This is a genomic window from Cellulomonas xylanilytica (assembly GCF_007989805.1).
GTDB lineage: Bacteria > Actinomycetota > Actinomycetes > Actinomycetales > Cellulomonadaceae > Cellulomonas > Cellulomonas xylanilytica.
On record NZ_BJUB01000011.1, the window covers coordinates 1 to 182,076 of the forward strand.

The window sequence follows — 182,076 nt, forward strand, 5'->3', positions numbered from 1 at the left end:
TTAGGGGGTGGCTCTTTCTGTTTTCTGGACTGCTTCTCAGGTCTCGGAAGGCATGTGCCGCAACGCCTGAAACGATTGGTTCGTGCCTGCGTGTCAGTGTTCCGTGAGCATGGCCCCGACGATGTCGGCCAGCTCGCCGACGGGTTGCCGACCGTCCAGGACCAGCGTCGCGCCCTGCCGGAGGAGTGGTTCCACCGTCCGTACGTACTCTCTGATCTCCGCGCGATCCGCCGGCGTTCTGCCGTAGGGGTTGGTGGTTCTGGTCGCGACGCGCGCGAGCAGCACGTCCAGGGGCGCAGTCAGCAGGACGACGTGCTCGAACCTGTCGTAGAACAGCCCCTGGTTCTCGACCGTCCCGGAGACCACGACGTCGTGCTCCGTGGCGAGCAGGCCGGCCATGCGGGGCTCATCCCACTGGCCGGGCGAGCTCTCCCACCCGTCGAGGTCGGTGTCGACGGTGTGGTGGCCGCGGTGGCGCAGCGCCTCGAGCAGCGTCGACTTCCCTGCTCCGGACATGCCCGTGACCAGCACTCTCGCCATGGCGTCGACCGTAGCGCTCGCACACGGAACAGGAGGGGAGCCGGTGTGGCTTCTCCTGTTCGCGGCCGTGCGGGACACGTCAGGCCAGTGTCAGCCGGCCTCGAAGACGACGACCCCCAGCGGGGGGACACGGATCGAGGCGGAGTACGGGCGGCCGTAGTGCGGCTCGGGCAGTGCCTCGATCTCACCGAGGTTGCCGACGCCGGAGCCGCCGTACGCCTCGGCGTCGGAGTTGAAGATCTCGCGCCACCGGCCGCCGCGCGGCAACGCCAGACGGTAGCCCTCGTGCGGGATGCCGGCGAAGTTGATGACCACGGCGACGGGAGGGGCGTCGTACCCCTTGCGCAGGAAGGCGAGGGTGTTGCGGAACGCGTCGTCGGAGTCGATCCACTCGAACCCGTCAGGGGAGTGGTCGAGCTGCCAGAGAGCGGGCGTGTCCCGGTAGACGCGGTTGAGGTCCGCCACCGAGCGCATGACGCCCTGGTGGGCGGGGTCGTCGAGGGCGTGCCAGTCGAGGGAGCGCGACTCGGCCCACTCGGTCTGCTGCGCGAACTCGCTGCCCATGAAGAGCAGCTGCTTGCCGGGGTGGGTCCACTGGTAGCCGAGCAGGAGGCGGACGCCGGCGAGCTTCTGCCAGTGGTCGCCGGGCATGCGCTCGTAGAGGGACCCCTTGCCGTGCACGACCTCGTCGTGGCTGATGGGCAGCACGAACCGCTCGGAGTAGGCGTAGACCATCGAGAAGGTGATCTCGTTGTGGTGGTAGCGCCGGTGGACCGGTTGCTCGGCCAGGTAGCGCAGGGTGTCGTTCATCCAGCCCATGTTCCACTTCAGGCCGAACCCGAGACCGTTGGCGTCGGTGGGGGCGGTCACGCCGGGCCACGCGGTGGACTCCTCGGCGATCATCATGATGCCGGGGGTGCGCCGGTAGGCCGTGGCGTTGGCCTCCTGCAGGAACGAGATGGCGTCCAGGTTCTCGCGGCCGCCGTACTGGTTGGGTCGCCACTGGCCGGGCTTGCGCGAGTAGTCGAGGTAGAGCATCGAGGCGACGGCGTCGACCCGCAGGCCGTCGACGTGGAACTCCTCGAGCCAGTAGGTGGCGTTGGCGACGAGGAAGTTGCGGACCTCGGAGCGGCCGAAGTTGAAGACGTACGTGCCCCAGTCCGGATGCTCGCCGAGCAGCGGGTCGGGGTGCTCGTAGAGCGGGGTGCCGTCGAACTGCGCGAGGGACCACTCGTCCTTGGGGAAGTGGGCGGGGACCCAGTCGACGATGACGCCGACCCCGGCCTTGTGGAGCGTGTCGACGAGGTAGCGGAAGTCGTCCGGGTGCCCGAACCGGGAGGTCGGGGCGAAGTACGACGACACCTGGTAGCCCCACGAGCCACCGAACGGGTGCTCGGCGACGGGCAGCAGCTCCACGTGGGTGAAGCCGAGCGAGACGACGTGCTCGGTCAGCTGGTGGGCGAGGTCCCGGTAGGACAGCCCCGCCCGCCAGGAGCCGAGGTGGACCTCGTACACGCTCATGGGAGCGGTGTGCGGGTCACGCGCAGCGCGGGCGGCGAGCCAGGCGTCGTCGGTCCAGCGGTAGCGCGACTCCACGACCACGGAGGCCGTCGCGGGCGGCACCTCGGTGCCCTGCGCCAGCGGGTCGGCCTTCTGCCGCCACGAGCCGTCGCTGCCGAGGACCTCGAACTTGTAGCGGGCGCCGGCGCCGACCTCGGGGGCGAAGACCTCCCAGACGCCGCTGTCCCCGAGGGAACGCATGGCGTGGGACGCGCCCTGCCAGTAGTTGAAGTCACCGACGACGCGCACGGCGCGGGCGTTCGGGGCCCAGACGGCGAACGACGTGCCGCTGACCTCGCCCAGCTCGCCGGGGTAGGTGCGGACGTTGGCGCCGAGGACGGTCCAGAGCTGCTCGTGCCGGCCCTCGCGCACCAGGTGGCGGTCCAGCTCTTGGACGGTCGGCAGGAAGCGGTACGGGTCGTCGACGGTGGTGGTGTGCCCGTCGTACGTCACCTCGATGCGGTAGTCGGGGACGTCGTCGCCGGGCAGGACCGCGACCCAGATGCCGTCCTGCTCGTGGCGTGCCGCGACCCGGGACGACGACGTGACGACGACCACCGACTCGGCGAGGGGTCGCAGGGTGCGGACGGTGACGCCACCACCCCCGACGTGCGGGCCGAGGACGTCGTGCGGCGCGTAGTACGCGCCGTGCGCGACGGTTCGCAGGGTGTCGTGGTCGACGGGAACCGGAGAGGGGGCGGCCGGGCTCATGTCCCTACCCAACCACCCGTGGAGGTTCCGCGCAGGACGGTCCTCGGGGTGACCTGCGCCTCAGCCGTCGGCGGTCGGTGCGGTGGTCGTGGTGCCGCGCGCGACGAGCCGGGGCAGCGGCGCGGTGTAGGAGCGGACGGTCCCGGAGGCGAGGAGATTGAGCACGCAGTCGGCGACCTGCACGCCCATGGCGTGCACGTCGAGGCTCATGGCCGACAGGGCGGGGTGGGACAGCCGGCACAGCGCGGAGTCGTCCCAGGCCAGGAGCGACAGACGCTCGGGCACGGCGACGTCCATCTCGTGGGCCACACCGAGCCCGGCGACGGCCATGACGTCGTTGTCGTAGATGATCGCCGACGGGGGACTGCCGCGGCCGAGCAGCGCCCGGGTGGCACGGGTGCCGGACTCCTCGCCGTAGTCACCCTCGACGACCGCGCCGTGGGCACCGAGACGGGCGCACTCACCCATGAACGCGTCCGTCCGCGCCTGGGTGTGCGCGAGGTGGCGCGGGCCGCTGACGCGGGCCAGGCGGCGGTGGCCCAGACCGACCAGGTGGGTCACCGCGGTGCGCATGGCCTGGGCGTTGTCGATCCACACGTTGGCGAACGGCAGGTTCGGGCTCGGGCCGCCGACGATCACCGTCGGGATGCCGAGCTCGCCGAGCACCTCGAGCCGGGCGTCCTCGAGCGCGATGTTGACCACCACGACCGCGTCGACGAGCTTGCCCTCGCCCCAGCGGCGGTACGTGCGGATCTCCGCGTCGTGGTCGGGGACGACGTGCAGCAGCAGGGACCGTCCCTCGGCGGCGAGGGACTCCTCGATGCCGCCGATGAGCTCCATGAAGAACGGCTCGAAGCCGAGCATGCGGGCGGGTCGAGCAAGGACGAGTCCCACCGCGTCGAGCCCATGTGCCATGGTCGCGAGCGTACCTGCGGTGGGACCGGGATCAGGCCGTCGACTGGGTGAGGTCACGTGCGCCGAGCCGGGGGAGCACCACGTCGTTGGCGGAGCGCAGCACGGGGGCGCGGGTCAGGGCGGCGGGGTCGAACGTGCCGCGGGTGCGCACGTGGAAGGCGGCGCTGGAGCCCGCCGGGAGGTCGACGAGCGCGGTGTCGACGACCGCGTCGGGGTCGAGCCGGTCGACGAGGAGCGTGACGTCGCGGACGAGGGAGGTGGCGCGGACGTCCACGCGGTAGCCGTCCTGCACGGGGGAGACCGTGGCGTGTAGGGCGTCCGGGTCGAGCGCCAGGTCGACGTCCTCGACCCAGGTGTGGACGGTCTGCAGCGCGCCGAGCCGCACGACGAGCACCTCGCGGGTCGGGTCCGACGGCGTCGCGATCGTGGCCGGCAGGGCGAACGTGCCGACGGACCAGGCGCCGACGGCGAGCGCGAGGTCCTCCTCGGCGAGGACGGTCCCGTCGAGCCGCTGACGGGAGAGGCGGACGACGCCCTGCCAGATGACCGGGGTCTCGTTGACCACCGCGAGCACCTCGCGGCCCTCCCGCGGCTGGACGGTGAGCAGGCGGGACGCGTACGCGGACCGCAGCGCGTACCAGAGCGGCTTGGGGCGCTCGTCGCCGTCGATCGCGGCCCATGAGGTGACGGGCCAGCAGTCGTTGAGCTGCCAGACGATGGCGCCGGCGGTGCGCGGCCACCAGGACCGGTAGTGCTCGATGGCGAACCGGACGGCGCGCGCCTGGTTCAGCTGGGCCGCCCAGTGCCAGTCGGCGAAGTCCTCGGGGACGCCGAGGTGGGGCTCCATGCCGCGGTCGAGCTTGCCGTTGCCGTCCTCGGCCTTCTGGTGCAGCAGGAAGGTCGGGTCGTCCTTGGTCAGCGGACCGCCGTCGGCCGCGTGGACCGCGCGGGTCAGGGTGGCCCACGTCGGCGGACCCTGGAACCCGAACTCCGAGCAGAACCGGGGGACGTCGTCGCCGTAGACGCGGTAGTCGACGCGGTTCCAAACCTCCCACTGGTGGAACGTGCCGTGGTCGGGGTCGTTGGGGTGGACCTCGGTGAGCGCGGCACCGGGGGAGTACGGGCTGCCATCGGAGTACGGGCGGGTGGGGTCCAGCTCCGCGACGACGCCCTTCAGCAGCTCGGTGGCGTAGCGGAAGCCCCAGGTCCGCCCCTGCAGCTCCTCCTGCCAGCCCCAGTCCATGAAGCCCCAGAGGTTCTCGTTGCCACCGTTCCAGAGCACGAGGGAGGGGTGCGGGGTCAGGCGGGCGACGTGCTCGCGGGCCTCCGCCTCGAGCTCGTCCCAGAGCGGCTGCTCCTCCGGGTACGCCGCGCAGGCCAGCAGGAAGTCCTGCCACACCAGCAGGCCGCGCTCGTCGCACAGGTCGTAGAAGTCCTCGGACTCGTAGATGCCGCCGCCCCAGATGCGCACGAGGTTGAGGTTGGCGTCCACCGCCTGGTCCAGCCGGTGTGCCAGGCGCTCGCGGGTGATGCGGGTGAGGAGGTGGTCGTCGGGGATCCAGTTGGCGCCCTTGACGAAGATCGGGCGGCCGTTGACCCGGAACGTGAAGGCGGTCCCGTGGTCGTCGGCCCCGGTGTCCAGCTCGACCGTGCGGAAACCGATCCGGCGGGACCACGTGTCGAGCGGCTCCTCGGGGTCGGGCCCGAGCAGGGCGACCGTGAGCTCCGAGAGCGGCTGCGCGCCGTGGCCGACGGGCCACCACAGCGGGGCGTGCGGGACCTCGAGGACGAGGACGGCCGAGCTCGCGTCGCCGGGCACCGTCACGGTGGCGTCGACCCCGGCGACCCGCGCGTGCACGGTGAGCGGGGCGTCGCCGCCCGCCAGTCCGGAGCGCTCGATCGTCGTGTGCACCTCGACGCGGCCGGTCCCGTCGGGGTCGACGGTGACGAGCGGCCGGACGCCGGCGAGGCGGGCGACCGTCCAGCGCTCGACGGTCACCGGCCGCCACAGGCCTGCGGTCTGCAGGTCCGGTCCCCAGTCCCAGCCGAACGAGCAGGCCATCTTGCGGACCATGTTGAACGGCTGCTCGTACGCCAGCGGCCGCGGTCCGAGCCGCACGGCCTCGGCCTCGGCGTGGACGAGGGCGGACTGCAGCAGGACGCGCAGGCGCTGCGTGGTCGGCCGGAGCAGGTCGCGCACGTCGAAGCGGTAGGACCGGTGCTGGTTGGCCGTCCGGCCGAGCTCGTGGCCGTCGAACGTGATCGTCGCGACGGTGTCGATGCCGCCGAAGACGAGGTCGACGCGCTCGTCGGGAGCGGCCGGCGCGAGGTCGAGGTCGCTCTCGTACGCCCAGTCGACGCGCTTCATCCACGCCAGGTGCTCCTCGTTGCGGTCGAGGTACGGGTCGGGGATGAGGCCCGCCTCGAGCAGCGCCGTGTGGCTGGTGCCCGGGACGCGGGCGCGGACGCGGCGCACGTCGAGGTCGGTCGGGACGGGGCCGGCGACGGCGGTCAGCGTCCAGCCGTCGTACAGGTCCTGGGTGTTCATCGTCGAGCTCCTGGGTCCGGGGGTCCGGCGTGCGTGCGCCGCATCCTCGCGACGTACATCGTCGGCTCCCGGGGAGGGGCCGATCATCTGGCAAGTACCCTGGAGCCATTGTTAGACAACTGAATAAAGTAAGTCAATGTCGCAGCGCCGTAGCGTTGTACCGATCCACCCCGACCGACCAGGAGATGCCCTCCCGTGACCACCGCTGCTCCCTCGCCCGACGTCCTGCACCTGCGCGCCGAGGGGGTCAGCCTCGTCGTGGACCTCAGCGGTGGGACCCTGCCCCGGATCCTGCACTGGGGCCGTGACCTCGGCGACCTGGACGCGGCCGGCCTCGATGCCGCCCGCCTCGGCTGGCAGGGCGTCCCGCACGGGTACCCGGTCGACGGCCCGGTCGAGGTGGCGGTCCTGCCGCAGGAGTCCGCCGGGTTCCTCGGCACGCCAGGGCTCGTCGGCAGCCGCGCCGGGCAGGACTTCTCGACGGCGTTCGCCGTCCGCTCCCACGAGGTCCTCACCACCGACGACGGGACGCAGCGCCTGACGGTCGACGCGGCGGACGACGCCGCACGGCTCGGGCTGCTGCTGGAGCTGGAGCTGACGCCCCAGGGGCTCGTCCGGCAGCGAGCGACCCTGACGAACGACTCCGAGGACGTCTACAGCCTCGACGCCCTGCTCCTCACGCTGCCCGTCCCCGCCGTCGCGACCGAGCTGCTCGACTTCACCGGCCGGTGGGCGCGGGAGCGCAGCCCCCAGCGCACGGCCTTCACCCACGGCACGCGGCTGCGGGAGAACCGGCGCGGCCGGACCGGCTACGACGCCGCGTTTGTGCTCGTCGCCGGGACCGCCGGCTTCGCCAACCGCACGGGCGAGGTCTGGGGGCTGCACACCGCCTGGTCCGGCAACCACCGCTCGCTCGCCGAGCGCAGCCACTACCACCCCGGGCTGCTCGGCGGCGGCGAGCTGCTGGGGTCGGGGGAGGTGCGGCTGGGCCGTGGCGAGTCGTACGCCAGCCCCTGGGTCTACGGGTCGTGGGGGCTCGGGCTCGACGCGCTCTCCGGCCGGTTCCACGCCTGGATGCGGGCGCGGCCGCAGCACCCGCGCACGCCCCGCCCCGTCACGCTGAACACCTGGGAGGCCGTGTACTTCCAGCACGACCTCGGCAGGCTCACCGCGCTCGCGGACGCCGCCGCCGCGGTCGGTGCCGAGCGGTTCGTGCTCGACGACGGGTGGTTCGGGGACCGTCGCGACGACACCCGGGCGCTCGGCGACTGGTACGTGTCCGCGGACGTGTGGCCGCAGGGGCTGCACCCGCTGGTCGAGCACGTCACCGGCCTGGGGCTGCAGTTCGGCCTCTGGGTGGAGCCCGAGATGGTCAACCCCGACTCCGACGTCGCTCGCGCGCACCCGGACTGGACGCTCCGGGTGCCGTCACGGCTGCCGCGGGAGGCCCGCCACCAGCAGGTGCTGGACCTCGCCGTCCCCGAGGCGTACGCGTACATCCTCGAGCGCCTCGACGCCCTGCTCACCGAGTACCCGATCGGGTACCTCAAGTGGGACCACAACCGCGACCTGGTCGACGCCGGGCACGGGGGAGCCCCCGGCGTGCACGGGCAGACGCTCGCCGTCTACCGGCTGCTCGACGAGCTGCGCGCGCTGCACCCCGGCGTCGAGATCGAGTCCTGCTCGTCGGGCGGCGCCCGCGTCGACCTGGAGATCCTGCAGCGCACCGACCGCGTGTGGGCCAGCGACTGCATCGACGCGTTCGAGCGCCAGCAGATCCAGCGGTGGACCAACCTGCTGATCCCGCTCGAGCTGATCGGTGCGCACGTCGGCTCCGGCACGGCGCACAGCACCGGTCGCCGGCACGACCTGTCGTTCCGGGCGGCGACCGCGCTGTTCGGGCACCTCGGCGTCGAGTGGGACCTCCAGGAGGCCGACGAGGCGCAGCTCACCGACCTGGCCGCCTGGATCGCGCTGTACAAGGACCTGCGGCCGCTGCTGCACAGCGGGACCGCCGTGCACGCCGACGTGGTCGACCCCGTCCTGGCGGTGCACGGCGTGGTCGCGCAGGACCGCGGCGACGCGCTGTACGCCGTCGCGATGACGGGACGCTCGACGAGCACGTCGCTCCCACGCCTGACGCTGCCCGGCCTCGACCCGGACGCGCTCTACGACGTGCGCCCCCAGGCTCCCGGCGACGTCGTGGACCACGCACCGGCGTGGTGGACCGGCGAGGGCGTGCGGCTGCCCGGCCGGCTGCTGTCCGGTGCGGGGCTCGAGACGCCCCTGCAGCTGCCCGAGCGGATCGCGCTGGTGCGGGCGACGCGGGTGTGAACGACGGGAGGGGGCAGCCGGCGCGGCTGCCCCCTCCCGTGCGCTCGCCTCGGCGCCGGCTACTTGGTCGCGCCCGACGTGAACCCGTTGTAGATGTACCGCTGCAGGAACAGGAACAGCACCAGGATCGGGATGATCGTGATGACCACGCCGGCCGAGATGATCTCCCACTGCGAGCCGTACGGGCCCTTGAAGTCGAACAGCGTGGTCGAGATCGGCCGCAGCTCCTTGGAGGGCAGGTAGAGGAACGGCAGGTAGAACTCGTTGTAGATCGCGATGCCCTTGATGATGACGACGGTCGCGATCGCCGGCTTGAGGTTGGGCAGGATGATCTGGAAGAAGATCCGCAGGTGCCCGGCTCCCTCGATCTTCGCCGCCTCGTCGAGCGACTTGGGGATCGCCCGGATGAACTGCAGGAAGATGTAGATCGAGATGATGTCCGTGCCCATGAAGATCAGGATCAGCGCGAACCGGGAGTCGTAGAGGCCCAGGCCGTTGATGATCTGGAACGTCGCGACCTGCGTGGTGACACCCGGGACCAGCGTCGCCAGGAGGAACAGGGCCAGCACCGTGGTGCGTCCGGCGAAGCGGAAGCGGTCGAGGGCGTACGCCGTGGCGGCGCCGATGAGGATCGTGCCGACGATCGCCATGGCGAAGATGAAGACGGTGTTGCCGAACGCGGCGAGCATGTTGCCGCGCGTGAACGCGGTGACGTAGTTCTCGATGTTGCCCCAGTCGGCGGGCAGCGTCATCGGGCCGGTCGAGAGGAACTCCTGGCTCGTCTTGAAGGACCCGAACAGGATGAGGCCCAGGGGCAGCAGCATCACGATCGAGGCGACGACCAGCGAGACGTACTTCGCCGTGGTGGTAGCGGTACGGATCATGTGAGGTCCACCTCCTCCTCGGGGATCAGCTTGCGCTGGATCCAGGTCACGAGCAGCACGATGAGCAGGAGCACCACCGCCATCGCCGACGCCAGGCCGACGAGGTTGCGGTTGAACGCCATCCAGACCGTGCGGATGACGAAGGTCTCCGTGCCGTTGGCGCCGCCCGTCATGACGAACGGGACCTCGAACACCGACAGCGCCCCGGAGATCGCCAGGATGAGCGACAGGCCGATGATGGGCCGGATCGACGGCAGGATGATGTACCGGAACTGGTGCCACCGGTTGGCGCCGTCGAGGTCGGACGCCTCGTAGATCTCGGGGTTGATCGACTGGATGGCGCCGAGGAACATCACGAAGTTCAGGCCCATGTAGCGCCAGACCGACACCCCGGCGAGCGAGAAGTTCGCGATGTCGGGATCCCCGGTCCACTGCTGGATCAGGCTCTCGAGCCCGGCCGCCATGAGGATCGTGTCGATGCCGCCGCCGGGCTTGAGGAAGTTGAGGAAGATCAGCCCGATCGCGACCCCGTTGATCAGGTAGGGGAAGAACAGGATGCCCTTCCACATGTTCCTGAACCGGGTGCGGAACGACAGGATCGTCGCGAAGTACAGCGCGATCGCCATCTGCAGGAACGACGCGGCGAAGTAGTAGAGCGAGACGTAGAAGACGCGGACGTTGTCCGGGTCCGTGAACACCTCGACGTAGTTGTCGAGGCCCACGACGTTCTTGGTCTTGTCCAGCCCGTCCCAGTCCGTCGCGGAGTACCAGAACATGTTGAGGACGGGGACGAACGTGAGGAGCAGCAGGAGCCCGACGGGGATCAGCAGGAAGTAGTAGGGCGTCAGCCGGCGGTACCACGCGGTGCCGCGACCCGCACCGCCCCGGGGCTGCCGGGGGGTGCGGGCCGCGTCGGACTGCTGCGCGGCCGCCGTCGTCGGGTCACTCAGACCCGAGGGAGCGGTCGTCATGGGAGGTGCCTCAGCCGGCCGAGGCCCGGCCCTCGGCCCACTGGGCGTTCAGGTCGTCGAAGATCTGCTGCTTGGTCCGTGCGCCGGAGCGGGCGTCGTCGATGCTCTTCTGGCGGAACTTCGGGTCCGTCGTGACGATGCCGGACGCGGTGTCGATGTCCGCGAACAGCGACTCCTTGCCCTCGGGCGCCGGGTTCAGGGTGATGAGCTCGACCTCCTGGACGAAGCTGTCCAGGGCTGCGGGGACCGGGCCGTCGATGATGGGGGACAGGCCGGCCTGCGACTCGGAGAAGCCCGACTCGTGGTTGAACCAGTCGATCCACGCACGCGCGGTCGCCTTGTTGTCGGAGTTCACGTTGATGCCGAGGTTGTAGTCGCCGCCGGCGACGGAGTGGAACTTGCCGTCGACCTTGACCGGGGTCGGTGCGTACGCGATGTCCTCACCGCTCGCGCCGGCAGCCTCCGCCGCCGCCGCCATCTGCGGGATGGCCCACGAGCCGAGGACCATGGTGGCGACCTCACCGGTGCCGAGGAGACGCTTGGACTCCTCCCAGTTGGTGGTCGTCGGGTCGGCCTCGGTCAGGCCCTGCGCGACGGCGTCGTAGATCAGGCCGTCGACCACGCCGTAGTCGCTGTCCTCGGTCCACGGGGTGTCGGACTCGACGATCTTGTTCTTCCAGTCGGGGTCGGCGCTGACCGCGCCGAGCCAGCCGTCCCACTGCGACAGGGGCCAGCCGTCCTTGTAGTTGGTGTACAGCGGCGCGACCTCGACGCCGTTGTCCTTGATGGCCTGGAGCGCCTCGAGGAACGCCTCGGGGGTGTCGGGGAACTCCGTGATCCCGGCCTCCTCCCACACGCGCTTGTTGTAGACGAAGCCCTGGACGTTGCCGACCACGGGGATGCCGTACGACTGGCCCTCGAAGGACTTGTCGTTGATCCACTGGTACTCGGCGCCGATCTCCTCCTGCGAGCCGAGCGGCTCGAAGAAGTCGCCGTACTGGTCCGGGGTCACCGAGCCGGGGATGGCGAGCACGTCGCCGTAGTTGTCGGTGTTCATGCGCGTCTTCACCTCACCCTCGTAGTCGGTGAGGCCCTCGACCTTGACGTCGGTCACGTCGGGGTACTTGGCCTTGAACGTCTCGACGTACTCGTCGAACGTGCCGTCCTCCACCAGGTCCGTGCGCCACGTCAGGACGGTGATCTCGCCCGAGGGCTCGCCGTCGTCGTTGGCCTCGGCGCTCCCGCCACCCGACGAGCAGGCCGTGAGGGCGAGGAGCGAGCCGGCGGCCGCGAACGCCATGAGCCGGGTGCGTCGCTTCTGAGGGAACATCGTTGATCCTCTCTTCGGGCCGGCACCTCCGCGTGCCGACCTGGGTCTGATGAGGCACGGCGGCTCGGGGGTCGAGTGCACTGTGCTCCGCGTGGCATTCTTAGGCAAGTGAACAAAGTTAGTCAACGGGCGTGTCCTACAAGACGGGGGCCGTACCCAGATCGTTATGGTGTGCGACGAGGGGGACACCCCACGGAGGAGGACTGGTGAGCGGCTCCCAGCCGGGTCTCGGCGCCGCGCACGCGAGCAGCCGGTCGGCGATCCTGGATCTGATCCGGGCTGCCGGCACGATCAGCCGTGTCGAGCTGACGCGTGCGACGGGCCTGACGGCGGCCACCATCTCGACGGTGGTGCGCCGGCTCATCGACGACGGGCTCGTCCTCGAGGTCGGTCGCGCCGAGTCCACCGGCGGCAAGCCCCGGATGCTCCTGCAGCTGGACCCGTCGGCGCGCTACGCCATCGGCGTCCACCTCGACCACGCCGGCATCACGTACGTCATCGCCAACCTCGGCGGTGCGATCGTCGCGCGCTGGCGCCGACCGGGCGCCGGGTCCGACGACCCCGCCACCGTCGTCGCGCGCATCGCCGCGGAGATCCGCACGACCATCACGCGCGTCGGCGTCGACCCCGCACGGATCCTCGGGCTGGGCGTCGTCTCGCCGGGGCCGATCTCCTCGTCCACGGGCATGACCCTCACCCCGCCCGTCATGCAGCGGTGGGCCGAGTTCCCGCTCGGCGCGGCCCTCGAGGACGCCGTCGGGCTCTCGGTGCTCCTCGACAACGACGCGACGGCCGCCGCCATCGGCGAGTACTGGTCCGGCGGGATCGCCACCGGCTCCGCGTTCGCCGCGCTCTACATGGGCACCGGCATCGGCGCCGGGATCATCGTCGACGGCACCGTCTACCGCGGCTCCAGCTCGAACGCGGGGGAGATCGGGCACATCTGCGTCGACCTCGACGGTCCCGTCTGCTGGTGCGGCAACCTCGGCTGCGTCGAGGTGCTCGCCGGGCCCGCGGCGGTCGTCGCCGCCGCCCGTGACGCGGGCCTGGAGCTGGCCGGCCGCAACGTCGCGGAGAACTTCGGCGCGCTCGCCCGCGCCGCCAGCCGCGGCGAGGCCCTGCCCCTGCAGCTGCTCGAGCGGTCGTCGCGGTACCTCGGCGTCGCGGCGCAGACCTTGGCCAACGTGCTGGACCTCGAGCTCGTGATCCTCACCGGGCCGGCGTTCGCGCTCGCGGGCTCGCTGTACCTGCCGGAGATCGAGCGCCGGCTCGGGCAGTCGTTCTTCGCACGCGGCAGCCACCCGGTGCGCGTGACGATCTCCTCGAACGCGCCCGAGGCCGCCGCGGTCGGCGCGGCGGCGCTGGTGCTGCAGAGCGAGCTTGCGCCCCGCCAGGCGGGCGTGCGGATGCCGCTGGAGCTACCGCTCGAGGTCACCGCCGGTTAGCCGCTCCAGCCCGGCGACCGGGATCGGCAGCCAGGTCGGGCGGTTGCGGGACTCGTACACGGCCTCGTAGAGCGTCTTGTCCAGCTCGAGCGCGCGCAGCAGCGTCTGGTCCCCGCCGCCGTAGCCGGCCAGGAGCCCGGCGCGGGCGTCCGACGTCCAGTCCGCGGCCTGCGCCCCCGTGAGCCCGCCGACCGCCCCGGCGTAGTCCACCGACCGCAGCAGCCCCGCCAGGTCGCGCAGCGCGAGGTCGGGACGCGTGCGCTGCTCCAGGGGTGCCAGGGGCTCACCCTCGAAGTCCATGATGAACCAGGCGCCGTGCGACCGGAGCACCTGACCCAGGTGCAGGTCGCCGTGCACCCGCTGCCGCGCAGGAGCCGCCGGAAGGGCGCGGACCTCGCCGACGACCTGCGCGACCCCGTCCGTGAACCGCGACAACGACGGGACGGCGGACAGAGCCCACGAGAAGCGTGCGGCCACGGCGCGCGCGACCCCCTCGGGTCCGTGCTCCGACGCGTCGGTGCCGTAGGCGGTCACGAGCGCGGCGTGCATCGACGCCGTGACCGCACCCAGGTCGGTGGCCGGCGCGCGGAACGACTCGCCCCGCGCCGCGTACGCGCAGGCCAGCTCGAACCCGTCCTCGGCCGCGTCGACGAACGCGGCCAGCACCCCGAGGTAGCCCGTGACCAGCTCCCCGTCGGGACCCGGCCAGCGCCCCTGCAGCCAGGCCAGCGGCGCCGGGACGTGCTGCCAGCCCACGGCGACCAGGTGGCGCGGGACGTCCACGTCGGGGTTCTCGCCCGCCGCGACGGCGCGCAGCACCTTGAGGATGCCCGGCCGGGATCCCGGCAGGATCACGGAGGTGTTGGACTGCTCGCCGGAGACCACCCGGGCGGACCACACGTCCACGTCGGCACCGGGGCCGTCCGCGACCGCGAGCCATGCCCGCAGGAACTCTGGGTGCCCCGCTCCGTCCAGGACGGCGCGGTCGTCGAGGACGCCGATCGCGTCGTCGTGCGCACCGTCCGTCAGGACGAGCGGCACCTGCAGGACGGCGTCGATCGACCCCGCGCGGGCCCGCACCAGCAGCACGGTCACGTCCGGTGCGAGCCGGAACGACGCCACGGCCGACAGCTCCGCCACCTGTCCCTTCGCCGGGAACCAGCGGCGGGTCGGCAGCCAGTCGCGCAGCACGTCGAGCAGACGTGCGTCGTCGGGGGACGGGCGGGCGGTCAGGGTCACGGCGCGGTCAGCTCCAGCCAGTAGAAGTCGCGCGACCCGAGCGTGAACGACGCGGTGCCGTCGGCGCGCACCGGGACGAACGGGGCACCGCCGAACACGTCGTGCACCGACCAGCCGGCGTGGTCCGGCAGCGTGACCGTGGCCGCACGCGCGGTGGAGGCCATGTTGGCCACGACGAGGATCGTCTCGTCGGCGGTGCGCCGGACGAACGCGAGGACCGACTCGTTGTCGCAGGGCAGGATGTCGAACGTGCCGGCGCCCAGGGCGGGGTGCTGCCGGCGGACGGTCAGCATGCCGCGCACCCAGTGCAGCAGCGACGTCGGCTGCGCGAGCTGCGCCTCGACGTTCGTGTGGCTGAAGTGGTGCACCAGCGACTGCACGAGCGGCAGGTACAGCTTGCCGGGGTCGGCGGTGGAGAATCCGGCGTTGCGGTCCGGGGTCCACTGCATCGGCGTGCGCACGGCGTCCCGGTCGGGCAGCCAGATGTTGTCGCCCATGCCGATCTCGTCGCCGTAGTACAGGCACGGGCTGCCGGGCAGCGACAGCAGGAGCGCGTGCGCGAGCTCGATCTCCTTGCGGGAGTTGTCCAGCAGCGGCGCGAGGCGGCGCCGGATCCCGACGTTCGCACGCATGCGGGAGTCCGGCGCGTACCAGCCGTACATCGACGCGCGCTCCTCGGTGGAGACCATCTCGAGCGTGAGCTCGTCGTGGTTGCGCAGGAACGTGCTCCAGTGGGCGCCGTTGTCCGGGATGGGCGGGGTGTCGGCCAGGATGTCGACGATGCTCGTCGCCTTCTGGTCCCGGATGGAGTAGTAGATCCGCGGCATCACGGGGAAGTGGAAGCACATGTGGCACTCCGGCTCCTCCTCGGTGCCGAAGTAGTGCACGACGTCCTCGGGCCACTGGTTGGCCTCGGCCAGCATGATCCGGCCCGGGAACTCCTCGTCGATCATCGCGCGGACCTTGCGCAGGAACGCGTGCGTCTCGGGGAGGTTCTCGCAGTTGGTGCCCTCGGCCTCGAACAGGTACGGCACCGCGTCCAGCCGGAACCCGTCGACGCCGATGCCCAGCCAGAACCGGCCGACGTCCATCATCGCCTCGACGACGCGCGGGTTCTCGAAGTTCAGGTCCGGCTGGTGGCCGAAGAACCGGTGCCAGAAGTACTGGCGCCGCACGGGGTCGAACGTCCAGTTGGACGTCTCCGTGTCGACGAAGATGATCCGCGCGTCCTGGTAGCGGGTGTTGTCGTCGCTCCACACGTAGAAGTCGCCGTACGGGCCCTCGGGGTCGGAGCGCGACGCCTGGAACCACGGGTGCTGGTCGCTGGTGTGGTTCATCACCAGGTCGACGACGATGCGCATCCCGCGCGCGTGCACCTGCTCGATGAGCTCGGTGAAGTCCGCCATGGTGCCGTACTGCCCGGCGATCGCGGTGTAGTCGGCGACGTCGTAGCCGCCGTCGCGCAGGGGGCTCGGGTAGAACGGCGGCAGCCACAGGCAGTCGATGCCGAGCCACTGCAGGTAGTCGAGCCGGTTGATCAGACCGCGCAGGTCGCCGCTGCCCTGGCCCGAGGAGTCGGAGAACGTGCGCAGCATGACCTCGTAGAAGACCGCGGTGCGGTACCACTCACGGTCGTCGGCCGGGCTGCCGGGCTTCTCGACGGGGTGCGGCATGGCGGGCTGGCGGTGACCGGGGAGCACGATCTGCGCGGTCGTCGGCGCGGGCTCGCGGGCGTGCCGGCCGGTGGTGGGCGTCTCGGTCACAGGCCCACCAGGTTCACCACGTGGGCCGCCCGGACCATCGGGTCGAGCCGGACGAACACCGACTGCCCCCACTCGTACGTCTCGTCGGACAGCACGTCGTGCGCGACGACGGGGCGGTCCGGGTCCAGCCCGAACGCGTGCAGGTCCAGGGCGACCGTGCCGCTGCGGGCGTTCCACGGGTCGAGGTTCACGATGACGACGATCGTGTCCGCCCGGCCCGTCGGGGAGTGCTCGGCGTCGAGGTGCTTGGCGAACGCGACGAGCGCGTCGTCCGACGTCGGGAGCACGCGCAGGTTGCGCAGCTGGCGCAGCGCCGGGTGCGTGTGCCGCAGCTCGTTGAGCCGGCCGAGCAGCAGGTTGATCCCGATGGCGTCGGCCTTCGACCAGTCCCGGGGCTTGAACTCGTACTTCTCGTTGTCGATCTGCTCGTCCACGCCCGGGCGCGGCACGTCCTCGACCAGCTCGTAGCCCGAGTAGATGCCCCAGGTCGGTGCACCCAGCGCGGCGAGCACGGCCCGCACGGCGAAGCCGCGCACGCCCGTGGCTTGCAGGTACGGCGGCAGGATGTCGTGCGTCGTCGGCCAGAAGCTGGGCCGCATCCACGCGCCCTGCTCGCCCGAGACCTCCTCGAGGTACTCGGTGATCTCGTCCTTCGTGTTCCGCCACGTGAAGTACGTGTACGACTGGTGGAACCCGATCTTCGCGAGGGTCTGCATCATCGCCGGCCGCGTGAACGCCTCCGACAGGAAGATCACCTCGGGGTGGTCCTCGCGCACCGACTCCAGGATCCGCGCCCAGAAGTCCAGGGGCTTGGTGTGCGGGTTGTCGACGCGGAACAGCGTCACCCCGTGGTCGATCCACACCTGCAGGACCCGCCGGATCTCCGTGTAGATGCCCTCGGGGTCGTTGTCGAAGTTCAGCGGGTAGATGTCCTGGTACTTCTTCGGCGGGTTCTCCGCGTACGCGATCGACCCGTCGGCCCGCGTGGTGAACCACTCCGGGTGCTCCGTCACCCACGGGTGGTCCGGGGAGCACTGCAGCGCGATGTCCAGCGCCACCTCCATGCCCAGCTCCTGGGCCGTCGCGACGAAGGCGTCGAAGTCCTCGAACGTGCCCAGGGTCGGCTCGATCGCGTCGTGCCCGCCCGCGGGCGAGCCGATGGCGTACGGGGAGCCCGGGTCGCCCAGGTCGGCGAAGAGCGAGTTGTTCGGGCCCTTGCGGTGGGTCTCACCGATGGGGTGGACGGGCGTCAGGTAGACGACGTCGAACCCCATCCCCGCGATCCGGGGCAGGTCGAGCGCGGCGGTGCGCAGCGTCCCGGACTGCCACTTCCCGGCCGCCGGGTCGTACTTGGCGCCCTGCGAGCGGGGGAACAGCTCGTACCAGGAGCCGGCGAGCGCGAGCGGCCGGTCGACCGTCAGCGGGTACGACGGCGAGCTGGTGACGTGCTCGCGCAGCGGGTGGGCCGCCAGGGCCTCGTGGACCTTGCCCGACAGCCCGGCGGACAGGCGGGCCTGGGGCGTGTCGCGGATGTCGCGCAGCCCCATCACCGCCTCCTTGAGCACCCGTTCGGCCTCGCGCGGCATCGCGTCGGCACCCTTGCGCGCGGCCGCCCGCTCGAGCAGCAGCGCGCCCTCGGCCAGCATCAGCTCCACGTCGACGCCGGCCTCGACCTTGATCGTGGCGTCGTGCACCCACGTGCCGTAGGGGTCCGACCAGCCCTCGACCCGGAACGTCCAGTTACCGGTGCTCGTCGGCACCAGGCGGGCCTCGAACCGGTCCAGGCCGGGCGCGATGTCGACCATCCGGGCGCTCGCGCGGTCGACGCCCGACGGGTCGGTGAGCACCGCGGTGGCGGCGACGGCGTCATGCCCCTCGCGGAACACGGTGGCCCGCACGGGGACCGCTTCGCCGACCACGGCCTTGGCGGGGAACCGGCCGGCCTCGGCCACGGGGGAGACGTCGACGACGGGGATACGTCCGACAGAGGTGCCTAGCGGCACGGGGCGAATCGTCACGCTCCCGAACCTATCCGTAGGTCCAGCCCGGGGGCATCCGGAGCGCCGCGGCGTGCGTCACGCTGCCGTCGCCTCGGGGCGCTCAGCCGCCGAGGGCCCTGCCCACCGTGCGGCCGGTGAACAGGCAGCCGCCGAGGAACGTCCCCTCCAGGGCCCGGTGGCCGTGCACACCGCCGCCGCCGAACCCCGCCGCCTCACCCACGGCCCACAGCCCCGGCAGCACCTCGCCGTCGGGGCGCAGCACGCGGCCCTCGAGGTCGGTGTGCAGGCCGCCGAGCGTCTTGCGGGTGAGCACGGAGAGCCGCACCGCGAGCAGCGGACCGTGCTCGGGGTCGAGCAGCCGGTGGGGCTTGGCCACACGGATGAGCTTGTCGACGACGTAGCGCCGCGCCATCGCCGTCGCCACGACCTGCGGGTCCTTGCCCAGCCCGGTCTCCACCTGCCGGTCCCGCGCCACGATCGTGCGCTCGAGGGCGTCCGCGTCGATCCGGTTCGAGCCGGACAGCGCGTTCATCTTCGCGGCCAGCTCGGCGGGCGTGTCGGCCCAGAGGAACTCGTCGGACCTCTCGGCGAACGCCTCGACCGGCCCGACCGCGCCGGGCTTCACTCGCTCCAGCAGCAGCTTCACGTCCTTGCCGGTCAGGTCCGGGTTCTGCTCCGAGCCGGACAGCGCGAACTCGGAGCCCAGGATCGTCTTGTCGAGCACGAACCAGGAGTGGTCGTCGCCACGCCCGGTGATGTGCCGCAGCGACCCGAGCGAGTCGAAGCCGGGGAACAGCGGGGCGGGCAGACGGTGGCCGTCGGCGTCGAGCCACAGGCTGCTGGGACCGGCCAGGATGCGGATGCCGTGCTGCGACCACACCGGGGAGTGGTTGGTGATGCCCTCCGGGTAGTGCCACATGCGGTCCTCGTGCACGACCGCCGCGCCCGACGCCTTCGCGGCGACGATGCCGGACCCGTCGACGTGGTCGGGGACGCCCGACAGCATGCGGGCAGGCATCCGGCCGGCCGACGCGGGCCAGGTCGCGCGCACCAGGTCGTGGTCGGCACCGATGCCGCCCGTCGCGATGACGACCGCGCTCGCGGACAGCTCGAACGGCTCCTGGACGGAGCGCGAGCTGGGCACCGCGCGCTCGGCGGCGTCCGGCACCAGCACGTCGCCCCGGACGCCGGTGACCCGGCCGTCCGTGGTCACCAGGCCGGTCACGCGGTGCCGGAACCGCACGTCGACCAGGCCGTCGCGGCGGGCGTCGAGCAGCGCGCGGACGAAGGGCTCGAGGATGCCCGGACCGGTGCCCCACGTGACGTGGAACCGGGGGACGGAGTTCCCGTGGCCGTCGGCCAGGTACCCGCCGCGCTCGGCCCACTGGACCAGAGGGAACCAGCGCACGCCCTTCGCGTGCAGCCAGGACCGCAGGTCACCGGCGGCGAACTCGACGAACCCCTCGGCCCACGCGCGGCCCCAGCGGTCCGAGCCGTCGTCGGCGAAGTCGGCGGACCCGAACCAGTCGGCCAGCGCCAGCTCCGCGGAGTCCTTCACGCCCAGGCGGCGCTGCTCGGGGGAGTCGACGAGGAACAGGCCACCGAACGACCAGAACGCCTGCCCGCCCAGGCTCGCGGCCGGCTCGGCGTCCAGCAGGGTGACCCGGCGGCCGGCGGCGACCAGCTCGGCGGTGGCGACGAGGCCGGCGAGGCCCGCGCCGACGACCACGACATCGGAGTGCGTCATGGGGGGACTCTACGATCCGTCGAGCACGTACACCCGCATGCTCAGCGCCTCCACGACCGTCGCCTCGCCGGGCTCCGCGTGCAGGCTGCCCTCGATGGCGGCGGAACGCTCCTCCGCCGGGTTCTCCCAGACGGAGTCCCACGCCAGGCGCCACCGGCCGCCGTGGTCGTCGGCCAGCACGAGGGGCACCGCGTCGAGCGACCCGTTGATGACCAGCAGCACCGTGTCCTGCTCGGGCGGCGGGGCGGTCCGCACCATCTGCAGCGTGCGGATCGACGGGTCGTGCCACCGCTCGTGGTCGAACGGGACGCCCAGCGCGTCGAACCAGGCGAGGTCCGCGCGCTCGCCCGGCACGTACGGCCGGCCGGAGTAGAACCGCTCCGAGCGCAGCGCGGGGTGCTCGCGGCGCAGCAGCAGGAGCCACCGCGCGGTGGCCAGCAGGTCGGCACGCCACGCCGACACGTCCCAGCTGACCCAGGAGATCTCGTTGTCCTGGCAGTACGCGTTGTTGTTGCCCTGCTGCGTGCGACCCAGCTCGTCCCCGGCCGTGATCATGGGGGTGCCGGCCGCGAGCACGAGGGTGGCGAACAGGTTCCGCATCGAGCGGCGGCGCAGCGGCACGATGTCGACCGCGGGCGAGTCCGGGCCCACGTGGCCCTCGATCCCGTGGTTCCAGGAGCGGTTGTCGTCGCTGCCGTCCCGGTTCTGCTCCCCGTTGGCAGCGTTGTGCTTGTGGTCGTAGGTCACGAGGTCCGCGAGCGTGAAGCCGTCGTGCGCGGTGACGTAGTTGACCGACGCGGCCGTGCCCCGCACCAGCGGCGGGTCGCTGTGCCCGAACAGGTCCACGGACCCCGCCAGGCGGGTGGCCAGGTCCCGGACCCGGTGGCCGGGCAGGCCGTGCGCGGCACGGCCGGGGTCGGCGAGCCAGAACGAGCGGGCGGCGTTGCGGAAGCGGTCGTTCCACTCGGCGAACGGCACCGGGAACTGCCCGGTGCGCCAGCCGCCGGGCCCGACGTCCCACGGCTCCGCGACGAGCTTGAGCCCGTGCAGCGCCGGGTCCGTCGCCATCGCGACGAACGTGGGGTGGTCCGGGGAGAAGCCGCCCGGGTCGCGGCCGAGCGTCACCGCGAGGTCGAAGCGGAAGCCGTCGACGCCGACGACGTCCGCCCAGTAGCGCAGCGAGTCGAGCGTCATGCGGACCACCTCGGCCCGGCGGAAGTCCAGCGAGTTCCCCGTGCCCGTGACATCCGCGAGCGCGGCCGGCGACCCGCCGTCGTGCGCGTAGTAGCCGGCGTTGTCCAGCCCGCGCCAGGACAGGTGCTGCCCGGGCAGCCCGCCCTCGCAGGTGTGGTTGTAGACGACGTCGAGCAGCACCTCGAGGCCGGCCTCGTGCAGCGCGTGGACCGCGCCGCGCAGCTCCGCGAGCACGGCCGCCGGGCCGGCCGCCCGCGCGGCCTGCGTCGCGTAGGCCGCGTGCGGGGCGAAGAAGCCGAGCGTGCTGTAGCCCCAGTAGTTGGTGAGGCCCTTCTCGATCAGGTGCGGCTCCGAGGAGAACGCGTGCACGGGGAGCAGCTCGACCGCCGTGACGCCCAGGCCCAGCAGGTGGTCGACGACCGCGGGGTGCGCGAGGCCGGCGTACGTCCCGCGGAGCTCGGGGGGCAGCCGGTCGTGCAGCTGGGTCAGGCCGCGCACGTGGGCCTCGTACACGACCGTGCGCGACCACGGCGTCCAGGGGCGGTTGGCGGCCGGGTCCGGCCCGGGCAGGTCACGCGTGTCGACGACGACCGAGTACGGGACGTGCCCGGCGGAGTCCCGGGGATCGGCGGGACCGTACGGGTCGCCGGCCAGGTCGTCGCCGACGAGGTGGCCGTACGTCTCGGGCGTGTGCGCCACGTCGCCGTCGAGGCCGCGGGCGTACGGGTCCACCAGCAGCTTGGCGGGGTTGTACCGGTGGCCGGCGGCCGGTTCCCACGGCCCGTGCGCGCGGAAGCCGTACCGCTGCCCGGCGCGGACGTCGGGGACCGACGCGCTGAAGATCCCGTGCCCGGCGGCGGGCAGCGGGATGCGCGTCTCCTGCGTGCCGTCGAACAGGCAGAGGTCGACGCCGGTGGCGTGCGAGGCGTAGACGGCGACGTCCACGCCCGCGTCGGTGACGTGGACGCCGAGACGTGGCGCGCGCCGGTGGGGGGAGGGCGGGGTCACCGGGACATTGTGCGCGACCGTGGCCCACACGTGTCGGAGTCTCCACCGCTGGACCGCTGTCCGCCGGGTCCGGGACGGGCGGTAACGTTCCGCGGGTGAGGATCGTCGTCTGCGTGAAGCATGTCCCTGACATCCAGTCCGAGCGGGCCCTGGGCCCCGACGGTCGCGTGGTCCGCGACGGCGGGGACGGCACCCTGAACGAGCTGGACGAGAACGCCCTGGAGGCGGCGCTCGCGCTGGTCGAGGCCTCGGAGGGGTCCGTGACGGTCCTGACCGTCGGCCCCGACGACGCCGCGGACGCGGTCCGCCGCGGCCTGCAGATGGGCGCCGAGGACGCCGTGCACGTCCTCGACGACGCGATCGCCGGCTCGGACGCGATCGGTACGGCCCGTGTGCTCGCCGCCGCGATCCGGCACCTCGACGCGCAGCAGCACGTCGACCTGGTCGTCACCGGCATGGCGGGCCTCGACGGGCTCACGTCGCTCCTGCCGACCGCCCTGGCGGAGCTCCTCGACCTGCCGGCGCTGCCGCTCGCCGCCGAGCTGACGGTCGACGGGGCCACCGTGCGGGTGCGGCGCAACCTCGATCACGCCTCGGAGGTCCTCGAGGCCACGCTGCCGGCGCTGGTGTCCGTGACGGACCAGGCCAACGAGCCGCGCTACCCCAACTTCAAGGGCATCATGGCCGCCCGCAAGAAGCCCGTCACCACCCTGACCCTCGCGGACCTGGGGGTCGACGCGTCCCGCGTGGGGCTGTCGGGTGCCCGCACCGAGGTGCTCGAGGCCGCGGCACGCCCGCCGCGGGACGACAGGGTGCTCGTGCAGGACACGGGCGACGCCGGGGTCCGCCTCGCCGCGTACCTCGTCGACAACCAGCTCGTCTGACGTCCCGAACCGAAGGATCGCCGCTGTGACCGCACCCGTGCTCGTGCTCGTCGACCACACCGTGGACGGAGCCCTCCGCGCCCCCGTGGCCGAGCTCCTCACGCTCGCCCGTGACCTGTCCGGCGGCGCCGGGGTGCACGCCGCGTGGCCCGTCGACGGTGTCGAGCCGTCCGCCGAGGTCGTCGCGGAGCTCGGTGCCCTCGGTGCCACGCACGTGCACCGGGTGGTCGCCGACGCGGACCTGCACCTGTCGGCCGTGCTCGCCGAGGCCCTGGCCTCGCTCCTCGACGCGACCGGGTCCGGGCTGCTGCTCGTGGTGTCCTCGTTCGAGAACAAGGAGGCCGTGGCGCGGCTCGCGGTGAGCACCGGAGCCGGCGTCGTCACCGACGCCGACGGCCTTGCGCTCGTCGACGGCCGGTACGTGGCCCGCAAGACGGTCTTCGCCGGGACGTGGACCACCGCGTGCGCGATCACGACGCCGCTCGCGGTCGTGGCGCTCAAGTCGAACTCCGTGCAGCCGTCGACGGTGGAGGGCGCTCCCGCCCCGCAGATCGGCGAGCACGCCGTCGCGGTCAGCGACAAGGCGCGGCGCGTGACGCTGGTGGAGCGCGTCGAGCGGCCCGCGAGCGGACGGCCCGACCTCGGCAGCGCGAGCATCGTCGTGGTGGGCGGTCGTGGCACCGAGGGCGACTTCTCCGTGGTCGAGGACCTCGCCGACGTGCTCGGCGGCGCGGTCGGTGCCACGCGCGTCGCCACCGACGAGGGCTGGATCGGCCACGACGCGCAGATCGGCCAGACGGGCGTCACCATCGCGCCGCGCCTCTACGTGGGCCTCGGTGTCTCCGGCGCCGTGCACCACCGCGGCGGCATGCAGGCGTCCGGCACGATCATCGCGGTCAACTCCGACCCCGACGCCCCCATCTTCGAGATCGCGGACTTCGGCGTCGTGGGCGACCTGTTCACCGTCGTCCCGCAGGCCGCCGCGGAGATCCGCCGCCTGAAGGGCTGACCGCACCGCGCGAGCCGGGCGACCCGGTCTGGCGGCCCGGCAGCGCGGGCGGGTGGATGATCCGCTCATGCGACGACGCGCGGAGATGGCGGCGGTCGAGCTCGTCGAGCGCGACGAGACGCCCGAGCCGCCGCCGGAGCAGGAGCGAAGGCCCTGGTCGCGGCGGTGGCTGCTCGTCGCGGCAGGCACCGTGGCCGCGCTGGTGGGCACCCAGGCCGTCGTGGAAATGCGTGAGCGTGCTGCCGTCGCGGAGCTCGCGCGCGTGCCCGGCGTCGTGCGACCCGTCGACGAGGACGTGCGGATCCTCTGGACCCGGGACGCCGGTGGGTCCGAGCTCTGGCCCGGCGCAGCCGGCGACGGCGCCCTCGTCTCCCTCCAGCGGGCCAGCGACGGCGCGCAGGCACTGGTCGCCGTCGACGAGCTGACCGGCGACCGGCGCTGGACCACGCCCCTGGCGGACGCGCACGTCGACCATGCGGACGAGGGGTTCAGCCCGGTCGGTGGCTGCGTCCCCGAGCCGGGGGACGGCGGCCGGGTCATGTGCCTGGTGACGAACGCCTACCTCGCGTTCCGCGAGTCCGAGAACGTGCTCGTGCCGTCGGACGTGAGCCGGATCGTCGTCGCGGATCTCGCGGACGGCTCCGTGCTGGCGGAGCAGGAGGCGCCGGGTGCGGTGGCGTTCACGGCGCTCCCGGGCGCGGTCGCGGTCGCGGTGCCCCGCGCCGACGGCGCGCTCGTAGTCACGTCGACCGACGTGCTGACCGGCCAGGAGCGGTGGCGGACGGTCGTGCCGGCCGACGGCGACGAGCCCGGCGAGGGCGGCTTCGTCGACCGGTCCACCGCGCTCCTGCGCACCGTGGACGGGCCGGCACTCGTGACGGCGGGACGCCGGATCACGCTGCTCGACGGCTCCGACGGCGCGGTGCGCAGCCGGATCGACGCGAGCGACGGCTTCACGCAGGACGCGCGACGGGGCGTCGTGGCCGCGTTCTCGTCGGACGCCGAGGGCCGTGTTACGACGACGCTCCTGGGGGACGGCCCGGACCTCGTCCTGCCGGGACGCCTGGCGCGGTTCTCGGCCGACGACGGCAGCCTCGCCGACCTGGTCCTCGCCGTCGGGTCGAGGCTCCGTGCCTACGACCGGTCCACCGGCCGCGAGCTCTGGGACGTCGGGCACGGCCTGTCGGGTGCGGCCCTCGTCGTCCGAGGACGCGTGTACGTGAGCACGCCGGACGGGGTGGTGGCGGTCGACGGCCGCACCGGCGAGGAGCTCTGGCGGGCGCCGGTCCGCGAGGGCCGGACGATGGGCGACCTGGTGACCGACGGACGGCACGTGCTGAGCGCCCAGCAGCGACCCGACGAGCCGGGCACGGTGTCCGTGCTCAACGACTGGCCCGGGGTCGGCGAGCTCGTCGCGTACCGGTTCGACGACGGCCGCGAGGACTGGCGGGTCGACCTGCCCGGCACCCTGACCGGCGTGGACTCCGTCGGGCACAGCCTGGTGGGCTGGGGGTCCGGCGCTGCCGTCCTCGGTTGACGGCTCAGGACAGGTCGCGCAGCCAGCGGACGGTGGCGACCCCCTGCGCGGCCTGGAACCGGCGCAGGTTCGGGATCCCGAGCGGCGCGGGCTGCCGCGAGCTCCACGCGAAGTAGCCGGACAGGCCGGCCAGCCCCGCCCGGAGGTCGTCGTCGTGCACCCCGTCCGACACGGCGTGCGTGCGGAAGTTGGTCGCCGGGTCGCCGCCGCCCTGCAGAGCCACGCTGGGCAGCATGAACGCCAGGTCGAGCCAGGGCGCCCCGACGCTCGCGTGCGGCCAGTCGATGATCCAGACGCGGTGCTGGTGGTCCGGGTCGATCATGACGTTGTCGGCGCGCAGGTCCCCGTGCACCAGGGAGTCCCCGGCGCACACGCGCAGCGACTCCTGCTCCCAGCGGACCAGCTGCTCCACGTTGTCCAGCGCCCAGCGGCCGACGTCCCCGGCCAGGTCGGCGTACCGGGACTTGGTGTCGTGGTCGAGCGCGTGCAGCTTGCGCCAGCCCGTGAAGTCGTCCGCGAGCTGGTCGTCCGTGCGGGGCAGCGCGTGCCCGGGCAGCGGCTCCGCATCTGCGAGCGCTCCCACGGCGTCCGCGACCGCGCGCAGGTCCTCGGGCCGCCACGGCAGCTCGGGGGAGCGGCCGTGCACCACCTCGAACCCGAGGATCACCCAGTCGCCGTCGTCCGAGTACCACAGCAGGCGCGGCGCCGGGACCTGCGGCGGGAGTGCGCGGGAGACCCGGATCTCGGCTCGGGCGAGGTCCGGGGAGACGGGGTTCTGCTCGCCGGAGACCGCCTTGACGAAGACGCCCCGGCCGTCGGCGAGCTCGAGGACGGCGGCGAACCCGGGGCTGAAGCCGCTGGTCGCGCTGATCTCCGCGGTGACCTGGGCGCCCGCGAGCTCCGCGATCCGGGTCCGCACGTGCCGGGGGAGGTCGCGCCAGTCCAGCCGCTGGCCGCTGAAGGCGAGCGGGAGGGCAATGACGTCGTCGGCACTCACGCGGCACATCCTGCCAGTTCGGGACCGCGCCCCGGCGGGTGATCCCACAGGGTGTGTGCGACCGGCGCGGTCGGGCCGATGCCCGCACGGTTCGTAGACTGGAGCCGATGAGCGTGTATCTCGACCATGCGGCGACCACGCCCATGCTCCCGGAGGCCGCGCGGGTGCTCGCCGAGCAGCTCGTGCGCACCGGCAACCCCTCGTCCCTGCACGCGTCGGGGCGGGCGGCCCGCCGCGTCGTCGAGGAGGCCCGGGAGGGACTCGCCGCGGCGCTCGGCGCGCGGCCGAGCGAGGTCCTCTGGACGTCCGGCGGCACCGAGGCGGACAACCTCGCGATCAAGGGGATGTTCTGGTCGCGACGGAACCAGGACGGGCGGCGGCGACGGCTGCTGGTGTCCGCCGTGGAGCACCACGCCGTGCTGGACCCCGCGTTCTGGATGGCCGAGCACGCCGGCGCGGAGCTGGTGCTCCTGCCGGTCGACGCGGACGGGATCGTCGAGGTCGACGCGCTGCACGACGAGCTGGAGCGCAACGGCGACCAGGTCGCCCTGGTCTCCGTCATGTGGGCGAACAACGAGGTCGGCACCCTGCAGCCGCTCGACGACGTCGTCACGCTCGCGCGCCGGTACGGGATACCGGTGCACGCCGACGCGGTGCAGGCCGTCGGCCAGGTGCCCGTCGACTTCGGTGCGTCGGGGCTCGACGCGATGACCGTCAGCGGGCACAAGGTCGGGGGACCGGGCGGCGCCGGTGCCCTCCTGGCCCGTCGCGGGCTCGACCTGACGCCCGTCCTGCACGGCGGCGGGCAGGAGCGTGGCGTGCGGTCCGGCACCCTGGACGCCGCCCTGCTGGCGTCGTTCGCCACGGCCGTCGAGCAGGCGGTCGCCGGGCGTGAGGGCTTCGCCGCCTGGGTCGGGGCGCTGCGGGACTCCCTCGTCGCGGGCGTGCAGGACGTGGTCCCCGACGCCGTGCTGCGCGGACCGCAGGACACCGCGCGGCGGCTGCCGGCCAACGCGCACTTCACGTTCCCGGGGTGCGAGGGCGACTCGCTGCTGTACCTGCTCGACTCCGCCGGGATCGAGGCCTCGACCGGGTCGGCCTGCCAGGCGGGCGTTCCGCGCCCCAGCCACGTGCTGCTGGCGATGGGGGTCGACGAGCTCGCCGCGCGCGGTGCGCTGCGGTTCAGCCTGGGGCACCCGTCGACCGCGGCCGACGTCGACGCGCTCCTCGCGGCCCTGCCGGGAGTGGTCGACCGGGCCCGCGCTGCTGGCTTGGCCACCGTCGGGTCGGTGACCTGATGCGCGTGCTGGCTGCCCTGTCGGGGGGCGTCGACTCCGCCGTCGCGGCGGCGCGTGCCGTCGACGCCGGGCACGACGTCGTCGGCGTGCACATGGCGCTGTCCCGCACCCGCGACCAGTTCCGCACCGGCTCGCGCGGGTGCTGCTCGATCGAGGACGCCGGTGACGCCCGGCGGGCGGCCGACGTGCTGGGCATCCCGTACTACGTCTGGGACCTGTCGGAGCGGTTCGAGGAGACCGTGGTCGCGGACTTCGTCGCCGAGTACGAGGCCGGCCGCACCCCCAACCCGTGCGTGCGCTGCAACGAGCACATCAAGTTCGCCACCTTGCTGGACAAGGCCGTCGCCCTCGGGTTCGACGCCGTCTGCACCGGCCACTACGCCCGCATCGAGACCCGCGCCGACGGCACCCGAGAGCTGCACCGCGCCCGGGACCTGGCCAAGGACCAGTCGTACGTCCTGGCCGTGATGGGCCCGGAGCGGCTGGCGCGGTCGATGTTCCCGCTCGGCGACGTCGCCTCGAAGGAGGAGACCCGTGCCGAGGCGGCCGCCCGCGGGCTGTCTGTCTCCGCCAAGCCGGACTCGTACGACATCTGCTTCGTCGCCGACGGGGACACCCAGGGCTTCCTGCGCTCGCGGCTCGGGTCGCAGCCCGGCGAGATCGTGGACGGCTCCGGCGCGGTGCTGGGGCAGCACGACGGCGCGTACGCGTTCACCGTCGGGCAGCGCAAGGGGCTGTCGATCGGCCGGCCCGCCCCCGACGGCAAGCCGCGGTACGTGCTGTCGGTCGAGCCGGTGAACAACCGGGTCGTCGTCGGGTCCGCCGCCGAGCTCGCCGTGCAGACCGTCGCGGCGGACCGCGCGGTCTGGTTCGCCGACGCCGACGGCTCGTTCGCGTGCTCGCTGCAGGTCCGTGCGCACGGGGAGGCGGTACCGGCGCACGCGACGGTGCGCGACGGCCTCGTCGAGATCGTGCTCGACACCCCCGGCGCCCTGCGCGGGGTGGCCCCGGGGCAGTCGGCCGTGCTGTACGACGGCACGCGCGTGCTCGGGCAGGCCACCGTGACCGCCGCGAAGCGGGCCACCACCGGCGCCGCCAGGTGAGCGGCGCACGACCGGGCGTCACCGGCACCGGCCCGTGGCCGGGCCTCGACGTGCTGGAGGCGCAGACCGTCGTCGTCGGTGACCTCGTCGACACCCCGTCCGAGGTGGCCGGCCTGCCGTTCACCGTGACGCTCGCCGAGCGCGGGCCCTGGGGCGACCGGGTCGGGCGCGCCGCCGCCCTGCTCGCGGAGCTGCCCACCGAGCTGGGGCCGCACGGGTGGAAGCTCGCCGACCGCCCGAGCCGCGACCTCGCCCGCGCGCAGGCCTACGTGCGCGAGGACGTCGACGCGCTCGCGGTCGCGGGGCACGGCTGGACCGGACCGCTCGTCGTGCCGGTGCTCGGCCCGATGACCCTCGCTGCCTCCCTCTACCTCTCCCGCGGCGACCGCGTGGTCTCCGACACCGGCGCCGTCCGCGAGCTCGCCGCGTCGCTGGCCGCCGGCCTCGCCGAGCACCTCGCCGCGATCCGCCGCTCGGTGCCCGGCGCGGAGCCCACCGTGCTGCTGCACGAGCCGCTGCTGGCCCAGGTCATGGCGGGCGTGCTGCCGTCGTTCTCGGGCTACTCCGCGCTGCGCTCCGTGCCCGGTCCCGTGGCGGCCGAGCGCATCGGCGACGTGGCGCGCGCCCTGGACGGCGCCCGGGTCGTCGTGCACGGTGGCACGGCGTGGACCTCGCTCGGCGCCATCCGGGCGGCCGCCGTCGACGGGTTCGCGCTCGCGGTGCCGTCGCTCGACGAGCGCAGCTGGGAGAAGGTCGCCGAGCTCATCGAGGGCGGGCTCGCGTTCTGGCCCGAGCTGGCGCCGCAGGCGTCCTCGCAGTGCGCCGGTCCCGACGTGACCGGTCAGGCGGATACGCTCACCCGGCCGTGGCGGTCCGTGGGGCTGCCGATGGCGGGGCTGCGCGACGTCGTGCTCCTCGCCGGCGACATCACCGGGAAGGGCACCCCGGACGACGCCCGGGGCGTGCTGGCCGGGCTGGTCCGGGCCGCGCGGATCGTGGCCGAACGAGCGGAGGCATGACCGTGACGGCACAGCCGAGCGTGGGGCGCGCGCTCGCGCTGCTGATCGGGTCCGGGGCGGCGATCGTCGGGATGGTGCTGCTCGTCGTCTGCTACACGGGCATCGGCGTGACCACCCTGACGGACACCAAGGCCGACCCCGACCCGTGCGTCGAGGCGTACGCCGCGGGGACCGACGCCGCGAGCGTCCGCTACACCGTCGTCCCGCCGAAGGCCATCTGCACGTGGGACGTCGACGGGGAGCCGACGGAGGTCGTCGTGGCCGCCGCGTCCGTCCCCCTGTTCACCGCGGGCGCCGTGCTCGCCGTCGGCGGCGTGCTGGTCTGCGGGGCGCTCGTGCTCGGGCCGTGGCTCGGCCGCCGACGGGGCCGGGCGCCGACGGACTCGCGCTGAGCTCGTCCGCCGGAGGGACGTGACCGAACCGGCGTGGACGGCGCGGCTGTGGGCGGTGCGCGAGAGGATGTGCTGGTGAGCGACGAAGCACCCGCGCCCGTGAGCGCGTCCGCCGAGACCGAGATCCCCGCACAGGCCCGTCATCGCTGGACGGAGCTGGCCGCCCTGATCGAGGCGGACCAGTTCGCGTACTACATCCGTGACGCGCCGACGTCGTCGGACAAGGAGTACGACGAGCGGCTGCGGGAGCTCCAGGCGCTCGAGGACGAGCACCCCGGGCTGCGGACGCCGGACTCGCCGACGCAGCGGGTGGGCGGCACGTTCTCGACAGAGTTCGCCTCGGTCCAGCACGTCGAGCGGATGCTGTCGCTGGACAACGCGTTCTCCGACGAGGACATCACCACGTGGGCCGGCCGGCTGCACCGGGACCTCGAGTCGGATGCCGCGATCCACTACCTGTGCGAGCTGAAGATCGACGGGCTGGCCATCGCGCTGCTGTACGAGAAGGGCCGGCTGGTGCGGGCGGCGACGCGCGGCGACGGGCGCACCGGCGAGGACGTGACGCTGAACGTGCGGACCATCTCGACCATCCCCGACGTGCTCGCCGGGGACCCTGCGACGCACCCGGAGCGCATCGAGATCCGCGGCGAGGTGTTCCTCCCGGTCGCGGCGTTCGCAGACCTCAACGCGGCGCAGGTGGCGGCGGGCAAGAGCCCGTTCGCCAACCCGCGCAACGCCGCGGCCGGCTCGCTGCGGCAGAAGGACCCCCGGGTCACCGCCTCGCGGGACCTGCGGATGTACGCGCACGGCATCGGTGCGCTGGTCTGGGGTGCGGGGCAGGGCACCGGGATCGAGCGGCAGTCGCAGGTCTACGACCTGCTGGCGGGCTGGGGCGTCCCGGTCTCGGGCCACACGCGCGTCGTCGAGGGCCTCGACGGCGTGCGGGAGATGATCGCGTACTACGGCGAGCACCGGCACGACGTCGAGCACGAGATCGACGGCATCGTGACGAAGGTCGACGAGATCGCGCTGCAGCGCCGGCTCGGCTCGACCAGCCGCGCGCCGCGCTGGGCGATCGCGTACAAGTACCCGCCCGAGGAGGTCAACACCAAGCTCCTCGACATCCGCGTGAACGTCGGCCGCACCGGGCGCGTGACGCCGTACGGCGTGATGGAGCCGGTGTTCGTGTCGGGGTCGACGGTCGAGATGGCGACGCTGCACAACGCGAGCGAGGTGGCGCGCAAGGGCGTGCTCATCGGGGACACCGTCGTGCTGCGCAAGGCGGGGGACGTCATCCCCGAGATCGTCGGGCCCGTGGTGGACCTGCGCGACGGCAGCGAGCGCGCCTTCGTCATGCCCACCGAGTGCCCGTCGTGCGGCACCCCGCTCGCCCCCGCGAAGGAGGGGGACGTCGACATCCGCTGCCCCAACCAGCGGTCGTGCCCGTCGCAGCTGCGCGAGCGGCTGTTCCACGTCGCGTCCCGCGGGGCGTTCGACATCGAGGCGCTCGGCTGGGAGGCCGCCAGCGCGCTGCTGACCGCCGGGGTGGTCACCGACGAGGGTGACCTGTTCGCGCTCGACGCCGACGCGCTGCGCAGGGTGCCGCTGTTCACGCTCTCCGCGCGCTCGAAGGTGGCCGGCCAGGTCCGCGAGGCGGGCGACCTGAACGCGACGGGTGCGGCCCTGCTGGGCAACCTGGAGAAGGCGAAGCAGGCGGCGTTGTGGCGCGTCATCGTGGCGCTGTCCATCCGGCACGTCGGACCGACCGCCGCGCGGGCGCTCGCGCAGCACTTCGCGTCCATCCCGGCGATCGCCACGGCGACCGAGGCGGAGATCGCCGCCGCCGAGGGGGTCGGCCCGACGATCGCGGCCGCGGTCGTCGCCTGGTTCGAGCAGCCGGGCGAGGACGACAAGTGGCACGCGGCGATCGTCGAGAAGTGGGCCGCTGCCGGCGTGCGGATGACCGAGGAGCGTGACGAGTCGGCACCGCGCACCCTCGAGGGCCTGACCGTCGTGGTCACCGGCGGGCTGGAGCGGTTCAGCCGCGACGGCGCGAAGGAGGCGATCCTGGCGCGCGGCGGCAAGTCGGCGGGCAGCGTCTCGAAGAAGACGGACTACGTGGTGGTCGGGGAGAACGCCGGGTCCAAGGAGGCCAAGGCTCGCGAGCTCGGCCTGCGCATCCTGGACGAGGCTGGCTTCGAGCGGCTGCTGGCGGAGGGGCCTGCAGGCGTGGGGGACAGCCCGGCGGACGGTGAGGGCGACGAGGCCGTGACCGACGAGCCGGAGGCATGAGGTGCCCGGTGCCGTGGTCCGGGTGGCTGCCGGTGCGCAGGTGGCCGACGCCGGAGCGCTGACCGCCGAGGCGTACCTCGCGGACCGGCTGGTCGACGCGGACGAGGCCTACGCCGAGGAGCTGCGGGACGCCGAGCGCCGCGCCCGGGAGGCGACGCTCCTCGTTGCGCTGGTCCCGCCCGGGGAAGGTGACGGCGCCAACGACCGGGACGACGACCCGGTGGTCGTGGGCACCGTGACGCTCGCGCCGTACGGCACCTCGTACGCCGAGGTGGCGGAGCCGGGCGAGCTGGAGATCCGCATGCTCGCGGTCGCGCCCGAGGCGAGGCGCCGCGGGATCGCCGAGCTGCTCATGGCTGCCGCGCTGCGCGAGGCGGTCGCGAGCGGGGCGACGCGGGTGGTGCTCTCGACGCTCGACTCCATGGAGGCCGCGCAGCGGCTCTACCGGCGGCTCGGGTTCGTCGCCGTGCCGGAGCGTGACTGGGGGCATGTCGAGGTGCACCTGCGGGTCCACACGTGGACGCCGCCGGACGCGCCCGGTGCTCTCGTCGAGTCGGCGACCTGGCCCCCGGCCCGGGTGGTCGACGTGGACGGCTGGCGCGTGGGTCTGTCGGGCGGGCTGACCCGCCGCGCCAACAGCGTCCTGCCGCTCGGCACGCCGCCGGACGTGACCGCGGCGCTCGACCGGGTGGAGGAGCTGTACGCGACCGAGGGTCAGCCGTCGATCGTGCGCGTGTGCCGCGCGTCGCCGCGCGGACTGGACGACCTGCTCGCGCTGCGCGACTACGAGGTCATGTCCCGGACGGACGTGCTGGTGCGGGAGCTCGACGGGATCGAGCCGCACCGCGGAGCCGTCCGCACCGCGGCCGGACCGGTGCGGGTCTCCGTGGCGGACCACCCGGGCGACGAGTGGCTCGCGGCCTGGTCCGGCTCGAAGGCGCGGCTGCACGCCACCGGGGCCGCGGCGGAGGCGGACGACGCCAGCCTGCGGCTCGCGCGCAGCGTGCTCGGCGGGGCGCCCGCCGTCTACCTCACCGCGACGGACGCCTCGGGGCTGGTCGGCGTGATCCGTGCCGCGTTCGCGGAGGAGTGGGTCGCCCTGTCGTGCCTGGTCGTCGCGCAGGCTGCCCGCCGCCGCGGACTGGGCCGGTTCCTGACGCTCCGCGCCCTCGACGAGGGTGCGCGGCGCGGTGCCCGTCGTGCCTTCTTGCAGGTGGAGGCCGAGAACTCCGCGGCCGGAGCGCTCTACACGGCGCTCGGGTTCCAGCCGGCCGAGCGGTACGTCTACCGCGAGCGGCGCTAGGCGGCCGCGAAGTACCTGCCGAAGCGGTGGGCGGCACGCTCGTCGCCGTCGATGCTCGCCTCTCCTGCCGCGACGACCTCGGCGAGGGTGCGGTCGCCTGCCACGATGGCGTCGAGCGCGCGCGGGGTGGTCGTGATGACAGCGTCCGGGTGCTCGGCGTGGCCGCGCAGGACCTCGACGCGCCCGTCGCGCAGGGTGACGGCGAACCGGTAGTCGCCGAGCCGCAGCTCGTAGCCGGCGGGTGGGTCGGTGTGGGTCAGCTGCGCCGCCAGCGACAGGATCACCGAGTCCACGCCGATCGGTGCGTCGCGGGGCAGCGTGGGCGAGCGGACGCCCCAGCGGCCGAGGGCCAGGACGACGGGTTCGAGCTCGGCGCCGCGGGCGGTCAGCGCGTACACGGCCACCGCGGCCGGCGGTGGGAGCGTGGTGCGCTCGACGACACCGGCGGCCTCGAGCTCGCGCAGCCGCTGGCTCAGGATGTTGGCGCTGACCCCCGGCAGGCCCGCGCGCAGGTCCGTGAACCGTTTGGGTCCCAGCAGCAGCTCGCGGACCACGAGGAGTGCCCACCGTTCGCCCACGAGGTCGAGCGCGTGGGCGATCCCGCAACCGTCGTCGTACGTTCGCGTCATGGAGACATACTAGAGGGTTGTTATTACTAACTAGATAGTCCTACTGTGCAACATGCGCGAGCGATGGACTCTGGCGGTGCTCGGGACGGCGTTCTTCGTCGTCGTGCTGGACAGCACGATCGTCTACGTGGCGCTGCCGTCGATCGCCGACGACCTCGCCTTCGCCGGCGGTGGCGTGCAGTGGGTGATCAGCGCCTACCTCGTGACGTTCGGCGGGCTGCTGCTGCTCGGCGGACGCGTCGCCGACCTGCTCGGGCGCCGGCGGGTGTTCCTGGTCGGGATCGCGGTCTTCACGGGTGCGTCGGTGCTCTGCGGGTCGGCGTCCGAGCCCGCCGTGCTCGTCGGTGCGCGGGTGCTGCAAGGGATGGGTGCGGCCGTCATGGCGCCGACTGCCCTCTCGCTCGTGCTGGTGACGTTCGAGCCGGGCCTGGAGCGCAACCGGGCGCTCGGCGTCTGGGGCGGCATCGGCGGGGTCGGGGGGACGGCCGGGCTGCTGCTGGGCGGTCCGATCACGCAGCTGTGGGGGTGGAAGTGGATCTTCCTGGCGAACCTGCCGGTCGGCGTCCTGCTGCTGGTGGCGTCGGCTCGGCTGCTCGCCGAGAGCCGCGACGCGGACCGGCCGCGGGCCTTCGACGCGAGCGGTGCGCTCGCCGTCACCGGAGCGCTCGTGCTCCTCGTGCTCGGCATCACCGAGGCGTCGTGGCCGGCGCTCGCGGGCTCCGCGCTGCTCCTGGGCACCTTCGTCCTGGTCGAGCGGCGCGCGGTCGCGCCGCTCGTCCCGTGGCGCGTCGTCCGGTCCCGACGGCTCGTCACCGGCAACCTCCTGCTCCTGGTGGCCGGGACGTGCGTCGACGGGGTCCTGCTGGTGCTGGCCCTCGACGCGCAGGCGGCCGGCAGCCGGTCCCCGGTGCACTTCGGGCTGACGACGGCCGCCATGACGGGTGCCTCGGTGGTCGGGTCCGTCGTCGGGCAGGCGGTCGTCACCCGGGTCGGCGTGCGGGCGGTGGCGGTGGCCGGGACGGCGCTGCTCGCGGCGGGCAGCGTCGCGCTCACGACGCTCCCCGCCGTCGGTCTCGTCGTGTTCGGCGCAGGGCTGGGTGCCGCCTTCGTGAGCGCCCAGATCGCCGCCGTCTCCGGGGCCGCGCCCGACGACTCAGGTCTGGCGGCAGGGATCGCCGACACGTCGTTCGCCGTCGGGGGAGCCCTCGGCGTCGCCGTGCTGTCGACGGTCGAGGGCACCGGCAGCGCCCTGGTCGTGGCGGCGATCGTGGCGGCCCTCGGCCTCGTCGCTGCCACGTCCCTGGGCGCTCACCGCGCGACCTCCGGCGTCACGCACCTCCCCGCGGGTCGAGCGCCGTGAGGAGCGTGCGGCGCGCGCCGTCCGTCGCGTCCCGCGGCACCGGCAGGTCGAGCACCACCCGGCCCGGCCGGTCCGAGAGCACGACCACGCGGTCCGCCAGCAGGAGCGCCTCGTCGACGTCGTGCGTCACGAGCACGACCGCGCGCCCGTGCCCAGCGAGGTCCAGGCCCGCCAGCCAGGCGTTCATGCGGCGTCGGGTGATCGCGTCGAGGGCGCCGAACGGCTCGTCGAGGAGCAGCACCGGCCGGCCGGGCAGGCAGGTACGCAGCAGGGCCAGGCGCTGGCGCATGCCACCGGACAGCTCGTGCGGCCAGGCCCGCTCGAACCCCGCCAGGCCGAACTCGTCGAACAGCGCCCGAGCGCGGGCGTCGGCGACGGCTCGGTCGAGCCCCGCGATCCGGGCTCCCACCAGGGCGTTGGGCAGCGCCCGCCGCCAGGGCAGCAGCCCGTCCCGCTGGGGCATCCACGCCGTCGCCGCGCCGACGACCGCCCGGCCGGACACGGACCCCCCGGTGGGGGTGAGGCCGGCCAGGACGCGCAGCAACGTCGACTTGCCGCAGCCCGAGGGCCCGACGACCGCGACGAACTCGCCGACGCGCACCCGCAGGTCGACGTCCTGGAGAGCGACGACCTCGCCCACCGCCCGGCGACCGGTGCCGGGGAACGTCACGGTCAGCCCGGCGACCTCGAGCGCCGGGCCCGAGGTCGGCGGCGCCTCAGTCGACAGGGAGGAAGTCATCGGTCCACGCGGCGTCGGTGTCGAACCCGGGGTCGGCGAGGTCGTTCTCCTGCAGGAACCCGACGAAGTCGTCCCAGACCGTCGCCTGCTGGACGCCCCAGTGCTCCGGGTCGTCGGTGTAGCGGGTCGCGAGCCACTGCGCGCTGAGCGTGAGCAGCTCCGGGTCGATCTCGGGCGCCGCCTCGTGGATCGCGTCGGCGGCGGCCTGCGGCTCGGCGATCGCGTCCTCGTAGCCGTGCGTGAGGGCGGCGAGGAAGTCCCGGACCAGCTCCGGGTCCTCGTCCAGGTGCTGCTGGGACGTCGCGACGAGAGGCGTGTACCAGTCGGGGATGCAGTCGGTGTGGTCGATGAACGGGATCGTCGACACGTCGAGGCCGTCGATCTGCCCGAGCCGGATGGTGTCCCACGCGTCGAACACCCAGGCGGCGTCGAACTGGTGCTCCAGCAGACCGATGCGGAAGTCGTCGCTCGACAGGGGGGCCAGCTCGACGGCGTCCGGGTCGCCTCCGTCGCACTCGACGAGCGTGCGGATGAGCGCCTCCTCCAGCTCGGACCCGTAGGAGCCGTACGTGTGACCGGCCAGATCGCGGGGGCGGGTGATGCCGGACTCGGTCAGGGAGATGAGGCTGGACGTGTTGTGCTGGATGACGGTGGCCACCGAGACCACCTCGGCCCCCTGCTCACGGGCGGGGACCAGCCCTTCGGCGACGGAGAAGGCGAAGTCGGCCTTGCCCGCGGCGAGCAGCTGCAGGCCGGAGGTGTCGCCGGGCTCGACGATCGTGAGGTCGATGCCGGCGTCGGCGAAGTAGCCGCGCGACTGCGCGAGGTACAGGCCGGAGTGGTTGGTGTTCGGCGTCCAGTCGAGGATCACGGACACGGGTCGTAGCGCGGGGCCCGACGACGGGCCGTCGGCGGCGGCGGTCGAGCAGGCGGTCATGAGGCAGAGGGCGGCGGCGGCAGCGACGAGGCGGGTTCTCATGCGGGGGTCCTTCCAGGACGTGAGGGGTGGGACGACCGCTGCCACGGCGTGGCGAGCCGCGCGAGGCCGTCGACGAGCAGGAACAGCAGGCCGGTGAGCACGGCCACGAGGACGACGGCGACGAGGATCTGGTCCACCTCGTAGCCCTTGCGGGAGCGCTGGACGAACACGCCCAGTCCGCTCTGACCGGCGAGGTACTCGGCCACGACGGCCGCGCCGATCGCGTAGGTGGCGGCCACGCGCAGGCCACCGAGGGCGCCCGGCACCGACGCCGGGAGCTGGACGAGCCAGAACTGGTGCCGGCGGGTGCCGCCCAGCCCGGCGACCATCTCGGCGTGCTCCGCGTCGACGGCGGCCATCGCGGTCACGGCGGCGACGAGCACCGGGAAGAACGCGGTGAGCGCGACGAGCAGCACCTTGGGCAGCAGACCGAAGCCGGCCCACAGGATGAGCAGCGGGGCGAGCACGACGGTCGGGACGGTCTGCGTGAGGGTGACCAGCGGGTACACGGTGTCCGAGACCCACGGGAACGCCGCGATGAGCACGGCGAGCAGCAGTCCCACGACCGCTCCGACGAGCAGGCCGAGGCCGGCCTCGGTCAGCGTCGTGAGCACGTCGTCGACGATCAGCGGTGCGACCTCGACCGCCGTGCGGGCCACCTGGGACGGTGGCGGGAGCACGAAGGCGGGGAGGTCGGCCAGGTGCACGCCGACCTCCCAGCCGACGAGCAGCACGAGCCCCGCCGCGGCCGGCGCGAGGACCCGACGCCAGCGGCGCACGGCGTCAGGCCCGGAACTTGCCCACGAGGTCGGCGATGGTGGGCCCGGCGTCGTCCTTGCCCTGCCCGACCTTGATCACGCTGGACACGGCCGACGCGCCCGCCAGGACGGTGGCCTCGTGGACGGCACGCAGCAGCGGCCAGATCTGGTCGGGCGTGCCCTGGATGGTGGTGCCCATGGCGCCCACCTCGTACACGAGGCCGGACTGCTGGATGACCGCGATGGCGGCGTCGACGTAGGCGTACCGGTCGTCGTCGGTGCCGCTCGGGCGGGGAGAGACCTGGATCTGTGCGAGCACGGGTGTTCCTCCGGGTGGTCGGACCGGGCGCACGCAGCACAGGTCCACCCGTCCGGGGACGACGACGACGGAGCCCCGGCGACGACCGGGAGGCCGCCCACGCCGCGCTCGGTGGCGCATCCCTCCGCTGGCATTACCCAGTTCAGGTTCTCGGGTCGACGTGCGCTGACACCGGTGGTGTCGCGGCTCGTCCTCTCAGCCCGGCTGTCCCGAGCTCCCCTGCGTTGGCGGGACGAACCTACCCGGACCGGTCGGGCCTGCCGGTCGCCTTCTCACGGACCGGACGGGTCAGCGGCTGGCCCACAGCAGGCCGCGCTCGATGATCGTCCGGACCGACGGCACCTCGAGGTCGGCCAGCAGGTGGCCGGGTGCGCACACGAACACGCGACCGGCGCCCCAGCGGCGGGTCCAGACGGCGGGTGACGTGACGGGCTCGTGCCACGGGTCGTCGGGACCGGGGGTGATGGTGGTGGTCGCCAGCACGTCGTTGAGCTGGTCCGTGAGCAGCCAGTACTGCTCGGAGCGCAGCGTGAAGTCGTGCAGGCCCTCGACGATCGGATGGTCGCCCGTGATGGCGATGGTGTGCTCGACCAGGGCCCCGCCCGGGTGAGCGGCGAACTGCGCGCCGACGAGCTGCAGGTAGTCGGTGGCGATCCGGAACGAGTCGACGATCCCGCCGTGCCAGCCGGCGAACCCGGTCCCGGCGGCGACGGCGGTGCGCAGCCCGCGCAGCTCGTCGGCCAGGATGTCGCCCATGGTCCAGCACTGGACCACCAGGTCGGTCGCGGCCATGAGGTCGGGGTCCGCGTAGGCCTCGAGCGACCCCTCGACGACGACGTCGAAGTCGTGCTCGCGCAGGAACGGCACGAACAGGTCGGCGGCTTCCTCGGGCGCGTGCCCGTCCCAGCCGCCGCGGACGACGAGGGCACGACGTTGTGGGGCCACGGCGGGTCTCCTCTAGCTGATCAGGGCGTCGATCGCGGCGGCGGACAGGACGTGCTCGGAGGCCATCGCGCTCGCACCGAGCACGCCGGCGCGGCCCTTGGTGCGGGACGCGACGATGCGCAGGTGCTGGGTGGCCAGCGGCAGGGAGCGGCGGTAGACGACCTCACGGATGCCGGCGAGCAGGTGCTCCCCGGCCTCGGCCACGACGCCGCCGATGACGATGACGGACGGGTTGAGCATGCTGACGCACGCGGCGAGGACCTCGCCGATGTGCCGGCCGGCGGCCCGCACCTCGCGGCCCGCGTCGAGGTCGCCCGCGCGGACGAGCGCCACGACGTCGGCGCTGCTCGCCGCCTCCGCGAGGGCGTTCGCGATGGCGGGTCCGCTGGCGACCGCCTCGAGGCAGCCGGTGTTGCCGCAGCGGCACGGCAGGTCCAGGCCGCCCGGGACGGCGATGTGGCCGAGGTCGCCTGCCGCGCCCTGGGCGCCGCGGCGGATCTGGCCGTCGGAGATGATCCCGGCACCGATGCCGGTGGCCACCTTGACGAACAGGAGGTGGTCGACCTCGGGCCACTCGGAGGTGTGCTCGCCCAGGGCCATCACGTTGACGTCGTTGTCGACGAGCACCGGGACGCGCAGCTTGCGGGCGAGGAGGCCGGGCACGTCGGCGTCGTCCCAGCCCGGCATGATCGGCGGGTTGATCGGGCGTCCGGTCGAGTGCTCGACGGGACCGGGCAGGCCCACCCCGACGCTGACCAGGTCGCTCAGCGGGCGGTCCGCGGTGGTGAGCAGCTCGAGGCCCAGCTCCACGACGCGGTCCAGCACCGGGCCGGGGCCCTCGGCGATCGCGATGGGCTCGTGGTGCTCGGCCAGGACCGTGCCCACCAGGTCCGTCAGGGCGAGGCGGGAGTGCGTGGCGCCGAGGTCGACGGCGAGGACGACGCGCGCGGCCGGGTTGAAGGCGAACGTGGCGGGCGGGCGGCCGCCCGTGGAGCTGGCCTCTCCCGCGGGGGCGACGAAGCCGGACGCGAGCAGGAGGTCCACTCGCGCGGCGATCGTGGAACGCGCTTGCCCGGTGAGCGTGGCCAGGTCCGACCGGGTCCGCGGCTGACGGTCACGGAGGAGCTGGAACATGTCCCCGGCGCCCGTCGGCCGAGGAGCGAACTTCAGGAGCTCGTCCATGCGCACAGTGAACCATTCCGCCTTCTGTAGGTCACGTTCGTGTAACTGTGCCACACAAGTAGCGACTTTTGCTTGACCGACGACAGAAGTGGTTCTACGTTCCTGCCCATGGTCAATGCGGACCGAACAGAAGACCCGCCGGTGCTCTTGCAGATGCGCGGGATCGTGAAGCAGTTCCCGGGAGCCCGGGCCTTGGACGGCGTCGACCTGGAGATCCGGGCGGGCGAGGTCCACTGCCTGCTGGGCCAGAACGGTGCCGGCAAGTCCACGCTCATCAAGGTGCTCGCCGGCGCCCACCAGCCGACCGAGGGCGAGATCCTGCTGGACGGCCGGCCCGTCACCATCACGCACCCGGTGGCCGGCCTCAAGCTCGGCATCGCGACGATGTACCAGGAGTTGGACGTCGTCGACGGGCTGTCCGTCGCGGAGAACATCTACCTCGGCCACGAGCTCGCCACCGGCGGCTTCTCGCAGCGTCGCGCCGCGACCGCCAACACCCGCGCGCTGCTCACGCGCCTCGGGCACGGCGACCTGTCGCCGCACCGCGAGGTCGGTCAGCTGTCCGCCGCGGGCAAGCAGATCGTCAGCATGGCGCGCGCCCTGTCGCACGACGCCCGCGTGATCGTGATGGACGAGCCGTCGGCCGTCCTCGACGCGGAGGAGGTCACCAACCTGTTCCGCGTGGTCCGCGAGCTCACCGCGTCGGGGGTGGCCGTCGTCTACATCTCCCACCGCCTCGACGAGATCCGGCAGATCGGTGACCGGATCACCGTGCTGAAGGACGGCCGCACCGTCGCGACGGGCCTGCCCGTCTCCGAGACGCCCACCGCCGAGCTCATCAAGCTCATGACGGGGCGCAACGTCGAGTACGCCATCCCGCCGCGCGACTCGGTGGCAGCGGACGCCGCCACGATCCTGAAGGTGGACGGGCTCGCGCTGCGCGGGGCGTTCAGCGACGTCTCGTTCGAGGTCCGCGCCGGCGAGGTCGTCGGCCTGGCCGGGCTGGTCGGGTCGGGTCGCACCGAGATCCTCGAGACGGTGTTCGGGGCACGCAAGGCGACGGCCGGCACCGTCCACATCGAGGGGCGCCGGCTGCGCGCCGGCTCCGTCAGCGACGCGGTGAACGCCGGTATCGGACTGAGCCCCGAGGAGCGCAAGAGCCAGGGCCTGATCCTCGACGAGCCGGTGTACCGCAACATCACGCTGTCGACCTTCGCGCGCACCGCGAACGCGTCGTTCCTCGACGAGAACGCCGAGCGCCGGGTCGCGCGCGAGCAGATCGAGGCGCTCGACGTGCGGCCGACGGACCCCGAGCGCAGCGCCCGCACGCTGTCCGGCGGCAACCAGCAGAAGGTGCTGCTGGCCCGCTGGCTGGTGCACGGCTGCCGGGTGCTGCTCCTCGACGAGCCCACGCGCGGCGTCGACGTCGGCGCGCGCGCGGAGATCTACGGACTGATCAACGCGTTGGCCGCGCAGGGCGCAGCCGTGGTGGTCATCTCGAGCGACATCCCGGAGGTGATCGGCCTCGCCGACCGCGTCCTGGTCATCTCGGAAGGTCGCGTGGTCCACGAGGGACCGGCGTCCGACATCGACGAGCACCGTGTGCTCGACCTCGTCATGGAAGGAAGTGCCGCGTGAGCGAGCAGGACGTGACAGTCCCGGCTGCCGACGAGTCGGCCCGGGTCGAACAGGTGGCCAAGCCTGCGGACAAGAAGCGCGGCGGGCTGCTCAAGGGAGCCACCGGCCGCAACCTCGGCCTGGTCATCGCACTGCTGGCGCTGTGCATCTTCGGCGTCATCACGGCGGGGGAGCGGTTCGCCAGCATCGACAACCTGCTCACCATCCTGCGGCTCGCGTCGATCTTCGGTGTCGTGAGCATCGGGATGACGTTCGTCATCACGGGTGGCGGCATCGACCTGTCGGTCGGCTCGGTCATCGGGCTGTCGTCGGTGTGGGCCTCCACGCTGGCCACGCAGTCCATGGCGGAGGACTTCCACTGGATCATCATGGTGCTCTGTGCGCTCGGGGTCGGCCTGGGGGCGGGCCTGATCAACGGCGTGCTCATCGCCTACGGCAAGGTGGTCGCGTTCATCGCCACCCTGGCGATGCTCGTGGCCGCCCGTGGGCTCGCGGAGATCATCGCCAACCGGCAGACGCAGGTGGTCAAGGTCGACGGCTTCCTGGACTTCTTCCGCTCGTCGCCCATCGGCGTGCCGATGCTCGTGTGGATCTTCGCCGTGGTCTCCGTGGCGGGCTGGGTCCTGCTGAACCGCACCACCTTCGGCCGCCGCACCATCGCGGTCGGCGGCAACCCCGAGGCCGCCCGCCTGGCGGGCATCAAGGTCAAGCGCCACACGATGTACCTGTACGCCCTCGCCGGCCTGACCGCCGGTATCGGCGGCGTGATGATGCTCGGCCGCACGACGGCCGGCAGCTCGACCAACGGCCAGCTCTACGAGCTCGACGCGATCGCCGCCGTGGTCGTCGGCGGGACCCTGCTCATCGGCGGCCGCGGCACCATCGTCGGCACCGTGCTCGGTGTCCTGATCTTCGCCACGCTCCGCAACGTGTTCACGCAGAACAACCTGTCCATCTCGGCGCAGGCCATCGCCATGGGCGTGATCATCGTCGTCGCCGTCCTGCTCCAGCAGCGCATCGCCGAGCGCTCCCGCGCCGGAACCTGATCTCGTCCTGCTCCGGCAGTTCCCAGCTCCGCCCCCTGCACCACGCCCGCTCGATCAAGGAGGATCGTCATGTCCACAGCCATGCGTCGCAAGTGGCTCGCCGCCGCCGGGACGGCCGCCGCCCTGGCGCTCGTCGTCGGCTGCACGTCCAACACCCCCGAGGCCGAGGACACCGGTGAGGCACAGGCGCCCGCCGCTGCCGCGACCGGCAACGACGAGCCCGGCGACAAGGTCGTCATCGGCTTCTCCGCCCCCGCGGCCGACCACGGCTGGATGGGCTCCATCACCAAGTCGGCCGTCGCCGAGGCCGGCAAGTACGAGGACGTCGAGCTGGTCCAGGCCGAGGCCACGAACGACGTCAACCTGCAGATCAGCCAGATCGAGCAGTTCATCAACGACGGCGTCGACGCCATCGTCCTGCTGCCGTTCGACGGCGCGGCGCTCACCGAGGTCGCCATCAAGGCGATGCAGGCCGGGATCGTCGTCATCAACGTCGACCGCGAGTTCGAGGACCCGGACGCCGCCCGCACCACGGTGCTCGGCGACAACTACGGCATGGGCGTCAGCGCCGGCGCCTACATCTGCGGCGAGCTGGGCGGCAAGGCCGACGCCAAGGTCGCGGAGATCGCCGGCATCGACTCCCTGCCGCTGACGCAGGACCGCAGCCAGGGCTTCGAGGACGCGCTCGCGGCCTGCGGCCTCGAGGTGAGCAACCGCGTCGCGGCCGACTTCACCGTCCAGGGCGGCGAGTCCGCCGCGGCCAACCTCCTGCAGGCGGCGCCGCAGCTCGACGCCATCTGGAACCACGACGACGACCAGGGCGTCGGCGTCATGGCGGCCATCGAGAACGCGGGCCGCGACGAGTTCATCATGGTCGGCGGCGCCGGCTCGAAGAACGTCATGGAGGCCATCAAGGCCGACGACTCCGTCCTCAAGGCGACCGTCATCTACCCGTCCACGCAGGCGGCCGACGGCATCAAGCTGGCCCGTCTGCTGGTGCAGGGCAAGTCGATGAGCGACCTGGTCGAGGTCGAGGTCCCGCGCACGGTCCAGCTCTACGCACCCGTGGTGACCAAGGAGAACGTCGACCAGTACCTGCCGACGGCCTTCGAGTCCTGAGCCTTTGACCACGCCCGGGGCGGGTTCCCCTCCGCAGGGAACCCGCCCCGGGGGCACGGGCCGCGAAGGAGGAGCCGTGACAGAAGCAGTCCCACGCCTGGGCATCGGCATGGTCGGGTACGCGTTCATGGGCGTCGCGCACTCGCAGGCCTGGCGCAACGCCCCCCGGTTCTTCGACCTCCCGATGCGGCCGGACATGGCCGTCGTCGCAGGTCGCGACGAGGCGGCGGTGAACGCCGCGGCGTCGAAGCTGGGCTGGTCCAGCGCCGAGACCGACTGGAAGGCCCTGGTCTCCCGCGACGACGTCGACCTGGTCGACATCTGCACGCCGGGCGACACGCACGCCGAGATCGCCATCGCGGCGCTCGAGGCCGGCAAGCACGTCCTGTGCGAGAAGCCGCTCGCCAACTCGGTCCAGGAGGCCGAGGCCATGGTCCGTGCGGCGCAGGCCAGCACCGGGACCGCGATGGTCGGGTTCACCTACCGGCGCGTCCCTGCCGTCCAGCTCGCCCGCACGCTCGTCGCGGACGGTCGGATCGGCACCGTCCGGCACGTGCGCGCGCAGTACCTGCAGGACTGGATCGCCGACCCGCAGGCGCCGCTGTCGTGGCGGCTGGACAAGCAGAAGGCCGGCTCCGGGGCGCTCGGGGACATCGGCGCGCACGTCGTCGACCTCGCCCAGTTCGTCACCGGCGAGTCCGTCACGGGGGTCTCGGCCGTCCTGGAGACGTTCGTCAAGGAGCGCCCTGTCGCCGACTCGTTCGGCGGGCTGCACGGCACGTCGTCGGGCACCGAGACCGGTCCCGTGACAGTGGACGACGCCGCGATCTTCCTCGGCCGGATGTCCGGCGGCGGGCTGGCGACGTTCGAGGCCACCCGGTTCGCGTGGGGCCGCAAGAACGCGATCCGCCTGGAGATCAACGGGTCGCACGGGTCGCTCGCGTTCGACTTCGAGGACATGAACGTCCTGCACTACTTCGACGCCACGCAGCCCGCGCCCGAGGCCGGGTTCCGCCGGATCGTCGTCACCGAGCCCGAGCACGCCTACGTGGCCAACTGGTGGCCCGCGGGCCACGGCCTCGGGTACGAGCACGCCTTCACCCACCAGGCGGTGGACCTGATCACCGCGATCGCCGAGCACCGTCAGCCGGAGCCCAGCTTCGCCGACGGCCTCGTCGTCCAGCGTGTGCTGGCCGCGGTCGAGCAGTCGGCCGCGAACGACAGCACGTGGACCCTTGTACAGAAGGAGAGCTGACGATGGCCCGACCGATCACGCTGTTCACCGGCCAGTGGGCCGACCTCCCGTTCGAGGACGTCGCGCGACTGGCGGCCGGCTGGGGTTACGACGGGCTGGAGATCGCCTGCTGGGGCGACCACCTGGACCCGTGGCGCTGGGACGACGACGAGTACGTCGCCGGCAAGCTGGCGCTGCTGGAGGAGTACGGCCTCAAGGTCTACGCGATCTCCAACCACCTCAAGGGTCAGGCCGTCTGCGACGACCCGATCGACCAGCGGCACCGCGACATCCTGTCCGACCGCGTGTGGGGCGACGGCGACCCCGAGGGCGTCCGGGAGCGGGCTGCCGAGGAGATGAAGCACACGGCGCGGATCGCGGCGAAGCTCGGCGTGAAGACCGTCGTGGGCTTCACGGGGTCGAGCATCTGGAAGTACGTCGCGATGTTCCCGCCGGTCTCCCAGGAGGCCGTCGACGCGGGCTACCAGGACTTCGCCGACCGCTGGAACCCGATCCTCGACGTGTTCGACGAGGTCGGCGTGCGGTTCGCGCACGAGGTGCACCCGAGCGAGATCGCGTACGACTACTGGACGACCGTGCGCACGCTCGAGGCCATCGGGCACCGCGAGGCGTTCGGCCTGAACTGGGACCCCAGCCACTTCATCTGGCAGCAGCTGGACCCGGTCGACTTCATCCTCGAGTTCGCGGACCGGATCTACCACGTCGACTGCAAGGACGTGAAGCTGCGCCTCGGCAACGGCCGCAACGGCCGGCTCGGCTCGCACCTCGCGTGGGCGGACCTGCGCCGCGGGTGGGACTTCGTGTCCACCGGCCGTGGCGACGTGCCGTGGGAGGCGTCGTTCCGGGCGCTCAACTCCATCGGGTACGACGGCCCCATCTCGGTCGAGTGGGAGGACGCGGGGATGGACCGGCTGCTCGGGGCGCCCGAGGCGCTGGAGTTCGTGAAGCGCAACGCGTTCGACCCGCCGACCGCGGCGTTCGACGCGGCGTTCAGCACGCGCTGACCGGGGCGGCGCCGGATACTGACCAGATGATCAGCGTCTCCCGTGCCGAGCAGCTCCACTCCGCCGGCCTGCGGTGGCGTCCGTCGCCGGGCGACCGGTTCGCGGTGCGGACGCTCGCCGACCAGGTGTTCACCATCTCGGACATGGTCGTCGAGCCGCACGAGTACCCGACGGGCACGGTGCTCGGGTTCAACGGGACCACGGAGTGGGCGCTCGACTCGGTCGCGCAGGAGGACGCCCTGTGGCTGCCGCGCGAGGACCAGCTGCGCGAGCTGCTCGGCCGGACGTTCCGGAGCCTGGCGCGGTCGACCGACGGCCGGTACCAGGTGCTCGTCGAGCTGTCGGGTCAGCCGGAGCGGGTGTTCACCGCCGAAGAGGCGGCGGACGCGTACGCCCAGGCGCTGCTGGCGCTGGTCAGCGCCGCCGTCGACCGGGTCTGACCGCTCGACCGGTCAGTCGTCCTGGCGAGGGTCGGGCTCCTGCAGGTGGACGAACGTGCCGCGGTCCTCCGACACCGCCCACCCGGGTCCGTCGTCGCCCGCGCCGCGGCGCGGCGGGATGCTGATCGGCTGGGTGTCGTCGGGACCTGGTCCGTGCACCGGCGGCCACGCGACGCGACCTTCCGCCGGGACGGGCACCGGCCGGCGCACGGTGACGGACGGCGGCCGGCTCTGGGATGCTGCCTGGGTCGGGGTGAAGATGATCGCGCACAGCTCGCGGTAGGTGGAGTCGGGGTTGGCCACCCACGAGATGCGCCCGAGCGCCTGGTCCTGCCCGGCGGACTCCATGAGGAACTCGCCGTAGCCGAGCAGGCGGCCGGTGATGGACCGTGAGTACCGCATGTCGGTGACCTTCACCAGCGGCATCATCGAGACCTTCTTGGTGATGAGGCCGTAGAGCAGCAGCATCCGCTTGTCGGTGGCGACGAACCACTCGTTGCGCCAGTCGAGGACCCGCCACACCAGCCGCGCGAGCACGGCGACCCACAGCCACCACAGCCACTCGGAGCGCTCACCGACGGCCGTGGCCGCCACCTCGACGAGCCACGCCACGACGACGAACGCGACGAAGGTGGAGAGGCTGGGCTCCAGGAGCTTGCCCCAGTGGGACCGACGCGTCAGGACCACGCGCTCGCCGGGCAGCACGTACTTCCGCAGGGTCCGCTGCCCCGCGAGAGTCTGCTCGACGGTCTCCATCGTCACTCCGTGAGGTTGCGGAAGAACGTGGCGAAGCTCGAGAACGCGTTGACGATCAGGTCCCAGAGGGCCTTGACCAGGTCGGCGGCACGGTCCGGGCTCGTGACGATGGCGTACACCAGGAAGATCGCGATGATCCAGAACAGGGCGGTCTTGATCTTCGGCGGCATTGCAGTCCTCGCAGGGCGTCGTCGGGGGGCGCGTGGCGCGGTTCGCGTTCGGGGAGCATCTCGGAGCACGGTCGGAGCACGCGGTGGATCGCCCCGGGGGCAGGGGCGGCCGGCACCACCGATAGCGGCAAAGCGTACTTACCGGATGCGGCGGAACGCGGGAGCACACACCGGGAAGTGCTGGGCTGCCCGCGTGCTGCCCGCGTGGGGTGCCGGGCCCCAACGTCTAGACTCCGACGCATGTCCACCCTCTCTCGCGACGAGGTCGCGCGCGTGGCGGGCCTGGCACGGATCGACCTCACGCCGGCGGAGCTCGACCGCCTCGCGGGCGAGCTCGACGTCATCGTCGAGTCGGTCGCCCGCGTGAGCGAGATTGCCACGCCCGACGTGCCGGCCACCAGCCACCCCCTGCCGCTGACCAACGTGTTCCGCCCCGACGTGCCCGTGGAGCCGGTCGACCGCGACCTGGTGCTGGCGTCCGCGCCGGAGCACATCGACGGCAAGTTCGCGGTGCCGCAGATCCTGGGGGAGGACGCATGAGCGGGGCCGGCGCCGACCTGACGCGCATGTCCGCCGCCGTGCTGGCCGACAAGCTCGCCGCCCGGGAGGTGTCCAGCGTCGAGGTCACGCAGGCGCACCTCGACCGGATCGCCGACGTGGAGCACGCCGTGCACGCGTTCCTCCAGGTGAGCGGGGACGCCGCGCTCGCCGTGGCGGCCGACGTCGACGCGCGCCGCACCTCCGGGGAGGAGCTGCACGCCCTCGCCGGGGTGCCCATCGCCGTCAAGGACGTCGTCGTCACCAAGGGCCTGGAGACCACGGCGGGCTCGAAGATCCTGCAGGGCTGGATCCCGCCCTACGACGCGACGCTCGTCGAGAAGCTCAAGGCAGCCGGCCTGCCCATCCTGGGCAAGACCAACATGGACGAGTTCGCCATGGGGTCGTCCACCGAGCACTCCGCGTACGGCAACACGCACAACCCGTGGGACCTCGACCGGATCCCGGGCGGCTCCGGCGGCGGGTCCGCCGCGGCCGTCGCCGCGTACGAGGCGCCGCTGGCGATCGGCACGGACACGGGCGGATCCATCCGGCAGCCGGCCGCCGTCACCGGCACGGTCGGCGTCAAGCCGACGTACGGCGGCGTGTCCCGGTACGGGCTCATCGCGCTGGCGTCCTCGCTGGACCAGGCCGGACCGGTCACGCGCACGGTCCTGGACTCGGCCCTCCTGCACGAGCTCATCGGCGGCCACGACCCGCGCGACTCGACGTCCATCGACGAGCCGCTCCCCGCGCTCGTCGCCGCCGCCCGCGAGGGCGTGTCGGGCAACCTGAAGGGCGTGCGCGTCGGCGTGATCCGCGAGCTGCAGGGCGAGGGCTACCAGCCCGGGGTGCTCGCGCGGTTCGAGGAGTCGCTCGAGCTGCTGCGGAGCGCCGGCGCGGACATCGTCGAGGTCTCCTGCCCGCACTTCACGTACGCGCTCGCGGCGTACTACCTGATCCTGCCGGCGGAGGCGTCCAGCAACCTGGCCAAGTTCGACGGCATGCGGTTCGGCCTGCGCGTCGTGCCCGAGGACAACCCGACCGCCGAGCGCGTCATGTCCGCCACGCGCGGGCAGGGCTTCGGCGACGAGGTCAAGCGCCGGATCATCCTGGGCACCTACGCCCTGTCGGCCGGGTACTACGACGCCTACTACGGCTCGGCGCAGAAGGTCCGCACGCTCATCCAGCGCGACTTCGCGTCGGCGTTCGAGGCGGCGGACGTGCTGGTCTCCCCGACGGCGCCGACCACGGCGTTCAAGCTGGGCGAGAAGCTCGACGACCCGCTCGCGATGTACCTGAACGACGTCGCGACCATCCCGGCCAACCTGGCGGGCGTGCCGGGCCTGTCGCTGCCCAGCGGGCTGTCCGACGACGGCCTGCCGGTCGGGTTCCAGGTGCTGGCCCCGGCCAAGGCCGACGACCGGCTGTACCGGGTGGGTGCGGCGCTGGAGATGATGCTGGAGCAGTCGTGGGAGGGTCCGCTGCTGTCTCGGGCTCCCGAGCTGAAGGTGGCCCGATGAGCACGCTGGTGGACTACGACGACGCGGTCGCGCGCTACGACACGGTCATCGGCATCGAGGTGCACGTCGAGCTGGGCACCGCGACCAAGATGTTCGACGGCGCGCCCGCCGGGTTCGGCGAGGAGCCGAACACGTCGGTCACGCCGGTCTCGCTCGGGCTGCCGGGATCCCTGCCGGTGGTCAACGGCAAGGCCGTCGAGTACGCGATCCGCATCGGCCTGGCGTTGAACTGCTCGATCGCCGAGACCTGCCGGTTCGCCCGGAAGAACTACTTCTACCCGGACGTGCCCAAGAACTTCCAGACGTCGCAGTACGACGAGCCCATCGCGTACGAGGGCTACCTCGACGTCGAGCTCGACGACGGCAGCATCTTCCGCGTCGAGATCGAGCGCGCGCACATGGAGGAGGACGCCGGCAAGAACACGCACGTCGGCGGCTCCGGCGGCCGGATCCACGGCGCGGAGTACTCGCTGGTCGACTACAACCGTGCGGGCATCCCGCTGGTGGAGATCGTCACCAAGCCGATCACCGGCGCCGGCGCCCGGGCACCCGAGGTGGCCCGCGCGTACGTGCAGACGCTGCGGGACCTGTTCCGTGCGCTGGAGGTCTCCGAGGCCCGCATGGAGCGCGGCAACGTGCGCGCGGACGTCAACGTCTCGATCCGGCCGACGCCCGGCTCACCCCTGGGCACCCGCACCGAGACCAAGAACGTCAACTCGTTCCGGTCGGTCGAGCGGGCGGTCCGCTACGAGGTCAGTCGCCAGGCGGGCGTCCTCGACGACGGCATCGCGATCATCCAGGAGACGCGCCACTGGCACGAGGACACCGGGACCACCGCGTCGGGCCGCGTGAAGTCGGACGCCGAGGACTACCGGTACTTCCCGGAGCCCGACCTGGTCCCGATCGCCCCCGACCGCGCGTGGGTCGAGGAGATCCGCGCGAGCCTGCCCGAGCTGCCCGCCGCACGACGGCGGCGGCTGCAGACCGAGTGGGAGTACGCCGACGCCGAGATGCGCGACGTCGTCAACGCGGGCGCCGTCGAGCTCATCGAGACGACGATCGCCGCGGGGGCCAGCCCGGCCGCCGCGCGCAAGTGGTGGATGGGCGAGCTGGCCCGCACCGCCAAGCAGCAGGAGGTCGAGCTGGCCGAGCTGCCCGTGACGCCGACCCAGATCGGCCAGCTGCAGAAGCTGGTCGACGACGGCCGGATCAACGACAAGCTGGCCCGCCAGGTGCTCGAGGGCGTGCTGGCGGGCGAGGGTGACCCCGAGACGGTGCTCGTCGCGCGCGGGCTGGAGGTCGTGTCGGACGACGGCCCCCTGCTCGAGGCCATCGACGCCGCGCTGGCCGCCCAGCCGGACATCGCGGAGAAGATCCGGTCCGGCAACCTCGGCCCGGTCGGCGCGATCATCGGCGCGGTCATGAAGGCGACCCGCGGCCAGGCCGACGCCGGCCGCGTCCGCGAGCTGCTGCTGGAGCGCATCTCCGGCTGACCGGCAGGTGCCCCGCCCGTCGGGCGGGGCACCTGCTGCCGCCGGTGATGCGCCGGTAACCTGCCTGCCATACCGGAGCCGTAGCGTTCGCCGAAGCGACAGGAGGCACCGATGGAGAAGCCCACGCTCCAGGGCGAGATGATCGTGCTCCGCCCCATCCGGGCGAGCGACGCGGACGCGCTCTGGGAGTCGGTCAACGACGCCGAGGGCAACCGGCTGACCGGGACCACCCAGGTCTTCACCCGCGAGGAGATCGACCACTGGTGCGCGACGATCGCGTCGCGGGACGGTCGGATCGACCTCGCGGTCACCGCGAACGGGTCGGACGAGTACCTCGGCGAGATCGTCCTCAACGAGATCGACGACGTGGTCCGGTCCGCCAACCTCCGTCTCGCGATGCGCCCGGGCTACCGCGGGCGCGGGTACGGCACCGAGGCCATCCAGCTCATCCTCGGCCTCGCGTTCGACGGGCTCGGGCTGCACCGCGTCGAGCTCGACGTGCTGAGCATCAACGCGCGCGCCAAGTCGCTGTACGAGAACCTCGGCTTCCGCGTCGAGGGGCGCAAGCGCGACGCCTACCGGGACGGGCCGGGCTGGTGCGACGGCATCATCATGGCGCTGCTCGAGGACGAGTACCGCGCGACGCAGATCCCCGGCTGAGTCAGCGGGGCAGGTACTTCTCGACGCTGGCCAGGTACGCCTCCGTGTCGAAGTCCGGCACGATCGCGGACTGCACCACGAACCCCTGCACGGCCGAGATGAGCAGCGGCACCTGCTCGGCGGCGAGGGCGTCGGCCTCCTCGGGCGGGGTGCCGTGCGTGCGCTGGTGCCACAGGGACGTGTACTCGGCGAGCGCGCCGCGCAGCCGCACGATGACGTCGTGCGCCACCGTGCGGACCTCGGGGTCGGTGACGCCCTCGCCCCACAGCTGCAGCATGATCGCCGGGTTGCCCAGCGCGCTCAGCATGCCGCCGATCAGCACGCGGGGGAGGGTCGGCGGCGGCGCGAGGGGTTCGGTGCGCGCCAGCCGCTCGACGTCGAGGATGCGGTTCCCGACCACGCGGGACGCGACGTCGACGATGATCGCGTCCTTGCTGGCGTAGTGCCCGTAGATCGCCCCGGCCGAGAGCCCGGACTCCGCGATGATCTCCGCCATCGACGTGGCCTGGAAGCCCTTGCGACGGAAGGCGCGCAGGGCCGCCTCCGCGATCTCGTCGCGACGGGCGGTGCGGTACTCCTCGGTGACCTTGGGCACCGCACAGCATAAAAACGAATGATCGTTCTTGACAAGGACGGCGCGCGGGGTCTTCGCTGTACCTACAAGAACGAACGTTCGCTTTAAGAGAGGATCTCGCCATGCCGCACACCCCGTGGCGCCACCTGGTCGGCGTGGGCGCCGGACTCGTCGGCGTCCTGACCGTCCTCGTGCTCGCCTTCCTCTGGCCCGCGGTCACGTCCGAGCCGCGCGACCTCCCCGTCGCGGTCGCCGGCCCGCCCGCCGCCGTCGCGCCCGTCGCGCAGGGGCTCGACGAGCGCGCCCCCGGCGCCTTCGAGGTGGTCCCCGCCGCCGACCGCGCCGCGGCCGTCTACCTCGTCGAGACGCGCGACGCGTACGGCGCCCTGGTGCTGGGGGAGCAGCCCGAGATCCTCGTGGCCTCCGGCGGCAGCCCGCTCGTCGCGCAGCAGCTCACCGCGCTCGCGCCGTCGATGCAGGCGCAGCTCGGCGTCCCCGTGACGGTCACCGAGCTCGTCCCGCTGCTGCCGGGCGACCCCCGCGGCGCCATCCTCGGCGCGGTCACGTTCCCGCTGGTCATCGGCGGGATGATCGGCGGCATCGCGATCTCCGTCACGGTCGTGGGCGTCTGGCGCCGGGTCACCGCGGTGACCGCCTACTCGGTCCTCGGCGGGCTCGCGGTCGCCGGGGTGCTCCAGGGCTGGTTCGGCGCGCTCGCCGGCTCGTACTGGGTCAACGCGGGCATCATCGGCCTGGCGATCCTCGCGATCGGCGGCGTGATCGTCGGCGTCGTCTCCGTGGTCGGTCGGCCCGGCATCGCGATCGGTCCGGTGCTGTTCCTGCTCGTCGCCAACCCGATCGCGTCCGCCGCCCAGCCGTGGCAGATGCTGCCCGCCCCGTGGGGGGCCATCGGCCAGTGGCTGCCCCCGGGCGCCGCGGCCGCGCTCCTGCGGGACGAGTCGTACTTCCCCCAGGCGGGCACGACGCAGCTCTGGGTCGCGCTGGGGTCCTGGGCGCTGGTCGGTCTCCTGCTCGCGGCGACCGGTCACCTGCGCGACACCGGGGCCGCCTCGCGTGCCGCGCTCGCCGAGGCGTCCGAGCAGGAGCCGCAGCTCGTCCCGGCCTAGCCACCGCGGGCACGGGGGCAGGGCCGGACGCCTGCCCCCGGGCCGTGCCGCGTCAGGCGATGGGGAGCCCGTCGAGGGCGCCAGACGACCCACACGATCGCGCACACGGATAGATCTCGGGCGTCGGGAACAAGGTCGCTGACCTGCAGCAGGAATGCAAGCAGGGCGTCCATCGTTTGCGCAGGGAATCAATGGCGAGGCTCGCTGTCCTGCGGTGCGGGGTCGCCGGCGGCCGACGGTCGTCGCCCACGAGCTTTGGTCGAGGGATGCTCGGAAGCCCGCGTTCATCAGCCCGGGAGTCCCTGTGCACGTGGGCCTCACGCCGGAGGGCTCGAGAGCCGATGGAAGAGAGGGGCGGGTCGTGCCGCCTTCGTGACGTCCCGCACATGTGCGCGAGGCGAATCTCACAATGGAGTCACCTTCCATTGTGACTCGGGCAGGTGTCGTGGACACCCGTCCATTCTTTCTGTCCGTCCCGCAAGCCGCCGCCGAGCGGGACGAGCCGAGGCGCCCACTTCTCGGGCCGTTGAGAACAACCAGGAGTGCCTTCCGGTGCGAGCGTTCCTGCCCGTCACGGGCGTCGTCACCCCTGTCCGCGCGGCGAGGCGTCGCACCCTCTGGTGGGCTGTCGTCCTCGCCTGCGTGCTCGTCGTCGCCGGCGCCGTGCCCGCCCGGGCTGCCGACGCGGTACCCCCGGCTGGCTCCGCGGCGGCTGCACTCACCCCGCCGTCGGGCCTGCTGTTCGGTGCCTTCGTCGACCAGGGCACGCAGGTGACCTCCGAGGCTGCCGTGGCCCGGTTCGAGGACGCGGTCGGGCGCAAGCTCGACGTGCACCGGATCTACCGGCTCTGGGACCACGACCTGGCGGGCCCGGTCGCCGCGTCCGTGCGCCGCGGGCGAACGCCGGCCCTGTCGGTCTCGAGCAAGCGCGCCGACGGCACGAAGGTCGGCTGGGCGGCGATCGCCGGCGGCGCGCACGACGCCGAGATCGCGGCCCAGGCCGCCGCGGTCGCCGCGATCGGCGTCCCGATGTTCCTGACGTTCCAGCACGAGCCCGACTACGCGACCGGCTTCGGCACGCCGGCCGAGTACCGCGCGGCGTGGCGGCACTACGTCGAGGTCTTCCGCGCGCGGGGGGTGACCAACGTGGTCTGGACGTGGATCGTCACGCCGACGCCGTTCGGGACCTCGGCCTCGCCGAGCGCGGACGCCCTGTACCCGGGCGACGACGTCGTCGACTGGATGGGCCTCGACGTCTACAACTGGTTCGGGTGCAGCACCAACCTCCAGACGAGCTGGAGCTCGGTGTCCACCACGGCGAGGTCGTTCCGGGCGTACGGGCAGGCGCACGGCAAGCCGCTCATGATCGCCGAGTGGGGGTCGGTCGAGGACCCCGCCGACCCGAACCGCAAGGCGGCCTGGATCAGGGACTCGATGGCCACCTGGACCGCGTGGCCGGAGGTCAAGGCGGTGCTGTACTTCCACCAGCACGGCAGCTGCCCGTGGTACGCGGACTCCTCGCCGGCGGCGCTGGCGGCGTTCTCCGCGATCGCGGCGGACCCGGCGGCTCGCACACGTGCGAGCGCCTACCTGCGCGTCTCGACGACGCTCGGGAGCGCGCCGCTCACCGTGACGCTGGACGGCTCCCGGTCGTCCGGCACCGGGCGAGGCGCCGGTGAGGGAGTCGCCCGGTGGTCGCTCGACCACGGAGACGGGTCCGCACCCGTCTCCGGGACGGGAGCCCCGCCGGTCGGGCTGACGCACACCTACGCCGCCGGGACCTTCGCCGCGCGGCTCACCGTGACCGACGCGTCGGGGACCACCGCCACGGACACCGTCGCCGTCGTGTCCGCGCCGGCCCCGGTGGTCACGACCGAGCAGAAGGACGTCACCACCACGTCCGCGACGCTGCAGGCCGTCGCCCAGCTGCACGGCTACGCCGGGACGGTCAGGTTCGAGTGGGGGACGACGGCGGCGTACGGGAACGGGAGCCCCGTCTACGAGGTCCCGGCGGTCACGTACGCCAAGACCGTGAAGCACGCCGTGACGGGCCTGCGTCCCGGCACGACGTACTACCTGCGCACGACCACCCGGTCACCGGCGGGCACCACCGTGCTGACGGGCACCTTCGAGACGGCCGGCAAGCCCACGTCCTCGAGCCAGTACACGGCGGGGACCACGCCCACGTCGACGACGTTCAAGGCGCAGGTCCATCCGCACCGCCTGCCCACCACCGCGTGGCTCGAGTGGGGCACCACCACGGCGCTGGGCCGGACGTCCGTCGTGACGTCGCTGGCTGCGCTGACGTACGAGAAGACCGTCGCCAGCGAGCTGGTCACCGGCCTGTCGCCGGGCACGACGTACTACTACCGGGTGGTCGCGCAGAACTCGAGCGGGTCGTTCGTCGGCCCGGTCCTGAGCACGCGCACACCCCGGTCCTGAGCGGGACGGTCTTCGGGCGCCGCTAGTCGCGGCCGCGGTGGAAGTCGTCGAGGGCCACCTTGCGCTCGGCGCCGTGGTCGACGATCGGGTCCGGGTAGTCCTCGGGCGCCTCGAGCCCCAGCTTCCACGGCTGGTGCACGGCGCGCCCGGGGACGTCCCGCAGCTCCGGCACCCAGCGCCGCACGTAGGTCCCGTCGGGGTCGAACTTCTCGCCCTGCGTCACCGGGTTGAACACCCGGAAGTAGGGCGCCGCGTCGCGACCCGTGCCGGCGACCCACTGCCAGTTCAGCTGGTTCTGCGAGATGTCGCCGTCGACCAGCCACTCCATGAAGTGCGCCGCCCCGCGCTGCCACCGCACGTGCAGGTCCTTGACCAGGAACGACGCGACGACCATGCGGACGCGGTTGTGCATCCAGCCGAGGGCGCGCAGCTGGCGCATGCCGGCGTCGACGAACGGGTACCCGGTCCGCCCGGCCGCCCACGCCTCGAACGCGGCGTCGGCCGCGTCGCCCGACGCCCACGAGTCCTCCGGCACGACGGTCCGCAGCGACTGCTGCGCGGCGCCGGGGTGGTGCCAGAGCACGTCGGCGTGGAACTCGCGCCACGCCAGCTCGGACCGGAACGTGGCCACGTCGAACGGCGCCTGCGCCAGGTCCGCGAGGAGGGTCCGGGGGTGCAGCTCGCCGTACTTCAGCGGGATCGAGAGCCTCGAGGTGCCGTCGAGGTCGGGCCGGTTGCGCAGGTCGGCGTACTCGGCCAGCTCGTCCTGCAGGTACGTCGTCCAGCGCGCGTGGGCCGCCCGCTCGCCGGCTGCCGGGAGGTCGACGTCCGTCGCCGGCTCGTCGGGGACGCCGTCCGAGCGGACGTCCGCCCAGGGGACCCGCTGGGGTCGGCGCGCGGGGGCGGACCAGCCGTGGTCGAGCCAGGCCCCGCGGAACGGCGTGAACACCTGGAACGGGGTGCCGCCCTGCGTCGTCAGGCGGCCGGGTGCCACGGCGTAGGGCGACCCGGTGCGGACCAGGGGGACGTCGAGGGCGTGCTCGACGGCCTCGTCGCGCCGCCGCCCGTACGGCTCGGTCGCCGCCGTGACGTGCACGGCCGGCGCCCCGACCTCCGTCGCGACCGCCGGCACCACCTGGGACGCAGGTCCGTGGCGCACGACGAGCCGCCCACCGACCGACTCGTCGAGCGCCCGCAGGCTGCGTGCCAGATAGGTGAGGCGCGGCGCGCCGGCCGAGCGCCAGAGCGCGGGATCGACGACGAACAGCGGCACGACCTCGTCGTCGGCGGCCCGGGCCTGCTCCACCGCGGCCAGCAGGGCGGGGTTGTCCGCGAGCCGCAGGTCGCGGCGGAACCAGTGGATCGTGGGCACCTGGCGACGGTAGCCGCGGACCGGCCGGTCCGCCCTCCGGCGGTCCGCGAGTGGTGCGCACCCAGGGGCGAGGCCACCATGAACCCATGAGCGATGAGCCGGGGGGCTCGGGCGCCAGCGCCCGCAGGAGCGACACGCTGCCGAGCGACAGGGCCTTCTTCGGTCAGCCGCTCGGTCTGCTCACCCTCTTCGGTACCGAGCTGTGGGAACGGTTCAGCTACTACGGGATGCGCGCGATCCTCCTGTACTACCTGACCGACACGGTCGCCAACGACGGCCTCGGCATCGAGCAGACGTCGGGCGAGGCGCTCGTCGCGATCTACGGGTCGTCGGTGTACCTGCTGTCCGTGCTGGGCGGCTGGCTGGCGGACCGCGTGATCGGTGCCCGGCGCTCGGTGCTGTACGGCGGCATCGTCATCGCGGCAGGGCACGTGTTCCTCACGGTCCCGCAGGCGCTGTTCTCCTACCTCGGCATCGTGCTGGTCGCCCTCGGGACCGGCCTGCTCAAGCCGAACGTGTCGAGCATGGTGGGCGAGCTGTACGACCGGGACGACCCGCGGCGCGACTCGGGCTTCTCGATCTTCTACATGGGCATCAACATCGGCTCGCTCGCGGCCCCGTTCCTGGTGGGCGCGGCCCGCGCGGCCGGCGGGTACCACGCGGGGTTCGCGGTCGCGGCCGTCGGCATGGCGATCGCGCTGGTGTTCTTCGTGCTCGGCCGCAAGTACCTCGGTGGCGCGGGCGACGTGCCGCCCAACCCGCTGACCCCGGCGGACCGCCCGGCGGTGGTCCGGCTCTTCGCCGTCGTCCTGGCGGGCATCGCGCTGGCGTTCGCCGTCGCTGCGGCGGTGCACGGGGGCCTCGGCCTGCCGACCTTCATCGACGCGATCTCCTACCTCGCGTTCGCCGCCCCGGTCGCGACCTTCGTCGTCATGTTCCGCTCGCCCAAGGTGAGCAGCCACGAGCGCACCCGGCTGCGGGCCTACATCCCGCTCTTCGTCGCCGCGATGATCTTCTGGATGATCTTCGAGCAGGCCGCGAGCACGCTGGCGTCCTACGCCCAGGACAACACCGACCTCACGATCTTCGGCACCACCATCTCGCCGGAGCTGTTCCAGTCGGTCAACCCGGCGACGATCATCCTGCTGGCGCCCGTGTTCGCGTGGCTCTGGATCAAGCTCGACGACCGTCCGCCCACCGCCGTGAAGTTCGCGCTCGGCCTGACCTTCGCCGCCCTGAGCTTCATCTTCCTGGCCGGCGCCTCCTGGCTGGCCGACGGCGCCCAGACCTCCGCGTGGGTCCTGGTGACGGTCTACGTCATCCAGACGGTCGGCGAGCTGTGCCTGTCCCCGGTGGGGCTCGCCGCGACGACCCTGCTGGCACCGCGAGCGTTCCGCGGGCAGGCGATGGCGCTGTGGTTCCTCGCCCCGTCGGCCGGCAACGCGATCGCCGCGCAGGTCATCCAGTCGACGCCCGACGTCGGCCCGACGCAGTACTTCGGCATCATCGGCCTGATCGCCCTGGCGTTCGCCGGTGCCATGTTCGCCCTGGCCCCGTGGGTCACGCGGCACATCCGTGCGGGCGCCGACTCCGAGGCCGAGGCGGCGCTGCAGCGCTGACCGTGCGGTGGCAGGGTGGGCGGCATGGCTGACACCACGCTCCTGCCGCACTCCGACGTCACGGCCGCGGTCGACGCCCGGCACTGGCGCGTGCTGCTGCGGTCGCTGCGCGCCACGTTCACGGCGCCCGACTTCAGCACCGCGGCCGCCTTCGTCGCGAGCGTCGCGGCGGCCGCCGACGAGGCGAACCACCACCCCGACGTCGTCCTGCGCTGGGGACAGGTCACGGTCACCACCTCGAGCCACGACGCCGGCGGCCTCACCCAGCGGGACGTCGACCTGGCCGCCACGGTCAGCGCCCTCGCCGACGAGCTCGGCCTGGAGGGCGACGTCCCGCGCAGCGAGATCCTCGAGATCGCGATCGACGCCCTCGACATCCCGGCGGTGGTGCCGTTCTGGGCGGCCGTCATGGGCTACGAGGTCACCGGGGACGACGAGGTGAGCGACCCGGCGGGCATCGGCCCCGCGATCTGGTTCCAGCAGATGGACGAGCCCCGGCCGCAGCGCAACCGGATCCACCTCGACATCAGCGTCCCGCACGACCAGGCGGAGGCCCGCATCGCGGCGGCGGTCGCCGCGGGCGGTCACCTGGTCAGCGACGACCGTGCGCCGGCGTTCACCGTCCTGGCGGACGCCGAGGGCAACGAGGTCTGCGTCTGCACGTGGCAGGCCCGCAGCAACAGCTGAGGGAGGGTCAGCGGCGCGGCGGTGCGCAGGACGCGCGGACGACGAGCTCGGTGGGCAGGCGCAGGTGGGTCGAGCGCTCCTTGCCGTCGATCAGGTCGACGAGCAGCCGCAGCGCGTCGGCGCCCATCTCCTGCAGCGGCTGGTTGATGGTGGTCAGCGGGGGAGAGGCCAGCGCCGACTCGGGGACGTTGTCGAACCCGATCACCGACAGGTCGTCCGGCACCGACAGACCGAGCTCGCCCGCGACCGCCATCACGTGGATGGCCGAGAGGTCGTTCGCGGCGAAGACGGCGGTGGGCCGGTCGGGGTTGCCCAGCAGGAGGCGGGCAGGCCCGTCGGCGGTCTCCGGGCGGTACCCGCCGACCGCGACCAGCGCCTCGTCCACCGGCAGTCCGGCCGTGTCCATCGCCTTGCGGAACCCGTCCTCGCGCAGCCGGGCGGACTCGAGGTCGAGACGCCCGCCGAGGTAGCCGATGCGCCGGTGGCCCAGCCCGATGAGGTGCTCGGTGGCCAGCACGGCGCCGGCGAAGTTGTCGGAGTCGACGGTCGGCAGGCCGGTCGGGCCGGTGTGCGGGTCGACGGCCACGACCGGCACGCCGGTGTTCGCCTCGACGACCGTCGGGGTCACGATGATGGCGCCGTCGATCAGGGTGCCGGACAGCCGGGACAGGTAGCGCCGCTCCCAGCCGACGTCGGCGCCGCGGCCGCCGCCGGAGTAGGCGAGCAGCTCGTAGCCGGTCGAGCCGACCGCGGACGAGGCTCCCTTGAGCAGCTCGGTGCTGAACGGCTCGAACTCCGCCACGAGGATGCCCAGGACGTTGGTGCGGTGGCTGCGCAGCGACCGGGCGCCGAGGCTGGCCTCGTAGCCGAGCTCGTCGATGACCTCCTGCACGCGCGTCAGCGTGCTCTGCGCCACGCCGTAGCGGCTGTTGACCACCTTGGAGACCGTCGCGACGGACACCCCTGCCGCCCGGGCGACGTCTTCCATCTTCACGCGCGGTGTCGAGTCCACGTGGTGGAGCATAGAGCATGGTATCGATAACGTTATCGATCCGAGACCTCTGTTTCGATAACGTTATCGACAACGATTGACTTCGCACAGCCTTGGGTGTCAACCTTGGCGCCGTCCAGCCCTGTCAGTGACGACGAGGAGATTCAACGATGATGAGGACAACCGTCCTTCGCACCCTTGCCCTGGGTGCTGGTATTGCCCTGCTCGCGACCGCCTGCAGCTCGGGCGACGCGGGGGAGGGCTCCACCGATGGCGCGTCCGGTGACGCGACCACGGTCACCTGGTGGCACAACTCCAACACGGGTGACGGCAAGGACTACTACGACAAGGTGGCCGCCGACTTCGAGGCCGCCAACCCGGGCGTGACCGTCGAGGTCACCGCCATGCAGCACGAGGACATGCTCACCAAGCTCGACGCCGCGTTCCAGAGCGGAGACGCCCCCGACGTCTACATGGAGCGTGGTGGCGGCGAGCTGGCCGACCACGTCGAGGCCGGCCTGACCAAGGACATCTCCGAGGCGGCCGCCGACACCATCGAGAAGATCGGTGGCTCCGTCGCCGGCTGGCAGGTGGACGACAAGACGTACGGCCTGCCGTTCTCCGTCGGCGTCGTCGGCTTCTGGTACAACAAGGCGCTCTTCGAGCAGGCCGGCATCACCGAGCCCCCCACCACGTGGGACGAGTTCAACGAGGACGTCGACAAGCTCAAGGCTGCGGGCATCGAGCCCGTCTCCGTCGGCGCCGGTGACAAGTGGCCGGCCGCGCACTACTGGTACTACTTCGCGCTGCGCGAGTGCTCGCAGGACGTCCTGACGGACGCCGTGCAGACGCTCGACTTCTCCGACGCGTGCTTCGTCAAGGCCGGCGAGGACCTCGAGGCCCTCATCGGTACCGAGCCGTTCAACGCGGGCTTCCTGTCGACCAAGGCCCAGGAGGGTGCGACCAGCGCTTCGGGCCTCCTGGCCACGGGCAAGGTCGCGATGGAGATGCAGGGCCACTGGGAGCCCGGCGTCATGCAGGGCCTCACCGAGGACGGCAAGGGCCTCGGCGAGAACACCGGCTGGTTCCCCTTCCCGGCCGTCGACGGCGGCGAGGGCGACCCCGAGGCCGCGCTCGGTGGCGGTGACGCGTGGGCCGTCTCGCAGGAGGCGCCCGACGCCGCGGTGGACTTCGCGGTCTACCTGCTCTCGGACGAGGTCCAGAAGGGCTTCGCGGAGCTCGACATGGGTCTGCCGACCAACTCGACGGCCTCGCAGTACGTGTCGGACCCGGCCCTGGCCGAGCTCCTCAAGGTCCGTGACGCGGCCCCGTACGTCCAGCTCTACTTCGACACGGCGTTCGGTGCCTCCGTCGGTGGGGCCATGAACGACGAGATCGCCCTGGCCTTCGCCGGCCAGGCCACCCCGCAGGACATCGTCGACGCCACGCAGGCGGCGGCTGACGCGGAGAAGTGACCGACGTGGCAGACGAGACGACCGCCCGCGTGGGCGTCACCGCCTCGCCTGCGACGTCCTCCCCGCAGGCCCAGGTCGCCGGTCGCGCTTCGGCGCGGCCGGCGGCCCCGGCCCCGGGCGGACGCCGTGGGACGGGGTCGGCTCTCCGCAAGCGCCTGGAGATCGCCTTCTTCGTGGCACCCGCCCTGCTGCTGTTCCTGTTCTTCGTGGTGGTGCCGATCGTCCGAGCGGTCCAGCTCTCGGCCTACCGCTGGAAGGGCTACGGCCCGCTGGTCGACTTCGTCGGCCTGAAGAACTACGTGAGCGTGCTGAACAACGACGTGTTCATCGGTGCGCTCCAGCACAACCTGATCATCGTGGTGGCCTCGATCGCCATCCAGCTCCCGCTCGGCCTGGCCATCGCGCTGCTGCTCAACCGCAAGATGTGGGGCCAGGGAGTCCTGCGCACGATCATCTTCGTGCCGTACGTGCTGGCCGAGGTCATCGCCGGTGTCGTGTGGTACCAGCTGCTCCAGCCCAAGTACGGCGTGATCGACGCGATGCTCGCCGCGGTCGGCATCAAGGGCCCCGCGCAGGGGTTCCTCGGCACCCCCGAGTACGCGCTGTGGACGGTCATCGTCGTCCTGACCTGGAAGTACCTCGGTCTCGCGGTGATCCTGTTCCTCGCCGGCCTGCAGAGCGTCCCCGAGGAGCTCTACGAGGCCTCGCAGATCGACGGCGCCAGCTGGTGGCAGACGCAGCGCAAGATCACCATCCCGCTGCTCGGCCCGACCATCCGCACGTGGGCGTTCCTGTCGATGATCGGCTCGCTGCAGCTCTTCGACATGGTGTGGATCCTCACCGGCGGCGGCCCCGCCAACGCGACCACGACCATGGCCACGTTCCTCATCAACGAGGGCACCAAGCGGCAGAACTACGGGATCGCCGGGGCGGCCTCCGTGATCCTCTTCGTCGTCGCCCTCGTCCTGGCCCTCCTGTACCAGCGCTTCATCCTGCGCCGGGACATCCAGGACCCCGCTTCCCGGAAGAAGGTCAAGGCATGAGCGCCGACACCCTGACCCGGACGTCGCCGACGTCGCCCTCCACGCACGGCGCCCGTCGCAAGACCGGCAAGTACACGGGCGGCAACCCGCTCGTGTACGCGCTGGCGCTCGTCGTCGTCGCCCTCACCATCGGCCCCGTGCTGTACGGGGTGCTCGGCGGCTTCCGCACCAACGCCCAGCTGGCGGAGTCGCCAGCGGGGATGCCGGACCCCTGGGTGTTCTTCAACTACTCCGGCGTCCTGACCAACCCGGACTTCTGGAAGTACGCGTTCAACTCGACCGTGATCGCGCTGCTCACCACCGCTCTCGTGGTGGTCTTCGGGATCATGGCCGCGTACCCGCTGGCCCGCTACAAGTTCAAGGGCCGCGAGCAGGTCTTCATGATCTTCGTCCTGGGACTGCTGTTCCCGGCGACCGTGGCGATCATCCCGCTGTTCATCCTCATCACGGACCTGAACCTGGGGAACACCTGGTGGGGCGTGGCGCTGCCGCAGGCGGCGTTCGCGCTGCCGGTGACCGTCGTCATCCTGCGGCCGTTCCTGCAGGCGCTGCCCGACGAGCTCGAGGAGGCGGCGCTGCTCGACGGCGCCTCCCGCATCGGCTTCTTCTGGCGGATCCTGCTGCCCCTGTCGGGGCCGGGCATGGTGACGGTGGGCGTGCTCGCGTTCGTCGGCTCGTGGAACGCGTACCTGCTGCCGCTGCTCCTGCTGCAGAGCGACATGAAGACGCTGCCCCTGGGCGTCGCCGACTTCTCCTCGGAGTACTCCTCCGACACCGCGGGCGTCTTCGCCTTCACGACGCTGGCCATGATCCCGGCGCTCGTGTTCTTCCTCGCCATGCAGAAGCGGATCGTCAACGGCCTCCAGGGCGCGGTCAAGGGCTGATCCGTGAGCATCATCCAGAACGTCACCACCGAAGGAGACAGATCCGTGACGGATCTTCAGACCCGGGCCGTGCCCGCGACGGTCGACCGTGCGAGCGAGCTGCTCGCCCGGATGACGCTCGAGGAGAAGCTGGCGCAGATCGTCGGGTTCTGGGAGAAGGGCGACGGCGAGGTCGTCGCCCCGCTCCAGGGCGAGTTCACCCGTGAGCAGACCCTCGACGAGTCCACGCGCAACGGTCTCGGCCACCTGACCCGTGTCTACGGCACCCGTCCGGTCGACGCGGTCGAGCGTGCGCGGTGGCTCTGGGACATGCAGCGCCGGCTGGTGCGCGAGACGCGGCTGGGCATCCCCGCCCTCGTGCACGAGGAGTGCCTGACGGGGCTGTCGGCGTGGCGGGCGGCGACGTTCCCGACGCCGCTGGCCTGGGGCGCCTCGTTCGACCCCGAGCTGGTCGAGGAGATGGGCGAGGCCATCGGTGGCTCGATGCGCACGCTCGGCATCCACCAGGGCCTCTCACCCGTGCTGGACGTCATCCGCGACCCGCGGTGGGGCCGGGTGGACGAGTGCATCTCCGAGGACCCGTACGTCGTGGGCACGCTCGGCACGTCGTACGTCCGCGGCCTGCAGTCGACGGGAGTGCACGCGACGCTCAAGCACTTCGTCGGCTACTCCGGCTCGCAGTCGGGGCGCAACTTCGCACCCGTGCACGCCGGTCGGCGCGAGGTCGAGGACGTCCTGCTGGTGCCGTTCGAGATGGCGCTGCTCGACGGCGGGGCGCGCTCGGTCATGAGCTCGTACAACGAGATCGACGGCGTCCCCGTGGCGGCGGACCCGAGCCTGCTCACCGGCGTGCTCCGGGACCGCTGGGGCTTCGACGGCCCGGTGGTCGCGGACTACTTCGGGGTGGCGTTCCTGCAGCTCCTGCACGGGGTCGCCGGCGACCTGGGAGAGGCGGCGGGCCTGGCGCTCGCGGCGGGCGTCGACATCGAGCTCCCGACGGGTGACGCGTACCTGACCCCGCTGGCCGAGGCGGTCCGGGCCGGGCGCGTCGACGAGGCGCTGGTCGACCGCGCGGTCCTGCGCGCGCTGCGCCAGAAGGAGGAGCTCGGCCTGCTCGACGCGACGTTCGACGACGAGCCGCCCACGCACGTCGACCTCGACAGCCCCGAGCACCGCCGGATCGCCGCCCGCCTGGCGGAGGAGTCGGTCGTGCTGCTGTCGAACGACGGGACGCTCCCGCTGGGCGGACCCTCGCGGGTCGCGGTCATCGGCCCGAACGCGGACCGGGCCGAGGCGCTGTTCGGGTGCTACTCGTTCCTCAACCACGTCCTCGCGCACCACCCCGAGGTCGAGGTCGGGTTCGAGAGCCCGACGGTCCGCGCGGCGCTCGCCGCCGAGCTGCCCGGTGCCGACATCGTCGCCGCGCTCGGCTGCGCGGTCGATGACGACGACCGGTCCGGGTTCGACGAGGCCGTGCAGGCGGCGGCGTCCGCCGAGGTGGCCGTGCTGGTCGTGGGCGACCACGCCGGGCTGTTCGGCCGGGGGACCGTGGGGGAAGGCTGCGACCGCGACGACCTGGAGCTCCCGGGCGTCCAGCGCGAGCTGGTCGAGGCCGTCCTGGCCACGGGCACCCCTGTCGTCCTGGTCCTGCTCACCGGCCGGCCGTACGCCGTCGACTGGGCGCTCGCGCGGTGCGCGGCCGTCGTCCAGGCGTTCTTCCCGGGCGAGGAGGGCGGCACCGCCGTCGCGGGCGTGCTCTCCGGCCGGGTCAACCCGTCGGGGCACCTGCCCGTGAGCCTGCCGCGCTCCGCCGGCGCGCAGCCGTTCACGTACCTGCACCCGCAGCTGGGCGGGAACGGGGACGTCACCAACCTGCGGAGCACGCCGGCGCTCCCGTTCGGGCACGGGCTGTCGTACACGACGTTCGTGCACAGCGACCTCGAGGTGGATGCGCAGGTGCCCACCGACGGGCACATCGGGGCGAGCGTCCGCGTCACCAACACGGGGGACCGGCCCGGGGCCGACGTCGTGCAGCTGTACGCGCGCGACGTCGTCGGCTCGGTGACCCGCCCGGTGGCGCAGCTCGTCGGGTACCGGCGCGTCCACCTCGAGGCCGGCGAGTCAGCCGTCGTGACCTTCTCGGTCCCGACGACCCGGCTCGCGTTCTCCGACCGCGACCTCGTGCGCGTGGTCGAGCCCGGCGACGTCGAGCTCTGGGTGGGCCCGTCGTGCGCCGAGCGTGACACCGAGGCGCGCCTGACGCTCACGGGTGCCGTCCACCCGGTGGGCGTCGACAGCCCGCGCTGGACTGCCGTCTCGGTCTCCGCCTGACCGCAGCGAGGCCGTCGTCGCACACCATCGCGACGGCGGCCTCGCTGCGTGCCCGTACCTGCTCGGCCCTGCGATCGGCCGAACGGGCGATGTGTCTTGGATCGCTCGATAACGATGTCGATAACGATGTCAGAACCGCAGCACCGCCGCGTCGGTTCGCAGAGCCAGCGCTGTCCCACCACGTCAACGACGACCTGAGAGGACCACGACATGAGAATCGCCCGCACGGGGAGGTCGCTCGCCGCGACCGTCGCCGCGACCGCGCTGCTCGCCGCCTGCGGAGGCGCCGGGGGCGACTCCGGGACCTCCGACGGGGACCCGGTCACCCTGACGTGGTGGCACAACGGCATCGACGAGCCCCTCAACACCTACTTCGAGAAGGTCGCCCTGGGCTTCGAGGCCGACCACCCGAACGTCACCATCGAGAACGTGCCCGTGCAGAACGAGGAGCTCAAGGCCAGGCTCGCCGACGCCCTGACGACGGGGGAGTTCCCGGACGTCTTCCAGCAGTGGGGCGGCGGTCAGATGGGTGAGCAGGTCGCGGCGGGCGCGCTGCTCGACCTGACCGACGACGTGACGTCGGAGCTCGAGCTGATCGGTGGGTCGGCCGCCGGCTGGCAGCTGGAGGGCCGGACGTACGGGCTGCCGTTCAGCATGGGTGTCGAGGGGTTCTGGTACAACCGTGCGCTGTTCGAGCAGGCCGGCATCACCGACCCGCCGATCATCCAGGAGGACCTCGACGCCGCGGTGGTCAAGCTCCGGGCCGCCGGCATCGTGCCCATCGCCGTGGGGGCGGGGGACAAGTGGCCCGCGGCGCATTACTGGTACAACTACGCGCTGCGCGCCTGCCCCCCGGACACGATGGCCGCAGCCGGTGCGTCGCAGGACTTCAGCGACCCGTGCTTCGTCAAGGCGGGCACCGACCTGGAGGCCTTCCTCGCCACGGCGCCCTTCCAGGACGGCTTCCTCGAGGCGCCCGCGCAGCAGGGCGACACCAGCTCCGCGGCCCTGCTGGCCAACGGCGGTGCCGCGATGGAGCTCATGGGCCACTGGAACCCGGGAGTCATGTCCGGGCTGGCCGCGAACGGCGTCGGGCTGGGTGACGACCTCGGCTGGTTCCCGTTCCCGATGACGGCGGGCGGGCAGGGCAACGCCAACTCCGCGCTCGGCGGCGGGGACGGCTTCTCCTGCTCGGCGGACGCGCCGCCGGAGTGTGTGGACTTCCTGCGGTACCTGCTCAGCGTCGAGGTCCAGACCCGGTACGCGGAGACCGGGGCCGGGCTGCCCGTCACCATGGGCTCCGAGGCGGCGGTCAGTGACCCGAACATGTCGACGCTGCTCACCTTCCGCAACAACGCGCGGTACGTCCAGCTCTGGTTGGACATCGCGTACGGGAGCACCGTCGGCGGCGCGCTGAACGACGCCGTCGCGGCGCAGTTCGCGGGCACCGGCTCCGCCCGGGACGTCGTCGACGCGATGAACGCCGCCGGCGGCAGCTGACGTCGACCGTCCCCGTCGGCTCCGGCCGACGGGGACGTCCGCAGGGTGACCCTCCCGCGGCCCGGCGCGAGCGCAGTCCTACACTCGCGAGCATGACCGTGACGTCCGACAACGCCCCCCGCAGCACGGCCGGCTCCGCCGGCGACGCAGTCGACATCAAGCCCCGCTCGCGCACCGTCACCGACGGCCTCGAGGCGACGGCCTCGCGCGGCATGCTCCGCGCGGTGGGACTCGGTGACGACGACTTCGCGAAGCCCCAGATCGGCGTCGCCAGCTCCTGGAACGAGATCACGCCCTGCAACCTGTCGCTCCAGCGGCTGGCGCAGGCGGCCAAGGCGGGCGTGCACGCGGCGGGCGGGTACCCGCTCGAGTTCGGCACCATCTCGGTGTCCGACGGCATCTCGATGGGCCACGAGGGCATGCACTTCTCCCTGGTGAGCCGCGACATCATCGCGGACTCCGTGGAGACCGTCATGCAGGCCGAGCGTCTCGACGGCTCGGTGCTGCTGGCGGGCTGCGACAAGTCCCTGCCGGGCATGCTCATGGCCGCGGCGCGCCTCGACCTGGCCAGCGTGTTCCTCTACGCGGGCTCCATCGCGCCGGGCTGGGTCAAGCTCGAGGACGGCACCGAGAAGGACGTCACGATCATCGACGCGTTCGAGGCCGTGGGCGCGTGCGCGCGCGGGCTCATGAGCCGCGAGGACGTCGACCGCATCGAGCGGGCCATCTGTCCCGGCGAGGGCGCCTGCGGCGGCATGTACACCGCCAACACCATGGCGTCGGTGGCCGAGGCGATCGGCATGTCGATCCCCGGCTCCGCGGCCCCGCCGTCGGCCGACCGCCGCCGCGACGCGTTCGCCAAGAAGTCCGGAGAGGCGGTCGTCGAGCTGCTCCGCCAGGGCATCACGGCGCGCCAGATCATGACCAAGGAGGCGTTCGAGAACGCCATCGCCGTCGTCATGGCGTTCGGCGGCTCCACCAACGCCGTCCTGCACCTGCTGGCCATCGCGCACGAGGCCGAGGTCGACCTCACGCTCGCCGACTTCTCCCGCGTGGCCGCCAAGGTCCCGCACCTGGGCGACCTCAAGCCGTTCGGCCGCTACGTCATGAACGACGTCGACCGCATCGGCGGCGTGCCCGTGGTGATGAAGGCGCTGCTGGACGCGGGCCTCCTGCACGGCGACTGCCTGACGGTCACGGGCAAGACCGTCGCGGAGAACCTGGCGGACGTGAACCCGCCGGACCCCGACGGCAAGATCCTGCGTGCGCTGGACAACCCGATCCACAAGACGGGTGGCATCACGATCCTGCACGGCTCGCTCGCGCCCGAGGGTGCCGTGGTCAAGTCGGCCGGCTTCGACTCCGACGTGTTCGAGGGGACGGCCCGCGTGTTCGAGCGGGAGCGCGCCGCGATGGACGCGCTCGAGGACGGCACGATCGTCGCCGGCGACGTCGTCGTCATCCGCTACGAGGGCCCCAAGGGCGGCCCGGGCATGCGCGAGATGCTCGCCATCACGGGCGCGATCAAGGGCGCCGGCCTGGGCAAGGATGTCCTGCTGCTCACCGACGGCCGCTTCTCGGGAGGCACCACCGGCCTGTGCGTCGGGCACGTGGCACCCGAGGCCGTCGACGGCGGACCCATCGCGTTCATCAAGGACGGCGACCGGATCCAGCTCGACGTGGCCAACGGCACGCTCGACGTGCTGGTCAGCGCCGAGGAGCTCGAGTCCCGCAGGGCCGGCTGGGCGCCGCTGCCTCCCACCTACACGCGCGGGGTGCTGGCCAAGTACGCGAAGCTGGTGCAGTCGGCGTCGAAGGGCGCCGTGCTGATCTGATCGACGACGAACGGCCCGGTCCTGTGCGGACCGGGCCGTTCGCGCGTCATCCGGGCTACTTGATCGACCCCCGCGTGACTCCGGAGATGACCCAGCGCTGGCTGAAGATGTACACGACCAGCAGCGGAGCCATCGCCATGAGGTAGGAGGCGAACGCCACGGTGTAGTCGGTGTTGAACTGCCCCTGGAACACGAACTGCGCGAGCGGCAGCGTCCGGGCCCCGGGGTCGGTCAGCACCACGAGCGGCATGATGAAGTCGTTCCACGCCCACACGCAGGTGAGGATGCCGACCGTCGCGTTCATCGGGGTGAGCAGCGGGAAGATGATCTGCCGGAACACCCGCCACGTCGACGCACCGTCGACCCGCGCCGCCTCCTCGAGCTCGATGGGGATGGAGCGGATGTAGGCGGTGTAGATGAAGATGTTCAGCGACAACCCGTAGATCGTGTAGAGCAGGATCATCCCCGCCTGGTTGTCGAGCCCGAGGAACGAGGTCTGCTTCACGAGCGGCAGCATGATGATCGGGAACGGGATGAACAGGGCGGCCAGCAGGTAGAAGAAGACGCCCTTGAAGAACGGTCGGTGGATGTTGCGTGCGATGCCGTACGCGACGACCGAGCTGGTCAGCAGCGTGAGGACGACCGCCCCGACGGTGATCATCGCCGTGTTCATGAGGGCCTGCGGGAAGCTGGTCCGTTCCCACGCCTCGGCGAAGTTCTCCCAGCGGACGGGGTTGGGCCACTCGAAGCCGGTGCCGGCGGCGAGCTGGGCGGGGGTCTTGAGGGCGACGACGACCGCCAGGTACAGCGGGATGAGGATCGTCAGCGAGCACACCGCGATCAGCGCGGTCACCCACCAGTTGATCGAGCGCGAGTCGTCGTCGGCGACGTTCTTGGTGCGTCGGCGCCGGGGCTCGGGAAGGACGGCCTCGGCCTGACCGAGCGCGGTTCCTGCGGTGGTCATCAGAAGTCCGCCTCTCTGCGCTGAAGGACCTTGAACTGGAACAGGGAGACGATGGTGATGACGATGAAGAAGACCACCGCGTTCGCCGACTGGTAGGCGAACTCCCCACCGGAGAAGCCGCCGCGGAAGATGAGCAGCGTGACGGACTCCGTCGCCGTGCCCGGACCGCCGTTCGTCAGGGCGACGATCTGGTCGAAGACCTGCAGGAAGCCCTTGAGGCTCAGCACGACGTTGATCGTGAAGAACGCGCTGATCAGCGGGAACGTGATCGACGAGAACTGCCGCCAGGGCTTGGCGCCGTCCAGGGACGCGGCCTCGTAGAGCTCGCGCGGGATCGTCTGCAGCCCGGACAGGTAGATGATGATCGTGAAGGCGCACGCCTGCCAGACGGCGAGCGCGACGATCGCGGTCCACGCCCAGGTCTCGTTCGTCAGGATGTTGTCGGCGATGAGCGGGATGCCCGACAGGATCTTCGGCAGCGAGCTGGAGAACAGGAACTGGAAGACGTAGCCGATGACCAGGGCCGCCAGGACGTACGGGACGAAGTACACGCCACGCCACAGGTTGCGCGCCATGATCTTGGCGTTCAGGCCCATCGCGATGGCGAGCGAGATCGCGTTCGTCAGCACGGTCGCCGCGATCGCGAACAGGAACGAGAACCCGTAGGCCGCCAGGACGCGGTCGTCCTTGAACAGGTTGACGTAGTTGGACACACCGACGAAGTTCCACGCGCCGTAGCCGGCGTAGTTGGTGAAGCTGTAGAAGATGCCGACGAGCACCGGGATGGTGTGGAACAGGAAGAACGCGATGACGGCGGGCCAGACCATCCAGTAGAACGTGCGCTGCGCGCGGCCGACCTTGACGGGCGGCACCGTCGAGCGCCCGGTCCTGCCGGCCGGGGGTGCTGCGGGTGGGGCTTGCGTGGAGGACGTCATCGTCAGTCTCCCGTCACGGGGATGGTGCGAGCGGCGACCTTGCTCCACTCGCTGTCGAGGGTGGCGAGCGCGGCCTCCGCGTCGCCGTTGAACAGGAACTGCTGGTCGATGGCCGGCAGCGGGATGCTGGGCGGGATCTGGTGGTCGATGAAGCCGGCGATCCGGCCCTCGTCGAAGTACGGCGCGACCGACTGGATCGCCGGCTCGTCGCTCAGCTCGGCACCCTCCACGGACGGGATCATGTTCTGCGAGGCGGCGAACTCCTCGATCACATCCTTCTCGAACAGGTAGTCGATGAACCGCAGGGCCTCGGCGGGGTGGGCCGACTCCTTCGGCATGGTCACCACGACGTCGACGCCGGAGACGAGCACCCGGTCGTCGGGGTCCTCGGTGGCCGGGTACGGGAAGATTCCTGCCCGGATGTCCGGGTTGATGCCCTTGATCGGGCTCAGCGCCCAGATGCCCTGCAGCAGCATCGCGACCTCGCCGTTGGCGAACGCGGCGTTGCCGTCGTCGTACGTCGCCCCTCGGTAGCCGTCCTGCATGTACTCGAACAGCTCGTACTGCTGATCCATCGCCTCCGCGAAGTTCTTCTCGAACGACACCTCCGAGTCGGGTCCGGTGTCCTCGCCCTGCTCGCGCATCGCGTCGAAGAAACCGTCCATCGCGGGGTAGGCGCCGAGGGCGTTCCACGACGGCATCCCGGTCCACGAGTCGGCCAGCGTCCCGTAGAACGGCGTGATCCCCGCGGCCTCGAGCGCATCGCACACGGCGATGAGCTCGTCCCAGGTCTCGGGGACCTCCAGGCCCTGCTCGGCGAAGATGTCCTGGTTGTAGATGACGCCGTTGGCGTTGTTGACGTAGCCCAGGCCGTTGACCTCGTCGCCGTAGGTGCCGAGGTCGGTGAGGATCTCCTGCACCGCCGGGTTGATCGTCTCCAGCACAGGCTCGTCGGAGAAGTCGTAGAAGACCCCGGCCTCCGCCAGGCGCCCGAAGTTGCCGCTCGCGTTGAGCGTGATGACGTCCGGCGCCTTGTCCTTCACCAGCAGCGTCCGGATGGCTGTGTCCGCATCGGCGACCTGGTTCTGGACGACGCGGATGTCGGGGTTCTCCGCCTCGAAGTCGGCGATGATCCGGGTGAAGTCCTCGAGCGCCTCACCCTTGAACTGGAAGAAGTTCAGGGTGGTGACGCCGTCGGACGGTTCGTTCGCGCAGCCGGCGACCGCGGTCAGCAGGGCGACCGCCCCGGCTACCGCCGCCACGCGACCTCGTCGCGTCATTCGGTGTTTCATCGTGCGCCTCCTTGCGCCTGGTGGGGTGCTCCGTCGTCGGCCAGCAGCTCGATGACGGTGGATCTCTGGGGGTACTGGACCGGGGGTCGCAGTCCGACAACGTCGAGCTCGCGACCCGTCAGCGCGACGTCGTGCTCCTGCCACGCGAGCGCCGACTGGGCTGCGGCGCCCGTCGAGCCGCCGACGACCCGGATGCGGTACTGCCGGCCGGGGTCGAGCCCGGGGATCCGGACCCGTCCGGGCGGGTAGGCGACGGTCGTGCCGGTCTGCGTGAGGGTGAAGACGGCGGCGGAGCCGTCGCCCGCGACGATGCCGCGGACGTCGATGCCGGGCTCCGTGCCGTCGACGTCGACGGTGCGACCGGTCGCGACGAGCGGGCGGACGCGCTTGGCGAGCTCGACCCACGCGGCGATGCGGGACCGGGTCGCGTCGTCGGTCGCGGTGAGGTCCCACTCGATGCCGGCGTGCCCGAGGAGCGCGACCGCGCCACTGAGGTCGAGGTCGACGGTCCGTCCGGTGGAGTGCACGACGGGGCTGGTCAGGTGCATGCCCATCAGCTCGGGCGGCACGACCAGGGCCGTGTACCGCTGGTTCGTCAGGCGCTCGAGCGGGTCCAGGCTGTCGCTGGTCCAGATCCGGTCGGTGCGGGCCAGGATGCCCAGGTCCACCCGGGCACCTCCCGACGCGCAGCTCTCGATCTCCAGCCCGGGGTGGGCGGCCTTGAGCTCGTCCAGCAGCCGGTAGAGCGCGAGCGTGTGCTCGCGGACTCGGGCGACCCCGTCCGGACCGCTGCCGGCGTCCAGCAGGTCGCGGTTGTGGTCCCACTTCAGGTAGGCGATGGGGTACTCGTCGAGCAGCTCGTGCAGGCGGGAGACGACGTGGTCGTACGCGCCGGAGTGCGCGAGGTCGAGCACCTGCTGCTGACGGGCGGACGGCGGCAGCGTCATCCGCGCCCGCAGGATCCAGTCGGGGTGCTCCCGTGCGAGGTCGCTGTCGGGGTTGACCATCTCGGGCTCCACCCACAGGCCGAACTCCATGCCGCGCTCGCGCACGTGGTCCACGAGGGGGTGCAGCCCTTCCGGCCAGACCGTCGCGTCGACGTACCAGTCGCCCAGCCCGGCAGTGTCGTCGCGACGGCCGACGAACCAGCCGTCGTCCAGCACGAACCGCTCGACCCCGACGGACGCGGCGGCGTCCGCGAGCGCGGTCAGCCGCTCGAGCGAGTGGTCGAAGTAGACGGCCTCCCACGTGTTGAGGGTGATCGGCCGCGGGCGGCGCGGGTGGGCCGGCCGACTGCGCCACTCGTCGTGGAAGCGGTGCGCGAGCTCGCTCAGCCCGTCGCCCCAGGAGCCGAGGACCTCCGGGGAGGTGATGGACCCGCCGGGTGCGAGCACGACCTCCCCGGGGGCGAACAGCTCACCGCCGGCGAGGAAGGCCTCACCCGACACGGACCGTTCCGCGACGAGCCGGTGGTTGCCGCTCCACGCGACGTGGACGGCGTGGACGCGTCCGCGCTCGAAGCCGAACCCGGGGCGGCCGGCCGCCAGCAGGAGGGTGGCGTCGGCGCCCGGCCGTCCGCGCCGGCTCTCCCGCAGGTAGGTCCCGTACCCGAAGGGGTGCCGCTGCGGCGACCGCTCGCGCAGGTGTCGGCCGGTGGTGTCGAGGATCTCGGTGGCGTCCCACGGCACGGGGAACGCGAGATGCAGGTGCTGGACGGTGTAGCGGGAGTCGCCGTCGTTACGGAGCGTTATCCGCTGGTGGAGCAGACCGGCGACGCCGACGCGGAGCTCCAGCCGTGCGGTGAGCCGGGCCTCGCGGTCGACCAGCGTCAGCTGCGCCCAGTCGTCGCCGGCCTCGACGTCGACGAGCTCGAGCCGCACGCTGAAGGAGGCCCCGTCGCGATGCCCCTCCAGGCCGGGGGTGCCGAGCCAGCCCCCTGCCGGGGTGGCGACGAGGGTGGCGCGGGCGGGCTCGTCCAGACCCCCCGAGACCCGCTGCGGCCGGGCTGCGACCGCCAGGCCGCGCAGCGTCTGCTCGTCGGAGTCCGTGAGCTCCTCGCCCCAGTGCACGATCGCCGGGTGCGGGAGGACGTCGAGGTCGATCACGACGCTGGTGCCGCCGCCGTGCAGGTGGAGCACCCGCCCGGCGGCGGCGGGCGAGGCCGGGGTCGTGGCTGTGCGGTCGGTCGTCACCTCGTCGTGAGAGAGCATGAGATAGTTCTAGCACGGAATAAAGACACCGGACAAGACGGTCGCGGCCCGCGATTGCGCGGCTGCAGCGCCGCCTTCGTGCCATGATGGAACCAATGAACCGGTCGAGCGCATGTTGAGCGACAGCGAGAGAGCCCTCGCCCGCGCGGTGCTGATCCACGGCCCGATCTCCCGCAGCGAGCTCACGAGCCGCCTCGGGCTGTCGCCGCCGAGCCTCACCCGCCTGGCCAAGCCGTTCCTCGACCGCGGGCTGATGGTCGAGCTCGACGACCGGTCCGACGGTTCGATCGGCCGACCCGTCCGACCGCTCGATGTGCGCCCGGGCCTGGCCCACTTTGCGGGGGTCAAGATCACGGGGGAGGCCCTCCACGTGGTGGCGACGGACGTGCGCGCCGGACTCCTCGCCTACCAGGAGCACCCGTTGGGGGGCCGCGACCCGAAGGGCGTCGCGGCCGAGATCGCCCGCGTGGTGCGGGGGCTGGGCGTCGACCGCATCGCGGGCGTCGGGGTGTCGCTCGGGGGCGCCGTCCGGGACGGCCGCGTGGAGTTCGCCCCCTTCCTCGACTGGACGGACGTGCCGTTCGCCCGGCTCGTCGAGGCCGAGCTCGGCGTCCCGGCGTCGATCGAGAACGACCTCGTCGCCCTCGCCGAGGCCGAGCGCTGGTTCGGGCGCGGCGCCGGCATCCCCGGGTTCGTCGTCATCACCATCGGAGCGGGCATCGGCTACGCGCTCGTCGTGAACGGGCAGGCCGTGCACTCCCGCGAGGCGGGCGTGGGCCTGGGCGGGCACATCCCGCTCGCCGCCAGCGGGCCCGTCTGCCACGCGGGGCACCGCGGGTGCGCGGAAGCCATGCTCACGTCGGGATCGATCGCTGCCCAGGTGTCGGCGGCCCTGCAGCGCCCGGTCGACTACGACGAGGTGCTCCGGCTCGCGGCCGCGGGCGACCCGGCGGCGACGACGGTCGTCGACGAGGCCGCAGCCGCGCTCGGGCGTCTGGTCGCGATGGCCGCCAACCTGACCCTGCAGCCTGCGGCCGTGCTGGCCGGCGAGGGGATCGGCCTGTTCTCCCTCGCGGAGGACCGCGTGCGGGCGGCCGTCGCAGCGGACCGGGACCCGCGCGCGGAGCCCGTCAGGCTCTACGTCGACGACTCCGGCTTCTCGGCCTGGGCGCGGGGCGCGGCCACCGTCGCGATCCAGGACGCCGTCGACCGCATCGACCTCGACCAGGTGGAGCAGGAGCTGCTGCCCACCCCCGCACCGTGAGAGGAGCCCCGAATGACGTGGACCGAGCAGGACGCCCCCTGGTGGACGCGTGCCGTCGTGTACCAGGTGTACCCGCGTTCGTTCGCGGACTCCGACGGCGACGGCATCGGCGACCTGCGCGGCATCCTGGCGCGGCTCGACCACCTGGCCGAGCTGGGGGTCGACGTCGTGTGGCTGTCGCCGATCTACGCGTCCCCGCAGGACGACAACGGGTACGACATCAGCGACTACCAGGCGGTCGACCCGGTGTTCGGCACGCTGGAGGACCTCGACGAGCTGGTCGCGGCGCTGCACGCCCGCGGCATGAAGCTCGTCATGGACCTCGTCGTCAACCACACCTCCGACGAGCACCCGTGGTTCGTCGAGTCCCGGGACCCTGCGTCGCCCCGGCGGGACTGGTACTGGTGGCGTCCGCCCCGCGACGGGATGGCGGCCGGCGCCCCGGGTGCGGAACCGACCAACTGGGGCTCGTTCTTCGGGGGTTCCGTGTGGGAGCTCGACGAGAGGTCCGGCGAGTACTTCCTGCACCTGTTCAGCCGCAAGCAGCCGGACCTGAACTGGGAGAACCGCGAGGTCCGCGACGCGGTGTACACGATGATGCGCTGGTGGCTGGACCGCGGTGTCGACGGCTTCCGGATGGACGTCATCAACCTCATCTCCAAGGACCCGGCGCTCCCCGACGGGGTGGTCACGGGCGGGCTGCTCGCCGACGGCTCCGCGTCGTACGTGTGCGGCCCGCGCATCCACGAGTTCCTCGCGGAGATGCACAAGGAGGTCTTCGCCGACCGGCCGGAACGGCTGCTGACGGTCGGGGAGATGCCCGGCGTCACGGTCGAGCAGGCGCGTGACTTCACCGACCCCGAGCGTGCGGAGGTCGACATGGTGTTCCAGTTCGAGCACGTCGGCCTCGACCACGGTCCGGGCGGCAAGTTCGACGTGCGACCGTTGCGGCTGCTCGACCTCAAGGCGTCGTTCGGACGCTGGCAGGCCGGGCTGGCCGACGTGGGCTGGAACAGTCTCTACTGGGACAACCACGACCAGCCGCGCATCGTCTCGCGGTTCGGGGACGACGGCCGGTACCGGCGGGAGTCCGCCACGATGCTCGCCACGGTCCTGCACCTGCACCGCGGCACGCCGTACGTCTACCAGGGCGAGGAGCTCGGGATGACGAACGCGCACTTCACGCGGTTCGACCAGTACCGGGACATCGAGACGCTCAACCACGTGGCGATCGCCCGGTCGGTCGGGACCGGGTCCGACGAGGACCTGCTGGCCGGCATCGCCGCGATGGGCCGCGACAACGCCCGCACGCCGATGCAGTGGGACGGCTCGCCGCACGCCGGGTTCACCACCGGCACGCCGTGGATCGAGGTGAACGCCAACTACCCCTCGGTCAACGCCGCGGCGGAGCGCGCGGACCCCGGCTCGGTCTTCCACCACTACCGCGCGCTCGTCGCGCTCCGGCACGAGGACCCCGTGGTCGCGCTGGGCGACTTCACGATGCTGCTGCCCGACCACGAGCACGTGTACGCGTTCACGCGCCGGCTCGGCGACGTGACGCTGACCGTCCTCGGCAACTTCTCGGGTGACGAGCAGGAGGTCCGGCTCGACCCCGACCCGGGTCAGCTGGTGCTCGGCAACTACCCCGAGGGAGCTGCCGGCAGGTCGGCGCTCCGGCCGTGGGAGGCGCGGGTCTACCGCCGGTCGGCCGGCTGAGCGGCCGGTGCCGACGGGTCCACGATCCGCAGGCCCGGCAGCCCGCGCCGCCGGATCATCCACTCCGCGACGACGAGGTTCGGCACCCACGCGAGGACGGTGACGGCGTTGTACGCGTTGGTGAAGGCGGCGTCGAGGTCGAACGCGTCACCGGCGGCGAACGCCTGCGCGGCGACGAGGGCCCCCGTCCACAGGCGCAGCATGACGGCACCGAACGTGAGCGAGAAGTTGCGGATCATCCACGCCTGGTGCGACCGCACGTCCCCGGCGCGGATCGCCCGGTAGGCCCGCCACCCGGTCCACACCCAGAGGACGCCGAGCGTCCCGAACCCGAGGAACCCGATCATGCCGGCGGTGTTGTACGGGGCCATGACCAGCGACGCGGTCCCGCCCACGGCGACGCCGACGAGGTAGGTGCGCCCCAGCCACCGGTGCAGCCGGGGGAGCCGGCGCCGCGACGCCGCCCAGAACTGGACGGGCCCCACGGCGAGGGCGACGGCCGCTCCGACGACGTGCACGAGGAACGCGACCTGCACCACGCCCGGGGTCTGCGAGTACGCCGCCGCGAGCGGCGCCCGGTCGGGGTCGAGCTGCTCGAGCGAGCCCATCAGGTACGGCACGGCCGAGTACGCCACGATCGTCAGCGACGTCAGGAGCACCGCGACCCAGCCGATTCGCGCCGTGCCCCGACGCCTCCGCCTGCGACGGGACGACGCGGGTGGCCGCACCGGTGTGAGGTCTGCGGAGAGGGTCGCCATGTCCGACAACGGTAGGAACGTCCTGTGCCGGTGTCGGTGGGGCACGCCCACGCACCCGCCCGGGGGCGCACCCACGCAGCGGCGACGACCGCTGGTCGAGACCGGCCCGGCCGTGCGCGGCCCGTTGGCTAGGGTCGTCGCGACCGGTGTGCCGGGGGAGAGGTGGTTCGACGATGGGCAAGGTCCACGAGAGGATCGACGGCCGGCTGCGCGCGTTCGTCGAGGCGCAGCCGATGTTCTTCGTCGCGACGGCCCCCAGCGGTGCGGACGGGCACGTGAACGTCTCGCCCAAGGGCATCGCGGGATCGTTCGTCGTGCTCGACGAGCACACGGTCGCGTACCTCGACCTGACGGCCAGCGGGTCGGAGACGATCGCCCACCTGCGGGACAACGGCCGCATCACGCTGATGTTCTGCGCGTTCCAGGGGCCGCCCAACATCGTGCGGCTGTACGGCCGCGGGCGGTTCGTGACGCTCTACGACGAGGGCTTCACCGAGCTGGCGGCGCTGTTCCCGGAGACGCGGGGCGCCCGTGCCGTCATCGTCGTGGACGTCGACCGGATCTCCGACTCGTGCGGCTACGGGGTGCCGCTCATGTCGCTCGAGGGAGAGCGTGAGCTGCTGCCGCAGTACATGGAGCGCAAGGGCCTGGAGGGCCAGGCGGACTACCGCCGGCTGAAGAACCGGACGAGCATCGACGGGCTCCCGTCGTTCGACATGGACCCCGAGCCGTCCGCACTGTGATCCCGTGAACCACGATGTGAGACAGCCCAGCGGCGGCGTGACACAGGGGAGACGTGGGCGTAGTGTCCAACGGGTGCAGACGATCCTTCTCGTAGTACTTCCTGAGCGCGCCGGCTAGAGGCCTCCCGCACAGGCCCCGTCAGCGCGCTCGCCCCTCGTCCAGCCCGTACGTGGCTCGAGGGGCTTTTCTGTGTTCAGCCCCGTTCGCCACACGCAGTACCAGCAGCACGACCCAGGGAGACACCGATGGTCCAGGGCCCTCACCCGGCACCGCCGCGAACACCCACGCCCACCGCCGCCCGCGTCACGGTTCCCGCCGCGACGACGAGCACGGTCGGCCCCGAGCAGGTCACCGGCGCGCAGTCGATCGTCCGCTCGCTCGAGGAGGCCGGCGTCGAGGTCGTCTTCGGCATCCCCGGCGGCGCGATCCTCCCCACCTACGACCCGCTGATGGACTCCACCAAGGTCCGCCACATCCTGGTCCGGCACGAGCAGGGCGGGGGCCACGCGGCCGCCGGCTACGCCGCCGCGACCGGTCGCGTGGGTGTCTGCATGGCGACGTCCGGCCCGGGGGCGACGAACCTGGTGACCCCGATCGCCGACGCGCACATGGACTCCGTGCCGCTGGTCGCGATCACCGGGCAGGTGGCCGCGTCCATGATCGGCACGGACGCGTTCCAGGAGGCCGACATCGTCGGCATCACCCTGCCGGTGACCAAGCACAACTACCTGGTCACCGACCCCGACGACATCCCGCGCGTCATCGCCGAGGCGTTCCACATCGCCTCGACGGGCCGCCCCGGCCCCGTGCTGGTGGACATCGCCAAGTCGGCGATGGTCTCCCGCACCACGTTCACGTGGCCGCAGGACCTGAACCTGCCCGGCTACCACCCGGTGACCAAGCCGCACGCCAAGCAGATCCGCGAGGCCGCCCGCCTGATCGCCACGTCGCGCCGACCGGTGTTCTACGTGGGCGGCGGCGTCATCCGCGCCCGTGCAGCAGCCGAGCTGCGCGCCCTGACGGAGGCCGCCGGCGCCCCCGTCGTCACCACCCTCATGGCGCGCGGTGCCCTGCCCGACTCGCACCCGCAGAACCTTGGGATGCCCGGCATGCACGGCACGGTCGCTGCCGTCGCCGCCCTGCAGAAGGCCGACCTCGTCGTCGCCCTGGGGGCCCGGTTCGACGACCGCGTCACCGGCACGCTGTCCACCTTCGCGCCCCACGCGACCATCGTGCACGCCGACATCGACCCGGCCGAGATCGGCAAGAACCGTGCGGTCGACGTGCCGATCGTCGGTGACCTCAAGGAGGTCATGGCGGACCTGCTGCCCGAGCTGGCCCGCGAGCACACGCAGCACGGCAAGCCGGACCTCGAGGGCTGGTGGCGGCAGCTGGACGACTGGCGCTCGACGTTCCCGCTCGGGTACGACGAGCCCGACGACGGCCACCTCGCTCCGCAGCGCGTCATCCAGCGCATCGGCGAGCTGTCCGGGCCGGAGTCAATCTTCGCGTCCGGCGTCGGCCAGCACCAGATGTGGGCCGCGCAGTTCATCAAGTACGAGCGACCCAACTCCTGGCTGAACTCCGGCGGCCTGGGCACCATGGGCTACTCGGTGCCGGCGGCGATGGGCGCCAAGGTCGGCGACCCGTCGCGGACCGTGTGGGCCATCGACGGCGACGGCTGCTTCCAGATGACCAACCAGGAGCTGGCCACCTGCACCATCAACGAGATCCCGATCAAGGTCGCGATCATCAACAACTCGTCGCTCGGCATGGTGCGGCAGTGGCAGACCCTGTTCTACGAGTCCCGCTACTCCAACACCGACCTCAACACCGGGCACGGCACCGTGCGCATCCCCGACTTCGTGAAGATGGCGGACGCCTACGGCTGCGCCGGCCTGCGGTGCGAGTCGGTCGCCGACGTCGACGCCACGATCAAGCGGGCCCTCGAGATCAACGACCAGCCGGTCGTCATCGACTTCACCGTCTCGCGTGACGCGATGGTGTGGCCGATGGTCGCCGCCGGTGTCAGCAACGACGACATCCAGTACGCGCGCGGGATCAGCCCCGCGTGGGACCGGGAGGACTGAACCATGTCCCGTCACACCTTGTCGGTCCTCGTCGAGAACAAGCCCGGCGTGCTCACGCGCGTCGCCGGCCTGTTCGCGCGGCGGTCGTTCAACATCCACTCGCTCGCGGTTGGTCCCACCGAGCACGACGAGATCTCCCGCATCACGGTCGTCGTCGACGTCGACGCCCTGCCGCTGGAGCAGGTGACCAAGCAGCTGAACAAGCTGATCAACGTCATCAAGATCGTCGAGCTGGAGGACGCCGCGTCCGTCCAGCGCGAGCTGCTGCTGGTCAAGGTGAAGGCCGACGCCACGCAGCGCACCGGGGTCCTCGAGGTCGTCCAGCTGTTCCGGGCGCACGTCGTCGACGTCGTGCCGGACACCGTCGTCATCGAGGCGACCGGCGGACCGGGCAAGCTCGACGCCCTGCTCGCCGCCCTGGAGCCGTTCGGCATCCGGGAGATCGTGCAGTCCGGCACCGTGGCCATCGGCCGCGGGTCGCGCTCGATCACCGACCGCGCCCTCGAGCGCGTGAACCGCTCCGCCTGACCCATCTGTTCTCGATCTGTACCCGAACGAACCCCCATCACCGAGGAGACCCATCGTGGCCGAGCTGTTCTACGACGACGACGCCGACCTGTCGATCATCGCCAACAAGAAGGTCGCCGTCATCGGCTACGGCAGCCAGGGGCACGCGCACAGCCTCAACCTGCGCGACTCCGGCGTCGACGTGACCGTCGGCCTGCGCGAGGGCTCCGCGTCCCGTGCGAAGGCCGAGAACCAGGGCCTCAAGGTCGCCTCGGTGGCCGACGCGGTCCGCGAGGCCGACGTCGTCGTCATCCTGGCCCCCGACCAGGTGCAGCGCATCGTCTACCGCGACGAGATCGAGCCCAACCTCAAGGACGGCGCCGCGCTCGTCTTCGGCCACGGCTTCAACATCCGCTTCGGGTACATCAAGCCGGCCGCGGGTCACGACGTGCTCATGGTCGCCCCCAAGGGCCCGGGTCACCTGGTCCGCCGCGAGTACGTCGACGGCCGCGGCGTCCCCGTGATCGTCGCGGTCGAGCAGGACGCCTCGGGCTCCGCCTGGGACCTCGCCCTGTCCTACGCCAAGGCGATCGGTGGCCTGCGCGCCGCCGGCATCAAGACGACCTTCACCGAGGAGACCGAGACCGACCTGTTCGGTGAGCAGGCCGTCCTGTGCGGTGGCGTCTCGCAGCTCATCCAGTACGGCTTCGAGACCCTGACCGAGGCCGGCTACCAGCCCGAGGTCGCGTACTTCGAGGTCCTGCACGAGCTCAAGCTGATCGTCGACCTCATCTTCGAGGGCGGCATCACCAAGCAGCGCTGGTCCGTGTCCGACACCGCCGAGTACGGCGACTACGTGTCCGGCCCGCGCGTCATCACGCCGGACGTGAAGACCAACATGCAGGCGGTCCTCGCGGACATCCAGAACGGCGCCTTCGCGGAGCGGTTCATCAACGACCAGGACGCCGGCGCCCCGGAGTTCAAGGAGCTGCGCGAGAAGGGCCAGAACCACCCGATCGAGCCCGTCGGCCGCGAGCTGCGCAAGCTGTTCGCCTGGGTGAAGCCCTCGGAGACCGACTACGTCGAGGGAAGCGCGGCGCGCTGACCTCCCTTCACCACACGAACGGCACCCCGGCTCCGGCCGGGGTGCCGTTCTGCGTCTCCCGCCACCGCGCCCCAGCGCGAGATCGTGGCTTCGTCGCGAGACCGTGGGTTCGCACCCACGATCTCGGGTCGGACCCACGATCTCGGTCGGGTAGCGGGCGATGTGCCGGTGGCCAGCGGGTACGCAAGGATGGGGCAACCACGACGGAGGGACGACGATGACCGACGAGCAGGTAGAGCCGGCTGAGCACGCAGCCGAGGGTGCGGTCGAGGACCTCCGCATCGCGGCGTTCTGGCAGGCGGCCCGCGGGCACGTCGGGATGGGCAAGATGGACCAGGTGCTGGGCGGCACGGCGGACGACGTGGTGCCGCCGCCGTCGTGGTCGTACGGCGACGACGCGGAGGCGCAGGAGCTGCTGGACCGGGTCCTCGACGGACGCAAGACGGCGACGGCGCTCGCAGTCGCGGAGCTGGAGCAGGTCGGTCTCGAGATCCCGCGCGTCGGGGACCTGTCGATCGTCGTGGACGGCTCGGGCGACCCGCGCGCGCTGCTGCGCACCACCGAGGTCGAGGTGGTCCCGTTCGACCAGGTGACGGCGGAGCACGCGACGGCGGAGGCCGAGGGCGACGGCTCGTTGGAGTCGTGGCGGGCGCAGCACGAGGCGTCGTGGCGGCGCGTGCTCGGTGAGGCGTTCTCCCCGTCGCTCGACGTCATGCTGGAGCGGTTCGAGCTGGTCTACCCGACGGTCGGCCCGACGCCCGCCGTCGACTGAGCGTCGACCGAGCGTCGTCCGGAGCGTGAGACACCCGTCCCGAGCCGTGGGACGGGGTCTACGCTCGCTCCATGGTCGACACCTCTGCTGCCCGGGACATCCGCCTCGCCGTCGTCGCTGGTGACGGCATCGGCACGGAGGTCGTCGAGCAGGGTCTGCTGGCACTGGACACCGCGCTGCACGGCAGCGGGGTCACCATCTCCACCACCGACTTCGACCTGGGTGCGCGGCGCTATCACGCGACCGGCGAGACCCTCACGGACACCGATCTCGACGCGATCCGCGCGCACGACGCCATCCTGCTGGGCGCCATCGGTGACCCGAGCGTGCCGTCCGGCGTGCTGGAGCGTGGGCTGCTGCTCAAGCTGCGCTTCGCGCTCGACCACTACGTGAACCTGCGCCCCAGCCGCCTCTACCCGGGCGTGGTGTCCCCGCTGGGCAACCCCGGGGAGATCGACTTCGTGGTGGTCCGCGAGGGCACCGAGGGTCCGTACGTGGGCAACGGTGGCGCCATCCGCGTCGGCACGCCGCACGAGGTGGCCAACGAGGTCAGCGTGAACACGGCGTTCGGCGTGGAGCGCGTCGTCCGGGACGCCTTCGCGCGTGCCGCCGCCCGTCCGCGCAAGAAGCTCACGCTCGTGCACAAGCACAACGTCCTCGTGCACGCCGGCCACCTGTGGCGCCGCACGGTCGAGGCCGTGAACGCCGAGTTCCCCGACGTGACGGTCGACTACCTGCACGTGGACGCGGCGACCATCTTCCTGGTCACCAACCCGGCGCGGTTCGACGTGGTCGTCACCGACAACCTGTTCGGCGACATCCTCACCGACCTGGCGGCGGCCATCACCGGCGGCATCGGTCTCGCGGCGTCGGCCAACATCAACCCGGACCGCACGGCGCCCAGCATGTTCGAGCCGGTGCACGGCTCCGCGCCGGACATCGCGGGCCAGGGCAAGGCCGATCCCACCGCCACGGTCCTGTCCGTCGCGCTGCTGCTGGAGCACCTCGGGCTGACCGCCGAGGCGGCGCGCGTCGAGAAGGCCGTGGCCGACGACATCGCGGACCGCAAGGGCCAGGACTCGCTCGCGCGAGTACGGTCGACGGCCGAGGTGGGCAAGGACCTCGCCGCGCGCATCGCCGGCTGATCCCATCCCTCGGGGCCCGCGGCCCCGTCCCGGATTCCACCCGGCCGTCCTCACCGGTACCGTCAAACCTGACTCTGGTGAAAGGCCCCCGCTCATGAGCACCACGACCCACCCCACGTCTGTCGACCTGTTCGAGATCACTCGGACCGACAACCCCGTCCCCGACGAGCAGCGCGAGGCAGCGCTGGCGTCGCCGAAGTTCGGCACCGTGTTCACGGAGCACATGGCCCGCATCTCGTACCGGAACGAGGACGGCTGGACCGGCCGCCGCGTGGAGAAGTACGGCCCGCTGCTGATGGACCCGGCGACCGCGGTGCTGCACTACGCGCAGGAGATCTTCGAGGGCATGAAGGCGTACCGGCACGCCGACGGCTCGGTATGGACGTTCCGCCCGCGGGACAACGCGGCGCGCTTCGCGCGCTCGGCCCGACGCCTGGCCCTCCCGGAGCTGTCGGAGGCGGACTTCCTCGGTGCGATCGAGGCGCTCGTCGCGACGGACCGCGCCTGGGTGCCGTCGGGCGAGGAGACCAGCCTGTACCTGCGCCCCTTCATGTACGCCTCCGAGACGTTCCTCGGCGTGCGGCCCTCGCTGGAGGCGGAGTTCCTCGTCATCGCCTCGCCGGTCGGCCCGTACTTCGCCGGCGGCGTGCGCCCGGTGTCCATCTGGGTGGACCAGGAGTACCACCGCGCGGGCGACGGCGGCACGGGTGCGGCCAAGTGCGGCGGCAACTACGCGGCGAGCCTGCTCCCGCAGCAGCTGGCCTACGCCAAGGGCTTCGAGCAGGTGTGCTTCCTCGACGCGTCGACCAACACGCAGCTCGAAGAGCTCGGCGGCATGAACGTGTTCGTCGTGCACGCGGACGGCAGCGTGGCGACGCCGCCGGTGTCCGGGTCGATCCTCGAGGGCGTGACCCGGTCGTCGATCCTGCGGCTGCTCACCGATGCCGGTCACGAGGTCTCGGAGCGACCCATCCCGTTGACGGAGCTGCGGCAGGGCCTGGCCGACGGGTCGGTGCGGGAGGTGTTCGCGTGCGGCACGGCGGCGGTCATGACGCCGATCGGGCGGCTGGCCAGCGACGACTTCGACCTCACGGTCGGCGACGGCGACGCCGGGCCCGTCACCACGCGCATCCGCGCGGAGCTCACGGACATCCAGTACGGGCGGGCGACCGACCGGCACGGCTGGCTCCACCGCCTCGTCTGATCGAGCTCGCCGCGGCCGTCGACCGCGGCCGAGAGTGACGTCCCAGGGCCGCGCGGGAGGACCGCGCCGGCATCCCACGGGGCTCTCGGCCGCGCCCGGTCTGGGCGACCGTCGGCACGGCATCGCCGCGCCGGCGGACTGGCAGGAAGGACCCTGGCCGTCGCGAGCACGACGGCGGAGGCCGCGTGACCGTAGGGACAAGGCGTCAGGGGCGCAGCTGATCAGTCGACGAGCGTGCCGGGGCGTAGCGTCCGGCTGAGGACCCCGAGCAGCAGCGACCAGATCGCGATCCCGATGACGGCGTTGACCAGGCCCGACGCGATCGCAGACTCCAGCACGTCGGTCCAGGTCAGCGGCAGCAGCGCGGCGGTCAGGGTGGCCAGGAACATGATCCAGCCGAAGAACGCCCGCGGCTTGGGGGTGGACAGGACGAGGACGTGCAGGAGGCCACCGGCGAGCACGGAGGCGAGGACGCCGCCGACGACGAACGCGGCGCCCGTCGAGCCGGTCCCCAGCAGGTCCTTCACCACCAGCTCGATGTCGAGGATCTGGTCCACGATCAGCACCCCGACCAGACCGATCAGGGCGGTGACCAGTGCGGTCGCGGCGACGCCGGCCCAGAACCGCCCGGCGTCGACCGACGGGCCGGTCGGGGTGGCGGCGACGGGGGCGGCGGCGACGGGGACGGGCTGGACGGCGGCCGGCTGCACCGCCGCGGGGTACACCATCGTCGGGTCGGCGACCGGGGCGGGCGGCGGCGTCGGGGGCGTCTGGTGGGGGTAGGCGGACTGGCGCTCCGGCGGGGGAGTGGGGATGGACACTGCTGCCTCCTCGAGGTCGACCGACCTGCGCGCCGCCGGTGACGACACAGTGCAACGGTAGCGAATCGGACATCCGACGGCCGACGTCGGGACACCGGCTCGGCGGTCGGCACCGCGGTAGAGGCAGCGGGTGCCGGGCGGCAGTCACGGGGAGTGTCCAGCACGTGGAACGCGTGACCGCGGAACGTGACGTGTGCCACCATGCACGGGTGACCCGCTCCTCCCTCATTATCGAGTAGCGCGTCGGCCCACCAAGCTGACGCGCAGACCTCCCGTACCCCGGGGGGTCTTTTTGTTGGTCGGAGCACCACCCCCGCCCCGACTACCGTCGACTGCACCGGCACACCCCCGCCGGAACGACCGAGGTCGCAGCACGACGCAGTTCGAGAACGTCGCCCCAGCACCGAAGAGAGCTCATCGTGTCCGTCCCCGCCAGCACGCCGTTCCAGGTCTACGACACGACCCTGCGCGACGGCGCCCAGCAGGAGGGGATGAACCTCTCCGTCGCCGACAAGCTGGCCATCGCGCCGCTGCTCGACGAGCTCGGCGTCGGCTTCATCGAGGGTGGCTGGCCGGGCGCGGTGCCCAAGGACACCGAGTTCTTCAAGCGGGCCGCCAAGGAGCTGGACTTCCGGAACGCGGAGCTGGCCGCGTTCGGCAGCACCCGCAAGGCCGGGACGCGCGCGGTCGACGACCCGCAGGTGCGAGCGCTGGTCGACTCCGAGGCGCCCGTCGTCGCGCTCGTCGCCAAGCACGACCTGCGGCACGCGGAGCGGGCGCTGCGGACCACGGGCGACGAGAACATCGCGATGATCGCGGACACCGTCGCGTTCCTGGTGCGCGAGGGGCGCCGGGTGGTGGTCGACGCCGAGCACTTCTTCGACGGCTACCGGTTCGACCCGGCGTACTCGCGGGCCGCCGTGCTCGCCGGGTTCGAGGCGGGTGCCGAGGTGGTCGCCCTCTGCGACACCAACGGCGGGATGGTCCCGGCGTGGGTCGCGGAGATCGTGCACGAGATCCGGGGGGCGGTCGGGCCGGACGCCGTCCTCGGCATCCACGCGCACAACGACTCCGGCTGCGCGGTGGCCAACACGCTCGCCGCGGTCGAGGCCGGGTGCTCGCACGTGCAGGGCACCGTCAACGGGTACGGCGAGCGCACCGGGAACGCCGACCTGCTCTCGGTCGTCGCCAACCTGCAGCTCAAGTACGGGTTGCCGGTCCTCAAGGTGGCCGACGGCCTGCCGGGCGGACTGCCCGAGCTGACCCGGATCGCCCACGCCATCAGCGAGATCACGAACATCTCGCCGTTCGCCCGGTCGCCCTACGTCGGCGCCAGCGCGTTCGCGCACAAGGCCGGCATCCACGCCTCCGCCATCAAGGTGGACCCCGACCTCTACCAGCACATCGACCCCGCCACGGTGGGCAACGACATGCGGATGTTGATCTCCGACATGGCCGGCCGCGCGTCGATCGAGCTGAAGGGCCGAGAGCTGGGCTTCGACCTGAGCGGCCGGCCGGAGCTGCTGGGCCGGGTCACGGACCGCGTCAAGGACGCCGAGGCGAACGGGTACACGTACGAGGCGGCCGACGCGTCGTTCGAGCTGCTCCTGCTCGAGGAGATCGACGGGCACCGCCCGCAGTACTTCCGGGTCGAGTCGTGGCGGACCATCGTCGAGCGCAGCGGCGGACGGGGGACGCCCGCGACGGCCGAGGCGACCGTCAAGCTGCACGCCGGCGGCGAGCGCGTGGTCAGCACCGGCGAGGGCAACGGACCCGTCAACGCGCTGGACCACGCCCTGCGCCAGGCCCTGGTGCTGGTCTACCCCGAGCTGGAGACGTTCGAGCTCATCGACTTCAAGGTGCGCATCCTCGACTCGATGCACGGCACCGACGCGGTCACCCGGGTGCTGATCGAGATGACCGACGGGCAGCACTCGTGGAGCACCGTCGGCGTCGGTCCCAACCTGCTGGAGGCGTCGTGGGAGGCGCTCACGGACTCCGCCATCTGGGGGCTGCGCCACCGTGGTGTGACGCCTCGCTGAACTTCATCCCTGCGCACTCGACCGCCGCGGCTTAGCCTTCGGGGGAACGGCTGCTGCAGCGCGGCCGGCGAGCTCGGAAGGAGCGGTCGTGTCCGGCAGCACGCCGTCGCCCGACGCCGGTCCCGGGCGGTCGCACGCCGGATGGTGGTGGCTGCTCGTCGCCTTCCTCGCGATCGCGCTGGTCACCGCACTGGTCGCTCAACCCTGGGAGCCGGTGGAGACGGAGCCGACGCCGACGGTCACCGTCACGGTCCCCGAGCCGACCGCCGCACCCACCACGCAGTCACCGTCGGTGCCGCCGCCCGGGTCCGACGCCCTGTTCGACGCGGCGACGGCCCCGACCCTGTTCGTCACCTCGGCGGAGCTGCTCGCCAACGTCCCGGCGGCCGAGCCCGACGTGCAGCAGCTGATCACGTCCGGGCAGCTGCCCTGGGGGCTGCCGGCGGGCTCGACGGTGGACCCGCCCGAGTGCACGGTCGCCGTCACCGTCGTCGCAACCCCGCCGGCGTGGTTCGACGCGCTGATGTGGGGCAACGACGCGATGTCCTTCGAGCAGGAGGTCGCCGTCCTGCCCGACCCCGCGTCGGCGCGCGAGGCGTTCCGGACGCTGGTGACCACCGTCGACGCCTGCCCCGAGTACAGCCAGGTGAACCCGGACATCGACGGCGCCACGTGGACGGTCGAGCCCGCGATCGAGGGCCAGGCCGTCTACCCGTCGATCGTGCAGGAGATCACGCACTCCGCCGAGGGGAGCCAGATCCCCGGGTACCGCGGGCACATGCTCGTCGGCAACACGATCGTCACCTGGACCGCGGAGGCGCTCGGCGCGGGTGACAGGGACGCGGCGCTGGCCACGCTGGGCGACGCGGCGACCCTGTCCGCGATGGTCCAGGACCGCGCGCAGTCAGCGGTGCGGTCGCTGGGCTGACGAGCGGGCCGACGAGCGGGCCGACGAGCCGCTTACGCTGGGCGGCGTGCACGGTGAGTACAAGGTCCCCGGCGGCAAGCTCGTCGCGGTCGACCTCGACGTGGTGGACGGGCTGCTGACCGAGGTCAGCGTCAGCGGCGACTTCTTCCTCGAACCGGACGAGGCCCTCGGGGTGCTGTCGTCGTCCCTCGAGCGGCTGCCCCGCGACACGCCGGTGAGCCGGCTGGCCGAGGCCGTGACCGACGCGCTGGCGCGCCAGGAGCAGCCGGTCACGATGATCGGCTTCGACGCGCACGCCGTGGCGGTCGCGGTGCGGCGCGCGCTGGGCTACTCGACCGGCTGGGGCGACCACACGTTCGAGCTCATCCACCCGGGTCCGCTGCCCCCCGCCCTGCACACGGCGCTCGACCAGGTGCTCACCGAGGAGCTGGCAGCGGGGCGTCGCGGTCCGACCCTGCGGTTCTGGGAGTGGGTCGAGCCGGCGGTGATCATCGGGTCGTTCCAGTCGCTGCGCAACGAGGTGGACCTCGAGGCGGCCGAGCGGTACGGGATCACCGTGGTCCGCCGGATCTCCGGCGGCGGCGCGATGTTCATGGAGGCGGGCAACTGCATCACGTTCTCGCTGGTGGTGCCGGAGTCGCTGGTGGACGGCATGACGTTCGAGGACTCCTACGCGTTCCTCAACCAGTGGGTGCTCGGTGCGCTCGCGGACGTCGGGGTGCAGGCGTTCACCAGCGGGCTCAACGACATCGCCTCCCCGGCCGGGAAGCTGGCGGGCTCGGCGCAGAAGCGGGTGGTCGGCGGAGCGGTGCTGCACCACGTGACGATGTCCTACGACATCGACGCCGACAAGATGCTCGAGGTGCTGCGGATCGGGCGCGAGAAGCTGTCCGACAAGGGCACGACGAGCGCGAACAAGCGGGTCGACCCGGTGCGCTCGCAGACGCAGCTGCCGCGCGAGGCTGTCATCGCCGCGTTCGCGGCCCACTTCCGCGGGCTGTACCCGACGGTCGACGGCGAGCTGCGGCCGCAGGAGCTGGACCATGCGACCGAGCTGATGCGGACCAAGTTCACCGACCCGGCGTGGACCGCGCGGGTGCCCTGACCTCAGGGTCCGCGCAGAACGACGAACGCGACGGCGGCCACCCCGATCACCAGGGTGCCCGCAGCGCTGACCGCGACGAGCCGTCCGCCCGGGGGCAGCGCGCCGTCGACCAGGTGCCGCCGGTGCGAGACGGCCGCCAGTGCGACGGAGACCACCACGGCGGTCGCCGCGAGGCTCCACGCGGCGGCGCCGACGAACTCCTGCAGCAGGTGCGAGGCAGCCAGGCCGCCGCCCGTGAGCCCGATGGCCGTGCGTCTCCACGCCAGGTGCGTGCGCTCGGCGGCCAGGGTGGGGGGCGGTTCGGTCACGCCAGCGCCATCCCGACCAGGACGAGCCCGCCGGCGGCGACGACGCCGACGACGAGCAGGCCGAACGCGGACGGTGCGGGCAGCGAGGTCCCCTGCCGGACGGCCCGTTCGGCGCGGGCCCAGCTGATCCACGCCAGCACGGGCGCCAGCACGCCGAGCGCGACCAGCAGGACCGCGGCGGCGAACCGCAGGTCGGGCTGCACGGGCAGGGCGAGCGCCTCCAGGGCGACGCCGCCGGCCAGCAGGGCGAGCGAGGTCCGGATCCACGCGAGGAACGTCCGCTCGTTGGCCAGCGAGAACCGCGCGTCCGGGTCCGACCCCGTGCCGTAGACCCACCGCGGGAACCGGCGCTCGTCGCTCATGGGGTCATCCTGCCGTCACAGGCGGCGCGAGAGCAGGACGAACACCCCGACCAGCACGGCGATCAGCACGGCCTGGACGGCGCCGATCACCGTCGCGCCGTCCGCGCCCAGCGCGAGCGCCGCCAGCGCGATGCCGTTCGCGAGGAACGCGGCGAGGCCCACCCAGGCCAGGGAGGCGGTGAGGATCGTCTTGTCCCGCTCGTCGGCGGTGCCCAGCAGCGTGCGGCCGAGCCCACCGTCGGCCGACGGGCCGCGGCGACGCGCCCACCAGCGCACGGCCACCGCGAGCGCGATCACCGTGACCCCGCCGACCAGGGCCCCTGCGGCGGTGTCCGGCTGGTCCGCGATGGTGAAGACCAGCCAGAGGAGGCCGGCGGCGACCAGCCCGCACCCGCAGGCAACGAGGAACCGACCGTCGGACAGGGAACGCTTGGGCTCAGACGTCGTCATGGAAGATCTCCTCGATCGTGGTGCGGAAGTAGCGCGCGACCGCGAAGGCCAGCGGCAGGGACGGGTCGTAGCGACCGTTCTCCAGGGAGTTCACGGTCTGCCGAGACACGCTGAGCGCCTCGGCGAGCGCCGCCTGGGACAGGCCGGCCTCCTCGCGCAGCCGGCGGATCTCGTTCCTCATCGGGCGTCCGCCGGGACGGGCGCGCCGGAGCGTGCCGGGCGGTCCAGCAGTGGTCGCAGGTCGACGAGGACGTGCAGCACCATGGGCAGCAGCAGGCTGCCGGTGGCCAGGTACAGCTGCGTGAAGAGGGCGCCGAGCGCGCCGGTCGCCAGCATGCCGAGCCGTCCCTGGTACCAGTGCGCGAGCCCGAAGAGGATCGCGGCGACGGCGACGAACGCGAGGTCCGGCAGCCCCGGGACGGCCAGTGCCAGGGCGAGGACCAGCAGGCCGCGGTACGAGACCTCCTCGGTGACGCCGGCCGAGAACGACAGTCCCGCCCAGCCCCGGCAGGCTGCGCGCGTCGTGGGCCACAAGGCGTCGGCCGCAGCGCTGTGCGGGGGCCGGAAGTCCGCGGGCAGGCGCCGCCGCAGGAGCACGAGGGCTCCGACGGCGAGCGTGATCCCCACGACCGCGCCGACCGCCATCCCGGTCGCGTCGTCGCGGTCGGCGGCCGGGAGCAGGATGCCCAGGTCGGGGAGGCGCAGACCGAGGTCGGTGAGCCCGATCCCGGGCAGGACCAGGACCGCCGCGACGACGAGCACGCCCGTGAGCCAGCCCTGCCACGTCCAGCTCCGGTAGAGCCGGCGACGGACCTGGTCCCGTCCGAGGTCGCCATCGGCCGTGGCCAGGTCGGCGACGAACCCGGCGTACTGACGGCGGCCGAGAGCCGGGTCCAGCGCGACGAGCGCGGCGACGGCGACGACCACGACGATCGTCGTGACGGCGGGGACGTCCAGGTCCCGCAGGGTGTCCAGCGTGTGCACGAGGCGCCTCCGATGACAAGCGTGCTTGACGTGACAAGCGTGCTTGACATCATCGTTGGTGTCAAGCGTGCTTGTCATGGACGCGTGTATCAGGGTGCGCGCGCGAGCCTCTTCACCGGCATGGACCTCGACCGAGAGCTGCGCCGGCTCACCGTGCTGCACACCCGCGAGCTCGCCGCCGGACGCCGCCGCGCACCCGGCGCCGCCACCCGTACCGCCCAGCTGGTGCTGCTCCGCGGCGGCTACGTGGGTCGGGCGCCGAAGACCGCGCTGCCCACACGCACGAGCGTCGCACCCTCCGCCACAGCCAGCTCCAGGTCTCCACTCATGCCCATGGACAGCTCCGTCGCCGTCTGAGTGCCCGCCGCGACGACCTCGTCCCGCAGCGACCGGAGCAGCGCGTAGCCCGACCGCACCACCGCGGCGTCGTCGGACCGCGCGCCGACGGTCATGAGGCCTGCCACCCGCAGGCTCGGCAGCGCGGCGACTTCACCGGCCAGCGCAACGGCGGCGTCCGGCTCCACACCGTGCTTGGTCTCCTCGCCGGACACGTTCACCTGCACGTAGACGTCCAGGGTCGCGGTCGCGCGGGCGGAGAGCCGCTCGGCCAGGTCGAGCGACGCCACGGACTCGATGCACGACGCCCACCGCAGCGCCGCGTTGACCTTGTTGGACTGCAGCGGCCCGATGAGGTGCACCGTGGCCAGGCCGGCGAGTTCCGGTCCCTTGGCGACGAGCTCCTGCACGCGGTTCTCGCCGACGAGCACCGGCGTCAGCGCCGGGTCCTCGGCCCGCGCGCGGGCGTCCGCGTCGAGGGCCTCCCGCACCAGGTGGACCGGTTGGGTCTTCGTCGCCAGGAGCAGCCTGACATGCCCGGGGTCCCGGCCGGCGTCGAGAGCGGCGCGGGCCACCCGGCGCCGGACGTCGGCCAGACGGTCGGCGATCACGCGTCGGACCGCGCGATGTCGGCGACGGTCGCCGACGTCAGCCGGACCAGGTCGTCGGGGGAGAGCTCGACGTCGAGACCCCGTCGACCGCCCGAGACGAGGACGGTGTCGAAGAGCCAGGCCGTCTCGTCGACCACCGTCGGGTGCGCCGAGCGCTGGCCGAGCGGCGAGATGCCACCGACGACGTACCCCGTGGCGCGCTCCGCGTCGGGCTTCGGCGCCATCGCGGCCTTCTTGCCGCCGACGGCGTGCGCGAGCGCCTTGAGGTCCAGCTGCCCGGTGACCGGCACCACCGCGACGGTGAGCGTGCCGTCCACCACCGTCATCAGCGTCTTGAACACCTGCTCCGGAGGGACGCCGAGCGCGGCCGCGGCCTCGAGGCCGTAGCCCAGGGTGCTCGCGGGGTCGTGCGAGTAGGCGTGCGCCGTGTGCTCGATCCCCGCAGCCACCAGCGCGACCAGGGCAGGGGTGCCGGCCGACGCATGCTCCTTCTTCGCCACGGAGCCACGATAGGGGCGGATCAGGGTCCTCCCGGATACCGTCCGCGGCCGTCCCGGGTGCAGGCTGGGCACGTGAAGACCCTGCTCAACATCATCTGGCTCGTGCTCGCCGGCTTCTGGCTGGCCCTCGGCTACGTGCTCGCCGGCATCATCTGCTGCGTCCTCATCATCACGATCCCGTTCGGCATCGCGTCGTTCCGGATGGCCAGCTACGCGCTGTGGCCGTTCGGCCGCACGGTCGTCGACAAGCCGACCGCGGGCGCGTTCTCCGTGATCGGCAACATCATCTGGCTGATCGTCGCGGGCTGGTGGCTGGCGTTGACGCACATCATCACGGGGATCGCCGAGGCGATCACGATCGTGGGGATCCCGCTGGCCCTGGCCAACTGGAAGATGGTGCCCATCTCACTGTTCCCGCTGGGCAAGCAGATCGTGCCGTCCGACCGGATGATGGCGGCGTACGGGCAGTAGCTACTGGCCCGTGATCAGCACGATCAGCAGGTAGACGAGCGTCCCCGCGGCCACCCCGGTGCTGGCGGCGAACCAGGTGGCGGGGTTCTTGCCGCGGGCCTGCAGGACCATCGCCGTGACGACCAGGGCCACGGCGGCGACGATGACGAGGATGCCGAGCACCCAGATCGCCGACACGAGCGCGGCGACCAGGCAGATCAGGAACACGAACCGCGGCGACCGCATGCGGCGCACGGGGGCGTCTGTGGGCTGGGTGCTCATGCGCGAACGGTAACCCGGCGGGACCGTCTCAGGACGGTCCGTCCGGGTGGCCGGCCAGCCAGGCCTTCGCGGCGCGCTTCGGCGCCTGCGTCAGCCACGCCTCGACCACCAGGTCCTGGAGCTCGTCGGTGTCGATCGCGTCCAGCCGCACCAGGATCGCCGGGTAGCCGTCGAAGTGCGGCGTCACGAAGTACACGCCCGGGAGGCGCGCCAGGAGCTCCTCCTTGGCGTCGAGGTCCGGCACGCGGGCGCCGAGGATCGGCCCGACCGGTGCCGCCGAGCCGAGCGCCTGGTGGTCCACGGCCCGCAGCGGTCGGTCCCAGACGAGCGGCTTCTTGCCGACCCGCCAGCTCCGCTGCGGCTCCTCGAACGTCTCGGGCAGCGCCGCCACGGCGTCCCGCACGTCGTCCCACGTGGCCATGACGGCCAACCTACGTGAGGTCGCCCAGCGGTCCCACGGCCACGATCCGCAGCTGCACCTCGCCCGTCTCGTCGGAGCCGGCCAGGTCGACCACGGCGTCGATGCGCCAGTCGTGGTCGCCCTCGGGGTCGTCCAGCAGCTGCCGGACCTGCCAGGTGCCGCGTCCCGGCGTCACCTGGAACAGCGCCGGGCCGCGCGCGGGTGCGCCGGTGAGGATCTCGTCGTGGTCGTCGTAGAAGGGGTCCAGCGCGGCCCGCCAGCGATCGGTGTCCCACGGCTCGCCGTCGGCGTCGAGGTCACCCAGCTGCGCGAGACCTCCGTAGAACTCGCGGGCGGCCAGCTCGACGCGGCGGAACAGCGCACCGCGCACCAACGCCCGGAACACCCTCGGGTTGGCCGTGATGGGCTCGGGGACGTCCTCGTCGATGCCGCCGGGTGCGTCCGCACCGTGCTCGTCCAGCGGGTTGCTGAGCCGCTCCCACTCGTCGAGGAGGCTGGAGTCGGTGCGACGGACCAGGTCGCCCAGCCACTCGATGAGCTCCCACAGCTCCTCGGTGCGCGCCTCCTCGGGGACCGTCTGGCGCAGCGCGCGGTAGGCGTCGGCCAGGTAGCGCAGCAGCACGCCCTCGGTGCGGTCCAGCTGGTAGTAGGCGACGTACTCGGCGAAGCTCATCGCCCGCTCGTGCAGGTCGCGGACCACGGACTTGGGGGACAGCGCCAGGTCGGCCACCCAGGGGTTGGTCTGCCGGTAGGTGACGAACATGGCCTCCAGCAGCTCGGCCAGCGGCTTGGGGTAGCCGACGTCCTCGAGCAGGGCCATGCGCTGGTCGTACTCGAGCCCGTCGGCCTTCATCTGGGCGACGGCCTCGCCGCGGGCCTTGTTCTCCTGGGCGGACAGCACCTGACGGGGGTCGTCGAGGGTGGCCTCGATGACAGAGACGACGTCGTGCGCGTACGCCGGGTCGTCGCGGTCGAGCAGGTCGAGCGCCGCGTACGCAAAGGGAGACAGCGCCTGGTTGAGCGCGAAGTTGGGAGCCAGCTCCGCGGTGAGCCGGACGGCCCGGCGACGCCCGTGCGGAGCGGTCGGGTCCTCGACCCAGGGCCGCTCGACCACACCTGCCGCACGCAGCGACCGGTACACCGCGATGGCACGCCGGACGTGCCTGCCCTGCGCGCCCGCCGGCTCGTGGTTGTCGGTCAGCAGCTTCGTCATCGCGGCGACCGGGTCGCCCTCGCGGGCGAGCACGTGCAGCACCATGGCGTGCGACACCGCGAAGCTGCTGGTCAGCGGCTCGGGCGGGGCGTCGCGCAGGCGCTCGAAGGTCTTATCGGTCCAGTTGACGTGCCCCTCGGGGGCCTTCTTGCGGATGATCTTCTTCAGCTTGCGAGGGTCGTCGCCGGCCTTCTCCAGCAGCTTGCGGTTCTCGATGACGTGCTCGGGGGCCAGGATGATGACCTCGCCCACCGTGTCGAACCCGGCCCGCCCGGCACGCCCGGAGATCTGGTGGAACTCGCGCGCGGACAGGTGCCGCATGCGGACGCCGTCGTACTTGACCAGGCTGGTGAGCAGGACGGTCCGGATGGGGACGTTGATCCCGACCCCGAGGGTGTCGGTGCCACAGACCACCGGCAGGAGCCCTCGCTGCGTGAGGCGCTCGACCACCCGGCGGTACTTGGGCAGCATCCCCGCGTGGTGCACGCCGACCCCGTGCCGCAGCAGCCGGTTGAGGGTGCGGCCGAAGCCCGGACCGAACCGGAATCCCGCGATCTCGTCGGCGATCCGGTCCCGCTGCTCACGGCTGGCCAGCGGCGTCGACATGAGCGACTGCGCCCGCTCGACGGCCTCCTTCTGCGTGAAGTGCACGACGTAGACCGGGGCGCGACGGGTCTTCACCAGCTCGTCGAGCAGCTCGTGCAGCGGCTCGACCGCGTACGAGAACGTCAGGGGGACCGGCCGCTCGGCGTTGGCGATGACCGCGACCGGCTGATGGGTCCGGCGCGTCAGGTCCTCGGCGAAGAACCCGACGTCGCCGAGCGTCGCGGACATGAGCACGAACTGGACCTTCGTCAGCTCCAGCAGCGGCACCTGCCACGCCCAGCCGCGCTGCGGGTCGGCGTAGAAGTGGAACTCGTCCATGACGACCTGGCCGACGTCCGCGCCGTCCCCGTCCCGCAGGGCGACGTTCGCCAGGATCTCGGCGGTGCAGCAGATGATCGGGGCGCCGGGGTTGACTGCCGAGTCGCCCGTCATCATGCCGACGTTGGCGGAGCCGAACGCCTCCGCCAGCGCGAAGAACTTCTCGCTGACCAGCGCCTTGAGCGGGGCCGTGTAGTAGGTCCGTCTGCCCTGCGCGAGCGCGACGAAGTGCGCGGCGACCGCGACGAGCGACTTCCCGGAGCCAGTCGGCGTCGACAGGATCACGTGCGCACCCGTGACCAGCTCCAGCAGCGCCTCGTCCTGGTGGGGGTACAGCACGAGCCCCTGGTCGGTGGCCCAGTCGGTGAACGCCTCGTACAGCGCGTCGGGGTCGGTGGGGTCGGCGGGGATGCGATCGGCGAGGCTGGGCATGGTGCGTCGATGGTCCCACGCGCGCCGCGTCTAGGGTGTGGGCCGTGAGCGAGCGACCGACCGTGGAGATGTGGACCGACGGGGCCTGCAAGGGCAACCCGGGCGTCGGCGGCTGGGGCGCCTGGATGCGGTACGGCACGCACGAGCGCGAGCTGTTCGGCGGCGAGATCCTCACCACCAACAACCGCATGGAGCTCACCGCGGTGATCGAGGGCCTGCGCGCGCTGACCAAGCCGTGCGACGTGGTCCTGCACGTGGACTCCACCTACGTGATGAACGGCGTGACCAAGTGGGTCGCCGGCTGGAAGCGCAACGGCTGGCGCACCGGGGACAAGAAGCCCGTGAAGAACCAGGAGCTGTGGGAGGCCCTCGACGCCGAGGTCGCCCGGCACACGGTCCGGTGGGTGTGGGTCAAGGGGCACGCGGGGGACCCGGGCAACGAGCGGGCCGACCAGCTGGCCAACCGCGGCGTCGAGCAGGTGCGGGCCCGGGCCTGAGGGCCGCAGGATGAGCAGGTGAACCCTGTCTCGTCGCTGCGCCAGCGCGCCGGCACCTCCCTGTTCCTGCGCGTCGCCGGTCCCGACGGCCTCGCCAGCCGCGAACGGATCCACGGGACGCCCGGCCCGCGATGGTTCCCGCCGGGGTCGGCGATCCGGACGGTGCACGGCGACGCGTCGATGTTCGTCGGCGGCATGCGCGCCCTGCTCCTGCAGTCCCTGCACCCGGCGGCGATGGCGGCGGTCGCCGCGCACTCGGGCTACCGCGGCGACCCGTGGGGGAGGCTGGCCCGGACCAGCACGTTCCTCGCCACGACGACGTTCGCCACGATCGACGACGCCACGGCCGTCATCGACCGGGTGCGCTGGGTGCACGACCGCATCCGCGGCGTGACCCCGGAGGGGATCGAGTACGCCGCGAGCGACCCGGCGCTGCTGCGCTGGGTGCACGTCGCCGAGGTGGACAGCTTCCTGCGCGCGCACCGCGTCTACGGGCAGCAGCCCCTGGACGCCGACGGGGCCGACGAGTACGTCGCCCAGGCGGCCCGCGTGGCCGTCGCGCTCGGGGCGGAGCGGGTGCCCGAGTCGACCGCGGAGCTGGCCAAGGCGCTGGAGGAGTTCCGGCCCGTGCTCGGCCCGTCGGCGGCCGCACGCGACGCGGCCGACTTCCTCCTGCACGAGCCGCCCGTGCCGTCCTCGCTGCGGCCCGGCTACGCGCTGCTCGCCAAGGCCGCCGTCGCGTCGATGCCCGCGTGGACGTTCGGGATGCTGGGACTGGAGCGACCCGGACCGGTCGGGCTGAGCGCAGCGCGGGCCGCCGGCGCCGTGGCCACCCGGTCCATCCGCTGGATGCTCGGACCGGACGACGCCAGCCGGGTCGCGGGCGTCGGATGAGCCGGTTCCTCCTGCTCGGCTCGCGCGCGCAGGACATCGCCGCCGACGGGGAGTACGCGGCGTTCCTGCGGTTCGCGGGCCTGCGGCCCGAGCAGCTGGACCGGGTGCGCATGGAGCAGGGGTCGTTCCTGCCCGTCGTGCTGGACGACTACGACGGGGTCATCGTCGGCGGGAGCCCGTACGACGCCAGCACCCCGCAGGACGCCAAGTCCCCGGACCAGCGTCGGGTCGAGGCCGAGATGTCGGCGCTCCTCGACGAGATCGTCGAGCGCGACTTCCCGTTCCTGGGCGCCTGCTACGGAGTCGGCACGCTGGGGGTGCACCAGGGCGCGGTCATCGACCGCACGTACGCCGAGCCCATCAGCGCGGTGACCATCACGCTCACGGAGGCGGGGCGGCGGGACCCGCTGCTCGCGTCGCTGCCGGACTCGTTCGACGCGTTCGTCGGGCACAAGGAGGCGTGCCGCGTGCTGCCGCCCGACGCGGTGCTGCTGGCGTCGTCGCCGACGTGCCCCGTGCAGATGTTCCGTGTGCGCGAGAACCTCTACGCCACCCAGTTCCACCCGGAGCTCGACCTGGCGGGCATCGTCACGCGCATCGGCGTGTACCGCGACTACGGGTACTTCCAGCCCAGGGAGCACGACGAGGTGGTGGCGGGCGTGCGCGGAGCCGACGTCTGGGCCCCGGCGCGGATCCTCGAGGCGTTCGTGCGCCGGTACGGCCGGGACTGAGCCCTCGCCGAGGTCCCGCGCGCGGTGCGGGTCGCGGCCTAGGGTCGGAGGATGGAGCGACGAGAAGCAGGCCGGAGGGGTGCGCGCACACGTCGGGGTCGTCGGTGCGCCGTGTCGATGACGGGCGTGCTCGTCGCCGGGGTGCTCGTCTCGTGCAGTCCCGGGGAGGGCGAGGTCGAGCCGTCGGCACCGGCCACGTCGACCACGTCGAGCGAGCCGACGCCGACGGGCACCACGCTCCCCACCCCGACCTCGACCCCAGCACCGTCCGCGACCGAGGTCGAGGAGCCCGTGCCGTTCCCCGCGACCACGGCGGACGACACCGCCGAGCCGTCTGCGGACGCCGCGCTGCTGGTCACCGGTGTCCGGACCGGTGTGCACGACGGCTTCGACCGCGTGGTGTTCGACCTCGACGGTCCGGGGACCCCCGGGTGGCGGGTGACCTCCGTGGACGTGGCGACCGACGACCCGAGCGACCGCGTCCTCGACATCGCCGGCGACGGCACGCTGCAGGTCACCATCATCGGGACCGCGATGCCGACGCGCACCCAAGGGATCGGTCCGGTGCTCACCCCGGACGCGCCGGCTCTGCGCGAGGTGAGCTACCGCGGCTGGTTCGAGGGGCAGGACCTGGCGTTCGTCGGCGTCGACTCACCCGGGCACCCGTTCCGGGTGTTCGCCCTGACGGACCCGACCCGGCTCGTCATCGACGTCCGTCACGACACCTGACGTCAGCGGAGCAGGGCCTCGCAGACGGCGACCAGCCGCGCCCGCAGCGCGTTGCCGCGCTCGGCGAAGCCCCGCTGCCGTGCGACGTACTCGGCCTTGCCCTCGGGCGTCTCGATCGCGACCGGGTCCAGGCCGTAGGTGGTCACGTCGTACGGGGACGCCTGCATGTCCAGCGTCCGGATGTCGCGCGCGAGCTCGAAGCAGTCGAGGAGCAGGTCACCCGGCACGGCGGGGCCCAGCTTCGTCGCCCACTTGTAGACGTCCATCCCCGCGTGCAGGCACCCGGGCTGCTCCATCGCCGTCATGGACGCGCGCGTCGGCCGCAGCGTGTTGAGCTCGACGGCGTCGGGGGTGAAGAAGCGGTAGGCGTCGAAGTGCGTGCATCGGATCCGGTGCGACTCGACGACGGCGTCGGTGCCTGCCGGACCGAGCCGCAGCGGCAGCGGGTGCCGGTGCTCGTCGGTCTCCCGGTAGACCATCGCCCACTCGTGCAGGCCGAAGCAGCCGGTCAGGGCCGGGCGGCCGAGGGTCGCCGTCAGCAGCCCGTGGACGAACCGCACGGCGTCGCCCCGGTCGGCGACGAAGGCCTCGACGTCGAGCGCGACGACGTCCGCCTCGACCCGGTACCAGCGCCAGCCCTCGTGCGGCGCCGGCCCCTCCAGCGCGACCCCGACGCCCGGGTGCCAGCGCCGCAGCACCGCCGGCGTGACCGGGTAGTACTCGAACAGGAAGTCCTCGATCGCGTGCTTCTGCTGGCGGGACCGGCGCTCGCGGCGACCGGCCGTGAAGGCGTCGGCCCGCTCCGCGTGCGCGGCCGCCAGCGACGGCCACGTCGACGCGTCGAGCGCGGGGGGAGCGGTCACGGGCATGTCACCAGGGTAAGTCGGGCTGACAGACTGTCCGCGTGGTCATCCTCGCGTCGGTCTTCGCCGTCCTCGCCGCCCTGCTGCACGTCCTCTTCTTCGTGTACGAGTCGGTGGTGTTCGACCGCCCCGAGGTGCACGCACGGTTCCGGACGCGCACGGAGGACGTCCCGGCGGTCCGGCCCTGGGCCTACAACCAGGGCTTCTACAACCTGTTCCTCGCCATCGGCGCGCTGGTCGGGGCCGCGCTCGCGCTCGCGGGCCAGGAGACGGTCGGTCTCGCGCTGGTCCTGCTGGCGTGCGGCTCCATGTTCGCGGCCGCCCTCGTGCTCGTCGCGACGAACCGCGCCATGGTCCGCGCGGCGGCGACGCAGGGCACCTTCCCGCTGCTCGCCGTGGTCTTCTCGGTGGTCGCGCTCGTCGCGTAGCCGCCTCAACCCCAACCCCGTGCGCGTCGACAGGCGTTATGGGTGTGACGGGTGTCGGAGCGAGGGGGCGTGTGATGGGCAGACGGTGGGAGGACCTGCTGGAGCAGGTGGCGCGTGAGCGCTATCAGCGCCTGGTCGCGCACGCGACGTTGGTGTCGGCGTCTCCCTCGGACGCTCAGGATCTGGTGCAGGAGTCGTTGATCGCTGCGTTCTCCGGCCGGGCGCGGTTCGGGTCGGTGGAGCAGGCCGAGGCGTACGTGCGCCGGGCGATCGCGTCGCGGGCCATCGATGCGGGTCGTCGCAAGACGCGTGAGGCGCGGTTGCTGGCCCGGGCCGGTGCGCAGGTGCCGGGCGCGGTGCTGCACGAGGACCGGTTGCCCGGCGCGGACGTCGTCCGGGCTCTCGCGGCGCTGAGCCCGCGGGAGCGGGCGTGCGTGGTGCTGCGGCAGATGGAGGACCTGTCGGTGATGGAGACGGCGTCGGCGCTGGGGCTGTCCGAGGGGGCGGTCAAGCGGTACACGTCGGACGGCCTGGCGCGGTTGAACGCGGCGCTGGGCAGCACGAGCGATGCCGGTGAGCGGGTCGCGGTACGGACTGTCGACGCGACGGAGGTGCGCCGTGAGCGCTGAGCTGGACGGCCTGCTGGCGCGGGCGTCGAACGAGATCGAGGCTGCGGCTCCGTCTTTGGACGGTGGGCGGCTGGGTGTGGTGCGGGCGGCGGCTCGTCGTCGCCGGATCGCGCGGCACGCCGCGGAGTCCTTCGCGGGTGTCGGGGCGGTCGGGGTGCTGGGCGTGGGTCTGTGGTTCGGGCTGGGCCAGGCCACCCCCGACGAGGTGGTCCCGGTCGAGACCCCGACGGTCACCCCGAGCCCGTCCGACACACCGACCCCGACGCCGACACCGTCGTCGACGCCGACCTCGACGCCGACCGGACCGCCCACACGCGCGGAGTCGATCGACGACGCCGTCGTGATCGAGCGGCTCGCCGCGCCCCGGACGGGCGAGCAGTGGCACAGCCCGGAGCGGACGCCCGAGATGGACGCCGTCCTGGAGCAGTCGGAGTGGAGCACGTCGGTGACCTACCGGGTCGGTACCCGCGCGGACTCCGTGATCTACATCTCCGTGGGGGATGGCAATGCTCCCTGGGCGAACCAGGAGGTCAGCGCGCTGTTCGAGGTGGACGCGGCCGGACCTCGCCTGATCGCGTGCCCGAGTGCCCGGACCGGCGACCCGTGCGCGGGCAGTGCCGCCGAGCCGACGGTCGTGCGGGACGAGGAGACGTTCTACGACAGCCTCACCATGCCGCAGTCGATCGATCTGGACGGTTACGTGGTCACGACGACGCACGCCCGCGCCTCGGAGTTCGCGTCCGTCTATGGCGACGCACAAGCGCTGAGCGAGCAGCCGAGCAGCACCCGTACCCTGCGGCAGCTCGGTGCGCTGGCCGTCGTGGAGCGCACCGCGCCGGCCGAGATCGCGGACCTCACGAACATCGAGTTCGGCGTCATGACGCCCTTCGGATCCTTCTTCGCACTGACGCAGGAGGACCTGCCGGCGGGCGAGTTCGAGGCTATCCAGTGGGACGACGGCATCCGTCGGGTCGCGTCTGACGGGCCTGACGGCGATGACTACACCGCCTTCACTCGTGGCCCCGGGGCGCCCAGCTGTGTGTCGTGGCACTTCAGTCGCGCGAGCAGCCACGTCCCCGCGCAGTGGCGAGCGGCGGGGACCACACCGGGCGGCCACCGGGTGTACGTGCCGGCCGCGGGCGGCAGCTCACTCTCCCAGGCCGTGCGGGCGTGGCACGAGGAGAACTCGTGGACGGTCTCCGAGCTCGGCAGCGAGGACCCGGCGGCGGACGAGTACGGCACGCTGCACGGCGCGGCAGCCGGCTACACGTACCCGACCGATCAGGCGTTCCTCGAGGCGAACGCACTGTTCGCCGTCCAGGGACCTGCTGGCGAGTGGATGCTCGGCATGCGTTCCGACGCCTCGAACGTCGTCTACGAGTGCGCCTGACCGCTGCGCTCCGTCTCGGTGCGCGGAGGTGACGGCGGGAGGTCGTCGGGCGCGATGTCGGCTGCCCTCGTCGACACCCGGTGCAGCACCCACTCGAACGGCCCGCGACCGATGGCGACCACCCAGAGCCAGCACAGGACGATGGTCGTCACGATGAACGCGAGCCACACCTCGAGGGTCGCCTGATAGACGACGCCCTGCCCGAGCAGGGCGATCACCGCGATGTGCACGGTGTAGGCGGTCAGCGCGAGCGAGCCCACGGCCGCCACCGGTGCGACGAGGCTGGGCCACCGGTCGCCGACCACCAGGCAGGCGGAGATGACCAGCAGCGCGACGCCGACGTTGCCGACGACCTCGAACGTGGTCGACGAGTGCGGCTCTGCGGTCGCCAGCGCGGCGGGCCAGCCGAGCACGTGCAGCGCGACCCACGAGCCGCCGTGCCCGAGGACGACCAGCCCGACGCCGGCGAGGGCGCCGAGGCCGCGCAGTCGGGGGGAGCGCAGGTCGCTGCGGCCGATGGCGAGCCCGACCAGCAGGTACGCGCTCCAGACGATCGCCGGGTAGTAGTGGCCCACGGTGATCTCGGTGAGGACGGTCGGACGTGCGTCCTCGAGGGCGGCGGCGATCCCCTGGCCCAGCGGGGGACCGGCGACGGCGACGACCGCGGCGGCGGTGAGCAGGGCGGGCCGGGACCACCGCAGCACGAGGCAGCCCAGCGCGAAGAGCAGCCCGTACGTCGGCAGGATCACCACGACCGGCGTCGCCAGGACCACGAGGAGCTGACCGAGGGCGAACAGCAGCAGCGCGCGGACCAGGATGCGCACCCGCGCCTGCACGAGCCGGGTTCCCGTCACGGGGTGCGAGCTGCCCGACAGCAGCGCGAGCGACAGGCCGGCCAGGACGACGAACAACGCGGCCGGCCGGCCGTCCGCGAGCTGCGCGAAGCCGCCGGGCGGGACGGGTCCGTGGTCGTCGGGCCCGACGTGCGCGGTCATCATCCCCAGCACGGCGAGGCCCCGGGCGACGTCGATCCCCACGATGCGGCGCATGGTCGGATGCTAGCGAGCCGGAGGAACCGCGCAATCTCGCATGTCGAAACGGTTCGTCCCGTTTGTTGAACTGCAGGGCTCATCGATGATTACAGTTCGATGTGAACTCCCCGACGCACCCCGATGTGTACACCCACGGACACCACGAGTCCGTGCTTCGCTCGCACCGCTGGCGCACGGCGGAGAACTCCGCGGCCTACCTCCTTCCGGCCCTCGTGCCCGGTACGCGGCTGCTCGACGTGGGCTGCGGTCCGGGCTCGGTCACCATCGACCTCGCGGCGCGCCTCGAGCCGGGCGAGGTCGTCGGCGTCGACACGTCTGCCGCCGTCGTGGAGATCGCGCAGAAGGCCGCCGCCGACGCCGGCGCGGACAACGTGACGTTCCAGGTGGCCGACGCCTACGAGCTGCCGTTCCCCGACGACGCGTTCGACGTCGTGCACGCCCACCAGGTGCTCCAGCACCTCACCGACCCCATCGCCGCCTTGCGCGAGATGCGCCGGGTCACCCGGCCGGGCGGGGTCGTCGCGCTGCGCGACGCCGACTACTCGGGCATGACGTGGTACCCGCAGTCGGGCGGTCTGGACGAGTGGCTGGCGCTGTACCACGAGGTCACGCAGGCCAACGGCGCCGACGCGAACGCCGGTCGCAAGCTGCTGTCGTGGGTGCGGGAGGCCGGTTTCGACCCGGAGGGCATCGTGCCGAGCGCCGGCGTCTGGTGCTACGCGACGCCCGAGGACCGCACCTGGTGGGCGGGCCTGTGGGCCGACCGCTCGGTCGCCTCGAACTTCGCCGCGCAGGCGATCGCGCACGGGCTCGCCGACGAGGTCGGGCTCGAGCTGCTGGCCGACGCGTGGCGCGAGTGGGGCAAGCAGCCCGACGGCTGGTTCGCGGTGCTGCACGGCGAGGTGCTGGCGCGCGCCTGAACTAGGCTGGCGACCGTGCGCATCGCGAGGTTCACCACCGGGGGAGACCCCCGCTACGCCCTGGTCGACGGAGCTCCGGGTTCGGAGGAGCTGGTGGTCATCACCGGCGACCCGCTCTACACCCCCGTGCAGCCGACGGGCGAGCAGATCCGGCTCGACGACGACAGCGTCCGCCTGCTGGCGCCGGTCATCCCGCGGTCCAAGATCATCGGCGTCGGCCGCAACTACGCCGACCACGCCGCCGAGATGGGCAACGAGCTCCCGCCCGCGCCGCTGCTGTTCCTCAAGCCGAACACCTCCGTGATCGGCCCGGACGACCCGATCGTCCTGCCGGACTGGACCGAGCATGTGGAGCACGAGGCCGAGCTGGCCATCGTGATCGGCAAGGTCACCAAGGACGTCCCCCCGGACCGCGCCCTCGACTACGTGTTCGGGTACACCGTCGCCAACGACGTCACCGCCCGCGACGCCCAGCGCGCCGACGCCCAGTGGACCCGCGCCAAGGGCTTCGACGGCTCGTGCCCGGTCGGCCCGTGGATCGTCCCCGGCCTCGACGTCGACGACCTGTACGTCCGCGCCCGGGTCAACGGCGACACGAAGCAGGACGGTCGCACGTCGCAGATGATCTTCGACTCGGCGTACCTGGTGTCCTACGTCTCCGAGGTCTTCACGCTCCTGCCCGGTGACCTCATCCTCACGGGCACCCCGGCGGGCGTCAGCCCGATCGTGGACCGGGACGTGGTCGAGGTCGAGGTCGAGGAGATCGGCGTGCTGCGCAACCCGGTGCTCCGCCGCCACTAGGCACCCTGCGCACCCCGGTGCGGCGCCGCCACTAACCTGGAGCCCGTGACCTCCTCTGCTTCTGCTGGCTCCGCCGTGCGCGTCCGCTTCTGCCCCTCGCCCACCGGGACGCCGCACGTCGGCCTGATCCGGACCGCCCTGTTCAACTGGGCGTACGCACGCCACACAGGGGGCACGTTCGTCTTCCGCATCGAGGACACGGACGCGGCGCGCGACTCGCAGGAGTCGTACCTCCAGCTGCTCGACGCGCTGCGCTGGCTGGGCCTGGACTGGGACGAGGGCGTCGAGGTGGGCGGCCCGCACGAGCCGTACCGGCAGTCGCAGCGGATGGACCTGTACGCGGACGTGGTCCGTCGCCTGGTCGAGGGCGGGCACGCGTACGAGTCGTTCTCCACGCCCGAGGAGGTCGAGGCACGCCACAAGGCGGCCGGCCGGGACCCGAAGCTGGGCTACGACGGCGTCGACCGAAGCACCACCGACGAGCAGAAGGCGGCGTTCCGGGCCGAGGGCCGCGAGCCGGTCCTGCGGCTGCGGATGCCCGACGAGGACCTGACGTTCACGGACCTGGTGCGCGGCGAGGTGACGTTCAAGGCGGGCTCGGTGCCGGACTTCGTCATCGTGCGCGCCAACGGCCAGCCCCTGTACACGCTGGTCAACCCGGTGGACGACGCCCTCATGGGCATCACGCACGTGCTGCGCGGGGAGGACCTGCTCTCGTCGACCCCCCGGCAGATCGCGCTGTACCGGGCGCTGCTGGAGATCGGCGTCGGCTCGGGGGAGCCGGTGTTCGGGCACCTGCCGTCGGTGCTGGGCGAGGGCAGCAAGAAGCTCTCCAAGCGTGACCCGGAGTCCAACCTCTTCCTGCACCGGGACAACGGGTTCACGCCCGAGGGTCTGCTCAACTACCTGGCCTTGCTCGGCTGGTCGATCGGCCCGGACCGGGACATCTTCTCGATGGCGGAGATGACCGCCGCCTTCGACGCCGCGGACGTCAACCCCAACCCCGCGCGGTTCGACGTGAAGAAGGCCGAGGCCATCAACTCGGCCCACATCCGGCTGCTCGCGCCGGACGACTTCCGCGACCGCCTCGTCCCGTACCTGCACCGCGGCGGGCTGGTCCCCACGGACGCCTACGCCGACCTGTCGGTGGAGCACCGCGCGCTGCTCGACGCCGGGGCGCCCCTGATCCAGGAGCGCATCACGCTGCTCGGTGAGGCGGTCGGCATGCTCGGCTTCCTGTTCGTCGCGGACGACTCGCTCGAGATCGCCGACGACGCGCGCGGTGCCCTGCGGGACGAGGCCGGGTCCGTCCTCGATGCCGCGACCGCCGCACTGGCAGGTCTCGACGACTTCACCACCGCCACGACGCAGGAGGCCCTGCAGGCCGCGCTCGTCGACGGTCTCGGCATCAAGCCGCGGTTCGCGTTCACCCCGCTGCGGGTCGCGCTGAGCGGCCGCCGCATCTCCCCGCCGCTGTTCGAGTCGATGGAGATCCTGGGCAAGGAGTCGACGCTGGCGCGGATCGCCTCCCTGCGCGCGTCGCTGTGATGCGCGTCGAGGGAGTCCTGTTCGACATCGACGACACGCTCGTCGACACCCGCGGGGCGTTCGGCCACGCGCTGGCCGACGTGGCCCGTCGGTACCTGCCGGACCTCCCGCCCGAGCGGTACCCCGAGCTGGTCACGGTGTGGCGGGCGGACGTGAACGGTCACTACGAGGCGTACACGCGCGGCGAGGTCGGATACGTCGAGCAGCGCTGGTCACGCGCCAACGAGCTGCACGAGCAGTTCGGGGCGCCCGCCCTGGACGAGGACGGCTTCGCCCTGTGGGACGAGGGGTTCCAGGTGGCGTTCGCCGCGGGCTGGACGGCGCACCCGGAGGTGGACGTCGTCGTCGACAAGCTCCTCGCGGCCGGTCTCGTGGTGGGCGCGCTGTCCAACGCGGACGTGGCGTTCCAGACGCAGAAGCTCCAGCGCGTGTCCCTGCTGGACCGGGTGCCCATGCTGGTGGGCGTCGACACCCTCGGGTTCGGCAAGCCCGACCCGCGGGTGTTCGCCGAGGCGTGCCGCCGGCTGGGCACAGCTCCGGAGCGCACCGCGTACGTGGGGGACGAGCTCCACGTCGACGCCGTCGCCGCCCGCGCCGCCGGCCTGCTCGGCATCTGGGTCGACCGTCCCGGAGGCCGCCGCCACGAGATCCCCGATGCCACCATCGCCGCCGCGCGCGCGAACGGCGTCCTCGTCATCGACACGCTGGACGCCCTGCCGGAGGCGCTGAGCGTCGACGACTGACGTTCTGCACCCGACGACGGCCGACCGGCTGCCTCCGGGGCGGGGCCGACATACCGTCGACGGGTGAGCCCGCACGAGCAGCGCCAGACCTCGCGCTCGGAGCGGCTGCGCCTCGCCGTCGAGAGGGACGGGGCCCGCTGCGTGTGGTGCGGCCGCGCGTTCGGGCCCCTCGTGCCGCCGACGCGCGAGCACCTGGTTCCGCGCGTCAAGGGCGGTCCCTCGTGGCTGGAGAACGAGGTGCCCGCCTGCCGGCGGTGCAACGCGGAACGCGGGCACCGAGGTGTCGTGGAGTGGCTCGAGGAGTGCGAGCGTCGCGGCTGGCGCCCCGACGAGGTGGCGATCACCCGGTCGCTCGACGCGCTCCTGGAGGCGATCACCGAGCGCGGCGGTCAGCGCCGAGCGCGTGCCTACGTGGCGGCGCAGCAGCGCAGGGTGCGCCGACGGGCCTCCCGCCCGGCGCGTGACGCCTGAGCGTCAGCGCAGCCGCGCGCGGTAGCACTCCGTCCGGTAGGGCACCTCGGTCCACTCGCTGCCCCGCAGGTCCGGGTGGGTGGCGACGAGCTCGTCGATGTCGTCGAGCAGCGCGTCGCGCTCGTCGGGCGGCAGCAGGATCAGGTGGCTGCGGCTCGCGGCAAGCGTGCGCAGGTCCGCGGTGCGGAGACGCTGCGTCCAGCGGAACGTGGCGTGCTCGGGCTCGGTGAACCGGTCTCCGAGCTCGGGGTCGCGGTAGCTCGTCTCGAGGGTGTCGCCCCGGTGGACGATCTCGGTCCACCGGGCCACCCAGTCGACCTCCTGGTCGCGGACGTTCCAGATCGGGGCGACCTGGCCCCCGGGCCGCAGGACGCGCGCGATCTCGGCGGACGCCGCCGGGGGGTCGACCCAGTGCCAGGCCTGCGCGATCGTGACGGCGTCCACCGACGCGTCGGCGAGCGGCAGGTGCTCGGCCGTGCCGGGGAACGCCTCGACCTCGGGAAGGGCGGCCGTCAGCTCCGCGCGCATCCCGTCCGACGGCTCGACCGCCACGACGTGCCAGCCGAGCGCGACGAGCCGCTCGGTGAGCTTGCCGGTCCCGGCGGCGAGGTCGAGGACGTCCCGGGCCTCGCGCGGCACCGACCACCGGACCGCGTCCTCGGGATAGCTAGGCCGGGTGGCCTGGTAGACGGCCGCGGCGCGGTCGAACGAGGCAGCACGGTCGGCACGGTCGTCGGTGCTCACGGGCGTCACCCTTCGGGCAGCGGGTCCAGGTACTCCAGTGCAGCCTCGTGCAGCTTGCCGTTGGACACCAGCGCAGAGCCGCCGAACGGTCCCGGGACGCCGCGGATCGACGTGAACGTCCCGCCGGCCTCCGTGACGATCGGCACCAGGGCGGCCATGTCGTGCAGCGACAGCTCCGGCTCCGCCGACAGGTCCACGGCGCCCTCCGCGACGAGCACGTGGGACCAGAAGTCTCCGTACGCCCGGGTGCGCCACGTGCGGCGGGTCAGGTTCAGGAAGGCATCGAGCTGACCGCGCTCCTCCCAGCCCGACAGCGACGAGTACGAGAACGAGGCGTCCGCCAGGGTGTCGACCGCGGACACGTGCAGCTGGCTGGCGGCGGCGAGCGACTTGCCCGTCCACGCGCCCGAGCCCTGCGCGGCCCACCACCGCCGTCCGAGGGCGGGGGCGCTGACCACCCCGACCACGACCTGGTCGCCGTCCAGCAGCCCGATGAGCGTCGCCCACACGGGCACGCCGCGGACGAAGTTCTTGGTCCCGTCGATGGGGTCGATGATCCAGCGGCGCGGCCCGTGGCCGGTGTCGCCCATCTCCTCGCCGTGCACCGCGTCGCGCGGCCGCGCCCGGGACAGCTGGCCCCGCACGATCTCCTCGGCCGTCTTGTCGGCGTCGGACACGGGGGTCAGGTCCGGCTTGGTCTCCACCCGCAGGTCCTGCGCCTTGAACCGGGACATGGTCATCCCGTCGACCTGGTCCGCGATCACGTGGGCGAGGCGCAGGTCGTCGTCGTACCCGGGGCGCAGGCTCATGCCCGACACCGTAGTGGCTCGATCCCGCACGTCAGGGACGTGCGGGCTCCCGGTTGTCCGGTTCGCCGCTGCCGAGCCGGCTGGCCAGGAGGCGTCGGAACGACTCGATCCGGGCCGACCGTGCCGCCCGGGTGACGTCGTCGGGGGAGGCCTCGACCCACTCGTCCAGGGCGCAGTCCGGGGCGTCGTCGGCGTGCGTGCAGCCGCGCGGGCACTCCTCCGCGACCGCCGCCAGGTCCGCGAACGCGCCGAGCAGGTGCTGCGGGTCGACGTGGGCGAGCCCGAACGACCGCACGCCCGGGGTGTCGATGACCCAGGTGGGCCGGCTCGTGCCCGGCACGCGCAGCGCCACCGCGGAGCTCGACGTGTGCCGTCCGCGACCGGTCACGTCGTTGACGACGCCCACCGCGCGGTACGTGCCGGGCACCAGGGCGTTCACGAGCGTCGACTTGCCGACGCCCGAGTGCCCCACCAGCACCGACGTCTTGCCCTCGAGCGCGGCCCGGACGTCGTCGAGCCCGTGGATGATCCGTCCACCGACCGACTTCTCCGCGCTGGTGACCACCACGTCCACGCCGATCGGTGCGTACATCCCGACCAGCTCGGCGGGGTCGGCCAGGTCGGCCTTGGTCAGCGCCAGAAGCGCGTCCATGCGGGCGTCGTAGGCCGCGGCGACGCAGCGGTCGATCATCCGGGTACGCGGCTCCGGGTCGGCCAGCGCGGTGACGATCACCAGCTGGTCGGCGTTCGCGACGATGATCCGCTCGATCGGGTCGGTGTCGTCCGCGGTCCGCCGCAGCACGGTCCGCCGCTCGCCGATCCGCACGATCCGGGACAGCGAGCCCTCGTCGCCGGACGTGTCGCCGACGATGTCCACGCGGTCGCCGGGGACCACGCGGTCGCGGCCCAGCTCGCGGGCCTTCATCGCGATCGCGACGCGCTCGTCGGGCCCGTCGGGGTCGACGAGGATGGCGTAGCGACCGCGGTCCACGGCGGTGACGAGCGCGCTCTCGGCGTCGGCGTGCTCCGGACGCTGCTTGGTCCGGGGGCGCGAGCCACGGCCGGGACGGATTCGCACGTCCCGCTCGTCGTAGCGCCGGGTCGCCATCAGGCGAGCACGGCCGATCCGGCCAGCATGCCGCTCCAGAGCCCCACGAAGTCCGGCAGCGTCTTCGCGGTCGTCGCGACGTCCTGCACGTCGACACCCGGGACCCGGAGCCCGACGAGCGCGCCCGCGGTGGCCATGCGGTGGTCCTCGTAGGTGTGCCAGGTGCCGCCGGTCAGCGGTCGCGGCGTGATGACGAGCCCGTCGGAGGTCTGCTCCGCCTGCCCGCCCAGCCGCGTGATCTCGGCCGCCAGCGCGGCGAGCCGGTCGGTCTCGTGGCCGCGCAGGTGCGCGATGCCCCGCAGGCGGGTGGGGGAGTCCGCCAGGACGGCGAGCCCGGCGATGGTCGGAGCGATCTCGCCCGCAGCGTGCAGGTCCAGGTCGACCCCGTGGATCACACCCGACCCCGTGACGCTCAGCACGTCACCGTCGAGCCGGGTGGTGGCGCCCATGCGCTCCAGGATCCCGGGTAGCAGCGCCCCCGGCTGGGTCGTGCTCGTCGGCCAGCCCGGCACGCGCACCGTGCCACCGGCGACCAGGGCCGCGCACAGGAACGGCGCCGCGTTGGACAGGTCGGGCTCGACGCGGACGTCCCGGCCGGCGATCGGTCCGGGCGCCACCTGCCAGATCGCGGGCCGTGAGTCGTCGACCTCGACGCCCGCCTCGCGCAGCAGAGCGACCGTCATCTCGATGTGCGGCAGGCTCGGCAGCGTCCGCCCCGTGTGCCGCAGCGTCAGGCCGCGCTCGAACCGTGCGGCCGCGAGCAGCAGTCCGGAGACGAACTGGCTCGACGCCGACGCGTCCACGTCGACCTGGCCTCCGCGCACCGAGCCGCGGCCGTGCACCGTGAACGGGAGGTGCCCCGGCTCCCCGTGCTCCTCGACGCGCACGCCGAGCGTGCGCAGCGCCGTGAGCACAGGACCCATCGGCCGGGCGAGCGCCGAGTCGTCCCCGTCGAACCGGACCGGTCCGTCCGCGATCGCGGCGACGGCCGGCAGGAACCGCATGACGGTGCCGGCGAGACCGCAGTGGATGCTGGTCGAGCCCTGCACGGCCCCCGGCGTCACCACCCAGTCGCTGGCGTCCTCGTCGACCTGCGCACCCAGGCTGGTCAGCGCGGCGGCCATGAGACGGGTGTCGCGGGAGCGCAGCGCGCCGCGCAGGCGGCCCGGAGCGTCCGCGAGCGCGGCCAGGACCAGGTACCGGTTGGTGAGGGACTTCGATCCCGGTACGTCCACGAGCGCGTCGAGCGGGCCACCGGCGAGCGGCGCGGTCCAGAGATCCATGGCACCCAGGCTAGTCGGGGCGCCGACGGAGCCGGCCGGACGTCTCAGTCCGACGCCTTCGCCGCCGCGTGCTCGCTGCGCGCCTTCTGCACCCGCCAGCTGATCCCGGGCCGACCCTCGAGGTCGACGCCCGCGATCAGGGCGCCGCCCGTGAACGCGAGCGCGCGCACGAACCGGTCGCGACGGGCCCTGCGCAGCACGGGGTCCTCGCCCTTGACGCGCTTGAACGGCAGGTTCAGCACGATCAGCGGAGCCGTGAGGACCGCCAGCGCCAGTGCGGCCGTGCGGGGTGCCTTGCCGACGGCGAGCAGGATGCCCGCCCCGGCCAGGGCGACGCCGTGCGCCTGGACGACGGAGGTCAGCTGGCGGTCGCTCAGCTCGTAGCCGAGCGCCTCGCCGGCCGGACCCTGACGGACGTTCGCGGGGAGCCGGGAGCGGAGCGTGGTCAGCGCGCCACGGGCGTCGGCGGCGTGCACGGCGGGGTGCCGGACCACGTCGAGGCCCTCGGTGACGAACCACGAGGCGAACAGCGGACGGGCAAGGCGACGCAGCAGCACGGCAGCTCCTCCTACAGGGCGCCGCCGGCGGCGGACGGTGCGTCGGTGGACTCGCCACCGTCACCGATCTGCTCGCGGGCGACGTAGTTCTCGAGGTCGAACAGGTTGTCGCCGGCACGCGTGGCGACGGTGAGCAGGGTGGTCGCCGAGGCGACCTCTTCCACCTGCTCCTTGAGGAACCAGAGCAGGAACTGCTCGCCGAGGGCGTCCCCCTCGGCGCGGGCGGCCGCGAAGATGGCCTCGATCTGCGTGGTGACCTGCTTCTCCTGCTTCAGGGCCAGGCCGATGGGCTCGGTGACGTGGGCGAAGTCGTTGCGGACCGTGCTGCCCCCAGGGATCGCGACGGGCAGGTCCCGGTCGAGCAGGTACTGCACGATCATCAGCGCGTGGTTGCGCTCCTCGATGGCCTGCCGGTAGTAGTGCCGCGCCAGCTGGGGGAGGTCCTGCCCGTCGAACCAGACGGCGATCGCCACGTACTGCTGGTGGGCGTCGAACTCGTGGCCGATCTGCTCGCGGAGCAACCGCAGGAACGTGGACTCGTCGGCCGTGGTGGTCATGCCGCCAACCTAGTGCCGTGACCTGCCGATCGCGACGGAGGGCCGGCCGAGGGAATTGCTCGCGCACCCACGCCGTTGTGCTGGCCATGAGCTCCACCACCGAGACGCGTCCCGTCCCGCCCGCCGTGACCGGCTGGGCGATCGGGGTCCCCGTGGACAGTCTTCCGACCTCGTGGCCCCCGCAGATGCAGCCCGCCGGGGTGAATGTGGCCTGGCCCACCCCGGTCGGTGGTCCGGCGCCCGCGGGGCTAGGCTCGACCGCGATGAGCGAGGACACGAACCGCGCGCCTGAGGCCGAGGACGACGCGGCACGGACCGAGAGGTTCGAGGCGGAGGCGCTGGTCTACCTGGACCAGCTGTACGGCGCTGCCCTGCGCATGACGCGCAACCCGGCGGACGCCGAGGACCTCGTGCAGGAGACGTTCGCCAAGGCGTTCGCGGCGTTCCACCAGTACCGCCCGGGCACCAACCTCAAGGCGTGGCTGTACCGCATCCTCACCAACACGTACATCAACTCGTACCGCAAGAAGCAGCGCGAGCCCCAGCAGTCCCGGTCCGAGGAGATCGAGGACTGGCAGCTGGCCCGCGCCGAGTCGCACACGTCGAGGGGTCTGCGGTCCGCCGAGGCCGAGGCGCTCGACCACCTGCCGGACTCCGACGTCAAGGACGCGCTCCAGCGTCTGCCGGAGGAGTTCCGGATCGCGGTGTACCTCGCCGACGTCGAGGGCTTCGCGTACAAGGAGATCGCCGAGATCATGGGGACGCCGATCGGGACGGTGATGTCCCGGCTGCACCGTGGCCGCGCGCAGCTGCGCGACATGCTGTCCGACTACGCGCGGGGGCGTGGTCTGGTCGGGGTGGCCCCCACCGCACCGGAGGGCGAACGATGAGTGACCCGTACGAGTCTGCAGAGGCGGCGGACTCAGCAGTGGTGACCGGCACCTGCGGCAACAACTGTCAGGACGCGCTGGACCGGCTCTGGGAGTACCTCGACGCGGAGCTGGGCGCGCTCGACGCGGCGACGGTCCGCACCCACCTCGCGGAGTGCGAGGGGTGCCTGGAGGAGTACGACGTCGACGTGGTGGTGAAGACCATCGTGAAGCGCGGCTGCCAGGAGGCGGCGCCGGACGGTCTCCGGCTGAGGATCCACGAGCAGCTGACCGTCATGCGGGTCACGCGCGACTGAGCGAGGACCGAACGACGAAGGCCCGGTGCAGCGACTGCTGCCCGGGCCTTCCGACACTGTTCCCTGACGCTCAGGCGTTGGGACGGTTGCCGTGGTTCGCTGCGCTGCCCTTGCGGGAACGGCGCTTGCGGCCTCGCTTGCTCATGGGATCATCCTTCGTCGGAACGGGGGTGACGCGCCCGTGCTGCGCGCCGGACTCGCTCCATCGTCCCACATCTCGCGGACCCTCAAGTGCGGGCCCCTCGCGTCCGATATCCAGAGCGTGAGTCAGCCGACACAGTCCGTGATCCCGTTCCTGCACGCCCTCGCGAGCACGGGCGGCTCCGACCTGCACTGCAAGGTCGGGTCAGCGCCGCGCGTGCGGGTCGACGGGCGGCTGCGCAAGCTCCAGGTGCCCGACCTCAAGCCTGCGGACACCGAGCGGATGCTCGAGGAGGTCCTGCCCGACGACCTGGTCGACAAGTTCCGGGAGCACCACGAGGCGGACTTCGCCTACTCGGTCTCCGGGGTCGGCCGGTTCCGTGTCAACGCCTACCAGGCGCGCGGCACGTACGGCCTGGTCTTCCGCCGGGTCGCCGTGGGCGCCCAGGCGCTGGCAGAGCTGGCGCTGCCGGAGGTCATCGGCGAGCTGGCGCTGGAGCCGCGCGGGCTGGTGCTGGTGACGGGGCCCACCGGGTCGGGCAAGACGACGACGCTGGCCTCGATGGTCGACCTCATCAACACGCTGCGCGAGGTCAACATCGTCACCATCGAGGACCCGATCGAGATCCTGCACCAGGACAAGAAGTCGATCGTGTCGCAGCGCGAGGTCCGCCAGGACACCGCCGACTTCACGGTCGCGCTGCGTGCCGCGATGCGGCAGGACCCGGACGTGATCCTGGTCGGCGAGATGCGTGACGTCGAGACCGTGCGCGCGGCGCTGTCCGCCGCCGAGACCGGTCACCTGGTCCTGTCGACGCTGCACACGATCGACGCGGCCGAGACGATCAACCGCATCATCGACTTCTTCCCGCCGCACGAGCAGAAGCAGGTCCGCATCGCGCTGGCGCAGGCGCTGCGCGGGATCGTGTCGCAGCGGCTGGTCCGGCTGGCCAACGGCACGGGCCGGCGCCCGGCCATCGAGGTCATGATCAACACCGGCCGCACCCGGGAGGCGATCCTGGACCCCGAGGACGCCCCGCCCCTGATCGACCTGATCAAGGAGGGCGACTTCTACAAGATGCAGACGTTCGACCAGCACCTGTTCCAGCTGGTCCGGGACGACGTCATCACCTACGACGAGGCGCTGTCCGCCTCGACGAGCCCGCACGACCTCACCGTCGAGCTGCGGCAGGCCGGCCTCGTCTCCTGAGTCCCTCCGAGGAAGAGCCCGCGACCAGGTGGTCGCGGGCTCTTCTTGTGTGTGCAGACGCGATATGACTCGAGATCTTGCGCTCCGTCGGAACGAGATATAACGTGTCTGGCGGAACGAGATATATCGCGACAGGGAGAGCATCATGGCAAGCGAGTCCTGGGTCGTCGCCGGCCCGCAGATCATCGAGATCGAGGCGGTCACCAGCCTGCGTGTCCAGCTGGTCGGTGGCCGCGTCGACGTCGTCGCGCACGACGGACCGGGCGCCCGCATCGAGGTGCACGACGTCGACGGCCGGCCCCTCGAGGTCAGCCTGTCGGAGGGCGAGCTCCGCGTCGGCTACCAGTTCACGCTGGGCGGCTGGGACGGGTTCCTGGAGAAGTTCCGCAACTTCCGCGGCAAGGACCGCGCCGACGTCCACATCGCCGTGCCCCGCGGCGTGCTGGCGAAGGTGGGCACGGTGACGGCCGACGGGCTCCTCGCGGGGATCGCGCAGGACGCGTCGGTGTCCACGGTCTCCGGCACCCTCATCACCGACGGCACCAGCGGACGGCTCGGTGCGAACACGGTCTCCGGCGAGATCGTCATCCGCGACCACCGCGGGGACCTCAAGCTCAACTCGGTCTCGGGCGAGCTCGCCGCGTCGGGTGAGCTGAGCGTCGTCCAGGCCAACTCGGTCTCGGGCTCGTTGACCTTCGACGTCACGTCCGGGACGTCGAGCGTGACCGCGACGACCGTCTCCGGTGACGTCACGGTCCGGCTGCCCGAGGGCAAGGGCGTGCAGGTCAAGGGGCAGTCGGTGTCCGGGCGCCTCGTGGTGGACGGCGAGGAGTACAAGGGCACCACCCCCGGGCACCGCAAGGTCGACCAGCGCACCGGCGACGGCGCGTGCTTCGTGTCGGCCAGCACCGTCTCCGGGCACGTCACGGTGCTGCGCGGCGCAGGGACCGGGGTCGCGTGATGATGGCACCCGTCTTCGCGCACGGACAGCTGCGCCTCTACCTGCTGTCGCTGCTGGAGGGTGGCCCCAAGCACGGCTACGAGCTCATCACCGCGCTGTCGGACCGGTTCGGCGGCACGTACCGCCCGAGCCCGGGCACGGTGTACCCGCGGCTGGCCCGGCTCGAGGAGGAGGGCCTGGTGCAGCGGGTCGACGAGGAGCGCAAGAGCACCTACGCGCTCACGGAGGCCGGCTACGCCGAGCTCGACGCGCGCCGGGCGGAGCTCAGCCACCTCGAGGAGGGCATCGCCGAGTCCGTGCGGGAGCGGGCCGCGCAGGTGCGCGAGGACGTCCGCGGGTCCATGCGCGGGCTGCGCGCCGACCTGGCGGCGGCCGCTCAGCAGGCTCGCGCCTCAGCGGTCCCGCACACCACGGAGGCGCCGGCCGACCCGCGGCTCGCGTCACACGTGCGGTACATGGACGCCGAGGCGATGATCCAGAGGTTCCGCGACGAGGTCCGTGCGGACCTGCGGCGGGCCGATGCCGGCGGGCAGGTCCAGCAGCTCACGCTCGACACGCTGCGGACCGTCCTCGACTCGGCCCTGATCGCGGTGCGCGGCACCCTGCGCTGACGACCTGCGGTCAGGCGCCGTCGTCGGGCAGGCCCAGCCAGGCGTGCCAGCCGGTGTGCAGCACCAGCCAGGCCATCAGCCCGTACCCGGCCTGGCCGGGCAGGACGCCGTCACCGGCCGCGAGGTCGCCCAGCCACTGGTCGTGCGCGGCGAGCGGCGTGTAGGTGTCGACGAACGGCACCCGCCGTCGGGCGGCGACGTCCGCGAAGGCGGCGGACAGGTCGGCGAGCTTCTCGCTGTCGGCCGTGGACCCCGGCGGCGGGCCCACGACGAACGCGGGGATCCGGCGCTGGTCGGCCACGTCGAGGATGTTGGCCAGGTTCAGCCTGCTGCGGGCCAGGGAGAGGCCGGCGTCGACGTCGGCGCGACCGAGGGCGACCACGAGGCGGTTGTCGGTGTCCGGCGACCAGCGGCGCGAGGCCTCCTCGTCCCACCGCGCGCCGAGACCGGTGGTGGTCTCGCCCGGCACGGCGAGCGTGAGGACGGTCAGCGGGTCGGGCGTCGGCGTCCGCGCGGTCACGCGTCCCACCCAGCCCAGGCCCTTGGGGTCGCCTGCGCCGGCGACGAGCTCGTCACCGACCACCGCCAGTCGCAGCGGCAGCTCTCCCACGCGCGTCACCTCTCGCCGTCCGACCTCGACCGGCCGTCGGGCGACGGCCGTCGTCGGACAGTCTCTCAGGGTGCGACGACGGCCGCGGGTTCATCGCCGGGCCTGTCGTGGGTGGAACCTGTGTGGGTGTCAGGCGCTGCGGTACGGGTGGCTGGGCAGGTCGGACGCGGCGTCCGACCAGTCCGCGTGGGAGGCGGGGGGCTGGGCGCTGCCGAGCCCGTCGCTGCGCAGGGCCACGACCAGGCGGGCCAGCACCCAGGCCGCGACGACGACGGTGAGAACGATCCAGAAAGTGGTCATGGCAGAAAGTCTGCGCTCGTGTACAAGGTGCCACGAGTGGCAGGACTGACGATGACCGTTGACTTTCTGCCAGTGACTGCCGATGCTTGCAGCATGCTTCGATCCGTCGCCGTCATCGCCCTGCCGAACGTCGCGCCCTTCGAGCTGGGGGTCGCGTGCGAGGTCTTCGGCATCGACCGCCGCGACACGGGCGGACCCGCCTTCGACTTCCGGATCTGCGGTCTCGAGCCCGGGCTCGTGACCACGAAGGACGCCGGGTACTTCTCCATCGTCGTCGAGCACGGCCTGGAGGCGACGCGCGACGTCGACCTGGTCATCGTGCCTGCGTACGGCAGTGACGGACCGGTTCCCGAGGTGGTGCTCGACGTCCTGCGCGACGCGCACGCGCGCGGCGCCTGGGTGCTGAGCATCTGCAGCGGCTCGTTCGCGCTCGGTGAGGCCGGGCTGCTCGACGGGCGCCAGTGCACCACGCACTGGATGCACACCGAGGCGATGAGCCGACGCTTCCCGGAGGCACGCGTCAACCCGGCGGTCCTGTACGTCGACGACGACCGGGTGATCACCAGCGCCGGCACCGCGGCCGGGATCGACGCGTGCCTGCACCTCGTGCGGCGCGAGCTGGGCGCCGCCGCCGCGTCGGCCATCGCGCGCCGGATGGTCGTGCCCCCGCACCGGGACGGCGGTCAGGCGCAGTACGTGGACACGCCGCTGCCGTGCGACGCCGACACCCTCGCACCGCTGCTCGCGTGGATGGTCGAGAACCTCGAGGAGGAGATGAGCGTGCCCGACCTGGCCGCTCGCGCCTTCGTGTCGGAGCGGACGTTCGCCCGCCGCTTCCGGGCCGAGACCGGCACGACGCCCGCCGCGTGGGTCACCCGGCAGCGGGTCGTGCGCGCCCAGGAGATGCTCGAGCGGTCGGACGCGAGCATCGAGGAGATCGCCCGCCTGTGCGGGTTCGGCACCGCCGCGGTGCTGCGGCACCACTTCGCCCGGACGCTCGGCACCAGCCCACAGGCCTACCGGCGGACGTTCGCCCCCGCTCCCGTCGCCTGACGCGCCGAGAGCCGCACCCCGGCAGGGATGCGGCTCTCGGTCAGCCGGACCTCAGCGTGCGAACGCGGTCTCGATGAGCTGCGCCTGCTGCGCCTGGTGCTTCTTGGCGGACCCGGCAGCCGGAGACGCGGACTCCTTGCGGGAGACCACCCGGAGCGTGCGGTTCAGCAGCTGCGGCAGGTGCATGGACAGGAACGTCCACGGCCCCTGGTTGCGCGGCTCGTCCTGGACCCACACCAGCTCGGCACCCTCGAACGGCGCCACGGCCGCGCGGGCCGCCTCCGTGTCGAGCGGGTAGAGCTGCTCGAGCCGCACGATCGCCGTCTGCTCGTCGCCCGTCTTCACGCGGTGCGCGAGCAGGTCCCAGTAGACCTTGCCCGAGCAGAGCAGCACGCGGGTGACCTGCCCGGCCTTGGCGGCGGCAAGGTCGTCACCGATGACCGTGCGGAACGTCCCCGACGTGAACTCCGCCACGTCCGACGAGGCCGACTTCAGGCGCAGCATCGACTTCGGCGTGAACACGACGAGCGGACGACGCGGGCGGTCGTACGCCTGCCGGCGCAGCAGGTGGAAGTGCGACGCGGGCGTCGACGGCTGCGCGATCGTCATGTTGTCCTCGGCCGCGAGCTGCAGGAACCGCTCGATGCGGGCCGACGAGTGGTCCGGGCCCTGGCCCTCGTACCCGTGGGGGAGCAGGAGCACGACCGACGAGCGCTGCGCCCACTTCTGCTCGGCCGACGAGATGAACTCGTCGATGATCGTCTGGGCGCCGTTGACGAAGTCGCCGAACTGCGCCTCCCAGAGAACGAGCGCGTCCGGGCGCTCGACCGAGTACCCGTACTCGAACCCGAGGGCCGCGTACTCCGACAGCGACGAGTCGTAGACCCAGAACTTCGCCTGGTCGGCGGACAGGTACAGCAGCGGCGTCCACTCGGCGCCCGTGTCGCGGTCGTGCATGACCGCGTGCCGCTGCACGAAGGTGCCCCGGCGCGAGTCCTGCCCGGCCAGCCGGACCGGCGTGCCCTCGATGAGCAGCGAGCCGAACGCCAGCAGCTCGCCGTAGCCCCAGTCGATGCCGCCCTCGCGGGACATCGCCTCGCGCTTGGCCAGCAGCTGCGCCAGCTTCGGGTGCACCGTGAAGCCCTCGGGCGGGCGGACGTGCGCGCGACCGATGCGCTCCAGGATGCCGGCGTCGACGGCGGTCTTCCAGCCGACCATCATGCCCGCGTCCTCGAGCTGCGACTCCGGGCGCTCGAGACCCTTGACGGCCTCCGCCTCGGGCGGAGCCGGCGTGTAGCCGTCCTCCCGCGTCTCGGTGAACACCCGCTCGAGCTGCTGCTGGTAGTCCTGCAGCGCCTGCTCGGCGTCGGAGATCGTGAGGTCGCCGCGGGCCACGAGGGTCTCGGTGTAGAGCTTGCGCACCGAGCGCTTCGCCTCGATCAGGTTGTACATGAGCGGCTGCGTCATCGACGGGTCGTCGCCCTCGTTGTGACCACGACGGCGGTAGCAGACCATGTCGATGATGACGTCACGGTCGAACTGCTCGCGGTACTCGAACGCCAGCTCGGCCACCCGCACGCACGCCTCCGGGTCGTCCCCGTTGACGTGGAAGATCGGCACCTGCAGACCCTTGGCCACGTCGGTCGCGTACTGCGACGAGCGCGACGAGGACGGGCCCGTGGTGAAGCCGACCTGGTTGTTGATGATGACGTGGATGGTGCCGCCGGTGCGGTAACCGCGCAGCTGCGCAAGGTTCAGCGTCTCGAACACGACGCCCTGCCCCGCGAACGCCGCGTCGCCGTGGATGAGGATCGGCAGGACGGAGAACCCGTCGCCACCCAGGTCGATGCGGTCCTGCTTGGCCCGCACGATGCCCTCGAGCACCGGGTCGACCGCCTCGAGGTGCGACGGGTTGGCCGCCAGGTACACCGCGGTCGTCGCGCCGGACTCGGCGGTGAACGTGCCCTCGGTGCCCAGGTGGTACTTCACGTCGCCCGAGCCCTGGACCGACTTCGGGTCCTGGTTGCCCTCGAACTCGCTGAAGATCTGCGCGTAGGACTTGCCGGCGATGTTGGCCAGGATGTTCAGCCGGCCACGGTGGGCCATGCCGATGCCGACCTCGTCGAGCCCGCTGTTCGCCGCCTTCGACAGGATCGCGTCGAGCAGCGCGATGACCGACTCGCCGCCCTCGAGCGAGAACCGCTTCTGGCCGACGTACTTGGTCTGCAGGAAGGTCTCGAACGCCTCCGCCGCGTTGAGCCGGCGCAGGATGCGCAGCTGGTCCTCCCGCGGGGTGCGGGCGTACCCGGACTCGAGCCGCTCCTGGAGCCACGTGCGCTGCCGCGGGTCCTGCAGGTGCATGTACTCGCTGCCGACCGTCCGGCAGTAGGAGTCGCGCAGCAGGCCGAGCACCTCGCGGAGCTTGGCGCGGGGCTTGCCGCCGAAGCCGCCCGTCGGGAACACGCGGTCGAGGTCCCAGAGCGTCAGGCCGTGCGTCTGCACGTCCAGGTCGGGGTGCTTGCGCTGGCGGTAGGCCAGCGGGTCCGTGTCGGCCATCAGGTGGCCGCGCGACCGGTAGGAGTGGATGAGCTCCGCGATCCGGGCCGGCTTGATCGCGTCGGCGTCGGGGTCGGCGGTCTCGCGCACCCACCGGACCGGCTCGTACGGGACACGCAGCGACGCGAAGACGCGGTCGTAGAAGCCGTCCTCGCCGAGGAGCTTGCGGCCGATGATCCGCAGGAAGTCGCCCGACTGGGCACCCTGGATGATCCGGTGGTCGTACGTCGAGGTGAGGGTCAGCACCTTCGAGACGCCCATCTTGTTCAGCGCGTCCTCGGAGGTGCCCGCGAACTCGGCGGGGTAGTCCATGGCGCCGACGCCGATGATCGTGCCCTGGCCCTGCATGAGGCGCGGGACCGAGTGGACCGTGCCGATGGTGCCCGGGTTGGTCAGCGAGATCGTCGTCCCCGAGAAGTCGTCGACCGTGAGCTTGTTCCCGCGCGCACGGCGCACGACGTCCTCGTACGCGGACCAGAACCCCGCGAAGTCGAGGGTCTCGCACTTCTTGATCGACGGGACCAGCAGCTGACGTGTGCCGTCCGGCTTGGCCAGGTCGATCGCGATGCCGACGTTGACGTGCGCGGGCGTCAGGACGCTCGGCTTGTCGTCGACCACCGTGAAGGACGTGTTCATCGCGGGCATCTCGGCCAGCGCCTCGACCATCGCGAAGCCGATGAGGTGCGTGAAGGAGATCTTGCCTCCGCGACCCCGGGCGAGGTGGTTGTTGATGACGATGCGGTTGTCGACCATGAGCTTGGCCGCGATCGCGCGCACCGAGGTGGCCGTCGGGACGTCGAGGGACGCCTCCATGTTGGTCACGACCCGCGCCGCCGGACCGCGCAGCTTCTGCACGTCGTCCGCGGCCTCGCCCTCGTCCGCCGCGGAGGGCCGCTGGGCCACCTGCGCGTACGGGGCGGTCGCCGGCTGGGCGGTCGCGATCGGCGACGTCACCGGCGGCGGCTCCACGAACGGCGCCGCCTTGGTCGGCTCGGGCGCGACGGGTGCGGGCGGGGCTGCCGGCGGTGCTGCCGGAGCCGCGTGTGCACCGCGTGGCGCGGCGTTCGCCGGGCTCCCGTTCGCCGGTGCGGCGGCCGGAGCGGGGGCCGGCGCCGGGGTCGAGCCGTTCGCCGAGGCCTCCTCGGGCTTGTAGCCCTCGAAGAAGTCCCACCACGCCGGGTCGACCGAGTTCTTGTCCCGCTGGTACTGCTCGAACAGCTCGTCCACGAGCCACTCGTTTGCGCCGAAAACGGCACGCGTCGAGTCAGGATCCGCCATCTGGGTCACGCTGGGATCGCCCACTTCCGCTGCGGTTCGTGACCGCGCCTCTGCTAGTCCGACTGCTACTTCTGTTGATAACAACACTACGGCCTCCGCGCGCGCTGACCGGCCTCAGGACGGCTCTTCGGGACGGATCCACAGGCGTCTTCACCTGGTCAGCACACGCGGGTCAACAGGGGGCAACGTCGCAGTTCGCGGCCCCTCAAGGCGAGGTCGTCGGCAGCCCTCCGAGGTCATGCTTGTGCACATCCGTCCACGGGGAGTGGGCGGACGTCAGGTGATGTCCCGGCGGAAGGTGGTCACGCGCCCGATCGCCGCCAGCCCGACCCCGTACGCGAGCAGCACCAGGGCCCCCTGCCACCACTCGAGCAACGAGCTGACGCCGCTCTCCGAGAAGAAGCTGCCGCCCGCGACCGCCTCCCCGGCAGCGCCCGGCAGGTACGCGGCGACGTCCGCGCCCCAGCTGGTCAGGGCGAGGACGAAGCGCAGCACCGGTTCCACGAACTGCGTGAACGCGAGGACGACGACGATGACGGCCACCTGGTTGGTCAGCACGGAGCCGAACCCGACTCCGACGACCGCCCACAGGGCCAGCGCGAGGACGGACAGGGCGATCGACCGCCAGGTCGAGGCCTCGTCGAGGAAGGTCGGCTGGTCGAGCAGGGTCAGGACGGCAGCCCCGGCCCCCACGGCGGCGAGGGTGCCGACGAGCCCGAACACCAGACCCAGCACGCCGGCCGAGATCACCTTCGCGGAGACCAGGACGGTCCGGCGCGGCTCGGCCAGCAGGGTCGGCGTGATGGTCTGGTGGCGGAACTCCGAGGCGACCGCCAGCGCGCCGACGAGCAGCGGGAACACGTAGCCGAACGTCACGGCGATCGTGTAGACGGTCCGCACCACGGCGTCGGGCGCCAGCGCGAGCTGCTCGTCGCTCCCGGGGCTGCTGCCCATCGCGTTGCCCTGCGAGACGCCCCAGCCGACGGCCGCGGCCAGGAACGCCATGTAGACGGCCATGCAGAGCAGGAGGATCCACCACAGCCGGGTGGTGACCAGCTTGCGGTACTCGGTGACCAGCGCGGCGCGCATCAGGCGGCCATCCCGTCGGTGCCGGGAGCGTCCACCGAGCCGACGAGCTGCAGGAACAGCCCTTCGAGGCCAGGATCTCGGCTGGTCAGCTCGTGCAGCTCCACGCCCGCGGCGAACGCGGCCGCGCCGACCGTGGCGGCGTCGACGTCCCAGAGCTCGGCCACCCGCGGGTCGCCGGCCTCGGCGCGGGTCCACGCCGAGCGCTCGACGAGCGCGGCGAGCCCGGCGACGTCGGGTGAGACCGCCCGGACCTGGACCCGCGCCATCCGGGCGAGGTCGGGCAGCGACGAGGCGTGCGCGAGGCGGCCGCGGGCGATGATCACGACGTCGTCCACCGTCTGCTCCACCTCGGACAGCACGTGGCTGGACACGAGCACGGTGCGCCCCTCGGCCGCGAGCATCCGCAGGAAGCCGCGCAGCCAGCGGATGCCCTCGGGGTCGAGGCCGTTGGCGGGCTCGTCGAGCAGGAGCACGCGGGGGTCGCCCAGCAGCGTCGTCGCCAGCGCGAGGCGTTGCCGCATGCCCAGCGAGAAGCCGCCGACGCGACGGTCCGCCGCGGCGGACAGGCCGACGAGCTCGAGCACCTCGCCGGCGCGCGCGTCGGGGACGCCGACCTGCGGGGTGTAGAGCCGCAGGTGGTCGAGCGCCGTGCGGCCGGGGTGGAAGCTCGCCGCCTCCAGGGCGGCCCCGACGGTGCGCAGCGGCCGGCGGATCTCGCCGTAGGCCTGCCCGCCGATCGTCGCCGTGCCGGACGTCGGCCGGACCAGTCCGAGCAGCATGCGCAGGGTGGTGGTCTTCCCGGCCCCGTTGGGTCCCAGGAACCCGGTGACGCGTCCGGGAGCGACCTGGAACGACAGGTCGTCCACGGCACGGACCGGGCCGAAGGACTTGGAGAGGTGGTCGACGAGGATCGTGCCGTCGGTCGTCATGGCGCCAGAGCCTAGTGTTCTAGCGCGAGTAGAACAAGGTCAGGCGGGGCGCCGGTTCGCCGCGGGCAGCGTCACCCGCATGGTGCAGCCGACCTCGGTGTCCGCGACCTCGATCCGCCCGCCGTGCAGCTCGACCGCCCACCGGACGATCGCCAGCCCCAGGCCCGTGCCGCCCGTCGAGACCTGACCCGTGACCGCCGGGTTGTTGCCGCGGACGAAGCGCTCGAACACGTGCGGGCGCTGCTCGCGCGAGATCCCCGGGCCGTGGTCGACCACGTCGATGCGCACGTCCGCCCCCACCCGGCGCGCCTCGAGCCGCACCTCGTCGTCGGCGGGGGAGTGCCGCACCGCGTTGTGCAGGAGGTTGGCCACCACCTGGTGCAGACGGTCCGGGTCGGCCGGGACCGTGAGGTCCGGCGGCTCCACGACGACGGGGAAGGTCAGCCGCTTGGTGGCGCCGACGAGCATCGCGCCCTCCGCCGCCTCCTCCAGGAAGTCCTGCAGCCGCACGTCGGCGATCTCCAGCGGGACGTCGCCCGCCTCGAGGCGGGACAGGTCCAGCAGGTACGTCACCAGCCGGCCCAGCCGCTCCGTCTGGGCCAGCGCGGCCTGCATGGTTGCGGGGTCGGCCTCCGTGACGCCGTCGACGATGTTCTCCAGCTGCGCCTGCAGAGCCGTCACGGGGGTGCGCAGCTCGTGGGAGACGTTGGCGATGAGCTCGCGACGGAAGACGTCGGCCTGCTCGAGGTCGTCGGCCATCGTGTTGAACGCGTCCGCCAGCTGGCCCACCTCGTCGAGGCTCGTCGCCTGGACGCGGCGGCTGTAGTCGCCCGCGGCCATCCGCCGGGCCGCGTAGGTCATCTCACGCAGCGGCGACGTCATGCCCCGGGCCAGCAGCTGCGTGACGATCAGGGAACCCGCGACCGCGATGGGCAGCGTGCGCGACGGGCCCAGGTGGTTGTACAGCCCGAGCCACGTGATGAACGCGGCCGCCGTCACGGTGGCCGCGACGAGGACGCCGAGCTTGATCTTGATCGAGCTCAGGCGGTCGAGCGGCCGGACGTCCGGGATCCGCGAGCGGACGAACTCGCCGCGGACGTGCCGGGGTGCGTTCACGCGCCTTCGGGGACGCTCGCCCCGCCTGGCCCGTCGGCAGCGGCCGGTCCGTCGCTCGGCTCGAACGCGTACCCCACGCCGTGCACGGTGCGGATGAGGTCCGGGCCGAGCTTGCGGCGCAGCGCCTTGATGTGGGAGTCGACCGTGCGGGTGCCGCTCGCGTCGACCCAGTCCCACACCTCGGCGAGCAGGCGCTCCCGGGTCAGGACCGTGCGCGGGGTCGCCGCCAGCGCGAGGAGCAGGTCGAACTCCGTCGGCGTCAGGTGCACCTCGGTGTCCCCGCGCAGCACGCGCCGCTGCGCACGGTCGACCGTGACGTCGCCCAGCACCAGCGGGGGGTCGGGCTGCTCGGCGGACGCCATCTCGGCGGCGCGCGTGGCCCGCTCGGTGCGCCGCAGCAGGGCCTTGGTGCGCGCCACCAGCTCGCGCATCGAGAACGGCTTCGTCATGTAGTCGTCCGCGCCGACACCCAGGCCGATCAGCATGTCGGTCTCGTCGTCACGCGCGGTGAGCATGAGCACGGGGACCGGCCGCTCGGCCTGGATCCGCCGGCACACCTCGAGCCCGTCGATGCCCGGGAGCATCACGTCGAGCACCACGACGTCCGGGCGCAGCCGCGTCGCCGCGCTCACGCCCGCGAGCCCGTCGCCGACCGCCTCGACCGTCCAGCCCTCCGCGGAGAGCCGGTGCACGATCGCCTGGGCGATCGCCGGTTCGTCCTCCACCACCAGGACCGTCGTGCCGGCAGCCCCGCCGGCCGCCGTCGTCGGCCCACCGCTCACGTTCGCCATGTCGCCAGAGTGGCACAGGCACGCACACACGACCTCCGTCGACGCTCCCGCGCATGGTCGGACCCTGTGAAGACGCGCCGTCGCCCGTATGATCGACGCACCATGAGCAGCTCAAGTCGCTGCCGGCGTCCCGCCCGGGCCGATGAGCCCGGGGGAGACCATGCCGGCCACCTCTTCTCCTCCTCTGTCGTGAACACCAGCGCCGACCTGCGGGTCGGCGCTCGTCGTACGCCTGGTCGCCCGGACGGCGGTGGCTCGTGCTGATCGAGTGGCTCCTGGTGGCCCTCGGCGTCCTGCTCACGCTCGGCACGGCCGTCTTCGTCGCCAGCGAGTTCTCGCTGGTGACGCTCGACCCGGGACTCGTCGAGAGCCAGACCAGTCCCGACGACCGGCGCAGCCAGTCGGTCCTCAAGGCCCTGCGCCGCCTCTCCACGGAGCTGTCCGGCGCGCAGCTCGGCATCACGCTGACCACCGTCCTGCTCGGGTACACCACCCAGCCCGCGGTCGTGCGGCTGCTGCGGCTGCCGCTCGAGGACTCCGTGCTCGGGCAGGTGGTCGGCGGCATCGTCGCCGGCGTCCTGGCGATCGTCCTGGTCAACGGCTTCTCGATGGTCGTCGGCGAGCTCATCCCGAAGAACCTCGCGATCAGCCGGCCGCTGCCGACCGCCCGGATGGTCGCGCCGCTGCAGCGCGGGTTCACCATCGCGCTGCACCCGCTGATCGACGCGTTCAACGGCAGCGCCAACAAGCTGCTGCGCGCCTTCGGGGTGGAACCGCGCGAGGAGCTGTCCGGCGGTCGCTCGCCGCAGGAGCTCGCCGCGCTGGTGCGCCGCTCCGCCGAGGTGGGCACGCTCGACGAGTCCACCGCCACGCTGCTCACCAACTCGATCGAGTTCACCGAGCTCACCGCGGTCGACGTGATGACCGACCGGCTTCGGCTCGTGGTCCTGCGCCGCGACGAGTCGGCCGCCGACGTCGTCGACCTGGCCCGCCGCACCGGCCACTCCCGGTTCCCCGTCATCGGTGACTCGAGCGACGACATCGTCGGGCTGGTCCACCTGCGCCGCGCGATCGGCGTCCCGTACGAGCGCCGGCCCGACGTGCCGGCGGCCGCGCTGATGGTCGAGGCTCCGCGCGTGCCCGAGACCGTGCACCTGGGACCCCTGCTGGTCGAGCTGCGCGAGCTGGGGCTGCAGATGGCGGTGGTCGTCGACGAGTACGGCGGCACCTCCGGGGTGGTCACGCTCGAGGACGTCGTCGAGGAACTCGTCGGGGACGTCGCCGACGAGCACGACCGACGACGCGCCTCGCACACCCGCTCGGCCGACGGCTCGTGGTTGCTGCCGGGCGTCCTGCGCCCCGACGAGCTGGTCGAGGTCACCGGGCTGCACGTCCCCGCGGACGGCCCCTACGAGACCCTCGGCGGGCTGCTGATGTCCGAGCTGGGACGGATCCCCAGCGCCGGTGACGAGATCGTCGTCGACCGAGTGCTCCTCCAGGTCGAGGCCATGGCAGGCCGGCGCGTCGAGCGGGTGCGCGTGCGCGCGGTCGAGACCGACGAGGGGGAGGAGTCATGAGCTCCACCGTGGCGCTGGTCCTCGGCGCCCTCCTGCTCGCTGCGAACGCCTTCTTCGTCGGCGCCGAGTTCGCCATCATCTCCGCCCGCCGCAGCGCCATCGAGCCCCTCGCCCGCGAGGGGAACCGGCGCGCCATCACGGTCCTGTGGGCGATGGAGAACGTCTCGCTCATGCTCGCGTGCGCCCAGCTCGGCATCACCGTGTGCTCGACGAGCCTCGGTGTCGTGGCCGAGCCCGCGATCGCGCACCTCATCGAGGGGCCGCTGCACGCGCTCGGCGTGAGCGAGAGCCTGACGCACCCGATCTCGTTCGTCGTCGCGCTCGCGATCGTCGTCTACCTGCACGTCGTGCTGGGCGAGATGGTGCCCAAGAACCTCGCCGTCGCCGGCCCCGACCGCGCGGTCCTGCTCTTCGGCCCGCCGCTCGTCTGGGTCGCCCGCGTCGTCCGGCCGCTCATCAGCGTGCTCAACTGGATCGCCAACCACGCGCTGCGGCTGTTCGGGGTCGAGCCCAAGGACGAGGTGGCCTCCGCGTTCACCGCGCAGGAGGTGCAGTCGATCGTCGAGCGGTCCCAGGCCGAGGGCCTCCTCGACGACGAGCAGGGACTGCTGGCCGGCGCGCTGGAGTTCTCCGACCGCACCGCGGCCGACGTCATGATCCGGACGGGCGCCCTGGTCACCGTCGCCGCCGGCAGCACGCCCGAGGACGTCGAGCGGCTGGTCGCCCGCACCGGGTTCAGCCGGTTCCCGGTGGTCGACGACGCCGGGAGGCCGACGGGCTACCTGCACCTCAAGGACGTCCTGTACGCCGACGAGCCCGCGCGCAGCGTCCCCGTCCCGCCCTGGCGCGTCCGCGCGCTCGCGGTGGTAGGGCCGCAGGACGAGGTCGAGGACGCGCTGGCGGCCATGCAGCGCTCGGGTGCGCACCTGGCGCGGGTGGACGAGGACGGCCGGACCGTCGGCGTCGTGTTCCTCGAGGACATCCTGGAGGAGCTCGTGGGCGAGGTGCGCGACGCGATGCAGCGCGGCCAGCTGTCGTGACCTCGTCCGCGAACGGGCGTGGTGAAACGCATCACTGCGTCTGTCCGGGGTCTGCGTAGGCGTTCTTCGGCGTGTCGCACAGCGTGTCGCGCTCTCGAGCCCCGTCCCTGGGCTGGACGGGTGTCCAGAGGGTTGGAAGCACGACGACGAGCCGTTATGGTTTCGTGACCGCAAGTCGCCGGGGCGCCTGCAGCGCACCCGACGACGACGTCGCGGCAGATCAGAGACGCGTGGACGGACTGGAGGTGTCGTGGGGTCGCACAGCGAGGAGCCCGTGACGGCACCGCCCACCCGTCGCAGCCTCCGCGAGGCCCAGCGCCGCTCGGAGTCGGGGTCCACCACCGCGACCGGCGCGCGTCCGGATCCCGCCCCGTCGGCCGCGCACCACGTGCCGTCGTGGGCACAGCCGGAGCCCGTCGCGCCGCGTGGATCCACGCCTCCCACCGAGGCGCCGCGCTCGGCATGGTCCGCGGCCCCGCAGGCGCTCGCAGCCCGGCCCACCACGCCATCGCCGGCCCGCACGTCCGGGCCGAGCGCCCAGCCGCAGCCCCGTGTCGCCGCTCCGTCGGCCCCCCAGGTGCCCGCCGGTGTTCCCGCGGGCTCGCCCCGGTCCCGCACGGCAGCGCCCGTGGCACCCCCGCAGCGCACGTCGCCGACCACGGCGCCGTTCAGCGCCTCGCGTGCCCCGGTGCCGCTCCCGACGCTTCCTGCACGCATCGAGTCGCCGCTCGCAGCGGCGCAGCGGCCCGTCGCCGCACCGACGATGCCCTCCGCGGCGCCGACGCAGCCCTCGCCCCGGGCTGCGCCCACGACCGCGATCCGCCTCGAGGTCCCGGCAGCCACCGCACAGGCACCTGCTGAGCCCGGACGTGTCGAGTCCGTCCCCGAGCTCGAGGGCGTGCCGGAGCTCGAGTCCGTCCCGCACGGGACGATCTCGCGACGCTCGCGCAAGCCCACCCGCGCTGCCGCCCGACTCAGCGTCCTCGGCGTCCTGGCCGGTATCACGGTCGTCATCCCGGTCAGCCAGGGACTGGTGCCCAGCTCGGTGGCCTTCGGCTCCGACGCCCTCGCCGACTCCACGCTCCCCACGACCGTCTCGGCGCTGTCCGGCTCGACGCTCTCCGCCCTGCCGCCGACGTCGCTGATGGCGACCGACGGTGCCCTCCAGGCGCGCGGCGTCGCCGGGGTCAGCCGCGCCGACGACCGGTCCGCGCTCCCCGGCTGCGACGGTTCCAAGCGCGCCGCCGGCCAGAACGGGCTCCTCAAGACCGCCGACCTGTGCAACCTGTGGGACAACCACACGCAGCTGCGAGCGGATGCGGCGGTCTCCCTCGCGGAGTTCAACCAGGCGTTCGCCGCACGCTTCGGCGGGGACCTGTGCCTCAGCGGCGGCTACCGCACGCTGGCCGCCCAGCGGGCCGTCAAGGCGACGAGGGGCGGGCTCGCCGCCGTCCCCGGCAAGAGCAACCACGGGTGGGGCCTTGCGGTCGACCTGTGCCAGGACCAGACGTCCGGGACGAAGTGGGCCTGGATCACCGAGAACGCGCCGACGTACGGCTGGGAGAACCCGGCCTGGGCCCAGCCCGGCGGCAGCGGCCCGTACGAGCGCTGGCACTGGGAGTTCACCAAGGGCGTCCAGGCCGACGGCGAGTACTACGACGGCTGAGCCCCGCCGTCGACCTGGTGCGGCCCGACTCAGAGGAGCGCGAGACCCCAGGTGATCGTGTGGCTGGCGCCCGGCGCCAGGTGCACCAGGTCGGTCCCGGTGCGGAACGCGTCGGCGATGCAGGTCATCGGCTCCGCAGCGACGCCCCGACGCGAGATCTGCGCGACGGTGTCGCCCGTGCAGACCTGCCAGGCCTGGGTCGCACCGTCCGCCCACATGGCGACCGTGCGCCCGTCCGGGCAGCCCAGCCGGATCCAGGACAGCCCCTGCGCGTCGCGGATCACGTCGACCCACGCGTCGTCCAGGTCGAGTCCTCGCAGCGGGCGCGCGGTGCGCAGCTCGCTGTCCCCGGACGTCGGCTCCGTCCCGGTGGGGAGCAGCCGGTCGTCGACGGTCACGTGCCCGGCGGCGTCGACCTGCAGGGTGCAGTCGTCGACCTGGCCGTCACCGGGCGACAGCCACGGGTGGAACCCGATGCCGTAGGGCGCGGTCGTCGCGCCGAGGTTCGTCCCCTCCGCCGTGACGTGCAGACCGGCATCGGTCAGCGCGTAGGTGAGGCGGACCCGCACCGGCCAGGGGTACCCGTGGGTCGGGACGATGACGTGCTCGAGCGTCACCGACGTCGCACTGGCGTCGGTGGTCTCGAAGGTCGTGGTGGCGACGAGCCCGTGCAGAGCGGTGTTCCGGAGGTGCTCCGAGATCGGCACCTCGAAGTCCGTCCCGTCGTAGCTGTACACGCCGTCGCGCAGGCGGTTGGGCCACGGGGCGAGGACCCCTCCCGAAAACGCCGGCGCGATCTGTGTCTCGTCGAACGGCAGGACGACGTCCCGGCCGTCGACCGTGTACTCGCGCAGGCTGGCGCCGACGGCTGTGACGACCGCGCGCTGGCTCCCCAGCTCGAGGACGTGCTGGCGGCCGGTGGGGAGGGGGGTGGTGAGGGTCGTGGACACGTTCACACGCTAGCGGGCGCGGTGCACGACCCGGCGGAGGTCACGGTGTCCGGCGGGCCTCAGTCGGCGGGCTCGTCGTCGTCCGGGCGGCGGCGTCCGACCAGCACGAGGACCAGGCTGCTGGTGACGAGCCCGACCAGCCCGAGCTCCACCAGGTCGTCGTCCGGGACGGCTGTCGCCGCGAGCGGACCCGCGTGATCGATGCTCGTCGAGGTGGCGTCGGGGCCGGCGGCGTGCGCCGCGGTCGGGAGCAGGACGAGTGCGGTCGCGATCACGACGGCACCGAGCGTTCGAGCGGGCATGGATCGGTGGTCCTCAGGGGCAGGTGCGCGGACGTCGATGCGGCCGCGAAGCGCGGGAAGGCTGGGGTGAGACCAGCGGCCCATCACGGGCCGGGTCCGGAACCGTCGCGGACCTTCGCCGTTCGTGCGTCCTGGCGTCCCCGCGTCTCTCGTCCCACCAGTCTCGTCCTGCACCGCTGCCTCCGGCAGGGCCGAAGGTCCCGGCGGTCTCACCAGCACGACGAGCACCCGCGGGCGGCGGGACTGCTGTCCGCGCCAGGCGGAGCTAGCCGGACGTCGGCTCGACCTCCAGCCGGTAGGCGCGTCGGAGCGACGCGAGCGTGGTCCTGATCCCCGCCTCGTCGCGGGCACGGAAGAAGACGACCCCCGGCGTGGACGACGAGTTGAGGTCCGACGAGATCACGTCTCCGACGCGCATGGTCATGCGCACGTCGATCAGTCCGGGGCAGGCTGCCCGGATCTCGACCTCGGTGGACAGCTCGACGATCCTGCCCGGGCGGATCGGGAGGTTGACGTTGGCGACCACTCCCTCGGTCGCCACGGCGTCGAGCTCCGGTGCACGCCCGAGCGCCACGGACCAGTAGGCCTCCCACAGGTCGACCCCGTGCTGGTGACGGACGGCGTCGACGATCCCGCCACCCGGCGGTCGGCACGCTGCCTCACCGACCCGGAAGCCGTCAGCCGACCGGAACAGCTCGACGTGGGCGATCCCGTCGCGGAGGCCGAGCGCGTCCACCGACCGGGTGGCCAGTGCGAGCGCCTCCGCATGGTCGGGGTGGTCGTGCGGGACGATCCACGACCCGTCGAAGTCGTCGATCTGGCCCAGCAGGGGAGCGAAGTAGATCGAGACGGTGGCGAACAGCACCTCGCCCGCGCGGACGACGGCGTCGACGTGGAACTCCTGGTCCATCGCGACGTACTGCTCCACGGCCACCGGCATCCCGTCGGCACGCAGGCGCTCTCCGACCGGGCCGGTCGCCCAGGCGATCGCCTCGTCCGGCCCGTCGATCCGGGCCACGTCCATGCACAGGGCGCCGACGGACGGTTTGACGATGACGGGCCAGCCCAGGCCGTCCCCAGCAGCTCCGACGTCCGCCGGGTCGAAGACGCGCGTGAAGCGAGCGGTCCGCACGCCCGCCTCTGCCAGTCGACGCTTCATCAGGAACTTGTCGGAGAACGCCAGACCGACGTCGAACGACTCCCCGGGGATTCCGAGCGACGACCGCAGGAAGCCGGCGGTCGCCACACCGAACTCCACCGGCGAGACGACACGGTCCACGGGACGGGACGCCGAGACCCGACGGACGGCCCGGAGCACCTCGGTCGTGTCGCGGATGCTCTCGACCTCGACGACGTCGACCGTGGCCGTGCCGGGCGCTGCTCCACCGCGGGGGAACCGGTGCGGGTGACCGACCTCCGCGACGATGGTCACGTGGTCGGCGCCGGGCCGGTCCAGGAGGCCGAACGGGAAGGCCCGGCGCACGGAGGTGAGGACGACGGCGTGCGCGGTCATCGCCGCTCCTCCCCGGTCGCCAGCGCAGCCTGGACCGCGTCGATCTCCGAGCGGAACGCCGCGGCCTCCGCCGCGGGGAGCTCGGCCAGGACCGGCCGGGCGCGGTCCTCGATCGCCGTCCTCGACGTCGTCGTCCCGGGAGCCACCGCCCAGAGGCCACGGACCCGCGCGCCACGCCGGCACTTGGCCTCGTAGCTGCGGGTGCCCAGGTGCAGGGACCCGATCCCGTTCTCCTGCGCGAACCGGACGGGTGCGTGCAGGAGGAGGACCGCATACTCCGCGGCGTCGTGCAGCGACGCGTAGTCCAGGCCGACCGAGCGGACCGCCAGCTCGTCGCCCCATCGGTAGGCGAGCGAGTATCCCGTCATGCGCGGGCCGTCGAAGACGGCGTGCGCCACGGCCTCGTCGTTCAGGAGCCGCGCCTGTCGGCCGAGGGACGCCGTGAGGCGGTCCAGAGGATGCTCGTTGCCGTACTTGCTCTCGACCTGCTGCAGCAGACGCGCTCCGGACTCGACGACCTCGTCGACCGCCACCTGCCGGAGCTCGAGCCCGCTCTCGGTGAAGCGCCGCCACTCGCGGCGCCAGTTCGTCCTCCGCTGCTTGGAGGTCAGGCCCGACTCGAAGGGCTCGGCCGGCCCGATCCGTTGCACGACGCAGTCGGCGTCGACGAGGTGCACACCGGGCGTCTCACCCGTGAGCGACCGTGCGGCGGCGACGACCCGCGACACGTCCTCCGACGGCAGGTACGGCCACCACCAGGCGCCGTCCACCTCGGGGAAGGCGTCGAGGGCCGCAGCCACGAGCCGGGCCAGCGCGGACGGCGAGTGTTCCCCGCCGACCACCGGGGAGCAGAATCCCCGGCGGCCTCCCAGCAGCAGCCGGGCGCGATCGTCTGCGCTGTCGAGCACCGTCTCGAAGCGGTAGTCCGGATGGCCGTCCTCCGGGCAGAGGTGGGCGACGATGCCGGCACCGTCCTCCGCCAGGTAGGCGGCTCTGCCGAGTCCGTCGGAGTCGACGAACCGCAACCAGTTGGGCGACGAGTAGAAGCTTGCGGGCCGGGGCCAGTCGGACGGGACAGCGCAGCTGATCATTCCTGCCGTCACTTCCTGGTCGCAGGAGTCGCGCCGTCGTCGCTCCACGTCAGCGCGGCATAGCCCGTGGGTGTCGCGGAGGCATCGGGGAGAAGCCGGTCGTGCGATGCCGCCACCGTCCGCCGGTCCGCGAACTCCACGAAGTCCTTGCGGCTGGACAGGTGCAGGTAGATGTTCCGGCGTCGCAGCTCACCGAAGGTGAGTCCCGGTCCGTGCTGGTACCGGTGCCCGGAGTACACGAGCGTCTCGTCGGCGATCTCGCGCCCCAGTCGTCGGACGCTGTCGTAGAGATCCGACGCACAGCCCCCCTCGAAGTGCGTGAAGCCGACGCCTTCAGGGAAGAGCGTGTCGCCGACGAAGAGGTGGTCGCCGACCAGGAAGCTGCAGGACCCGACCGTGTGGCCAGGTGTGTGCATCGCCCTGACCGCGATGGAGCCGGCGTGCACGGTCGCGCCATCGCCGCAGTGCGTCAAGCCGGGCACGTCGACGTCGTAGTAGGCGGCCTCGTCGGCCGACACGTACACGGGCGCCGGCATGAGACGGGCGAGCTCGGCGACACCGTTGACGTGGTCGGAGTGCCCGTGCGTCAGCACGATCGCCTGCAGGCTCCAGCCCTCACGCTCGATCCGCCGGGCGATGCCCCCGCTGTCCCACGCAGGGTCCACGACCACGGCGTGGCCGGAGCTGACGTCCCCGACGACGTACTGGTAGTTGGGGAAGTGCGCCGGACCGGCGCTGCCGATCACGACTCTGTACATCGCCCGCCGACCGTCTCCGAGCCCGCGCACACGCTCGGGTGCTTCGTCAGTGCGTGCCAGGTCGGGTGCCGGAACGTCGACGGCCGAGGCTCGCTCGCCTCGACAGGCGCGTACTCCGACGCATCCAGCTGGACGAGGCCCTCCAGGTACGCCTCGGCCTCGAGCATGGCCAAGCGGTCCCCCGGGCAGCGATGCGCTCCCGCCCCGAACACGTAGCCCTGGGAGCTGCGGCGCGCGTCCGTCTCGTCGAGTCCCGACTGCTCGCTCGCACCGGCCAGGTCCACGTCGAGGATCGCGCCCCGGGGGATCGCGCCGACTCCCGGGACGACGACGTCCTGGGACGCATGCCGAGTCGTCATGCCCAGCGGGGCGTCGCTCGCGAGCATGCGCATGACGAGGTTGCCGGCGCCAGAGCTCCGCAGGTCGTCCCGCACGCCGGACGGATCACGCCACCACGCCGCGGTGACGATCTTCAGGGCGACCACGGTCGTCTCCGCTCCCGCGATCAGGAACAAGGCCAGCTCCGCCGCCCGGGCCTCGTCCGGGAGCCCGGCGAACAGGGGCACCGTCACGTCCCGGGACAGGTCCCGGATGTAGTCCCGCGACCGGGCCAGGCTCTCCTCCGGCTCGGGGAGCCCGCCGAGGGTCCGGACAGCCGGACCGAGGCGGGCGTAGTGCTCGACGGGGTCGACGCCAGGCAGGCCCAGGAGCTCCAGGACGACTCGGTTCGGGATGTAGACGCACCCTTGCAGCAGGTCGTTGCTCGCTCGCGCGCGCGCGAAGCCGCCGGCCACCGCTGAGCTGACCAGCTCCTGCGCCGCGGCACCGTCCGTCCACTGCTTCCCGAACCCGGCCCACCACTCGCGTTTCCTGGTGCGGTGCTCGCTTCCCTCGAGATCGAGCGTGGACACGCCGAGGATCCGACGGGACACCCGGAACGGGTGATCGGCCCGGAACTCCTTGCCGCGGAGCAGCAGGTCCACATCGGCAGGGTCACTGATCGTGACGCGCTCCATGGCTATCCCTCCGTGTCCCGGCCGCCGCCTGCCAGGGAGGGCGCAGGCACGCGTGCAGCTGCGCTCCTGGAGAGGAGCCGGTCGTACCCGAGGCCGAAGCACGCGCTGTAGAGGGGGGCTCCGTCCGCTGAGCGCAGGTGGCAGCTGCGCGCGAACGCCTGGAGATGGAGGTTGACCGAGGCGACGGCGAGTCCGTCGACCACGAACTCGGACTTGAGGTCCTCGGACTCCTGGAACTTCAGGTGGAGGTCCTTCGGGTCGAAGAACGGGTCGCACGCCTTCTGCACGACCGCCGCGACACCGAACTCGTCCGCCAGCAGACGGGGGATGTCCAGCACGACCTGCCCGATCCACTCGTGCACCAGGCCGAGCTCCGTGGACAGGAAGATGAACTCGCGCATGAGGAAGGAAGGCTGACGCTCTCCGTTGCGGTACGTGGTCTCGTTCCGGAAGCACACGTTCTTGTGCGTGAACACGGACGCGCGAGGGAGCAGGCGATCTCCCAGGTGGTTGAAGACCGCGTAGCAGGCGGTGGGTGCCAGGAGGAACGCGGGGTCCGCACCCATCGCGCCCGACACCACCAGTGCATGCTGCGGAAAGCTGCGCACGTAGTGCGTGGCCGTGGCGGAGCCGAGGGGAAGCAGAGGCGAGAGCCTCAGCTCCTCGGCGCCGGCGAACGGGCGGACCCGGGAGAGCGCGTCGTCGATCCTGACCTCGGCATCGCCCGTGACGAGCAGCGGCTCCATCACACTCATACGGTCTCGACGGCGCGGGGGCCGTGAACGGCGGCGATCGTCCGGGGAGTGCGGATGCTGTCGAGGAGCAGGTCCTCCAGCGGCACACGTGTGCCGGTCTCCTCCTCCAGGAAGACGAGCAGCGCCATGATCGACAGGCTGTCGATGATGCCGGTGTGGATGAGGTCCGTGTCGGGTTCGATCGTCGTGCCGGCCAGGGCCTGCGCCGAAGGATTGAGCCCCCGCAGGAGCGTCAGCACGCTCTCCAGGAACTGGTCGTCGTGTGTGGTGGTCATGCTGCTCCACGCCCCTCATGTGTGTGTCCGACGGACGGTTCGTCCGACTCTGCCCAGCCGCGGGCCTGATCTCAGACCAGCTCGCCGACGGTGACCTCGCGGTAGAGCATCGAACGCTCCTGCTGCATCAGCTCCTGGGACAGCTCCGAACGGATCCTCAGGTTGTCGCCGAACACCGACGAGAGCCGGTCCCGGCCGTACATGCTCCGGTGCAGGACGATCGCCCCGTCGGCGGACGCCGCCTCGCGCGCATTCTCCGGAAAAGCGCCGTGCCGGGTGAGGCTTCCCCAGTCGAAGATGTTCGACAGGTAGAAGGCGTCGATTTCTCTGACCGTGCGAAGACATTGATCGACCGTGCCGTTCACCAGCTCCATCTTGTGAATGTTGCGGCGCGCCCGGCTGTATCCGGCCTCGGAAAGATATGCAGGCGTGCCGTCGGCGCGGTCGAAAAGATAACGGCCTACCAGCAGCTGGTGCAGGAAATAGTTGTCCGCGACGGGCCGGTCCGTGATCGCCTCGGTGATCTGCGACGCGTAGAACTCGCCGAACTCCGACTCCGTGCTGCGTGCGGACCACAGCGGGGGATAGAAGTACGACTGGGTCCACCGGCTGAACAGCACGCGGACCGCGGTGTCCCAGCGGTCGTTGTCGAGGTGCTCCGCGTAGAACGCGCGCTGCTCGTCCAGTGACGAGCAGGCGAACAGCGCGTCGACCGCCGCGGTGTCCAGGATGATCTGCGAGAGGTTCTCACCGACCAGGCTGTAGAAGCGGTCCGTGACCCCGCAGCGGTTGATCCCCGACTCGATCCGTGCCAGATGGGTCCGCCAGTACGCCTGTGCCTCCTCGGGCAGCGCGCTCTCCAGCCGGCGGTACGTGGCCAGGCGGTCGGTCGCAGGGCGCTCGCCCACGAACGCCAGGTACTCGTCGAGATCGAGGGAGACGAGCGCGGCGCGCTTCAGGTGGATGAGTGCGCACTGGGCGGGGTTGGCGTCGACGACGACGAGGCTCTCCAGGTCGTCGTCCAGCAGGGAGAACGCCGTGCACCCCCCGGACCCGATGGTGAGGACCCGTCGAGCCTGGTAGCGGTCCTGCAGCTGACGCTCGATGCGCGAGTCCTCACGAATCTGCGAAAAATAGATCTCGCTCAATGGCACCTCGACAGGGAATGTCCTGGACGCACGTCAAGCATCAGTGCTCGGCGGCAGCTCAAAACGACAGAAGTCCGGATGTGGCCTCTTTGGGCGCCGAAACCTTCCCATGAGGGCCGCGGGTGCGTCAAGGCCGGGAGCAGATCCAGCCCGTCTCGAAAAATGGGACCCGATTGACATTGTGCGACCGATATTATTAGGGTCCCGCGTGACCGGATCCGCTATATCCGAGAACGATACAGATTCTCTACGTCCGAATCGTTTCGGGTTTCCGTGCAACTGCACGGACGGGCCCGATACCCGGCTCGACAGCACCACGACCTGCCCCGGCCGAGGCCCTACGATCGGGCCGCAACGGTCCACGTGCCGTTCGTGTCTGCGGGTGCCGGCCCACCCGCTGCACCGCGCGGACCGGACCCGGGTCAGCCCACGTCGACGGAGCGCATCCCGCAGACCTGGTGGACACGGACGTCCAGCGGGACCGACTGATCAAGGAGACCTCGTGGCCGTACCGGACCTCGACGAGGCGGTGGCAGCGCCATGAGCCTCGTCATCGACAACCTCGCGGCACTGCCACCCGGGATCGAGACCATCGCGGTGGGGTTCAGCCGTGCCCTGCTCTCCGACCTCGAAGGGCTTGTCCCTGCCCGGTCCGTGCTGGTGCTCGAGGAGCCGGACGTCATCGCGGCACGCCGGGTGGAGAGCATCATCGACTCGTTCGCCTGTGCCGGCGCGCTCCTCGCTGCCCCGACCCAGGACGAGGACGACGCGCGACGGTTCGCCGCCACCCTCGAGCGCCCGGACGGGGTGGGAGCAGTCGTGCCCGCCGTCGAGTACGGCGTCGTCGTCGCGGCAGCGCTCGCGGACGCCTGGGGCCTGCCGGGCGCCGGCGTCGCGGCCGCCGAGACCCTCCGGGACAAGGCCAGGCTCCGCGCCACCGTCAGCGGCGACGTGCTCCAGCCCGACTGGTCCGTCGTCAGCACGGCGGACGAGGTCGACCGGTTCCGCGCGGAGCACGACGGTCGGTGCGTCCTCAAGCCCTCGAACCGCCAGGCGAGCCTGGGGGTGCACATCCTGGGTCCCGAGTCCGATGCCGCGACCGTGCTCGCCGCCGTGGCTGACGCGGACGAGCCCAGCCTGCGCGCCTCCACGCTGCGCACGGGCGAGCTCCTCGTCGAGTCCGTGCTCGTCGGCCCGGAGATCAGCCACGAGGCGCTCGTCCTCGACGGTCGCGTCGTCTTCGCGAACACGACGGCGAAGCAGGTGCGCCCCGGCGCCCGCCCGGTGGAGACCGGGCACCTCGTCCCCGCACCGCTGCCGGCCTCCACCGCCGATGCGGTCGAAGTCGCGGTCGGGCGGTTCGTCGCAGCCACCGGGTACCGGACCGGCGTCCTGCACTCCGAGTGGATCCTCGTCGATGGACGGCCCCACCTCGTCGAGTGCGCCGGGCGGCTCCCCGGTGACCACATCGACGTCCTCATCGACCTGGCCTACCCGGGAAGCCTGCTCTCGGACTACATCGCCCTCCTGTCCCGACGTTCCACCCCTGGCCGACGCGAGGCCACCGCGACAGCGTCGATCAGGTTCCTCGACCTGCCCGGTGGCGTGGTCGACGCCGTCGACGGCGTCCACGAGGCCACGGTCCTCGACGACGTCGTCGAGGTGGAGGTCGACGTGGTCCCCGGGGACCGGGTCCGCTCGCTCGCCAGCTCGTGGGACCGGGTCGGGCACGTCATCGTGCGCAGCGCCGACGCCGCCAGCGCGTCAGCCGCCGTCGATGCTGCCCTGCGGAGGATCAGCGTCGCGGTGACGGCCGACGGATGAGCGCACGCGGCACGATCTCCCGCCTGTGGACCGGCGTCCGCGACATGCCGGGGCCGGTGCGGACGTTCCTGCTGGTGGCGCTCGTCGACTCCGTCGGCACCGGGGTGTTCCTCGCGGGCGCCGTCGTCTACTACGTCCGGTACGTCGGTCTCGCGCCCCAGGTGGTCTCGGCAGGTCTCGCTGCAGCGGGTCTCGTCGCGCTCCTCACAGCGATCCCGCTCGGCGCGCTCGGCGACCGGTTCGGCGTCCGCCGGATGCTCGTCACCCTCCAGGCCTGCCGCGCGGCGTTCTTCGCAGCGCTCGTCCTCGTCGACTCCCCGGCGGAGTTCATCGTCCTCGTCAGCCTCCAGGCGGCCGCCGAAGGAGCCGTCCCGGCGATGACGCAGGGATTCGTCGCGTCGCTCGTCGGGGAGTCCGGCCGCGTGCGGACGATGGCGCTGATGAGGTCGATCCGCAACGCCGGGTTCTCCGTCGGGGCCCTGCTCGCTGCCAGCCTCGTCGTGGCGTCGACCTCCGCCGGCTACAAGGCGATCGTCCTGGTCAACGCCGCGAGCTTCGCCGTCACGGCGGTCGCCCTCGCACTCCTGCGGCTGCCGCGACTGGAGACCCTCGTGACACGGGAGAGGGTCGGGGTGATCAAGGCCCTCACGTCGTTCCGTGACTGGTGGTACGCCGCCCTCACCGGCGTGCACGCCGTCCTCGCCATGCACATGGTGCTGCTGAGCGTCGTCATCCCCCTGTGGATCCTCGAGCGGACCGATGCGCCTCCCGTGACGGTCTCGATCGTCGTGACCGTGAACGCCGTCCTCGCCACCGTGCTCCAGGTCCCGTTCTCGCGGGGGGTCGAGGGGCTCCGCGGCGGCATCCGGGCCTCCCGCTGGGCGGGGCTCGCGCTCGCCCTGATGTGCGTGCCGCTCGCCCTGGCGGCCGGCGTCGGCCCGTGGGTCGCGGTCGCCCTGCTGCTGGTCGGCACCCTCGCCCTGACCGCCGGGGAGCTCTGGCAGTCGGCGGGGGGATGGTCGCTCTCGTACGAGCTCGCACCGCCCGAGCGGCGTGTGCAGTTCCTGGCCGTGTTCAGCACGGGCATCGGCATCCAGGACGTCGTCGGGCCCCTGCTCGTCGTCGCCCTCGTGCTGCAGCTCGGCTCTCTCGGGTGGGCGGCTCTCGCCGTCGTCTTCCTCCTCGCGACGCTCGTCGTCGCACCCGTGGTCTCCCGGACGGCGACCTCGCGTCCGATCACCGCGGAGAGCGAAGGGGCGTCCGCGTGAACCTCGAACCGTGCGTCGGAGACGCACCGGGGCGCCCCGCGAAACCTTGGACCTCCTCGCCCTGACTCCGGCTCCAGCACGCCAGCGCGGTCCGTCGGTGTCTCCGACTGTGGACAACGGGATGTGCGTCGTCTCCCGGTGCCCTACGTTCGCCCGGGACGAGACCGGACGAATCGGGCAGGGGTGCGCGTGGACGGGGTGGCCATCCTCGAGACCGAGGTGCGCGAGCTGATCCGGCGACGAGGGCTCGACCCGGTCCGGGACCGTCCGGGCGTCCTCGCGCTCGTCTCCGACGCGATCGCCGACTACGACGAGCGCTCGGTCGTCGGAGCGGTCCCGCCCCTGGTGGACGCCGTGGCCGCGCACAAGTCCGTCGTCGACGCGGTCGCCGGGCTCGGTCCGCTGCAGAAGTACCTCGACGACCCCGAGGTGGAAGAGATCTGGATCAACTCGCCCACCCAGGTGTTCGTCGCCCGGCGTGGTGAGGCGGAGCTGACGACGACGATCCTCACGGACGGCCAGGTACGCGACCTCGTCGAGAAGATGCTGAAGGTGTCCGGACGCCGGCTCGACCTGTCGAGCCCGTTCGTGGACGCCAGCCTGCCCGGCGGGGAGCGGTTGCACGCGGTGATTCCCGACGTCACCCGGCGGCACTGGTCCGTGAACATCCGCAAGTACGTGGTGCGGGCCACGACGCTCGACGAGCTCGTCGGCCTCGGCACCCTGACGCTGCACGCCGCCGCGTTCCTGCAGGCCGCGGTCCGGGCCGGGCTCAACGTGCTCGTCTCCGGCGGCACGCAGGCGGGCAAGACGACCATGCTGAACGCCCTCGCCGGTGCGATCCCGGCGCGCGAGCGCGTGATCACCTGCGAGGAGGTCTTCGAGCTGCGGCTCGTCGCGCGGGACTGGGTGGCGATGCAGTGCCGCCAGCCGAGCCTGGAGGGCACCGGCGAGATCCCGTTGCGCCGCCTGGTCAAGGAAGCCCTGCGCATGCGGCCCAACCGCCTGCTGGTCGGCGAGGTGCGGGAGGCGGAGGCGCTCGACCTGCTCATCGCGCTGAACGCGGGCGTGCCAGCCATGTGCACGATCCACGCGAACTCGGCGCGCGAGGCGCTGACCAAGCTGTGCACCCTCCCGCTGCTCGCCGGGGAGAACGTGTCGGACCGGTTCGTCGTCCCCACGGTCGCGTCCGCCGTCGACATCGTCGTGCACCTCGACCTGGACGCGGGCGGGCGTCGGACCGTGCGGGAGATCGTGGCCGTCCCCGGTCGGGTCGAGCAGGGCATCGTGGAGACCGCCGACGTCTTCCACGCGCGGGACCGGCACCTGGTCCGGGCCGACGGCTACCCGCCGCACGCCGACCGGTTCGCGCGCGCGGGCACCGACCTCGCCGCGCTCCTGCGAGGGCGGGGCTGATGGGGGTCGTCGTCGGGCTGCTGCTCGGGGCCGGTGTCGCCTGCATCTGGTGGTCGTTCTGGGCCCAGCCGCCCGGAGCCGCCGCGGCGCGTGCGCCCGGTTGGCATGCCCGTACCCAGGACGCGCTCGTCCAGGCGGGTGCGGCCGGCGTGACGCCCGGAGCGCTGGTGGCGACGAGCGTCATGCTCGGGTTCGTCGTCCTGGTCCTCGGTACCGCGCTGACCCGGATCCCGTCCATCGCGCTGTGCTTCGCGGTGTTCGCGGCGATGGCACCGTGGGCGCTCGTCCGAGGACGGGCTCGTCGGCGCCGCACACGGCTGCGCCAGCTCTGGCCGGAGGTCGTCGATCACCTGGGATCCGGGATCCGCGCCGGGCTGGCGCTCCCGGAGGCCGTGGCCCAGATCGGGGAGCGTGGGCCGGTGGAGCTGCGGCCGGCGTTCACGGCGTTCGCCGAGGACTACCGCGCGACCGGGCGCTTCAGCGAGAGCCTGGACGCCCTCAAGGACCGGCTCGCGGACCCGGTCGCCGACCGGATCGTCGAGGCGTTGCGGCTGACCCGCGACGTCGGCGGCACCGACCTCGGCCGTCTCCTGCGGACCCTGTCCGCGTTCCTGCGGGAGGACGTCCGCACGCGCGGCGAGCTGGAGGCGAGGCAGAGCTGGACCGTGAACGCCGCGCGGCTCGCCGTCGCCGCCCCGTGGATCGTCCTGGCCCTGCTCGCCACCCGCTCCGAGGCTGCCGCCGCGTACGACACCCCTGCCGGGTTCGCGGTCCTCGCGGTCGGGGGAGCCTGCACGGTCGTCGCCTACCTCGTGATGCTGCGCATCGCACGCCTCCCGGACGACCCGCGGGTGCTGCGGTGAGCCCGGGTCTGGTCGGTGCCCTCGTCGGCCTGCTCGGCGGGCTCGGGCTGACGATCGTCGTGCTGCGCCTGCGGTCCCGGCGGATCAGCCTCGACCAGCGGCTCGCCCCGTACCTGCGTCCGCAGCCCACCGCGTCCGGCCTGCTGCGCGCACCCCACGTGCGGGGACCGTTCGTCACCGTCGAAAGGCTGGTGGCCCCGGTGATGACGGACGCCCTCCGGCTGGTGACGCGTCTCGGGTCCCCGGCGGCCGAGCTCCGACGCCGGCTCAGCCGTGCCGGGCGCACCGAGACCGTGGAGCAGTTCCGTGCCGGGCAGGTGGTCTGGGGCGTCCTCGGCCTGGCCGCGGGGCTCGCGCTGGCCCTGGTGCTCGCGGCGACGCGCGGGAGCGGGGTGCTCGCGCTCGTGGTGCTGGTCGCCGTCTGCGGTCTGGTCGGGGTGCTCGGCCGTGACTGGGCACTGACGCGCGAGGTACGCGCCCGCGAGTCACGGATGCTGACCGAGCTCCCGACCGTCGCGGAGCTGCTCGCGCTCGCGGTCGGCGCAGGCGAGGGAGCGATCGGTGCCCTGGAACGCGTCGTGCGGTCGACGCACGGTGAGCTGACCGCGGAGCTCGCCCGGACCCTGGCGGACGCGCGCGCCGGTGCGCCGCTGACCGTGGCGCTGGACAACCTGGCGGACCGGACAGGGCTGCCGGCGCTGGCGCGCTTCGCCGAAGGCGTCGCCGTGGCGGTCGAGCGCGGCACGCCCCTGGCCGACGTCCTGCGCGCACAGGCGCAGGACGTGCGTGAGGAGGGCCGTCGCGCCCTCATGGAGACCGGTGGGCGCAAGGAGGTGCTGATGATGGTCCCGGTGGTCTTCCTGATCCTGCCGGTGACCGTCGTCTTCGCCGTCTTCCCCTCGATGGTGGTCCTGCGGGTCGGTCTGTGACCGACGCAGGAATCGTGCATGGCGCCGTTCTGGTGCCCGATGAAGGGAGTATCGATGACGAGCGGGACCGAGAGTCGGTCGGGGAGCAAGGACGACGGTCTGTCGTCACGGGTCGGCGCGGTCCTGCGGGGCTCGCTGGTGTGGGGGAGCACGGCCTGGGGCGGTGTCCGGCGACGGGTCGTCCACGGCGCGCCCGAGCGCGGCGACGTCCCCGGCTGGGTCCTGGTGACCCTTATGACCGCCGGGCTGGTCACCGCGCTGTGGGTCATCGCCGGCGACGCGCTCGGTCGGGTGTTCTCCGAGGCCATCAGCAGCGTCACCGGTCCCTGACGGGCGAGTCGGGGTCGGCCATCGTCGACTTCGCGCTCGTCGGCGCGCTGGTCACGGTGCTGTTCGCGGCCGTGCTGCAGCTGACGATCGTGCTGCACGTGCGCAACACCCTCGTCGACTCCGCCGCGGAGGGTGCTCGGTACGGCGCGCTGGTCGGGCACGCACCGAGCGACGGGGCGCAGCGGTCGAGGGAGCTCATCGGGCAGTCGTTGTCGTCGACCTACGCGCAGGGGGTGACGGCCGGCCACACCACGCTCGACGGGCTCGAGGTCGTCGAGATCGAGGTGGTCGCTCCGCTGCCGCTGGTGGGCCTGGTCGGTCCCGCCGGAACCCTCACCGTGCGCGGGCACGCCCTGGTCGAGGAGCCGTGAGCGGGTGGAGCGCTCGCCGGGCCCGCGCGACCGGCGAGGACGGCAGCTCGGTCGTCGAGTTCCTCGGGCTGTCCCTCGTCCTCCTGGTGCCGTTGGTGTACCTGGTGCTCACGCTCGGTCGGATCGAGGCGGCGATGTTCGCCACCGAGGGAGCGGCACGCGAGGCGGCGCGGACGTACGTCGCTGCGGACGATGCCGACGAGGGCACCCAGCGGGCTGTCGCCGCCGTGGGGATCGCGTTGCGGGACCAGGGTTTCGACGACGACCCGTCGAGGGCCCTGACGCTCACCTGCTCGTCGGTGCCGTGTCTGGCACCGGGCAGCGACGTGTCCGCACGGATCGAGGTGCGGGTGCCGCTGCCGTTCGTCCCGGGCTTCGTCCGCGACGTCATCCCCCTCGAGGTGCCGGTCAGCGTCGAGCGCGTCGCCCCGGTCGACACGTATCGGGCCACCGGATGACGGTCACGTCAGGGGCGGGCCCAGTCGTCGGGACGGCCCGACGAGCCGGGAGAGCCCGGTGAGCCGGGACCGCTCGGCGACACCGACCGACGCCCTCGGACTGCTGCGCCGACCGGGACGGCAACGGCGAGCGCGGCGGCGGCGCCGGCCGGTCGGTGAGAACGGGCAGGTGATGATCCTGACCCTCGGGTTCGTCGTCGTCGCGCTGCTCCTGCTGACCGTCGTCGTGTCCGCCGCCGGGGTGCACCTGGAGCGCAAGCGTCTGCTCGCGCTCGCGGACCTGCTCGCCCTCGAAGCAGCAGATGCGGTCGCCGACAACCCCTACTTCGTCCCGGACCAGGCGGCCTCGGGTGCGGGCGGTGTCCCGCTGACCGAGGCCGCCGTCCGCGCAGCCGTCGACGGCTACCTGCGCGACAACCCCGACACCGCCACGGCGTGGGACGAGTTCGCGGTCCTCGACGCGACGACCCCCGACGGCCGGTCCGCACAGGTGCGGCTGGGCGCCGTCGTCCGGCCTGCGCTCCTGAGCTGGGTCCTCGCGCCGTGGTCCGACGGGATCGTGCTCCAGGCGGAGTCGACCGCCCGAGGGTCGTGAGACGGAGACGGAGTCGGGGGAGGAGCGGGCAGCGCGGACCCGGTAGCCTGGACGGTTGTGGCCACCACCGACTTCCCCACCGCGATCCGTGATCTGCGCACCACCCTGGGCACCATCCAGGCGGTGAGCGACCCGACGGCCCTCCAGGCGAAGGTCGCGAAGCTCTCGGAGCAGGCGTCGGCCCCCGACCTGTGGGACGACCCGGACGCCGCGCAGAAGATCACGAGCGCGCTGTCGTCGACGCAGGCCGAGCTGGACCGGATGAGCAAGCTCGACGGCCGGATCGACGACCTCGAGACGCTCGTCGAGATGGCGATGGAGGAGGACGACGAGGACACCCTCGCCGAGGCCGAGGCCGACCTCCTCAAGATCAAGAAGGACCTCGGCGAGCTCGAGGTCCGCACGCTGCTGTCCGGCGAGTACGACCAGCGTGAGGCCGTCGTCACCATCCGCTCGGGCGCGGGCGGCGTGGACGCCGCGGACTTCGCCGAGATGCTGCTGCGCATGTACCTGCGCTGGGCGGAGCGGCACGGGTACCCGACGACGGTGCTCGACACCTCCTACGCCGAGGAGGCCGGCCTGAAGTCGGCCACGTTCGAGGTCAAGGTGCCGTACGCGTTCGGCAACCTGTCCGTCGAGGCCGGCACGCACCGGCTGGTCCGCATCTCCCCGTTCGACAACCAGGGCCGCCGGCAGACGAGCTTCGCCGCCGTCGAGGTGATCCCGCTCATCGAGTCGAACGACTCCATCGACATCCCCGAGTCGGAGATCAAGGTCGACGTCTTCCGCTCGTCGGGCCCCGGCGGTCAGTCGGTCAACACGACCGACTCCGCGGTGCGCATGACGCACATCCCGACCGGCATCGTCGTGTCGATGCAGAACGAGAAGTCGCAGATCCAGAACCGCGCCGCTGCGCTCCGCGTCCTGCAGTCCCGGCTCCTGCTGGTCAAGAAGGCCGAGCAGGACGCCAAGAAGAAGGAGCTGGCCGGCGACGTGAAGGCCAGCTGGGGCGACCAGATGCGGTCGTACGTCCTGCAGCCGTACCAGATGGTCAAGGACCTGCGCACGGAGCACGAGGTGGGCAACCCCGCCGCGGTGTTCGACGGCGACATCGACGACTTCATCGAGGCAGGCATCCGCTGGCGCCGCTCGGCGGAGGTCGCCGCCGACTGACGCGGCGACCCCACGGACAGGGCCCGGCACCGGTTGCGGTGCCGGGCCTCGTCGCGTCCGCACCTTGCACCCGTCCTGACGCTGGAGCGTGCAGCCATCGCGTCGTCGGCACGCCCGCGGACTCGGGCGCCCAGCTCCGCGGACCTCGTGTCGTCGAGGATGTCCGCGAGCTCGGCCCTTCCGACGCTCGGTCCTGCGGACGTCGTGTCGTCGTGTCCGGGACGTGGTTGGTCAGAGCGCTCGGTCCTGCGGACGTCGTGCCGCTGAGTGTGGATTCGCCTCACGTCGACGGTCGGGGTCCGCGCGGCCGCGATCTCTGGGCCGTCGGGCGTCGGTGTGGCAGCATTCGTCGGCGCGGTGGCATCGACGGCAGCGCGCGGGGTTTGTTGCCGGGGAGAACATGGTTCATCCAAGTGGGCGAACCGGACATGCCAGAAAGCGCTTGCTCACCCTGCAAGGTCACGGTTTGACCACGGAAACCGCGTCTGACCTTGTAAGAGACCCCGCCCAGCCATATGTTGTCGCCCGCAACATAGTCCGAGCGTCCGAAAAGCGCCGGGTGGAGACGAGCGCAACGGGGCGTCGTCCAGAGAGGGAGCACGATGCGACGAAGCATGATCCTGACCACGGCGGCCGTCATGGCCTCCGGCTTGATGCTGGCTGGTTGCGGTGGCAGCGACACGCCCAGCGATACCGGTTCGGAGACGAGTGAGGCCACGCCGAAGGTCGGTGTGATCCTCCCGGACACGAAGTCCTCGGCCCGGTGGGAGACCGCCGACGCCAAGTACCTCAAGGAGGCCTTCGAGGCCGCGGGCGTGGAGTACGACATCCAGAACGCCCAGGGCGACGTGAGCCAGTTCCAGACGATCGCGGACCAGATGATCACGAGCGGCGTCAACGTCCTCATGATCGTCAACCTGGACTCCGGGTCGGGCAAGGCGGTGCTCAAGAAGGCCCAGGACCAGGGCATCGCGACGATCGACTACGACCGCCTGACGCTGGGCGGCGGCGCGGACTTCTACGTGTCGTTCGACAACACGAAGGTCGGCCAGCTGCAGGGTGAGGGCCTCGAGAAGTGCCTCACGGACGCCGGCAAGATGACGGCGAACATCGCGATGCTCAACGGCTCGCCCACGGACAACAACGCCACGCTGTTCTACAACGGTGCGGTCGAGGCGCTCTCGGCGAAGGTCGACGGCGGCGAGTACACCGTGGTCGCGGACCAGACCGTGGACAAGTGGGACAACCAGCTCGGCGGCACGATCTTCGAGCAGATGTGGACGGACAACGCCGGCAAGATCGACGGCGTCCTCGCGGCCAACGACGGTCTCGGCAACGCCGCGATCGCCATCCTGAAGAAGAACGGCGTCAACGGCACCATCCCGGTCACCGGGCAGGACGCGACGGACCAGGGTCTGCAGAACATCCTCGCGGGCGACCAGTGCATGACCGTCTACAAGGCCGTCAAGAAGGAGGCCGACGCCGCGTCGGCCCTCGCCGTGGCGCTGGCCAAGGGTGAGGACACCTCCGACCTGGCCACGGGCACGGTCGAGGACACCGAGACGAACGAGGAGGTCGCGTCGGTCCTGCTGGACCCCGAGGCGATCTACTTCGACTCGGTCAAGAACGTCATCGCCGACGGCTACACCACCAAGGAAGCCGTCTGCACCGCCGAGCTCGCCGCCAAGTGCGCCGAGGCCGGCATCTCCTGACGCACGACTCACCGGGTCCCCGAGAGACCCGGTGACCAGGCGGGGCCGGTCCGCGCGAGCGGCCGGCCCCGGCTGGCGTCCGGAGACGGAGCGCCCGAGAAGTCCCGCAGTACCTGCACAGACCCGCGACGACGCGGGGTGAACCGACAGACCCACGAGGTGGACGATGACTCAAGCACCCGACCTGGCACCGCCACCGACCCTCGAGGTCCGGGGCGGTCGGAAGAACTTCGGCGCGGTGCACGCGCTGCGCGGCGTGGACCTGGTGGCCCGGGCCGGTGAGGTCACGGCCCTCGTCGGCGACAACGGCGCCGGCAAGTCGACGATGATCAAGTGCGTCGCGGGCATCTACCCGTTCGACGCCGGTGACGTCCTGTTCGAGGGGCAGACGACGCACATCTCGTCGCCCGCGGACGCGAACGAGCTCGGCATCGAGGTCGTGTACCAGGACCTCGCGCTGTGCGACAACCTCGACATCGTCCACAACATGTTCCTGGGCCGGGAGCTGAAGAAGGGCTTCCGGCTCGACGAGTCCGCGATGGAGACGCGCGCCGCCGAGGTGCTGGCGAGCCTGTCGGTGCGGACCGTGCGGTCCATCCGGCAGCACGTCGCCAGCCTGTCCGGCGGCCAGCGCCAGACGGTCGCGATCGCGCGTGCCGTGCTGTGGAACTCCAAGCTGGTCATCCTCGACGAGCCGACGGCCGCCCTGGGCGTCGCGCAGACCGAGCAGGTGCTGCAGCTGGTCCGCCGGCTCGCGGACGCCGGCCTGGCCGTGGTGCTGGTCTCGCACAACATGAACGACGTCTTCGAGGTCGCGGACTCCATCAACGTCCTCTACCTGGGCCAGACGGCGGCGCAGATCCGCACCAAGGACACGTCGCGCATGGAGGTCATCGAGCTGATCACGAGCGGCTCCGCGGGGATGCCCGCCGGGGCCGTCGCGCCGCGGCCCTCCCCGGACGCCCCGGAACGGGCGACCCGGGTGGCCAGCGCCACCGCGACGACGAGCGACGCGACGACGACGACGAACGGGAGCACCTCAGCATGAGCACGTCCACGGTTCCCGAGGCGCCCACGGCGCCGTCGCTGCTGGCCGGCTCGGTCGAGCAGCCCACGTTCGGCGAGGCCATCGGCAACTACGTCCGCAAGGTCCGCGGCGGCGACATGGGCTCGCTGCCGGCGATTCTCGCGCTCGCGGTGCTGATCCTGGCGTTCGTCGTCATGAAGCCCGAGACGTTCCCGTCGACGCTGAACATCGCCAACCTGTTCCAGCAGGGTGCGGTCGTCGTGACCATCGCGATGGGCCTCGTCTTCGTCCTGCTGCTCGGCGAGATCGACCTGTCCGCCGGCTTCGCGTCCGGGGTCTGCGGAGCGATCCTGGCCACCGGCCTGACGGCGTACGGCTGGCCCTGGTACCTCGCGCTCGCTGCGGCCCTGGCCACCGGCATCGTGATCGGCCTGCTCATCGGCACGCTGGTGGCCCGCGTCGGCATCCCGTCGTTCGTCACGACGCTCGCGGCGTTCCTGGCGTTCCAGGGCGTCGTCCTGCTCATCATCGGCGCGGGCGGCAACATCTCGATCACGGACCCGGTGATCGTCGCGCTGCAGAACAAGAACGTGCCGCCGCTGCTGGGCTGGGCGATGGCGATCGTGGCGGTCCTGGCCTACGCGGGCTCCAGCCTGCGGACGTGGCAGCTGCGCCGTCGGCGTGGTCTGGTCGCCGCGCCGCTCGGCATGGTCGTCGTCAAGATCGTCGCCCTCAGCCTCGTGGTGATCGGCATGGTCGCGATCCTCAACCAGGAGCGCAGCCTCAACCCGTTGCGCACGTCGATCATCGGGGTGCCGATCGTGGTGCCGCTGATCGTGACGCTGGCGCTGATCCTCGGCTTCGTCCTGACCCGCACGGCGTTCGGCCGGCACATCTACGCGGTCGGCGGCAACGCCGAGGCCACGCGTCGCGCCGGCATCAACGTCAAGGCCGTGAAGATGGCGTGCTTCACCATCTGCTCCTTCATGGCGGCCATCGCGGGCATCCTGGCGGCGTCGCGCGCGACGTCCGTGGACCCGAACGCCGGCGGCTCCAACGTCCTGCTCTACGCGGTGGGGGCGGCCGTCATCGGCGGGACCTCGCTGTTCGGTGGCAAGGGCCGGATCGTCGACGCGTTGATCGGCGGCGCGGTGATCGCCGTCATCGACAACGGCATGGCCCTGCTCGGGTACTCCGCGGGCATCAAGTACGTTGTCACCGGCGCGGTGCTGGCGGCCGCTGCGGCCGTCGACGCGATCTCCCGTCGGAGGGCGAGAGCGACGGGACGCGGCTAGACGACCTGAGGGAGGCTGCTGGTGCGGCTCGGCGCTGGTCCGCCGGTCCGGCGAGCCGACGCGGCTGCGCAGGACGACGTGCGACGGGCCAACCTGTCGGCGGTCCTGCGTCTGCTGCACTTCCACGGGCCTGCGACGCGGTCGGACCTCGTCGCGTCCACGGGCTTCAACCGGTCGACCGTCGGGTCGCTCACGTCCGAGCTGGTCAAGCTCGGGCTCGTGCGTGAGCGACCCGGCGTGTTCTCCGGCAAGGGGCGACCGTCCAACGTGGTCGAGCCGGTGAGCACGAGCGTGCACGTGCTGGCGTTCGACGTGACGCCGTCGAGCGTCGGCGCGGCGCGGGTGGGTCTGGGCGGGTACCTGCTGCAGGTCCGACGGAGGCTGCACAGCGCGTCGCCGCACGACGTCCCGGCGGTCGTCGACCTCATCGCGACGCTGGCCCGGGAGATGCAGGCCAAGTCGGTGCCGGGGTCCGTGTGCCTGGGGCTCGTGGTCTCGGTGCCGGGCAGCGTGCGGCAGCCGGACGGGCTGGTCCGGCGCTCGCCCCCGCTGGGCTGGCACGAGGTGCCGTTCGCGGAGCTGCTGCGCGACGCCACCGGCCACGAGTACCCGATCGCCGTCGGCAACGACGGTGACCTCGGGGTCGTCGCCGAGTACCTGCGCGGCGCCGCGCAGGGCCAGCAGGACGTGCTGTACGTGCGCGGCGAGGTCGGCGTCGGCGGCGGGGTCGTCGTCGACGGCGAGCTGCTGAAGGGCGCCGGCGGCTATGCGGGCGAGGTCGGGCACATCGTCGTGAAGCCCGGCGGTCGGGTGTGCTCGTGCGGGGCACGCGGGTGCTGGGAGGCGGAGATCGGCGACGCCGCGATCATCCGGGCGGTCGGCCGGGACCCGCGCGAGTCCGACATCGAGGACGTCATCAGCGACGTCGCGATCGGCAACCGCCGCAGCATCGCGGGGGTGCGCAAGACGGGGGAGTGGGTGGGCCTCGGGCTCGCCAGCCTGGTCAACCTGTTCAACCCGCGGGTGGTCGTGCTGGGCGGGACGCTCGGCGCGCTCTACCCGACGATGGAGCCCACGCTCGCCTCGGCGTACTCCCGCGCGCTGGGGCCGGTCCGCGAGCAGGCGCTGCTGGTGCGCTCGGACCTGGGGCCGGACGCGCAGCTGGTCGGGGCCGCCGAGGTGGCGTTCGCGGACGTGCTGGAGGACCCGGCGGGCACCCTCGAGGGGCGTTCCGATCCCGAGCAGCAGATGCTGTCCGGCGCCTGACGGCCCGACATTCTGCACCAATCACCCGCTCGGGACGTTCTCACAGGCAACCGTCGGCGTGTCATCGACGCCCCGGGACGGAGCCGCTGCCTACGCTCGACGAGGCCAGCGCAGTACCCCGTCCCCGAACCTGGCCACCGCGAGCATCGTGATCAGATTCGAGAACGTCACCAAGGTCTACGCGCGCGGCGCCCGGCCAGCGCTGGACCGCGTGTCCCTGGACGTCGAGCGGGGCGAGTTCGTGTTCCTCGTCGGCGCCTCCGGCTCCGGCAAGTCCACCTTCCTGCGCCTCGTGCTGCGCGAGGAGCGCGCGTCGGCGGGCCGGGTGTTCGTCGCCGGCAAGGAGCTGGGCACGCTGTCGTCGTGGAAGGTGCCGACGCTGCGCCGCCACATCGGCGCGGTGTTCCAGGACTTCCGCCTGCTGCCCAACAAGACGGTGTTCGAGAACGTGGCGTTCGCGCTGCAGGTCATCGGCAAGCCGCGGCACCACATCCTCACGACGGTGCCGGACACGCTCGAGATGGTCGGTCTGGCCGGCAAGGAGAAGCGTCGCCCGCACGAGCTGTCCGGCGGTGAGCAGCAGCGCGTCGCCATCGCGCGCGCGTTCGTCAACCGGCCGAACATCCTGCTGTGCGACGAGCCCACGGGAAACCTGGACCCGACGACGTCCCTGGGGATCATGCGCCTGCTCGACCGGATCAACCGCACCGGCACCACCGTCGTCATGGCGACGCACGACGACGAGATCGTCGACCAGATGCGCAAGCGCGTCATCGAGCTGTCCACCGGGTCGATGGTCCGTGACCAGTCGCGCGGTGTGTACGGATCGGACCGCTGATGCGCCTCCAGTTCATCCTGTCCGAGATCGGTCTGGGTCTTCGTCGCAACCTGTCGATGACCATCTCCGTCATCCTCGTGACCTTCGTGTCGCTCACCTTCGTCGGCGCGGCCGCGCTGCTGCAGACGCAGATCGGCAAGATGAAGGACGACTGGTACGACAAGGTCGAGGTCTCCGTCTTCCTGTGCCCGCAGAACTCCACGGCGCCGACGTGCGCGAGCGGTGAGGTCACCGACGACCAGAAGGCCGACATCCAGGCGGCGCTCGCGTCGCCCGAGGTGAAGCCGTTCGTCGAGAAGGTCTACACGGAGACCAAGGAGCAGGCGTACGACGCGTTCCAGAAGCAGTTCAAGGACCAGTTCTGGGCGTCGGCGGCGACCGTCGACGACATGAACTCCTCGTACCGCATCAAGCTCACCGACCCGGAGAAGTACTCGGTGGTCTCCGAGGTCATCTCTGGCCGGGCCGGCGTCGAGGAGGTCAAGGACCAGCAGCGGCTGTTCGACCGGCTCTTCTCGGTGCTGAACAACGCGACGCTGCTGGCCGGCGGGCTGGCCCTGGTGATGCTGCTGGCGGCCGTCCTGCTGATCACGACGACCATCCGGCTGTCCGCCCTGAGCCGCAAGCGCGAGACCGGGATCATGCGCCTCGTCGGGGCATCGACGGTGTTCATCCAGCTGCCGTTCATGCTCGAGGGGGCGATCGCCGCGACGATCGGCGCCCTGCTCGCGGTCGGCGGGCTGTGGGTGGGTGTCACGTACCTCGTCGACGACTGGCTGGGGGAGTCCGCGGGCTGGATCCCCTACGTGAGCACCTCCGACGTGCTCACGATCGCGCCCGTGCTCATCGGGGTCGCCATCCTGCTCGCGGCGATCTCCTCGCTGGTCACCCTCAGCCGTTACACCAAGGTGTGACCGTGACCCGTTCCCGCCTCTCCGCCTGGTGCGCGGTCCTCGTCCTGCTGGTCACCGGCGTGATCGCCGGCCCCGCCGCCGCCGACGAGATCGACGACCGCCGCAACGCCGCCGAGGCGCAGCAGGAGGCGATCGCCAAGGCGCGCGAGCAGACCGAGGCGGCGATGGAGGGCGTGAGCGCCGAGATCCAGGCGCTCGCCGTGCAGCTGTCGGACACGCAGGCCAAGATCCCCGGCGCGCAGGCGACGCTCGACGCCGCGAAGGCGGCGCTGGAGAAGGCGCAGCGCGAGGCCGCGATCATCGCGGCGCGGCTGGTCGACGCCGAGGAGCAGCAGGCGACGATCACGACGACCATCGCGCAGGACACCGAGAACGCCCAGCAGATGCGCGCCGCGATCGGCCAGATGGCCCGCGAGGCGTACAAGGGCGGCGGTGGCGTGTCGAGCGTGGACGTCATCCTCGACGCGGAGAGCACCGACGACTTCGTGCAACGGTACGGCCTCATGGCCACGGCGCTGCGCACGCAGGCGCAGCTCCTCGACGACCTCAAGGCCGCCGAGTCGGCCAACCGCAACGCGGAGGCCCGGCTCGTCGCGGTCAAGGAGAAGATCGCCGAGCTGAAGGCCGCGGCCGACCAGAAGGTGGTCGAGGCCGACGCCGCGAAGGCGGCCGCGACCGCCGCGAAGCAGGCCCTCGACGACCTGCTGGCCCAGCAGAAGCAGCAGCAGGTCGCCCTCGACGCCACGAAGACGTCCCTCGAGGCGCAGCTGGCCCAGGCCGACGCCGAGGCGGCCGCCATCCGCAACGAGCTCCAGGCGGCGATCGACGCCCAGCGGGCCCGCGACGCCGCCGCCAACAAGCCGCAGCCGGCGCCCGGACCGATCGGCGGCGGCGCGCTGTTCGGCAACCCGACCAGCATCGACCCGATCTACGTGACGTCCGAGTACGGCATGCGGATGCACCCGACGCTGCACTACGTGCGGCTGCACGCCGGCATCGACCTGCGCACCTACTGCAACACCCCGATCTACGCGGGGCGCTCGGGCATAGTCACGTGGGCCAAGTCCCGCTTCGGGTTCGGCAACCAGGTGATGATCGACAGCGGGTTCGTCAACGGCAACGCCGTGTCCGCCAGCTACAACCACCTGACCAGCTTCGCGGTGAGCTCCGGCCAGCAGGTCGAGCGGGGGCAGCTCATCGGGCGGTCCGGCAACACCGGTACGTCGGCGGCCTGCCACCTGCACTTCGAGGTCTACCTGAACGGGTCGACGACGAACCCCCGGCCGCTGCTCGGCCTCTGATTTCGGCTGGCGCTCGGACGGTAGTCTCGACCCGCACTGTCTGATCACAAGGGAACGAGGTTCGACCACCGTGGCCAAGGACGTCGGGCGCAAGGTCGTCGCTTCGAACCGCAAGGCGCGGCACGACTACGTCATCGAGGACGTGTTCGAGGCCGGCCTCGTGCTGCGCGGCACGGAGGTCAAGGCGCTGCGCATGGGCCGGGCGTCGCTCGTCGACGGCTGGTGCGAGGTGACCAACCACGAGCTGTGGCTCGAGGGCGTGCACATCCCCGAGTACTCGCAGGGCACCTGGACCAACCACGCGCCCCGCCGCAAGCGCAAGCTGCTGCTGCACCGCACGGAGATCGACCGCCTGGAGTCGAAGACGCGGGAGAAGGGGCAGACGATCATCCCGCTGTCCCTGTACTTCCTGGACGGGCGGGCCAAGGTCGAGATCGCGCTGGCTCGAGGCAAGCGCGAGTGGGACAAGCGGCAGGCCCTGCGCGAGCGGCAGGACAACATGGAGGCCACCCGCGCCATCCGCGAGAAGCGCGACCTGTGAGGGCTGTGCGCGCACTCCTGCTGGCGTTGGGTCTGGTCGTCGCGCTGACGGCTGCTGCCCCCGACCAGTCGAGCGGTCGGGAGATCACGCGGTACGACGTCACGGCCGCGCTGGCCGAGGACGGCACCATGCGGGTCACGCTCGACTTCGACTTTGACTTCGGCGACGACCCCGGGCACGGCCCGTACCTGACCTTGCCGACGAGGGTGTCGTACGACGACTCCCTGGATCGGGCGTTCCGGTACACCGACATCACTGCGTCGTCGTCGACCGATGCCCCTGCGCAGGTGAACCAGGAGGACGACGGGTCCGCGCTGATCCTGCGCATCGGCGACGAGGACATCGACGACGTCTCCGGCGTGCAGTCGTACACGGTCGAGTACACGGCCGACGGTCTGCTGAACCCCGCGAACGAGCAGCACTCCGGCGACGAGCTGTACTGGAACGTCATCGGCGCCGGCTGGGAGATCCCGCTGGGCGACCTCTCGGTCACCGTCGACGGCCCCGCAGCGGTCGAGGGTGCGGTCTGCTTCGCCGGTCCGTACGGCTCGACCACGCCGTGCACCTCGTCGTCGTTCGCCGGCACGTCCTCGTCGTTCACGCAGGACCTCGTCCCGATGGGCGACCAGTTCTCCACCGTCACCGGCTGGCCCGGGGGCACGTTCCCCGGCGTCGAGCCGATCCTCGTCGACAAGCCCGACCCGCTGGCGCCCGTCCGACCGGTCTCGGTCTTCGGTGGCGTCGCGCTCCTGGTGCTCCTCGGCGGCGGCATCTTCGCGTTCGTCCGCCTGCGCCGCGTCGGCCGCGACAAGGCCTACCTCGGCCTGACGCCCGGCCTGCGCCCCGCCGACAACCAGCCCGGCGGCGCCACGGTCGGGTTCCGCGACAAGCGCGGCGCCGTCTCCGTGCAGTTCCAGCCGCCCGAGGGCGTGCGACCGGGCGAGGTGGGCACGCTCGTCGACGAGAAGGCCGACCCCGTCGACGTCACCGCCACGCTCGTCGACCTCGCCGTGCGCGGCTGGCTGCGCATCGAGGAGGTGCCGCGGTCCAACCCGAAGAAGAAGGCCAAGGACTGGACCCTGGTGCAGCTTCGCGATCGCGACGGCTCGCTCCTGCCCTTCGAGGACACGCTGCTCTCGTCGATCTTCGCCACCTCGACCACCGTCAAGCTCTCCGACCTGAAGACCACGTTCGCCGCCTCGATGGCCAAGGTGCAGGAAGGCCTCTACGACCACGTCACCGCGTCCGGTTGGTTCCGCGCCAACCCGAAGAAGGTCCGCGACGCCTGGCACGTGACCGGCATCGTGATCGCCGTCCTCGGCGCCATCCTGACGTTCCTCGCGTTCGCCGCCGGGGCGTCCGTCACCGGCATCGCGCTCGTGCCGATCGCCCTGCTCGTCGTCGGCATCGTCGTCACGATCATGGGCAACGCCGCCCCCGCCCGCACCGCGGACGGCACCGCCGTGCTGGCGCAGTCCCTCGGCTTCCGCCGCTACCTGGCCACCGCCGAGGCGAACCAGCTGCGGTTCGAGGAAGGTCAGGACATCTTCAGCCGGTACCTGCCCTACGCGATCGTCTTCGGGCTGGCCGACCGCTGGGCGCGCGTGTTCTCCGAGCTCGCCGCGCAGGGCCGGGCGTTCGAGCAGCCCTCCTGGTACGTCGGTGGGTACTACCCCGGAGCGAACATCTACTGGGCGACCGCGTTCGCGTCGTCGCTCGACCGGTTCGCGACCGTGGCCACCGAGTCGATCTCCGCACCCACGCCCGGCTCGTCGGGCGGGTCCGGGTTCAGCGGCGGCGGGTTCTCCGGAGGGGGCGTCGGCGGCGGTGGCGGCGGGGGCTGGTAGGCGGTTCGCCTACCGGCGGCCGTCCAGGACGCTGACGACCGACTCGAACCACTCGCGCATCGAGATCCCGTCGTCGCGCGGGTCGTAGGACGCCTTGCTCCAGCGGAGCACCAGGACTTCCTCGTCTTCCGTGTCCGCCAGGAGGTGGACGGTCTCCCTCCGCAGGGCGCTGATGGTCTCCTCGTCCGCCGCGCCGACGAAGTTGCGGACGACCCCGAGCGGCTCGCGCGCCTCGAGGTCGTAGTCCTGGTGGAAGTAGGTGGATGCGAGGTAGTGGATCGGATCCTCACGACGGGGCCGGCTCTTGCCGTGGTTCCTGCCCATGGTCACTCGCCCTTCCGTGCAGTCCTCGGCATCATCCCCACAGCTCCTTCGAGCGCTGCGCCCTGATCTGCTGAAGCTCGCCCTGCGTCGTGAGCCATCGCTGCGGACCGAAGCGCTCGTCGAGCTCGTCGAGGTGCTCGCCGACGAACCGCGCGTAGGACGCGTCGAGCAGCGACGACGACTCGGGCTCACCGAGGAACAGCCGTCGGACCAGGTCGATGGAGTACCACTCGTGCGCGGCGTCGAGAGTCGACTGCAGCTCCAGCGACAGCTGCATCCGGTCCTGCACGAACCGCAGGCGGAGGTCCGTCGACTCCATGACGAGGAAGGCGTCGCCGCCGTTCGACCTCGTCACCTGCGAGTCGGTGATCCGGTAGCGCGCCGTTGCCCAGAGGTAGCCCATGTGCGCCGCGATGAACGCGAGGATCTGCGTCACGCCGGCCCCTGGAAGAACGTCAGCTCCGGCCCGTACGAGCCGTCGACGTCGGTCCGCACGACGAACTCCCGGTCCGGGTATGCATCCCGCAGAGCGATCTGCCAGAACGACGCGATCGGCTCCACCAGGCCGCGGGCCTCCTCCTCGGTGAACGCACCACTCGGCAGGAGGTCCCACACGTGGACGTGGTTCACGACCCGCTCGACGTCCGCGACGGCAGCCAAGCGTCCGAACCAGTCGTCCACGACGGCGAGGTCGAACGCGAACCCGAGAAACACGCCCCCGCGATGCTCGACGAACGGAGGAGAGAGGAAGGCCATGATGCTCGCGAACATCGCGCCCGAGGCCGCGATCCCCAGGAACGGACGGGGATCAGGGTGCGCGCTGTCGCCGAGGAACAGGCGCTCGTCCGCAAACGCACGCAGGTCCACCTGTGGTCGACGTGCCACGGGTCCGGGACCCGCCGGAGTCAACCGCTCTGCCACCTGCGCGTCGATCAGAGCGGCCGCCAGCCAGTGCCCGCGCAGCAACGCCATGTGGCGTGCCGACCCGGCGCCATCACCTGGGTCGGCACCGCGCGCGAGGAGGTACGCGGTGATGTCGACGAGCAACGGCTCCCCGCTCTGGACGTGCTGATCGACCTCGACGTCGATCGCGTGCTGCAACAGCGTGAGTCCGCCGTCGACCTCGTCGATGTCCACGCCGTCGTCCAGCAGGTCACGCAGTCGCGGTAGGTCCCCGCTCTCCACCGCATCGTGAGCGGGTGTCATCTCGTCCCCCTACCGCTGGACCGCACGTGGTTGGTCCCCGACGACGGATGCTAGCGACCGGTCCATCGGTGTCGACCGAGTTTCGGGGGGCCGCGCACCACCCGCCTCGGGCACACTGGCCCTCATGACGCTGCCGGTGATGCCGCCCGTGGACCCCATGCTCTCCAAGTCGGCGGCCTCCATCCCGAAGGGCAAGCTCTACGAGCCGAAGTGGGACGGGTTCCGGGCGATCATCTTCCGCGACGGGGACTCCGTGGAGATCGGCTCGCGGAACACCAAGCCGATGCAGCGGTACTTCCCGGAGGTCGTCGAGGCGGTGCTGTCGTACCTCCCGGAGCGCTGCGTCGTCGACGGCGAGATCATCGTGCCGTCGTCGTCGCACGGCGGTCTCGACTTCGAGGCGCTGCTGCAGCGCGTCCACCCGGCGGAGTCGCGGGTGAGGCTGCTGTCCGTCGAGACACCCGCGCTCCTCGTGCTCTTCGACGTGCTGGCGCTGGGGGACGACGACCTGACCGGCCGGCCGTTCTCCGAGCGGCGTGCGGTGCTGTCGTCTCTCGTGAAGCCCGGCGGGCCGGTGTCCATCACGGCGCAGACCGACGACATGGCCGTCGCCGAGCGCTGGTTCTCCCAGTTCGAGGGCGCGGGACTCGACGGGATCGTCGCCAAGGACCCGGACGGTCTGTACGAGCCCGGCAAGCGGACCATGCAGAAGGTCAAGCACGAGCGGACGGCTGACTGCGTGGTCGCCGGGTACCGGCCGCACAAGTCCAGTGACGACGCTGTCGGGTCGCTGCTGCTCGGGCTGTACAACGCCGACGGCGTCCTGGCGTCCGTCGGCGTCGCGGCCTCGTTCCCGATGGCCCGCCGGCGGGAGCTCGTGACCGAGCTCGCACCCTTGGTCGTGCCTCTGGAGGGGCACCCCTGGGACTACTCGGCTGCTGCCCGCACGCCTCGTGAGGCCGCGGGGAGCCGCTGGTCCGCGGGGAAGGACCTGTCGTTCGTCCCGCTGGAGCCGTCGCTCGTCGTCGAGGTCGCCTACGACCACATGGAGGGCGTGCGGTTCCGGCACACCGCGCAGTTCCGCCGGTGGCGCCCGGACCGTTCCCCGGAGTCGTGCACGTTCGAGCAGCTGGAGGAGCCGGTGTCGTACTCGCTGAAGGACGTGCTCGCCACCAGCTGACCGCTCCACAGGTCGCGCATGGGTCCACTCCAGCGACCTCCCGGGTGGTGACGGTTGTCTCTTCCTTGACGGCGCCACCCGGGGGCCGGCGGGGAGGTTCTTGTGATGGACGAGCAGCGAGTTTCTGAGTTACCGGACGCATCGGTCTCCACGGCGTCGAGTCGTGTCACCGTGGCGCCGAGGCCGGTCGTCCGTCGCGGCGTGGCGCTCGGCGCAGCCGGCGGCGCGCTCGCCCTCGGCCTCCTGGCGGGCGGCGTGAGCGGCGGACTGATCGCGGCGGCGCTGGCGTCGTCGGACACCGACACGGCGTCGACGTCGACCGTCGAGGGTGCGGCCTACGCGCCGCCGACGATCGACCATCGGAGCTTTGGTGGCCCGACGTCCGAGTCCGACCAGTCGCCAGCCACCGCCGCGACCGCCGACCAGCAGGTCGGAGTCGTCACCATCACCACCGTCCTCGGCTACCAGGACGCGTCCGCGGCGGGCACGGGCATGGTGCTGACGTCGGACGGTCTGGTGCTCACCAACAACCACGTCATCGAGGGCTCGACGTCGATCGAGGTGACCGTCGAGTCGACCGGTGAGACGTACACCGCGGTGGTCGTCGGCACGGACGCGTCGTCGGACGTCGCGGTGCTGCAGCTCCAGGACGCGTCTGGCCTGACGACGGTCGCGCTGGACGACGACAACGGCGTGGCGGTCGGCGACGCGGTGACGGCGGTCGGCAACGCCGAGGGCGGGGGAGACCTGCTCGCCGCGCTCGGCAGCGTGACCGCCCTGGACCAGACGATGACGGCCTCGTCCAACGGCTCCTCGCCCGAGACCCTCGACGGGCTCATCCAGTTCTCCGCCGCCGTCGTGGGCGGGGACTCCGGCGGCCCGGTCTACGACGATGAGGGGGAGGTGATCGGCATGACGACCGCCGCGTCGAGCGGCACCGTCGACACGATCGCCTACGCCATCGACATCGAGGACGCCCTCGTCATCGCGCACCAGATCCAGACCGGCGTCGCCTCCGACACCGTGACGATCGGGTACCCGGCGTTCCTCGGCATCTCCCTGGGCTCCGGCTCCGGTGCCGTCGTCGCCGGCGTCCTGGAGGGCACGCCCGCCGCGTCCTCCGGCCTGGTCGCCGGCGACGTCATCACGGCGGTCGACGGGGTCGCCGTCACGTCGTCGTCCGCGCTCTCCGCGCTCCTGGACGCCCATGCACCCGGCGACACCGTGACCCTGACCTGGACCGTTGCCGCCACCGGCGCCTCCACGTCGACCTCAGTCACCCTGATCGCCGGACCTGCCGACTGAGGGAATGAGCACGACCAGCCTGCCGTTGAGAGGTACGCTGGTCGCGCTGGCTGCGCTTCGGCTCGACCGGTGCTTGAAAACTGAACATGGGGGTGATCGGTTTCGACGGTGATCGTCGAACCAGGAGAAGCGGGTCGAGGACGCACGGTTATCTCGTCAACGCTCCGTGCAAACCAATAGGTGCCAATACAAACCGCACCGACTTCGCCCTCGCCGCCTGAGCGAGTCCCGAAGTCCGTTGGCCTGAGTACGCTCTCGACTCAGTAACCAGCGTCATCTAGAGAGCCACTGCTGGTAATCCTCGTCAGTGGGGTTGCCGGGACTTTTAGCTGACTGAGCCCGTCCACGGCTTGCCTGTGTGACCGTGGGGGCCGAGAAAATCACAGCAGGCTGCACCCGGAGAATCCCTGGTACTGCGTCACCGGACGCGGGTTCGATTCCCGCCACCTCCACCGTTCTGACCTGCGGAAACGCTAGGTCCTGTTGACCGGAAGTAGCCTCTCGTTGACGCGGGGGGCTATTTTCGTGTCCATGGCCTCCACTCGGGAGCGGGTAGGGCCGACGGGACGCGGTCGTTCGCGGTGTGGCGCGACGCGGACACGGCCCCACTACCGCCAGCAGCTCGCGGGCGCATCACGCCGACGCTCGGCTTGTATTCGGCTGCCATGATTTTCTACCGCCACGTTGTGGGTGGATTCGCTCGATGAGCGACAGCCGCGTGGTGCTCAAGAAGGTCGCGAACATTCACTGTCTTTTCTCTGCCTCTATGTCGAAGGGTGCCCGGCTTGGGTAACGGAAACGGACAACCCTTTGGTCGGCGTCCAACTCCCCAAGCCGCAGCTGACGCAGGGCGAGATGACAGTGCGAACTCGAGGCGAGTTCGCACTACCGCACTGAACCCCCGGTGACCTCGACCTACTTGCCAGTCCGCCGACTCTGCGCGTCACGAAGGCTTGGAAGCGCGGACGGCGATCGACGTCGGTAGGTGAAGGCCGCCCACGACCAAGCGTGCACGGCGGACGGTTCACGCCCTCACGAGATGTTCGAGTGTTGCTGCTGGGTGTAGGAAAAGGCTCCGGACACATTGCTTTTCACGAACACCGTCGGTCAACAGATTTGCTAATCGCGTTTGCGGACTGCAATGTGGACTCCGCTGGATGCCGCAACTCGACCGCTTGGCGCCGATGGCACGCCCGGCCCGGACGCTCCGCGGCTCACGAGGCGGCCACGCGTGCACGGCCTTCGGAACACGCATGCGTCCTGGGATGATCCCGGCGGGGACGGATCTCTTCCTGCTGCAGCACCCACTGGGCCATGAGTCGATCACGACGACGACGGAGACGTACGCGCATCTGCTGCCTGACCAGAATGCGGCTGCGGGTCGAGCCCTCGGTGGGCTCACGCTCAATACGCAAGTGCGGAGGGGCACGTTGGCAACGGTGCGGTTGCACCGCGATCCGCCCAAGGCGCGACGAAATTGCCACCTTCCGTGCCCAACTATCGAGCGTGGACACGCCGTTTACACGGCGGCCCAAGCCGCGTCCGGGCGTCCGAAACTGTGCTGAAGTCCCCGCGGATGCGGTTCAAACGAGGCTTGCCGATGCCGGTGGAAGTCGACCCGTCGTGGCAGGCGCTATTCGTCGAGGATGTGGCGTTTACTCTGGAGGCCGTGGCGTGGCGCCACGTCTCTAATTCCTCGACGACACGTCTGGCGCCGCTGGCGAGGTGGTCGTCGGCTACTTGAGGGCTCATCTCACGAATTCCAGCACGACCTGACGTAGAGCTCGCGGGTGACTCACGGACGGGTGACACGGGCACTCGAGCGGCATCAATGAGGTCGCGGCCGGGCTAACGCGTGACTCCGCCGATGACGATAAGGATCACGACGAACTTGTGCGCCGGCACGAAGAAGACAGCGAGGGCGATGTGGAACTGCAGACGATCGTGGATCGGTACGCCGAGGGACTGGCGGCGGTCGACGCCAGCACCGCGGTGCAGAAGTTCAACCAGAGGACCGGCGCCGCCTATCCGGTTTCGGTCAAGTCGCTCGGCGAGCGGGAGGCAGTCGCCGCCGTCGACGACTGGTGGGCGCTGACCTACCCGCAAGAGTTCACGCCGCCGCCGAACATGCACGCCGTGCCGTATGCCTACCCCGGACTGCAGGGCGCGGAGTGTGATCACGCGTTTACCACGGACTCACTTGGCGGAGCGCCTGAGTGGGCAATTGAGGTTAAGAAGCCGGAATTGATCGGGAACAACGGCAAGCGAAACGACTATGTCGTCGCGAAGATGCTGTCGCCCTATCTTAAGGACAGGGGGCTCCTGCATGACGTCGTTCGCCTTCGGGATCAAGGTCTCGGTCGTAGGCGCGCCGTGCTTGGCTACTCGTTCAACTACGACGCCGCGAGCTGCGCTGTTGCCAGGCGGCTCCACCCGGCCGATGTGGCCACCATCCGCGAAATCGAGAAGGTCGTAGCACTCAACGATGGGAGCCTGACCATCGAGCCGCTACTGGCCTTCTGTAATGGAATCCTTCACACTCGAAACCTTGTGGTAGGTGGGATGGCTCGGGCGAATTTCCAAGCATGGCGCGGCCCATACGCCGGCGAAGGCATCGTATTCGCGTGGGAGATCAGTGACGCTCCGGGGCCCCGACACCCGTGGTAAGTGGCAGCTCCGGGCCGACGGTTCCCGACTGCTCTGAACGCCTTCGAATCCCGGCATTTCCGCCGTAGTCAGCCGATGTCGCCCCATTCGAACGACGCGACTGTCCACGGCCCAGCGGCGCCTAGACGTGCTTGATACTTGTCGTTGCGGGCGCGGCGCTGCTCTCCAGCACCCCAGTCCGGCTGCGGCTTCTGCCAGAGCCAGCCCGCCAGGACAGAGGCTTGGAGCTCGTACAAGTTCTCGATCCAGAGCGCCCTCAGCCGAATAGGGGTCCACTCGACCTTGCGCGGTCGCGAGGTCCCAGTGCTCGCGACGTATGTGCTTGGCTGCTTGCCGTACCTGGCGCCGTAGGTCTCGATCCACTGTCGAAAGATCCCCTCGACGTCGAGCCCGGCGAGTCCGTCCACAATCAGGAAGCCGAGGCCCTGCTCCTCGATGCACCCGCGCATTGCTCGAGCATCGTTCAGCCAGAGCGGCGAACTAGCTTTCGTGGGGCGCGCCCCGTCCCAGGGTGAACTCTGGCTCCACGCTGTGTGTGCCTTCGCGTCCCAGACGCGCGTTGGCGAGGCGTAGTCGAAGGTCGTCGCGCCGTACTTCACTCGTGGTCCTCCGACCGGCGGACTCGGGTACCGCTCGTTGAGGATTGCGCGTACCTGCTCTTCGAAGAACCAGCCTGCCCACTCCGACCCGTACCACTTCGTAGAGCCGTTCTCTCGCATCCAATCGATGCTCTCCCGTCCGTCCCACCGGGTTGGCAGGTCCCGGGCAAGAGCGGCAACCAGCGCGGAACCTTCGTGGGCTGCTGTCGCCCATGCGGCCGAGGACACGTTGGCTCGCCGCTCGACGCCAGCCAGGATGAGGTTGAGCCCTTCCTTGGTGACGGTGCCCTGCGTCGATATGGCCGTCGGGCTCCACGGCACGCTGAACTCGTCCGCTAGGAGCGCCCCCCATTCGTGCTTTGTGCGCCTGGCCCCCAGCAGATGGGGAGCGAACCGAGCCGCGACGTCCGGGAAGGTTCGTACGTACTCCTTTGCACCGCGGCCGAGCCGGTACCTGGGTGCGCCGGCAAGGTCGCACAGGCGGTCCACGGCCTCCTGCTTGGTGCGAGCGGGCATGAACCACGGCATCGCCAGCAGCGCCTGCTCGAGCGCAGCGTTGGACGTGACCGTCCGAGCCTGGGCGAGCATCGCGAGGTTCGCTGATGCCGCCCAAAGCAGGGTGTTCATGCCGTAGAGGGTGACCTGGTACTGGACGTAGTCGCGGTCCTCGCGCCACTCCGTGTCGAGAACTTCGGCGATCTGCCAGCCCACGACCGCGTTGACAGCATTCGAATCCACCTCGATACCCAGTGAGTCTGCAAGGGCGAGCAGCGAACGCCGAGGTCCGCGCGTGCCTACGTCCGGCGAGGAGGTCAGGGCGAACATCCTGACGGACGCCTCAGTGATGGACTGTGCAGGGTTGAAGGTGGTGGCGAGTCCAGACACGCTCGTCACTCTGGCAGACTCACCGTGCCGGAGAGGAACGCTGGACGCGACGCGTGTGCAGAAACACCGCCGGGTTGCTTGTGTTCACCCGCCTGGATGAGGTTAGCTGTACGCATGTTCGATCTCGACAGCGACGGAGTCGCCCCCGTGAGTGCACCCGCCTTCAGGTACATCGACCTGTTCGCTGGGATCGGTGGGTTCCACGCTGTGCTCGACGCCCTCGGCGGCGAGTGTGTCTATTCGGTCGAGATTGACCCCGCTGCGCAACTTGTCTACGAGGCGAACTGGGGTGCGAAGCCGCTTGGCCGGAACGAGGTCGGCGACATCACGAAGGACACCCAGGTCGACGGCAGCGTCAACGTTCCTGAACACGACGTCTTGGTCGCGGGGTTCCCTTGCCAGCCCTTCTCGAAGAGCGGCGCGCAGCGTGGAATGGACGAGACCCGCGGGACGCTCTTCTTCGACATCATGCGCATTATCGAGGATCTCCGCCCCACCCTCGTGCTACTAGAGAACGTTCGCAACCTTGCGGGCCCTCGTCACGTCCATGAGTGGGAAATCATCATCAAGTCGCTACGGCAGGCGGGCTACCGGGTCAGCCACACCGCTGCAGTCCTCTCGCCGGTGAATATTGCGCCCGAGCACGGCGGTCACCCGCAGACGCGCGACCGCGTGTTCATTGCTGCGACGCGCGTCGAGCCCAAGAGGCCGAGCGCACTGTACGGCGAACGCCTTGAGGCCGGGACGCTCGACCTGCCTGATCCGTTCGAAGATGTCGCGCCGATCTCGTTCGGCGACCTGAAGATGACCCGCGAGTGGAGCCTCGAGCGCGATCTTCCGCTGATCGACAGCAAGGACGTCCCGGGAACTCGCGTAGCACCAGACGAGTGGATCTGGATTGATCACTGGGACGCGTGGGTGAGTAAGGCGCGAGAGATGTTGACCGCTGAGGCGGACCGTGGTGGCCACGTCGCGAAGGAGCTCCCCGGGTTCCCCATATGGGCGAACGTCTGGACCGCCGACGACCGAGAGCGCCGCCGTGCGCTCGCCCAGGCGTCTGGCATGAACTGGAAGATCAGCCACCTTGCGAAGAACTACGACCTGTACGACCGCCTCCGCGCGTTCGATGACGGCTGGACGGCACGTTGGCTTGACCGGACGCGTACCTTCCCCGAGTCGCGTCAGAAGTTCGAGTGGCAGGCCCAGGCGGCGCCGTCGGTTCGTGACTGCGTGATCTCGCTTCGCCCTTCGGGGCTTCGGGTCAAGCGGCTGACACACCTCCCTGCACTTGTCGCAATCTCACAGACACCCATCATCGGCCCGCTTGAGCGGCGGCTCTCTCTCGTCGAGGGGGCGCGACTGCAAGGGCTACCCGACAACTTCTCGTGGGCAGAACAGAAGAGCGCAGCGACGTGGAAGCAACTCGGCAACGGTGTGAACACGGGCGTCGTCGCGCAAGCACTCGCGAAGCAGGTTGAGCGGGACCGCGACCTGCTGGAGCTCGACCTCGACGGTCAGGCGGTTCTGACGGCAATCAGCAAGACGATGGCCGACACGGGCGGCGACCTGCGAGGACGGATCGCGCAAGCCGTCGAGCGTGGTCAGGCCCGCGCGGCGGCGAGCCGTCGTGAACTTCTCTCTGGGCGTCTGGACGAAAACGCGATTCCCTAGTGGATGAGCCGATCGCCTCGCCGTCCATAGGAAACACCGCGGCGCTGCAATGGCGGGCTTGCGGACCGGGCGGCTTGCTGTTACTGCGTCTACGGTCGTAGTCGTGAGCGAGCGGTGGAAGAGTACCGACGCCGGCAAGCACCTCGCGGGTCGAGTGAAGACCTCGACGGCACCCGAGATCAGCCTGCGGCGAGCGCTCCACGCCGCTGGCCTGCGGTTCCGTCTGCACCCGCGCCTTGCCCGAGGTTGCACCCCTGACCTGGTGCTCCCTCGTCATCGTGTTGCGGTCTTCGTCGACGGCTGCTTTTGGCACGGGTGTCCGCTGCATGGCCGCAGCACTCCTTGGAACGGTCCGAACGCAGCGCTGTGGGAGGCGAAGATGACCCGGAACCACGAGCGTGACGTGCGCTCGACAATGCTCGCCGAGGCCGAGGGCTGGACCGTTGTACGTATCTGGGAGCACGAGGTGACAAAGGACGTCGAAGCGGCGGTGGCTCTGGTTCGTGCAGCATGTCCTGGTGAATCACGTTCGGCTGGGACGCGTGCTGGCTAGGCCCGATACATGCCACCGCTTGGCGCATGATTGCCGCCCGGCAGCGCCTGGCTCGGCCAGGCGCTGCAAAATAGGAGATTGCGATGTCCCGAGCACCCGCGATTTCCGCCACCTTCTCCAACTCAGCGCTTCCGCCTGCACGGTAAGGGGTGTTGTTGTCTGTGCGATCGCCCTGCCGGAGTGCGGCACGTTCACTGCCCGTTACCCTCGGTCCCGTGGAGACGGCGGCCGAACACAACGAGACCGACGTCCTCACCCACCTCCGCCGGCGCCCCGACCTCGAATCCCCGAACCTGCATGCGGTCGACGCGAGCGATCGGCTGATCCTCGACGAAACTACGAACCTGCTGGCGGGATCCATTCGCGGTTCGGAGGTTGTCGTGATCGGCGACAATCATGGCGCGTTGACGCTCGGCGCTATCGCCCGGCACGGGCTCTCGGGCGTTCGCACGCACCAGGACCGACTGCTCGGGGAGCGGGCGTTACATGCGAACGCTGAGAGGCTCCGGCTTGACGGGTTCAGGAGCCACGGGCTGACGCCGGAGCTCGTCGCGGGTGCACGGGTGGTGCTGATGCAGCTGCCGCGGTCGCTCGACGCGCTCGATGAGATCGCGGGGTTGATCGCCGAGAACGCGGACCCGGACGTGGTTGTCGTGGCCGGCGGCCGGGTCAAGCACATGACGCCGGCGATGAACGAGGTCCTCGGGCGCTACTTCGGCACCGTGCAGGCGCGCCTCGCCAGGCAGAAGTCGCGGGTGCTCCTCGCGTCGACACCCCGACCGCGGTTTGAGCGCCCAGAGCAGCGCTGGCCGCAGAAGAGAGAGCACGCGGACCTCGGCATCACGGTCTATGCGCACGGCGGAGCGTTCGCCGGGACGGGCATCGACATCGGCACGCGCGCACTGCTGCAGCACCTCGACAAGATACCGACGGACATCACGTCGGCTGTCGACCTTGGCTGCGGAACGGGCGTCCTGGCCGTCGAGCTCGCCCGAGCAAACGGAGCGCTCACCGTCACCGCGACCGACGAGTCCGCAGCTGCGGTGGCCTCAGCCCGAGCGACCGTCGCGGCAAACGGTCTGGACGGCCGGGTCGTCGTCGTGCGAGGCGACGGTGCCGAAGCGGTTCCCGACGCGAGCGCGGACGTCGTCCTGCTCAACCCGCCGTTCCACGTCGGCGCCGCGGTGCACGACGGGGTCGCCAGGACGCTGTTCGCGGAGGCCGCGCGAGTCCTCAAGCCCGGTGGTGAGCTGTGGGCGGTGTGGAACTCGCACCTGCGCTATCGGCCAGCGCTGGAGCGTGTCGTCGGACCGACCCGGCAGGTCAGCCGCGACCCGAAGTTCACGGTCACGGTCTCCACGAAGCGGGATCAGGTTCCGCCGAGCTGATCCCTCGGTGCCTCGACCTCGTCGATCAGCGACGTCAGCACCTCGGCGACGAGCGAGTCGGCCATCGCCTCGATGCGCTGCAGCTGGGCCTTCTGCTTCTTGCGGGGCTGGTGCTGGAGGATCCGCAGAGCACGTTCTACCTGGTCCGCCCGCTGCTTCCAGCCGGCGGCCTGGAGGGAGGCGACGGACTCGGCGTCGCCGGACTCGGACCGCAGGACGATCTCGGCCTGCTCCCGCACGGACTCCATGGCCCGCGCGATCTTCGCTTCCGGCGTCCGAGCCTTCTGGACGTCGGCGAACTTCTTGCCGAGGCCCTCGAGGCGCTTCTGGATCTCGGGGTTGTTCGCGACGATCACGCTGACCTGTGTGGCGACCTTCTTGGCCAGCGGCCATGCGACCGCCAGCGCCACGCCTGTGCTCTTCTTCGCCATCGCGCTCACCCCCCTCGGATCTGCTGCACCGACCCTGCCCCGAGGAGACCTCGTCGGCAACCGTTCACCCCTCGGCGAACTCAGGATGCATCCGGCAAACCCAGACGTACGCTCGACCGAATGATGCGTCCCACTGCCGCTACCGTCGGCGAGCTCCGCGCTTCCGGCCACGTCCTGACGTCGGTCCGGGAAGAGCTCCGCTCCAACCTGCTCGCTGCCCTCCGGGAGGGCCGCGACCCGTGGCCGGGCATCCACGGCTTCGACGACACGGTGGTCCCGCAGCTCGAGCGGGCGCTGATCGCCGGGCACGACATCGTGCTGCTCGGTGAGCGTGGGCAGGGCAAGACGCGGCTCCTGCGCACTCTCCAAGGGTTGCTCGACGAGTGGTCGCCGGTCATCGACGGGTCGGAGATCGGGGAGCACCCGTTCGAGCCCATCACGGTGGCGAGCAAGAAGCGCGCAGCGGAAGAAGGTGATGACCTCCCCATCACCTGGCGGCACCGCGACGAGCGGTACGTCGAGAAGCTGGCGACGCCGGACACGAGCGTCGCGGACCTCATCGGTGATGTGGACCCGATGAAGGTCGCGGAGGGGCGCGCGCTCGGTGACCCGGAGACGATCCACTTCGGGCTCGTGCCGCGGGGGCACCGGGGGATCGTCGCGATCAACGAGCTGCCCGACCTGGCCGAGCGCATCCAGGTCGCGATGCTCAACGTGATGGAGGAGCGGGACATCCAGATCCGCGGCTACGTGCTGCGCCTGCCGCTCGACGTGCTGGTCATGGCGACGGCCAACCCGGAGGACTACACCAACCGCGGGCGGATCATCACGCCGCTGAAGGACCGGTTCGGGGCGGAGATCCGGACGCACTACCCGGCGGAGCTGGTCGACGAGGTCGCGGTCATCCGGCAGGAGGCCCTGCTGCACGCGACCGTGCCGGACCACCTGGTCGAGATCCTGGCGCGGTTCACGCGGGCGCTGCGGGAGTCGAGCGCGGTGGACCAGCGCAGCGGGGTCAGTGCGCGGTTCGCCATCGCGGGGGCCGAGACCGTGGCTGCGTCGGCGGTGCACCGTGCCGCTCGGCAGGGCGAGTCGGAGGCGGTCGCGCGTCCCGTCGACCTGGAGACCGCCGTTGACGTGCTCGCCGGCAAGATCGAGTTCGAGTCGGGGGAGGAGGGGCGCGAGGACGAGATCCTCGACCACCTGCTCCGGACTGCGACCGCGGAGACCGTGCGGGCGCACCTGCGCGGGATCGACTTCGGGCTGCTGGTGGACGCGATCCAGGGTGGCGCCATGGTGACCACGGGTGAGCAGGTCACGGCGCGCGACGTCCTGACCGGGCTGCCGTCGCTGGGCGAGTCCGAGCTCTACGACGAGATCTGCGCACGGCTCGGCGCCACCACCGACGGTGAGCGGGCGGCAGCGATCGAGCTCGCGCTGGAGGGTCTGTACCTGTCCCGACGGATCAGCAAGGAGTCCGGGGGCGGCGAGACGATCTATGGCTAGGCCCAACCGGCGCCTCAAGAAGTACACCCCGTACGTCGACGGGCCGGACCCGCTCGCGCCGCCGGTGGACCTGGCCGAGGCGCTGGACGCGATCGGCGAGGACGTCATGGCCGGCTACTCGCCGGAGCGGGCGATGCGCGAGTTCCTGCGGCGCGGCGGGCGCGACCAGGCCGGCCTCGACGAGCTCGCACGGCGGGTTGCCGAGAAGCGCCGGGAGCTGACGCAGCGGAACAACTTGGACGGCACGCTGCAGGAGATCAAGGAGCTGCTCGATCGGGCGGTCCTGGCCGAGCGCAAGCAGCTCGCGCGCGACGTCGACATGGACGAGGGTGACCGCGCGCTCGCGCAGATGCAGCTGGACAACCTGCCGTCGTCGCCCGCGGCCGCCGTCAACGAGCTCAACGGCTACGACTGGCGCAGCAGCGAGGCGCGGCAGGAGTTCGAGAAGATCAAGGACCTGCTGGGCCGGGAGGCTCTGGACCAGCGGTTCGCCGGCATGAAGCAGGCGCTGGAGAACGCCAGCGACGCGGACCGGGCGGCGCTGAACGCGATGCTGGCCGACCTCAACGAGCTGCTCGAGGCGCGCAAGGGCGGCGCTGACACCCAGGAGCAGTTCGACGACTTCATGGCCAAGCACGGGGACTACTTCCCGGAGCAGCCGCGCACGCTCGACGAGCTGCTCGACGCCCTGGCCCAGCGGGCTGCCGCGGCGCAGCGGATGCGCAACTCGATGACGCAGGAGCAGCGTGACGAGCTCGACGCGCTCGCGCAGCAGGCGTTCGGCTCGTCGGACCTCATGAACGCGCTCGGCCAGCTGGACGACAACCTCCGGTCCCTGCGGCCCGGCGAGGACTGGGGAAGCTCCGAGCGGATGGACGGGGAGAACGGGCTCGGCCTCGGCGACGGCACCGGCGTGTTCCAGGACCTGGCCGACCTCGACGCGCTCGCGGAGCAGCTCGCGCAGTCCTACGAGGGCTCGCAGCTCGACGACGTCGACCTCGACAAGCTCGCCCGCCAGCTCGGGAACGACTCCGCCGTCGACGCCCGCACCCTGCAGCGGCTGGAGAAGGCGCTGCGCGACTCCGGCACCCTGCGCCGCGGCTCCGACGGTCAGCTCCTGCTGACACCGAAGGCCATGCGCCAGCTGGGCAAGGCGGTGCTGCGGGCTGTTGCCGACACGGTGTCCGGTCGGCAGGGCGGGCACGACGTCCGCCGGTCCGGCGCCGCGGGGGAGCCCTCGGGCTCGACCCGGCAGTGGGCGTTCGGGGACACCGAGCCGTGGGACGTGAGCCGGACCATCACCAACGCATTGGTCCGAGGCTCCCGCACCATCCAGGTCGACGACGTGGAGATCCAGGAGACGGAGGCGCGGACGCAGGCGTGCGTGGCGCTGCTCGTCGACACGTCGTTCTCCATGGCGATGGAGGGACGCTGGGTGCCGATGAAGCGCACCGCGCTGGCGCTCCACACCCTGGTCACCACGCGGTTCCGCGGGGACGACCTGCAGGTGATCGGCTTCGGGCGCGAGGCGAAGGTCATGCAGATCGAGCAGCTGGTCGGGCTCGACGAGAAGTGGGAGAAGGGCACCAACCTCCACCACGCGCTCCTGCTGGCCAACCGGCACTTCCGCAAGCACCCCCACGCCCAGCCCGTGCTCCTCATCGTCACCGACGGCGAGCCGACCTCCCACCTCGAGTCCGACGGCGAGGTCTTCTTCGACTACCCGCCGCACCCGGTCACGATCGCCCTCGCGGTGCGCGAGCTCGACGGCTCGACGCGGCTCGGCGCCCGCACGACGTTCTTCCGGCTCGGCGACGACCCCGGCCTCGCGCGCTTCGTCGACGCCATGGCCAAGCGGGCGGGCGGCACCGTCGTCACGCCCGAGACGGGCGACCTCGGCGCCGCGGTCATCGGGTCCTACCTGAGCTCACGTCGCAACGGCGCCTTCGGCGGCTGGGGTCGCGACGAGGAGTGGTGACTACGGCTCGCCGGTGCGCCGACGCAGCCGGATCGGACCCCTCGCCGTCGACGGGTCGATCACCTGCCCGCCCTGGGTGACCTCGATCGTGCCGGCGTCCACCAGGCGGCGCGCCGCGGCTCGCGCCGGCTCCATCAGCGGCCGCCACGATGCTCCGCCGATGGCGCGGGCCGCCTCGCTGGGGCAGATCGTCGCGTCCGGCGCGCGACGAGCGAGCAGGTCGACGATCGCCTGCTCGAGGGCACTGTCGCTGCTGTCCGGCACGGGATCAGCGTGAGGCCGGGTCTGCCGGTGCGCCATCCGAAGCGGCGGACCGATATCGTTATCGAACCCCCTGGAGGAGATGACGATGTCGCCTGACCAGCTCACGTTCGACAACCCCGTCGAGCGCCACGCCCACATCAAGCCGCACGCCTCGTGGCAGCCGCTGCCGGGCCTCGACGCGGAGCTCGACCCGAAGGCCGACCACGGCGAGACCAGCTACCGCGGGACCGGCCGCCTGCCGGGCCGGAAGGCGCTGATCACCGGCGGCGACTCGGGCATCGGCGCGGCGGTGGCCATCGCGTTCGCGCGGGAGGGTGCAGACGTGGCGCTGAGCTACCTGCCGGAGGAGCAGGTGGACGCGGAGGCCATCGCGGACCTCGTGCGCGCGGAGGGCCGGACGGCGGTCCTGCTGCCGGGCGACATCCGGGACCGGGAGTTCTGCCGGACTCTGGTCGCCGACGCGGTGGAGGGCCTCGGTGGGCTGGACATCCTGGTGAACAACGCGGCGCACCAGGTGTACCACCAGACGTTCGACCAGCTGGACGAGGCGGACCTGGACCGCACCATCCAGACGAACCTGTACGCGATGTTCTGGATCACGCGCGACGCGCTGGAGCACCTGGGGCCGGGGTCGACGATCATCAACAGCACGTCGGTCCAGGGGTACAACCCGTCGCCGATGATCATCAACTACGCGTCGACCAAGTTCGGGATCATCGGCTTCACCAAGGCGCTGGCCGCCGACCTGGCGCCGCGCGGGATCCGCGTGAACGCCGTCGCGCCGGGGCCGGTGTGGACGCCGTTGCAGGTCTCCGACGGGCAGCCGACCGACAAGCTGAACGGCTTCGGGGAGTCGTCGTGGCTGGGCCGGACGAGCCAGCCGGTCGAGCAGGCGCCCGCGTACGTGTTCCTCGCGTCGCCGGAGTCGAGCTTCGTCGTCGGCGAGGTCATCAACGTCAACGGCGGGGCGAACGTGCCCTGAGCGGTCCGCTCAGAAGAACGGCCACGGGAACGCGGGCATGTCGCCGGACGGTCCGGGGAAGACCGCCGTGCGGAGCAGTCGCTCGCAGCGGGTCGTGAGCGCATCGAGCTCGTCGTCGTCGAGAAGCCCGGCGAGGCGCTGACCGAGGTCGCCGTTCACGGCTGCGCGCACGCGGTCGACGCCGGCCACCTCGTCGTCGGTCAGCGGCTCGCCGCGCCAGCCCCACAGCACCGTCCGCAGCTTGTGCTCGACGTGGAAGCTCACGCCGTGGTCGACGCCGTAGCGGTGGCCGGCCTGCGTCGGGAGGATGTGGCCGCCCTTGCGGTCCGCGTTGTTGATGACGACGTCGAAGACGGCCATGCGGCGCAGCGTGGAGGAGTCCTCGTGGATGAGGGTGACCGGCTCGTCGTCCTCGTCGACCCCCCGGAAGACGGCACGCCACCCCTGCCGGGGAACGTCCGCGACGACGTTCACGGGATCCTGCTCGGCGTCGGGCTGCTGCCAGAGCTGCACCATCCCCGGGCCGAGCGGACCGTCGCGCAGGATCGTGCGCGGCACCACGTCCCAGTCGAACGCCTCCGAGACGAGGTAGGCGGCCGCCTCGCGGTTCGCCAGGGTGCCGTCAGGGAAGTCCCACAGGGGCCGTTCGCCCGCGACCGGCTTGTAGACGACGCTGACACCGTCGACCGTGGCGAGGAAGGTCGCGTTGGAGGCGACCGTGATGCGGCCGACGACCTCGAGCTCACCGCCGACGAGGTCCACCTCGTCGGCTGTCACGGAGTGAGGTCGTCGCACACGTGGCCGTCGTCCGCCATGGGCTGGCCGCAGCGCGGGCACAGCGGCCTGCCGGACCGGACGACCTGCCGGGTGCGCTCCACGAACGCGCGCGCGGTGCCGACCGGCATCCGGAGCACGAGGGTCTCGCTCGGCTCGGCCGCCTCGTCCTCGGTGTCCTCCAGCGGGAACGCCTCGACGATGACCTGCGCGGTCGCCGGGTCCCAGCCCAGGCGCAGGAGCCCCGTGCGGAACTGCTCCTCGACGGGCTGGTCGAGCGGCTCGTTGTCGACGAGCTCGTCGGGCGTGGTGGACGGGACGCTGAACCGGTTGCCCTCGTCGGCCATGAGCGCGTCGAGGATCTCGTCGATCTTGTCGGCGAGCACCGCGGACTGCTCCTTCTCCAGCGCGACGCTGGTGCTCCGGGCGCCGTCGCGGACCTGCAGGTAGAAGGTGCGGGATCCGGGGCTGCCGACCGTCCCGACGACGACGCGGTCGGGCCAGTCGAACTGGTGAACAAGTGCCGGCATGCCTGTCACCTTACGAGGGGCCCCGCGCCGCCGCCGACCGGTGCGTCACCGACCGGACCGGCCGCCCGCAGCCACGACAGGTCGCCGGAGTCGGTGTTGGTCGCCACCACCTCCGGGCGGGTGGTCCCGTACCGGACGATCGAGACGGATCCCGGGTTGACCGTGATGCGCTGGAACAGGTCGAGGTGCATCCCAAGGGCGTCGGCGAGGACGGACTTGATGATGTCGCCGTGCGTGACGGCCACCCAGACCGCCCCGGTGCCGTGCTCCGCCTCGACGGCCGCGTCGTGCCGTCGGATCGCCTCGACCGCTCGTGCCTGCATGCCGGCGAGCGACTCGCCGCCGGGGAACACGGCCTGCGACGGCTGCGTCTGCACCACGGACCACAGCGGTTCCTTGGCGAGCTCCTTGAGGGGCCGGCCCTGCCACTCGCCGTAGTCGCACTCGACGATGCCGGGCTCCAACCCGACCGGGACGGAGCCGGGAGCGGCGACGATCTCGGCCGTCTGTAGGCACCGCTCCAGCGGGCTCGACAGCACCGACACCAGCGGCACCGCGGCGAGGCGTTCGGCTGCGCGCGCGGCCTGCTCCCGCCCGACCTCGTCGAGGTCGACGCCGGGAGATCGCCCGGTCAGGATCCCGGCGACGTTCGCCGTGCTGCGACCGTGCCGGACGAGGATGACTGTGGCCATGCCCGGAGCCTAGGCACGCGGCAGCCGCACTGGTGACCCAGTGCGGCTGCCCACCCAGAAGGCTCAGCCCGGACCGAGCTCCCGGGCCAGGTCGCGGACGTCCGGGTCGTCGTCCTCGTCGGCGACCTTGCGCAGCGATGCCCGGAGGTCACCGCCGAGCGAGCCCACCGACTTCACCGCGCGCGCCCGGATCCCTGCGTCCGGGTCGGCCAGCAGCCGGTCGGCGATCGCCGACGCCCGGTCCTGCGTCAAGGACGCCAGCGAGGCGGCGGCCGAGGCCCGGACGACGTCGTGCCGGCTCCGGGCAGCGAGATCCACCACCCGCTCCGAGCCCTCGGCGTCGATCAGGCCGGCCAGGTAGGCCGCCTTGGGTGCGATCCGTGGATCGTCCTCGGCGACCAGGGCCTCGAGGTCGTCGATCGCGTCCGGTCCTGCCTCGGCGGCGAGAGCGGGATAGTTCAGCTCGTCCCTGTCGAGGGCCTTGCGGAGTTCGTCGCGTTCCATGATGCCTCCTACCGAACCAAGCGGTGCGCGAGCATGGTGTCGATCTCGGACTGTGCCAGGTCGGGCGGCGGGTTCGTGATGTTCCACGTGCCCCCACCCATCATCAACCGGTCGGTCGGCCCCACGTGCGGGAGCCCCAGCACGTGACCTGCCTCGTGACCGAGCGTCCACGGTGACGCCACCGACGTGACGACCGCGCTCCACTGGGTACCCGCATGAGCGGCGCACCCGTTGAGCGGGGGAACCGTCGAGCGGACGAAGTAGACGCAGAGGTCGTCGGCGCCGGCGTTGTTGCGGTTGGCGAACAGCTGGTTCTGCTCCGTCGTGGTGGAGCCCCGGGTGCAGCCGCCGACGTCGAGGTCGGTCAGCAGCGGGAGGTTGAGCGTCTCCGTGCTGGCGACGACCACGTCGATGCCCGCCGACCGGTACACGTCGACCATGCTCTGGATCATCTGCGCACGGCTCACGCTCGTCGGCTCGGTGAGGAGCTTGACGTGCACGCGCAGCTGCTCGGTCGGCTGCCACCAGGTGGAGTAGATGCGTCCGTCGGTGCCGGTGACGAACAGGTCCAGGTGGTCGGGATAGCGGGCCACCACGTCGATGGGCGACGCGAGAGCCGCCGCGCCCCCCGACACGTTGAACCAGCCGCCCCAGCCGGAGGCC

General features: G+C 71.9%; 171 protein-coding genes and 1 other RNA gene. 95 read left to right on the forward strand and 77 right to left on the reverse strand.

Features of this window, described 5'->3' with window-relative positions:
* Positions 1 to 93: 93 nt before the first annotated feature.
* The 4 genes from CXY01_RS16240 to CXY01_RS16255 form a co-directional block, all read right to left on the reverse strand.
* Positions 94 to 540: an ATP-binding protein gene (locus CXY01_RS16240; protein WP_146929219.1), complete on the reverse strand. Its 447-nt coding sequence runs from the start codon at positions 538 to 540 to the stop codon at positions 94 to 96.
* A gap of 90 nt (positions 541 to 630) precedes the next feature.
* Complete coding sequence (glgB, locus tag CXY01_RS16245; protein WP_146929222.1) at positions 631 to 2,811, reverse strand: 1,4-alpha-glucan branching protein GlgB; 2,181 nt, start codon at positions 2,809 to 2,811, stop codon at positions 631 to 633.
* Positions 2,812 to 2,871: 60 nt separating this feature from the next.
* Positions 2,872 to 3,726, reverse strand: coding sequence for a LacI family DNA-binding transcriptional regulator (locus tag CXY01_RS16250; protein WP_146929225.1), 855 nt, complete (start codon positions 3,724 to 3,726; stop codon positions 2,872 to 2,874).
* Between the two features lie 31 nt (positions 3,727 to 3,757).
* Complete coding sequence (locus CXY01_RS16255; protein WP_146929228.1) at positions 3,758 to 6,274, reverse strand: glycoside hydrolase family 2 protein; 2,517 nt, start codon at positions 6,272 to 6,274, stop codon at positions 3,758 to 3,760.
* A gap of 195 nt (positions 6,275 to 6,469) precedes the next feature.
* On the opposite strand from CXY01_RS16255, the gene CXY01_RS16260 reads away from it, so the two are divergent.
* A complete protein-coding gene (locus tag CXY01_RS16260; RefSeq protein ID WP_146929231.1) occupies positions 6,470 to 8,608 on the forward strand; it encodes an alpha-galactosidase in 2,139 nt (712 codons plus the stop codon).
* Positions 8,609 to 8,667: 59 nt separating this feature from the next.
* On the opposite strand, the gene CXY01_RS16265 is transcribed toward CXY01_RS16260, so the two are convergent.
* Genes CXY01_RS16265 through CXY01_RS16275 form a run of 3 tightly spaced genes read right to left on the reverse strand, consistent with a single transcriptional unit; the run spans position 8,668 to position 11,793 of the window.
* Complete coding sequence (locus tag CXY01_RS16265; protein ID WP_146929234.1) at positions 8,668 to 9,492, reverse strand: carbohydrate ABC transporter permease; 825 nt, start codon at positions 9,490 to 9,492, stop codon at positions 8,668 to 8,670.
* Positions 9,489 to 10,463 (reverse strand): carbohydrate ABC transporter permease, encoded by a 975-nt coding sequence (locus CXY01_RS16270; RefSeq protein ID WP_146929237.1) that lies wholly within the window; start codon positions 10,461 to 10,463, stop codon positions 9,489 to 9,491. Before CXY01_RS16270 ends, CXY01_RS16265 begins: the two co-directional genes overlap by 4 nt.
* A 10-nt stretch (positions 10,464 to 10,473) precedes the next feature.
* A complete protein-coding gene (locus CXY01_RS16275) occupies positions 10,474 to 11,793 on the reverse strand; it encodes an ABC transporter substrate-binding protein (protein WP_146929240.1) in 1,320 nt (439 codons plus the stop codon).
* 206 nt (positions 11,794 to 11,999) lie between these two features.
* Here CXY01_RS16275 and CXY01_RS16280 point away from each other — a divergent pair, with 206 nt between their 5' ends.
* The gene (locus tag CXY01_RS16280; RefSeq protein WP_146929243.1) at positions 12,000 to 13,238 is read left to right on the forward strand and encodes an ROK family transcriptional regulator; all 1,239 of its coding nucleotides are present in this window, start codon (positions 12,000 to 12,002) and stop codon (positions 13,236 to 13,238) included.
* Here the strand turns inward: CXY01_RS16280 and CXY01_RS16285 are convergent.
* From CXY01_RS16285 to glgX, 5 genes are all read right to left on the reverse strand, one after another.
* Positions 13,212 to 14,477, reverse strand: a complete 1,266-nt coding sequence (locus CXY01_RS16285; RefSeq protein WP_146929246.1) for a maltokinase N-terminal cap-like domain-containing protein — start codon at positions 14,475 to 14,477, stop codon at positions 13,212 to 13,214. The genes CXY01_RS16280 and CXY01_RS16285 overlap by 27 nt on opposite strands.
* Entirely contained in the window at positions 14,474 to 16,150 is a 1,677-nt protein-coding gene (gene treS, locus CXY01_RS16290; protein ID WP_146929687.1) for a maltose alpha-D-glucosyltransferase, read from the reverse strand. The genes CXY01_RS16285 and treS overlap by 4 nt, the downstream gene beginning before the upstream one ends.
* 86 nt (positions 16,151 to 16,236) lie before the next feature.
* A complete protein-coding gene (locus CXY01_RS16295) occupies positions 16,237 to 18,258 on the reverse strand; it encodes an alpha-1,4-glucan--maltose-1-phosphate maltosyltransferase (protein WP_146929249.1) in 2,022 nt (673 codons plus the stop codon).
* An 82-nt stretch (positions 18,259 to 18,340) separates the two neighbouring features.
* Positions 18,341 to 19,987, reverse strand: coding sequence for an FAD-binding dehydrogenase (locus CXY01_RS16300; RefSeq protein WP_146929252.1), 1,647 nt, complete (start codon positions 19,985 to 19,987; stop codon positions 18,341 to 18,343).
* A gap of 9 nt (positions 19,988 to 19,996) precedes the next feature.
* The gene (gene glgX / locus CXY01_RS16305) at positions 19,997 to 22,189 is read right to left on the reverse strand and encodes a glycogen debranching protein GlgX (RefSeq protein WP_146929254.1); all 2,193 of its coding nucleotides are present in this window, start codon (positions 22,187 to 22,189) and stop codon (positions 19,997 to 19,999) included.
* A 95-nt stretch (positions 22,190 to 22,284) separates the two neighbouring features.
* Here glgX and CXY01_RS16310 point away from each other — a divergent pair, with 95 nt between their 5' ends.
* The 3 genes from CXY01_RS16310 (at position 22,285) to CXY01_RS16320 (ending at position 25,619) form a co-directional block, all read left to right on the forward strand.
* Complete coding sequence (locus CXY01_RS16310) at positions 22,285 to 23,073, forward strand: electron transfer flavoprotein subunit beta/FixA family protein (RefSeq protein WP_146929257.1); 789 nt, start codon at positions 22,285 to 22,287, stop codon at positions 23,071 to 23,073.
* A gap of 25 nt (positions 23,074 to 23,098) precedes the next feature.
* A complete protein-coding gene (locus CXY01_RS16315) occupies positions 23,099 to 24,082 on the forward strand; it encodes an electron transfer flavoprotein subunit alpha/FixB family protein (protein WP_146929260.1) in 984 nt (327 codons plus the stop codon).
* A gap of 67 nt (positions 24,083 to 24,149) precedes the next feature.
* Positions 24,150 to 25,619 (forward strand): outer membrane protein assembly factor BamB family protein, encoded by a 1,470-nt coding sequence (locus CXY01_RS16320; protein WP_146929263.1) that lies wholly within the window; start codon positions 24,150 to 24,152, stop codon positions 25,617 to 25,619.
* A 4-nt stretch (positions 25,620 to 25,623) separates the two neighbouring features.
* Here CXY01_RS16320 and CXY01_RS16325 read toward each other — a convergent pair whose 3' ends face one another.
* Positions 25,624 to 26,616: a phosphotransferase family protein gene (locus CXY01_RS16325; RefSeq protein WP_146929266.1), complete on the reverse strand. Its 993-nt coding sequence runs from the start codon at positions 26,614 to 26,616 to the stop codon at positions 25,624 to 25,626.
* A 107-nt stretch (positions 26,617 to 26,723) separates the two neighbouring features.
* Between CXY01_RS16325 and CXY01_RS16330 the strand changes: the two genes are divergently transcribed.
* The 6 genes from CXY01_RS16330 to CXY01_RS16355 all read left to right on the forward strand — a co-directional run bounded on the left by CXY01_RS16330 (position 26,724) and on the right by CXY01_RS16355 (position 34,023).
* On the forward strand, positions 26,724 to 27,914 hold the full coding sequence (locus CXY01_RS16330; protein WP_146929269.1) for a cysteine desulfurase family protein: 1,191 nt from the start codon (positions 26,724 to 26,726) through the stop codon (positions 27,912 to 27,914).
* Positions 27,914 to 29,017, forward strand: coding sequence for a tRNA 2-thiouridine(34) synthase MnmA (mnmA, locus tag CXY01_RS16335; RefSeq protein WP_146929271.1), 1,104 nt, complete (start codon positions 27,914 to 27,916; stop codon positions 29,015 to 29,017). The genes CXY01_RS16330 and mnmA overlap by 1 nt, the downstream gene beginning before the upstream one ends.
* A complete protein-coding gene (locus tag CXY01_RS16340; RefSeq protein WP_146929274.1) occupies positions 29,014 to 30,036 on the forward strand; it encodes a uroporphyrinogen decarboxylase/cobalamine-independent methonine synthase family protein in 1,023 nt (340 codons plus the stop codon). The genes mnmA and CXY01_RS16340 overlap by 4 nt, the downstream gene beginning before the upstream one ends.
* Positions 30,033 to 30,428, forward strand: a complete 396-nt coding sequence (locus CXY01_RS16345) for a hypothetical protein (protein WP_146929277.1) — start codon at positions 30,033 to 30,035, stop codon at positions 30,426 to 30,428. Before CXY01_RS16340 ends, CXY01_RS16345 begins: the two co-directional genes overlap by 4 nt.
* Positions 30,429 to 30,503: 75 nt before the next feature.
* Positions 30,504 to 32,720: an NAD-dependent DNA ligase LigA gene (gene ligA / locus CXY01_RS16350; RefSeq protein WP_146929280.1), complete on the forward strand. Its 2,217-nt coding sequence runs from the start codon at positions 30,504 to 30,506 to the stop codon at positions 32,718 to 32,720.
* Position 32,721: 1 nt separating this feature from the next.
* A complete protein-coding gene (locus CXY01_RS16355; protein ID WP_146929283.1) occupies positions 32,722 to 34,023 on the forward strand; it encodes a GNAT family N-acetyltransferase in 1,302 nt (433 codons plus the stop codon).
* On the opposite strand, the gene CXY01_RS16360 is transcribed toward CXY01_RS16355, so the two are convergent.
* Positions 34,020 to 34,652 (reverse strand): winged helix-turn-helix transcriptional regulator, encoded by a 633-nt coding sequence (locus CXY01_RS16360; protein ID WP_146929286.1) that lies wholly within the window; start codon positions 34,650 to 34,652, stop codon positions 34,020 to 34,022. The genes CXY01_RS16355 and CXY01_RS16360 overlap by 4 nt on opposite strands.
* Positions 34,653 to 34,704: 52 nt before the next feature.
* On the opposite strand from CXY01_RS16360, the gene CXY01_RS16365 reads away from it, so the two are divergent.
* A complete protein-coding gene (locus tag CXY01_RS16365) occupies positions 34,705 to 36,012 on the forward strand; it encodes an MFS transporter (protein WP_146929289.1) in 1,308 nt (435 codons plus the stop codon).
* Here the strand turns inward: CXY01_RS16365 and CXY01_RS16370 are convergent.
* The 6 genes from CXY01_RS16370 to CXY01_RS16395 all read right to left on the reverse strand — a co-directional run bounded on the left by CXY01_RS16370 (position 35,981) and on the right by CXY01_RS16395 (position 40,934).
* Entirely contained in the window at positions 35,981 to 36,751 is a 771-nt protein-coding gene (locus tag CXY01_RS16370) for an ABC transporter ATP-binding protein (protein WP_146929292.1), read from the reverse strand. The genes CXY01_RS16365 and CXY01_RS16370 overlap by 32 nt on opposite strands.
* The gene (locus tag CXY01_RS16375) at positions 36,729 to 37,730 is read right to left on the reverse strand and encodes an ABC transporter substrate-binding protein (RefSeq protein ID WP_146929295.1); all 1,002 of its coding nucleotides are present in this window, start codon (positions 37,728 to 37,730) and stop codon (positions 36,729 to 36,731) included. The genes CXY01_RS16370 and CXY01_RS16375 overlap by 23 nt, the downstream gene beginning before the upstream one ends.
* On the reverse strand, positions 37,727 to 38,509 hold the full coding sequence (locus tag CXY01_RS16380) for an ABC transporter permease (protein WP_146929298.1): 783 nt from the start codon (positions 38,507 to 38,509) through the stop codon (positions 37,727 to 37,729). Before CXY01_RS16380 ends, CXY01_RS16375 begins: the two co-directional genes overlap by 4 nt.
* A 4-nt stretch (positions 38,510 to 38,513) precedes the next feature.
* On the reverse strand, positions 38,514 to 38,807 hold the full coding sequence (locus tag CXY01_RS16385; protein WP_146846220.1) for a thiamine-binding protein: 294 nt from the start codon (positions 38,805 to 38,807) through the stop codon (positions 38,514 to 38,516).
* Positions 38,808 to 39,095: 288 nt separating this feature from the next.
* On the reverse strand, positions 39,096 to 39,752 hold the full coding sequence (locus CXY01_RS16390) for a ThuA domain-containing protein (RefSeq protein ID WP_146929304.1): 657 nt from the start codon (positions 39,750 to 39,752) through the stop codon (positions 39,096 to 39,098).
* Between the two features lie 12 nt (positions 39,753 to 39,764).
* Positions 39,765 to 40,934, reverse strand: a complete 1,170-nt coding sequence (locus CXY01_RS16395; RefSeq protein WP_146929307.1) for an ROK family protein — start codon at positions 40,932 to 40,934, stop codon at positions 39,765 to 39,767.
* 108 nt (positions 40,935 to 41,042) lie between these two features.
* Here CXY01_RS16395 and CXY01_RS16400 point away from each other — a divergent pair, with 108 nt between their 5' ends.
* From CXY01_RS16400 to CXY01_RS16425, 6 genes are all read left to right on the forward strand, one after another.
* The gene (locus CXY01_RS16400; RefSeq protein WP_146929310.1) at positions 41,043 to 42,572 is read left to right on the forward strand and encodes a sugar ABC transporter ATP-binding protein; all 1,530 of its coding nucleotides are present in this window, start codon (positions 41,043 to 41,045) and stop codon (positions 42,570 to 42,572) included.
* On the forward strand, positions 42,569 to 43,618 hold the full coding sequence (locus CXY01_RS16405) for an ABC transporter permease (protein WP_146929313.1): 1,050 nt from the start codon (positions 42,569 to 42,571) through the stop codon (positions 43,616 to 43,618). The genes CXY01_RS16400 and CXY01_RS16405 overlap by 4 nt, the downstream gene beginning before the upstream one ends.
* Positions 43,619 to 43,687: 69 nt before the next feature.
* Complete coding sequence (locus CXY01_RS16410; protein WP_146929316.1) at positions 43,688 to 44,737, forward strand: substrate-binding domain-containing protein; 1,050 nt, start codon at positions 43,688 to 43,690, stop codon at positions 44,735 to 44,737.
* Positions 44,738 to 44,846: 109 nt separating this feature from the next.
* Positions 44,847 to 45,992: a Gfo/Idh/MocA family protein gene (locus tag CXY01_RS16415; RefSeq protein ID WP_146929690.1), complete on the forward strand. Its 1,146-nt coding sequence runs from the start codon at positions 44,847 to 44,849 to the stop codon at positions 45,990 to 45,992.
* 2 nt (positions 45,993 to 45,994) lie between these two features.
* Positions 45,995 to 46,996 carry a sugar phosphate isomerase/epimerase family protein gene (locus CXY01_RS16420; RefSeq protein WP_146929319.1) on the forward strand — a complete coding sequence of 334 codons (1,002 nt, stop codon included), beginning with the start codon at positions 45,995 to 45,997 and terminating at the stop codon, positions 46,994 to 46,996.
* A 26-nt stretch (positions 46,997 to 47,022) separates the two neighbouring features.
* Positions 47,023 to 47,436: a pilus assembly protein CpaE gene (locus tag CXY01_RS16425; RefSeq protein ID WP_146929322.1), complete on the forward strand. Its 414-nt coding sequence runs from the start codon at positions 47,023 to 47,025 to the stop codon at positions 47,434 to 47,436.
* 12 nt (positions 47,437 to 47,448) lie between these two features.
* Here CXY01_RS16425 and CXY01_RS16430 read toward each other — a convergent pair whose 3' ends face one another.
* Together CXY01_RS16430 and CXY01_RS20915 are read right to left on the reverse strand one after the other, a co-directional pair.
* Positions 47,449 to 48,192: a PH domain-containing protein gene (locus CXY01_RS16430; protein WP_146929325.1), complete on the reverse strand. Its 744-nt coding sequence runs from the start codon at positions 48,190 to 48,192 to the stop codon at positions 47,449 to 47,451.
* 2 nt (positions 48,193 to 48,194) lie between these two features.
* On the reverse strand, positions 48,195 to 48,362 hold the full coding sequence (locus CXY01_RS20915; RefSeq protein WP_186813435.1) for a hypothetical protein: 168 nt from the start codon (positions 48,360 to 48,362) through the stop codon (positions 48,195 to 48,197).
* Between the two features lie 240 nt (positions 48,363 to 48,602).
* Between CXY01_RS20915 and gatC the strand changes: the two genes are divergently transcribed.
* The 4 genes from gatC (at position 48,603) to CXY01_RS16450 (ending at position 52,575) form a co-directional block, all read left to right on the forward strand.
* Positions 48,603 to 48,902: an Asp-tRNA(Asn)/Glu-tRNA(Gln) amidotransferase subunit GatC gene (gatC, locus tag CXY01_RS16435; protein ID WP_146929328.1), complete on the forward strand. Its 300-nt coding sequence runs from the start codon at positions 48,603 to 48,605 to the stop codon at positions 48,900 to 48,902.
* Positions 48,899 to 50,422, forward strand: a complete 1,524-nt coding sequence (gatA, locus tag CXY01_RS16440; protein ID WP_146929331.1) for an Asp-tRNA(Asn)/Glu-tRNA(Gln) amidotransferase subunit GatA — start codon at positions 48,899 to 48,901, stop codon at positions 50,420 to 50,422. Before gatC ends, gatA begins: the two co-directional genes overlap by 4 nt.
* The gene (gene gatB, locus CXY01_RS16445) at positions 50,419 to 51,915 is read left to right on the forward strand and encodes an Asp-tRNA(Asn)/Glu-tRNA(Gln) amidotransferase subunit GatB (protein ID WP_146929334.1); all 1,497 of its coding nucleotides are present in this window, start codon (positions 50,419 to 50,421) and stop codon (positions 51,913 to 51,915) included. The genes gatA and gatB overlap by 4 nt, the downstream gene beginning before the upstream one ends.
* 111 nt (positions 51,916 to 52,026) lie before the next feature.
* On the forward strand, positions 52,027 to 52,575 hold the full coding sequence (locus CXY01_RS16450) for a GNAT family N-acetyltransferase (RefSeq protein WP_146929337.1): 549 nt from the start codon (positions 52,027 to 52,029) through the stop codon (positions 52,573 to 52,575).
* Between the two features lies 1 nt (position 52,576).
* Here CXY01_RS16450 and CXY01_RS16455 read toward each other — a convergent pair whose 3' ends face one another.
* Positions 52,577 to 53,170: a TetR/AcrR family transcriptional regulator gene (locus CXY01_RS16455; protein ID WP_146929341.1), complete on the reverse strand. Its 594-nt coding sequence runs from the start codon at positions 53,168 to 53,170 to the stop codon at positions 52,577 to 52,579.
* A 101-nt stretch (positions 53,171 to 53,271) separates the two neighbouring features.
* On the opposite strand from CXY01_RS16455, the gene CXY01_RS16460 reads away from it, so the two are divergent.
* Both CXY01_RS16460 and CXY01_RS16465 read left to right on the forward strand, forming a co-directional pair.
* A complete protein-coding gene (locus CXY01_RS16460; RefSeq protein ID WP_146929344.1) occupies positions 53,272 to 54,276 on the forward strand; it encodes a hypothetical protein in 1,005 nt (334 codons plus the stop codon).
* Positions 54,277 to 54,828: 552 nt separating this feature from the next.
* On the forward strand, positions 54,829 to 56,718 hold the full coding sequence (locus tag CXY01_RS16465; RefSeq protein WP_146929347.1) for a glycosyl hydrolase: 1,890 nt from the start codon (positions 54,829 to 54,831) through the stop codon (positions 56,716 to 56,718).
* 22 nt (positions 56,719 to 56,740) lie between these two features.
* Here the strand turns inward: CXY01_RS16465 and CXY01_RS16470 are convergent, their stop codons facing one another.
* Complete coding sequence (locus tag CXY01_RS16470) at positions 56,741 to 58,090, reverse strand: cryptochrome/photolyase family protein (RefSeq protein ID WP_146929350.1); 1,350 nt, start codon at positions 58,088 to 58,090, stop codon at positions 56,741 to 56,743.
* A gap of 86 nt (positions 58,091 to 58,176) precedes the next feature.
* Between CXY01_RS16470 and CXY01_RS16475 the strand changes: the two genes are divergently transcribed.
* Both CXY01_RS16475 and CXY01_RS16480 read left to right on the forward strand, forming a co-directional pair.
* Positions 58,177 to 59,709, forward strand: coding sequence for a peptide MFS transporter (locus CXY01_RS16475; protein WP_146929353.1), 1,533 nt, complete (start codon positions 58,177 to 58,179; stop codon positions 59,707 to 59,709).
* Between the two features lie 24 nt (positions 59,710 to 59,733).
* Positions 59,734 to 60,396, forward strand: a complete 663-nt coding sequence (locus CXY01_RS16480; protein ID WP_146929356.1) for a 4a-hydroxytetrahydrobiopterin dehydratase — start codon at positions 59,734 to 59,736, stop codon at positions 60,394 to 60,396.
* Between the two features lie 7 nt (positions 60,397 to 60,403).
* Here CXY01_RS16480 and CXY01_RS16485 read toward each other — a convergent pair whose 3' ends face one another.
* Positions 60,404 to 61,384: a LacI family DNA-binding transcriptional regulator gene (locus CXY01_RS16485; protein ID WP_146929693.1), complete on the reverse strand. Its 981-nt coding sequence runs from the start codon at positions 61,382 to 61,384 to the stop codon at positions 60,404 to 60,406.
* 173 nt (positions 61,385 to 61,557) lie between these two features.
* Here CXY01_RS16485 and CXY01_RS16490 point away from each other — a divergent pair, with 173 nt between their 5' ends.
* The 6 genes from CXY01_RS16490 to ilvD all read left to right on the forward strand — a co-directional run bounded on the left by CXY01_RS16490 (position 61,558) and on the right by ilvD (position 70,455).
* Positions 61,558 to 62,862 (forward strand): ABC transporter substrate-binding protein, encoded by a 1,305-nt coding sequence (locus CXY01_RS16490; protein WP_146929359.1) that lies wholly within the window; start codon positions 61,558 to 61,560, stop codon positions 62,860 to 62,862.
* A gap of 5 nt (positions 62,863 to 62,867) precedes the next feature.
* Positions 62,868 to 63,905 carry a carbohydrate ABC transporter permease gene (locus tag CXY01_RS16495; protein ID WP_146929362.1) on the forward strand — a complete coding sequence of 346 codons (1,038 nt, stop codon included), beginning with the start codon at positions 62,868 to 62,870 and terminating at the stop codon, positions 63,903 to 63,905.
* Positions 63,902 to 64,789 carry a carbohydrate ABC transporter permease gene (locus tag CXY01_RS16500; protein WP_146929365.1) on the forward strand — a complete coding sequence of 296 codons (888 nt, stop codon included), beginning with the start codon at positions 63,902 to 63,904 and terminating at the stop codon, positions 64,787 to 64,789. Before CXY01_RS16495 ends, CXY01_RS16500 begins: the two co-directional genes overlap by 4 nt.
* Before the next feature lie 45 nt (positions 64,790 to 64,834).
* Complete coding sequence (locus tag CXY01_RS16505) at positions 64,835 to 67,120, forward strand: beta-xylosidase/alpha-l-arabinosidase (RefSeq protein ID WP_503825988.1); 2,286 nt, start codon at positions 64,835 to 64,837, stop codon at positions 67,118 to 67,120.
* 210 nt (positions 67,121 to 67,330) lie between these two features.
* Complete coding sequence (locus CXY01_RS16510; protein ID WP_146929368.1) at positions 67,331 to 68,620, forward strand: extracellular solute-binding protein; 1,290 nt, start codon at positions 67,331 to 67,333, stop codon at positions 68,618 to 68,620.
* Positions 68,621 to 68,712: 92 nt separating this feature from the next.
* Entirely contained in the window at positions 68,713 to 70,455 is a 1,743-nt protein-coding gene (gene ilvD / locus CXY01_RS16515) for a dihydroxy-acid dehydratase (protein ID WP_146929371.1), read from the forward strand.
* Between the two features lie 55 nt (positions 70,456 to 70,510).
* Here the strand turns inward: ilvD and CXY01_RS16520 are convergent, their stop codons facing one another.
* From CXY01_RS16520 to CXY01_RS16535, 4 genes are read right to left on the reverse strand one after another with little or no spacing between them, the layout of a single operon-like run.
* Complete coding sequence (locus tag CXY01_RS16520) at positions 70,511 to 71,419, reverse strand: carbohydrate ABC transporter permease (RefSeq protein WP_146929374.1); 909 nt, start codon at positions 71,417 to 71,419, stop codon at positions 70,511 to 70,513.
* Positions 71,419 to 72,354 carry a carbohydrate ABC transporter permease gene (locus tag CXY01_RS16525; RefSeq protein ID WP_146929377.1) on the reverse strand — a complete coding sequence of 312 codons (936 nt, stop codon included), beginning with the start codon at positions 72,352 to 72,354 and terminating at the stop codon, positions 71,419 to 71,421. The genes CXY01_RS16520 and CXY01_RS16525 overlap by 1 nt, the downstream gene beginning before the upstream one ends.
* Before the next feature lie 2 nt (positions 72,355 to 72,356).
* Positions 72,357 to 73,616, reverse strand: coding sequence for an ABC transporter substrate-binding protein (locus tag CXY01_RS16530; protein ID WP_246125439.1), 1,260 nt, complete (start codon positions 73,614 to 73,616; stop codon positions 72,357 to 72,359).
* Between the two features lie 26 nt (positions 73,617 to 73,642).
* On the reverse strand, positions 73,643 to 75,856 hold the full coding sequence (locus CXY01_RS16535; protein ID WP_146929383.1) for an alpha-galactosidase: 2,214 nt from the start codon (positions 75,854 to 75,856) through the stop codon (positions 73,643 to 73,645).
* A gap of 112 nt (positions 75,857 to 75,968) precedes the next feature.
* On the opposite strand from CXY01_RS16535, the gene CXY01_RS16540 reads away from it, so the two are divergent.
* The gene (locus CXY01_RS16540) at positions 75,969 to 77,120 is read left to right on the forward strand and encodes an ROK family transcriptional regulator (RefSeq protein ID WP_146929386.1); all 1,152 of its coding nucleotides are present in this window, start codon (positions 75,969 to 75,971) and stop codon (positions 77,118 to 77,120) included.
* Between the two features lie 12 nt (positions 77,121 to 77,132).
* Positions 77,133 to 78,836, forward strand: a complete 1,704-nt coding sequence (locus CXY01_RS16545) for a glycoside hydrolase family 13 protein (protein WP_146929389.1) — start codon at positions 77,133 to 77,135, stop codon at positions 78,834 to 78,836.
* On the opposite strand, the gene CXY01_RS16550 is transcribed toward CXY01_RS16545, so the two are convergent.
* A complete protein-coding gene (locus tag CXY01_RS16550) occupies positions 78,815 to 79,594 on the reverse strand; it encodes a DUF2306 domain-containing protein (RefSeq protein WP_146929393.1) in 780 nt (259 codons plus the stop codon). The genes CXY01_RS16545 and CXY01_RS16550 overlap by 22 nt on opposite strands.
* Positions 79,595 to 79,767: 173 nt before the next feature.
* On the opposite strand from CXY01_RS16550, the gene CXY01_RS16555 reads away from it, so the two are divergent.
* The 7 genes from CXY01_RS16555 (at position 79,768) to CXY01_RS16585 (ending at position 87,161) form a co-directional block, all read left to right on the forward strand.
* Positions 79,768 to 80,337 (forward strand): pyridoxamine 5'-phosphate oxidase family protein, encoded by a 570-nt coding sequence (locus CXY01_RS16555; RefSeq protein ID WP_146929396.1) that lies wholly within the window; start codon positions 79,768 to 79,770, stop codon positions 80,335 to 80,337.
* A 246-nt stretch (positions 80,338 to 80,583) separates the two neighbouring features.
* Positions 80,584 to 82,428, forward strand: coding sequence for an acetolactate synthase large subunit (locus CXY01_RS16560; RefSeq protein WP_146929399.1), 1,845 nt, complete (start codon positions 80,584 to 80,586; stop codon positions 82,426 to 82,428).
* A gap of 3 nt (positions 82,429 to 82,431) precedes the next feature.
* Entirely contained in the window at positions 82,432 to 82,956 is a 525-nt protein-coding gene (gene ilvN, locus CXY01_RS16565; RefSeq protein ID WP_056592582.1) for an acetolactate synthase small subunit, read from the forward strand.
* 55 nt (positions 82,957 to 83,011) lie between these two features.
* Entirely contained in the window at positions 83,012 to 84,040 is a 1,029-nt protein-coding gene (ilvC, locus tag CXY01_RS16570) for a ketol-acid reductoisomerase (RefSeq protein WP_055922647.1), read from the forward strand.
* 217 nt (positions 84,041 to 84,257) lie between these two features.
* Positions 84,258 to 84,812: an ASCH domain-containing protein gene (locus CXY01_RS16575; protein ID WP_146929402.1), complete on the forward strand. Its 555-nt coding sequence runs from the start codon at positions 84,258 to 84,260 to the stop codon at positions 84,810 to 84,812.
* 71 nt (positions 84,813 to 84,883) lie between these two features.
* Positions 84,884 to 85,957 carry a 3-isopropylmalate dehydrogenase gene (locus CXY01_RS16580; protein WP_146929406.1) on the forward strand — a complete coding sequence of 358 codons (1,074 nt, stop codon included), beginning with the start codon at positions 84,884 to 84,886 and terminating at the stop codon, positions 85,955 to 85,957.
* A gap of 94 nt (positions 85,958 to 86,051) precedes the next feature.
* The gene (locus CXY01_RS16585; protein ID WP_146929409.1) at positions 86,052 to 87,161 is read left to right on the forward strand and encodes a branched-chain amino acid aminotransferase; all 1,110 of its coding nucleotides are present in this window, start codon (positions 86,052 to 86,054) and stop codon (positions 87,159 to 87,161) included.
* A gap of 221 nt (positions 87,162 to 87,382) precedes the next feature.
* On the opposite strand, the gene CXY01_RS16590 is transcribed toward CXY01_RS16585, so the two are convergent.
* Positions 87,383 to 87,982, reverse strand: coding sequence for a hypothetical protein (locus tag CXY01_RS16590; RefSeq protein WP_246125441.1), 600 nt, complete (start codon positions 87,980 to 87,982; stop codon positions 87,383 to 87,385).
* A gap of 419 nt (positions 87,983 to 88,401) precedes the next feature.
* On the opposite strand from CXY01_RS16590, the gene cimA reads away from it, so the two are divergent.
* From cimA to lplAB, 3 genes are all read left to right on the forward strand, one after another.
* Entirely contained in the window at positions 88,402 to 90,024 is a 1,623-nt protein-coding gene (gene cimA, locus CXY01_RS16595; RefSeq protein ID WP_146929412.1) for a citramalate synthase, read from the forward strand.
* An 88-nt stretch (positions 90,025 to 90,112) separates the two neighbouring features.
* A complete protein-coding gene (locus CXY01_RS16600) occupies positions 90,113 to 90,952 on the forward strand; it encodes a sensor domain-containing protein (protein WP_146929415.1) in 840 nt (279 codons plus the stop codon).
* Between the two features lie 46 nt (positions 90,953 to 90,998).
* Positions 90,999 to 92,057, forward strand: a complete 1,059-nt coding sequence (gene lplAB / locus CXY01_RS16605; protein ID WP_146929418.1) for a lipoate-protein ligase LplAB — start codon at positions 90,999 to 91,001, stop codon at positions 92,055 to 92,057.
* 2 nt (positions 92,058 to 92,059) lie between these two features.
* Here lplAB and CXY01_RS16610 read toward each other — a convergent pair whose 3' ends face one another.
* The 7 genes from CXY01_RS16610 to ybaK form a co-directional block, all read right to left on the reverse strand.
* Entirely contained in the window at positions 92,060 to 92,365 is a 306-nt protein-coding gene (locus tag CXY01_RS16610) for a DUF202 domain-containing protein (RefSeq protein WP_146929422.1), read from the reverse strand.
* Positions 92,362 to 92,727, reverse strand: coding sequence for a YidH family protein (locus CXY01_RS16615; protein ID WP_146929424.1), 366 nt, complete (start codon positions 92,725 to 92,727; stop codon positions 92,362 to 92,364). Before CXY01_RS16615 ends, CXY01_RS16610 begins: the two co-directional genes overlap by 4 nt.
* 15 nt (positions 92,728 to 92,742) lie before the next feature.
* Positions 92,743 to 93,177, reverse strand: a complete 435-nt coding sequence (locus tag CXY01_RS16620) for a hypothetical protein (protein WP_146929427.1) — start codon at positions 93,175 to 93,177, stop codon at positions 92,743 to 92,745.
* Complete coding sequence (locus CXY01_RS16625) at positions 93,164 to 93,358, reverse strand: helix-turn-helix transcriptional regulator (RefSeq protein WP_146929430.1); 195 nt, start codon at positions 93,356 to 93,358, stop codon at positions 93,164 to 93,166. Before CXY01_RS16625 ends, CXY01_RS16620 begins: the two co-directional genes overlap by 14 nt.
* On the reverse strand, positions 93,355 to 94,161 hold the full coding sequence (locus CXY01_RS16630; protein ID WP_186813436.1) for a CPBP family intramembrane glutamic endopeptidase: 807 nt from the start codon (positions 94,159 to 94,161) through the stop codon (positions 93,355 to 93,357). The genes CXY01_RS16625 and CXY01_RS16630 overlap by 4 nt, the downstream gene beginning before the upstream one ends.
* Before the next feature lie 242 nt (positions 94,162 to 94,403).
* Complete coding sequence (locus CXY01_RS16635; RefSeq protein ID WP_146929436.1) at positions 94,404 to 95,108, reverse strand: YggS family pyridoxal phosphate-dependent enzyme; 705 nt, start codon at positions 95,106 to 95,108, stop codon at positions 94,404 to 94,406.
* On the reverse strand, positions 95,105 to 95,608 hold the full coding sequence (gene ybaK, locus CXY01_RS16640) for a Cys-tRNA(Pro) deacylase (RefSeq protein WP_146929439.1): 504 nt from the start codon (positions 95,606 to 95,608) through the stop codon (positions 95,105 to 95,107). Before ybaK ends, CXY01_RS16635 begins: the two co-directional genes overlap by 4 nt.
* 72 nt (positions 95,609 to 95,680) lie before the next feature.
* On the opposite strand from ybaK, the gene CXY01_RS16645 reads away from it, so the two are divergent.
* A complete protein-coding gene (locus CXY01_RS16645; protein ID WP_146929442.1) occupies positions 95,681 to 96,079 on the forward strand; it encodes a YccF domain-containing protein in 399 nt (132 codons plus the stop codon).
* Here the strand turns inward: CXY01_RS16645 and CXY01_RS16650 are convergent, their stop codons facing one another.
* The 3 genes from CXY01_RS16650 to CXY01_RS16660 are packed head-to-tail and all read right to left on the reverse strand — an operon-like array spanning position 96,080 to position 99,330.
* Positions 96,080 to 96,340, reverse strand: coding sequence for a hypothetical protein (locus CXY01_RS16650; protein ID WP_146929444.1), 261 nt, complete (start codon positions 96,338 to 96,340; stop codon positions 96,080 to 96,082).
* Between the two features lie 28 nt (positions 96,341 to 96,368).
* The gene (locus CXY01_RS16655; RefSeq protein WP_146929447.1) at positions 96,369 to 96,761 is read right to left on the reverse strand and encodes an MmcQ/YjbR family DNA-binding protein; all 393 of its coding nucleotides are present in this window, start codon (positions 96,759 to 96,761) and stop codon (positions 96,369 to 96,371) included.
* A 10-nt stretch (positions 96,762 to 96,771) separates the two neighbouring features.
* Complete coding sequence (locus CXY01_RS16660; protein ID WP_146929450.1) at positions 96,772 to 99,330, reverse strand: DEAD/DEAH box helicase; 2,559 nt, start codon at positions 99,328 to 99,330, stop codon at positions 96,772 to 96,774.
* A 68-nt stretch (positions 99,331 to 99,398) separates the two neighbouring features.
* Here CXY01_RS16660 and rnhA point away from each other — a divergent pair, with 68 nt between their 5' ends.
* From rnhA to CXY01_RS16680, 4 genes are all read left to right on the forward strand, one after another.
* Positions 99,399 to 99,827 (forward strand): ribonuclease HI, encoded by a 429-nt coding sequence (rnhA, locus tag CXY01_RS16665; protein ID WP_146929704.1) that lies wholly within the window; start codon positions 99,399 to 99,401, stop codon positions 99,825 to 99,827.
* Positions 99,828 to 99,845: 18 nt separating this feature from the next.
* Positions 99,846 to 100,721, forward strand: coding sequence for an oxygenase MpaB family protein (locus CXY01_RS16670; protein WP_146929453.1), 876 nt, complete (start codon positions 99,846 to 99,848; stop codon positions 100,719 to 100,721).
* Complete coding sequence (locus CXY01_RS16675) at positions 100,718 to 101,452, forward strand: glutamine amidotransferase (RefSeq protein WP_146929456.1); 735 nt, start codon at positions 100,718 to 100,720, stop codon at positions 101,450 to 101,452. The genes CXY01_RS16670 and CXY01_RS16675 overlap by 4 nt, the downstream gene beginning before the upstream one ends.
* 117 nt (positions 101,453 to 101,569) lie before the next feature.
* On the forward strand, positions 101,570 to 102,181 hold the full coding sequence (locus CXY01_RS16680) for an AMIN-like domain-containing (lipo)protein (RefSeq protein ID WP_246125450.1): 612 nt from the start codon (positions 101,570 to 101,572) through the stop codon (positions 102,179 to 102,181).
* A gap of 2 nt (positions 102,182 to 102,183) precedes the next feature.
* Here the strand turns inward: CXY01_RS16680 and CXY01_RS16685 are convergent, their stop codons facing one another.
* On the reverse strand, positions 102,184 to 103,050 hold the full coding sequence (locus CXY01_RS16685) for a 3-methyladenine DNA glycosylase (RefSeq protein ID WP_146929462.1): 867 nt from the start codon (positions 103,048 to 103,050) through the stop codon (positions 102,184 to 102,186).
* A 35-nt stretch (positions 103,051 to 103,085) separates the two neighbouring features.
* Here CXY01_RS16685 and CXY01_RS16690 point away from each other — a divergent pair, with 35 nt between their 5' ends.
* The 3 genes from CXY01_RS16690 to CXY01_RS20920 all read left to right on the forward strand — a co-directional run bounded on the left by CXY01_RS16690 (position 103,086) and on the right by CXY01_RS20920 (position 105,491).
* Positions 103,086 to 103,472, forward strand: a complete 387-nt coding sequence (locus tag CXY01_RS16690) for a DUF1304 domain-containing protein (protein WP_146929465.1) — start codon at positions 103,086 to 103,088, stop codon at positions 103,470 to 103,472.
* Positions 103,473 to 103,546: 74 nt separating this feature from the next.
* Positions 103,547 to 104,101, forward strand: coding sequence for an RNA polymerase sigma factor (locus CXY01_RS16695; protein ID WP_146929468.1), 555 nt, complete (start codon positions 103,547 to 103,549; stop codon positions 104,099 to 104,101).
* Entirely contained in the window at positions 104,091 to 105,491 is a 1,401-nt protein-coding gene (locus CXY01_RS20920) for a hypothetical protein (RefSeq protein ID WP_186813438.1), read from the forward strand. Before CXY01_RS16695 ends, CXY01_RS20920 begins: the two co-directional genes overlap by 11 nt.
* Here CXY01_RS20920 and CXY01_RS16705 read toward each other — a convergent pair.
* Positions 105,476 to 106,540: a heparan-alpha-glucosaminide N-acetyltransferase domain-containing protein gene (locus CXY01_RS16705; protein WP_146929471.1), complete on the reverse strand. Its 1,065-nt coding sequence runs from the start codon at positions 106,538 to 106,540 to the stop codon at positions 105,476 to 105,478. The genes CXY01_RS20920 and CXY01_RS16705 overlap by 16 nt on opposite strands.
* A gap of 101 nt (positions 106,541 to 106,641) precedes the next feature.
* Here CXY01_RS16705 and CXY01_RS16710 point away from each other — a divergent pair, with 101 nt between their 5' ends.
* From CXY01_RS16710 to CXY01_RS16730, 5 genes are all read left to right on the forward strand, one after another.
* Complete coding sequence (locus CXY01_RS16710; protein ID WP_146929474.1) at positions 106,642 to 107,463, forward strand: methyltransferase domain-containing protein; 822 nt, start codon at positions 106,642 to 106,644, stop codon at positions 107,461 to 107,463.
* Positions 107,464 to 107,478: 15 nt separating this feature from the next.
* Positions 107,479 to 108,264, forward strand: a complete 786-nt coding sequence (locus tag CXY01_RS16715; protein ID WP_146929477.1) for a fumarylacetoacetate hydrolase family protein — start codon at positions 107,479 to 107,481, stop codon at positions 108,262 to 108,264.
* A gap of 45 nt (positions 108,265 to 108,309) precedes the next feature.
* Positions 108,310 to 109,812, forward strand: coding sequence for a glutamate--tRNA ligase (gltX, locus tag CXY01_RS16720; protein ID WP_146929481.1), 1,503 nt, complete (start codon positions 108,310 to 108,312; stop codon positions 109,810 to 109,812).
* The gene (locus tag CXY01_RS16725; protein ID WP_146929484.1) at positions 109,812 to 110,555 is read left to right on the forward strand and encodes an HAD family hydrolase; all 744 of its coding nucleotides are present in this window, start codon (positions 109,812 to 109,814) and stop codon (positions 110,553 to 110,555) included. Before gltX ends, CXY01_RS16725 begins: the two co-directional genes overlap by 1 nt.
* Before the next feature lie 63 nt (positions 110,556 to 110,618).
* Entirely contained in the window at positions 110,619 to 111,026 is a 408-nt protein-coding gene (locus CXY01_RS16730; RefSeq protein WP_146929487.1) for an HNH endonuclease, read from the forward strand.
* Between the two features lie 3 nt (positions 111,027 to 111,029).
* Here CXY01_RS16730 and CXY01_RS16735 read toward each other — a convergent pair whose 3' ends face one another.
* The 6 genes from CXY01_RS16735 to CXY01_RS16760 are packed head-to-tail and all read right to left on the reverse strand — an operon-like array spanning position 111,030 to position 116,084.
* Positions 111,030 to 111,770, reverse strand: a complete 741-nt coding sequence (locus CXY01_RS16735; protein WP_146929490.1) for a class I SAM-dependent methyltransferase — start codon at positions 111,768 to 111,770, stop codon at positions 111,030 to 111,032.
* Positions 111,771 to 111,775: 5 nt separating this feature from the next.
* A complete protein-coding gene (gene hisN, locus CXY01_RS16740; protein ID WP_146929493.1) occupies positions 111,776 to 112,579 on the reverse strand; it encodes a histidinol-phosphatase in 804 nt (267 codons plus the stop codon).
* 31 nt (positions 112,580 to 112,610) lie between these two features.
* Complete coding sequence (gene rsgA, locus CXY01_RS16745) at positions 112,611 to 113,687, reverse strand: ribosome small subunit-dependent GTPase A (protein WP_146929495.1); 1,077 nt, start codon at positions 113,685 to 113,687, stop codon at positions 112,611 to 112,613.
* Positions 113,687 to 114,970, reverse strand: coding sequence for a 3-phosphoshikimate 1-carboxyvinyltransferase (aroA, locus tag CXY01_RS16750; protein WP_146929499.1), 1,284 nt, complete (start codon positions 114,968 to 114,970; stop codon positions 113,687 to 113,689). The genes rsgA and aroA overlap by 1 nt, the downstream gene beginning before the upstream one ends.
* 44 nt (positions 114,971 to 115,014) lie before the next feature.
* A complete protein-coding gene (locus tag CXY01_RS16755; protein ID WP_146929501.1) occupies positions 115,015 to 115,527 on the reverse strand; it encodes a DoxX family protein in 513 nt (170 codons plus the stop codon).
* An 11-nt stretch (positions 115,528 to 115,538) separates the two neighbouring features.
* Entirely contained in the window at positions 115,539 to 116,084 is a 546-nt protein-coding gene (locus tag CXY01_RS16760) for a ferritin (RefSeq protein ID WP_146929504.1), read from the reverse strand.
* Between the two features lie 185 nt (positions 116,085 to 116,269).
* Here CXY01_RS16760 and CXY01_RS16765 point away from each other — a divergent pair, with 185 nt between their 5' ends.
* Together CXY01_RS16765 and rsrA are read left to right on the forward strand one after the other, a co-directional pair.
* Positions 116,270 to 116,974 (forward strand): sigma-70 family RNA polymerase sigma factor, encoded by a 705-nt coding sequence (locus CXY01_RS16765; RefSeq protein ID WP_281285330.1) that lies wholly within the window; start codon positions 116,270 to 116,272, stop codon positions 116,972 to 116,974.
* On the forward strand, positions 116,971 to 117,270 hold the full coding sequence (rsrA, locus tag CXY01_RS16770) for a mycothiol system anti-sigma-R factor (protein ID WP_146929510.1): 300 nt from the start codon (positions 116,971 to 116,973) through the stop codon (positions 117,268 to 117,270). Before CXY01_RS16765 ends, rsrA begins: the two co-directional genes overlap by 4 nt.
* Before the next feature lie 70 nt (positions 117,271 to 117,340).
* Here rsrA and CXY01_RS21410 read toward each other — a convergent pair whose 3' ends face one another.
* Positions 117,341 to 117,415, reverse strand: a complete 75-nt coding sequence (locus CXY01_RS21410) for a 50S ribosomal protein bL37 (protein ID WP_155859599.1) — start codon at positions 117,413 to 117,415, stop codon at positions 117,341 to 117,343.
* Between the two features lie 117 nt (positions 117,416 to 117,532).
* Between CXY01_RS21410 and CXY01_RS16775 the strand changes: the two genes are divergently transcribed.
* From CXY01_RS16775 to CXY01_RS16785, 3 genes are all read left to right on the forward strand, one after another.
* A complete protein-coding gene (locus tag CXY01_RS16775) occupies positions 117,533 to 118,621 on the forward strand; it encodes a type IV pilus twitching motility protein PilT (RefSeq protein WP_146929513.1) in 1,089 nt (362 codons plus the stop codon).
* 145 nt (positions 118,622 to 118,766) lie between these two features.
* Complete coding sequence (locus CXY01_RS16780; protein WP_146929515.1) at positions 118,767 to 119,582, forward strand: DUF4097 family beta strand repeat-containing protein; 816 nt, start codon at positions 118,767 to 118,769, stop codon at positions 119,580 to 119,582.
* Positions 119,583 to 119,584: 2 nt separating this feature from the next.
* Positions 119,585 to 120,193, forward strand: coding sequence for a PadR family transcriptional regulator (locus tag CXY01_RS16785; RefSeq protein ID WP_146929707.1), 609 nt, complete (start codon positions 119,585 to 119,587; stop codon positions 120,191 to 120,193).
* A gap of 10 nt (positions 120,194 to 120,203) precedes the next feature.
* On the opposite strand, the gene CXY01_RS16790 is transcribed toward CXY01_RS16785, so the two are convergent.
* Together CXY01_RS16790 and CXY01_RS20925 are read right to left on the reverse strand one after the other, a co-directional pair.
* Positions 120,204 to 120,803 (reverse strand): GDSL-type esterase/lipase family protein, encoded by a 600-nt coding sequence (locus CXY01_RS16790; RefSeq protein WP_146929518.1) that lies wholly within the window; start codon positions 120,801 to 120,803, stop codon positions 120,204 to 120,206.
* Positions 120,804 to 120,932: 129 nt separating this feature from the next.
* Positions 120,933 to 121,103, reverse strand: a complete 171-nt coding sequence (locus CXY01_RS20925; RefSeq protein ID WP_186813439.1) for a hypothetical protein — start codon at positions 121,101 to 121,103, stop codon at positions 120,933 to 120,935.
* 93 nt (positions 121,104 to 121,196) lie between these two features.
* Between CXY01_RS20925 and CXY01_RS16795 the strand changes: the two genes are divergently transcribed.
* Positions 121,197 to 122,156 (forward strand): GlxA family transcriptional regulator, encoded by a 960-nt coding sequence (locus tag CXY01_RS16795; protein WP_146929522.1) that lies wholly within the window; start codon positions 121,197 to 121,199, stop codon positions 122,154 to 122,156.
* Between the two features lie 51 nt (positions 122,157 to 122,207).
* Here the strand turns inward: CXY01_RS16795 and CXY01_RS16800 are convergent, their stop codons facing one another.
* From CXY01_RS16800 to CXY01_RS16820, 5 genes are all read right to left on the reverse strand, one after another.
* Complete coding sequence (locus CXY01_RS16800) at positions 122,208 to 125,990, reverse strand: multifunctional oxoglutarate decarboxylase/oxoglutarate dehydrogenase thiamine pyrophosphate-binding subunit/dihydrolipoyllysine-residue succinyltransferase subunit (RefSeq protein ID WP_146929525.1); 3,783 nt, start codon at positions 125,988 to 125,990, stop codon at positions 122,208 to 122,210.
* 276 nt (positions 125,991 to 126,266) lie between these two features.
* Positions 126,267 to 127,079 (reverse strand): ABC transporter permease, encoded by an 813-nt coding sequence (locus CXY01_RS16805; RefSeq protein WP_146929528.1) that lies wholly within the window; start codon positions 127,077 to 127,079, stop codon positions 126,267 to 126,269.
* Positions 127,079 to 128,008 carry an ATP-binding cassette domain-containing protein gene (locus tag CXY01_RS16810; RefSeq protein ID WP_146929531.1) on the reverse strand — a complete coding sequence of 310 codons (930 nt, stop codon included), beginning with the start codon at positions 128,006 to 128,008 and terminating at the stop codon, positions 127,079 to 127,081. Before CXY01_RS16810 ends, CXY01_RS16805 begins: the two co-directional genes overlap by 1 nt.
* A 39-nt stretch (positions 128,009 to 128,047) precedes the next feature.
* Positions 128,048 to 129,124, reverse strand: a complete 1,077-nt coding sequence (locus tag CXY01_RS16815; RefSeq protein ID WP_146929534.1) for a sensor histidine kinase — start codon at positions 129,122 to 129,124, stop codon at positions 128,048 to 128,050.
* A complete protein-coding gene (locus tag CXY01_RS16820; RefSeq protein ID WP_146929537.1) occupies positions 129,121 to 129,915 on the reverse strand; it encodes a response regulator transcription factor in 795 nt (264 codons plus the stop codon). The genes CXY01_RS16815 and CXY01_RS16820 overlap by 4 nt, the downstream gene beginning before the upstream one ends.
* Positions 129,916 to 130,172: 257 nt before the next feature.
* On the opposite strand from CXY01_RS16820, the gene CXY01_RS16825 reads away from it, so the two are divergent.
* The 3 genes from CXY01_RS16825 to CXY01_RS16835 all read left to right on the forward strand — a co-directional run bounded on the left by CXY01_RS16825 (position 130,173) and on the right by CXY01_RS16835 (position 134,198).
* The gene (locus CXY01_RS16825) at positions 130,173 to 131,492 is read left to right on the forward strand and encodes a hemolysin family protein (protein ID WP_146929540.1); all 1,320 of its coding nucleotides are present in this window, start codon (positions 130,173 to 130,175) and stop codon (positions 131,490 to 131,492) included.
* Positions 131,489 to 132,532 carry a hemolysin family protein gene (locus CXY01_RS16830; RefSeq protein ID WP_146929543.1) on the forward strand — a complete coding sequence of 348 codons (1,044 nt, stop codon included), beginning with the start codon at positions 131,489 to 131,491 and terminating at the stop codon, positions 132,530 to 132,532. Before CXY01_RS16825 ends, CXY01_RS16830 begins: the two co-directional genes overlap by 4 nt.
* Before the next feature lie 628 nt (positions 132,533 to 133,160).
* Positions 133,161 to 134,198 carry a M15 family metallopeptidase gene (locus tag CXY01_RS16835; protein WP_146929546.1) on the forward strand — a complete coding sequence of 346 codons (1,038 nt, stop codon included), beginning with the start codon at positions 133,161 to 133,163 and terminating at the stop codon, positions 134,196 to 134,198.
* Positions 134,199 to 134,227: 29 nt separating this feature from the next.
* Here the strand turns inward: CXY01_RS16835 and CXY01_RS16840 are convergent, their stop codons facing one another.
* From CXY01_RS16840 to CXY01_RS16880, 9 genes are all read right to left on the reverse strand, one after another.
* Entirely contained in the window at positions 134,228 to 135,148 is a 921-nt protein-coding gene (locus CXY01_RS16840) for an aldose 1-epimerase family protein (RefSeq protein WP_146929549.1), read from the reverse strand.
* 59 nt (positions 135,149 to 135,207) lie between these two features.
* Complete coding sequence (locus CXY01_RS16845) at positions 135,208 to 135,450, reverse strand: hypothetical protein (protein WP_146929552.1); 243 nt, start codon at positions 135,448 to 135,450, stop codon at positions 135,208 to 135,210.
* A gap of 265 nt (positions 135,451 to 135,715) precedes the next feature.
* Positions 135,716 to 136,963 carry an ATP-grasp domain-containing protein gene (locus tag CXY01_RS16850; protein ID WP_146929555.1) on the reverse strand — a complete coding sequence of 416 codons (1,248 nt, stop codon included), beginning with the start codon at positions 136,961 to 136,963 and terminating at the stop codon, positions 135,716 to 135,718.
* Positions 136,960 to 138,054 (reverse strand): GNAT family N-acetyltransferase, encoded by a 1,095-nt coding sequence (locus CXY01_RS16855; RefSeq protein ID WP_146929557.1) that lies wholly within the window; start codon positions 138,052 to 138,054, stop codon positions 136,960 to 136,962. Before CXY01_RS16855 ends, CXY01_RS16850 begins: the two co-directional genes overlap by 4 nt.
* A gap of 8 nt (positions 138,055 to 138,062) precedes the next feature.
* Positions 138,063 to 138,812 (reverse strand): MBL fold metallo-hydrolase, encoded by a 750-nt coding sequence (locus CXY01_RS16860; protein WP_146929560.1) that lies wholly within the window; start codon positions 138,810 to 138,812, stop codon positions 138,063 to 138,065.
* Positions 138,797 to 139,828 (reverse strand): cytochrome P450 family protein, encoded by a 1,032-nt coding sequence (locus CXY01_RS16865; protein WP_146929563.1) that lies wholly within the window; start codon positions 139,826 to 139,828, stop codon positions 138,797 to 138,799. The genes CXY01_RS16860 and CXY01_RS16865 overlap by 16 nt, the downstream gene beginning before the upstream one ends.
* A gap of 2 nt (positions 139,829 to 139,830) precedes the next feature.
* Positions 139,831 to 140,583, reverse strand: coding sequence for a class-II aminoacyl-tRNA synthetase family protein (locus CXY01_RS16870; RefSeq protein WP_146929566.1), 753 nt, complete (start codon positions 140,581 to 140,583; stop codon positions 139,831 to 139,833).
* Positions 140,580 to 140,858 (reverse strand): acyl carrier protein, encoded by a 279-nt coding sequence (locus CXY01_RS16875; RefSeq protein WP_146929569.1) that lies wholly within the window; start codon positions 140,856 to 140,858, stop codon positions 140,580 to 140,582. Before CXY01_RS16875 ends, CXY01_RS16870 begins: the two co-directional genes overlap by 4 nt.
* Before the next feature lie 71 nt (positions 140,859 to 140,929).
* Entirely contained in the window at positions 140,930 to 142,012 is a 1,083-nt protein-coding gene (locus CXY01_RS16880) for a DUF3419 family protein (protein ID WP_146929573.1), read from the reverse strand.
* A 534-nt stretch (positions 142,013 to 142,546) separates the two neighbouring features.
* On the opposite strand from CXY01_RS16880, the gene CXY01_RS16885 reads away from it, so the two are divergent.
* From CXY01_RS16885 to CXY01_RS16975, 19 genes are all read left to right on the forward strand, one after another.
* Complete coding sequence (locus tag CXY01_RS16885; RefSeq protein ID WP_146929576.1) at positions 142,547 to 143,830, forward strand: ATP-grasp domain-containing protein; 1,284 nt, start codon at positions 142,547 to 142,549, stop codon at positions 143,828 to 143,830.
* On the forward strand, positions 143,827 to 145,098 hold the full coding sequence (locus tag CXY01_RS16890) for an MFS transporter (RefSeq protein ID WP_146929581.1): 1,272 nt from the start codon (positions 143,827 to 143,829) through the stop codon (positions 145,096 to 145,098). The genes CXY01_RS16885 and CXY01_RS16890 overlap by 4 nt, the downstream gene beginning before the upstream one ends.
* A 189-nt stretch (positions 145,099 to 145,287) precedes the next feature.
* Positions 145,288 to 146,514 (forward strand): TadA family conjugal transfer-associated ATPase, encoded by a 1,227-nt coding sequence (locus CXY01_RS16895; protein ID WP_146929584.1) that lies wholly within the window; start codon positions 145,288 to 145,290, stop codon positions 146,512 to 146,514.
* Complete coding sequence (locus CXY01_RS16900; protein ID WP_146929587.1) at positions 146,514 to 147,377, forward strand: type II secretion system F family protein; 864 nt, start codon at positions 146,514 to 146,516, stop codon at positions 147,375 to 147,377. The genes CXY01_RS16895 and CXY01_RS16900 overlap by 1 nt, the downstream gene beginning before the upstream one ends.
* Positions 147,374 to 148,306 carry a type II secretion system F family protein gene (locus CXY01_RS16905; RefSeq protein ID WP_146929590.1) on the forward strand — a complete coding sequence of 311 codons (933 nt, stop codon included), beginning with the start codon at positions 147,374 to 147,376 and terminating at the stop codon, positions 148,304 to 148,306. The genes CXY01_RS16900 and CXY01_RS16905 overlap by 4 nt, the downstream gene beginning before the upstream one ends.
* Before the next feature lie 138 nt (positions 148,307 to 148,444).
* Entirely contained in the window at positions 148,445 to 148,636 is a 192-nt protein-coding gene (locus CXY01_RS16910) for a hypothetical protein (RefSeq protein ID WP_371862783.1), read from the forward strand.
* Between the two features lie 56 nt (positions 148,637 to 148,692).
* Complete coding sequence (locus tag CXY01_RS16915; RefSeq protein WP_371862782.1) at positions 148,693 to 149,007, forward strand: pilus assembly protein; 315 nt, start codon at positions 148,693 to 148,695, stop codon at positions 149,005 to 149,007.
* Positions 149,004 to 149,465, forward strand: a complete 462-nt coding sequence (locus tag CXY01_RS16920; protein WP_146929593.1) for a pilus assembly protein — start codon at positions 149,004 to 149,006, stop codon at positions 149,463 to 149,465. The genes CXY01_RS16915 and CXY01_RS16920 overlap by 4 nt, the downstream gene beginning before the upstream one ends.
* A 172-nt stretch (positions 149,466 to 149,637) precedes the next feature.
* Positions 149,638 to 150,060 (forward strand): hypothetical protein, encoded by a 423-nt coding sequence (locus CXY01_RS16925; RefSeq protein ID WP_146929718.1) that lies wholly within the window; start codon positions 149,638 to 149,640, stop codon positions 150,058 to 150,060.
* 57 nt (positions 150,061 to 150,117) lie between these two features.
* On the forward strand, positions 150,118 to 151,233 hold the full coding sequence (gene prfB, locus CXY01_RS16930; RefSeq protein WP_146929596.1) for a peptide chain release factor 2: 1,116 nt from the start codon (positions 150,118 to 150,120) through the stop codon (positions 151,231 to 151,233).
* 731 nt (positions 151,234 to 151,964) lie between these two features.
* Entirely contained in the window at positions 151,965 to 152,945 is a 981-nt protein-coding gene (locus CXY01_RS16935; protein WP_222594574.1) for a sugar ABC transporter substrate-binding protein, read from the forward strand.
* A gap of 166 nt (positions 152,946 to 153,111) precedes the next feature.
* A complete protein-coding gene (locus CXY01_RS16940) occupies positions 153,112 to 153,993 on the forward strand; it encodes an ATP-binding cassette domain-containing protein (protein WP_146929603.1) in 882 nt (293 codons plus the stop codon).
* On the forward strand, positions 153,990 to 155,267 hold the full coding sequence (locus CXY01_RS16945) for a sugar ABC transporter permease (RefSeq protein WP_146929606.1): 1,278 nt from the start codon (positions 153,990 to 153,992) through the stop codon (positions 155,265 to 155,267). Before CXY01_RS16940 ends, CXY01_RS16945 begins: the two co-directional genes overlap by 4 nt.
* Positions 155,268 to 155,288: 21 nt before the next feature.
* Positions 155,289 to 156,533 (forward strand): ROK family transcriptional regulator, encoded by a 1,245-nt coding sequence (locus tag CXY01_RS16950; protein ID WP_186813440.1) that lies wholly within the window; start codon positions 155,289 to 155,291, stop codon positions 156,531 to 156,533.
* 148 nt (positions 156,534 to 156,681) lie between these two features.
* Positions 156,682 to 157,371 carry a cell division ATP-binding protein FtsE gene (gene ftsE, locus CXY01_RS16955; protein ID WP_146929613.1) on the forward strand — a complete coding sequence of 230 codons (690 nt, stop codon included), beginning with the start codon at positions 156,682 to 156,684 and terminating at the stop codon, positions 157,369 to 157,371.
* On the forward strand, positions 157,371 to 158,285 hold the full coding sequence (ftsX, locus tag CXY01_RS16960) for a permease-like cell division protein FtsX (protein WP_146929616.1): 915 nt from the start codon (positions 157,371 to 157,373) through the stop codon (positions 158,283 to 158,285). The genes ftsE and ftsX overlap by 1 nt, the downstream gene beginning before the upstream one ends.
* Positions 158,286 to 158,287: 2 nt before the next feature.
* The gene (locus tag CXY01_RS16965; RefSeq protein ID WP_146929619.1) at positions 158,288 to 159,586 is read left to right on the forward strand and encodes a peptidoglycan DD-metalloendopeptidase family protein; all 1,299 of its coding nucleotides are present in this window, start codon (positions 158,288 to 158,290) and stop codon (positions 159,584 to 159,586) included.
* A 70-nt stretch (positions 159,587 to 159,656) separates the two neighbouring features.
* The gene (smpB, locus tag CXY01_RS16970) at positions 159,657 to 160,127 is read left to right on the forward strand and encodes an SsrA-binding protein SmpB (RefSeq protein WP_146929622.1); all 471 of its coding nucleotides are present in this window, start codon (positions 159,657 to 159,659) and stop codon (positions 160,125 to 160,127) included.
* A complete protein-coding gene (locus CXY01_RS16975) occupies positions 160,124 to 161,974 on the forward strand; it encodes a DUF2207 domain-containing protein (protein ID WP_246125442.1) in 1,851 nt (616 codons plus the stop codon). The genes smpB and CXY01_RS16975 overlap by 4 nt, the downstream gene beginning before the upstream one ends.
* Positions 161,975 to 161,983: 9 nt before the next feature.
* On the opposite strand, the gene CXY01_RS16980 is transcribed toward CXY01_RS16975, so the two are convergent.
* From CXY01_RS16980 to CXY01_RS16990, 3 genes are read right to left on the reverse strand one after another with little or no spacing between them, the layout of a single operon-like run.
* A complete protein-coding gene (locus CXY01_RS16980; protein ID WP_146929628.1) occupies positions 161,984 to 162,298 on the reverse strand; it encodes a contact-dependent growth inhibition system immunity protein in 315 nt (104 codons plus the stop codon).
* A 31-nt stretch (positions 162,299 to 162,329) separates the two neighbouring features.
* Positions 162,330 to 162,734 (reverse strand): hypothetical protein, encoded by a 405-nt coding sequence (locus CXY01_RS16985; protein WP_146929631.1) that lies wholly within the window; start codon positions 162,732 to 162,734, stop codon positions 162,330 to 162,332.
* Positions 162,731 to 163,504 carry an ankyrin repeat domain-containing protein gene (locus CXY01_RS16990; RefSeq protein ID WP_146929634.1) on the reverse strand — a complete coding sequence of 258 codons (774 nt, stop codon included), beginning with the start codon at positions 163,502 to 163,504 and terminating at the stop codon, positions 162,731 to 162,733. Before CXY01_RS16990 ends, CXY01_RS16985 begins: the two co-directional genes overlap by 4 nt.
* 124 nt (positions 163,505 to 163,628) lie before the next feature.
* Here CXY01_RS16990 and CXY01_RS16995 point away from each other — a divergent pair, with 124 nt between their 5' ends.
* The 4 genes from CXY01_RS16995 to CXY01_RS17010 all read left to right on the forward strand — a co-directional run bounded on the left by CXY01_RS16995 (position 163,629) and on the right by CXY01_RS17010 (position 168,656).
* On the forward strand, positions 163,629 to 164,684 hold the full coding sequence (locus tag CXY01_RS16995; protein ID WP_186813441.1) for an ATP-dependent DNA ligase: 1,056 nt from the start codon (positions 163,629 to 163,631) through the stop codon (positions 164,682 to 164,684).
* Positions 164,685 to 164,855: 171 nt separating this feature from the next.
* A complete protein-coding gene (locus CXY01_RS17000) occupies positions 164,856 to 165,989 on the forward strand; it encodes a S1C family serine protease (RefSeq protein ID WP_246125444.1) in 1,134 nt (377 codons plus the stop codon).
* Between the two features lie 88 nt (positions 165,990 to 166,077).
* Positions 166,078 to 166,444: a transfer-messenger RNA gene (gene ssrA, locus CXY01_RS17005) on the forward strand.
* 1,471 nt (positions 166,445 to 167,915) lie between these two features.
* Positions 167,916 to 168,656 carry a hypothetical protein gene (locus tag CXY01_RS17010; RefSeq protein WP_146929643.1) on the forward strand — a complete coding sequence of 247 codons (741 nt, stop codon included), beginning with the start codon at positions 167,916 to 167,918 and terminating at the stop codon, positions 168,654 to 168,656.
* A gap of 68 nt (positions 168,657 to 168,724) precedes the next feature.
* Here CXY01_RS17010 and CXY01_RS17015 read toward each other — a convergent pair whose 3' ends face one another.
* Positions 168,725 to 170,140 carry a hypothetical protein gene (locus CXY01_RS17015; protein ID WP_146929646.1) on the reverse strand — a complete coding sequence of 472 codons (1,416 nt, stop codon included), beginning with the start codon at positions 170,138 to 170,140 and terminating at the stop codon, positions 168,725 to 168,727.
* Positions 170,141 to 170,254: 114 nt separating this feature from the next.
* On the opposite strand from CXY01_RS17015, the gene dcm reads away from it, so the two are divergent.
* The 3 genes from dcm (at position 170,255) to CXY01_RS17030 (ending at position 173,752) form a co-directional block, all read left to right on the forward strand.
* Positions 170,255 to 171,811 (forward strand): DNA (cytosine-5-)-methyltransferase, encoded by a 1,557-nt coding sequence (dcm, locus tag CXY01_RS17020; RefSeq protein WP_146929649.1) that lies wholly within the window; start codon positions 170,255 to 170,257, stop codon positions 171,809 to 171,811.
* Between the two features lie 49 nt (positions 171,812 to 171,860).
* Complete coding sequence (locus CXY01_RS17025) at positions 171,861 to 172,364, forward strand: very short patch repair endonuclease (RefSeq protein ID WP_146929652.1); 504 nt, start codon at positions 171,861 to 171,863, stop codon at positions 172,362 to 172,364.
* Between the two features lie 215 nt (positions 172,365 to 172,579).
* Positions 172,580 to 173,752: a class I SAM-dependent methyltransferase gene (locus CXY01_RS17030; RefSeq protein ID WP_146929655.1), complete on the forward strand. Its 1,173-nt coding sequence runs from the start codon at positions 172,580 to 172,582 to the stop codon at positions 173,750 to 173,752.
* Here the strand turns inward: CXY01_RS17030 and CXY01_RS17035 are convergent.
* Positions 173,734 to 174,183, reverse strand: coding sequence for a hypothetical protein (locus CXY01_RS17035; protein WP_146929658.1), 450 nt, complete (start codon positions 174,181 to 174,183; stop codon positions 173,734 to 173,736). The two genes, CXY01_RS17030 and CXY01_RS17035, sit on opposite strands and share 19 nt — an antisense overlap.
* A gap of 120 nt (positions 174,184 to 174,303) precedes the next feature.
* On the opposite strand from CXY01_RS17035, the gene CXY01_RS17040 reads away from it, so the two are divergent.
* Together CXY01_RS17040 and CXY01_RS17045 are read left to right on the forward strand one after the other, a co-directional pair.
* Positions 174,304 to 175,689 (forward strand): MoxR family ATPase, encoded by a 1,386-nt coding sequence (locus CXY01_RS17040; RefSeq protein WP_146929661.1) that lies wholly within the window; start codon positions 174,304 to 174,306, stop codon positions 175,687 to 175,689.
* Positions 175,682 to 177,667, forward strand: a complete 1,986-nt coding sequence (locus CXY01_RS17045; RefSeq protein ID WP_146929664.1) for a vWA domain-containing protein — start codon at positions 175,682 to 175,684, stop codon at positions 177,665 to 177,667. The genes CXY01_RS17040 and CXY01_RS17045 overlap by 8 nt, the downstream gene beginning before the upstream one ends.
* Here CXY01_RS17045 and CXY01_RS17050 read toward each other — a convergent pair whose 3' ends face one another.
* The gene (locus tag CXY01_RS17050; RefSeq protein ID WP_246125446.1) at positions 177,668 to 177,931 is read right to left on the reverse strand and encodes a DUF3253 domain-containing protein; all 264 of its coding nucleotides are present in this window, start codon (positions 177,929 to 177,931) and stop codon (positions 177,668 to 177,670) included.
* 85 nt (positions 177,932 to 178,016) lie between these two features.
* Between CXY01_RS17050 and CXY01_RS17055 the strand changes: the two genes are divergently transcribed.
* Positions 178,017 to 178,913 carry an SDR family oxidoreductase gene (locus CXY01_RS17055; RefSeq protein ID WP_146929668.1) on the forward strand — a complete coding sequence of 299 codons (897 nt, stop codon included), beginning with the start codon at positions 178,017 to 178,019 and terminating at the stop codon, positions 178,911 to 178,913.
* Between the two features lie 9 nt (positions 178,914 to 178,922).
* Here CXY01_RS17055 and CXY01_RS17060 read toward each other — a convergent pair whose 3' ends face one another.
* The 5 genes from CXY01_RS17060 to CXY01_RS20930 form a co-directional block, all read right to left on the reverse strand.
* Positions 178,923 to 179,690, reverse strand: coding sequence for an SCO1664 family protein (locus CXY01_RS17060; protein ID WP_146929672.1), 768 nt, complete (start codon positions 179,688 to 179,690; stop codon positions 178,923 to 178,925).
* Positions 179,687 to 180,217: a DUF3090 domain-containing protein gene (locus CXY01_RS17065; protein ID WP_146929675.1), complete on the reverse strand. Its 531-nt coding sequence runs from the start codon at positions 180,215 to 180,217 to the stop codon at positions 179,687 to 179,689. The genes CXY01_RS17060 and CXY01_RS17065 overlap by 4 nt, the downstream gene beginning before the upstream one ends.
* A gap of 5 nt (positions 180,218 to 180,222) precedes the next feature.
* Complete coding sequence (locus tag CXY01_RS17070) at positions 180,223 to 180,909, reverse strand: histidine phosphatase family protein (protein ID WP_146929679.1); 687 nt, start codon at positions 180,907 to 180,909, stop codon at positions 180,223 to 180,225.
* A 63-nt stretch (positions 180,910 to 180,972) separates the two neighbouring features.
* On the reverse strand, positions 180,973 to 181,413 hold the full coding sequence (locus CXY01_RS17075) for a HEAT repeat domain-containing protein (protein ID WP_146929683.1): 441 nt from the start codon (positions 181,411 to 181,413) through the stop codon (positions 180,973 to 180,975).
* Between the two features lie 8 nt (positions 181,414 to 181,421).
* Positions 181,422 to 182,076, reverse strand: a 655-nt coding sequence (locus CXY01_RS20930) for a zinc metalloprotease (RefSeq protein ID WP_222594575.1), incomplete at its 5' end; no start/stop codon positions are given.

Coding starts and splice junctions, on each gene's coding strand:
- CXY01_RS16365 (WP_146929289.1), top strand. CDS start 34,705: ATGCGCGAGCGATGGACTCTGGCGGTGCTCGGGACGGCGTTCTTCGTC.
- CXY01_RS16545 (WP_146929389.1), top strand. CDS start 77,133: ATGACGTGGACCGAGCAGGACGCCCCCTGGTGGACGCGTGCCGTCGTG.
- CXY01_RS16450 (WP_146929337.1), top strand. CDS start 52,027: ATGGAGAAGCCCACGCTCCAGGGCGAGATGATCGTGCTCCGCCCCATC.
- ilvN (WP_056592582.1), top strand. CDS start 82,432: ATGTCCCGTCACACCTTGTCGGTCCTCGTCGAGAACAAGCCCGGCGTG.
- CXY01_RS16810 (WP_146929531.1), bottom strand. CDS start 128,008: ATGACGACCGACGGCACGATCCTCGTCGACCACCTCTCCAAGTCCTTC.
- CXY01_RS16460 (WP_146929344.1), top strand. CDS start 53,272: ATGCCGCACACCCCGTGGCGCCACCTGGTCGGCGTGGGCGCCGGACTC.
- CXY01_RS17040 (WP_146929661.1), top strand. CDS start 174,304: ATGATGCGTCCCACTGCCGCTACCGTCGGCGAGCTCCGCGCTTCCGGC.
- CXY01_RS20925 (WP_186813439.1), bottom strand. CDS start 121,103: ATGACCACTTTCTGGATCGTTCTCACCGTCGTCGTCGCGGCCTGGGTG.
- CXY01_RS16520 (WP_146929374.1), bottom strand. CDS start 71,419: ATGACCACCGCAGGAACCGCGCTCGGTCAGGCCGAGGCCGTCCTTCCC.
- gatB (WP_146929334.1), top strand. CDS start 50,419: ATGAGCACGCTGGTGGACTACGACGACGCGGTCGCGCGCTACGACACG.
- CXY01_RS16375 (WP_146929295.1), bottom strand. CDS start 37,730: ATGAGAACCCGCCTCGTCGCTGCCGCCGCCGCCCTCTGCCTCATGACC.
- CXY01_RS16425 (WP_146929322.1), top strand. CDS start 47,023: ATGATCAGCGTCTCCCGTGCCGAGCAGCTCCACTCCGCCGGCCTGCGG.
- CXY01_RS16615 (WP_146929424.1), bottom strand. CDS start 92,727: ATGAGCGACGAGCGCCGGTTCCCGCGGTGGGTCTACGGCACGGGGTCG.
- CXY01_RS16695 (WP_146929468.1), top strand. CDS start 103,547: ATGGGCAGACGGTGGGAGGACCTGCTGGAGCAGGTGGCGCGTGAGCGC.
- CXY01_RS16400 (WP_146929310.1), top strand. CDS start 41,043: ATGGTCAATGCGGACCGAACAGAAGACCCGCCGGTGCTCTTGCAGATG.
- CXY01_RS16320 (WP_146929263.1), top strand. CDS start 24,150: ATGCGACGACGCGCGGAGATGGCGGCGGTCGAGCTCGTCGAGCGCGAC.
- ilvD (WP_146929371.1), top strand. CDS start 68,713: ATGACCGTGACGTCCGACAACGCCCCCCGCAGCACGGCCGGCTCCGCC.
- CXY01_RS16250 (WP_146929225.1), bottom strand. CDS start 3,726: ATGGCACATGGGCTCGACGCGGTGGGACTCGTCCTTGCTCGACCCGCC.
- CXY01_RS16500 (WP_146929365.1), top strand. CDS start 63,902: ATGAGCGCCGACACCCTGACCCGGACGTCGCCGACGTCGCCCTCCACG.
- CXY01_RS16765 (WP_281285330.1), top strand. CDS start 116,270: ATGCAGCCCGCCGGGGTGAATGTGGCCTGGCCCACCCCGGTCGGTGGT.
- CXY01_RS16330 (WP_146929269.1), top strand. CDS start 26,724: ATGAGCGTGTATCTCGACCATGCGGCGACCACGCCCATGCTCCCGGAG.
- rnhA (WP_146929704.1), top strand. CDS start 99,399: ATGTGGACCGACGGGGCCTGCAAGGGCAACCCGGGCGTCGGCGGCTGG.
- CXY01_RS16345 (WP_146929277.1), top strand. CDS start 30,033: ATGACCGTGACGGCACAGCCGAGCGTGGGGCGCGCGCTCGCGCTGCTG.
- CXY01_RS16555 (WP_146929396.1), top strand. CDS start 79,768: ATGGGCAAGGTCCACGAGAGGATCGACGGCCGGCTGCGCGCGTTCGTC.
- CXY01_RS16865 (WP_146929563.1), bottom strand. CDS start 139,828: ATGGAGCGCGTCACGATCAGTGACCCTGCCGATGTGGACCTGCTGCTC.
- CXY01_RS16625 (WP_146929430.1), bottom strand. CDS start 93,358: ATGAGGAACGAGATCCGCCGGCTGCGCGAGGAGGCCGGCCTGTCCCAG.
- CXY01_RS16420 (WP_146929319.1), top strand. CDS start 45,995: ATGGCCCGACCGATCACGCTGTTCACCGGCCAGTGGGCCGACCTCCCG.
- CXY01_RS16265 (WP_146929234.1), bottom strand. CDS start 9,492: ATGATCCGTACCGCTACCACCACGGCGAAGTACGTCTCGCTGGTCGTC.
- CXY01_RS16980 (WP_146929628.1), bottom strand. CDS start 162,298: ATGGGCAGGAACCACGGCAAGAGCCGGCCCCGTCGTGAGGATCCGATC.
- CXY01_RS16410 (WP_146929316.1), top strand. CDS start 43,688: ATGTCCACAGCCATGCGTCGCAAGTGGCTCGCCGCCGCCGGGACGGCC.
- CXY01_RS17055 (WP_146929668.1), top strand. CDS start 178,017: ATGTCGCCTGACCAGCTCACGTTCGACAACCCCGTCGAGCGCCACGCC.
- CXY01_RS16275 (WP_146929240.1), bottom strand. CDS start 11,793: ATGTTCCCTCAGAAGCGACGCACCCGGCTCATGGCGTTCGCGGCCGCC.
- treS (WP_146929687.1), bottom strand. CDS start 16,150: ATGCCGCACCCCGTCGAGAAGCCCGGCAGCCCGGCCGACGACCGTGAG.
- CXY01_RS16940 (WP_146929603.1), top strand. CDS start 153,112: ATGACTCAAGCACCCGACCTGGCACCGCCACCGACCCTCGAGGTCCGG.
- CXY01_RS17065 (WP_146929675.1), bottom strand. CDS start 180,217: ATGCCGGCACTTGTTCACCAGTTCGACTGGCCCGACCGCGTCGTCGTC.
- CXY01_RS16705 (WP_146929471.1), bottom strand. CDS start 106,540: ATGCGCCGCATCGTGGGGATCGACGTCGCCCGGGGCCTCGCCGTGCTG.
- CXY01_RS16830 (WP_146929543.1), top strand. CDS start 131,489: ATGAGCTCCACCGTGGCGCTGGTCCTCGGCGCCCTCCTGCTCGCTGCG.
- CXY01_RS16485 (WP_146929693.1), bottom strand. CDS start 61,384: ATGGAAGACGTCGCCCGGGCGGCAGGGGTGTCCGTCGCGACGGTCTCC.
- rsrA (WP_146929510.1), top strand. CDS start 116,971: ATGAGTGACCCGTACGAGTCTGCAGAGGCGGCGGACTCAGCAGTGGTG.
- CXY01_RS16860 (WP_146929560.1), bottom strand. CDS start 138,812: ATGTACAGAGTCGTGATCGGCAGCGCCGGTCCGGCGCACTTCCCCAAC.
- CXY01_RS16430 (WP_146929325.1), bottom strand. CDS start 48,192: ATGGAGACCGTCGAGCAGACTCTCGCGGGGCAGCGGACCCTGCGGAAG.
- CXY01_RS17045 (WP_146929664.1), top strand. CDS start 175,682: ATGGCTAGGCCCAACCGGCGCCTCAAGAAGTACACCCCGTACGTCGAC.
- CXY01_RS16415 (WP_146929690.1), top strand. CDS start 44,847: ATGGTCGGGTACGCGTTCATGGGCGTCGCGCACTCGCAGGCCTGGCGC.
- CXY01_RS16480 (WP_146929356.1), top strand. CDS start 59,734: ATGGCTGACACCACGCTCCTGCCGCACTCCGACGTCACGGCCGCGGTC.
- CXY01_RS16525 (WP_146929377.1), bottom strand. CDS start 72,354: ATGACGTCCTCCACGCAAGCCCCACCCGCAGCACCCCCGGCCGGCAGG.
- CXY01_RS16660 (WP_146929450.1), bottom strand. CDS start 99,330: ATGCCCAGCCTCGCCGATCGCATCCCCGCCGACCCCACCGACCCCGAC.
- CXY01_RS16490 (WP_146929359.1), top strand. CDS start 61,558: ATGATGAGGACAACCGTCCTTCGCACCCTTGCCCTGGGTGCTGGTATT.
- CXY01_RS16890 (WP_146929581.1), top strand. CDS start 143,827: ATGAGCGCACGCGGCACGATCTCCCGCCTGTGGACCGGCGTCCGCGAC.
- CXY01_RS16885 (WP_146929576.1), top strand. CDS start 142,547: ATGAGCCTCGTCATCGACAACCTCGCGGCACTGCCACCCGGGATCGAG.
- CXY01_RS16820 (WP_146929537.1), bottom strand. CDS start 129,915: ATGGCGAACGTGAGCGGTGGGCCGACGACGGCGGCCGGCGGGGCTGCC.
- aroA (WP_146929499.1), bottom strand. CDS start 114,970: ATGGATCTCTGGACCGCGCCGCTCGCCGGTGGCCCGCTCGACGCGCTC.
- CXY01_RS16510 (WP_146929368.1), top strand. CDS start 67,331: ATGAGAATCGCCCGCACGGGGAGGTCGCTCGCCGCGACCGTCGCCGCG.
- CXY01_RS16655 (WP_146929447.1), bottom strand. CDS start 96,761: ATGGCCACGTGGGACGACGTGCGGGACGCCGTGGCGGCGCTGCCCGAG.
- CXY01_RS16675 (WP_146929456.1), top strand. CDS start 100,718: ATGAGCCGGTTCCTCCTGCTCGGCTCGCGCGCGCAGGACATCGCCGCC.
- CXY01_RS16535 (WP_146929383.1), bottom strand. CDS start 75,856: ATGCTCTCTCACGACGAGGTGACGACCGACCGCACAGCCACGACCCCG.
- ftsX (WP_146929616.1), top strand. CDS start 157,371: ATGCGCCTCCAGTTCATCCTGTCCGAGATCGGTCTGGGTCTTCGTCGC.
- rsgA (WP_146929495.1), bottom strand. CDS start 113,687: ATGGCGACCCGGCGCTACGACGAGCGGGACGTGCGAATCCGTCCCGGC.
- CXY01_RS16870 (WP_146929566.1), bottom strand. CDS start 140,583: ATGAGTGTGATGGAGCCGCTGCTCGTCACGGGCGATGCCGAGGTCAGG.
- hisN (WP_146929493.1), bottom strand. CDS start 112,579: ATGAGCCTGCGCCCCGGGTACGACGACGACCTGCGCCTCGCCCACGTG.
- CXY01_RS16945 (WP_146929606.1), top strand. CDS start 153,990: ATGAGCACGTCCACGGTTCCCGAGGCGCCCACGGCGCCGTCGCTGCTG.
- CXY01_RS16845 (WP_146929552.1), bottom strand. CDS start 135,450: ATGCCCGCTCGAACGCTCGGTGCCGTCGTGATCGCGACCGCACTCGTC.
- mnmA (WP_146929271.1), top strand. CDS start 27,914: ATGCGCGTGCTGGCTGCCCTGTCGGGGGGCGTCGACTCCGCCGTCGCG.
- glgB (WP_146929222.1), bottom strand. CDS start 2,811: ATGAGCCCGGCCGCCCCCTCTCCGGTTCCCGTCGACCACGACACCCTG.
- gatC (WP_146929328.1), top strand. CDS start 48,603: ATGTCCACCCTCTCTCGCGACGAGGTCGCGCGCGTGGCGGGCCTGGCA.
- CXY01_RS16925 (WP_146929718.1), top strand. CDS start 149,638: ATGATCCTGACCCTCGGGTTCGTCGTCGTCGCGCTGCTCCTGCTGACC.
- CXY01_RS16550 (WP_146929393.1), bottom strand. CDS start 79,594: ATGGCGACCCTCTCCGCAGACCTCACACCGGTGCGGCCACCCGCGTCG.
- CXY01_RS16370 (WP_146929292.1), bottom strand. CDS start 36,751: ATGACTTCCTCCCTGTCGACTGAGGCGCCGCCGACCTCGGGCCCGGCG.
- CXY01_RS16300 (WP_146929252.1), bottom strand. CDS start 19,987: ATGACGCACTCCGATGTCGTGGTCGTCGGCGCGGGCCTCGCCGGCCTC.
- CXY01_RS16360 (WP_146929286.1), bottom strand. CDS start 34,652: ATGACGCGAACGTACGACGACGGTTGCGGGATCGCCCACGCGCTCGAC.
- dcm (WP_146929649.1), top strand. CDS start 170,255: ATGTTCGATCTCGACAGCGACGGAGTCGCCCCCGTGAGTGCACCCGCC.
- CXY01_RS16240 (WP_146929219.1), bottom strand. CDS start 540: ATGGCGAGAGTGCTGGTCACGGGCATGTCCGGAGCAGGGAAGTCGACG.
- CXY01_RS16395 (WP_146929307.1), bottom strand. CDS start 40,934: ATGGACGAGCTCCTGAAGTTCGCTCCTCGGCCGACGGGCGCCGGGGAC.
- CXY01_RS16760 (WP_146929504.1), bottom strand. CDS start 116,084: ATGACCACCACGGCCGACGAGTCCACGTTCCTGCGGTTGCTCCGCGAG.
- CXY01_RS17035 (WP_146929658.1), bottom strand. CDS start 174,183: ATGGCGAAGAAGAGCACAGGCGTGGCGCTGGCGGTCGCATGGCCGCTG.
- CXY01_RS17070 (WP_146929679.1), bottom strand. CDS start 180,909: ATGGCCACAGTCATCCTCGTCCGGCACGGTCGCAGCACGGCGAACGTC.
- gatA (WP_146929331.1), top strand. CDS start 48,899: ATGAGCGGGGCCGGCGCCGACCTGACGCGCATGTCCGCCGCCGTGCTG.
- CXY01_RS17025 (WP_146929652.1), top strand. CDS start 171,861: ATGGCGGGCTTGCGGACCGGGCGGCTTGCTGTTACTGCGTCTACGGTC.
- CXY01_RS16850 (WP_146929555.1), bottom strand. CDS start 136,963: ATGACCGCGCACGCCGTCGTCCTCACCTCCGTGCGCCGGGCCTTCCCG.
- CXY01_RS20915 (WP_186813435.1), bottom strand. CDS start 48,362: ATGCCGCCGAAGATCAAGACCGCCCTGTTCTGGATCATCGCGATCTTC.
- CXY01_RS16685 (WP_146929462.1), bottom strand. CDS start 103,050: ATGCCCGTGACCGCTCCCCCCGCGCTCGACGCGTCGACGTGGCCGTCG.
- CXY01_RS16855 (WP_146929557.1), bottom strand. CDS start 138,054: ATGATCAGCTGCGCTGTCCCGTCCGACTGGCCCCGGCCCGCAAGCTTC.
- CXY01_RS16875 (WP_146929569.1), bottom strand. CDS start 140,858: ATGACCACCACACACGACGACCAGTTCCTGGAGAGCGTGCTGACGCTC.
- CXY01_RS17075 (WP_146929683.1), bottom strand. CDS start 181,413: ATGGAACGCGACGAACTCCGCAAGGCCCTCGACAGGGACGAGCTGAAC.
- CXY01_RS16255 (WP_146929228.1), bottom strand. CDS start 6,274: ATGAACACCCAGGACCTGTACGACGGCTGGACGCTGACCGCCGTCGCC.
- CXY01_RS16725 (WP_146929484.1), top strand. CDS start 109,812: ATGCGCGTCGAGGGAGTCCTGTTCGACATCGACGACACGCTCGTCGAC.
- CXY01_RS16995 (WP_186813441.1), top strand. CDS start 163,629: ATGACGCTGCCGGTGATGCCGCCCGTGGACCCCATGCTCTCCAAGTCG.
- CXY01_RS16585 (WP_146929409.1), top strand. CDS start 86,052: ATGAGCACCACGACCCACCCCACGTCTGTCGACCTGTTCGAGATCACT.
- CXY01_RS16575 (WP_146929402.1), top strand. CDS start 84,258: ATGACCGACGAGCAGGTAGAGCCGGCTGAGCACGCAGCCGAGGGTGCG.
- CXY01_RS16620 (WP_146929427.1), bottom strand. CDS start 93,177: ATGACGACGTCTGAGCCCAAGCGTTCCCTGTCCGACGGTCGGTTCCTC.
- CXY01_RS16900 (WP_146929587.1), top strand. CDS start 146,514: ATGGGGGTCGTCGTCGGGCTGCTGCTCGGGGCCGGTGTCGCCTGCATC.
- CXY01_RS16805 (WP_146929528.1), bottom strand. CDS start 127,079: ATGCGCGCCGCGCTGGTCACCGAGTACCGCAAGCTGGTCACCACCCGG.
- CXY01_RS16580 (WP_146929406.1), top strand. CDS start 84,884: ATGGTCGACACCTCTGCTGCCCGGGACATCCGCCTCGCCGTCGTCGCT.
- CXY01_RS16990 (WP_146929634.1), bottom strand. CDS start 163,504: ATGACACCCGCTCACGATGCGGTGGAGAGCGGGGACCTACCGCGACTG.
- CXY01_RS16270 (WP_146929237.1), bottom strand. CDS start 10,463: ATGACGACCGCTCCCTCGGGTCTGAGTGACCCGACGACGGCGGCCGCG.
- CXY01_RS16560 (WP_146929399.1), top strand. CDS start 80,584: ATGGTCCAGGGCCCTCACCCGGCACCGCCGCGAACACCCACGCCCACC.
- CXY01_RS16795 (WP_146929522.1), top strand. CDS start 121,197: ATGCTTCGATCCGTCGCCGTCATCGCCCTGCCGAACGTCGCGCCCTTC.
- CXY01_RS16475 (WP_146929353.1), top strand. CDS start 58,177: ATGAGCGATGAGCCGGGGGGCTCGGGCGCCAGCGCCCGCAGGAGCGAC.
- CXY01_RS16785 (WP_146929707.1), top strand. CDS start 119,585: ATGGCACCCGTCTTCGCGCACGGACAGCTGCGCCTCTACCTGCTGTCG.
- CXY01_RS16780 (WP_146929515.1), top strand. CDS start 118,767: ATGGCAAGCGAGTCCTGGGTCGTCGCCGGCCCGCAGATCATCGAGATC.
- CXY01_RS16800 (WP_146929525.1), bottom strand. CDS start 125,990: ATGGCGGATCCTGACTCGACGCGTGCCGTTTTCGGCGCAAACGAGTGG.
- CXY01_RS16650 (WP_146929444.1), bottom strand. CDS start 96,340: ATGAGCACCCAGCCCACAGACGCCCCCGTGCGCCGCATGCGGTCGCCG.
- CXY01_RS16680 (WP_246125450.1), top strand. CDS start 101,570: ATGACGGGCGTGCTCGTCGCCGGGGTGCTCGTCTCGTGCAGTCCCGGG.
- CXY01_RS16540 (WP_146929386.1), top strand. CDS start 75,969: ATGTTGAGCGACAGCGAGAGAGCCCTCGCCCGCGCGGTGCTGATCCAC.